The following is a 224902-nucleotide window of genomic DNA, read 5'->3' on the forward strand; positions in this document are numbered from 1 at the left end:
CGAAGACCTGCGCCCGTCGCGGATCCTCACCCGCGAAGCGTTCGAGAACGCGATCCGGGTCAACGCGGCCATCGGCGGCTCGACCAACGCGATCATCCACCTGCTCGCGCTCGCGGGCCGGACCGGGACCGCACTCGCGCTGGACGATTTCGACGCACTGGCCCGGCCCGTGCCGACGCTGGTCGACCTGCTGCCCTCCGGCCGGTTCCTGATGGAGGATTTCTGTTACGCGGGCGGGCTTCCGGTGGTGATGAAGCAGCTCGTGGAGGCGGGTCTGCTGCACGGGGCGAGCGTGACGGTCACGGGCAAGAGCGTCGCCGACAACGTCGCGACGGCGGCCTGCTGGAATCCCGAGGTGATCACCCCGCTCGACGACCCGTTCCAGCCCGCCGGTACCGGAACCGCGGTGCTGCGCGGAAATCTCTGCCCCGGCGGGGCGGTGGTCAAGCAGTCGGCGGCCTCACCGCATCTGCTCACCCACCGGGGCCGCGCACTGGTCTTCGACTCGGCCGAGGACTACCACGCCGTGTGCGACGATCCGGAGCTCGACGTGGACGCGAACACGATCCTGGTCATCCGGGGCTCGGGCCCGAAGGGGTACCCGGGCATGCCCGAGGTGGCGAACGTGCCGCTGCCGTCGAAGCTGCTCAAGGCCGGGGTGACCGACATGGTGCGCATCTGCGACGGCCGGATGAGCGGCACCGGATACGGCACGGTCGTCCTGCACGTCACCCCGGAATCGGCGCTCGGCGGCCCGCTCGCCCTGGTGCGCACCGGGGACGAGATCACGCTCGACGTCCCGGCCCGCACGCTCACCCTGGAAGTCGGGGACGCCGAACTAAACCGGCGCCGCGCCGCCTGGCGGCCGCCGCGGCCCCCTTCCGACAGCGGATACACCTGGCTCTACGGCGAGCACGTGCTCCAGGCCGACCAGGGCGCGGACTTCGACTTCCTGCGCGGGCGCCGCGGGCACGCCGTCCCCCGCGACTCCCACTGAAGGGCTGTGAAGGGTCCCTTCACGGCGAGCCCCAGCCTCTCCGGCGGGAAAGAACGTCAGGATGGGTCGTCGAACAGCATGCGGGCCACCGGGGACAGCCCGGAAAGCTCGATGACGCGGCGGACCGGCGACCGCGACGGCACCACCAGCTCCAGCTCCATCTGCAGCACCCGCATCCGTTCCCCGAGCTGGAACAGCACCCGCAGCCCCGCACTGTCCAGATAGGACAACCGGGTCAGGTCCACCACCACGGCGGCCACCTCGTTGCCCACCGCCGCGTTGATCTCCTCCTGAACGGCGGCGGCGTTGTCCAGGTCGATCTCGCCGGACAGCTCGATGCACACCCTGCCGTCCAGCACCCGCGTCTCGACCCAGGCCTCGGTCACGATCCACGCTCTTGGCCAAGGGCGCGGCGGATGACCACCCGCGTGCCGTCCTCACCATGCTCGACGTGGACGTCGTCGGCACATTTCTGCATCAGCAACAGCCCCCTGCCCCGGTTGATCCCTCGCGGCCGGCGCCACCGGCCCGTGTCCCGGACGGTCACCACCGCGTCGCCCTGCCGCCGTTCCAGCAGCACCGTCACCATGCCCCCGGCGGGACCGTACGCGTGCTCCACCACGTTCGTGCAGGCCTCGCCGACCGCGAGCAGCAGATCCCCCGCGGCCTCGGGGTCCGCGGCCACCGCGGACAGCCACCGGCGCATCGTCGCCCGGATCTCCTTCAACGCCTCGGGAACCGCGGGCACCGCCACCTCCAGCGGACCGACCTCCTCGACGGTCTGGCGCCGGAGGGTGAGCAACGCGACGTCGTCGTCCGGCACCTCGTCCCCGATCAGCCGCCGCATCACCTGCGCGCACACCCGGTCCGCGGTCTGGACGGAAACCGCCTCGCGCAACAGGTCCAGACCGGTATCGAGCGGACGGTACCGGCGTTCCACCAGACCGTCGGTGTACAGGCAGCACACCGCGCCCTGGGGCAGTTCGACCACCGTGCTGTGGCGGCGTGCTTCGTGCACCGCGCCGATCGGCGGGTCGACCGGCAGCGTCACGAATTCCGGGTCCTTCCCCGGCACCGCCAGCAGCGGTTCGAGATGCCCGGCCGAGGACAGGTGCAGCCGTTCGAAGGCGGAGTCGAGCGTGGCGTAGAGCACCGTCGCCATCATCCCCGGCTCGAAATGCAGCGCCTTGCGGTCCAGCCGGGTCAGCACCTCCGCCGGGTCGTCCGTCTCCAGGGCGTAGGCGCGCAGCGCGCTGCGGAACCGGCCCATCACCACCGCCGCGGGCAGGTCGTGGCCGACCACGTCGCCCATCACGATGCCGACCCGGCCGGACGGAAGAGTGAAAACGTCGTACCAGTCCCCGGCGACGCTGGAACGGCCGCCCGGAACGTAGCGCGCGGCGATGTCCAGCGTCGGCAGCGCCGGGAGCTTCGCGGGCAGCAGACTCCGCTGCAACTCGGTGGCGGCGGCCCGCGCCGCCTGCGACCGTTGCGCCTGGATCGACAACGCCACCCGGTCGCCCGCGAGTTGCAGCAGGTGGATGTCGTCTTCGGTGAACGAGTGGTCCCGGACCGTCCCGACGTGCAGCACGCCGATCAGCGACCCGCCCACCAGCAGCGGCACCCCGAGCAGGGTGTGCAGGCCCCGCTCCCACAGCAACTGGTTGACCACGGTGGTCTCGTCGATCCGCTCGAGCAGCACGGGCCGGCGCTCCGCGGCGATCCGGCCGGCGAACCCCTTGCCGAGCGGGACGCGCACCCCCTGGTGGACCTCGGGATCCATGCCGCGCGCCGCCGCGGCGAACAGCTCGCCCCCGCCCGGTTCGAGCAGCAGCACCACCGCCGTGTCGGCGTGCATCACCCGCCGGACCCGTTCCAGCAACTCGGTGAGCACGTCCTCGGTGTCGAGATGGGCAAGCGCGTGGTTGCTGACGAAACCGATCCGGCGCAGCCTGTCCTCCGCACTCGCCGTCGATGACATGATCCGAGATTGCCCAGCCTTACCCGTTCGGAAACCCGGGGTTACGGTGCGTGTGGCACCCACCGGTGATGCGACCCCCGGGCCAGAACCCGTCCCACCACCCGCCTTGGGACCAAGGTAACTCCGCTCCGCTCCCCCGTCGAGTCCTCCGGTCGGGCGCGGCCGGGGAACCGGGGAGGACCCGCCGGCGACGGGGCCCCGGCGGGCCGTGGGTCAGGGGCGCTCGATCAGATAGCCGACCACGTCGGGCCCGGGGTGCGCGGCACCCGAGCCGTCCCGGCGCGCCACCGGTTCCGGCAGCTCCACCGGATCCCCGTTGCGGGAGGCACCCGCGGGCCGTGGACCGATCCACGCCACCGACAGCGCGGTCTCGCCCTTGAGGAACCGGTGCGCCCGCACCCCGCCGGTCGCGCGGCCCTTCGCCGGGTACTCGGTGAACGGGGTGACCTTCACGCTGGTGCCGGTGGCGGTGACCACCATCGGCTCGCCCCGCTCCGGATCGTCCGTGCGGACCGCGCCGAAGAACACAACCTGTGCATCGGGAACCAGCTTGATGCCCACCATCCCGCCGCTCTTGAGCCCCTGAGGCCGCACCAGCGACACCGACAGCCGCAGCAGCGACCCGTCCGAGGCGACGAACGCGAGGGTCTCGCGCCCGTCGGTCAGCCAGCTCGCCCCGACCAGTTCGTCGCCGTCCTTGAGCGTGATGATCTCGAACTCGTCCGCCCGCACCGGCCATTCCGGGGCGCACACCTTGACCACGCCGTGCTTCGTGCCCAGCGCCAGCCCCGGCGAACCGGCGATGTGCTCGCCGAGCGGCGCGAGCCCGACGACCCGCTCCCCCTTCTCCAGCGGCAGGAGTTCCCGCGCGGCCATCCCGCCGCGCAGCGACACCGTGCCGCCCTGCTCCGGCAGCACGGGCAGCGGGAGCACGTCGGTCTTGAACGCGCGGCCGCGGCTGGTGATCAGCAGCACCTGCCCGCGGGCGGTCGAGGACACGACCGCGGCGACGGCATCGTGCTTGACCCGGCCGTGGCGGCGGCGCCCCTCGGGGGCCTCCTCCGACTCGGCCGCGGTGCGCGCCACCAGGCCGGTGGCGGACAGGACCACCTGGCACGGATCGTCGGCGACCTCCAGCGGACCCGCCGGCTGCGAGGCGGCCAGCACTTCCTTGAGGTCGCCGTCGATCAGCGCGGTACGGCGCTCGCTGCGGAAGTCCTTGGCGATCTTGGCCAGTTCGGTGGACACTACGCGCTTGAGCACGGACTCGTCCTCGAGGATCTTCGTCAGCTCCGCGATCTCCTCGCGCAGCCGGTCCTGCTCCTCCTCCAGTTCGAGCTTGTCGTACCTGGTCAGCCGCCGCAGCGGGGTGTCGAGAATGTAGCTCGCCTGGATCTCGGAGAGCTTGAACCGCTTCATCAGGCCGTCCTTGGCCGCGGCCGCGTTCTCGCTGTTGCGGATCAGCCGGATCACCTTGTCGATGTCCAGCAGGGCGAGCAGCAGACCCTCCACCAGGTGGAGCCGCTCCTCGCGCTTGCGGCGGCGGTACCGGGTGCGCCGGGTCACCACCTCGTAGCGGTGCGCGAGGAACACCTCGAGCAGTTCCTTGAGCCCGAGCGTCCGCGGATGCCCGTCGACCAGGACCAGGTTGTTGATCCCGAACGACTGCTCCAGCGGGGTGAGCCGGTACAGATCGGCCAGCAGCGGCTGCGGGTTCACCCCGACCTTGCACTCGATCACCAGCCGTGTGCCGTTCTCGCGGTCGGTGAGGTCCTTGACGTCGGCGATCCCGGTGAGCCGCTTGGACTTGTTCACCTCGTCGGTGATCTTCTCGATCACCTTCTCCGGGCCGACGCCGTAGGGCAGTTCGGTCACCGTGATGGCCTGACGGCCGCGGCTGCCTTCGAGCGGCCCGATCTCGACCTTCGCCCGCATGCGGACCACCCCGCGGCCGGTTTCGTAGGCCTTGCGCACCTCGTCGAGCCCGAGCAGCAGCCCGCCGGTGGGCAGATCCGGCCCCGGCACGAACTCCATCAGCTTGTCCAGCGAGGCGTTCGGGTGGTTGATCAGCCAGCGGGCGGCGCCGATGACCTCGCCCATGTTGTGCGGGATCATGTTGGTCGCCATGCCGACCGCGATCCCGGAAGTACCGTTGACCAGAAGGTTCGGATACGCGGCAGGCAGCACCGACGGCTCCATGAGCGAACCGTCGTAGTTGGGCCGGAAGTCGACGGTCTCCTCGCCGAGCTCGCCCACCAGCTGCATCGCCTCCGGCGACATGCGCGCCTCGGTGTACCGGCTGGCGGCGGGCCCGTCGTCGGGCGAGCCGAAGTTGCCGTGGCCGTCGATGAGCGGCGCGTTCATCGAGAAGTCCTGCGCCAGGCGGACCATCGCGTCGTAGATCGCGGTGTCGCCGTGCGGGTGGTAGCGGCCCATCACGTCGCCGACCACGCGCGAGGACTTCACGTACGCGTGCGTGGGCCGGTATCCGGCCTCGTTCATGGCGAACAGGATGCGGCGGTGCACCGGCTTGAGCCCGTCCCGCGCGTCGGGCAGTGCCCGGGAGTGGATGACCGAATAGGCGTACTCGAGGTAGGAGTCCTCGATCTCGGTCTTGACCGGGTTCTCGAAGACCTGGGCACCGGCCTGGTCGAAGGCGGCCGGATCGACCCGGGTGGTGGGGGTTTTGCGGCGTGCCATTGTGCTTGCTTCTCCTGACGGCTTCAGATGTCGATCGCGGCCTGGTCGACCCGGGCGGCCGAGGCGACCAGCCAGTTGCGCCGGGGTTCGACCTTCTCGCCCATCAGCAGTTCGAGTGCGGCTTCGGCCGCCTCGGCGTCATCGAAGGTGATGCGCCGGACGGACCGGGTCGCGGGGTTCATGGTGGTCTCCCACAGCTCGTCGGCGTCCATCTCGCCGAGGCCCTTGAAGCGGGGAACCGGGGTGACGATCTGCTTGCCCGCGCGCTCCAGCTCGGCCACCTTCGCCTCCATTTCCCGCTGGGTGAAGGTGAAATGGGTCTCCGGGTTGCGGCCCCTGGTGGTGATCTTGTGCAGCGGCGGCATGGCCGCGTAGAGCCTGCCGTCCTCGATCACCGGGCGCATGTAGCGGGCGAACAGGGTGATCAGCAGGGTCCGGATGTGCGAACCGTCGACGTCGGCGTCGGCCATCAGGATCACCCGGCCGTAGCGCATCGCCGACAGGTCGAAGGTCCGCCCGGTGCCCGCCCCGAGCACCTGCACGATCGAGGCGATCTCGGCGTTCTTCAGCGTGTCGCCGAGGCTGGCCTTCTGCACGTTGAGGATCTTGCCGCGCAGCGGCAGCAGGGCCTGGTACTCCGAGACGCGCGCCATCCGCGCCGAACCGAGCGCGCTGTCTCCCTCCACGAGGAACAGTTCGCTGCGGGAGATGCCGGTGGTGCGGCAGTCCACCAGCTTCGGGGGCATCGAGGCGCCCTCGAGTGCGGTCTTGCGGCGGGCGGCGTCCTTCTGCTGCTTCTGGGTCAGCCGCACGCGCGCCGCGTCGACCACCTTCTGCAGCACGACCTTCGCCTCGGCCTTGGTCTTGCGGTCCTCGGTCCAGGCCTTGAGCTGCCGCTCCACGATGCCCTGGATCACCCGCGTGATCCCGGCGGTGGACAGCTCGTCCTTGGTCTGCGAGGTGAACTGCGGCTCCGGAATGCGCACGTGGATGACCGCGGTCATGCCCTCCAGCACGTCTTCGGAGGTCGGCAGTTCCTCCTTCGGCTTCAGCAGGCCCCGCGTCTTGGAAATGGCCTCCTGCAGGGCCTTCGTCGCGCCGCGGTCGAAACCGCGGCGGTGCGTGCCGCCGTGCAGGTTGCGAATGGTGTTGGTGAAGCACTCGACCGTGCGCTCGTAGCCGGTACCCCACCGCAGCGCCACCTCGACCTCGGCGTGACGCTCCACATTGGACCTCATCACGCCGTTCTCGTCGGCGGCGTTCTCCTTGTAGGTGCCCGTGCCCGTGATCAGCAGGGTGCCGGAGACCGGCTTCTCCCCGCCGGGGCTGAGGTACTCCACCATGTCCTTGAGCCCGTTGGGGAAGTGGAAGGTCTCCTCGCCGATCGAGCCCTCGGTGGCGTCCCGCAGCACGTAGGTGACGCCCGGCACCAGGAACGCGGTGTTGCGCAGCTTCGTGCGCACCGCTTCGGTGTCCAGTTTGGCGCCCGCCTCGAAGTACCGCGCGTCGTACCAGTAGCGGATCGAGGTGCCGGTGCGCTCGCCGCGCTTCATCCTGCCGGTCACGCGCAACCCGGCCTGCGGCGAGAACTTCGCCTTCGGGCCCGGACCGTCGAACACGCCGGGCACACCGTGCGCGAAGGACATCTCGTGCACCTTGCCCGTCTGCTTGACGGTGACGTCGAACCGGTGGGACAGCGCGTTCACCGCGGAGGCGCCGACGCCGTGCAGGCCGCCCGAGGTCTTGTAGCCCGAGCCGCCGAACTTGCCGCCCGCGTGCAGCCGGGTCAGCACCAGTTCCACCCCGGACAGGCCGGACTTGGCGTGCCGGCCGGTGGGGATGCCGCGGCCGTCGTCGTCGACCTGGACGCTGCCGTCGGCGTGCAGCGTCACCACGACACGGGTGGCGTGACCGGCGACACCCTCGTCGGTCGAGTTGTCCACGATCTCGCTGAACAGGTGGTTGATCCCGCGGCTGTCGGTGGACCCGATGTACATGCCGGGTCGCTTCCGAACGGCTTCCAGCCCCTCGAGGTGGGTGAGGTCGTCGGCCCCGTACAGGGGCTCAGCTGAAGCGGTCACAGGGTGTTTCTCCCAGGTTCTGGCATGCGGTTCGGCGAGGGGCCTGTCGTGGTGCCGCACCGGCGACCCACGGTGGGACAGGGTATCCGAACCCCCTGACAAGCCCGTGATTATCGCGCCGGGAGGGGATCATGGCGCGGCGGCGGGGGCGTCGCGCCCATCGGTACCGACCACCAGACTACCGCCGCCGGCACCCATCCGGGCTGGTCACCGCTAGAGTCGGGCTGTGAGACGCAGGCCGGATGCCCCGCTGCCGCCCCGCAACGGGCTGGACCCGGCGCGGATGAAGCTGCCCGCCGAAGGGCCGTGGGCGACCGTCCGGGACCACCTGGTGGAACGCATCCCCAAGCTGCCGCCCGCCCGGCTGGACGCGATGCTCGCCGAGGGGCGCATCGTCGGCCTGGACGGTCCGGTGACGGCGGACACGCCGTTCCGGCCGGGCATGTTCGTCTGGTTCCACCGCGATCTGCCCGACGAAACCCCGGTACCGTTCGAGATCGCCATCGTGCACCGGGACGAAAACCTGGTCGTGGTGGACAAACCACACTTCCTGGCGACCATCCCGCGCGGACAGCACGTGCTGGAAACCGCGCTCGTCCGGCTGCGCCGCGACCTCGGCCTGCCCGAGCTGTCCCCGGCGCACCGGCTGGACCGGGTGACCGCGGGGCTGCTGATGTTCGTGGCCCGGCGTGAACTGCGGGGCGCGTACCAGACCCTGTTCCGCGACCGGAAGGTCACCAAGGAGTACGAGGCCGTCGCCCGCCACGACCCCGCGCTGCCCCTGCCGCGCCGCGTGACCAGCCGCATCGTCAAGGAACGGGGCGTGATCACCGCGCAGGAGGTCCCCGGGCCGCCGAACGCGGAGACCCTGGTCGAACTGGCCGAGCATCGCGACGGGCTCGGCCGGTACCGGCTGGTGCCGTTCACCGGCCGCACCCACCAGCTTCGCGTCCACATGAACCGGCTCGGCATCCCGATCCTGGGCGACCGCTGCTACCCGGCGCTGGTGGAGACCCCGTTGCACGACTTCAGCCGCCCCCTGCAACTTCTGGCGAAGACGCTGGAGTTCACCGACCCGGTCACCGGGAAGCACCGGCGGTTCGAAAGCACCCGCACCTTGGCGGCCTGGACCTCCTATGCCGACTGGGACCGGGATCCACGCTCGTCAACGCGGCTGTGAGGGAAGAGTCCGGGGCCGTCGAGATCCAAGCGTGATCGGTTGGGGATTTCCGAATTTTTCTTTTTGTGATATGATGCACAAAATGCCGGATAACGTGTCGGCGTGCATTCCGAAATCAGCCAGACGGCCCTGACCGCGGCCGCCGCCCGCGCCGCCCATCCGCTCGTGGACGCCGAGCCGCGGATCTTCACCGATCCGCTCGCCACCCCGCTCCTCGGCGCCCAGGCGGAGGAGTTCCTGCGCTACCACCGCGAGCACGGCGCCCATCCGATCCTGGCGGCCGCCCGCGCCCAGGTCGTGATCCGCAGCCGCTACACCGAGGACAGGCTCGCCGAGGCGGTGCGCTCCGGCGTGACCCAGTACGTACTGCTCGGCGCCGGCCTCGATTCCTTCGCCTACCGCAATCCCCTGCCGGTGCACGTGTTCGAGGTCGACCATCCCGCGACCCAGGAGGGCAAACGCGCCCGGCTGGCGGCGGCGGGCACCCCGGTGCCGGACACCGTGTCCTACGCCCCCGTCGACTTCGAGGCCGGTTCGCTCACCGCGAGCCTGCGCGCGGCCGGGTTCGATCCGGCACGTCCCGCGTTCGTCGCCTGGCTCGGCGTCACCGTGTACCTCACGCCCGGCTCGATCCGGCGGACCCTGGCCGCACTGGGCACCTTCGCCCCCGGTTCGCAGCTCGTCGCCGACTACCTGGTGCCCGAATCACTGCGGGACGAGACCGGGCGCGCCTATGCGCGGGGCGTGGGCGGGGTCGCGGCCGAGCGGGGTGAGCCCTGGCTTTCCTTCTTCGCCCCCGGGGAAATGGCGGCACTGCTGTCCGAGTACGGGTTCCGGGTGCTCGACGACGCCGGGCAGCGCGAAGCGATCGTGCCCGGACTGTGGCGGCGGACCGACAGCCTGTCCCCCAGTTCCCTTTCGCGCCTGGTCCACGCCGGGCGCTGAGCGGGCTCAACCGCGGCGCGCCTCGATCAGGAAGCGCTGGGAGTGCGCGACGAAGGACCCGTGCTCCCGGATCAGGTCGTGCAGGTCGGCCAGCCGCGCGCGGTAGGTCTCCACGTCGAAGCCCGGCACGATCCAGATCACCTTCCGCAGGAAGTGCACCACGGCGGCGATGTCGTGGAACTCCATGCGCAGCGCCTCCTGTCGCAGGCCGGTCACCGTGAGCCCCGCCGCACTCGCCGCCGCCACCGCCACCGAGGCGCTGCGGGCCTGGCTCACCGGTTGCGGCCCCATCAGGTAGTCGGTGAGCTCGCGCACGCTCCCGGCGCCGACCTGCTGGGACAGGTAGGTCCCGCCGGGGGCGAGCACGCGCGCGATCTCGTCCCAGGCGACGATCACCGGGTGGCGGCTGACCACCAGGTCGAAGGTCCCGGAACGGAACGGCAGCGTGTCGTCGGCCGCGCCGACCACGAAGGCGCCGAGCGGGCGCAGCTTCTCCCGGGCGAGCGCGAGGTTGGGGGGCCAGGACTCCGTCGCCGCCAGCAGCGCGGGCGGCCGGGACACCGTGGCGAGCACCTCGCCGCCACCGGTCTGCACGTCCAGCGCAGCCGTGGCCGAGGCCATCCGCTCGGCCATCAGCCGCGCGTAACCCCAGGATGGCCGGGCCTCGGTGGCCCGTCCCGAGAACCACGAGAAGTCCCAGCCTTCGACCGGCACGGAGGCACCCTCGCTGAGCAGTTCGTCGAACGTCGGCATCGGGAAAGAATGCCGGAGCGGCCGGGGTCCGCGCGAATGATTTACCGTTATCGCCTATCCCGTTCTTCTTTTCCGGCGAACCGCGTAGGCACTCGATCACGGCGTCACGACGAGAGAAGAAGTCGGCACGCGCAGCAGTGTTACCTCCCCGGATGTCGGCATCGACACAGGTTTGAAACCTGGCGAGGCCGGGTCGTTACGGTAACGTTATTGGCGTACGGGCGAGCCGGCCGCATTTGTCCGACTGGGCCGGCCCGCCACCATTCGGGCGCGTTTTCCGCGCCAGCGAAAGGATTACCGTTTTGCGGCGAAATATGCCGCCGATGCTTCGTGCGCTCGCCAATCGCAACTACCGCCTCTGGGCCTCGGCCGACCTCGTCTCGGTCACCGGCAGCTGGATGCAGGTACTCGGACTCAACTGGGTGGTCCTGGCGCGCACCGGCTCGGCGACTTCGGTCGGCTTCTCGGTCCTGCTGAGCACCCTGCCCGCGCTCCTGCTGGGGCCCTGGGCGGGCGCGCTCGCGGACCGCCACCCCCCACGCCGGATCATCCTCGCCGGTGAGAGCCTCCACCTGGTCACGGCGCTGCTGCTGGCCTTCGTGGTGTGGCGTGACCTCCCCATTTCCGCGATCTACGGACTTACCGCGGTCGGTGGTCTCATCGGCGCGCTGGAAGGCCCGGCCCTGGGCCGGTTCGCCGGCCAGGTGGTGTCCAAGAAGGACCTCGGCAACGCACTGGCCTGGAACTCGATCACCAACTCCGCCGGGCGGGTACTGGGCATGAGCCTGGCCGGGGTGCTGGCCGCGGTGGTCGGCAACCCGCTGCTGTTCCTCATCAATGCCGCCAGCTTCGTCGCCGTGATCGTGACCGTCATGGTGATGCGGCCCGCGGAGTTCCACCCGCTGGAGGTCAGCCCGCCCGAGCAGGCGGGTGTGCGGGCCGGACTGCGCTACGTCGGCCGGAGCCGGATGCTGATCGTCCTGTTCGCCCTCGGCTTCGTGCTCTCCGGCCTCGGCCGGAACTACCAGGTCACCATGGCCGCCATGACCGAGGGACCGCTCGCCGCCGGTGCCGCGGGCTACGGCGCGCTGTCCTCGGTGTTCGCCGTCGGCACCGTCCTCGGCGGGATCCTCGCCGCCCGTGCCAAGGAACTGACCATGACCGTGCTGCTCGTCGCGGCCGCGGCCACCAGCGCGCTGCAGGCGGTCAGCGGGTACCTGCCGGGCCTGTTCGGGTTCGGCGCCGCGATCCTGCCCATCGCCGCCGGTGCCGTCGTGATCGACACGGCGAAGAGCACCCGTGTCCAGCTGGACTCGCACGAGGGCATGCGCGGCCGTGTGCTGGCTCTCCAGGGCGCGGTCGCCGCGGCCGCGGGCGCCGTCGGCGCGCCGCTACTCGGCTGGATGTCCGAGCACCTCGGGCCGAGGGAGGCACTGCTCGTCGCCGGGCTGGTCACCCTGGCCGCCACCGCGGTCGCGGCCGCCGCGCTTCGCGTCCGGCAGCCGGCGGCGGAAGAGATCGCGGACGAGATCACCGTCCCCGTGGCCGCCTGACCGGCTCAGGCCGCGCCCGGACGTGTTCCCGGGCGCGGCCTCCGCGTCGTCACGCCGGGCGGGCGCAGAAGTTGTAGCAGCCCGCGACGACGTTGCGGACGTGCACGATCGACACGCCCGGCTCCGCGAGCAGCCGGGCGATCTCCCGTGCCCCCTGCTCACCGTCTTCGACCAGTGCGCCTTCGCCCATGTCGCCCCGCTCGTCGTAGGCACGCACGATCTGGCGCCGGTGCGCCAGGCCCGGCGGGTACTCGGTCACCGTCGCGTAGCCCGGGCAGTCCTCGGCGTGGACGAACAGCGGCCCCCGCTCGGCATAGGGGCCCGCGGTACCCGGAGGGGTGTAGGCCATCAGCACGACGCGTTCCCCTGGAAGCGATTCCCGCAGGCAGCACCGCAACGGCGTGCCCCCCTCCTCGTCGATCCGCGGCTCGAGCGGATTGCCCGCCTCGTCGCGTCCGGCGGCACGGATACGGTCCAGGTAGGAGACTGGGATCGCCTCGATCAGAAAGCTCATGCCCCGAGCTTTCCGCCGCGCGGCCGCCGAAGCTGGCGAGAATCGGCCATCGGCCTCCGGCGGAGCTGTGCGCGAGCTGTGAGTTGCTGGGCGAAACGCCGGTTCCGTCTTACCCTGGAGCACGGGAGATCCCGCGGTCCTGCCCGATGCCCGTCGGCATCCGGCGCACGAGCGGTCCCTGGCGCGGTTCCCCCCTAGCCCGCCAGGGACCGCGTCCCCCCGGCCTCGTGAGGTGCGCGGCGGCCGGGGGTGCGGCACAGTGGAGCCATGGCGGGGCAGCGCGTGACGGTGCAGGTCGACGGCCGCCGCATGGTCCTGTCCAACCTGGACAAGGTGCTCTACCCGGAAACCGGGTTCACCAAGGGCGACGTGATCGACTACTACGCCAGGGTCGCCCCGGTGCTGCTGCCCCACCTTCGCGACCGGCCCACCACCTTCCGCCGCTTCCCCGAGGGCGTCGGCGGCGAACCGTTCTTCGAAAAGGACGTGGCGCGGCACGCTCCGGCCTGGGTGCGCACCGCGCGGCTGCCCAGCAGCCGCGGCCGCGAGGGGGTCAACGCCCACCCGCTGATCAACGACCTCCCCACGCTGGTCTGGGCGGCCAACCTGGCCGCACTCGAACTGCATGTTCCACAGTGGACGGTCGGGCCGGGGCAGACCCGGCACCCGCCCGACCTGCTGGTGTTCGACCTCGATCCGGGCGCGCCCGCCACCATCGTGGAATGCTGCCGGGTCGCGGTCCTGCTGCGGGAAGAACTCGCCGCCGACGGGCTGACCCCGTACGCGAAGACCAGCGGTTCCAAGGGCTTGCAGCTCTACTGCGGGGTGCGGGCCCGGCGGCCCGCGGCCACTTCGGAGTACGCCAGGGCGATCGGCACCCGGCTGGCCGGGCGTCATCCCGGTGAAGTGGTGGCGGCCATGGCCAAGGCGCTGCGCCCGGGCAAGGTGTTCATCGACTGGAGCCAGAACAACCCGGCGAAGACGACCGTGGCACCGTATTCCCTGCGCGGGCGGGAGCGGCCCACCGTGTCCACGCCCGTCACCTGGGAGGAGGTCGAGTCCTGCCGCCGTCCCGAGGACCTCACGTTCACCAGCGGTGACGCCCTGGCCAGGGTGGAAGCCCACGGCGACCTCTTCGCCCCCGTGCACGACGACCACGTCGCCGTCCCTGGAGCGTAAGGAGAGGTCGGGAACCCGCCAGCGGAAACGGCTCCGCGGCCCCGAAGATCGGGGCGTGACTACCACCACGACTCCGGTCGCCTTCCGCGGGCGACTGCTGGCGGTCCTGCTCACCGGCCAGTTCATGGCCAATGTGGACACCGCGATCGTCAATGTGGCCGCCCCGTCGATCGCCGCCGAACTGGCCGCCACCGGCGGACAGCTCGCCCTGGTCGTCTCCGGCTACCTCGTCGCCTACGCGGTGCTGGTGGTCACCGGAGCACGGCTCGGCGCCGCACACGGCCACCGCCGCGTCTTCTGCGGCGGCCTGGCCCTGTTCACCCTTGCGTCGCTGGCCTGCGGGCTGGCGACGGGGCCGGTCACCCTGATCGCCGTCCGTTTCGCGCAGGGCGCCGGTGCCGGGCTGATGGTGCCCCAGGTACTCAGCGGGATCCAACTGCACTTCACCGGCCCGCACCGCATGCGGGCGCTCGGCTGGTACGCGATCGCCCTGTCCGGGGGCGCGGTCACCGGTCAGGTGCTCGGCGGACTGCTGGTTTCGGCGAACCTGTTCGGCCTGTCCTGGCGCCCGATCTTCCTGATCAACGTGGTGCTCGGGGTACCACTGCTCGCCGCCGCCCGGCTGGTCCTTCCCCGCGACGACGGGCGCGGGGACCGGCCGGTCACCGCGGCACCGGTGGTGGCGCTGTCGGTTTCGGTGCTGCTGCTGATCGTGCCGCTGGTCCTCGGCCGCGACCAGCACTGGCCACTGTGGACCTGGCTGTGCCTGGCCGCGAGTGTGCCCGCCTTCGTGGGGTTCCTGCGCGTGGACCGGCGCGCCCCGGCACCGCTGATCGCCCCCGAGGTGTTTCGCGACCCCTTGGTGCGCAACGGTCTTCTCGCGCATGGGCTGACCACGATGACCTACTTCTCGCTGCTGTTCGTGCTCGCGCTGTACCTGCAGCAGGGGCTGCGCACCGGCCCGGTGTACTCGGGACTGGCGATGGTTTCCTGGGTGGTGGCGTTCGGGGTGGGCGGGAAACTGCCGGTTCGCTTCCTGCCCCGGCGGCGGGCCGTCACCGGCTGCCTCGTCCTCGCCACCGGATACGTCGCGGTGTGGGTCTACCTGCTGGCCGGGGGCCGGGCGGGACTGCCGCTGTCCGGCCTGCTGACCATCGGCGGGCTCGGGCTCGGAATCAGCGCCAGTGCGCTGGTCGGCACGATGACCTCGGCCCTTCCCGACCGCTACGCCGCCGACCTGTCCGGCCTGATCACCACGAACGCGCAGCTGACGGGCGCGCTCGGGATCGCCGTGGCGGGCACCGCGTACCTCGCCCTCCCCGTCCCGCCCGCGACCGCGTTCACCCTGGTGCTGATCGGCTTCACGGTGCTGGCCCTCCTCGGCGCGACCGCGGCCACCCGGACCACCCGGGCGTTGCCGTGAGGGGACCCCTCACGGCCGCTGAGCACTGTGAGGGGACCCCTCACGGTGCTCAGCGGGCGGGGAGGATGCGGCCGCGCACCTCGCCGAAGCCGATGCGGCCGCCGCGGGTGCCCGGCGCCGTGGCCGAGATGACCACCTCGTCGCCGTCGGCGAGGAAGGTGCGCTCCTCGCCGTTCACCACGACCGGCTCCCGGCCGCCCCAGCTCAGCTCGATGAACGCGCCGCGCTGCTCCTTCTCCGGCCCGGAGATGGTGCCCGAGGCGTAGAGATCACCGGTGCGGCTCGCGGCCCCGTTGACGGTCATGTGCGCCAGCATCTGCGCCGGGGACCAGTACATCTCCCGGTACGGCGGGCGGGAGACCTCCTGCCCGTTCCACGACACCGTGAGCTCGATGTCCAGCCCCCACGGCTCGCGCTCGGTCAGGTAGGGCAACGGGGCCGGGTCCTGCCCGGGGGTCGGGACGCGGGCCGCCTCCAGCGCCGCCAGCGGCACCACCCACGGCGAGATCGAAGTCGCGAAGCTCTTGCCGAGGAACGGGCCGAGCGGCACGTACTCCCACGCCTGGATGTCCCGCGCCGACCAGTCGTTGACCAGGACCGCGCCGAACACCCGCTCCGCGAACTCCTCCACCGGCACCGCGGAACCCAGTTCGGATCCGGTGCCGACCAGGAAGCCCAGTTCGGCCTCGATGTCGAGCCTGCGGCTCGGCCCGAACGTCGGCGCTGCCTCGTCCGGTGCCTTGCGCTGGCCGCTGGGCCGCACGATGTCGGTGCCCGAAACGACCACTGTCCCGGCGCGCCCGTGGTAGCCCACCGGCAGGTGCTTCCAGTTCGGCATCAACGGCGCCGAGTCCGGGCGGAACAACCGGCCCAGATTGGTCGCGTGGTGCTCGGAGGCGTAGAAGTCGACGTAGTCGGCGACGGCGACCGGCAGGTGCAGGGTCACCGCCCGCACCGGGTGGACGGCCGCGTCCGGCACCTCGCCGGACACCAGCTCGGTGATCCGTTCCCGGACCTCGTCCCACCGCCGCCGCCCCTGCGCCATGAACGCGTTCAGCGTCGGCTGCGCGAACACCTCGTCCCCGAGCGCCGCCGCGAGGTCCACCACCTGGTCCCCGACGCGGACGCCGACTCGCGGTCCGGTGCCGGGGGTGGAAAACACCCCGTAGGGCAGGTTGTCCAGCCCGAACAGCGAGCCTTCCGCAACGTCGATCTTCACGCCTTCGCTCCGTCTCCACCCAGCGCGCCCGCCGCGACCAGGTCCAGCTCCACGAGTTCGGTCAGCGGTTCGAGGATGTCGCACGTACCGAACGACAGGAACCGCCCGCGAACTTCTTCCTCCACAGTGGACACCCGATGCGCCACCGCCGCCCGGTCGCGCTCCGCCAGTGCCGCCACCACCTCCGGCTCCGCCGCACCCCTGGCCGCCAGTGCGGTGGCCAGCAGCAGGTTCAGGTAGCCGTGCTGCTCGAACCCGGTGACCGGATCGGTGTTGCGCACCGCGTGGTGCAGGCCCGCGGTGGCCTTGAACGGGACCTCCGCGCGCACCGCGGCCAGGATCGCGGCCGCCAGCTCCGTCTCGTCCGGGTACAGCTCCGCGCGCACGCCTCCGGTGCGGAACTTCGCGCGGTGACCGGTCTCCGCGCAGGCCGCCAGCGTTCCGGGCCGCCGCTCGTCCCGGGGCACCTCGACGAAGACGGGCGCCGGCGCGGCTTCGATCGCGGTGAAGAACTCCGGCACCCCCATTCCGGCCGGGATCGGGATTTCCAGTCCGGCCAGGCGCGCGGGCGACGAGGCCATCGCCTCGAGGACCGCGGGCAGTCGGGCGGGCCCTTCCGGCAGCGTCACCGACACCTCGACGGCGCCGATCTCCAGCCCGGGCAGCGCGGACGCGGGCAGCACCAGCGGCCCCACGATTTCGCGGTAGGCCGCGGCCAGATGCCGCGAGTGCGCGGGCACCGCGTCGGCCAGTGGCATCGACCCGGGCGGGAAGACTGCGGCGTCGTCGAGCAGGCCGCGGAACAGGGGCGGGATCAGCGGTGCGGTCACCGGGGCCCCCGGCCGGACCAGGTCCACGCGTAGCCCTCGTCCTCGGTGGCCGCACCGCCCTCGCCGAGTTCCAGCGGGCGGAACGTGTCGACCATGACGGCGAGTTCGTCGAAGAACTCGACGCCGATGCTGCGCTCGTAGGCGCCGGGCTGCGGGCCGTGCGCGTGCCCGCCGGGGTGCAGCGACACCGAGCCCTGGCCGATGCCGGAACCCTTGCGGGCCTCGTAGTTCCCCCCGCAGTAGAACATCACCTCGTCGGAGTCCACATTGGAGTGGTAGTACGGCACCGGGATGGCCAGCGGGTGGTAGTCCACCTTGCGGGGCACGAAGTTGCAGACGACGAAGCCTGCGCCCTCGAACACCTGGTGCGCGGGCGGCGGCTGGTGCACGCGGCCGGTGATCGGCTCGAAGTCGGCGATGTTGAACGTGTACGGGTACAGGCAGCCGTCCCACCCGACCACGTCGAACGGATGCCGGGGGTAGACGTAGCGGGTGCCCACGATCCCGGCGCCGCCCCGGTGCTTGACCAGGACCTCGACGTCCTCGCCCTCGGCCAGCAGCGGCTCGGCCGGGCCGTGCAGATCGCGCTCGCAGAACGGCGCGTGCTCCAGGAACTGGCCCCACTTGGACAGGTAGCGGCGAGCGGGGACGATGTGGGAGTTCGCCTCGATGAGGTAGACCCGCAGCGGGGTGTCCCCGGAGGGCACCCAGCGGTGGGTGGTGGCGCGCGGCAGCACCACGTAGTCGCCGGTGCGGAACGGCAGGACGCCGAAGACCGTTTCTACCACGCCTTCGCCGGACTCGACATAGGCGCATTCGTCGCCGATCGCGTTGCGGTACAGGGGAGACGACTCTCCCGCGACCACATAGGACAGCCGGACGTCGGAGTTGCCCAGCACCAGGCGGCGGCCGGTCACCACGTCGTGCCGCTTCCACTCCTCGCCGGGGAACAGGTCGTGGAGCTTGAGGTGCCGGGGCTTGAGCGGATGGTTGGCCTGGGTGGTCAGATCCGGGAGCTGCCACGGCGACGCGTCCACGAGCGCGGACGGGATGTGGCGGTGGTAGAGCAGCGACGAGTCGCTGGAGAAGCCTTCCTCCCCCATCAGCTCCTCGTAGTACAGACCGCCGTCCGGGGTTCGGAACTGCGTGTGCCGCTTGGGCGGGATCTCACCGACCTGCCGGTAGTACGCCACGATCGGGCCTCCTTGCCTTCGAACCGATGTTAGTAAATGTATTAACTAGTTCGCCGGGAGGCAAGGGTCAGTTCCGCCCGCGCACGTCGAACTGGGTGCGATTGGTGATCAGCTTGTCCAGCAGCATGATCAGGATGCGCTGCTCGGTCTCGGTGAGCACACTGGCCCACTCGTGCTCGCGCTCGTTCTGCGCGCGGAACACCTCGAGCATCTCCCGCCGCCCCCGCTCGGTCAGCGACAGCAGCACCGAACGGCCGTCGTGCTCGCCGGGTGCGCGCTCCAGCATGCCCTCCGCGACCAGCGTCTTCGTCAGGTTCGACACCGCGGCGCGGCTCATCCCGGTCAGCTCGGCGGCCTTCTTGGCCTCCAGCGGGCCCGCCAGCCACGTGACGAACAGCAGCCGGAAACCCGACCACGACCGGCCTCGCGGCCGGTGCACACTGGCCTCCAGGTCGTAGGTGACGATGTTCGACGCCCGGTTCAGGGTCAGGAGCACTTCGGTGGCCAACTGGTGCCGGAACCCGAACTCCCCGGCCAACCGGGTGTTCGCGAGCTCCACGAAGGACCAGAAGTCCAACTCGTCCGCGGTCATGGCGCCCACCCTACCCAAACTAGTTAACAGATGAACTACCTCGGGTAGTGGCATGCGGCCGTGAAGGGTCCCTTCACAGTCGATCCGGCCGTGGAGGGACCCTTCACGGCAACGGGGTGGTCAGGGATGGGGGAGGTGCAGGCGGGCGAGGACGGGGCGGTGGTCGGAGGCGAGTGTCGCCACCGTCCGGGTCGCCTCGACGGTCACCTCGGGTGAGACGGTGATCAGGTCGATGCGGCGGTCCGGCGCGGCCGCCGGGTAGGTGGGCTCGCCCTGCGGCGCGGCGTCGCGCACGCTCCCCCACAGCGCGGACAGTTCCGGTGCGCCCGGCTGCGCGTTGAAGTCCCCGACGAGCACCTTCGGCCCGCGATCGGCGGCGAGGATGCCGAGCATGTCGTTCACCTGGGCGCGGCGGACCGACGGGTCGGAGCGGTAGTCCAGGTGCGTGCAGTAGACGTGGACGACCGTGCCACGGACGTTCACCGCGACCTCGGCGAAGCCGGGGGCCGGGGCGGGCACCGGGTCGGGCACCTGAGTGGACAGCCGCGTGATCTCGTGGTTTTCCGCCGACAGCACCGGGTAGCGGCTCAGCACGGCGACCCCGAACCGGCGCCGGGGGGCACCGGCCGTGGCGGGGTCGAGGTCGTAGATCGGCGCGAAGAACACGCGCATCCCCAGGCGGCTCGCCAGTTCCCGGGCCTCGTCGGTGTAGTCGCTGCGCGCACCCCAGCGCACGTCGACCTCCTGCAGGCCGACCACGTCGGCGTGCAGCGAGCGGATCGCCTCGGCGGTCCGGTCGAGGTCGAAGACGTCGTCCTCGCCGGCTCCGGCGTGGATGTTGTAGGTGGCGACGGTCAGCGGAACCTCGTGCGCCTCGGCGGGCACGGGTGCGGCCAGTGCGGCCGCGAGGGCGAGTGCGGGCAGGAGCGCACCGATCGGGAGTCTCATATCCCCGCACCCTACGAACCCGGCGTGACCGCCGCTCCCCCTTTCCGTGACGATCCCCCGTCTTCCCGGTGAAGGCGCACCCCACGGCAGCCAATACTTGAGGACTTGCTAATATCTGCAATTGCTAAAGTCACTCCGGAGGGAGCGAGGGTGAGCAAGCCCCTCTACCAGGCCAAGGCCGAGTTCTTCAAAACACTGGGACATCCCGCCCGCATCCGGGTTCTCGAACTGCTCAGCGAGCGCGAGCACGCGGTGGCCGAGATGCTCGCCGACATTGGCATCGAGGCGACGAACCTGTCGCAGCATCTGGCGGTGCTGCGCCGCGCGGGTCTCGTGGTGACCCGCAAGGAGGGTTCCACCGTCTTCTATTCGCTGACCAGTCCCCACATCGCGGAGTTCCTGCTGGTGGCGCGCCGGATCCTCACCGGTGTGCTCACCGGCCAGGTGGAACTGCTGGCGGAGATGCGGGTCCCGGCGGACACGGCCGAGCGGAGCGAGTAGTGCTGGCCCTGTGGCGCAAGATCCGCCGCCACGGCACGGTGGCGGAACCGGCTCCGCCGCGCCCCGAGGGCGGGCGGCCGCCCGCGGCGAAGGCGCTGGGCGGCTCGATCCAGGTGCGGCACGTCGACGCCGGTTCGTGCAACGGCTGCGAGGTCGAGATCGCCTCGGCGTTCGGACCGGTCTACGACGTGGAACGCTACGGGGTCCGCCTGGTGGCCTCACCGCGGCACGCGGACGTCCTGCTGGTGACCGGGCCCGTGACCCGCAACATGGCCGAACCGCTGCGGCGCACCTACGAGGCGCTGCCCGGCCCCAAGCTCGTGCTCGCCCTCGGCGACTGCGCGCGGAACTGCGGCCTGTTCGCCGGGGCCTACGGGGTCACCGGCCCGGTGTCCGACGTGATCCCGGTGGACCTGGAACTGTCCGGCTGCCCGCCCCGCCCCGAAGCGATCGTCGAGGCCCTGCGGAAGCTGACCGGCCGATGACCGCGGCGGCGGCGGGCTTCGCACTGGCGGTGGCGCTCGGGGCGCTCACCTCACTGTCTACTGTGGCCGCTTCGCGCCGAGTGCGGCCGGTCGTGGGCGGGCTGGGCACCGCGCTGGCCGGGGCCGCCGGGCTGGCCTCGGGCATCGCCGTCCTTTCCGGACAGTCGTTCTCCGTGTCCTGGCAGGGTCTGCTGCCGCTGTCCGGGGTCGCCTTCACCGCCGACCCGCTCGCCGCGCTGTTCCTGGTGGCCACCGGCGGGGTGGCGATCGCGGCCGGGATCTACGGCATCGGCTACGCCCGCGACGATCTGGCCTCCCGGCCCCCGCAGGCGGTGTTCCCCCTGTTCGTGGTGGCGATGCTGCTGGTGCCCGTCGCCTCGACGGTGGGCACCCTGCTGGTCTGCTGGGAACTGATGGCGCTGGCCTCGCTGGCGCTGGTGCTCGCCGAACACCGGCGCCGCGACGAGGTGGCGTCGGCGGGCCGCTGGTACGCGGTGATGACGCACCTCGGTTTCCTGGCCATCCTCGCCGGATTCGCCGTCCTCGCCGCGCACGCCCCGGCCGATTCCTTCGACGGCCTGCGGCAGGCGCACCTCTCCCCGCACATCCGGGATCTGGTGTTCGTGCTGACGCTGGCGGGCTTCTCCTCCAAGGCGGGCATCCTGCCGCTGCACGCGTGGCTGCCCCGGGCCCATCCCGAGGCCCCCAGCCATGTTTCGGCGCTGATGTCGGCGGCAATGGTGAACCTCGGCGTGTACGGGATCGTGCGCACCGGGTTCGACCTGCTCGGCGGCGGTCCGCGCTGGTGGTGGCTGGTCACGCTGACCCTGGGCGCGCTCTCCGCGATCCACGGGATGCTCCAGGCGGCCATGGGCACCGACCTCAAACGCCTTCTGGGCTATTCGACGACCGAGAACATGGGGCTGGTCCTCGTCGGCGTCGGCGCGGCGGGCCTGTTTTCGGCCACCGGCCACCGGGAACTCGCCGGTCTCGCACTGGCCGCGGCGCTGTTCCACGTCCTCGGCCACGCCGCCTTCAAGACGTTGCTGTTCCTCGCCGCCGGTTCGGTCCTGCACGGGACCGGGACGCGCGACCTCGACGCGCTCGGCGGCCTGCGCCGCCCGATGCCGTGGACCACGGCGCTGTTCGGGGCCGGGGCACTCGCCGCGTCGGCGCTCCCGCCCGGCACCGCCTTCGTGTCCGAATGGCTGCTGCTGCAGGCGCTGGTGCACGGCCTGCCCGCGGGCGGGGCCCCCACCGCGATCGCGATGCCGCTCGCGGTGGCCTCGATCGCGCTGACCGCGGGACTGGCGGTGGCCACGTTCGTCAAGGCGTTCGGGGTCGGCTTCCTGGCCAGGCCGCGGAGCGAGGGCGCGGTGCGGGCGCACGAAAGCCCGCCCACGATGCTCATCGGCATGGGCCTGGCCGCGGCGGTCGCGGTCGTGCTGGCCCTGGTGCCGTCGCTGGTGCTGCCCGCCGTGGGCCGGGCCGCCGGGCTCGGCGATCCGGCCGCCGCCGGACTGGTGACGGTGCGGCTCACCGCGGTCGCGGGCTCGCTGTCCCCGTTGCTGCTCACCGCGGGCCTGCTCGGCGCCACCGTGGTGCTGGTGGCGGCGCTGCGGGCCGTCGGCGCGCGACGCGCCCGGCAGGCGGCCCGGCTGTGGGACTGCGGCGCGGGGCCGCTGACCGCGCGGATGGAGTACACCGCGACCTCGTTCGCCGAGCCGCTGCAACGCGTCTTCGACGACGTCGTGCGACCGGAAACGGACGTGGACGTCAGCCACTACGAGGAATCCGCGTACCTGGTGTCCGCGGTGGCCTACCGCCGCAAGGTGCCGGACCGCATCGAACGGCGGTTCTACCGGCCGGTGCTCGACGGCGTCGCCCGGTGGGGGCAGGCCGGGCGGTGGCTGGCCAACGGCAGCGTGCACCGGTATCTCGGGTACGGGTTCTACACGGTGGTCACGGTCCTGATCGTGCTGGCGGTGACCCGATGAGCGCCGGGGTGGTCTCCGCACTGGTCGTCGGCATCGTGCAGCCCCTGCTCGTGGTGGCCGGGGCGCCGCTGCTGACCGGCCTGATGCGCCAGGTGCGGGCCCGGCTGGAGGGCCGCGCGGGCGCCGGGATCGCCCAGCCGTGGCGCGATCTGCGGAAGCTGTTGCTGCGCAAGGAAACCTTCACCCCGAACGGCACCACAGAAGTGTTCCGGCTGGCCCCGCTCGTGCTGGTGGCGACCACGCTGGTGGTGTCGGTGGTCGTGCCGTTCGTGGCCACGGCCTCGCCGGTGCCCCCGGTGGCGGACCTGTTCGCGGTGGTGGCCCTGCTCGCGCTGGGCACCGTCGTGCTGGCGCTGGCGGGACTGGACACCGGGACCGCGTTCGGCGGGATGGGCGCCAGCCGCGAGATGACGATCATCGCGCTGGTCGAGCCCACCCTGCTGGTGTCGATCTTCGCGCTGTCCGTGCGGGTCGGCTCGACGAACCTGTCGGCCATCGTGTCCTCGACCGTGCACGACCCGGCCCGCGTGATCTCGCCGGTGAGCCTGCTGGCGCTGGTGGCGCTGGCGGTGGTGATCGTCGCCGAGACGGGGCGGCTGCCGGTGGACAACCCGTCCACGCACCTGGAACTGACGATGATCCACGAGGCGATGGTGCTCGAGTACGCGGGCCCGGACCTCGCACTGGTCGAACTGGCCTCGGCGATGCGGCTGACCGTGTTCCTCGGTCTGTTCGCGAACCTGTTCGCGCCGTGGGGGATCGCGACCAGCGCGGCTCCGCTCGCCCTGCTGGCCGGGATCGGGGCGGTGGTGGTCAAGGTCGGCGTGCTCGGGACCGCGCTGGCCTTCGGCGAGGTGTTCCTCGCGAAACTGCGGCTGTTCCGGGTGCCCGAGCTGCTCGCCGGGTCGTTCCTGCTGTCCCTGCTGGCCGTCGCGGCCTCGTTCTTCCTGGCGTGAGGGGGCCGCTGTGACCGAAACGCTGTACGTGCAACTGCTGGACCTGACCTGCGGCGCGTTGTTGCTGACCGCGGTGCTGATCCTGTGGCGGCGCGAACTGACGATGATCATCCGGGTGTTCGCGGTGCAGGGGGTGGCGCTGGCGGCCCTTGTCGCGGTGCTCGCCGCGAAGGAGCGTTCGCCGGAACTGTGGGCGGTGGCGGCTGGCCTGCTCGTGCTCCGCGCCGGCATCCTGCCGCGCCTGCTGCGCCGGGCGCTGACCAGGGCCAAGGCCGCGCCCCGGGAAACCCGGCCGCTGGTCAACGTGGCGGCGTCGCTGCTGGCCGCGGCCGTGCTCACCCTGCTCGCCTACGCGGTGTCCCAGCCGCTGGTGAAGCTCGCACCCTCGGCCGCCACGCAGGCGATCCCGGTCGGTCTCACCGTGGTGCTGATCGGCCTGTTCGTGCTCGTCACGCGCCGCCGCGCGCTTTCGCAGCTGGTCGGCTTCCTGTTGCTGGACAACGGGATCACCGCCGTCGGTTTCCTCACCACGGCCAGCCTCGGGCTGCTCGCCGAGGTGGGGATCTCGCTCGACCTGCTGCTGATCGTCCTCGTACTGCAACTGCTCGCCACCCGCATGCGGGAGACCTTCGGCGGCACCGATCTCGACGAGCTGAGGGAGCTGCACGACTGATGCCTGCCCTGTTCCTGCTCGCCCCGGTCGCGATCCCGGTGCTCGCCGCGCTGGCCTACGCCGGGCTGGGCTGGCGGCGCGCGACGGCGTGGACCGCCGCCGCGAGCGCCGCACTGGTCCTGGCCTCCGGGGTCGTGATCGCCGTCGATGTCGCGCGGACGGGGCCGCGCGACGCCCTTTCCGGGTTCCTGCGGGCCGACGCGCTGTCGGCGTTCATGCTGCTGGTGATCGGCGCGGTGGCGCTGGTGGCCGCCGCCGCCACCCCGTCCTACCTGCGCGGTGAACGGGCGGCCGACCGGCTGAGCGCGCGCATCGCCACCCGGCACAGCGTGCTGGTGCAACTGTTCCTCGCCACCATGACCCTCGCCGTGCTCGCGGCCGACCTCGGCGTGGTGTGGGTGGCGATCGAGGGCGCCACGATCGTCACCGCGCTGCTGGTCGGGCAGGACCGCACGCGCACGGCCGTCGAAGCGGCGTGGAAGTACGTGGTGATCTGCTCCACCGGTATCGCGCTCGCCCTGCTCGGAGCGGTCGTGCTGAACTACGCGGGTGCGCGGGCGGGCGCCGGGCTCGACCTCGCCGCGCTCACCGCGCACGCCGCCGCCCTCGACCCGGGTGTCACCCGCATCGCCGTGGTGCTGCTGGTGCTGGGCTTCGGTTCGAAGGCCGGGCTCGCCCCGCTGCACGCCTGGCTGCCCGACGCGTATTCGCAGGCTCCGCCGCCGGTTTCGGCGCTGATGTCGGGCGCGCTGCTGCCGGTGGCCTTCTCCGCGATCCTGCGGGTCAAGGCGATCTCGGATGTCGCGCTCGGCCCGGCGTTCCTGCGCACGCTCCTGGTCGTGATGGCGCTGGCCTCGCTGGCACTGGCCGCCTCGCTCCTGCTCGCCCAGCGCGACTACCGGCGCATGCTGGGCTACTCCAGCATCGAGCACGCCGGGCTGATGGCGCTCGGCGCGGCGATCGGCACCCCGCTCGCGCTCGCCGCGGTGCTGCTGCACATGCTCGGGCACGGGCTGGCCAAGGGCGTGCTGTTCGTCGGCGCCGGGCGGATCCGGCAGCTCACCGGCAGCGGAGCCGTCGGCAAGGTGCGCGGGCTGGCGGTGCGCTCGCCACTGCTGGCCGGTTGCTTCGGCCTCGGCGTGCTGGCCCTGATCGGGCTGCCCCCGTTCAGCCTGTTCGCCAGCGAACTCGGCATCGTCCGGGCGGGTTTCGCCGGCGGGCTCGGCGTGTTCACCGCGGTGGCGCTGGCACTGGTCCTGGTGATCGGCGCCGCACTGGTGAACCACACCAGCCGCATGCTCTTCGGCCCCGCGCCCGAAGGGCCCGGGGCCGCCGCCGCACCGTCCCGCCTCCCGGTCACGGTCGCGGCCGCACTCGTGGGCGGGCTCGCCCTCGCCGCCGCGCTCGGCATAGCGGCCGGGCCCCTGACCACCCTGCTGCATCTGGCTGCCAGCACCCTCACCGGAACGACACCATGACGCCCCAGCCGCACCGCGAAACCCGCCACCTGTCCGCCGCCGAGCTCCCGGCACAGGTGAAGTCCTTGCTCGGCGCCGGTTTCCGGATCGCGCTGGTCGCCGGGCACGACGACGGCGACGGCCTGCGCGCGGTGTACGTGTGCACCGCGGCCGGTCCCGACCGGCGCGTCGAACTGCATGTCCACCTCGACCGCGACCGGCCCCGCGTGCCGACCCTGGCCGGGCTGTCCTTCCCGGCGGGCCGGTTCGAACGCGAGATGCGGGATCTGTTCGGCATCGTGCCGGAGGACCACCCGCTCCCCCGCCGTCTCGTGCGCCACTTCCACTGGCCGCGCGGCTGGTATCCGATGCGTTCGGACGCGGGGAGCCCACCGGAGTTCGGCGCGGTGGACGGGCCCTATCCCTTCCGCACCGTGGAGGGCGACGGTGTGTACGAGATTCCGGTGGGCCCGGTGCACGCGGGGATGATCGAGCCGGGCCACTTCCGCTTCTCGGTGGTCGGCGAGACGATCCTCAACCTCAAGGCCAGGCTCTGGTTCGTCCACAGAGGACTGGAACGGCTGTGCCAGTCTCGGCGTCCGGAGGAGGTCCTGCCGCTGACCGAGCGCGTCAGCGGGGACACCTCCGTGGGGCACTCGCTCGCGTTCTGCCTCGCCGTCGAAGAGGCGTACGGGATCACGGTGCCCGAGGACGCGCAGCGCGTCCGGGCGATCCTGCTGGAGCTGGAACGGCTCTACAACCACGTCACCGATCTCGGCGCGCTCTGCAACGACACCGGCCACAGCATCCTGAACAACCAGGCCGGGCGCGTGCGGGAACTGCTCCTGCGCCTCAACGAACACGTCAGCGGGGACCGGCTGCTGCGCGGTGCCCTCCGCCCCGGCGGCGCGGCCCTCCGCCGCGAACCCGACCCCCATGAGCTGGCCGCCCTCGGCACCGACGTCGCCGAGATCGTCGCGCTCGCGCTGGGCAACAGCGTGGTCGCCGACCGGTTCACCGGCACCGCGGTGCTCACCCGCCAGCAGGCCGAGGACCTCGGCACCCTCGGCTACGTCGCGCGGGCCAGCGGGCTGCGCGCCGACGCCCGCGCCGATCATCCCTTCACGGACACCGGTTTCGTCCGCCCCGTGCACGCCGTGACCAACGGCGACGTGCTGTCCCGCTTCCAGGTCCGCGCCGACGAGGTGGCGCACTCGATCGCGCTGATCGCGAGCCTGTCCGCCGGGCTCACCGGGCTGTCCGCCCACGTCCCGCTCCCCGCCCGCCCCGCGACCCGGTCCGGTCTCGGGATCAGCGAGGGCTGGCGCGGCACCATCGTGCACCGCGCCGAACTGGACGCCGACGGGATCCTCACGCGGCTGAAGATCGTCGACCCGAGTTTCTTCAACTGGCCCGCACTGCCCGTCGCGCTCACCGACACGATCGTTCCGGACTTCCCCCTCACCAACAAGAGCTTCAACCTCTCCTACGCGGGCAACGACCTCTGAAGCCGCCCGGGACTTTGGGCCTCGCGCCCGGCGACCTAGGGCCGTCGCCCGGCGGTGGGCGGCGGAGCAGGGTGGAGTCGTCGGCTGAGAAAAGGGGCTCCACGATGATGTACTGGTACGGCAACGGCATGGGCTGGGGCTACGTCCTGATGACCGTGACCACGGTGCTGTTCTGGGCGCTGGTGATCGCCGGTGTGGTCGCCCTGATCCGCTACCTCTCCCGGAAGCCGGGTGGCACGAGTGGCACGGGCGGCACCGCGGGCACGGGCGGCGGTCCGGCGGCACCCTCGCGTCCCACCCCGGAGCAGTTGCTGGCCGAGCGGTTCGCGCGCGGGGAGATCGACGAGCAGGAGTACCGGCGGGGCCTGGAGGTGCTGCGCGGCGAGCACCACACCCCCAGTCAGCCCTGACCCCGGAGAACCCGCCGAGATATACCCCCCTCCCGTACTTGCGCGGGACGGGGGTGATCTTCTACTGTCTTCCACCAGATACCCATACCCCCTATTGGTAGCTGGTGGTTGTGATGACGGAACAAAACGCGGATCCGCGACGCTGGTGGGCACTCGGCTTCCTCGCACTGGCCCAGTTCGTGGTGATCATGGACACCTCGATCATCGGGGTCGCACTGCCCCGGATGCAGGCCGACCTCGGCTTCACCACGGACAACCTGTCCTGGATCTTCAACGCCTACGTGATCGCCTTCGGCGGCCTGCTGCTGCTCGGCGGCAGGCTCGCCGACCTGCTCGGCGCCCGGAGGCTGTTCGGCGCGGGCTGGGCGCTGACGCTGGCCGGCTCGGTGGTCGCCGCGCTCGCGGGCACGGCGGGCATCGAACTGCTCGGCCGCGTCCTGCAGGGCGCCGGGGCCGCGCTGATCGCGCCCGCCGCGCTGACCCTGCTGATGACCCTGTTCGGCGCCCGGCCCCGGGAACTGACCAAGGCGCTCGCGCTCTACGGTGCGGCGGCCCCGGCCGGAGGCACCGCGGGTGTCTTCCTCGGCGGCGTGCTCACCCAGTGGCTGTCCTGGCCGTGGATCTTCTGGCTGTACGTGCCGATCTCACTGGTCGCACTGGTGGCCACGCCGCTGCTGATGCCCTCCGCACCGGCCCGCCGCGGGGCGATCGACGTGGTCGGCGCGCTCGCCGTGACCGCGGGACTGGGCCTGGTCGTCTTCGCCGTCGTGCGCGCGCCGCAACTCGGCTGGGGCTCGGCCGCCACACTGGGTGCGCTGGCGGGCGGTGTCGCCCTGCTCGCGCTGTTCGTGGCGCTCCAGCGCGCACGCCGCGTCCCGTTGGTGCGGCTGGGCATCTTCCGCACGCCCGGTCTCGGCGGGGCGAACCTCGCGCAGTTCCTGCTCGGCGCCGCGTGGATCCCGATGTGGTACTTCCTCAACCTGTACCTGCAGCAGGTCCTGGGCTACGGTGCCTTCGCCAGCGGCGCCGCGCTGCTGCCGATGACGGTGCTGATCGTGGTGCTCATGGTGGCCGTGGCCCCGCGCCTGATCGCCCGGTTCGGCGCCAGGCCGCTCATCGTCGGCGGCCTGTGGGCCCTCGCGGCCGGCCTGGTGTGGCTGTCCTTCGCGCGGCCGACCGGCACCTTCGTCCTCGACGTGCTCCCGGCGTCCCTGGTCGCCGCGCTCGGGCAGGCACTGGCCTTCATCCCGTCGCTGGGCACCGCCATCTCCAGCGCTCCGCCGGAAGAAGGGGGCCTGGCCTCCGGCATCGTGAACACCGCGTACCAGATCGGCTCGGCGCTGGGCCTGGCCACGATGACCGCGGTGGGCGTGTCCTTCGGCGCCGGGAATCTCGGCGACCCGGTCGCGCTGACCGGCGGGTTCTCCGCCGCCTTCCTCGGCGCGGCCGGGATCGCCGCCGCCGGTGGCTTCCTCACGCTGGCCACCCTGCGCCGCGCGGCCCGGCCCGCGGAAGTGGCCCAGGCGGCGTGAGGCGGCACCGGGAGCAGCCCCGTGAGGGAGAGGCTGCTCCCGGCCGGCTCATCCGCGCTGGGCGCGGAGGACGTCGCGGTACCAGTGGTAACTGGCCCGCGGCGTCCTCTCCTGCGTGGTGTAGTCGACGTGCACGAGGCCGAACCGGTACTTGTACCCGTGCGCCCACTCGAAGTTGTCCAAAAGGGACCAGACGAAGTACCCGCGCAGGTCCACCCCCGCTTCGAGCGCGTCGTGTGCCGCGCGGAGGTGGTCACGCAGGTAGTCGATCCGGGCGAGGTCGGTGAACCTGCCGTCGGCGTCGCGCTCGTCGGCCTGGACACAGCCGTTCTCGGTGACGTAGACCGGCGGCAGTTCTGGGTAGCGGCGCCACAGGTCCACCAGCGCCTCGGTCAGCCCCTGCGGCTCGACCGGCCAGCCCATGCCCGTGCGCGGCACGTCGGGCAGGCGCGTGGTGTCGATGCCGATGTCGATCGCGGTGCGGGCGGCGGGATCTGGCTCGTGGTGCGGCGCGTCGGCGACGTGCTGGCGGTAGTAGAAGTTCAGCCCCAGGTAGTCCAGCGGGGTCGAGATGATCTCCAGATCGCCCGCGCGCCGGAACGAGAAGTCGCTGATCGCCCCGAACAGCTCCGCGTAGTCCTCGGGAGGGCGGCCCGCGAACAGCGGCTCGGTGAACTGGCGGCGCAGCAGGCAGTCGTGCCGCCGCGCGGCGGCCACATCCGCCGGATCGTCGCTCACCGGCACCGAAGGCGACTGGTTGAGCACGATGCCGAACCGGTGGTCCGGCCGGGCCGCCGACCGCATCGCGCGGACCGCCAGCCCGTGCCCGAGCAGCAGGTGGTGCGCCGCAGCCAGTGCCCCGTGCCCCTCCCGCGCGCCCGGCGCGTGCCGCCCCTCGGCGTAACCGACGATCGACGAGCAGTAGGGCTCGTTGAGCGTGGTCCAGTTCCGCACCAGATCGCCCAGCGCCTCCTGCGCCACGACGGCGTAGTCGGCGAACCGCAGCGCGGTGTCGCGGACCCGCCAGCCGCCGCGGTCCTCCAGTTCCTGCGGCAGGTCCCAGTGGTAGAGCGTGGCGAAGGGCTCGATCCCCTCGGCGAGCAGCGCTTCACACAGCCGCCGGTAGAAGTCGAGGCCGCGCCGCTCCACCCGGCCCGAGCCGGACGGCTGGATCCGGGACCAGGACAGGGAAAACCGGTAGGCGCTCACCCCGAGCTCGCTCATCAGTGCCACGTCGGTCTCCCACCGGTGGTAGTGATCCGCGGCCACGTCACCGGTCTCACCCCCCGCGATCGCGCCCGGGACGCGGCCGAAGGTGTCCCAGATGGACGGTCCGCGGCCGTCCTCGGCCACCGCGCCCTCGATCTGGAAGGCCGAGGTGGCCACCCCGAACCGGAAGCCGTCCGGGAACCGCGGAACCTGCTGCGCACTCATGAACTGCCCTTCTGGGGAACGGGAAATGGTCGAGCCGGTCATCCCTTGACGGCTCCCTGCATGATTCCGCCGACGATCTGCCTGCCGAACAGCAGGAACACGGCGAGCACCGGCACCGTGCCGATGGTGGCGGCGGTGAGCACCAGCGTGTAGTCGGTGCTGTAACCACTGGCCAGTGTGGACAGTGCGGTCTGCACCGTCGGGTTCTCGGGGACCAGCACCACCAGCGGCCAGAAGAAGTCGTTCCAGGCCTGCATGAAGGTGAACAGCCCGAGCACCGCGGCCGCGGGCCGGGCGGCGGGCAGCACCACGTGCCAGAACAGTCGCAGCGTGCCGCAGCCGTCCATCCGGCCCGCCTCCAGTAGTTCGTCCGGCACCGCCCGCTGCAGGTACTGGCGCATGAAGAACACGCCGAACGCGGTGACCAGGCCGGGCACGATGACCGAAGGCAGCTCGCCCGCCCAGCCGAAGTCGCTCATCATCATGTACAGCGGGATGACGCCGAGTTCGGTGGGGATCGCCTGGGTCGCGACCACCACCAGCATCAGCACCGAGCGGCCGCGGAACTTCAGCTTGGCGAAGGCGAAACCGGCCAGCGTGGAGAACAGCACCACACTCACCGTGACCGTGCCCGCGACGATCAGCGAGTTGGCCAGCGCGAGCGCGAAGTCGGTCTGGTCGAAGACGCGCTCGATATTGGCCCACAGATGCCCGCCGGGCACGAGCACCGGCGGCACCCGGTCCACCGCGTCCGGTGTCTGCGAGGACACCACGAACGACCAGTAGACCGGGAAGGCCGAACCGGCGAGCACGGCCGCCAGCGCCGCGTAGGTCCACGGGCTGACCAGCAAGCGCAGGCGTCCGCCCCGCCGCCGCGCGGCCCCGGCACCGGCCGGGGTCGCTCCGGCCGGGATCCGGGCTTGCAGCGTTTCCGTCATGTCGGCTCCCTCAGTCCGTGGAGATCCGGCGGGTCACCAGGTAGCTCACCCCGGTGATCAGCAGCGTCGCCAGCAGGAGCAGCCACGCGATCGCCGAGGCGTAGCCGAAGTCGAACTTGGTGAACCCCTGCTCGTACAGGTACAGCGCGGCCGTCTGGAACTGCCGGTCCGAACCCCCGGTGGCCGCGGCGGTGCCGGGGTTGAACAGCAGCGGCTCGGCGAGCAGCCGCATGTTGCCGGTGGTCGCGATCACCGAGGAGAAGATGATCTGCGGCCGCAGCATCGGGATGGTGATGCGGAAGAACTGCTGGCGCCCGGTGGCCCCGTCGAGCGTGGCCGCTTCGTACAGGTTGGACGGGATCGCCTGCATGGAGGCCAGGAAGATCAGCGCGTGGTATCCCGTCCACCGCCACACCACCATCGCCGCGATCGCGGTGTGGGAGGTGGCGGTGCCCGCCTGCCAGTCGACGTGCCCGCCCCCGAACAGCCCGAGCACCCAGTTGACCAGCCCGAAGTCCCGGCCGAACAGCTGCGCGAAGATGATCGTCACCGCGGCCACCGAGGTGATGTTCGGCAGCAGCACCCCCATCCGGAAGAAGGTGCGGGCGCGGATGCGGCGGTTGAGCAGGTGCGCGATCGCCAGTGCGAGCACGATCTGCGGCACGGTGGTCATCAGCCAGAGGCTCACCGTGTTGCCCATCGCGTTCCAGAAGTACGGGTCGTGCCACAGCAGCTGGGCGTAGTTGCCCAGCCCCACCCACCGCGCGGAGTCGCCGTCGAGCAGGTTCCGGTTCTGCAGCGACACCCACCCCGTGTAGAGCAGGGGGAACAACCCGAACGTTCCGAAAAGGACGAAATACGGTGCGATGTAGACGTAGGGTGCGAACCGGCTGTCCCACCGGTGCGCCCGCTCCTGCTTCAGCCGCATCCGCACGCCTCAGCCGGACAGCTTGCCGACGTCGGTGAGCAACTGCGCCCACGACTGGTCGGGGCTCTGCTTGCCCTGTTCGACCCGCAGCATGGCGTTGCCGATCTCGGTCTGCACGTCGCCCGCCTTCGGGCCCTGGTACTGCGGCTGCAGCTGCCGCGCCGCGTCGGTGAACAGCTTGCCCACCGGAGCGTCGTTGAAGAACGGGTTGCGGTAGCCGGTGATCGACGGATCGTCGTACAGCTTCGGCGTGGACGGCAGCAGGCCGTTGGTGGTGAACACCTTCGCCTGCTGCTCCGGCGCGGTCAGCCACGCGGCGAGCTCGACGGCCTGGCTGATGTGCTTGCCCTGTTTGGGCACGGTCAGGTACGAGCCGCCCCAGTTGCCGCCGCCCCCGGGCACCGCGGCCACGTCCCACTTGCCCGCGGTGTCCGGCGCCTGGTCCTTGATCTTGGCCATCATCCAGGCCGGGCAGGTCACCGTGGCAAACTGCCCCTGCTTGAAACCGGTGTTCCACTGCGGCGTGCTGTACAGCAGTCCGGCGGACAGTCCGTCGTGCACGCCCTGGGCGACCAGGTCCCAGCCGCGCTTGATGTCGGCGTTGTTCGCCAGCACGAGCTGGTCGGAGCGGTCGTAGTAGCCCGTCGGCGCCTGACCGACGATCGCGTTGAGCACGGTCGGCCCGCCGTCGAACCACTTCACCCCGGCCGGGGCGTGCGCCTGGAACTGCCTGCCCGCGGCCATGAACGCCTCCCAGGTCGGCCACAGGGCCCGCAACTGCTCGCGGTCGGTGGGCAGCCCCGCGGCCTGGAGCAGATCACGGCGGTAGCAGATGGCCAGGCCGCCGACGTCGGTGCCGTAGCCGATCTGCCTGCCGTCACGAGCCAGTGAGGCCTGCCACTTCCAGTCCAGCCAGCGGCTCTTGAGCTGGTCGCCGCCCTGCGCGTTGAGGTCGGTGAACCGGTCCGGGATGGCCTTGAACTGGGCGATGTAGCCGGTGTCCACCGCCTCGATGTCGGCGGCGCCGTTGCCGGTGGCCAGATGCGAGGCGAGGTTCTTGTGGTGGTCGGAGTAGGACGCGGTGCGGGCCTGGATCTCGATCCCGGGATGCGTGCGCTGGTACTCCTCGAACAGTTGCTGGTAGCCGAAGTTGCCGAACAGGCCGATGGTGATCTTGGTGGTCCCGGCGCCGGAACCACCGCAGGCGGTGATCAGGCCGGTGCCGAGCAGGCCGGCGAGCAGGATGCCCGCCAGGCGGCGTGGGGTTCTGGGGAGGCGCATTCCGCGGTCCTTCTCCTTTTTCGGGCACGGCGATGTGACGAAGGGAGGAATCGATGAAAGAACCGGCCGGGTGCCGGTTCCGGGTGGCCGGCCGGGATGTGGTGCGGAGTACATGACAATGCCGGAGACGGGGTCAGGTCAAGTAACAAAATGATAACTAGACGCTTGTGAGGCCTTTCGTGATCCACGCTACGGGAGCGAGGATTTCCCTGCTAGAGTGCCATATCAGCTGGTCAGATCGGCCATGAACCGATCTTGATGAAGGGACTGTATGCGGTTACAGAGAAGTGGCGACCGATGACGACGAGCCGGGAGATAGCGCAGCTGTGCGGGGTGTCCGTGGCCACCGTGTCCCGCGTTTTCAACCAGCCGTCCACGGTCAGCAGGCAAACCCGGGAACGGGTGGAGCGGGTGGCCAGGGAACTGGACTACCGGCCGAACGAGTCGGCACGGGCGCTGGCGTCGAAACGGTCCACTTTGGTCGGTCTGGTCTGGGACACCGACCACCGCAGGCCGGGCTGGCGCCACCCCTTCCTGCAGGACCTGCTGCTGGGGCTGAAATCGGCGCTGTCCGCGCACGGCTACCACCTGCTGATGCTGGCCACCAGCGGCGCGGAGACTGGTTCGGCGAACCTGCCCGCGGTGGGCGCCTCGCTGGCCGACCCGGTCGCCTACGTCAACATGACGCGGCGCCACCATCTCGGCGGGCTCATCCTGATCGACAGCGGCTCCGACGCGGCCGCCTTCGCCGCTTTCGCCCAGTCCGGCATCCCCTGCGTGGCCCTCGATGTCGCGATCGAGGGGCCGCGCGCGACCTACGTGACCTCCGACAACACCGATGGCGCCGAGCAGGCCGTGCGCCACCTGATCGCCGGGGGGCATCGCCGCATCGCCACCATCACCGGCCCGCCCGACAACCAGCCCGCGATCGACCGGCTCGCCGGCTACCGGCGGGCGATGGCCGAAGCGGGCCTGCCCGTACCCGAGGAGTACGTGGCGGAGGGCGATTTCTACCGGGCGAGCGGCCAGGCCGCGATGCGGCGCCTGCTGGCCCTCGGCGAACCACCCACGGCGGTCTTCGCCGCGGGCGACGAGATGGCCGTGGGCGCCCTGCTCACGGCCAGGGAAGCCGGTCTGCGGGTCCCCGGGGACGTCGCGCTCGCCGGGTTCGACGACATCGAGATCGCCGCGCTGGTCGATCCCGCGCTGACCACGGTCGCGCAGGACAAGGCCGGTTTCGGCGTCGCGGCCGCCGAAGCGATGCTCGCCATGATCAACGGCTCCGGCGGCGACACCCCGGCCCCCCGCCGCCTCCCCACCCGCCTGGTCGTCCGCTCCTCCACGTGAGCCGGGGCGGAGCCGTGAAGGGTCCCTAATGGGCGATACGACTGTGAAGGGACCCTTCACGGCTAACGCGGGCGCGACGTGACCGGAGCTCCGGTGGTGAGGGGACCGGCCGTCAGCCCGCTTCCCCGCTACCGTGCGCGGAGTAGAACTCGGTGAACGCGGCGTAGGCGCGGGCCCCGTAGACGGTGCCGGGCCCGCCGTTCATCAGGAACGTGACGCCGATGGCCTCGGCGGCTTCCTCGGGGGTCGCTCCGTGCAGGACGGCACCGCGGGCGTGAGCGGCGATGCAGCCGTCGCATTCCTTGCTCACCCCGATGGCGAGCGCGATGAGTTCCTTCGTCTTGGTGTCGAGCGCCCCGGCGGCGAGCGTCGCGTCGTGCAGTTCCCGGTATCCCTGGTACACCGCGGGAATGACCTGCCGCAGATCGTGTGTGCGCTTGCGCAGCTCCTCCTGGACCGCCTTGCCGTAGCTCATCGCGCTTCCTTCGCTGTCGCGGGTTTTCCGTCCACACCCGACTGTTCGCGGCGCCGGTCCGCTCTGCCTACGGCCGTTGGTCCATCGGTTCCGGGCCGAACGCCCCTGCCCTCAAGGTGGCCTTGATGGCGGTTGTGACCCGGAAGGCGGCCTTCAGGGCACCCGACGGCCTCCCGGCGGACCGGTATACCCCGGGGGGTACTATTGGGGCAGTTCCCGGAGGATGGAGGACAGCATGTGCCAGCGAACCACCTGTTCCCGCTGCCAGAAGCCGACCTACCGAGGCTGCGGCCGCCACGTCGAGCTGGTGCTCGCCGACGTGCCGAAGTCCAAGCGGTGCTCGTGCGCATCCGAGCCGCAGGCCCGTAGGTCCTGGTGGCCCTTCGGCCGCCGCTGAGCGCCGCCACTCGATGAGTCTCCTGCGACGCCGCATCGCGGCGCCCATCGGCGGACTGCTCGTCTTCGCCGGTTACGGCGCCGCGATCGGCGGCTTCACCCACCCGCTGCCCTGGTGGTGGTACCCCGTCTGGCTGACCGCCGCCGCGGCGTCCGGCTGGCTGCTGGGCAGTTATGTCGACCCCGGCGGCGGACTCGTGCGCGGCTGCTCGCAGTGCGCCCGCCTGGCGGTCGTCGCCGTCCCCGTCGCGGCACTGCTGGCGCGCACCGGCACCCTCGCGGCCGCGGCGTGCTCCCTCGGCATCCTCGCCTTCGGCCTGGTGCAACGGATCCGCTCCGCCGACGCGTGCACCGTTCCCGCACCGCCTCGCCGGAACCGTACTTAGGCAAGGTTTTCCTGACCCCGGAAGGACTTTCGTCCCGAAAGGCAGGTCACAGCAAAAGGGCAAACGGGACCGCTTGCACCCTCGCCGGGCCGTACGTACCGTGGATTTCATACCCCCAGGGGTACAAGCAGAGTTGCTCGCCCAAGGAGACCCCTCGATGGCACAGCCCTTCCCCACCGGCCGCATCCTCATCGTGGGTGGCGGTACCGCAGGACTCACCGTCGCCGCCCGCCTCCGGCGGGCAGGCGCGGCCGACGTCACCCTGCTCGACCCGGCCACGACGCACTACTACCAACCCTTGTGGACACTCGTCGGCGGCGGGCAGGCCGACGTACGGCGCACCGGCCGCCCCGAGGCCGGGCTGATCCCGCGGGGCGTCCGCTGGCTGCGCGAGGCCGCCGCCACGTTCGAACCCGACCGCAACCTTGTCGTCACCGCCGGTGGCCGCGAGCTGTCCTACGACGCGCTGGTGGTCGCCCCCGGCCTGCAGCTGGACTTCGACCGGGTGCCCGGACTCGAAGAAGCCCTCTCCACCGGCCCGGTCAGCTCCAACTACCGCGCCGACCTCGCCCCGCGCACCTGGGAGCTGATCCGCAACCTGCGCTCGGGCACGGCGCTGTTCACCCAGCCCGCCGGCGCGATCAAATGCGGCGGCGCACCCCAGAAGATCGCCTACCTGGCCGCCGACTACTGGCGCAAACAGGGCGTGCTCGACGACATCCGCGTCGTGTTCGTGCTGCCCGACCCGGTGATGTTCAAGGTCCCGGTGTGGGCCGACCAACTGGAGAAGGTCGCCAGGAACTACGGCATCGAGGTCCGCCGCTCCAGCGAACTGGTGTCACTGGACGGCCAGGCCCGCACGGCCGACATCGTCGACCACGCCGCCGGGACGAAGGAAACCCTGTCCTTCGACCTCGCGCACGTCGTACCGCCGCAGAGCGCGCCCGCCTTCGTCAAGGCCAGCCCCCTCGCCGATCCGGCCAACGCATCCGGCTATGTGGACGTGGACCAGTACACCTTGCGGCACAAGCGGTTCGGCAACGTGTTCGCGCTCGGCGACGTGGCGAACCTGCCCACTTCCAAGACCGGGGCGGCGATCCGCAAGCAGGCGCCGACGGTCGTGGCGAACCTGCGCGACGTGCTGTCCGGCCGGGAGCCGGAAAAGCGTTACGACGGCTACACCTCCTGCCCGGTGGTGACCGCCAGGAACCGGATGCTGCTCGCGGAGTTCGGCTACGACCTCGAACCCGCCCCGAGCATCCCGTTCATCGACACCACGAAACCGCGGCAGGACATGTGGCTGCTCAAGCGTTTCGGCCTTCCCGCCATGTACTGGCACGCCATGCTCAAGGGTCTCGTCTGACCACTTTGGAGGATCGCACCATGTTGTTCACGCAGTACTACCTCGACTGCCTTTCGCAGGCTTCCTACCTGATCGCCGACGAGGGCACCGGACGTGCCGTCATCGTCGACCCGCGCCGCGACATCTCCGAATACCTCGCGGACGCCAACGAGCGCGGGCTGCGCATCGAAGGGGTCATCAACACCCACTTCCACGCGGACTTCATCTCCGGCCACCTGGAGCTGGCGGCGCAGACCGGGGCGTGGATCGGTTACGGGCAGCGGGCCTCCGGCGCGGAGTTCCCGGTCCGCAAACTCGCCGACGGCGAGCGCATCAGCCTCGGCGACGTGACGCTGCAGATCATGGAGACCCCCGGGCACACCCCCGAGTCCATCAGCATCCTGGTCTACGAGCACGCCGGCGACGAGGTGGCCTACGGGGTGCTCACCGGGGACGCGCTGTTCATCGGCGACGTCGGCAGGCCCGACCTGCTCGCCTCGCTCGGGGTCACCGCCGACGAACTGGGCCGCATGCTCTACGACAGCGTGCAGCACAAGCTGATGGCCCTGCCCGACGACGTCCGGGTCTTCCCCGCGCACGGCGCGGGTTCCGCCTGCGGCAAGAACCTGTCCACCGAGCGGCAGTCCACCATCGGCATCCAGCGGCTGACCAACTACGCCTGCGCGCCGATGAGCGAAGACGAGTTCCTGGCACTCGTCACCGAAGGCCAGCCGTCCGCGCCCGGGTACTTCGGTTACGACGCGGTGCTCAACCGCAAGGAGCGCGGCCTGTTCGACCTGGCCGGGCACCTGCGGGCGCTGGACGCCGAGGCGTTCCTGGCGCGCAGGGCGGACGGCGCGGTCGTGCTCGACACGCGCGATCCGCAGGAGTTCGCCGCCGGGCATCTGCGCGGCTCGCTCAACGTCCCGGCCGACGGCCGGTTCGCCGAGCGGGCGGGCATGGTCCTCGAGCCGGGCAAGGACATCCTCGTGGTGGCCGCGGAGGAGAACGTCGAGGAGGTCGTCACCCGGCTGGGCCGGATCGGCCTGGACACGGTGGTGGGCTACCTGCGCGAGCCGGAAGCGGCGTTCGCCGGAATTCCCGGGGAACTCGCGCGGGCCGGCAGGCTCACCGTGACGGAACTGCGGGAGGTGCTCGGCCGGACCCCGGCGCCGGCCCTGCTCGACGTGCGCAACACCGGCGAACTGGCCGGTGGCGTGATCGAGGGCGCGCTGCACATCCCGCTCGCCGAACTTCCCCGGCGGCTCGGCGAAGTTCCGCCGGGACCGGTCGTCGTCTACTGCGCGGGCGGAACCCGGTCCTCGATCGCGGCGAGCGTGCTGCGCTCGGCGGGGCACGCCGATGTCTCCGATCTGATCGGCGGGTACGGCGCCTGGGAACAGGCCCTCGCGCACGCCTGACCGGCGCGCGCTTCCAGCCCCCGCCCGGTTCCCCCTCCCGGGCGGGGGCGCTCCCTTCGCGACGCCGTGAATTCGCCGTCCGTTCACCCTCCCGAAAGCCAGGTTTCCGGCCGGAATCCCTTGCCGCATAACGATTTGTTCCAGCCGGTTCGACAGGCGGAATATCACTTCCACCCCGGCCGGGAAGCGGCGACACTGGTCACCATGACCTCAACTGGTGGCGCCGGAGACACGCTCGGCGTGGTCTCCGACCCGCGACCGGCCGACACCCCCTGGCCGGTCATGTCCTGGCCTCCCGCGCCCGAACTGCGACTCCACGACGGGTTGGTGGAACTGACCCAGCTCGACCCCGAACGCGATACCGAAGCCCTGTTCGCGGTGCTCGACCACGATCGGGTCTGGCGCCACCTGGCCGCCCGGCCAGACAGCGCGGCGGACTACGCGAAAAGCTTCGAGCAGGCCAAGCTGGCTGGGCGGGTGCCCTGGCTCGTCCGGCTGCTCGAACCCTGTGCCGGACTGCCCGCGGGCAGCATCGTCGGCACTTCGTCCTATCTGGACGTTTCACCGCACGACGCGCGCATGGAGGTGGGCGGCACCGCCTACACCCCGGCGGTCTGGGGCACCGCGGTCAACCCGTCGGTGAAGCTGCTGCTGCTCACCCACGCATTCGAAGTGTTCGGCGCCGGCCGCGTGCAGCTCAAGACCGACGTCCGGAACGTGCGTTCCCAACGCGCCATCGCCCGGCTCGGCGCCCGGCGCGAAGGCACCCTGCGCCGCTACCAGCGCCGCGCCGACGGCAGCGTGCGCGACACGGTGCTGTTCTCCATCACCGCCGAGGACTGGCCCACCGTGCGGGCCGCGCTGCGGGACCGGATCGGCTGATCCACCGCCGGGCGCCGCTATTCGATGGTGTCGCCCAGGGATTCCAGCAGGGCGCGCAACTTGTCCGAGAGCTCGGCGCGTTCGGACTCGTCCAGCGCGCCCAGCACCCGGTGCTCGTTGGCGACGTGGTCGGGCAGGGCCCGGTCGATCAGCGCCCTGCCCTCTTCGGTGAGTTCGACGAGCACCCCTCGTCCGTCGGCCTCGTTGGGGGTGCGGCGCACCAGCCCGCGCCCCTCGAGCCGGTCGAGGCGCTGGCTGACCCCGCCCGAAGTGATCATGGTCGAGCGCATCAGCTGCTTGGGCGTGAGCCGGTGCGGCGGATCGCTGCGCCGCAGGGTCGCCAGCACGTCGAAGGAAGACCCGTCGAGCCCGTGCACCGCGAAGGTCCGGGCCAGTTCGGCGTCGACCAGCCTGGCAAGCCGTCTGATGCGCCCGATCACGCCCATGGGCGACGGGTCCAGGTCGGGACGCTGCCTTCCCCACTGCTCCAGCACGAAGTCGACGTGATCCGCCATCAGCTCAGCTTAGAGCGCGTCGACCTGCTGTGACCCACAACACGAGGCAAACTGTCTTAGCACTGAGATAGATTGTCTTAGTGTTAAGCAATCGAGGGGCCGTCGTGCTGACGACCGCGCTGGCCCCCGCGGTCTGGGGAACCACCTACCTGGTCACCACCGAACTCCTGCCGCCCGGCAGGCCGCTGCTCGCGGCGCTCGCCAGGGCCCTGCCCGCCGGAATCGTGCTCGTCGCGCTCACCCGGCGACTGCCGAGCGGGCAGTGGTGGTGGCGCTCGCTCGTCCTGGGCACGCTCAACATCGGTGCCTTCTTCGCCCTGCTCTTCATCGGGGCCTACCGGTTGCCGGGCGGGGTCGCCGCGACCATCGGCGCACTGCAGCCCCTGCTGGCCGCGGCCCTGGCCACCGGCCTGCTCGGCGAACGGATGACCCTGCGCACCACCCTCGCCGGACTCGCCGGCGTCCTCGGCGTCGGCCTGCTGGTGCTGCGGGCCACCGCCCGGCTCGACGCGCTCGGACTGGCGGCCGCGGTGGGCAGCGCACTGGTGATGGCCACCGGCGTCGTGCTCAGCAAACGGTGGCGTTCACCCGCCCCGCTGCTGGCCACCACCGGCTGGCAACTGGTCGCGGGCGGGCTCGTGCTGCTCCCGGTCACCCTGCTGGTGGAGGGACCGCCGCCCGCCACCATCACGACGGCGAACCTCACCGGGTACGCCTACCTCACCGTCGTCGGCGCGATGCTCGCCTATCCGCTGTGGTTCCGGGGAATCGGTGCGCTGCCCACCACCGGCGTCACCTTCCTCGCCCTGCTCAGCCCGGTGGTCGCGACCGCACTCGGCTGGCTCGTGCTCGGCCAGTCCCTCACCCCGCTGCAGGCGGTGGGCGCCGTCATCGTCCTCGCCGCACTCGTCGTCGCCCAGCTGAAGCCCGCCCAGCGGCGGCAACCACTCGTGGAGGTCTGAAACGTCATGCGCATCGCCGTGTTCGGAGCCGCGGGAAACGTCGGCAGCCGAGTGGTCACCGAGGCGGCCGCTCGCGGCCACGAGGTCACCGCCGTGGTGCGGAATCCCTCGCGGGCACCGGATCTGCCCGCCACGATCGTCACCGGCGACGTCTCGAACCGCCGCCGGGTCGCCGCTCTCGGCGCCGGGCACGACCTCGTCGTCACCGCCACCCGGCCCGCGCCCGGGCGGGAACCCGAACTCGTCGCCACGACCGAAGCGGTGCTCACGGGCCTGCGCGGCACCGGGATCCGCCTGCTGGTGGTCGGCGGGGCCGCCAGCCTCACCGTGCCCGGGACCGGCGGCGCGACCGTCGTCGAGGACCCGGACTTCCCGCCGGAGATGCGGGGCATCGCGCTCGCGTGCGCCCGGCAATACGAACTGTGCCTCGCCGAGCGGGAGGTGGACTGGACCTATCTCAGCCCGCCCGGCCTGCTCGAACCCGGCCCGCGGACCGGCCGGTACCGGCTGGGGCGCGACGAACTCCTTCTCGACGACGAAGGGGTTTCGGCCATCTCGATGGAGGACTTCGCGGTCGCCCTGCTCGACGAGGCCGAAAACCCGCGCCACCGCGGCATCCGCTTCACCGTCGCCTACTGAGCACCACGGTTCGCCGGAAAGCCGTGAGGGGTCCCCTCACAGTCGTATCGACTGTGAGGGGACCCCTCACGGGAATCGCGGCAAGGTGTCAGCGACGGGCCGGGAGGACTTCCCAGGTCACGTTGTCGCCGTGCTGCTGCGTCCAGAACAGCCGCCAGCCGTTCGCCAGCGGGGTGGGCACCTTGGCACCGAGGAGGCCCTGCGGCGAGGCGTCACCGTTGGACAGGTGGATACCGGTGATCTCGTTGTCCCCGTCGTTCTGGAAACCGCTATAGGCACCCAGAGCCGAGTCGAGGGTCGCGGAGGCGTCGCGGCCCTCGGCGAGGAACCGCACCGGCTGGGCGCCGTGGGCGTAGTCGGCGTTGAGGTCGAACAGGTAGCCCGAGTCCAGCAGTCCGCGCTGCGTGTGCAGGGTGTCGCCGGCGTCTTCCACGAAGGCGATGTGGTCCGCGTCGACGAAGGTCACGTTGTCCAGCCCGGAGTGCTCCTTGTCCCCGTTGTACACCAGGGAAAGCGTGCCGGTGTCGGCCTTCGGGTCGGTCTGGGCCAGCTTGAGCACACCGCCCCAGCCACCGAAACCGTTGTTCGCCGTGGAGTCGGTGTTGGTGTCACCGGTCTCGTCGAAGTAGAACTCGCGGAAACCGGTGCCCGGGCGGAACTGGCCGTTCTCCGGACGCTTGAACGGGGTCGCCTTCGCCGCCTTCGCCAGCGCGTTGGCGTCGAACGCCTGCCCCGAGGGGTCGGTGGCGGTGTCGTGCAGCGTCACCCAGCGCGTGGTGAACGTCTTGCCGTAGGTGTGCAGGTCCTTCATGTCGTCGGTGAAGGCACCGCCGGTCGGGTGCGCCGCGTCGATGCCCTGGAAGGCGATCGGCGTTCCGGTGCGGGCGGAGACCACCTGCAGGGCCTGCAGCTTGCCGTGCTTGAGGTCGCCCTTTTCGGCGGGCACGAAACGGTACACGAAGCTGTTGGGCAGCTTGGCCTTGTCGCCGGGCACGGTGGTGCCGCCGGAGTCCTCGACCAGCCACACGTTGCCCGCCGAGTCGTTCTGGACGCCCTCGTAACCCGCGCGCCCCAGCGCCGCCGAGATGTCCTCGACCTGCGCGTTGGGACCGGTGGTGGACTGCCACACGCCGCCGGCGTTGCCGTTCTCCGCGGTGAACAGCAGGCGCTGCGCCCACGGGTCCCAGGTGGAGCCGTCGAAGGTCGGCAGCGCGGTGCCGTCGGTGGTGGTCGTGGCCAGCAGCGTGACCCGGTGCGCGGCGTCGGCGTCCAGGTTGATCCGGGTGATGTACCCGGACTTGCCCATTTCGTGGCCCTGGAACAGGAAGTGCGTGCCGTAGTCGTAGTGCGGGTCGGCACCGCGCTGGCCGCGCAGCACGAGGTAGGTGTTCTTGTCGGGCTCGGTCTTCGAGGCCTCGACCTGGTGTCCCTTGGCGGGCAGGTCGCCGGGCGCGGCCACGAACGGGCCGTCACCGCGGTAACCGTAGTACGGCACGTCGGCGGTGCCGTTCTCCAGCTTGAGCGAGCCCTGCGCGACGGCCTGCTCCGCCAGTTCCGGCGAAAGGACGTTGGGGGCGCTCATCCCGGTGGCCTTCGCGTTGGCCGCGACCCCGGTCAGCGCGAGACGGAAAGCGTCGTCACCGTCGTGGCCGTGCCTGTCCTGCGCGAACGCTCCGGCGGCCACCACCCCGCCCAGGGCCACCGAGCCCGCCACCCCGATGATCCCCGCGCGGGTGACCATGCGCCTGTTGAATCTCATCGACCGGTGCCTCCAGAGAACGAAACGGAAAAACCAAACAGGCGCATTCAAATCCGGCCAAGACACGCGAACGGGACCCCGTGGTGACAAGTCCGCGTACAGCGGTGGAACAAATCGTGTAGTCAGAAAAGAAACCGACCAACAGCACGGTTGGTGAAGACATGGCGAACATCCGGACGAATCGGATGCCACCGGTTTTCTACCGGATCTCTTCCTCGATCGGGAAGAGGATCGGGCTGAGCAGGTACTGCGCGCGGCCCGGCACCGGCTCGTTGCCCAGCCGGGGAACGATCGCGGCGCGCAACTCGGCGATGAGCGCGGCGAGCTCCTCGCCGTCCAGCCAGAGCGCGTGCTGCCGGTAACCCACCGAGTCGGCGACGGGATCCGAGGATTCCCGGTCGAGATAGGCGCCGAACTCCGCGATCAGGATCGCCATCGCGGCGGCGAACACCCGGCGATGCTCCTCCTTGGACACCGAGGCCACGGCCTCGTCGCCGATCACCGCGCGCTCCCGCCTCAGCCGGTAGTGCCGCTCGACCGCACCGTGCACGCGCTGCTCGGCGGCGACCTCCAGGACACCGGCGTCGGCGAGACGGCCGACGTGCCGGTACACCGTCGCCTTCGACACGTCGTGCATCCGCGAGCTCAGCTCGGCCGTGGTGAGTGCACGCCCGCCGGACAGCGCGTGCACGATGCGCAGCCGCACCGGATGCACCAGCAGCTTCAACGAATCCACGCCAAGATGTTCTCACATCTGCTACCGTTCGCAAAGTTGCGAATACAGCTGGAGGGAAGCCATGATGTCCACCCCGATACCGGTGACCGCGATCGACGAGGAACCACCACTGGGGAAGCGATACCCGGCCCGAGGACGGCGGTTGTGGCTGCACCGCTCGGGGGAAGGCGGGCCGAGCGTCGTGTTCCTGCCCGGCGCGGGCCTGTTCGGCCTGCATTTCCTGAACGTGCAGGAAAAGACGGCGAAACTGACCACGAGCGTGCTCTACGACCGCGGCGGCACCGGATGGAGCGAGCCGGTCGCCCTGCCGCGCAGCGCGGAGGACGTCGCCACCGAACTCCGCGAACTACTGCGGGCCGCCGCCGTACCCGCGCCCTACGTCCTGGCCGGGCACTCACTGGGCGCGTTCTACGCCCGCCGCTTCGCGCAACTCTTCCCGGGGGAGGTGGCCGCACTGCTCCTGCTCGACCCCGGGCATGAGGACATCTTCGACTTCATGCCGCCCGAAGCCGCGGAGCTGAACGAGAAGATGAAGCCGGACCTCGCGACGCTTCCGGAACCGACCACCGAACAGTTCGAGGCCTCCCGCGCGGCGCTGGACGGCGTGTTCGCGGAGTGGCCGGAGGCGGTGCGCGAGCCCCTGATCACCGCGCAACTCGCCGCCTGGCGCACCGCGGTCCTGGAAACGCTGAACTTCGAGAGCGAACTCTACGACGAGTTGCGGGGCGGCGGGGGCCTTCCCGATGTCCCGCTGATCGTCTACACGGCGATGGGCCGAAACCCCTACTGGGCGCAGTTCGCCTCCGGGGAGCTGGAACAGGCCCTCCACCAAGGGATCCACCGGATGCACGCCGCCATCGCCGCCTCCGTTCCCCGCGGCGAGCAGCGCGTCCTCGCCGACGCGCCGCACCAGTTCCTCCACGTGAAGCACGCGGACGAGATCGTCCAAGCCGTCACCGACCTGCTGCACCAGTCGGCCTGACGGGGGCGGCCGGGGGTCAGGCGGTGGTGCCCAGGATCCGGGCGGCGATCATCGCGATGTCGGCGCTGGAGCGCTCCGGGGTGTCGCTGGGCCGCATGACGTGGCTGAGCACGGCCCGGACCAGCAGGTCCGTCGCCGCTTCGAGTTCGTGGTCGGACAGCGGCACGGTGTAGGCCGTGAGCCGGTCGCGCACCACCGCCTTCGCCGTCGCGATCAGCGCCTGGGACTGGGTGGTCAGCAACGGCAGCAGATCGTTGTCGCTGCCGTGCGAAGCACTCACCACGGCCCGCAGCAGCGGATTGTCCCCGGCGAACTCGAGGACGTTGCGGCAGGCCTCGCGGATCGCGGCCACCACGTCGCCCGGATTCCGCTCGAACGCGCTTTCCACCAGGACGAGGAAGTTGCGCAGTTCGGCGAGCACCATCTCCTCGGCGAGCTTCTGTTTCGAGCCGATCTCGTTGTAGACGGTCTGCCTGCTGACACCGATCATGTCGGCCAGCTGCCCCATCCGCACCGACGACCACCCGGTCTCGCAGGTCACCTTCGCGGCGGCCCGCACGATCTGCGCCCGCAACGGAACGGCGGTCTCACCGCCGCCCAGTGCCCGGACGGTCGTGGTGAACTGGCTGGTCACTGCTGGTCTCGTGCTTCTTCCCGGTCGGTGTGCCCGTCCACTCGTCCCGCTCGACGATGCGACGGCGATACTTCATGATGTCACGCGGCCGGTCGACGGTCAGCGCCCCGACGATCCGGTCCCCGCGCCGGTACAGCGCGGCGAACCCCTTCCGCTCGGGCTCGGCTGTGCACACCTCGTCCGCGACCGGGGTGCCGACGAACTGCAGGCGATGCCCGTACCAGTCGGACCAGAAGTAGGGCACCGAGTCCAGCGGCCGCGCCGAAGCCGGGTCGAGCGCGTGCCGCGCCGCCGCGGCCCCCTGCTCCGCCGCGTTCGTCCAGTGTTCCAGGCGCATCAGGTCCCCGTCGAAGAGCGGGTTCACCGCGTGCGCGACGTCCCCCGCCGCGTACACGCCCGGCGCCCCCGTCCACAGGGTCGCGTCGCACACCACTCCCCCGTCGCGCTCGTGCAGCCGCAGCCCGCTGCCGTGCAGCCAGCCGGTCGCGGGGAGCGCGCCGATCCCGGCCACGACGAGGTCGGCGGGCAGCATCGTCCCCTCGTCGAGCCGGACCCCGGTCACCCGCCCGTTCTCGGCTTCGATGCCCGCCACGCCGGTGCCGAGCCGCAGATCCGTGCCGCCCGCCCGGTGCAGTTCGGCGCACACGGTTCCGGCCACCGGCCCGATCGACCGGGTCAGCGGCAGTTCGAGCGCCTCCACCACGGTCACGGCCAGGCCGCGCTTCCTCGCCGCCGACGCCACCTCGGAGCCGATGAACCCGGCCCCGATCACCACCGTCCGGGCACCGGCGTCCAGTGCCGCCCGGATCGCCACCGCATCGGAGACCGTGCGCAACGCGTGCACGCCCGCGATGCCCTCCCCGGGCGGGAAGGGGCGCGGGCCCGCGCCCGTGGCGATCACCAGCGCGTCGTAGGGCACCGGGCGCCCGCCGACGACGACCTCCCGTTCCGCGAGGTCGAGCGCCTCGGCCGGGGTACCGAGCCGCAACTCCACGCCCAGTTCCCCGGTGAGTTCGTCCGCATCCCGGAACGGGGTCGCGACGCCGTCGTGACCCGCGTCCAGGAACGCCTTCGACAGGGGCGGCCGGTCGTACGGAAGGTGCTCCTCCGCGCCGACGAGGGTGATCCGGCCGGTGAACCCGGTGCGCCGGGCCGATTCCACCGCGCGCAGCCCGGCGAGCGAGGCGCCCACCACGACCAGTCGCTCCACGCCGTCAGTCCTTCAGGCTCAGGGCCAGCACCGGGCAGGCGTCCACCGCCGCGGCGAGTTCGGTGCGGTGTTCCTCGCCCGGGTTCTCGTCCAGCACGACCATCGTGCCGTCGTCCTGAACCTCGAAGAACTCGTGCGCCATCGCCTCGCACATGCCCAGGCCCTCGCATTTGGCCCGGTCCACCACGATCTTCACGTCATCGCCTCCGCTCGGTCACGCTTCGGGCTCGAAATCGATCTTTTCCCGCACTCCGCAGTCCGGGCAGCACCAGTCGTCGGGCACCTCGTCCCAGGGTGTGCCCGCGGGGAAGCCTTCGCGCGGCTCCCCGGTGGTCTCGTCGTAGCGGTACTCGCAGCCGGGACAGAGGTACGCGCTCACGCCGCCCTCCCCGTCGCGTAGCGCGCGAGCACCTTCTCCCGCTTGCGCGGGGAAATGTTGGCGCGGCTGATGTCGCCGTCGAAGTGCGCCAGCACGCGAGGGTCCATCACCTTGCGCCACAACGGCGGGAACAGCGCGAGCACGATCATCCCCGCGTAGCCGGTGGGCAGCACCGGGGACTCCTCGAAGTCCCGCAACGTCTGGTACCGGCGCGTCGGATTGGCGTGGTGGTCGCTGTGCCGCTGCAGGTGGTAGAGGAGCACGTTCGTCGCGATGTTGTTGGAGTTCCAGCTGTGGGACGGGTCCACCCGCTCGTAGCGGCCCGTGCCGTCCGGCCCGGTCCGGCGGCGCAGCATCCCGTAGTGCTCCATGTAGTTGACCACTTCGAGCAGGGAGAAACCGATCACGGCCTGAATCGCCAGATAGGGCAGGATGCCCACGCCGAACACCGCGACCATCACGGCCCACAGCACCGCCGACATCAGCCACGCGTTGAGCACGTCGTTGCCGAGCCGGAACGGATGCCGGCCGCGGCGCGCGTAGCGCTTCTTCTCCAGGCCCCACGCGCTCTTGAGCGAACCCCAGACCGTGCGCGGCCAGAACTGGTAGAAGTTCTCGCCCACCCGGCTGCTCGCCGGGTCTTCGGGGGTGGCGACGCGGACGTGGTGCCCGCGGTTGTGCTCGATGTAGAAGTGCCCGTAGAAGCTTTGCGCCAGCGCGATCTTGGACAGCCAGCGCTCGTGGCTTTCCTTCTTGTGGCCGAGTTCGTGGGCGGTGTTGATGCCGATACCGCCGATGCAGCCGATGGAGACGGCCAGGCCCACCTTGTCGGCCACGGACAGCCCACCGTGCGTGATCACCCAGAACGCCGCGACGAACCCGGCGTACTGGATGGGCAGGAACAGGTAGGTGATCCAGCGGTAGTACCTGTCCTGCTCCAGCGCCTCGATCACGTCGTCCGGCGGGTTGGCCCGGTCGAGGCCGACGAGCAGGTCGATGGCCGGAACGACCACCAGGATCACCACCGGTCCGATCCAGTACCAGATCCCCCAGCCGGTGAGCTGGTGCATGCCCAGCGCCACGAAGGCGAGCGAAGGCACGACCAGGCCGATGAGCCAGAGATACCGCTTCCTGTCCCGCCACTGTTCGGTCGACCCCGCTGGGATCGTCCCGGATGAGACCGCCGTCACCACGTCCTCCTCGCTGAGTCGCTTTACAAAAAGATAGACACTGTAAAGAGACTTTGACAAGAAGGAGTTTTTTGTAAAGCTCCGTCGCGGTCAGGAGGACTCGACGTGCGCCGACACCCAGTGGTTCAGATCGCGGCGGAGGATGGCCGCCGCCATCAGGTCCGGGAACAGGTCCGGGGTGCAGGCGAAGGCTGGCACCCCGAGCGCGTGCAGTGCGGCGGCGTTGTCGTGGTCGTAGGCGGGCGCGCCGGAGTCGGACAGCGCGAGCAGCGCCACCACCTGCACCCCGGACTCGACCAGCGCACGGGCCCGGCTCAGCAACTGCTCGCGGACCCCGCCCTCGTACAGATCGCTGATCAGCACCAGCACGGTTTCCGACGGCCTGGTGATCTGGGACTGGCAGTAGGCCAGCGCCCGGTTGATGTCCGTGCCCCCGCCCAGCTGCGTGCCGAACAGCACCTCCACCGGATCGTCGAGCCGGTCGCTGAGGTCCACCACCGCGGTGTCGAAGGCGACCAGCCGCGTCCGCAGCGTGCGCATCGAGGCCAGCACCGCGCCGAACAACCCGGCGTAGACCACCGACTCCGCCATCGAACCGGACTGGTCGATGGCGAGCACGATCTCGCGCTGCACCTGCCGCTGCCGCCGCCCGTACCCGATCACCCGCTCCGGGATGATCGTGCCCAGTTCCGGCGAGTAGTGCCGCAGGTTCGCCCGGATCGTGCGGTCCCAGTCGATGTCGCCGTGGCGCGGCCGCCGCGTCCGGGCGGCCCGGTTCAGCGCCCCGGTGACCGCGGCCCGCATCCGCTCCCCCAGCCGCGCCTCCAGCCGTTCGACCACGGTGCGCACCACCTGGCGCGCCGTCTGCCTGGTCTGCTCCGGCAGCACCGCGTTGAGCGACAGCAGCGTGCCGACCAGGTGGACGTCCGGCTCGACGGCGGCCAGCAGTTCCGGCTCCAGCAGCATCCGTTCCAGGCCGAGCCGGTCCAGCGCGTCCCGCTGCAGCACCCGGACGACGGTGTTCGGGAAGTACCGGCGGATGTCCCCCAGCCAGCGCGCCACCTTCGGTGCCGAACCGCCGAGCCCGGCGCCACGCCGGGCCCCGTCCCCGCCACCGTCGGCGTCGTAGAGCGCGGCCAGCGCGCCGTCGAGCGCGCCGTCCGCGGCCGACAGTGCGACGCCGGTTCCGTCGGCCGCACCGTCGGCGCCGCCGCCCAGTACCAGCCGCCAACGGCGCAGCCGCTCCGCTTCCCCGATCATGCCTGCCCTCCCGGTCCCGGAACTGTCCTCAAGCGACAACATGCGGTCATCCCGGTACCCCCAGCAGCGCGGCGACCACCGGCAGCGCGGCCTCGGCCCGGACGGCGTCGATCGGGTCCTCCCCCGGCCCGCCCGCGGGGCCGCCGGGGGCGGCGGTGGCGGATCCGCCACCGCTGCGCAGGCCAGCGGCCCGCTCCCCGATGGTCCGGCGTTCCGGCCCGGCGAAGGCGCCGAACGTGCGCCGCAGCAGCGGAAGCACCTCGGTGAACCGCTCCGGCGGGATCGCCGACAGCCAGTCGTCGACCAGCCTGAGCAACCGGAGGTCATGGATCAGCAGGACCGCGCCACCCGTGAAGAAGCCTTCCACGTACCCGGCCGCCCGCTCCGGCTCGACGCCCGGCGTCAGCGCCCGGCCGAGCCGCAACGCCACCTCCGGCACCGCCAGCCGCTCCGCGTCCAGCAGGAGCCGGGTCAGCCGTCCGGCGAGCAGCGGTGACAGCCCGTCCTGACCGGCCAGCCGGGACACCGCGTCGAGCCAGCGGTCCCGCGCGTCGCCGGGCAGCAGCCCGGACGCCTCGTGCACCCCTTGCACCAGTTCGATCAGCCTGGCGGTGGCGTCGTCGTCCAGGCCGCGGGCGGCGGTGGTGAGTCCCGCGCAGATCCTGGCGAGCAGATGCCCGGCGACCGAGCGCACGGCGGCGGTGTCGGTCCCCCGGACGTCGCCGTACCGCCCTGCCCTGGCCAGCGCGGGCAGGGCCGCCATCAACTGCGCCACATCGGCGCCACCGGCCGCCAAAGTGTCCACAGCGGACAGTACTTCGGGCAGGGCGCCGGGCAGCCCCGCCACCAGGCAGCTCTCCACCGCACCGGTGGCCTCCGCCAGTGCCTTCGCCTCGGCCGCCTGCCGACGCACCACACCGGTCGCCGCGGCGAGCACCGTCGTGCCGTGCCGGCCCGCCACCACGAGATCCACCTCGAACTCCGGGCGCCAGCACAGCGACCAGCTTTCCCGGAAGGAGCCCGTGCCGCGGCGGGCCGCGGGCGCGGGCACTCCCCACGGCACGCCGAGCACGGCCAGCCGGTGCAGCAACCGCGACCGCTCGGCGTCAGTCTCCTTGCGCAGGTCGAGCTCCAGTTCCCGGTGCAACGCGTCCCGTTTCAGGCGCAGCCGCCGGGCGATCGCGAGCAGATCGGCCACCAGCGGCGACTGTGGCACCCCGGCGGGCACCTCGCCGAGCCGCTCCCCCACCACGAGGCGGCGGGTCACCAGGTCGAGCAGCACGTCATTGCCGCCGCAGAGCACCGACCTGGTCGCCTCGGTGACCTCGGCCAGACCGGGCAGCGGCCGGTCCCGCAGCGCGGCCAGCGCCTCGGCGAGGCGAACCGCCTCGATCACGTGTGCGGAGGAAACCGGCAGGTCCTCCTCCCGCAGCACCCTCGCCACCCGGGTCAGCCAGTGGGCGGTCACCTGCCCGGTGGTGCCGAACAGGTGGTCGTACCAGCCCGGCGAGCTCACCCCCGCGCCGTACCCGCCCGCACGGGCCAGCCTGCCGTGCGTCCACGGCACCCAGGTGCAGGCGACCTTGTGCTTCGGCAGTTCGCGCAGCAGCGCGCGGTCCGCGGTGGCCGGGGGCAGGGGCCCGGTCAGCGCCGGGACGTGCCAGGCCCCGCAGACCACCGCGATCGTGCCGAACCCGGCCTTCATCGCCTTGCGCAGCACGGTGCGCATGTAGGCCTCGCGCCGCGCCTCGAACAGCCGCTCCGGCGCCGGCTCCTCCGCACCGGAACCGTCCGATGTGGACGGATCCCGCAGGGCCCGCATGGCCTCGGCGATCACCTCGAACGGCGAGGCGCCCTCGATCCGGTGCTCGACGATCTCGTCCCACCAGCGTTCCGGATCGTCGTAACCGCCCGCCGCGGCCAGTCCGGCCAGCGGATCGGCGGACAGGCCCGCCCGCTGGGCCGGTTCGCAGGCGAGCTGGTGCGCCGCGGGCAGGTCGCAGAACCACACCGGCACCGCGGCCTCCACGGCGTACCGGATCGCCTGCCACTCGGGACTGAACACCGCGAACGGCCAGAAAGCAGCACGCGAGGGATCTTCGGTGGCGTAGGCGAGCAGTGCGACCGGCGGCCGCAGCGCGGGATCGGCGGCCGCCGGGAGCACCGCCTCCGCCTCCGGCGGCCCCTCGATCAGCACCACGTCGGGCCGCAGCTCACGCAGGCGGGCAGCCACCGCACGGGCCGAACCGGGGCCGTGGTGGCGGATGCCGAGCAGCTCCACCACCGGCCGCGGCGCCGCCGCAGTCCGGCCGCTCATCCCGCGAGTTCCCTGCAGGCCCGGTAGAAGTCGGCCCAGTCGTCGCGCTCACGCACCACCGTCTCGAGGTACTCCGAGAACACCACCCGGTCGGCCACCGGATCCTTCACCACCGCGCCAAGGAGCCCCGCCGCGACGTCGTGCGGACGCAGCACGCCGTCGCCGAAGTGGGCCGCCAGCGCGAGCCCGCCGGTGACGACGCTGATCGCCTCGGCCGTGGACAGCGTGCCGGACGGCGATTTCACCGCGGTGCGCCCGTCCTCGGTGCGGCCGGCTCTCAGCTCGCGGAACACGGTGACCACCCGGCGGATCTCGGCCAGCCCGGCGTCCGGCACCGGCAGCGCCAGCGACCGGCCCAGCTCGCCGACCCGCCGCGCCACGATGGCGACCTCGTCGTCCACCGAGTCGGGCAGTGGCAGCACGACCGTGTTGAACCGGCGGCGCAGCGCGCTGGACAGCTCGTTGACGCCCTTGTCCCGGTCGTTGGCGGTGGCGATCACGCTGAACCCCGGCCGGGCCTGGACGTGCAGGCCGAGCTCCGGCACCGGCAGCGTCTTCTCGGACAGGATGGTGATCAGGCTGTCCTGCACGTCGGCCGGTACGCGGGTCAGCTCCTCGACGCGCGCCACCTTGCCGTCGGCCATCGCCCGGTACACCGGGCCGGGCACCAGCGCCTTCTCACTCGGCCCCTCCGCGATCAGCCGCGCGTAGTTCCAGCCGTAGCGGATGGTCTCCTCGCCGGTGCCCGCCGTGCCCTGCACGACCAGGGTGGAATCGCCGCTGATCGCCGCCGCGAGATGCTCCGAGACCCAGGTCTTCGCCGTGCCCGGCACGCCGAGCAGCAACAGGGCGCGGTCGGTGGCGAGGGTGGCCACCGCCACCTCGATCAGCCGCCGCGGCCCGAGGTACTTCGGGGTGATCACGGTGCCGTCCGGCAGGGTGCCGCCGAGCAGGTAGCGCACCACTGCCCAGGGCGACAGCCGCCACGACGGCGGGCGCTCCCGATCGTCGTCGGCGGCCAGCGCGGCCAGCTCGTGCGCGTACGCCTGCTCGGCGAAGGGGCGCAGCACGGTCTCGGTCATGACAACTCCTCGTACATTTCGCGGCGGAAGCGCAGGGTGGTGATCAGGCGGGGGAACCAGGGGGCGGCCTTCTCGGGCGGGCGCGGGATTCCTGGATGGGTGAGCGAGCCCGCACCCACGGCGCGGGCGGCCTGGCCCGCGAGCACGCCGAGGGTCTCGTCTGCGGCATGGGCGGTGAGCCGGCCGAGCACCAGGTCCCCGACTTCGGCGGGCCACGGCGCGGGCAGGCCGCAGACGGCCGCGTTCAGCGCGTCGCCAGCGCGCCGGTCCCACAGTCCGGCCAGCGCGGCGGCCCATTCGCCCCGCGGCAGGACGGCGATCAGCTCGGGGACGGCCTTCGACGGAACCGGCGGCTTGGCGGCGAGCAGCGCGCGTGCCCATTCCTGGTCCCGCTGCCTGCCCGCCGCCTCGGCCAGTCCCGCACGGAACGGCTCGGCGACCGCCGCCCCGGCCAACGGACGGCGCAGCAGTTCATCCGGTCCGGAGGCGAAGGCGGACCAGAACGACAGCGGCGTGGCGGCCACGATCTGCCGGAACCACCAGGCGCGCCGCCCGGTGGCCCGTGGCGCCTCGGCACGCACCCCGTCCCGGAGCATCGGGCCGTCGCACTCACCCGGCAGCGACAGCCGCAGCGCGTCCCCCTCGACGGTGACGAGCGCGGCGGCCCGCTCCGCCATGCGGGCGGCCAGCCGCGAACCGGGCAGCCGGGCCAGCAGATCGGCGGCGAGCCGCCGCACGTCCACCGCCCGATCGTCCAAAGCGGACTCCAGAAAATCCTCGTCCGCCGGGGAAAGCCCGTCCGCCAGCACGGCGAGGAACTCGGCACGCCGGGCGGCGGGCTCGGCGGCCCAGACCCGCGCCAGCGCCTCCCGTGCCGCGGCGGGATCGGACCGGCGCAGCTCCGCCAGCCAGGTCCGGCGCGCCGCCGGGGCACCGAGGCGCCACACGTCCGGCCCGGTGTCCGCGCCGGCCAGGAACGCCCATTCCGGAACCAGCGCGGCGAGCCACGGGCCGCGGGGCCCGGACGCGGCGGCCGCCGCGTCCCGCAGCGAGGGCCGGGACCGCGCCAGCCCGGCGAGTGCGGGCAGGCGCTCCGGTGGCACCCGCAGCCCCCGCGCGGCCACCGCGCGGAGCCATTCCGGCAGCACCTCGCCCTGTTCACCGGCGAGCAGCCGGTCGAGCCTGCGCACCGCGGCGGGCCCGGCGAGCGGACGTTCGTCCGCCGGTGCCGGCGCCGGGGGCGCCACGGCCGGCAGCGGTACGGCACCGGCTCGCCGGTACACGGTCAGCGCGGCGGCCGCGGACAGCAGTTCCCGCGCCGGATCCTCACCGCGGGCCAGTTTCCCCACCGCGGCGGGCAGCGCGGCCAGCTCGGCGGGACGACGCCGCGTACCCAGCAGAGCGGCGCTGACCAGCCCCTCCCATCCGGTCACAGGACCACCGCCCGATCCCCGTCCCAGCAGCACATCGGCCGGGCCCCGGCCGGGGACCACTCCGCCGCCACCGTCAGCGGCCGTCCCCCCGAAACCGCCACCAGCGGCCAGGGGTCGGCCGAGGCGTGCAGCGGCAGCGCGCCAGCGGAATCCGAGAGCACCCAGCCGTCCTGCGTGGCGACCGGCACGACCCCGGCCAGGAGCACCGGCCAGCGGTCCACCCACGGGTCCTCTGCCAGCACCGCGCCGTACCGCGCGAGCGCGGCCGCAACCGGTTCGCCCTCGGGCCGGGGCGACGCCGTGGCCTCGTCGCGCTCGGCGACGACCACCCGCTGCGCGCCCGCCCCCGGATACCGCGCGAGCGTGGCGGGCACCAGCGTGCCCGGCCACAGCGAGGCGTCCAGCGGGCGGCCGGGCGTCGCGAAGGACAACACCATCGTGGTCCGGCCGCTTTCCGTGCCGCGCAACCACACCGTCCTGCCCGCCACCTTCTCGCCCGGCTCGTCGCGGAAACCCAGCACCAGCCAGGTATCGGTACTGCGCTCGCCGTTCGTGAGCACCTCGGCGGTCTCGGTCGGATAGCCAAGGCGTGCCCGCACCGTGGCGGCCAGCGGCGGGGGCAGTTCGGCCAGCCGCGCCTGCGCACCGGCCAGCAGGCAGGTCAGGGAAAGCTCCTCCAGCAACCGGTCCGGCCAGTCCCGGCCCCGCCCCGCCAGCCGCGCCGCGCGGCGCACGCGTTCGGCCAGTCCCGGCGCCTGCGCGTCCACCATCCGCGCCGCCGCCGACTCCAGTGGCGCGGTGCCCGACCGGGGCAGCCCGGCCAGGCCCTCCCGGATCAGGTCCGCCAGCCATCCGGTGAGCTCGGCGGCCCCGGCGGAGACCCGCTCGTCGCGGCGGTCCCGGCGCCGCTGCGCGGCCAGCGGGTCACCCCGCTTCGCGGGCTCGGCCGCCCGCACCGCCGCCCGCTCGGCGCGGGCGGCCCGCTCAGCCAGCCAGGTGCCCGCCCAGTCCGGTTCCCCGGCCGAAACGAGTTCGCCCGCCGACCACCGCAGCAGCAGCCCCAGCGCGTGTTTGCAGGGAAACTTCCGGCTCGGGCAGGAACAGCGGAACGCGGGCCCGGCGAACTCGACGCACACCTGGTACGGCTTCTTGCCGCTGCCCTGGCACTCGCCCCACACCGCGCGCTCCGAGCAGCCGGACACCGGCCACTTCGCCGCCGAAGCCTGCCCCCGCCCGGCCTTGGCCGAGGCGGCGTCGGGCGCCAGCGCGAGGACCTGCTCGGTGCTCAACGTCATGACGGGTTCGACCCTGCCCTTTCCGGGTTCGAAGTGTTCGAAGGAGACGCCGCGGAGCATGACAGCACCCACCGACAAAACCGGGCGGCCGCCGATCCGGCACCGCCACCCGTCACGGTCTTCGCCCTGCCGGTCCACGGGTGGGGACGTAGGGTTTCACCAACGACGGAAAGGGGGCTGACCAGCGATGTTCCAGGTCCGGTTCCACGGAAGGGGCGGCCAGGGCGCGGTCACCGCGGCGGAGCTCCTCTCGCTCGCCGCCTTCCTCGAAGGCCGGCACGCACAGGCGTTCCCGAGTTTCAGCTCGGAGCGCAGCGGGGCGCCGGTGGTGTCGTTCTGCCGCATCGACGACCGCGCCATCCGGTCGAGGGAACCGATCTCCCAGCCCGACGCCCTGGTCATCCAGGACCCGACCCTGCTGCACCAGGTCGCCGTGTTCGAGGGGCTCGGCGAGCACGGCAGCGTCCTGATCAATTCGGCCCGGAGCCCGGAGGAGCTCGGCCTGTCCGAGCTGACGGCCCGGATCGGGCGGGAACGGGTGCTGAACGTGCCCGCCACCGACCTCGCCCGGGAACACCTCGGACGCCCGCTGCCCAACGCGGTGCTGCTCGGCGCGTTCGCGGCGTTCACCGGCGTGGTGTCGCTGGAATCGGTCACCACCGCGATCCGCCGTCGTTTCGACGGCCCCATCGGGGAGCGCAACGCCGCCGGAGCGGCGGCGGCCCACGAATACGTGCGCGCCAGGACGGAGGCACCGCTTCATGCTTGACCAGAAGGAAGGCTCGCAGGCCGTCGCCGAGGCGGTGGCGCGCTGCCGCCCCGGGGTGATCTGCGCCTATCCGATCTCACCGCAGACCCACATCGTCGAGCACCTGTCCGATCTGGTCCGCACCGGCGCGCTCACCCCGTGCGAATTCGTCTCCGTGGAATCGGAGTTCGCGGCGATGTCGGTCGCGATCGGCGCCTGCGCCGCCGGGACCCGCGCCTACACCGCAACGGCCAGTCAGGGTCTGCTGTACATGGTCGAAGCGCTCTACAACGCCTCCGGGCTGGGCCTGCCCATCGTGATGACCGTGGCCAACCGCGCCATCGGCGCGCCGATCAACATCTGGAACGACCATTCCGACGCGATGTCGCAGCGCGACTCCGGCTGGATCCAGCTCTACGCCGAGTCCAACCAGGAGGCGCTGGACCTGCACATCCAGGCCTACCGGCTGGCGGAGGAGCTTTCGCTGCCGGTGATGGTGTGCATGGACGGCTTCATCCTCACCCACGCCTACGAAGAGGTCGACGTGCCCGGACAGGCCGAAGTGGACGATTTCCTGCCCCCGTTCGCCCCGCGGCAGGTGCTCGATCCGGCCGATCCGGTGACCATCGGCGCACTGGTGGGGCCCGAGGCGTTCACCGAAGTGAAATACCTGATGCACGCCAAGCAGATGCGCGCGCTCGACGCGATTCCCCGCATCGCGGGCGAATTCTCCTCGGCGTTCGGCCGCACCAGCGGCGGGCTCGTGCGCACCTACCGCACGGAGGACGCGGAAACGGTCGTGGTGGCGCTCGGCTCGGTGCTCGGCACCATCGAAGACGTCGTCGACGAGTTCCGCGACCGGGGCGTGAAGATCGGCGCCCTCGCGATCAAGTGCTTCCGCCCGTACCCGCTGGACGCGGTCCGCGAGGCACTCGGCCACGCCGAACGGATCGTGGTGGTGGAGAAGGCCTTCGCCGTCGGTGCGGGCGGGATCGTCGGGCAGAACGTGCGTCTCGCGCTGTCCGGCATGACCTGCCAGGTGTTCGACGTGGTCGCCGGGCTGGGCGGGCGGGCCATCACGAAACAGTCCCTGCGCGCCCTGTTCGAGGAGGCGCTCGCCGGCCGGCTCACCGCGGGCAGGCTGCATTTCCTCGACCTCAACACCGAACTCGTGGCCCGGGAGCTCGCCCGCGAAGGACGCTCGGGTCCGCACGCGGAGAACATGCTGCGCGACCTCGGCATCGTGGGCGCGCTGATACCGCGCTGATCCGTGGCGGGCAGCGGGAAGGAAAGCGCCATGCCGTACCAGGAAGTCAAGCTCTACCAGGCGGGCACCTACGTGGCGGGCAACCGCCTGCTCGATCCCGGCCAGCGCACCGTGCAGGCGCGGGTGGGCCGTTCCAACACGCTGACCTCGGGACACCGGGCCTGCCAGGGCTGCGGCGAGGCACTCGGCGCCCGGTACGCGCTCGACGCCGCGATGCGGGCCACGGACGGGAAGCTGATCGCCACCAACGCGACCGGCTGCCTCGAAGTGTTCTCCACGCCCTTCCCCGAATCGTCGTGGCGGCTGCCGTGGATCCACTCGTTGTTCGGCAACGCCCCAGCGGTGGCCACGGGCGTGGCTGCCGCGTTGAAGGTGCAGGGACGCGAAGACATCCGCGTCATCGGCCAGGGGGGCGACGGCGGCACCGTCGACATCGGTTTCGCCTGCCTGTCGGGCATGTTCGAGCGCAACGACGACGTGCTCTACATCTGCTACGACAACGAGGCCTACATGAACACCGGGGTCCAGCGTTCCGGCGCCACCCCGCCCGCCGCCCGCACCGCCACCACCAAACCGCTCGGCGGCTCCCCCGGTACCGAGTTCGGCCAGGGCAAGAACGTGCCGCTGATCGCCATGGCGCACGAGATCCCGTACGTGGCCACCGCGACCGTCGCCGAGCTGCGTGATCTGGAGTACAAAGTGGAGCGTGCCATGCGGTTCCGCGGGGCGCGCTACCTGCACGTGTTCGTGCCCTGCCCGCTCGGCTGGGGCTCGGCGTCGCGGGACACCATCCGGATCGCGCGCCTGGTCAAGGAAACCGGGCTGTTCCCGGTGTTCGAGGCCGAGCACGGCGAGGTGGTCGGGGTGTCGAAGATCCGCCGCCCGGTGCCGGTCGAGGAGTACCTGAAGCTGCAGCGCCGCTACGCGCACCTGTTCGGCCCGCAGCGCCGTGACGACGTGATCGTCCGGTTGCAGGAGATCGCGGACCGCAACATCCGGCGATTCGGGCTGCTCGCCTCGGCGGAGGAGGGCGGTGAGCTGCCCGGCAGCGCCACCGACGCCGCCGATCTGCCCCAGGGCCAGCCCGAAGCCGCGGGCCGGACCGAGGAGGAAAGCAACCTCATGCGCATGCTGGCCGAAACCCACCACGGAGCACAGTGATGGACAAGCCGTTCGCGATCACCCTCGACGTCGGGTCCAGCCTGGCCAACAAGACGGGCACCTGGCGCACCGAACGCGCGGTCCACGTCGACCGGATGCCGCCGTGCAACGACGCCTGCCCGGCGGGCGAGAACATCCAGTCCTGGCTCTACCAGGCGGAAGAGGGCGGCGCGGGCTACGAGCGCGCGTGGCGGAAACTGGTGGAGGAGAACCCGTTCCCCGCGATCATGGGCCGCGTCTGCTACCACCCGTGCGAGACCGCGTGCAACCGCGCTCAGCTCGACGAGGCGGTGGGCATCAACTCGGTCGAGCGGTTCCTCGGTGATCATGCGATCGAACAGGGCTGGGCCTTCGACCCGCCCGCCGAACGCACCGGCAACCGCGTGCTGATCGTCGGTGCCGGGCCGACCGGCTTGTCGGCGGCCTACCACCTCGCGCGGCTCGGCCACGAGGTCACGATCCGCGACGCCGCTCCTCTCGCCGGCGGGATGATGCGGTTCGGCATCCCGAAATACCGGCTATCGCGAGAGGTTCTCGACGCGGAGGTGAACCGGATCCTGGCCCTCGGCGTCACGCTGGAACTCGGCCACAAGGTCACCGACGTCGTGGCGGAGCAGGAGAGCGGCGGCTTCGACGCGGCCTTCCTCGCGGTGGGCGCCCAGGTCGGGCGCCACGCCGACATCCCGGCCGGGGAAGCCGCCCGCGTCATCGACGCGGTGTCCCTGCTGCACGGCCTGGAGGTGGGTGAGCGGCCACTGCTGGGGCGTCGCGTCGTGGTCTACGGCGGCGGCAACACCGCGATGGACGCGGCCCGCACCGCCAAACGCCTCGGCGCCACCGACGCGACCATCGTCTACCGCCGCACCCGCGACCGGATGCCCGCGCACGACGAGGAGGTCACCGAGGCCGAGGAGGAGGGCGTGCTGATGAAGTGGCTGGCCACCGTCAAGCACGCGGACGAGGGTGAGCTCCTGCTGGAGCGGATGGAACTGGACGAGACCGGATTCCCCCGGCCGACGGGCGAGTACGAGCGGCTCGCGGCGGACTCGCTGATCCTGGCCCTGGGCCAGGAAACCGATCTCTCGCTGGTCGAGGGCGTCCCCGGGGTCGAGGTGGACCGCGGGGTGGTGAAGGTCGGCCCGGACATGATGACCGGTCGTCCCGGTCTCTTCGCGGGAGGCGACGTGGTGCCCTCGCAGCGGACCGTCACGGTGGGCATCGGGCACGGGAAACGGGCCGCCCGCCAGATCGACGGCTGGCTGCGCGGAGGCCGGGCGCAGGCACCGGCCCGGCACGAAATGGCCACCTTCGACATGCTGAACACCTGGTACTACGCCGAAGCGCCACGCTCGCACCGGCGGCACCTGGAACTGGCGCGACGCCGGTCCACCTTCGAGGAGACCGTGCACGGGCTCGACGCCTCGACCGCGCTCTACGAGGCACGCCGGTGCCTGTCCTGCGGAAACTGCTTCGCCTGCGACAACTGTTACGCCGTCTGTCCCGACAACGCGGTACTGAAGCTCAGCGACGCGCCGAACGCCAATGTCAACGGGTACGCCATCGATCTGGACTACTGCAAGGGCTGCGGAATGTGCGTGTCCGAATGCCCGTCGGGCGCGATCAAAATGGTGCCGGAAAGCCCCTGAGCGCCGACGCGGGGTGGTACCTCCCGACACACGGCCGCGGCGGGCTGTGGGGATCGGCACCGTCGTGAAAACCTCCGGCCGAGTCCTACCCTGACGGGAAATTCGGTCACAGGGAGGTGATCGGCGTGCGCCGGTTCCTGGTGTTGTTCCTGGCCTTCACGATCGCGATACTGCTGGGCGGTCCCCCGTCGCAGGCGGCCGCGATCCGGCAGATCACGGGATTCGGCGGCAATCCCGGCGCGCTCCAGATGTTCGAGTACCGGCCGGACGGGCTGCCGCAGGGGCGGCCGGTCGTGGTGGCGCTGCACGGTTGTACGCAGGACGCCACCGGTTACGGGCAGGGCTCGGGCTGGGTGCGGCTCGCGGACCAGGGCGCCTTCACCCTGGTGCTGCCCCAGCAGACCTCGGCGAACAATTTCAGCCAGTGCTTCAACTGGTTCCAGTCCTCGGACGTGACCCGCGGTCAGGGCGAGGTGGAGTCGATCGCGCAGATGGTCCGCTGGGCGATCGCCGATTCGGGCGCCGACGCGGCACGGGTGTACGTGACCGGGCTGTCGGCGGGCGGCGGAATGACGGCGGCACTGCTGGCCACCTACCCCGACCTGTTCGCCGGCGGCGGGATCATCGCCGGGATCCCCTACGGCTGCGCGACCACGGCGTTGCAGGCCTACGGCTGCATGTACCCGGGCCAGGACCTCACCCCCGCACAGTGGGCGGCGAAGGTGTTCGCGGCCTCCTCGTACCAGGGTCCCTGGCCGAGCGTGAGCATCTGGCAGGGCACCGCCGACTACACGGTGGCCCCGGCGAACGAACGGGAGCTTGCCGAGCAGTGGACGGCCGTGCACGGGCTGCCCACCACCCCGTCCGCCACCGACACGGTCGCGGGCTACCCGCACGCCGTCTACCGCGACGCGTCGGGCGGGATCGCCGTGGAGACCTATGCGATCACCGGGATGGGCCACGGCCAGCCGATCGATCCCGGGACCGCCGCCGGCCAGTGCGGCCAGGCGGGCGCCTATCTGCTCGACGTGAACCTGTGCGCGGCCTGGCGCCTCGGCATGCTGTGGGGCTTCCTCCCGGCTTCCTGATCCCGGCGTGGACCGGCGCCCCCCTGTCGGCGCCGGTCCACGCGCAGGCCGGTCAGACGGCGGCTGCCGCCCCCGCTTCGGTTTTGCGCAGCGCCAACGGGGCCAGGCCCGCCAGCAGCAACGCACCGGACAGCGGGAGCAGGTTGAGCGACGCCATCGGCAGGATCGAGCCCACGCCGATCAGCACGGGGTTCCACCAAGCCATGCGGCCCCGCCGGGCCAGCAGCACCGACAACGCGGTCAGACCGATGTAGAGCAAGGGCGGCCCCGCTTGGTAGAACACCGGTTCCGCACCGGGCAGATGGGTGAACCGGCCGGTGATCTCGGACAGGTTCGCGTGGTCCGTGGCCAGCAGGCCCGCGACGATGTCCACACCGATCTGCACGACCGACGTGACCAGCCCGATCGAGGCGAGGGCGGTCCACAGCCTGCGGGGACCGGTGGCGGGCAGTTGCCGCACCATGCCCGCCAAGCCCACCCCCAGCAGGACCAGCCCGGCGAGGAAGGAAAGGTGTGCGGCCTGCCAGTCGAGACCCGGGCCGTAGTGACCGTCGCTGCGCCCGATCAGGCGCACCACCCCGTAGACGGCGAACAGCACCGGTGCGGCCAGCAGGGCGATCGAAGTCGGTTTCATGCCCAGAGCCTGGCGTCCCGGTGGCGCCCCGGCATCCGGAGAAATCCCCCGGCCGACCCCGAACTTCGATCAGGGTTCCCCTGGTGCGACTCAGGCTATTGTCCACTTCGGACACCGGGGTCATTGCAGGGTCAGCGGGACCTCGGCTCCGAAACGGGTCAGTTTCCCCGGGTTGCGGACGTAGTACAGGCCGGTGATGCCGGAGCGGTCGACCCGGGTCGCCATGACCCCGTCGACCTCGCCGTCCACAAGGACGACGAGTGCCGGGTTGCCGTTGACCACGGTCGAGGCGGTGGTGAACCCGACATCGGCCTTGGCGAGACCGCCCAGGATGTAGCGGACCAGCTTCCCGGCACCGACGACCGGTCGCAACGCGGCCTGCTTGACCCCGCCGCCGTCGCTCACCAGGACGACATCGGGGGCGAGCACGTCCAGAAGGCCCTGCAGGTCCCTGGTTTCGAGCGCGCGCCGGAACGACTCCACAACCGCCCGGGTCTGGCTCGCGGAGACCGTCTCGCGAGGGCGGCGGGCATCGACGTGCTTGCGGGCGCGGTGCGCGATCTGGCGGACGGCCGCCGGAGTCTTGCCGACGGCGGCCGCGATCTCGTCGTAGCCGACATCGAAGACCTCGCGCAGCACGAACACGGCGCGCTCGGTCGGCGACAGCGTCTCGAGAACGAGCATCATCGCCATCGACACGCTCTCGGCGAGTTCGGCGTCCTCGGCCACATCGGGGGTGGTGAGCAGCGGCTCGGGCAGCCAGGGACCGACGTACGCCTCCTTGCGGCGCGTCATGGCGCGCAACCGGTTCAGAGACTGCCTGGTCGTGATACGGACCAGGTAGGCGCGCTGGTCGCGTACCTGCCCCAGGTCGACCTCGACCCACCGCAGCCAGGTTTCCTGAAGGACGTCTTCGGCGTCGGCCGCCGATCCGAGCATCTCGTAGGCGACGGTGAAGAGCAGGTTCCGGTGAGCGACAAAAGCCTCGGTCGCCTGGTCGGTGGTGTGCTCGCTCAACTCCCTGCCCTCTCCTTCATCGCGTCGCGTCAGGCGGAGAACGGCGCGAAGGCGAAGCGGCCCCAGGCGACGAACACCGCAAGAACGACATAGACCAGGTTCACCGCCACGAGGTTGAACTGGCCGAGGCGGCCATGGGTGACCATCGCGCCGATCATAAGCAGGATCCAGCAGACGGCGGTCACCGGAACCAGAACCGGTGCGATGCCGACCACGGCGGGGAGGACCAGGCCCGCCGCGGCCAGGAGTTCCAGGACCCCGAGCGTCCTGAGGAAACCGCTGCTGACACCCGCGATCCATTCCGCGCCGCGGGCCGCGCCCAGTTTTTCCTTGGGCAAGAAGCTCTTGGTGATGCCGCTGCTCAGGGCGACCACGGCGAGCAGTCCGGCGGCGATCCACAGTGCGATGTTCACGAGCCTCTCCTCCGATTCGAAGTGTTTGACCTCAAGACACCGCCCACCCCTTCGTTGTGACAGAAGTGAGGCAGGTCACCCGAAGGTCTTGGGGCGGGGCCGGTTCTCCGTGCCGAGGTGCCGGGGCAGGGTCTGACTCAGCCGACAACAAGGGAGGAGCAGTGGCGACGGGATGCCTGCTTGTTGTCGCTGCTGGCCGAGGCTCGGCGTCGGGATGTGGGCGCTGGTCTGGGGTATCGGGACCTGGTGTCGTGGCTGGGGATCGAGCTGCGACTGTCCACACGAGAGGGTCGAGGGCGACACGGCCACGGTGCCGGCATCAGTTCACTGTCGGTGAGATCGGGGCGGTGGCCACGCCCGGTGCGGGGCGGGACAACGTGGTAATCGGTCAGCACGTAAGTGCGGTCACGAGGGTGACCAGTTCTTTCGTCACATTGATCTTGAACACCCTCCTCTCACGTCCGGACACCGGCCCGACTTCACATGATCTTCACCGCATCCATCGTCTAGACCGTGACCGCACCGACCTGGGCACGGATGGCGAAGTCGAGGTCCGTGGCGGTCAGGCCGAAGGTCTGGGCCGTCTCGGTCGCGTCCATATGGAACGGGGCGTACCACTGGTAGTCCATCTCGGCCATCTCGCGGGCCATCGGCACGAACCGCCCGGTCACGCGCATGACGAAGCGCGGTAGCTGGATCAGCTTGATCGGGGGCTTGCCCGCGGCGGCGGCACAGCGCTGCGCGAACTCGCGGATGGTGATGGCCGGCGGGGACGGCACGTGCCACGCTCGGCCCCACGCCCGTTCGTCCCGGGCGAGCGTGACCAGTGCTTTGGCCATGTCGCCGTTGTAGGTGAAGGTGTGCGGCATGTCCAGGTGCCCGGTGATGACGGCGGCGCGGCCCTTTTCCATGGCCGGGGCGATGAGCACGGAGTAGATGCCTGCCGCGTCCTTGCCGATGTAGTCGGAACCGCGGGCCTCGAAGGTGCGGATGCCGGCGTTCTTCGCCTGCTCCCACAGGCGCTTGCGCAGGCGGCCTTTGTGTCCGGTGGCGGCCATCGGGGTGTGCTCGTTCATCCGGCCGCCGGGTTGCTTGCCGTACGCGTAGAGGCTTCCGGTGAGCGCCAGGACCGCGTCGTTTGCCTTCGCTGCTTCGATCACCGCGGTCTGCAGGGGCGGCAGCTGACGCTCCCAGGAGGTGTATGAGGGCGGGTTCGCACAGTGGTAGATCACCTCCGCGCCACGGGACAGCTCGGTCAAGCGGGCCGTGTCGGAGGCGTCCGCGGCGACCCGCTCGATCAGGGGGTGCTCAGGTCCCGAGCCGCTGCGCGTGACGATGCGGACCTTCTCGCCGCGCTCGACGAGCAGCCGCGCGACGTTCGTGCCGATGGAGCCGGCCCCGATGATGACGTGTTGAACCATGATGGGTTTTTCCTTTGAGAAGAGATCGCCCCGTCGAGAGCGACCGTTGCCGGAGCGGCGTTACGAGGGATCAAGAGCGCGGCCGGACGAAGCGGAGTCAAGGTCCAGCGCTGCGAGGTCCGGGGCTTGCGGCGCTGGGCCTTCGGTTCCGGAGAGGGTCAGTCGGACACGCCGGCGCCCTGGTAGGTGGGCACGTCGGCCAGCATCGCGGCCACTTCGGGGTTGAGTTCGTTGCGGCGCCGGTGCAACTCCTGGATCTTCGCGTTCAGTTCGGGATCGTCGTCGTCGCTGACGTCGAAGATGTGGAGGTCCTCGGCCATGTGCAGCCCGAGGTGGTCGGTCCGGTAGGTCGCCGGGTGCGTGAGGAACTCGAAGAGGCCGTCGAGGTCCTCGACGGCGAACACCGCGCTGTACTGGAAGTCGCCGCCGTGGTCACGGCCGACGATGAACGACTTCACCGAGGGGACCGACCGGCCCAGGTCGCGCCAGCTCTCCAGCCCCGCTTCGATCTGCTCCGGGGTCGCGCCGGCCTTCACCTTGACGCGATTGATGTGGTAGATCATGGCCTTCACCTTCGTTTCTAACGGCGTTAGATGTTCTAACGTCGTTAGACTAGGGATGCCGCGAGATCATTGTCAAGAGGGACGGTTACCGTCCTGGGGACCACCTAAGCGGAGTGATGGACATGCCGAGCAGCACACGACGCGCCCGCGAACGGGCGAGCACTCGCGACCGGATCATCCAGGCCGCACTGCACGTCCTCGAGACCGAGGGCGCCGCCGCACTGACGATCCGCCGCATCGCGGCCGACGTGGAGTACGCTCCGCCGATCGTCTACCAGCACTTCGCCAACAAGGACGCGCTCGTCCTGGAACTGGTCGCACACGGCTACCGTCTGATTACGACCGAGGTCGGGCGAGCGGCCGCCGAGGAACCGGACATCGACCAGCGCATGCTGCGCGTCGCGTCCGAGTACGTGCGGTTCGCCGACGAGCACCCGCACCTTTACCAGGCCATGAACGACACCACGGTCGACGCGGACGGGCGCCGACTCGCCGCACAGCCGACCATCAACCTCCTGCAGGACCTGCTCGCCACCTGGTCGGACGCGCACGGCGTCGTACTGGCCGACAGCGCCGACGCGTGCGAGATCGTGTGGGGGACGCTGTACGGCATAGCTTCACTCGGCCGCCACGACACCATCGGGACCGAGCGGGCGCAACGGCTCGCCAGGCAGGCGCTCAGCGCGCTCCTCCGCGGCTGGCAGGCCGGGGGATCGGAGAACGTGTGAGCCGGTCCCGCGTCCGGCCCGAGTTATAGCTCCTTACACCACCGACTCCGGCCGCGTCACTGCCTCCGAATTCGTCCCACGTACACAACCTCCCGAGGCACTACACCTAGGCCCCGCCGCTGAGCAGGGCGTCGCCGAGTGGGGTGAGCACGTACAGCACCTCACGACCGGCTCGCTCGCGCGCTGCCAGCCCACTGTCACGCAGGACGCGAAGATGCTGAGACACCGCGCTCGGCGTGACGCCGAACGAGCGGGCCAGCGCCGTGGTCGTCGCCGGGGAACGAAGCGCTTCCAGCAGTTCGGCCCGGGCGCGGCCGAGCAACCGGACGGCGCTGCCGGAGGGTGGAGTCGTTCCCGCGGTCCACAACGCGGCGGCGCCGCGAGCCGGATAGCGGATCGTGGTCTGGGTGGACGTGCGTTTCTTGATGAGAACGTGGTGCGAGCCGAGCACCACCGGGATGAGGACCAGACCTCCCGGTCCCCGGTCCACCGCCCGCTCGATCCGCCATCGAGCTCCCGTAAGGCTCAGGCGGCCGTCCGCCCAGCGCAGGTCGGGATGCAGGCCGGGGAACAGCTTTTCCGCCCCACCGACGGCCCACTGACGGGCGCGGTAGGCGATATCGGCATCGAGCACCGCCCCGATCCGCGACCAGTGCGGGGCGATCAACCGGTCGTGCGCCATCCGTAGTTCGCGGGCGATCGCCCGCAGTCCGGCCGCCGGGTACTTCTCGAGCGCCGCGACCGGGGCCGGGAGTTCGTCCCCGAAGACTCGCCGCAGGCTCGTCCGCAGCTGTTCCGGCGGTGTGCGGCGCAAGGTGGCCAGATCCTCGTCGAGAGAAGGCCCAGTCCCGCGAGGGGCGGGGACCAGGAACTCGGGCCAGTTCGGCCGGTCGCTCACCAGCAGCGGCCAGGTCCAGGAAAGGTCGAGCGGCTCCCGCGCGAGTTCGGCCGTGCACCAGCGCAGCCACGGGAGGTTGGTCACCCGGCGGTCGCGTCCGGCCAGTTGTTGAAGGCACGCCACGGTTTCGGACAGCGACGAGACGGCGAAGCGCGTCGCCGCCAACTCCGTCACCCCGAGCTCGACCGTCAATGCCATCACGTGGATTATGTAGCGCTGCGCTCAACGGTGTCCCCGGTTTCGGCGTCGCCTGACGATTCCCGTATGAGGCGGCGCGAGGCGGGACACCGGCTGTCCCCGGCCTACTGGAGGCTCTGGTGGGCCACCGGCATCGACACCGTGGGCGACGGGGCCTTCGGCGCGGCAGTGCCGTTGCTCGCCCTCACGGTCACCGGGGACGCGCGGCTCGTCTCCCTCATCTCCACCGCGACCTACCTGCCCTGGATGCTCTTCTCCCTCCCGGCCGGGTCGCTCGTCGACCGGCACGACCGTGCCGCACTGATGGTGCGGTCGCAACTGCTCCAAGCCCTGCTCGTCGCGGGGCTCGCCGTGCTGGCGGCGTTCGGCGCGATCCGCGTGCCGGTGCTCACCGTCACCGCATTCGCCCTCGGTGCCTGTGACGTCGTGTTCACCAACGCGGCCCAGGCGATCCTGCCGGACCTCCTGCCGAAAACCCTGCTGCACCATGCCAATGCCCAGCAGCAGACGGTGAGCACCCTTGGCAGGCAGTTCGCGGGACCACCGGTCGGCGGCATGCTCTTCGCGGCGTCCGTCGCACTGCCGTTCTGGCTGGACGCGGCCTCGTTCGCCCTTTCCGCCGCGCTGCTCACCGGCCTGCCCCGGCAAGGCACCCGGCCCCCGGCCGTGCCGATGAGGTCAGCGATCGGTGAGGGCGCGCGCTGGCTGTTCCGCCACCGCCTCCTGCGCACGCTCGCCGTCCTGCTCGGCGTCAACACCTTCTCCGGTCAGCTCGCCACGGTCGTACTCGTCCTGCTGGCGACCCGGACCCTGCACCTCGACGCCCGGGGCTACGGCCTGCTGCTTTCCGCGTCGGCGGCCGGAAGTCTCCTCGGCGGCCTGTGCACCACCCGCGTGGTGGCATTGATCGGGCCGCTTCCCGCGCTGGTGACCGCGCTCGCCACGAACGTCGTCGCTTTCGCCGCGATCGGGCTCAGCCCGCACCCCGGTGCGCTGGGGGCATCCCTGGCGATCAACGGCTTCGCCACCACGGTGTGGAACGTGGTGACCGTCGGCCTCCGGCAGCGGATCGTGCCGCGGCCGCTGCTCGGCCGGGTCACCAGCGTCTACCGGATGCTCGGCTGGGGCCTGATTCCCCTCGGCACCGTCGCCGGTGGCCTGGTGGCGCACGGACTCGGGACCCGTGCGCCCTCCCTCCTCGCCAGCGGCGTGCGCGGGCTCGCACTCCTCGCCGCCCTCCCCGTGCTCATCGGCGCGATGCGGGACGAAACCGGGCACGGGTGAACACACCATCCCTAGTCGGGAGAGGTCTCGTCCACCGCGGGGCGCCACCGGTCGTCCAGCCGCCCCACCCGCCACACGAGGAGCGCGACCAGCCAGGCGAGCACGAACAGCCCCACCAGCCAGTAGCCCAGCCGGTTCAGGTCGATGTCCACTTCGGACACCAGCCCGGCCAGCTGGACGGTGCCGATCGCGAGCGCGGCGGTCACCGACAGCGCGGTGAGCACCAGGTTGTAGTAGATCTTGCGCACCGGCTGGGACAGCGCCCAGCCATAGGCGAAGTTCATGAACGAACCGTCGATCGTGTCGAACAGCGTCATGCCCGCGGCGAACAGCACCGGCAGGCACACCACGGCGTACCACGGCAGGCCCGCCGCCCCGCTGGTTCCCGCCACCACCAGCAGCGCCACCTCGGTCGCGGTGTCGAACCCCAGCCCGAACAGCAGGCCCACCGGGTACAGCTGCCACGGCCTGGTGATGCCCCCGGTGACCCGGCCGAACACCCGGTTCGCCAGCCCGCGGTTGTCCAGTTGCCGCTCCAGTTCCGCTTCGTCGTAGTCGCCGCGGCGCAGCCGCCGGAACACCTTCACGATGCCGACGAGGATCACCGCGTTCAGCCCGGCGATCAGATACAGGAAACCACCGGAGATCGCCGCCCCGAACGCCCCGGCCACGCGGTGCAGGTGCTCGTCCGTGGCCACGGCCCGCACACCGAGGCCCAGCAGCACGCACAGCGCGAACACCACCGAGGAATGCCCCAGCGCGAACCAGAACCCCACCGACAGCGGCCGCCGCCCCGCCGACATCAGCCGGCGGGTGGCGTTGTCGATCGCCGCGATGTGGTCCGCGTCGAACGCGTGCCGCATGCCCAGGGTGTAGGCGGTCACGCCGATGCCGGCCCCGAAGGTCTGCGACCCCAGGGAAAGATGGCGCGGCACCACCAGGAACAGCAGCATGCCCCATCCGGTCACGGTGAGCCCCGCGATCACCGCGGCCATTCCCGCGATCCGGGTCCGCTCCGGCCTGGTCAGCATGTCACCCTCCGGTGGGCAGGGGCGGTTCGGCGGCGATGCGGTCCGCTTCTTCGTCGGTGAACAGTCTCGACCTTATGAGAAAGCGCACGCCCTCCGGCGCCTCCAGGGAGAACCCGCTCCCCCGCCCCGGCACCACGTCGACGGTCAGGTGGGTGTGCTTCCAGTACTCGTACTGGTCGGCGCTCATCCAGAACGGCGCGCCCTGGACCTCACCGAGCAGCACGTCGCTGCCGCCGACCCGGAAATCGCCGCGCGGGTAGCACATGGGCGCACTGCCGTCGCAGCACCCGCCCGACTGGTGGAACATCACCGGCCCGTGCCGGGCCACCAGCCGGTCCAGCACCTGCCCGGCGGCGGGGGTGAGCCGCACCCGTTCGACGCGGCCCACCCCGTGCCCGTGGTCCATCAGAAGAACCCGAGCTTCTTCGGCGAGTAGCTCACCAGCAGGTTCTTCGTCTGCTGGTAGTGCTCCAGCATCATCTTGTGCGTCTCCCGGCCGATCCCGGACTTCTTGTAGCCGCCGAACGCGGCGTGCGCCGGGTAGGCGTGGTAGCAGTTCGTCCACACGCGACCGGCCTTGATCTCCCGGCCGAAGCGGTAGGCGGTGTTGCCGTCACGGCTCCACACACCGGCACCGAGGCCGTAGAGCGTGTCGTTGGCGATCTTGAGCGCCTCGTCCGGCGAGTCGAACGTGGTCACCGACACGACCGGCCCGAAGATCTCCTCCTGGAAGACGCGCATACCGTTGGTGCCCTTGAAGATGGTCGGCTGGATGTAGTAGCCGCCTTCGCGTCCCGGCACGGTGCGCGGCCCGCCCCCGGTGAGCACCTCCGCACCCTCCCGCCTGCCGATGTCCAGATAGGACAGGATCTTCTCGAACTGGTCGTTGCTGGCCTGCGCACCGACCATGGTGGCCGGGTCCAGCGGATCGCCGGAGACGATCGCCTCGGTGCGCGCGATGCACCGCTCGATGAACTCATCGTAGATCGACGAGGCGATCAGCGCCCGCGACGGACAGGTGCACACCTCGCCCTGGTTCAGCGCGAACATCACGAAACCTTCGACGGCCTTGTCGAGGTAGTCGTCGTCGGCGGCCATGACGTCGGCGAGGAAGATGTTCGGGCTCTTCCCGCCCAGCTCCAGCGTGACCGGGATGATGTTCTCGCTGGCGTACTGCATGATCAGCCTGCCGGTGGTGGTCTCACCGGTGAAGGCCACCTTCGCCACCCGCGGGCTGGACGCGAGCGGCTTGCCAGCCTCCACCCCGAACCCGTTGACCACGTTGAGCACGCCCGGCGGGAGCAGGTCGGCGATCAGCTCCACCACCTTGAGGATCGACACCGGGGTCTGCTCGGCGGGCTTGAGCACCACGCAGTTGCCCGCGGCCAGCGCCGGTGCGAGTTTCCAGGTCGCCATCAGGATCGGGAAGTTCCACGGGATGATCTGGCCGACGACGCCCAGCGGTTCGTGGAAGTGGTAGGCGATGGTGTCCTCGTCGATCTCGGAGATGCCGCCCTCCTGGGCGCGGACCGCACCGGCGAAGTAGCGGAAGTGGTCGACTGCGAGCGGCAGGTCGGCGGCCAGGGTTTCGCGGACCGGCTTGCCGTTCTCCCAGGTCTCGGCCACCGCGAGGGCTTCGAGGTTCTCCTCGATGCGGTCGGCGATCTTGTTGAGGATGCCGGCGCGCTCGGCCGCGGAGGTGCGGCCCCAGCGCTCGGCGGCGGCGTGCGCGGCGTCCAGTGCGAGTTCGATGTCGGCCGCGGACGAGCGGGCGACCTGGGTGAACACCTTGCCGTCCACGGGCGACGGGTTGTCGAAATAGCGGCCCTCGACCGGTGGCACCCACTTCCCGCCGATGAAGTTTTCGTAGCGTGGCGCGAAGTCCACGATGCTGCCTTCGGCGCCGGGTTGCGCATAGGCCATGGGAGCCCTCCTTCACATCGGTGTGACTGGGAGCACCGTGCCCGGCAAGCGTTGGCGAAACGTTGGCACAAGCGGCTGTCGCCGCTCGGAACCCGTAGGACGCTTTAATCGCAGTGGTTCGGGTTGCGGTCCTAATCGCGCAAGGCCAGCCGCAGGCGCGCCGCGGCGAGGGCGCGCCGGGGGTCTCCCGCGGGCAGGGCGGCGTGCGCGTGCTCGTGGATCTGGAGGTCGTACGGGTGCCGTTCGCCGTAACGCAGGGCCAGCGCGGGATCGGGCGAGGCGAGTACCGCCTCCCGCACCGCGACCTCGAGCTGTTCGCGCCAGGCGGTGACGCCCGGGGCCTCCGAGTCGGGCAGCAGCGGGCCGGTGTAGCGCTCCACCGCGGTGGCCGCGTCCCCGGCCTTGAGCGCGGTCAGCACCTCCACGGCGTCACAGGAAATGGGCCTGGTCAGCGCGTAGCGGCGGTTGGCCAGTGCGCCGCCGAGCACGCGCCGCAGGTGGGAGACCTCGGCGCGCAGCGTGTTGGAGCTGACGCGGCTGTCGCCGTAAAGCGCCTCCCGGAGCTGGTCGAGCGAGAACCCGCCGGGCTCCAGGGCGAACAGGGCGAGCAGTTCGAGCTGCCGCGGCGACAACCGCAGCGCGGCACCGTCGAGGGTGGCGTGCCCGCGCCCGAGGCAGGTCAGCGACACCCCGTCCGGAGTGGGCATGGTCGCGTGCAGCCGGGTCTCGATGGTGGTGACCAGGGTGCGCACGGTGGACATCGCGAGCGGGTGCGCGCGGTCCCAGGTGGTGGACAGGTCGAGCACGCCCAGCGTCCGGCCGCTCGCGTCCCGGATCGGGGCCGACCAGCAGCACCAGCCGTGCAGGGCCTCCACCAGGTGCTCGGCGGAGAAGATGCTCGCGGGACGGCCGGTGCGCAGGGCGAGCGACAGCGCGTTGGTGCCCATCGCCTCCTCGCCCCAGCGGCCGCCGGGGGCGAAGTTGACGCGCTCGGCTCGCCGCCGCATCACCCGCCCGCCGCAGGTCCACAGGATGGTGCCGGATTCGTCGGTGACGGCGGCGATGAAGCCCGCGTCGTCGGCGATGCTGCGCAACTCGTCGGACAGTTCGGCCACGGGACGGCGCAGCGGTGAGGACGACCAGCGCGGCCGCACGTCGTCGAGGACGGGTGCGCTGTCGCGGCCGGGGTCGACCGTGGACAGCGATCTCGTCCACGACTCGACGACCTCGCTGCGCAGGTCGGCTCCCGACGGCCGGCCTGCCAGCCAGCGTGACCATTCGAGCTCGAGTTCGGTGCGCCGCTGCCGGAGCGTGCTCAGTGTCGCCATGGTGTCCGTCTCCGGGTCGTCCTTGACACAGGGGGGCGGGAACCACTCATGATGCCCCAGCGGGCGCCCCCGCGCACCTGTCCGTTCGGGTAGGTGCGCCACGCCACTTTTGGGCTAGGTTGGGTACGGGTTGGGTACCGCCTGCGTCTGACAGCGCTGTTGGGAGGAGGTGGCCGTGCTCCGACTCCTGGATGGCGCGCGGGCCGCCGGTCAGCACCCGCCGGTCCCGCAGGGGGGTTCCGGCGAGCTGAGCCGCAGGTGGTCGGCCCAGGAACCGAGCAGCCGCCCGCGGATCTGGCGAAGTTCCACGCGCCGGAGATCGTCTTCGGGCCTGGCGCACTGGCGGAGCTGGGCCACTGCGCGCTGCGGGTCGGGGCCCGGCGGCCGTTCCTGGTGACCGATCCGGGGCTGCTCGAGGCGGGCTGGGCCGACGAGGCCGCCGGCCATCTGCGGCTGGCGGGCATCCGGCCGGTGGTCTGGGACGCTGCAGTTTGCGCAGGATGTTGCGGACGTGGAACTTCACCGTGGTCTCGGAGATGTAGAGCGTGCCCCCGATGTCGCGATTGGACAGGTAGGCGACTTCGACCTCGCGGTCCTTCGGGTTCGGGTCACGCGTGGGCCGCACCTGTCCGATCGGACGGGTACCGGGCCCTACCCGGCGAAAAAGGTGACCGCCCCCGGTCGTCATGTCGACAACCGGGGGCGGCCGGGGATCCGATGGTTATGGGGTCTGCCCCTTGGCGGCGACCAAGCCGGAGGCGAGCAGGGCTTCGGCCTCGCTCATGCCACGGCTGGGGCCGTCGAGCTTCATGCCGAGAACCTGGTAGGTGTTCCTGTCGAAGATCAGCACGACCTTGTCCCCGGCGCTGTTCTCCGTGTGTGCGACACCGACCCCCGAACGCCCGAGCGCATCGGTCGCGTTGTCGACGACCTCGACCCCCGGAATCATGGCCGCCACCCGGTAGAGGTTCGCCCGCACCCCGGGCGGGGTGGGGCCCATCACCAGTCCGGTGATCTTCTGGTAGGCCCACTGGTCTTCGGTGTAGAGCTTGCGGGCATTCGGCCAAAGGCCGTCGAGTTCGGTGCGGACCGCGCGGTAGATCTCGTCCTTCAGCTTCACCGGATCCGTCGGGAGGGTGAGCAGGTTGGCGTAGCTCGGCACCGCCAAGGGCGACCCTCCCCTGTCTCCCACCTGTTTCGCGAGTGCCGCCGGGACGAGCACCCGGCGCTCCTCGTGCTTGCCATCGCGGTCGGTGCGGACCAGGCCCTCCGAGCCGTCCACCTTCATCCAGGTCTCCGTCCGGACCTCGGACTGCCCGCTGAGGTGGGAAAGCGTGTTGGTGTAGGTCCATTCCCCTTGTCCGGGCGTACCGGCGTCGGCCGCGTCGGCCGCGTTGTTCAGCAGGACGGCGGCCGAAGCCAGCGGGGCGGAGCCTCCGGGCACCAGGCCGAGCACCAGTGCCAGCACGGCGGCCCCCGCCACCAGCGCACCGCCGCCGATGGCCAGCCGCGGCAGGCGGCGGCGCCGGGGGGCCGGACCGCCGTTCGCCCTGGTCAGCAGGGTGAACCGGTGGCGGGCGAGCGTGACGGGATCGGGGTCGTCGACCTGCGGGCGCAGGCGGGTCAGCAGTTCGAGGTCATTCATCGAAATCCTCCTGGGGAAGGGCGGCCCGCATCTTGGTGCGGGCGCGATGCAGGCGGGAACGGACGGTGCCGACCGGGATGTCCAGTGCCAGGGCCACCTCGTCGTAGGACAGGTTTTCCCAGGCGACGAGCAGCAGGACATCCCGCTCCGGGCCTCTCAACCGGGCCAGTGCCGTCCCGAGCGGCTGGGCCGCGGCGCTCACCCTGGCGGTGACCAACTCGTCGTGTCCCTGCTCGGCCTCGTCCGCACCGGTCCTGGCCAGCGCACGGAGACCGCGGGCCTCCGTGCGGCGGTGCCGCTTGAGCAGCCGGGTGGCGATCCCGTAGAGCCAGGGCAGCGCGGTGCCCTGGCCCAGGTCGAACCGCCGCCGCTGGTCGAAGGCGACCAGCATGGTCTGACCGGTCAGGTCGTCGGCGAGCTGGGCGCCGACGCGGCGGGCCAGGAACCGGTGCACGGTGCCCGCATGCCGGTCGAAGATGGTCGCGAACGCCTCGGCGTCGGTCCAGGACCGTTCGACGATGCCCGCGTCGTCCAGCTCGGCGGCTGGTTCCGGTTCCGCCCTGGCCTGGATCAACGCCATACCGGACCTTTCATCGGGCCTCCTTGGTGTCGGGTGCTTTCACCCTTCTTTGCCCGCAGCGCCCTCCCGAGTTCCGAATTTCGGCGAAGAATTTTCGGGGCGCCTCCGGACCCCGGCGGCCAGCTCCTTGGCGAGCGCCGCGATCCCGGCGAGCCCGGTGTCCTCCCCGGGCGCGTCGAGCAGGCGCCGCACGAAGGCCGAGCCGACGATGACTCCGTCGGCGAAGGCGGCGATCTCGGCCGCCTGCGCGCCGTCCGACACGCCGAGGCCGACGCAGACCGGAAGCCCGGTGACCTCGCGGATCCGGGCGACCAACCCGGCCGCCCGCTCCCCGACCGACTGGCGCATCCCGGTCACGCCCAGGGACGAGGCGGCGTAGACGAAGCCCGTGCTCGCCGCCGCCACCCGGGCCAGCCGGGGACCGGTCGAAGTCGGCGCCACCAGGAAGACCGAAGCCAATCCGTGCCGCTCGGCCGCATCCGTCCATTGTGGAGCATGCTGGACCGGCAGGTCGAGCAGCAGACAGCCCGATCCGCCCGCCGCCGCCAGCTCGGTCGCGAACCGTTCGGGCCCGTACTGGTAGACCGGGTTCCAGTAGGTCATCACCAGCACCGGCGCCGAGGTGGCTCGGGTGAGCCTGGCGACGGTGCCGAGCACGTCGGCGGTCCGCACGCCGTTCGCGAGCGCGACCGCGTTCGCGTCCTGATTGACCGGCCCGTCCAGTACGGGATCGGTGTAGGGCAGGCCCACTTCGAGGATGTCGCAGCCGCCTTCCGCCAGCGTGGTCAGCGCCCGGACCGCGCCGTCCACGGTGGGGAAGCCGGCGGGCAGGTATCCGATCAGCGCCGCCCTTCCCTCCCGGCGGGCCGCCGCCAGCACGCCTTCGAGCCTCGCCGCGCTCATCGCGCGATCCCGAAGTAGCGGGCGGCGGTGTCCATGTCCTTGTCTCCGCGGCCGGACAGGTTCACCAGCAGGATCGCCGACGGGCCGAGCTCGCGGCCCAGGGCCAGTGCCCCGGCCAGCGCGTGCGCGGATTCGATGGCGGGGATGATCCCCTCGGTCCTGGCCAGCAGCCGCAGCGCTTCCATCGCCTCGTCGTCGGTCACCGGCAGGTACTCGGCGCGGCCGGTGTCCCTCAGGTGCGCGTGTTCCGGACCGACCCCCGGGTAGTCGAGGCCGGCGGAGATCGAATGGGTTTCGGCCGTCTGGCCGTCCGCGTCCTGCACGAAGTAGGAGCGGGCGCCGTGCAGCACCCCGGCCCGTCCCCGGGCCAGCGCCGCCGCGTGCCGTCCGGTGCCGAGGCCCTCCCCCGCGGGTTCACAGCCCACGAGCCGCACGCCGGGGTCACCGAGGAACGGGTGGAAGATGCCGATGGAGTTCGAGCCGCCACCCACGCAGGCCACGACCGCATCGGGCAGCGTTCCCGTGCGCTCCAAGAGCTGTTCTCGCGCTTCGACACCGATCACCCGCTGGAAATCGCGCACCAGCGCAGGGAACGGGTGCGGCCCGGCGGCCGTGCCGAACAGGTAGTGCGTGTCCTCCACGGTGGTGACCCAGTCGCGGAACGCCTCGTTGATGGCGTCCTTCAGCGTCGCGGTGCCGGAACCGACCGCCACCACCTCCGCGCCGAGCAGCCGCATGCGGGCCACGTTCAGCGCCTGCCGCCGGGTGTCCAACTGTCCCATGTAGACAGTGCAGGACAGGCCGAGCAGGGCGGCGGCGGTGGCCGAGGCGACGCCGTGCTGACCGGCACCGGTCTCCGCGACGACCCTGGGCTTGCCCATGCGGCGCGCCAGCAGCGCCTGGCCCAGCGCGTTGTTGAGCTTGTGGGATCCGGTGTGGTTGAGATCCTCCCGTTTCAGGAAGACCCGCGCCCCACCGGCGTGCGCGCCGAAGCGCGTGACCTCGGTGAGCGGGGTCGGGCGCCCGGCGTAGTCGTGCAGCAGGGTGGTGAGTTCGGCGGCGAACCCGGGGTCCACTGTGGCCTTCAGGCGGGCCTCGGTGAGCTCTTCGAGCGCCGCGACCAGCGCTTCGGGTACGTACCGGCCGCCGAACTCCCCGAAGAAACCGTCGGGTGTGGGGAGGGCAGCGGGATCGTGGGCAGGACGGAATCCGGTGTTCATCGGCATGCTCCAGGGCAGGAGGAAACCACCCGTGAAAGGGGTGGTGCGGAAGGCCCGGCAGGCGATGCCCGCCGGGTTCAGGAAGAGGGGAACCGTGCGTGCGCGGCGGTCAGCCGCGCCATCGCCGTCCTCGTACCTGCCCCGGTTCGCAGCCGATGTGATAGCGAACGCGGCGGCCCTTGATCCGGCGCGCGGGGGCCTGGCAACCGCAGCGGGTGCGGCCGCGGGCGAAGCGCGCGTCGGGGGTCACGGCACGCAGGCTAGCATTCCTTCGCGCTCATCGGCCATCGCCTTTATCATCACAGGTGTCTTTATCGTTGGCCGGCCGGGAACCGTTCGAGGCGGCCGAAACATGAGCGGCCTGCCGGATCTGCGCAACCCCGCCGCGCGGCGCGCGGTCCGCCTCGCCTGGTTCACCATCGGCTACAACCTCGCCGAAGCGGCGGTGGCGATCACCGCGGGCCTCGTCGCCGGTGCCGTCTCGCTCACCGGGTTCGGGCTCGACTCGTGCATCGAGGTCGCCTCGGCCACGATGGTGCTGACCCGGCTGCGCTCGGAGATCCGCGGCGGCCGGGTGGACGAGCGCAAGGAACGGCGGGCGCTGCGATTCATCGCGATCACGTTCTTCGTCCTCGCCGCCTACGTGACTGTGCAGGGCATCGTCGACCTGGTCGAGGGCACCCGGCCGGACACCAGCCTCGCCGGCATCGTGCTGACCGGGGCCTCGATCGCGATCATGCCGCTGCTGGCACGGGCGAAACACCGGGCGGGGCTGGCCATGAACTCCCGGCTCGTCGTCGCCGACGCCGCCGAAACCCGGCTCTGCGCCTGGCTTTCGGTGTCCACCTGCGCCGGACTGATCGCCTACGCGCTCGCGGGCTGGACCTGGCTCGACCCCGCCGCGGGGTTCGTCATCGCCCTGTTCGCGCTCAGGGAAGGCCGCGAGGCCTGGCAGGGCGAACTCGTCTGCGAGGACTAGATCCTGTTTTGTGGTTTGCGTGGCGGTGCGGGTGGCGGCACCTCAGGCGGTCCCTGGCTGCGGGATCGCCTCCTCATGAATGCCAATTCACTGTGTTGGACGCTGTCGGCGCTGTCCTCCCCAGGAACCGCCTGAGCCGCGGCGGTGCCGGTTGGCGGCCCACAACAAGCGGCGCCGCCGCTTATAGAAGACCACCAGGGCCGCGTGTTCAGCAGTCGCAGGACACGCCCGAAGCCGGGGCGGTGAGCGGGTCTGCAGGCAGGATGCGTTCGCCCCCGGCACTGGCCACGGCAAAGCCTTCGCGGACCCAGTACTCGTAGCCGCCGATCATTTCCTTCACGGGATAGCCGAGCCGCGCGAAGGCCAGCGCGGCACGGGTCGCACCGTTGCAGCCCGGCCCCCAGCAGTAGGTCACCACCGCCGAACCGGCGGGCACCACCTCGGCGGCCCGCGCCGCGATTTCCCTGGTCGGCAGGTGAACCGCCCCGGGAAGGTGCCCCTGGGCCCAGCCCTGTTCGCTGCGGGAGTCGATCACGACCAGCCCGGGCGTACCGGCCATGAGGTCGGCGTGGACGTCGGCGACGTCGGATTCGAAGGACAGGCGGGCGGCGAAGTGGGCCACCGCGGCGGCGGGAGTGGCCGGGGCTACGGCGAGAACGTTCGACATGGTCATCATCATCGCCACCGGCCACGCGGGGAGACAGTGGCGTGAACGTCACTGTTCGCTAGGATTCCGCCATGGCCGCCGTTCGCCTCGACACCGGGACCGGGAAGACCGTTTCGGTGCTGCTCTACCACGGCATGTCCTCGTTCGAACTGGGCATAGTCACCGAGGTCTTCGGCCTGCCCCGCCCCGAACTGGACGTGGACTGGTACCGGCTCACGATCTGCGCGGAACGGCCGGGCAGCGTGCCGGTCCTCGGCGGCGCCGCGATCCACACCCACCACGGTCTCGACACCTTCTCCGCCGCCGACCTCGTCATCGTGCCCGGGGTGAGCGACGTGCACCGCGACTGTTCGCCCGAGCTGGTCGCCGCGTTGCGGCGCGCGCACGACCGGGGCGCGCGAGTGGTGTCGATCTGTTCCGGCGCCTTCGCCCTCGCCGCGGCGGGCCTGCTCGACGGCAGGCGGGCCACCACGCACTGGCAGTACGCCGCCGAACTCGCACGCCGGTTCCCGCGGGTCGAGGTCGACGCCGATGTGCTCTATGTGGACGGTGACGACGTGCTCACCAGCGCCGGCAGCGCGGCCGGGCTCGACCTGTGCCTGCACCTGGTGCGCCGGGACTACGGGCCCACGATCGCCACCATGGTCGCCCGGCGCCTGGTCGTCCCGCCGCACCGGGAGGGCGGGCAGGCGCAGTTCATCGAAACCCCGGTGCTGACCGACACCGCCGACGAGGCGGTGACCCGCAGCATGACCTGGGCGCTGGTGCACCTCGCCGAACCGATCACGGTGGAAACCCTGGCGCGGCGGGCCAACATGTCCTCGCGCACCTATCTGCGGCGCTTCACCAAGGTGACCGGGACCAGTCCGATCCGCTGGCTGATCGGCCAGCGCGTGCACGCGAGCCTGCCGATGCTGGAGAAGACCTCCCGGTCGATCGACGAGATCGCGGCGAGCGTCGGCTTCGACAGCACCGTGAGCTACCGGCAGCATTTCGCGCGCGCGATGCGCACCCCGCCCTCGGCCTACCGGCGGGCGTTCCGAGCGGTCTGAGCAAGGTCGGGAAAGCGCTTCCAACTCCCGTCCATCCGGTTTCCATGGCCGGGTTCGGGCCGCTTCCCGGAAACTGGTCACCCAGGTAAGTTGACGTCGACAGGGGCGGGAAATGGGTGCCGGTGACCGGTCTGGGGGTGTGGTGAACGACCCGATACGGGCGTGGTTGCAGGAGATCGCGAGCCCGCAACTGTACCGCCGCAACGCCTTCCGCATCACGGGTGTGGTCACCGGCGCCGATCGCCGGGAGGTGCGGCGGCGCCAGCAGAAGGTGAACACCGCGCTGGAACTCGGCGCGGACGTCGATCTCGGCCACCGGCTGCCGGTCACTCCCGGCGAGGTCGCACGCGCCTTCGACCTGATCCTCGGCGATCCCCGGCGCCGGCTGGTCGACGAACTGTTCTGGCTTTGGGGCGACCCGGAGGCGTGCGGCTGCCCGAAGGAACTGCACGAGCTGCACGACCGCACCGTGCGGGCCCACGCCGCCGCGCTCGACGCGGAACTCTCCGGTGACGCGTCCGAAGACGACCTCGACGAGAAGTGGGACGAAGCGGGCGACGGCTGGGAAGAACTGCTGGAGCACCCGGGGCTGTGGGAGCACGTCCGGGCCCGTATCCGCGCGCTGGACGACAGGCAGCTCGACGAGTCGGTCCTCGACCTGTTGCGCGAGCAGGTGCCGGTCGTCCTGCTCACCCCGTTGGTCCAGCTCGCCGCCCTCGCCGACCGGCCCGAGCGGCTCGTGCTGGAGGCGGAGACGTGGCCCGCGCCCGACGAGGTGATCGGCGATCTGCTCGAGGAGGCGGCCCGGCCCCGGCTGGAGGCGGCGCGGACCGCCCTGGCCCGGGCGCGGGAACACCTGATGGCCGGCGACTTCGACCAGGCCGTTTCCGTGCTCCGCGAGGAGGTCCTGCCCGACGTGCGGTGGCTGGACGAGCTGCTGCCCACGGCGAACGGGCCCTTGGACAGGCTGCAGGACGAAGTCGCCGTGATCTTCAACAACTGCGCGATGGCGTTGCTGGACCGCGAAGGGCCGCAGGCCGCCGATCGAGCGCGGGACTGGCTGCACGAGGCCCGCCGCCTGGTCACGGACCCGGCCACGATGGGCACGGTCGGCGAAAACTTCGCCGTGCTCGACGCCATGGAGAGCGGGCTGGCCAACCTCACTGCCCAGGTGGATCTGCTGCAGCTCCAGGGCAGGCACTCCACGGCGCGCAAGATGCTGCGCCGCGTGCGCCGGGACCTGCGGGGCGCACCGGGCACGGCCGAGGTCGACGCGTTGCTGGGCCGCGTGAACCGGCGGGACCGCTGGCGCTGGGCGAGGTCGGCCGTGGTGGTGCTCGTCTTCGTGGCCTTCGGCGCCTTCCTCGGCTGGGTTTCGTCCGACCACGGATCGAGCGGGAGCGACACCGGCAGCGGCTCCGACACCAGCAGTGCCACCACCAGCACGACCGCGGCGGGCCCGTCCTACGCGTACCTGTTCGGCACCACGGTGGCGGACAACGCCTCCGTGGGCAGTTGCGTCGTGGACAAGATCTACCACTCCGCCGCCACGTCGCCGGTGCGGATCGTGCCGTGCGACCAACCGCACTGGGGTGAGGTGCTCGACTACGTCTCGCTCGGTGCCGTCCCGTCGCCCTACCCGGGCGACGACCAGGTGCAGGCCGGCGCCACCACCGACTGTGCCTTCTCCCAGGCGAAGCAGCGGCTGAGCTTCGACACCTACCGGACCGAGGCCCTCTACCCGGACCACACCGAGTGGAACACCGGTCAGAGCCGGTTCCAGAACTACGTGACCTGCATCGTGCATCTCGCCGACGACCGCTTCCTCCCGGACCGGCAGTTGACCGACCCCGCGCGGGTCCAGGACATGGACATCGTGCTGAACGCGGACCTCTACGGTCCCGAGGTCGCGACCAATCCCCCGGCGGGAACCTGTGTGCAGGACAAGGCGAACTTCCAGGCCGACGTGCACAACGTGCGGATCGTGCCCTGCGCGGCGTCGCACTGGGGCCAGTTGCTCGGCTACCCGATGCTCTTCCCGGAGGGCACCGCGTATCCCGGGGACGACGCGGTCCGTGCCGCCGCCGACGAGGTCTGCCGCCTGCAGATGCCCCAGTGGGGCTACAACGGTGACGCGTTCCGCTACTACGCGCTCCCGCCCGGGCCGGAGCGCTGGAACGGCCCCTCCCCCAAGGGCGGCTACTTCACCGGTTGCGTGGCGAGCTGGGCCGACGACCATCCCGTGACCACCGGCTACCTCAACAAATGAAGGAGACTGGTGTGACGCTGCGCGCGGTGGCGCTGCGCATCACCTCGCCCGAGGGTGAGCGCAGCGGGATCGAACTCGACGGCGGGCCGGTCACCATCGGCCGTGCCGCCCCGGACCACGCGCCGGACGTGGCGCTGGGGCCGGATCCGCAGCGCTGGGTGGGACGGCTGCACTGCACCCTGGACTACGCCGAGGGCATGTGGTCGGTCACCGACAACGCCAGCGTCAACGGCACCCTCCTGCGGCACGGCGACCGGACGGAGCGTCTTCAGGGGCGGCGCCGCATCCAGCACGGCGACGTGCTGCTCATCCTCGGCGACATGACCTCCGAGGGCGAGCCGCTGTACTGGGAACTGACCTTCCTCGACCCGCACACCACGCGCCCGGCGCCGTTCGGTGCGCCCGAAGAGGTGCGGCACTCCGGTCCCGGCCTGCGCTACGACTGGGTTTCCGCGCAGGCGTACCGGTGCGAGAACGGCACGGAAACGCTCGTCACGGGGCTTCGCCCGCAGGGCCACCAGTTGCTGCGCTACATGGCGGGCCGCAACGGGGGCGGCGCGGCGGTCGCCTGCGAACATGCCGAGCTGATCTCCGCGCTGTGGGGGCCACCCGAGGAATGGGCCCCGCACCGGTCCTACGACCGCACCGACATCGCCGGGATCGTCCGCGCGGTGCGGCGGTGCGTCGAATCCGATCCGTCGAACCCGAAGATCCTGGAAACCGTCACCGGTATCGGCTATCGCCTCAACCTCTGCCCCGGTGACCGGCGATGAACTCCGCCACGATCTCCTACGCGAGCGAAAGCCGGGCGGGGCGGCTGCACGGGGAGAACCAGGACCGCACCGCCGCCGATCCGGACCACGGCGCCTTCCTGGTGGCCGACGGCATGGGCGGGCTGGCGGACGCGGCGGCCACCGCGCGGCTGATCGCGGAGGTCTTTCCGCGCCGCCTGGCCGAAAGCGTGCGCGCGCTGGCGGATCCCGGCCTCGAGGAGGCCGTGGCCGCGGCGGTCACCGCGTTGAACGAGCAGGTGCGGGCGACCGCGCGCCGGGGGCCGGGCACGACCGGCGCGGCGATGGCCTCGCTGCTGGTGCGGGACCGGCTCGCACTGGCCGTGCACCTCGGCGACAGCCGCATCTACCTTTCCCGCGGCGGCAGGCTGCACCGGCTGACCGAGGATCACCGCGAGCACGGGCAGCTGACCCGGTTCGTCGGCATGCCCGGTCCGGTCGAACCCGGCGTTTCGGTGCACGAACTGCTCGACGGCGACCGCCTCCTGCTGTGCACCGACGGGCTCACCGGCGTCGTCGACGACGCCGGGCTGGCCGCCCTGCTCTCCGGAGCCGGGGAACTTCCCGGACTGTGCCGTCGCCTGCTCGCCGCCGGTGACGCGGCCCTGGACGACGTCTCGGTCCTCGTCGTGGACATCGGCGGGAGGCAACCGCGATGACCCTGCTCAACAGCGGTGACCGGGTGGGCGAAACCCTCGTCGTCGACCGCCTGCTCGGCGAAGGTGCCTTCGCCGAGGTGCACCGCGTTCGCCACGAATACCTCGGCTGGCAGGCGATGAAGGTGTTCAAGAGGGTCGCCTCGCGCGAGGAGACGCGATCCATGCTCGGCGAGGCCCGTCTGCTGTCCACTTTGGGCCATCCCAACATCGTCCGGCTGTTCGAAGCCAGCACGGTGCCCACTCCCGAGGGCCTGCGCGGGTACTTCACCATGGAGTACGTCCCCGGCGGCAGCCTGGAACGCCTCGCCGCCGCGCACCGGCCCTCGGTACCGACCGAGCTGGTGGCCGAGGTGATGACGCAGATCGCGAGCGGGCTCGCCGTCGCGCACGCGCAGGATCCGCCCATCGTGCACCGCGACGTCACCCTGGCCAACATCCTCGTCGGCTACGACGCGGGCGGCATGCGGATCCGGGTCAGCGACTTCGGCCTGGCCAGGCGGGCGGACCCGGTCACGCACCTGGCCAGCGCACAGGGCACGTTCGCGTTCATGGCCCCGGAAGTGCTGCGCAACCAGGGCTACTCGTGCGCGGGCGACGTGTGGTCGCTCGGTACCATCGCGTACTTGTTGCTCACCAACCACTTCCCGTACGGCGGGGGCGCGTTCTCCTCGTACTCGCCCGCGCGCTTCGCCAAGCCACTGCTGCCGCCCAGCCGGTACAACGAAACCGTCGATCCGGAACTGGACCGCATCGTGGTGGCCACGCTGGCGGTCGACCCGGCCGACCGGCCCGCCACGGCGGGCGTGCTCAAGGAGGCGCTGGCGGACCGGCAGCGCCGTCTGGCGAAGGAACCGCCGCCGGAAACCACTTCTCCGGCGTCCGCACCGCCGAGCGTTCGCGCGCAGCGCCTCGCCGACGAGGCGCTCGCGCTCGCCCTGGTCCCCGGTGAACTGGAGCGCGCCGCCGACCTGATGGAGGAAGCCGTCAACCTCTCCCCGCGTCTGCGCGAACTGCATCTGGCCCGGCTGCTGCGGTGGCGGCGGGGGGTGGTCATGTGAACCGGCCGAACCGGCTGGGTGCGGCGGTGCGGGCGGAACTGCGCCAGCGCCGCCACCACCCGGCGTTCCGGATCGACCCCCCGGTGCTCGGGACCGGGCAGCGCCTCGCACTGGAGCAACTGCTCGCGCGCACCCCCGCCGCGCCCGGCCCCGAATCATCCGAAGTGGACAGTGTGGAGGAAGGGCCGGTGGACGAGAAGGCGCTGGCCGAGGCGGCGACCAACCTGTGGCGCGCGCAGCGGCGGCTCGCCGGTGACGGCGAACGGACCTCCAGCCGGGAACGGCAGGCCGGCCGGTACCTCCGCACGGTCCGCGACGCCCTCGCCGAGGCCGGGCTCGTGGTGCAGGACCACGACGGCGACACCTTCCACCCCGGCCGTTCCCTCGAGGCACTTCTCTTCCAGGAAGAACCCGGCCTGACCACCGAAACCGTGCTGGAAACGGTACGCCCTTCGGTGTACTTCCACGACCGCCGCATCCAGATGGGCCAGGTGATCGTGGGCAGCCCCGCGCCCGGCCCCGGGCCCACCGATCAGTGAGGAGCGACATGGACGAGTCCGGCACCATCGACGTCGGTATCGACCTGGGGACGACGAACAGCGCCGTGGTCCTGGTCGAGGACGGCACGCCGACGGTCATCAAGAACAACGACGGCTGGGACACCACGCCTTCGGCGGTGTGGCTGCCGAAACCGGGCGTGATCCACGTGGGCCGCCGCGCCCGCGAGCGGGTGGAGAGCGACCCGGCGAACGCCGCGGCCGAGTTCAAGCTGGAAATGGGCCTCGCGGACGCGAAACGCACGTTCGCCAGGGCCGGGGTGGAACTGACGCCGCGGCAGTTGTCGGCGGAGGTGCTCAAGTCGCTGCGCAACGACGTCCGGCACCACACCGGGACCGCCCCCGAGGTCGCGGTGATCACGGTCCCGGCGGCGTTCACCCTGAACCAGAACAAGGACACCGCCGAGGCGGCCGCGCTGGCCGGGTTCCACCCGGCCTGCCCGCTGGTCCAGGAGCCCACCGCGGCGGCGTTCGCCTACGGCTTCTCCGACGCCACCGAGCGCGCGTACTGGATGGTGTTCGACTTCGGCGGCGGCACCTTCGACGCCGCCGTGGTCAGCAAGCGCGACGGGGACCTGCGCGTGCTCAACCACGCGGGCGATTCCTACCTCGGCGGCAAGCTGATCGACTGGGCCCTGATCGAGCGCGTGCTGGCCCCGGCCGTGGCGCGGGAGCTGGGCATCGCCGAGTTCCGCCGCGACAACCCGGCCCAGCGCGCGAACTTCGCCAAGCTCAAGCACGCCGCGGAGGAGGCGAAGATCCAGCTGTCGCGCCGCGACGAGATCGAGATCATGGTGGACCTGACCGGTCCCGGCGGCGGCACCGAGCCGTTCGAGTACCTGCTGCGCCGCGACGAGCTCGACCGCATCGCCGAACCGTTCTACGTCCGCGCGATCAACCTGTGCCGCAACGCGCTGGCCGACGCGGCGCTGCGGCCGGAGGACATCGACCGGCTGCTGCTCGTCGGCGGTGTGACGCTCTCCCCCGGCCTGCGCGAACGGCTCGCCGACCCGGCCGACGGCCTGGGCATCGAACTGGACACCAGCCTGGATCCCACCACCGTGGTCGCCCGCGGCGCGGCGATCTTCGCCGGCACCGTCCGGCGTCCCGCCCCGCGGAGGGCGGCGTCCGCGCCCGGCGAGTTCACCGCCGAGCTGATCTACGAACCCAGCGTCACCACCACCACGCCGACCGTGGGCGGACGGCTGAGCAGTTCGTCCACAGTGGACTGGACCGGTTACTCGGTGGTGCTGAGCAATCCCGGCGGCAGGCCGCCGTTCCGCTCCGCCCGTATCCCGCTGAGCGCCACCGGCGCCTTCCTCACCGAGGTCGACCTCGATCCCGGCCGCACCTCCCGCTTCACCATCGAACTCACCGACGCCACCGGAACCCGCCGCGAGCTGAGGCCGGACACGCTGTCGATCACCCACCGCGAGGTCGAGTTCGGCGGCGTCCGGCTCGCCCACTCGCTGGGCATCCAGCTCGACGACCGCGCGTTCGCCCCGATGCTGCGCAAGGGCGCCACCCTCCCCGCCAGGGTGCGCGAAGTGTTCCGCACCTCCCGCGCCCTGAACCGGTCCGACGACGAATCCGTCATCCGCATCCCGGTGGTGCAGGGCGAGCGCAGCCGCGGCGACCGCAACCGCGAGGTCGGGATGCTGGAGATCCGGCCGAGGGACGTCCGCATCGACCTCCCCGCGGGCAGCGAGGTGGAGGTGACCTTCGAGGTGGACACCTCCAGCCTGGTCACCGTGGTCGCCGACGTCCCGCTCGTCCAGGCCCAGTTCGAGGCGGAGATCGATCTGGACAACGTGCGCACCGCCGAGGTGGGTGTGCTGCGCGAGCGTCTGTCCGAAGTGGAAACCCGGCTGGAGGGTCTGCGCGCCATGGCGCGCGGCGCGGAGGCGGAGGACGCGCGGCGGCGGCTGGAGCGCCTCGACGGCGAAAGCGCCGTCACCACCGCCCGCGACCAGGTGGGCGCCGCGAGCGTGGACGCGGGCGCGGCGGCCGCCGCCGAGGAGCGTCTGCGGGATCTGCAGGCCGAACTGGACGACATCGAGGAGGCCGTGGAGCTCCCCGTGCTCGCCGACCAGCTGGGCGACGCCGTCAACGACGCGATCGCGCTGGCCCGCCAGTCGGGTCTGCCCGGCCACCTGGAGGAGGCCGAGGACCTGCGCCGCCGGGCCGACGAGGCGGTGAGCTCGAAGGACACCGCCAGGGTGCGCGCGGAACTGGAGCGCATCGGCCAGTTCGTGATCGGGCTGGAACGGCGCAGCCCCGACTGGCCGGTGCGGCTCTTCTACACCCTCCAGGAGTTGCTGCCCGCCTCCGGCCAGGTCACCGCGCTCGTCGCCGAAGGCAGGACGGCCATCGCCGCGAACAACGTGCCCGCGCTGGAGGCGGTGAACCAGCGGCTGATCCGTCTGCTCCCGCAGGAAGAGCAGCAGAAGGTCATCGGGGTGGTCCGGGGATGAGCGAGCCGCTGCGGGTCGCGCTGGCCGATCAGCTGATCCTGAGCCGGGCGCAGGACGCGGCCCGCGACGGCGATCTCGCCGGGGCGGCGCGGCTGCTGGACGAACTGGAGCCGGCGGTGCCCGTGCTCGACCTGCGGGCCCGCGTGCACGCGCAGGCGGGCGAACTGGTCAAGGCCGACGCGTGCTGGGCGAGGGTCCAGCTGCTCGAACCCGGGCACGAGGGCGCGGAGACGGGCCGGGCCGCGATCGCCCGGATCCGCTCCGGCGGGCGCGCCCGGCCCCTGGTCACCCCCGGACGCACGGCCACGGCCGCGGCCCTGATCGCGGTGGCGGCGGTGACCGGCGGCATCCTGTGGGCCTCGGCCGCGGGAGGCGGCCCGGCAGGGGCTTCGAGTGGGGCTTCGAGCGGGGTCTCGGGTGAGGCTTCGGGCGGGGGCGACTCGGCACTGGCCGCCGCCGTGCAGCGCGCCGACGCGCTCCAGCGGCAGCTCGCCGCGCTCGACGCCGGGCAACGGGCCGCGGCGGACGAACGGTCCCGGCGGCTCGACCGGATCGCCGCGCAGGTCGCCCTGCCCGGCGTGCACGTGGAGCGGCGCGCGGACGAAGTGCGGGTGGTCTTCGACGAGGGGCTTTTCAGCTCCGGCACGGAACTGACCGGGCAGGCCCCCGGGCTGCTGGCCGAACTCGGCCGCCGCCTGACCGGCCTGCCGGTCTCGGTGACCGTGGTGGGGCACGCCGTCGCCGTACCCGGGGGTCCGAGCGGCGGCGGCTCCCCCGTCGCACTGGCCCGCGCGGAGGTGGCGGCCGAACACCTGGCGCGGGGCAGCGGCCTGCCGCTCACCGCGTTCCGCCTCGCCACCGCCGACCAGTCGGACACCGTCCACCCCGACCCCGCCCGCAACCGCACCGTCACGCTCTCCCTCACGTCGGGCTGAGGGAGAGCCGGGCCGGCTTCGCCGCCGGTCACTCGTGGTGCCGAAGATAGGCCAGCACGGCGAGGACCCGGCGGTGGACGTCGTCCGCCGGGGGCAGGTCCAGTTTGGCGAAGATGTTGCCGATGTGCTTTCCCACGGCCGCCTCGGACACGACGAGCCGTTCGGCGATCGCGATGTTGGAATGCCCTTCGGCGATCAGTGCGAGCACCTCCCGTTCCCGGGGCGACAGCCGGTGGACCGGGTCGCTGGGGCGGCGCAGCAGCTGGCGCACTACCTGCGGATCGACGACCATGCCGCCCCCGGCCACCTGGCGGAGCGCGGCGACGAAATCCTCGATATCGGCGACCCGGTCCTTCAGCAGGTAGCCGACCCCTCGGCCGTCTCGGGAGCCCAGCAGCTCGGAAGCGTAGTCGTACTGCACGTACTGGCTGAGCGCGACCACCGCGAGCCCGGGGTGCTCGCGGCGGAGCTCGACGGCGGCGCGGAGCCCTTCGTCGCGAAACGTCGGGGGCATCCGGATGTCGGTCAGCAAAAGGTCGGGCACGTGCTCGGTGACCGCGAGGCGAAGCGCGGCCGCGTCTCCGGCTTCGGCCACCACCTCGAACCCGAATCGGTCGAGCAGCCCGGCCAGGCCCGCGCGCAACAGCACGCCGTCCTCGGCCAGCACTACCCGGATCGGCAAGGCAACTCCGCTCGAAGAACCGTCGGCCCGCCTACCGGGCTGGACAACCACAGCCTGCCATCGACCACCGCGATCCGGTCGGCCAGGCCGGTGAGCCCGCTGCCACGGCCGGGGGTGGCTCCGCCACGGCCGTTGTCGGTGATCTCCACGACGAGCAGGTCACCGTCGCGCCGGACGGAGACCTCGGCGGCCGAGGCACCGCTGTGCTTGCCGATGTTGGCCAGAGCCTCCGCGGTGACGAAGTAGGCGGTGGTCTCGACCTGCCGGGGTGGCCGCTCGGGCAGATCCACCCGCACGGCCACCGGAATCCCGGCCCGGTCGGCGAGCGCGGGCAGTGCCGCGGGCAGCCCGAGATCGGTGAGGACCTGCGGGTGGATGCCGTGGATGAGATCCCGCAGCTCGGCCATGAGCCGCTTGGCCTGCTCGTGGGCCCCGGCCAGCGCGCCGGCGGCCGGGGAGCCGGGCGGAAGGTCGAGCCGGGCCAGCCCCAGGTGCAGGGTCAGGCCGACCAGTCGTTGCTGCGCGATGTCGTGCAGGTCGCGTTCGATGCGGCGGCGTTCCGCCTCGAACGCGTCCACCAACCGGGCACGGGAGCGGGACATCTCGACCAGTTCGGCGCGAGCGGTCGTGGTGAGCAGGGCGCGCGCCATCGCGGCGTGCGTGCCGGCCAGCAAGCCGAGCAGGTAGGGAACGGCCGGGAGCAGCGCCAGGCCCGCGAGCGCGAACGGCAGCGCCTGCCCCGGCGTGGCCACCCGCGCCCAGCCCAGCGCTACCGGTGTCCCGCCGGATACGAGCACCGGAGCGGCGAGGAAGCTGCCGACGAGCACCACTGTGGACAATGCGACCCCGTACAGCACCGGGATCAGCGTGAGCGCGAGGCAGCCGTAGCCCAGTGCGCGCCAGGTGGCCGCTTCCGTGTAGCGGGTCCGCAGCCAGGACATCAGGCGCGGGCCGGGCGGTACCCGGTGGCCCGAGACCGCCGCCCTGGTGTCCACCAGCGAAAGCCGCCGCCGCTCCAGTGCGCCCAGCGGGATGGTGACCAGCGGCCCCAGGCCCGCGATCAGTACGCCGCCGAGCAAGGCGAGCCCCACGAACTCGCCCAGTGCGGGCGGGCGGCCCTCGAACACGGCACTCAGGAGCGCGATCCACGGCAGGCCCGGCACGGCCAGCAGCAACGCCGCCAGCATCACCGGCGCGGTGCTCACCACGTAGCCCAGCCCGCGCCAGGGCCAGGCGGTCAGCAGGAACCGCCGCCGGGTCAGTGCTTCCAGCACCGTCCGCGCCATCTGTTTACCCGTTCTCCGTCCGGGTTCCCACGCTAACCGGCCGCTCGGGTCCTCTTCGATCCGGCTGGCCACCGTCGCGAGGTATGCCTGGCCCTACCTCCGGTCCGGGGTCTGGGCGTAGTGCCAGGCCCGGTCGTGCGCTGATGTGCTGGGCACGGGATTTTCACCGAACAGGAACAGGAGCCGACCGTGCTGGGCAGGTCAGGGACAGGGTTGCTCGCGGTGGCGTTGCTCGCCAGTGGCTGCGCCGACTTCCGCGCCGTCAACACCACCCGCGAGGAAAGCCGCGACTTTCCCTTCCACAACACCAAACTCGTCATCGAGAACGAGCAGAGCGACCTGCGGCTCGTGCCCGGCACGGCCGGGACGGTCCAGGTGCGGCGGTCGCTGCATGGCAAGGCCACCCTGGAGGGCAACGCGTCGTGGACCCTGGTGGACGGCAGGCTCCGGTTGGGCGCGACCTGCAGCGGCTTCGTCCCGGGCTGCGGCTCGCTCAATGTGGTGGCGGTACCGCCGGAAACCGCGGTGGAGGTGACCAGTGACGGCGGTCCGGTGCGGTCCGCCGGGTTCGCCGGGGACCTCACGGCGAACGTGACGCGAGGCTGGCTTCGGGTCGAGGATCCGGTCGGCACGCTCCGGTTGCGGTGCTCCAACGCCACCGTGCGAAGGGGCGCCTGAATGCTCGAGTTGACGGAGGTCACCAAGGTCTACCGCGGGGGCAAGCGAGCCGTGGACGGTCTGACGATGCGGCTGGGCACCGGACTGGTGGGCCTGCTCGGCCCCAACGGCGCGGGAAAGTCGTCGCTGATGCGAATCGTCGCGACGATCACCCGGCCCAGCAGCGGCCGTGTGCTGTTCGAAGGAACCGACGTGGTCGCCAAGCCATCAGCCCTCCGGCGCACGCTCGGCTACCTGCCCCAGGACTTCGGCGTCTACCCGCACCTGACCGCGACGGAGTTCCTGTCCTATCTGGCGGCCGTCAAAGGAGTGTCGGCCCGATCCGCGCGGGCGCGAATCGGTGAGGTGCTGGAGTTGGTCAACCTCACCGAAGCGGGCAAGCGCCCGCTGGGCCGTTACTCCGGCGGCATGCTGCGGCGGGTCGGCATCGCGCAACTACTGCTGACCGATCCGCGGGTGCTGGTCGTCGACGAACCGACCGCGGGACTGGACCCGCAGGAGCGGGTGCGGTTCCGCAACCTGCTGAGCGACCTCGCCACCGACCGCCTGGTGCTGCTGTCCACCCACATAGTCTCCGACATCGAGTCGGTGGCCGGGGACATCGCGATTCTCGCCGCCGGGCGCCTGCGCCACCGGGGCGCGCCGGAGGACCTCCTGCGCGCGATGGACGGCCAGGTGTGGGAGGTTGTGGCCGGGCCGGGCGAGATCGCCGCGTTGCAGGCGAAATTCGTGGTGAGCAGGGTGAGCCACACCGCGGCGGGCACCAAGGTGCGCCTGCTTTCGCCGTCGCCGCCCAGGGCGGACGCGGTCGCGGTGGCGCCGGACCTGGAAGACGCCTACCTCCACCTCGTCCGATGAACGCGCGGACAGTGGGCGCGCTCGCCCTCGCGGACTTCCGGGAAAGGGTGCGCCGTCCCGGTTACCTCGCGATTCTGATCGGCGCGGCCGGTCTCGCCTGTCTGGCGGCACCGCCCGCGGACGCCCGATGGGTGATCCTGAACGCGGGAGGCTACCGGGGCCTCTACAACAGCGCCTACCTCGGGACGGTGACCGCGCTCGCCGGGGGGTTGTGGCTCACGCTGGCCGGGTTCTTCCTCGTCCGTGGCACCGTCGACCGCGACGAGCGCAGCGGGGTGGGCGCGCTGCTGGCCGCCACCCCGCTGCGCACATCCGGGTATCTGGGCGGGAAGTTCCTCAGCAACCTCCTGGTGCTCTCGTCGATGACCGGTGTCCTGGCCGCGACGGCACTGGTGCTCCAGCTGGTCAGAGGCGAGTCCACCACGATCGAGCTCCCCGCGCTGCTGCTGCCGTTCGCGCTGATCACGCTGCCGCTCCTGGCCGTGACCGCGGCCGGTGCGCTGCTGTTCGATTCGGCACCGCCGGTCCGTGCGGGCCTGGGGAACATCGTGTGGTTCTTCGGCTGGCTGGTCTTCGTGGTGGCCGGGCAGAGCGGGCCGGTCCTGGGCATGCGCGCGATCGGTGCGTCGATGCGCGCGGAGCAGGCCGCCCCGGACAGCGCCGAGTTCGGCCTCGGGCTGATGTATCTCGACCGTCCATTGCGGACGTTCGTGTGGCCGGGGCTGGCGCCCGACGCCTCCTTCGTCCTCACCCGGCTCGCGCTGCTGCTGGCGGCGGGGGTGACGGCGATCCTGCCCGCCCTGTGGTTCGGCCGGTTCGACCCCGCTCGGGGGCATGCGGCGGCGCCACAACGGTCGCAGGAGGCATCGGCCGCACCGCTGCACCTGGCGCGGCCACGGACCGTGGTCCGCCCGGGCAGCACGATGGGAAGACTGTTCGCCGGTGAGTTCCGCATTCTCACGCAGGGCGTCCGGGCCTGGTGGTGGCTCGGCCTGGCCGCGCTGACGGTGGGGAGCCTGGCCGTGACCGGGGCCGCGCCCGGCTCGGCGCTCGCGGTGACCTGGATCTGGCCGGTCGTGCTCTGGTCCCGGCTCGGCGCCCAGCGACACGAGAACGGGGTCACGGACCTGACCGAAGCGGCTCCGGCCGGGCACCGGCGGGTCGTCGCCGAATGGGCGGCCGGGCTGGTGCTCACCGCGCTGGCGGGATCGGGTCCGCTGCTGCGCCTGGTGCTCGCGGGCGACGGCGCCGGAATGGCCGCCTGGACCGGCGCGGCGCTGGCCATCCCGTCACTCGCGCTGGCGCTGGGCGAAATCGTTCGCACACAACGGCTTTTCCAAGCCGTCTACCTACCGGTGTGGTACCTGGCGCTGAACGGCTTCACCGCCCCACCGCCGGTCTTGGCCGGGGCAGCGGTCGTCCTCGCGGTTCTCGCCTTCGCTACCCACCTGCTCCGGCACCAGTGGCGGTGAGCGCGCTGCCGTGAGGGGTCCCGGCAAGAGTCCGGCGCCCTGAGGGCACCAACCCAGGCCGGAGCGTGGGACTCATGCGCCGGAAGGTGGGACACAAGCGCCGGAAGGTGGGACACAAGCGCCGGAAAGTGGGACTCGCCCTCGCATGGGCCGACTTTGCCGGGGACGTCCCGCTCCCAGTGTGACTACGCCTCGTCCGGTCCCAGTTCGGCGAAGCCGTTGGCGGCCAAGGCCCGCACAGCGGACGATACCTGGTCTCTCAGTTTCAGGCGATGTGGCGGAGGCGCCGCAGGGCGAGGTAGAGCAGCACCGCGGCGAGTACCACGAAGATTCCGGTCTCGATGCCCTGGAACAGCCAGAACCGGTCGCCGGGTTGGTACCGCACCAGGTTGTAGGTGCCCTCCCCGAGGCCCCCGCAGGTCGCGTCCTGAGGTGGACAGCCGACCTGGGCGTTCGCCATGACCACCTTGCCGGTCGCGTCACGGACATCCTGGGAGACGACCCAGTTGCCCAGCGCCGGATCCATCGCCGGGGAAACGCCTCGCACCGGGAAGGTGAGGGTGCGGGCGGGCAGGTAGTTCGGCCTGGCCAGCGCGGTCAGCAGGATCCGGATGGCGACGAACCCGGTCAGCGTGGCGGCCATCGCGGGCAGCACCTTCCGCCAGACCGTCCCTGCGTACACGCCGAGCAGCACGGCGAAGGCGGTGTAGCCCACCGGCGCGACGCCCTGGATGTCGAAGGCGAAGGTGTCGAAACGGCCGTTTCCACTCTGCGCCAGCGGCGTGTACCACCAGGACACCGCGAGTCCATAAAGGATGGAGGCGAGCAGCGCGGCACCGCCGACGAGGCCGAACTTCACCAGCGCCCAGTGGCGCCTGCTCACCCCCTGCGTCCAGATCATCCGGTGCGTGCCCTGCTCGACCTCGCGGGCGACCAGTGGCGCACCCCAGAACAACCCCGCCAGCAGTGGCAGGACGACCAGCAGGATGGTGGCCGCGGACAGGGTGCCGTACTCGTTCTTGAACTGTTTCAGCGCGGTGCCACAGGTATCGCTCGTACCGGCGGGCACGAACTCCCCGCCACCGGAACCCAGCTGCCGGAGGCAGTCCGGCAGGCCGAGGGTGGCGAAGGTGTGCCGCATCGCCAGCCCGGTCGGGACGAGGAACGCGGCGAGCGCCGCGAAGGTGATCAGCGCGGCCAGCGCCTGCCTGCGGTGCTGCCGCCAGGTCAGCCAGATCATGCCGGCACCCCCCAGGCGTCGCGGCTGTCCTGGTTTTCCCCCTGGGCGAGATACGCCAGGATGAGGTCTTCGAGTGTCACTTCGTGCTCCGTCCACAAAGGATTTCCGAGTGGCCCGCCGGTGCGGACCAGCAGGGTGGACTGCCGGTCGGTGTGGCTGGCCTGAATGACCGCTTCGACACCGGGAAGGGCCCCGTCCCGGTGCCGCGGGCCGACGAGCCTCCGGTGGCCGGCCAGCAGGTCGTCGACCGCGCCGTCGAGCCGGACCTCCGAGGCGTTCAGCACGATCAGGTGATCGCAGACCCGTTCCAGGTCGGCGAGCAGGTGCGAGGACAGCAGCACGGTGGTCCCGGAGTCGGCGACGCTGCCCATCAGCGCCTGCATGAACTCACGGCGGGCCAGCGGGTCGATGCTCGCCACCGGCTCGTCGAGCAGCAGCAGCCGCGGCCGTTTCGCCATGGCGAGTGCGAGCGCGACCTGCGCCCGCTGCCCGCCCGACAGCTTGCCGACGGGCTGCTTCGGCGGGATGCCGAGCTGAGCGAGCCGCTCGCGGGCGAGGTTCGCGTCCCAGCGGCGGTTCAGCCTGCCGCCCATGGTGACCAGTTCGGCGGCGGTGAAGTCACGGTAGAGCGGGGTGTCCTGGGCGACGAAACCGATTTCGCCCAGCACCGCGTCGTTGCCGTAGGGATCTTCGCCGAAGACCCTTACCTCTCCGGCGTCCGGGCGCAGCAGCCCCACCGCCATGTGCAGCAGGGTGCTCTTGCCCGCCCCGTTCGGCCCGACGAGCGCGGCGACCCGGCCGGCGGGCAGTCGCAGCGTGCAGTCCCGCACCGCCCATTTGTTCCGGTATCTCTTCCCCAGACCACGCATCTGGAGTACGAAGTCGTTCACGGTTTTGCCTCCTGACGCGGTTCCACCGCCGTGGCCCGCATGGTGGTTTCGACCAATGCCCTGATGTCTTCCGGGGACAGCCCCGCCTCGCGCGCCCGCCGGAGCCAGTCCGCGAACTCCGCGCGCAGCTCACCCTGGTTCTCCAGCGACGCGCCCGCGAGCGTCCGCTTGACGAACGTGCCCACCCCGGGCCTGCCTTCCGCGAGCCCTTCGAGCTCCAGTTCGCGGTAGGCCTTGAGGACCGTGTTCGGGTTGATGGCCAGCGACTGCGCCACGTCGCGCACCTTCGGCAGCTGGTCCCCCGGCTCCAGCAGGCCCACCCGGAGCGCCTGTTTCACCTGCTGCACCAGCTGCACATAGGTGTTGACCTTCGACCGTCCGTCCAGCACGAACTCGATCACCCAGCGGCCCTTTTCTACTTGTCCTACGACAGTAGGACTATAGGACAGCCTGCCCGCGCTCCTCCTCCCTGTCAAGCGCGGGCAGGCGGCGGACCTCACTGGACGACAACGGGAGCACCATCACGAGGACGTAGCAGATCCCGGCGACGGTGGCGACCGTGGAACCACCGAACACCGCGGCGAGCGGGCCGACGCTCAACTGCCCCACCGGGTTCGAGAGATAGGAAAACAGGTCGTCGTAGGCGGACACCCGCGACAACGCCTGCGCGGGAATGTGTTGCTGGAGCGAGGTTTCCCAGCTGATTCCGAGCACCGCGGACCCCATGCCGCCGGTGAACGCCGCCGCGACGAGCCACGGTACGGCCAGGTGCGCGCCGAGAGCCAGCAGCGGAAGCGCCCCGGACGAACCGGCGAGCAGACCGAGCCGCAGCAGGCGCCGCACCCGCACCCGGTACATCACCATGCCCATGGCGAGCAGGCCGGCACCGCGGGCACTGAGCACGGCGCCCCAGACCGGGGCACCACCGGCCTGCCCGCCGAGTACGGGACCGAGGATCTGCCAGGTCCCGGTCTGGACCAGGTTCAACCCGCAGAAGGCCGATGTCACCAGCCAAACCCAGCGCGTACCGCGGAACACCGCCCAGCCCGTGCGCAACTCGCGCAGGAGACCCGCCTTGCCCGGTGCCCTCGACCCGACCGGCAGTCGCGCCAGGCAGGCGGCCGCGAGCAGGTAGGTGGCGGCGTCGAAGGCGATGGCGGGCCCGCTGCCCGCCACGGCAACGAGCGCGCCGGACAGGCTCGGACCGAGGATCTTCGTGGCGTTGCGCACCGAACTCAGCACCGAATTGGCCTCCCGGAGCCGATTCCGGTCCACCAGTTCCGGGAGCACCCCGCGCAGCGCGGGTGTGGTGAACGCGGTGAGCACACCGTTGGCGAACTCCAGCGCGGCCACCGCGGGCAGGGAGTACCGGCCGCTCAGCAGCAGCATCGCGACCGCACCCTGGGTGAGCGCCGAACCGAGGTTGGCGGTCACCAGCACGCCGCGGCGCGGGAAGCGGTCGGCCACCACGCCGCCCACCAGCAGGAAGGCCAGCATCGGCAGCATGCGGACGGCCAGGACGACGCCGAGATCACCCGGGCGGCCGGACGCATCCAGCACGGCGAACGCCAGCGCGACCGGAGCCAGGGAACTGCCCAACAGGGAAATCAGCTGACCGGCGAAGAACCAGCGGAAACCGGTCCGCCAGAACGAGGAGGAAGACACCGGGCGGAGTGTGGGGGAAGCTCCGCGGCGGGCACTATCGTTTCGCGTGGAGGCGAAAGATGGTGCTGCTGCGGCTGAATTCGACGGCGTTGGCGCGATCGCGGTTCGCGCTGTCACCGCTGGCCGAAACGCTCGGGACGATGATCACGCTGGGCAAGCGGACCCCGCTGCCCGGACTGTCCGACTGGCACGCGTCCCATCAGGAGGCCTTCACCCGGGTCCTCGACGGTGACCCGTTCGCCCGCGGCCTGGTGCGCCTGCTCGGCTCGACCAAATGGCTGCCCGGCTACCTGACGCTGCCCCCGGACGACGGGATGCGCACGACACTGGACGGCGAGCTGGCCAAGGTGTCCGCCGCCTCCGACGACACCGTCCGCGCCGGGCTGGAGAAGTCCGTCGAGCGCAGCTGGCGGGAACACGACCTGAGCTGGCTGTGCGGCGGCGAATGGGCGGCCAGGACCGCCTCTCTGCTCGATGTGGTCTGGCACGGCCATGTCGCCGCGGAATGGCCGCGCCGCCGCGCGCTGCTGGAACGGGACGTCACCTACCGCGCGGGCCTGCTGGCGGCCTACGGCTGGCCGCGGGCGTTACGGCGCATGAGCCGGCGGAGCGCCTGGGTCGGGGCGGACGCGATCCGGTTCAGCGACCGGCCCGGCCCGGACCGGATCGTGGGCGAGGACGGGATGCTGTTCGTGCCCGTGAGTGTGTCGAGCGGCTCCTGGCTGTGCGAGGAACCACCGGCCCGCCACGCCCTGGTCTATCCCGTGCGCGGGGTCGCGGCGATGGGGCGGCGGCCGCCCCGGGATGCCCTCGGGCGGCTCGTCGGGGGGAACCGGGCAACGATCCTCCTCGCGCTCGAACGGCCCGGGACCAGCAGCGAACTGGCCGCGGAACTCGGACTGTCCCTGGGCACCGTCGGCGGTCACCTCGCCGTGCTCCGTGAGGCGGGCCTGATCGTCGGCGCGCGCGTCGGCCGCCGCGTGGTCTACCGCCGCACCGCCACCGGGGACACCCTGACCGCCGGGCACGAAAGCGCTTGCGAACCCCCTGCCTAGGCTGGCCGGATGGGCACGGTCGCGCTCCCCGCGCTGATCATCGTCACGACCGCTTACGCGGTGCTGGTACTCCCCCGCATGAACTCTCCCGTGCGACGGGAACGCAGCTGGGCGCGGCATCCAGGATTCTGGCTGCTGGTCGTGACCGCGCTGCTCTTCGTAAACCAGGTGCTGTTCACCGTGTACGTGTGGCGGGAATGGCACGGAGACGTTTCCCGTATCGCGCGCTATCTGCCCGCCGGCTGGTTCGCACTGGCCGATCCCGGCCGGTTCGCCGACGCGTTCCCCGCGCCGGGCCTGCTGTCGCCGACGGTGCTGCGCGTTCAGGCGTTTTTGGAACTGCCGTTCGTCCTGCTGGCCTACCTGACCGTCTGCCGGTGGTGCGGCGCCCCCGTGTTCGGGCGGGCACTGGCAGCGCGATGGGCGGTATCGGCCTCCTACACCGCGACGTTCTGCCTGATCGAGTGGTCGCTGCACAATCCCTACACCACCGCCGATCTGGTGCTTCGCGTGCTGTCCGGGCTGCTCGTGCCGATCGCGGCCGGCCGCCTGGCCTCCGGCCCGGACCGGGAGCCGCACCTGGTGCCGCTGGTCGTCTCGCTCGCCGCGCTCGGTTGCCTCGTGCTCGCGGTGTACGACACCGCCCTGCTCTACAACCTCGCCCATGCCGCCGCCTGGCTGCCGCGCTCCGCCCTCGCGCTCGGCGTGCTGGCGGCGGCGCGCTGGTGGGCGGCACGCGGCCCCGGCAGGGCCGGACCGGCGATCAGGGCGGTATGCGCTTGCCTGGGCTGGTTCCTGGTGCTCTTCTTCGTCCCGGCCCTGCCCCTGCGCTACGGCCTGAACTTCGGGACCACCGCCGTTTCCCTGGCGTGCGGCGCCGTGCTGGTGGCACGGGCGCTGTGGCTGGGCTGGCCGCGCGAACTCGCGCGGACGCTGGCACTGGCCGTACTGGCCGGGTGTGGCGGGGCGGCGGCCGGTGACCTGCTCGCGCACGGACTGCCGGAAGCCCGCCTGCTGGCGGCCGCGGCCGGTTTCGTGCTCGCGGGCGGTGCGGTCTGCGCGATCACCGACCGGAAACGGCGACGAACACGGGAAGTGTAACCGGGATCACACTTCTGCAACCTGCAGTGTCTCTCCGGCCTAAAGCAGTCGAAGCGGCGAGCCGTGCCCGGTACGCCGACGAGACGCAAGAGAGGCAAAAATCGAGTGACCCAGATTTTGGACGGCTCCCGGGAAGTGCAAGCACCTCCCGGGAATGCGGGCTGGGAGCATCGCAGACGGATCCGGTTACGTCCCGAACTGTGGATCGCCCTGCTGGCCCTGGTGTCCGGTTTCGGCTTCGCCGCGGTTTCGGTCCTGTGGAACGACGGGAGGCTGTTCGCCCCGCTCGACGACGTCTACATCCACCTGCAATACGGGAAACAACTGGGCTCGGGGCATTTCTTCCAGTTCAACGCGGGCGACGAAATCAGCGCCGGCGCCAGCAGCATGCTCTACGCGTTCATCCTCGGCGCCGCCTACGCGATCGGTTTCCACGGCACCCTGCTCCTGGTCTTCGCGGTGGTGTTCAACATCTTCTGTTTCGCGGCGGCCGCGGCGACCGCCTGCGTGCTCGGTACCCGGCTGGTGAACCGCACGGTCGGGATCTGGACGGGGGTGCTCGTAGCGCTGAGCGGCGCGCTCTCCTGGGGCGCGGCGAGCGGCATGGAAGTCGGCCTGGTGATGCTGCTGGTGACCGGTCTCCTGGCCACCTTCGTCATCGAACGGACATCAGCCCGGTTCCGCTTCACCCCGCTCGTCGCGGCGCTGCTGGCGCTGTCCCGGCCCGAAGGACTGATCTTCGCCGGTTCGATCACCTGCGCGGTGCTCTGGACACTGTGGACACACCGCCGGACGGCCGGCGCGTCGAGGACGCTGAGGCTCGCCGGGTGGAGCCTGCTTCCCGCCGCCGTGGGCGCGGGGCAGTTGCTGTTCTACAAGCTGGCCACCGGAACCGCCTCGGCCAACGGCGTGCAGTCCAAGTCGATGCTGCACGATCGGCCGGAGTTCTACCTCGGCGAGTTCGCCGACCGCACCATGGCGATGCTGCGCGGCCTGGTGGACATCTTCCTCGGTTTCCACGGCCAGGACTTCGCCTTCCCCGGCGCGCTCCTGCTGTCCGGACTCGGTGCCGCGTACCTGCTCACCGACCGCGGCAGGCGCCCGCTGGTGATCGCGGCTCTCGCCGGGCTGGCCGCGGCCGTGCTTTCGCTGTCCACTTTGGTGAGTGCGCTGGTGCACGAGCTGCGCTACTTCCAGCCCTTCATGCCCCTGTTCCTGCTGTTCGTCGTCAGCGGCGTGTACGCCATCAGCCGGGTGGTGCCCCAGCTGAGGGCGCGGCGCTTCGCACTGCACGCGGGGCTCACGATGATCCTGGTGTTCTCGCTCGTCGCGATGCCGACGTGGGCGGTGCGCTTCGCCAGGGCGGCAGCCGCCATCCGCGACAGCGACGTCTCGTACGCGGCCTGGATCATGGGCAACGTGCCACCGGGCGCGATCGTGGCGATCAAGGACGTCGGTGCCGTGGCCTACCTCGGCGACCACCGGGTGGTGGACCTGATCGGGCTGGGCACCAACGGGTTCGCCCAGGCCAGCAACAACGGCGTCGGCTCGGTGTACGAAAAGCTGCGGCGCCTGCCCGAAGCGAAGCGCCCCGGATACTTCGCCGCCTACGAGACCGGTCCCGGTGTTCCGATGTCGCCGCTGAAGGACGCCGGGATTCTCGTGCAGCCCGCCGAGGCGAGCTTCGACGTGCACACCCCGCCGGACGCCGACGGCGGTCTCATCGTGCCGTTCCGCACCTTCGCGATCTATCGCGCCGACTGGAGACTGGCCGGCTCCGGGGACGCCTGCCCGGTGCGGGGCGAGGTGCGGGACTACGTGAACGTCGCCGACCTCGACGGAGAGTCCGCGCATTCCTACGCGTTCCTCCCGGCACAGAAGGGAATCCAGCCCTGGACCGTGCTGACGCGGCAGGGGAACACGATCGACAGCGGCCGGACGATCATGGGCGGCGAGAGCTTCACCGCGCACAACCTCGTCCCCGGCAAGCCCACCACCCTCGTCGCCCGGACCGCGATGCACGGCACGGTGCCCGAATCGACCGTGCTGGTGAATGGGCGGCCCGCCGGTACCTGGACCCGGGTGGGCGGAACCAGCGGATGGCAGACCTACACCTTCACCATCCCGGGCGATCTGATCACCTCCCCCGAGGTCCGGATCGACCTCCAGCAGCCCCGCCCGATGCTCAACGCGTACCCGGACTACACCTCTTACGGGTACTGGTTCGTCCAGTAGCACCCTGGGCGGCGGTACCGGTCCACGGTGCCGCCGCCCCTTTATGCTCGAAAGAGCTTGCACCTCACGTCGCGTGAGGTTTTACCGTGATCTTCGTGACCGGAAACGATGACGGCCGCGGGCGATGGAGTGTGGGGGCGCTGGCGAAGGCCACCGGCCTCACCGTGCGGACCCTCCACCACTACGACGAACTCGGACTGCTGCGCCCCGGCGAGCGCACTCGTGCGGGCCACCGCCGGTACACCGAACAGGATGTCCAGCGCCTGTACCGGATCCGGTTGCTGCGGCAACTGGGCATGTCACTGGAAAAGATCCGTGAGGTGCTCGACGAGCGCACCGGCACGGATGCCCTGCGGGACGTGCTGAACCGGCGTCTCGACGAGATCGACGACCAGCTGTGGCGTCTGAACGCGCTGCGCAACCAGATCGGCGGTCTGCTGGAACAGCTGGCCGGTTCCCCGCAGCCACGACCCACGGAGTTGCTCGCACTGTTCGGCCGCACCAGCCTGTTCCACGACGACCTTTCGCGGGAGCAACGGGAAGTGCTCGACCGACGCGCGAGCGAAATCGGCGCGGACGGCCGGAAATGGCTCGACGGTGAATGGCGGCTGGTGCTCGCGGACCTGGTGCGGCACTGCCAGGCGGATGACCCGGTCGATGATCCCGCGGTGCGGCGAACCGCCGCTCGCCTGAAGGTCGTCATGGACATGTTCACCGGCGGCGATCCCGCCGTCGGGGAGTCGGTCGTCCTTTTCTTCCGTGAGCACGGGCTGGGTGTGGTGAAGGAAGTGCTGCCCGGCACCTCGGAATCCGCGATCGGCGAAGAACTGTGGGACTACGTCGGCCGAATTCTCACCCAGGCCGACTGATTCACCGGCAGGAAACCGAAAACGAGGGGAGAAATCGTGCGTACCCTGGTCACGTTCATCATGGTGCTGCTCACCGCGGTCGGTTGTGCCGCTCCGCGGGCTGTGGCCGCCGACGCTCCGGTGTTGCGGCTCCCGGCCCCGGACGGGCCGCACCAGGTCGGGACCACTGAGTTGCACCTGGTCGATCACGGCCGGAAGGATCCGTGGAACGGAACCGACCGGGAGGTGATGGTCACCCTGTTCTACCCGGCGGTCCGGGCACACGGCTACCCGCTCGCGCCGCAGATGCCCGCGGGCGCGGCCACGCTGTTCCCAGCCATCGACGCCACGTGGCTACACCCCCAGTTGCCGAAGACGGGAGTGGACTGGGGCGCGACGCCGACCGCCGCGCACGCCGGAGCCCCGGCACAACCCGTCCGGCGACCGGTGCTGCTCTACAGCCCGGGGCTGGCCGACCCGAGGACGCTCGGCACCGGCCTGGCCATCGAACTCGCCTCCCGCGGGTTCGTCGTCGCCACCGTCGATCACCCCGGGAGGCCTCCGAAGTGGCCTTCCCCGACGGCCGTGTGCGGCCGATCGACGTGCCGGCCAACCCCAGCACCGACCCGGCCACCTACCGGACCGCCATCGCCACCCGGCTGGCCGACACCCGTCTCGTGCTCGACGCGATGGACACGCTCGCCGCCGGAGGCAATCCGGACGCGGAGGGCCGCGGGCTGCCGGAAAACCTGGGCCGGGCACTGGATACGCGGCGTTTGGGGATGTACGGGCACGGTACCGGCGGGGCTATCGCAGCCGAAGTCCTGCGAGACGACAAGCGCGTGAGCGTGGCTGTCAACCTCGAAGGTCCCCTCGACTACCTGCCCGAGCAGCCCGGTCAGGAGGCCGAACTGCTGCCGGTGGCCCGCGAAGGTGTGGAGCGGCCGCTCCTGCTGTTCGGTACCGACGGTTTCCGCGGCGAGCGGTACGACCGCTCGTGGTCGGCCCTGCTCGCGCACAGTGGGAACCATGCCCGGCGGATCCAGCTGAGCGATGCCAACCACTGGGTGTTCACCGACTTCGGCGCACAGGTCCCGCAGCTGCAGGCCGCCGGGCTGATGACGGCCCAGGGCCGGGCCGAACTGGTCGGCCGGATCCCGCCGGAGATCTCGGTTCCCGCCGTGTGGAATGCGGTGACGTCTTTCTTCACCGCGCACCTTCCCTGAACCTACCTTCGTCGAAGCCTCCTTTTAGGACAGTAGGACCGTCCGAAAAGGAGGCTTCTTGCCGGGTGTGGAGATCCCGTTCTACTGGATGTCCTCGTCGGCGACCGCCTCGGCCGCCATAGTCACTCCGAACACGCGCAGGATCTTTCCGGCCGCGGACGCCACCCGCGCGCTCCCCACCAGCGGCGAAATGGCGATCAACGTGCCCTGTGCGTCTTCCAGCGTGACCCCCGAGTCGGCCGCCATCCCGAGGTTCGTCAGGTAGGACACGGGCGCGGCGTCCATCGCGACCAGCGCGGCGAGCCGGACGAGGAAATAGGTCTTGTCGTCGAGCCCCGAATTCGCCAGCGAGTCGAGATTCATCGCGACGAGCCGTTCCAGCACCGGCGCCTCGCCTTGGGCGACGCTGCTGAGGGTTTCCTAAACAGGCGCTTCGGAAGTCATCGGAGTCTCCGGAGGATCGAACTGTCCTTGCCTGGCCGATGCCCTCAGCCTGGCACGTCCGAGCCCCGCCGCAATCGCCCCCGGAAGGTGAGCCGGCGAACCCGACGCACCCGCACCGCCTGCCCCGCCCACGGGGCAGGCGGCACGCCGGTCAGGCGGCCTTGCGGGTGGCGAGGTAGCCGGGGACGGCTCCCGCGCAGGACACGATGGCGGCGACCAGTCCCAGGAAGAGCCCGAACCCGGCGCCGGCGCTGAAGCCCGCTCCCCCGAGGCCGCCCAGCGGATCGCTGGGCAGGGTGACCCAACGCAGCAGGATGATCAGCACCGACACGCCGGAGGCGATGAGCCAGATGAGCGGCGCGTTCGGCACCTGCCTGCCGAAGCGGGGCGCCAGGACGAGCGCGCCGCAGGCGATCAGCAGCAGCACGGGGCCCCAGCCCCCGATGCCCACGCTCCAGGCGCTCAGGCTGCCGCTGAGCACTCCGGCGCTGAAGGAGTACCAGGGCAGGAAACTCGCGACGAAGGCCACGAGCCCGCCCCCGATCCCCATCCACTCCAGCTTGGTGACCTGTTTCAGGTCAAATCCGTCCACCAGTGCGACCTTTCCGTCAATTGTCCACCGAGTACGTTTTTGCGAGATTGCAGTGTGACAGAATCCGTCTTCGCGCGGTCTCGATCCGATTAAGGTCGCGGCACTTTTACGCCGGTGTCCACCGGGCCGCGACCCGGTGTGCCAGAAGGCGCTTTCCCGGTCAGGTGGTCGCGCAGACGGGCGTGCCGGAACTGGTACACCGCACCGGCCTGGCGCAGCACCCCCCGCCGGTAGGCGTCGTCGAGGAAGGCGGCCATCGCCCACGGCAGCCGCCCGGTCAGCGGCAGCCAGAAACGGGACAGCAGCACCCACTGGCCCCAGGCGGTGAAGGCGAAGGCGTAGCACAGGCTGCCGCCGAGCCCGCCGATCGCCCCGGTCAGCAGCCCGCCCTCCAGCGTCCAGACCAGCGGGCCCAGTGCGCCCTGGAAGAGGTCGATTACGAGACGGCCGCCGACGGCGATCCCGACGGTGATCATCGGTATCAGCATCAGCACCTGGCGCCCCACGGTCCCGCGGTTCGCCGCCAGTAGTCCCAGCGGGTTGGCCGCGGAACTGAGATTCATCGGCGCCTCCAGCACGGCCATCAGCCCGAACACCGCCCCGGCCGCGAGCCCGTAGACCAGCCCGAAGAGGAACATGTTCACCAGCGTGACCTGGAGTACCAGGCCGGTCTCCGCCGGGAAGCCGTACAGCAGTCCCCGCACCAGCGTGCTCATCGGGCCGAAGCCGAGCCCCACCAGGAAACCGCCCAGCAGCCCCACGCCGAACCGGGCGGTGAACCGGCGCGCGAGCCCCGTCCGCCCGGCCCGGCCGAACCACCGCATCCGGACCCGGGACGGTTCGAACTCCACCCCGCCGTAGACGATCAGGATCCCGTAGACCAGACCGAAGGCCAGGCCGACCACCGCCCCGGTCAGCACCCCCTCGACCAGTCCGGCGCGGAGCCCGGCCGAAACCCCGGAAGCGGCGATGTCCAAGGGCAGCACGAACAGCCAGTCGAAGACCGCGGTGACCAGCGAGGTGCCCAGCACGACGGTGAGGATCCGCCGCGACTTGGGCAGCGAAGTGCCGAGCTGCCACCACGCCAGGTCGTGCGTGCCGAGCCGGTCGAGGTGCCGGGCGAGGTGGCCCAGCCAGTGCCGGGCCCTGGCCGGATCCCAGTCCCGGTCCGTCCCGCTCCCGCTGGTGCCCCGCCCGGCGGGACCGGCCGGGGGCCGGTGCCGGTACACGGTGGGCACGTAACTGTCCAGCAGGTGGTCTTCCAGCGCTTCGGCGGTGGGGAACCGGGCGCTGTCCAGCAGTTCGGCCGGATCCCGCCCGGGCGTGTCGCTGTAGACGGTCCGGGCGAGCACGATCATCAGCGGAGTGCTCAGCACGGCTCTCAGACGGGCAGCGGCCGGGCTGTCCGGCCGCTCGCGCAGCACGGTCAGGACCGGATCCCACATGCCGTCCGCCGCGCGGCGGACGGTGCGGGGCAGGTAGCCGGCGAGATCGTCCGGGGTGAGGTCGGTCAGCTCGATCCCGGCGGCCCCGGTCAGCACGTCCGTCGCCGCCACGGCCCTGGCGAACTCGCCGGGACGGCTGGTCAGCAGCAGCGGCAGTGCAGTGCCGTTGAGCGCTTCCAGTGCGGCGCGGTGCAGGCCGTTCGCGATCTCGTCGAACCCGTCCAGCACGGGCAGGATGTAACCGGCCTCGACGAGCGCGGCGGCGAGCGTCTCCCCGCCTCCGCCGTCGGCGGCCAGGCCGGGATAGTCGCGCAGCAGGCGGTCGATCAGCCAGTCGCGGAGCGCGAGGGCGGTCGGGTCCCACGAGCCGAGGTCGAACACGACCGGCACCGGCTCGGCCTCGGTGCGCGTGCGCAGGTAGCTCAGCACGAACCGCAGCGCCAGGATCGTTTTCCCGGAACCGGCGCGGCCCAGCACCACCAGGCGCCCCGACGGGATCCGGCGGTAGGTGCCGGCGATCCCGTCGAGGGTGCCGGTCAGCTCGAGCGGGCGCGAGGTGACCCCGGCAGGCGCCCGGTTGATGTTGTCCCAGTGATCGGTCAGCTCCGGTGCCATCGGCCGCCAGCGCACCGGCAAGGGGAACGGGTCGTGGACCCCGCGCTGCTCCTCCTCGCGCTGCCATCGCCCGCTGACCGCCTGCGCCAGTGTCGAGGCGGCTTCGGAGAGCGCTTCCCGGAACGCCGGGGGCACCACGGGCCCGTGCACCGGGGGAACCGCGGGAACCTCGCCCGGTGGTTCTTCCGCCGCCTCCGGTGTCCGGTCCGGGGTGCCGCCCGCTTCGGCCAGCAGGCGCCGGCGTTCGTCCGGTGCGAGCCCGAGCGCGTCCGCCAGCAGCTTCACCGTCCCCAGCCGGGGGTCGGTGGGTTCGCCGGTCTCCAGCCTGCGGATGGTGCGCACCCCCACCCCGGACCGCTCCGCCAGCTGTTCCTGAGTCATCCCCGCCGCGCGCCGCAGCTGGCGCAGCAGCGTGCCGAACCGGCTCGTCACTTCGGGCCTCTCCTACCGGTGATCCCTGGCGTGACCGACTCTAGCGTGATCACCGGCCATATCCGGCCGGTTCCCGGCCTGGCCCCCTGACCAGCGCGAACGGCAGGATGGCCCGCACCGAGGGAAGAAGATCGACCGAACGGAGCTGGAGCCGCATGAGAACCCGTTTCAGACCGCTACGGCGGGCCGGGGCCGTACTGGGGGTCGGCCTCGCCCTCGCCATGACCGTCGCGGCCGCGCCCGCGGCGAGCGCGGACACCGCCGACCCGCCGCGCTTCGACAGCGGTTTCGGCCTGACCGTGGTCAGCCAGCCCGCCTGGGCCGACGACGCCCACCGCACCTTCACCTTCGCGGTGACCTCCGGCCAGGTGCCGAACCCGACGCTGGTGCCGGGCCAGACCGCCGGGCAGCACGTGATCATGGTCACCCTGCCCGAGGGGTACGACGGTGCGGCCGCCACCCGCTACCCCGTGCTGTACGGCCTGCACGGCAACCGGGACCTGCCCAACACCGTGGCGAACCTGCGGATGACCGAGGATTCCACGCGGGGGGTGCCGCTGATCACGGTGTGGCCCAACGGGGTCCGCAGCTGGTACTCGAACTGGGTCAACCCCGGCTCGCTCGGCCCGCAGAACTGGGAGACCTTCCACCTCGACCAGCTCATCCCGCTGATCGACGCGAACCTCAAGACCATCCCCGCCCGTGAGGGCCGCGCCATCGTCGGCCACTCGATGGGCGGCTTCGGCGCGTTCCACTACGCCGAGCACCGGCCCGACCTGTTCAGCTACGTGGGCAGTTTCTCCGGCGGACTCGACCTGCTCAACCAGGGGCAGCGGGCGGCGGTCGTGGAAACCGAACTGGACCCGGCCTCGGGCACGCCGACCACCTCCGTGGACGCGATCTTCGGCCCGCCGGTCTGGCCGCTCGACGGGGTGTGGAACGCGGAAAGCCCGGCCCAGCACGTCAGTGCGCTGCGGGACATGGGAGTGGCGATGTACACCGGCAATGGCGGGAACCTCACCGTCGATCCGGTGCAGGCGGTGGTCGAGAACGGGGCCGAACAGACGGCGAAGGTGACCGCGGGGTACCTGACCGCGGCGGGCATCCCGTTCCAGTTCACCGACTACGGCGACGGCAGCGGCTGGGCCACCGGCTGCACCGGCAAGCACGCCCAGTTCGCCTGCCTGCAGGCCGACATGGACCACTTCATCCCGCTGATCATGCAGCGCCTCCGGCACCCCTGAGCCGCGCCGGTACCCGCATCGATGCGCAAGAAACCCGGCTCGGCCCGCGAACCCCGTGAGGGAAGCGGGTGCCTGCTGCTCGTGGGAATGCTGTTCGTGGTGCTGCTGGTGGTCTCCACCTGCCACCAGCAGGCACGGGGCGCCCCGCCGCCGGCCGCCCCGTGCCCCGCCTGCGCCCGACTCCGCTGAGCCGCCCTCTCGCGTGCCGACCGGGGAACGGCACTCGCGGGACCAGGGGGTGTGCCCTCAAGGTGGCCTTGAGGGCGTTGATGACCCTGAAGGCCACCATCAGGGCATCCCGCCCCGGCCCCCAGCGTCACGGCCAGGGGCGGCTCAGCGGAGAGCGGCGACGGTGGAGGTCGCGGCCTGGGCGATGAGCTTGTCGTCGTAGGCGGCGTCCTTCGCCTGCCGGTCGGACAGGACCACGAGCACGATCGGCGCCCGCTGCGGTGGCCAGACCACCGCGATGTCGTCGCGCGTCCCGTACGAGGCGGCTCCCGTCTTGTCGGCGACCTGCCAGTCCGCGGGCACGCCCGCCCGGACGAGTGTGGCGCCGGTGGTGTTGGCGCGCATCATGGCGACGAGGACGGCTCGCCTGTCCTCGGGCAGCGCGGTGCCGAGGGTGAACGCGCGCAGGCTGGCCGCCATGGCGCGCGGTGTGCTGGTGTCGCGGGGGTCGCCCGGCACGGCCTCGTTGAGCGCGGGTTCGATCCGGTCGGGGCTGGTGGTCGCGTCCCCGATGGCGCGCAGCGCGGCGGTCAGCCCGGCGGGCCCGCCGAGTTCACGAAACATCAGGTTGGCGGCGGTGTTGTCGCTGTAGCGGAGGGCCGCGTCGAGCACCGCGCGCAGCGGCATCCCGGTACCGGCGTACTTCTGTGTGATGGGCGAATAGGACACGACGTCGCCCTGGCCGAACATCACGGTCCGGTCCAGCCCCTCCACCGGAGTCCGCCGCAGGATGGCACCGGCGCTGAACACCTTGTGGGTGGAGGCGTAGGCGAACCGCTCGTCGGCCCGGAAGGCGACCTCCCGGCCGGTCCCGGTGTCCACCGCGTACACCCCGAGCCGGGCGCCGAAGGTCCGTTCGAGCCGCTCGAAGTCCTGCTGCCCGGCGGTGGGTTGGACGGTGGCCGGTGCAGCGGTCGAGGTGGCGGCCGGTGCCGGGGCGGGTGCGGGGGCCGCACACGCGGCGAGCGAAGCGATCGCCAGCGCGGCGACGGCCGCCAGGACGTTTCGGTGGAAATGCACGGACACGCGAGTTTTCCTTTGCGAGATCGACGGGTAAGCGCAGTCTCGCCGGGACCGGTCATGCTGTCCAAGACGGATTGGGACGGTTTGATGCTGAAATGGCATAAGGTGTGGTCGTGGACCTGATCGGCGGTTGCCGGGCGTTCGTGAGCGTCAGCGAGACCGGGAGTTTCACCGCGGGCGCCGCCCTCGCCCGCATCCCCCAGCCCGTCGCGAGCCGCCGCATCGCGGCGCTGGAACGTCACCTCGGGGAGCGGCTGTTCGACCGGTCCACCCGCAGGGCGCGGCTCACCCCGTTCGGACGCGACATGCTGCCCACGGCCAAGCGCCTCGTGCGGCTGGCCGACGCGATGGAACACGACGCGAAACGGGCCAAGCTGCGCCCGTTGCGGCTCGCGGTGCCGGACATCTGCACGACCCGCAGGCTCGCCGAACTCGACGCCGAGGCCCGCTCCCTCGACCTCTTCCTCGAATTCCGGCTCGCCCTGCCGGGCGAACGGGCCGAACTCGTGCGCACCCACGAGGTCCGCGCCGCCCTCGTGGCGGTCCCCGCCGACGAGGGCATCTGGACCCTCCCGCTCGGACTGGCGAGCGCGGTCGAGCCGTCGGCCGCCGTGATCCACCTGGAGTCCCTGCGCCCCGGCCGCTCGGGCCGCCCGGCCCGCCGGGTGTGGATCCAGCCCGAGGACGACGTTCCCCCCATCCGCGACCGGATGTTCCGCATCCGCGACTCGGTGGGGCTGCGGCCCGCGCAGGTCGCCGTCGCCGACTCGCTCAGTTCCGCGGCCGGTGGCGTGCTGTGCTCGGCGGATCTGCTGCTGTGCTCGGCGGACCAGGCCCGGGAACTCGGCCTGGCGTGGCGGCCGATCGGAGAGACCCAGCTCGCGCGCGGCTTCGACGTCGTGGCCGGGCTGGGCGACGACGCCCACCGTCTCCGCACACAGCTGTGGCCGGGCATCGCGCGCTGTCTCGGCGCCGCGGAACCCGGAGAGGCTCAGTGAACACCGAGGCACTGCTCCTGCGGCTGAAAGACGAGCTGGACGACGGCGGGCTGCACGGCTCGTTCCTGGTCCGTGACCTCCGGACCGGGCACGAGATCGGCATCGAGCCGGACCTGGAGTTCCCGAGCGCTTCGCTGGTCAAGATCCCGCTCGCCGCGGCCACCCTGGAGCGGATCCGCCGAGGCGAACTCGACGGATCGACCCCGGTCGACGTCCGGCCCGGCCGGGTCACCGCGCCCGGGCCGACCGGCCTGACCCGGTTCCGGCATCCCGCCCGCATCGCGCTCGACGACCTGCTGTACCTGACCATGGCGATCAGCGACGGAACCGCGTCCGACGCGCTGTTCGCCCTGACCCCGCCCGCCGAGGTCTCCCGGATGCTGCGGAGCTGGGGCTTTTCGGGGATCACCGTGCGGCATCCGCTGGGAGACCTCCTCGACACCCCCGCCGCACGCTTCGAGCCCGCCGAGGTGCACCTCGCGCACTCCCTGGCCATCGGGGCCACGACGGCCGGGCGGGGGCACCCGGTCCCCCAGCTCGACGTCACCCGCGCCAACTCCGGATCGGCCCGCGCGTTCACCGCGCTGCTCGAAGCACTGTGGACGCCGTCCGAAATAGACGAACGGGTGTCCGCCCGGGTGCGGGAACTGATGGCGGGCAATCTGCTGCGGCAGCGGCTCGCACCGGAATTCGCCTCCGACGCCACGAAGTGGTCGTCGAAAACCGGGACACTGCTCAATCTCCGGCACGAGGTCGGTGTCGTCGAGCACGCCGACGGCGCGAGGTTCGCCATCGCCGCGCTCACCGAATCGCGGGTACCGGCGGCCGTCCAGCCCGAGGCGGAAATCCTCATGGCGCGCGTCGCCAGGACCCTGCGCGACCACCTGCGCGCGGCCTGAACCGAGGGCGCCTGTCCTCACTGTCCTGCTTGCACCCACCCCTTGGCGCCATCTGACGCCATCCTTGCTTGACGGTGGCGCCAAATGGCGCCATGATGGCGTCATGGACTTGAGCAAGTATGTGGACGGCCTCGGCCGCGACTTCGCGTCCCTGGCGGAAGGCGGGGGCGACGAGGTCCGGGAACTGCTCGAACGGATCGCGGGATCGCTGGAGTCGTCGATCCGGCTCACCCTGCTGGACGCGCTGTCGGCCGCCACCGACGAGATCACCCGGGAACTCGCCCCCGGTTCGGTCGAGCTGCGCCTGCGCGGACGCGAACCGAACTTCGTCGTGACGCCACCGCCCGCCGAGGCGCCGCACCCGGTGACGACCGAGCCGGGTGCCGAACCCGTGGACACCACGCCGGTCACGGAGGAAGCCGCGACCGCGCGGATCAATTTCCGGCTCCCGGAACAGCTGAAGGCCGCGATCGAAGAGGCAGCGGGCCGGGAGGGGCGCTCGGTCAACGCGTGGCTGGTGCGCGTCGCCTCCGCCGCCCTGCACCAGCGCGACCGCGAGCAGCCCCCGCCACCGCGGGGCAAACCCGGACCCCAGCGCTACCGGGGCTGGGCCCGCTAGGAGCTTTTCACCCGTCCGCGAACAGCGGAAACGCTTCACCGACACCTTTCGAGGGGACCACTATGCCCATTTTCGACACACCCTCCCCCATCTCCGTCACGATCGAACTCGGCGCCGGCCGCGTCGAAATCGTGGCGAGCGACCGGACCGACACCGTGGTCGAGGTGCGCCCGGCCGACCCGTCCGACGAATCGGATGTCAAGACCGCCCGGCAAACCCGCGTCGAGTACGCCGGCGGCACGCTCCTGATCGCCGGGCCCAGGTTCCGCCCGTTCGAATTCTCCCGCAAGAACCGCTCGATCACCGTGTCCATCGAACTGCCCGCCGGTTCACGGGTGCAGGGCGAAGCGCAGATCGGCGACCTGCGCGTCACCGGCAGCCTCGGCGAGTGCCGGTTCAAGAGCGGCATCGGCCACCTCCAGGTCGACGACTGCGGCCCGCTGCGCCTGAACACCGGCGCCGGTCACGTCACGGTCGGCGCCGTCGCGGGCGACGCCGAGGTCACCACCGGAATCGGCAAGGTGCGCATCGGCCCGATCGACGGCAGTGCCGCCGTCAAGAACTCCAGCGGCGCCACGGACCTCGCCGCTGTCGCTGGCGAGGCGAAGATCCGCTCGGCCAGCGGCGACATCGTCATCGGCCACGCGGGCGCGGGCGTCGAAGCCAAGACCGCCAGCGGCGGCATCCAGGTGCGCGAAGCCGAGAGTGGTTCGCTCAACCTCAGGACCGCGGCCGGGGACATCGAAATCGGCATCGCCGAGGGCGTCGCCGCGTGGCTCGACCTGAGCACCGGGCACGGCCGCGTGCACAACACGCTGGACGAAGTGGCCTCGGAGCCCCGGCCGTCCGATCGGACCGTCGAAGTACACGCCCACACCTCGTTCGGCGACCTCACCGTCCGCCGGGCCTGACTCTCGAAGGGAAACCCCATGACCGCCGCATCCCGGCCCGCCATCGAGGCCACCGGACTCCGGAAGTCCTTCGGGGACAGAGCGGTGCTCGACGGCATCGACCTGAACGTCCCGCAAGGCTCGATCTTCGCGCTGCTGGGCCCCAACGGCGCGGGCAAGACCACCATCGTCAACATCCTGTCCACTTTGCTCGGTGCCGACGGGGGCAGCGCCCGCGTCGACGGCCACGACCTGGCGACCGAACCCGACGCGGTCCGCGCCGCGATCGGCGTCACCGGACAGTTCTCCGCGGTGGACAACCTGTTCACCGGCGAAGAAAACCTCGCACTCATGGCGGATCTGCACCACCTCGGCCGCACCGAACGCCGCCGGCGCACCAAGGACCTTCTCGACCGGTTCGACCTGGCGGAGGCGGCCGGGAAACCGGCCGCGACCTACTCCGGGGGGATGCGGCGACGACTCGACCTCGCCATGACCCTCATGGGCGATCCCCGGGTGATCTTCCTCGACGAGCCGACGACCGGGCTGGATCCCCGCAGCCGCCGCGGCCTGTGGCGGATCGTGCGCGACCTCGTCGCCGACGGGGTCACGATCTTCCTGACCACGCAGTACCTGGAGGAGGCCGACGAACTCGCCGACCGGATCGCGGTCATCGACCACGGGCGCGTGGTCGCCGAGGGCAGCGCCGCCGAACTCAAACGCCAGGTCCCTGGCGGCCACATCCGCCTGCAGTTCACCCATCCCGGCAGCCTCGAAGCCGCGGCGCGAGTACTCGGCCAAGCCACCCCCGACACCGACGCGCTGACCCTGCGGGTGCCCGGCGACGGCAGCGTCCGCACGCTGAAGGCCCTTCTCGACCGGCTCGACCGCGAATCCATCGAGGTCGGCGAACTGTCCGTGCACACCCCCGATCTCGACGACGTGTTCCTCACCCTCACCGGCCAGTCCGAGAAGCGAAAGGTGACCGCCCGATGACAACCGCCTACGCCGTGCGCGACTCGGCGACCATGTTGCGCCGCAATCTCAGGCACATGCTGCGCTACCCGTCGATGACGGTGATGCTCGTCGGGATGCCGATCGTCTTCCTGCTGCTGTTCGTCTTCGTGTTCGGCGGCACCCTGGGCAACGGCCTCGGCGGACCGGCGGGCGGCCGCGCCGCGTACGTCAACTACGTCACGCCCGCGATCATCCTGATGACCGTGACCGCGACCGTCCAGGGAACGGCGATTTCGGTCGCGATGGACATGACCGAAGGCATCATCGCCCGGTTCCGCACCATGGCCATCGCGCGCGTCTCCGTGCTCACCGGGCACGTCCTCGGCAGCGTCATCCAGGCGATCATCGGCCTGGCGGTGGTGACCGGCGTGGCGCTGCTCGTCGGCTTCCGCCCCACCGCGAGCCCGGGCGCCTGGCTGGCCACCGCCGGTTTCCTCGTGGCGGTGTCCTTCGCGCTCGTCTGGCTTTCCGTCGCCCTCGGCCAGGCCAGCAAGAGCGTCGAAACCGCGAGCAACCTGCCCATGCCCCTGATGCTCCTGCCGTTCCTCGGCAGCGGCTTCGTCCCCACCGGCTCGATGCCCGCCGGGCTCCGCTGGTTCGCCCAGTACCAGCCCTTCACCCCGATCATCGAGACCCTGCGCGGCCTGCTCATGGGCACCCCGATCGGCAGCAACGGCATCATCGCACTCGGCTGGTGCGCCGCCATCGCCCTCGGCGGATACCTGTGGGCGAAGAGACTGTTCAACCGCCAGACCGCACGATGAAACGCACCGCCCGGCCCGCGGAAAACCGCGGCGCCGGGCGACCGCGCGAGGCGGGCACCGCCGGATCGGACCAGCCGGTCAGGCGTACTGCGCGAGGCGTGCGGCGAGTTCCTGGCGCCCGGCGCGGGCGGGCAAGACCGGTGAGGAAGCGCCGGACAGCCGCCCGGTGACGACGTCGGCGACGAACCCGGCCACCGCCGTCGGGTCCGGGACCATCTCCGCACCCGGGAAGTGGGCCAGTTCCACCGGTGCCTGCCCGGGCTCGGTCTCCACCGCGACCATCCACCCGTGCCGCTCGCTCCACACCAGCATCAGATCGTCACCGGGACGTCCGGACCACCGCCTTGCCAACCCCAGGTAGGCGGTCGCGGTATCGCTGACCTCGAACGAGGTCGCCTCGGGCGGTACCCCGACGGCGGCGGCCACCGCCCGCAGGTAACCGGCCAACCCTCGGCTCAATGTCGGTGTCGGTGCGGTGCCTGGGCGATCGTCCATGTTCACCAGGGTATGCCCGCAAGGGCGCTCACCCGTGTATCGTGGGAACCAGCGGAAGCCATTCGAGCATCGACGATCACGTCGGCATGGCTCTCCGGCCACGGTTCGCCGGCTCTTCTTCACAGGTCAGGTCGCACGCCATCCGCGTGTGCGCAGCGCTGCCTCTGCCGTATTCGACGCAGGAAACCCCGCCAGCGATGCGCGCCAGGGCGGCCCACTACGGCTTCAGCCCGGCGCTCGTGGCTCGCCACTTCCGAAAGGACTCTTCACATGGCCCAGGCCAGTGACAACCTCGCGCACGACGCACAGGAACTGTTCAGTCATCTCTCCACCGAGCAGCCGCACCACCACGATGGTCCCCTCGCCCGGCCCTCGTACGAGAACCTGTTCCGCCAACCCCTCCCCTCAGCCGGGCGGTCGCGACACGAATCGACCGCACCGGCCCAGCGGTAGAACCGGCCACCTCACGGCGTGACGGAATGCCGGTTCGCGGAACGCGCGCGGCGTTCCTCGAAGCGGCCGGCCTGGGTGTCGAGGCGGGTGAGGAAGGCCGACAGTTCCTCGCGGGCCTTCTCGCCCACACCGTCCAGGCCCTCGAGATCGAACACGCCCCAGTGCCGCAGGAGCGGCCACACGACGTCGTCGTGGTGGATCCGCAGGTCGTAGATGCCCGCCTTGGCGATCAAGGCGGCCTTGCGGGCGAAACCGGGGATGATGCTGCCCGGCATCTGGAACCCGATCACCTCGTCGGCGATGGCGCGGAGGGTCTGGCTGGGTTCGATCTCCAGTGCCGCGGTCACCAGGTTGCGGTAGAAGAGCATGTGCAGGTTCTCGTCCGCGGCCACCCGGGCGAGCAGTTTGTCGGCAACCGGGTCCTGGGTGTACCGGCCGGTGTTGCGGTGCGAGATCCGCGTCGCCAGTTCCTGGAACGACACGTAGGCGAAGACGTTGAGCGGGTGCTTGTCGCCGGTGTCGAAGCCGGTCTGCATGGTCCGCATGCGGGCGCGTTCGAGTTCGTCGGGATCGACTCCCCTGGTGACCAGCAGGTAGTCACGAATGCAGATGGCGTGCCGCCCTTCCTCGGCGGTCCACCGGTGCACCCAGGTGCCCCAGGCGCCGTCCCGTCCGAACGCGCGCTCGATCTCCCGGTGATAGCTGGGCAGGTTGTCCTCGGTGAGGAGATTGACCTCCAGCGCGGTCCTGGCGATGGGTGACAGGCTCGACTGACCGAGCTCCCACGCCTGGCCGCCCAGGTCGCCGAAGTCACGGCCCCGGCTCCACGGCACGTACTCGTGCGGCATCCATTCCTTGGTCACCTCGAGGTGGCGGTCGAGATTCGCGGCGACCGTGGGTTCGAGATCAAGAAGTAGCCGGGTGCTGAGTGGTGTTGTCACGTTCGTCCTCTCGTCGGCCCCGGGTCTCGAACTTACGGCACCGTAGGTTCCGCGCGAGGCCACGGCCCCGATGACGCCTGAACGGCTGGCGCGCAGCGTGATCGACGACATGGCTTGGTGTGCCACGGCCGACACCGGCAGAGCGCTCGGCATCCTGTGGTAAGCTGCCGCCGTGCAGCGCCGTATGACCTCCAAGCGAGTCGTAACCCGGCGCGTCGGCTGATCCAGGTTGCCGGCGCGCAGTGCCGACGACCGCGGAGATACGCGGCATTCCTTCGGGGCCTGGCCCGGTTCCCACCGGCTTTCCCCTCCCTGGAGATTTACCATGTCCATCACCACATCCCTGGACATTCCCGCATCCCGTTCGTCGCTTCTCGTGCGACGCCGGATCACCACCTACTTCGTCGGTGGCGTCCAGGAGATCCCGAACCTCGTCGCCGCGCTGGCGCAGCGGGGCCACAGCGTGCACGAGTTGTCCGTCGACATCCGTGAAGGGGTCAGGGAAAGCAGCATGGTCTGCACCATTCTGCTTCCCGGGGACGCGATCGAGCCCCTGCTCGCCTACCTTCGGGAACTTCCCGCGGTCGTCTCGTCGGATCTCGCCTGATCCGCGAGGACGGCGGCGGCCCGGAGCTCGAAGCGCCCAGCCTGGTGACCCGGTGAGGACTCGCATGGCATAGTCGGAACCGAGCTGAAGCGGAGGTTCCTCCGCGTCATCCGGGTCAGCAGGATCGGAGGAGCCCCGCCCGTGGTCAACGCCGCACCGAAGGCCGGCCGTGCCGACGCGCAGCGCAACCGGCAACGGCTCATCGCCGCAGCCCGTCAGGAGTTCATGACCTCCGGGGAAAACGTGACCCTGGAAGCGATCGCGCGAGCCGCGGGAGTGGGCATCGGCACGCTGTACCGGCACTTCCCGACCCGGGAGGTGCTGGTCGAGGCCGTGTACCGCACCGAGCGGACCAGGCTGTGCGACGCCGCGGCCGAACTGCTGGCCGACAACCCCCCGCACGTCGCGCTGCGGCTCTGGATGGGTCGCTTCGGCGACTACATCGCGATCAAGCACGAGATGGCCGAAACCCTGCGCGCGATGATCGCGTCCGGCACCGTCACCGCGGCCGCCGCACGTCAGGAGCTGGGCGCCGCCGTCCGCACCATCCTGGAGGCCGGTGCCACGGCGGGCACTCTGCGCGACGACGTACTCGCCGAGGACGTCGTCGCCAGCCTGCTGGGGGTGTTCCTGGTGTGCCGCGAACCCGGCCAGCGCGACCAAGCCCAGCGCATGCTCGACCTTCTGATGCGGGGCTTGCGCACGGAGTGATCTCGCGCTGCTGGACTTCTCTCGCAATGACCGAGACCGGGCGGGCTGTCACTCCGCGGCCGGGTGGCCTGGGACGAGCCGGGCCATGGCGCCGGTGGCTTCCTGCCAGCGCCGGCCGTTCGGGCGGCAGGGGTGGTACCGGCCGCTGACGGTCAGTCCCGTCGTGGTGGTGAATTCCGGCATGACAAGACCGAGGGAAGCGCCCAGGTGCGATTTGTTCTCTGGCTTCCACCGCCACTGGCCGAGTTCACGCACGAGAACCTGGCGTGTGCTGAACAAGCCGGGGATCCGGATCACCTCCACGCCGCCATCACGGCCAGTTTCACCGCCTGGTAAGCATTCGAACAGGCCCGGCGGCAGCCAGCAGCGATATCTTGCTATCGCGGTCGAGGTCGGCGATGCGGTCGTACAGTTCCGGATCGGGCCCGGAAAACCCCCAGTTTTCGATCACCTCACCATCGTATCCGCGACACACCGCCAACAGCTTCACACAATCAGGGAAAGTTTCGAACAGAAAAGTCGATCAGGTCTATATCGATTGCGGACGAATTTTGGTTTCCTGTAGCAAGCGAATAGTTCCCGTCCCTCAAACTCCACACTCGGCGCGCCCGGCCGCGTCCCCGCGTCCACCTCGGCCTGGCGCACCCCGATTCCGGGTGGCGCCGCGGGTGCCGCCCGGGCATTGCCCGCGTTTGCGGCACGCTGTGCTTGACTGCCTGAACAGCAACCCCATGACCGACGACGTGGAGGACCCGCAGACTCATGGCGAACGGCGAACTCGATCTCTCCTCCGGGGTCCCCCTGTACCGGCAGATCAAGGACATTCTGCGGGCGGAGATCGCCGACGGGGTCGCGGATCCGGGGAAGCCGATGACCGAGGAGCAGTTGCTCGGCCGGTTCGAGGTGAGCCGGGCGCCCATCCGCCAGGCACTCAAGGAACTCGCCGTCGAGGGGTACGTCTACCGCAGGCAGGGCAAGGGGACGTTCCCGGTTCCGGGCGCCCGGGTGCAGCGGCCGGCCGACGTCCGGCCGGGGGCCTTGTACCAGTACCTCTCCGACAGCGGCCTGCACCCCGCGTCGAAGGTGTCCGGTATCCAACGCGTGGAGCCGCCCGCCCGGATCCGGCACCGCCTCGGCCTCGAAGAGCACGAGCGGCTCCTGCATTTCAACCGCTTGATCCTGGTGGAGGACGAGCCTCTCATCGAGGCCAGCGTCTACCTCCGCGCCCCCGAGGACTTCAGCCCCACGGCCGGGGAGCTGGAGGACGAGGGCTCCGCCTTCGAGTTGCTGTCGAGAAGGTTCGGCATGACGCTCGACCGGGAGGAGCACGAGGCCTGGGCGACGGCGGCCACCGCCGGCCAGGCCGCGACCTTGGGTGTTCGCGAAGGGAGTCCGCTGCTCGTCATCGAGACGATCTTCTTCGCGACCGGCGGTCTGCCCGCGGGGTGGCGTTCCGCGGTGCACCGGGCCGAGGAGTTCAAGTACCGGTTCGTCACGAGCCGGTAGGCCGCCGGGGCGGACTGCCGCCGCGCAGCCCTGCTTGACTTTAGTATTACAATATATCAATATATGGGCCATCTTCAGGAGGTAGTGGGCCAAGGCGCATGAGCGGACGTCGGGCTCCACGGTGCACTGCCCCCAGCGCGCCACGTTCGTGCTGGCACGACGCTGACGAAAGGACGTCCAATGACGGGCGCACAGACCGCCAAGAGCAAGACCGTCAACACCGTTCTCGGCCCCGTTCCCGCGGATGACCTGGGCGTCGTCGCGGTCCATGAGGCCCTGCTCTCCGTGGTCCCCGGCGCCGAGTACGCGTTCGACGTCACCATGGACCGCGCCGAAATCTTCGAGACGCTGGCGAAGAAGCTGACGGACTTCCGCGGCCACGGCGGGAAGACCATCGTCGACAGCACGGGCATGTTCCACGGCCGCGACGTGAAGCTGTACGAGGCGCTCTCGCGCTCGACCGGGGTGCACATCGTCGCGTCCACCGGCATGGGCCCCGAGGAACTGCTCGGCGGCTATTTCCTGACGCCGCAGACCAATCCGCCGACGCCGTGGCCCGCCGAGAAGTTCGCCGATCTCTTCACCAAGGAGATCACCGAGGGCATGGTGGTCCCGCGCGTGGAGCGGCGGGGCGCCGCGGGCCTGGTGGCCACCGCCGCGACCCGCGAGGGCATGACGGCGACGGACGAGAGCCTCTTCCGCGGCGCGGCCAGGGCCGCACTGAACACGGGCGTGGCGGTCTCCCTCCGGTACGGCGGCGACGCGGTCCACGACCTCGGCGTCGTCCTGGACGAGAAACTCCCGGCCGACCGCGTCGTCGTCGGCGGGCTCGACCGCAAGGACGCCGTCGCCGCGGGCGCTCCCCTCGAGATCGCGCGCCGCGGGGCCTACGTCGCCCTGGACCACGTCGGCCTGGACGACGACGGCGCGTACGTCACCGACCGCGAGCGCGCCGCACTGGTGCTCGAACTGGTCGGGGCGGGCCACGGGGACCGGATCCTGCTGTCGGGCAACGCGATCGGTGTGGCGAAGGGACAGCCCGCCTACGACCTGCCGTACGGCTACGTCTCCTCGACGTTCGTCCCCCTGGCGAAATCCCTGGGGCTCGGCGAAGAGGACGCCCGGCGCATCCTCGTGGACAACCCGCGCGACCTGCTGACCCTGCGCTGAGCAGCCGACGCCGACCGATTCTTTCGGACTTTCTGGAGTGAGACCATGTCGAGGGTAAACACCGTCCTGGGGCCGATTCCCGCGGAAGAACTGGGCGTGGTGGCCGTCCACGAGCACATCGGGTACGGCATGCCCGGCTCCGAACTGGACACCAAGTGGTGGAAGACGCCCGAGGAGCGGTACGAGGAGACCGTCCCGAAGCTGCGGAAGTTCCACGAGTACGGCGGCGGGACCTTCGTCGACGCGACCGGCATCTGCAACGGCCGCGACATCGACTACTACCGGTCCCTGTCCGCGAAGACCGGCGTCCACATCGTCGCCTGCACGGGCTTCGTCGGCGGTGACACCGCGCTGCCGTTCTTCGCCAGGGCGACCGTCGACTACCTGACCCGGCACTTCGTGCACGAGATCACCGTGGGCATCGGGGACACCGGCAGCCGCGCCGGTGTGATCAAGGTCGGCGTGAGCCGGGGCGGGCGCATGACGGACCTGGACAAGCGTATCTACCGCGCGGCCGCCCGCGCCGCGGTGACGACCGGGGTGCCGATCCTGACCCACCTGGCGATCGACGTCGAACCCGCGGTCGCCATCTTCGAGGAGGAAGGACTCCCGCTGCATCGCGTGCTGTTCGGGCACGCCGACGACGGCGTGAACGCGCCGAACACCCCCGACACGTGGATCGCGGGGCGCGGGGGCCGCATCGGCTTCGACACCTTCGGCTACGAGACGGAACTGGAGGACCCGCCCTTCTGGGCCCGGCCCCGGCGTGAGCGCCTCGACCACTTCCTCGGTTTCCTCGGCAAGGGCTTCCTCGACCAGGCCCTCGTCTCGGCCGACGCCAACTGCAGCCCGCTGGGCTGGCCGGGCGTGAAGGGGCACACCGTGAACTACCTCTTCGAAGATCTCCTGCCCGACCTGCGCGCCGCCGGGCTGGACGAGGCGACGATCAAGAAACTGCTCGAGGACAACCCCGCCGATTTCCTGACCATCCACGACTGATCCCCGACCGGTCACCCCATTTCCCCACGGCGCGAAGAAGCGCCCGATGTGAGAAAGCGAAAGAACCATGAAGTCTTCGGAACTGGCCAATCTCGAGGTCGCCATCGTCGGCGGGGGATACGGCGGTGCGGTGGCGGCGGTGGCACTGAGCCGGCTCGGCGCGAACGTCCACGTGTACGAACAGGCCAGCGCCATTCTGCAGGTCGGTGCCGGTATCGGCCTCCGTCCGCCCACGGTGGAGCTGTTCCGCCGGTGGGAGATCTTCGACGCCATCGCGGCGGTGAGCACGCCGAGCGACTACTTCGAAATCCTCACCGCCACCGGGGAGGTCATCCAGCGCGAGGAATGGCCCAAGATCCACGACTACGCCCAGGTGAACAAGACCCGGTTCATCCACCGCGGGGACTTCATCGACACCCTGCTGAAGCTCCTCCCCGGGGACATGGTGCACATCGGCCACAAGATGACGGCCATCGAGGACCGGGGCGAAGCCGCGACGCTCACCTTCGCCGACGGGAAGAAGGTCACCGCCGACCTGGTGATCGGTGCCGACGGCATCCGTTCCGTGGTGCGCAACCAGCTGTTCTCCGACAACCAACCGGTGTTCGCGGGGGCGCACGCGCACCGCGCGGTGGTTTCCTCCGGCGACACCTACGGGCTGGACGTCGACGACAACCTCCGGCTCTACATGGACGACCGGGGCACGATGATCTACTTCCTGCCGCTGCGCCACCGCAACCAGGTGTCCTTCGACATCACGGCCCTGTCCGACGACGACTCCTGGGCGCCCGAGGTCACCAGGGACGATCTCGTGGCGCTGGTGGACGGCTTCGACGAGCGGCTCGTGAACATCACGCGGAACCTGGACATGGACACGGTGACGAGCCGCGCGGTGTTCGACATCGACCCGGTCGACACCTGGCACTCGGACTGCGTCGCGCTGCTGGGCGACGCGGCCCACGCGATGCTGCACCACCAGGGGCAGGGCGCCAACCAGGCGATCCAGGACGCCGGCGGGCTCGCCGACGCCCTGCTGGAGGCCGGTTCCCTCCGCGAGGCACTGGCCCTGTACCAGGCGACGCGCAAGCCCGACACGGACGCGCTCCAGCGCATCTCCCGTGAATCGTGGGACGCGCAGTCGGTGCGGACGGCCTTCCCCGAGAAGTCCTCGATCAAGTGACCGGCACAGGTGAGAGCATGAGCCTGCACCCCGAAATTGCCAGGGTGCTCGCCGCCCTTCCTCCGCTGGACCACGGCGCGACGCCGGACCCGGAGGCGCTGCGCGCCGCCGAAGCGGCGCGGGTCCCGCCGCTCGAAGACCGCCTTCCCCTCCATGCCGTCGAGGACGCCATCGCGGTGACCTCGTCGGGCGAGGTCCCCGTGCGGATCTACACGCCGGCCGAGGCGGACTCCTACGGCCTGCTGGTGTACTTCCACGCCGGTGCGTTCTTCCTGGGCAGCCTGGAGACGCACGACGGCGTCGCGCGGTCTCTGGCGAAGGAGACCGGACACAAGGTCGTCTCGGTCGGCTACCGCCTGGCCCCCGAGGCCGCGTATCCGGCCGGACTCCGGGACTGCTACGGGGTTCTCCGGTGGGCCGCCGAGCACGGCGAGGACCTGAAGTGGGACGGCGGGAACCTCGCGGTCGCGGGCGACAGCTCCGGCGGCAACTTCGCGGCCGTCGTCGCGGCGATGGCGCACGACGACGGATTCGACCGCATCACGCACCAGGTCCTGTTCTATCCCTCCGTGGACCTGGACTTCGACGTCGACCGCTATGCGTCGCTGCGGGACAACGCCGAGGGGTACGGCCTCGAGACGGCCGGTCTGAAGCCGTTCAACAGCTTCTACCTCGACAGCGGTGCGGATCCGGCGGATCCCCTCGTCTCCCCCGTCAGGCGCGAGGACCTCTCCGGCCTGCCTCCCGCCCTGGTCGTCACCGCCGAGTACGACCCCCTGCGTGACGAGGGCGAACTTTACGGTCACCGGCTCAAGGAGGCCGGGGTGGACGTCACGATCAGCCGCTATGCGGGCGCGAACCACGGATTCGTCGCGAATTTCGGCTGGATCCCGGAATACCACCGGGCCTTCGAGGAAGCGGGCGAATTCCTGAACCGGCGCTGAGCCGGGTCGCGCGAACCCTCCGCAACGCCGATCGGCGCCGCGAGTCGGGGAACCTTCAAGGAACGGAGATACAACGATGTATCGGAACAATGCCGGACGGTCGAGATGACCAGGATCGACATCCACGACCACCTCGGCTCGGCCAGATTCACCCGCTTCCACTTCGGAATGCTGTTCTGGGCCTGCTTCGTCATCACCTTCGACATGTACGACCTGGTCACCTACGGCTCGGTCCTGCCGGTCCTCATCAAGAAGTGGGCCATGTCGAAGGTCCAGGCCGGGGCCATCGGCAGTTACGGGTTCTTCGGCATGATGGTGGGGGCCGTCCTCTTCGGGATCCTCGCCGACAGGTTCGGCCGGAAGCGGATCCTCACCGCCAGCGTCATCCTGTTCAGCGTGGCGACCACCCTGTGCGGATTCGCCTCCGGACCGGCCACCTTCTCGATCTTCCGGACGCTGGCCGGGCTGGGAATCGGGGGGATCCTGCCCGCCGTCATCGCCATGCTGACCGACTACGCGCCGAAGAGGCTGGCCAACAGCATGGTGGCGATCGTGATGTGCTTCTTCTCCATCGGCGGCATCCTGGCCGCCGTCGCCGCCCTCTACCTCATCCCCGCGTTCGGCTGGCAGAGCGTCTACTGGGCCGCCTTCCTCCCCCTGCTCTTCCTGCCGTTCATGCTGAAGTACTTCTTCGACTCCCCGGCCGTGCTCCTGAAGCGGGGGCGGCTCGGCGCCCTGCGGTCGGTTCTGTCCAAAGCGGACGGTGGCGCGGACCTTCCCGCGGACGCGGAACTCGAAGGCGCCCTGGCCAAGGAATCCGGATCTCCGGTCGGCGCGCTGTTCACCCGCCGGCGCGCGGTGGGCACGGTGATGATCTGGATCGCCTTCTTCATGTGCCTGCTCATGGTGAACGGACTCACGACCTGGCTTCCCAACCTGATGGTCGAGGCCGGTTACGCCCTGGGCTCCAGCCTGACGTTCATGATCGTGCTCAACGCGGGGGCGATCGCGGGAACCCTGCTCCTCGGCAAGCTCGCCGACGTCTGGGGGGTGAAGAGGGTCCTCATCCCGATGTTCCTGATCGCGGCGGTGTCGCTGGCGCTGCTCGGATTCGGCAACAGGATGGCGGTCCTCCTGCTCCTGGCGGCCATCACCGGGGCCTGCACGATGGGCGCGCAGAACATCTCCTATTCCTTCGTGTCGCAGTACTACCCCTCGTTCATGCGCTCCACGGCCATCGGGCTGGCATCGGGGGTCGGCAGGCTGGGCGCGATCGCCGGGCCGACGTTCGGCGGGATCCTCCTGACGCTCGGACTGCCGGTCGAGACGAACTTCCTGTTCTTCGCCGTCCCCGGCATCATCGCGGCACTGGCCTTCCTGTTCGTCCCGCTGACCGCCACCAGGATCGGCAAGGGGCGCGACGGTGACGCCGCGTTCGAGGAAGCCGTGACGTCCGCTCCGTGAGGTGTTCGTACGGCACCAGGGGACGGCGGCACGCATTCGAGAATGCGTGCCGCCGTCCTGCTCTTTCAGGCGTTCTCGAACCGGCTCCGGTACCCGTGAAGCGTGGTGAAGAACGGCGACGGCTCCAGCGTGGGGTCGCCCTCGTAGCCGAGCTCCTCGGCCACCCGGGCGAACGGCGAATACACCGAGTCCGTTTCCCGCAGGCCCTCTTCCAGGTACCGGTGGGCGACGTCGTCGATCCGGGCTTCGATGTCCAGCGCCTCCTGCAGGGCACGCCGGGCCCCCTCGCCGTCCAGCCGGACGTCGTACGGGACCCCGTCGGCGCCCCGGTACGGGTGGCCCAGGTACAGCTCCCGCGGGCGGATCTCGTCGCGCAGGTACCGCAGGCTCGCGCGGTAGGCGGCAGGGTCCTCGTAGCCGGGGAAGCCGTTGGCGGCACCGTGGATCTGCACGGCATCGCCGACGAAGACCGACTTCTGCCCGTCCACGACGTAGGCGACCGATCCGGCCGTATGCCCCGGCAGGTTGTGCACGGAGACGGTGACGTCCCCGCCGAGGGAGAGGGTCTCGCCGCCGTTGAGCAGTACGGCCGGCTCCATCTCGCCCGAAATGACCTCCGCCGCCATCTTCGTCTGCTTCTCCACTCCGTTCGGGTCGTGCAGGTACCGCTGCCGCACGTCCGCGTAGCTGTCCACGTGTGCGCGGCGCGAGCGCAGAAGGTGCGCGTCGGCCTGGTGGATCACGACCTGGGCGCGCCGGCCGGTGAGCTCCCACAGGGCGTGCGCGCCGCCGAGGTGGTCGATGTGGCCGTGGGTGAGCAGGATCCAGCGCACCTCCTCGATGCCGCGACCGAGCTTCTCGAGCGCGGGAACCATCCCGTCGGCGGGCGACGAGGCGATCCCGGTGTCGACGATGGCGGGTTCGGGCGAGTCGATGAAAAAGCTGTAGAGACCGAAACGTCCCCATGGCGACCACAGGGGGTGGATGTCGACGTCGTGCGTCATCGCTGTCTCTCCTTCGCTCGGGGCCCACGCCGGCTCCTCGGTTGCAACCTGGATTTTATTATAATAATATGCTTAAGTCACGCTCCGAGGAGCGTCCGCCAGCGGCACACCTGGCATTCGAACGTTGAAAAGGGAGCAGCGCGCTGATGGCCGATTTCAAGACGTGGGAGGCGGGCGGGGAGAAGATCGTCATCCGCAAGGACCTCCGGGCCCCGATGCGGGACGGGATCTCCCTCGCCGCCGACGTCTACCACGGGGTGGACGACAAGCCGCGGCCCGTGCTCCTGGCCATGAGCCCGTACGGCAAGGAACTCCAGTCCCAGTCGCTCATGCTTCCGCCGCAGCGCCGCCCCAGCCCGCTGTGGGACGGCTGCCTCGAGGCCGGCGACATCGCGCGCATCGTCAAGGAGGACTACGCCCACGTCATCGCGGATCTCCGCGGCTCCGGCGCCTCGGGCGGCGTCATGGTGGGCAACTACAACGCCGGGGGCGTGCCCCTGGGCCAGGACGCGTACGACCTCATCGAGTGGATCGCGGAACAGCCCTGGTGCGACGGCAACATCGGCATGGTGGGGGTTTCCTACTTCGCGTCGATGCAGGTACTCGCCGCGGCCGAGCGCCCGCCCCACCTGAAGGCGATCTTCGTCAGCGGCGGTCACTACGACTTCTACGAGACCTCCTACCACGGCGGCATCCTCTGGTTCATGCCGCGAGCGGCGCGCGAGGGCCGCGGTGGTGACTCCGGCATCGCCGTCACGAACATCAAGTCCCGGATGCAGGAGGAACTCTCTCCGGAAGAACTGGCCGAGCGCGTCGAAGCGCGACTCGCGGATCCGGACGTCGTCAAATGGCCGAATCTGGCCCACGTCCTCTATTACCCCAAAAACCGCGAGCTGTGGTACGACATCATCCTCAACGAGCTGGATGGCGAGTACTACGAAGAGCGCAACCCCATCACGCTCGCCCCGAAGATCGACATCCCGGTGTACGTGCAGATCAACTGGGGTCGCGGCTGGACCGTGGACGGCAGCATCGAGCTGTTCGAGGCGCTGCGCGGTCCCAAGAAGCTCGACCTGCTGCCCTACCCGCCCATGCAGGAACGCCCGTTCCACGAGGTCCACGACGACATGTTCCGGTGGTACGACCACTGGCTGAAGGGCATCGACAACGGCGTGATGGACGAGCCGGCCGTCAACGCGTTCGTCGAGGGAACCCGTCAGTGGACGACTTCGGAGCAGTGGCCGCCAAACGAAGTCGAGTACCGGCCGCTCTACCTGCGCCCGCGCCGCAAGCTCTCGGTGAAGCCCGAGCCGCTGGGCACGGAGTTCGCCGCTCCGGACGGCTTCTACCAGGCACCGCTGACGGTGACGGACCAGGTCGAGGTGCTGAGCTGGTCCACCGAGCCGTTCCACGAAACGACGGAGATGATCGGCACCGGCGCCGCCCACCTGTTCGTGGAGATCGACACGGACGACACGAACTTCATCCTGCGCCTGTGGGACACCGCTCCCGACGGGAAGCGCCAGCTCGTCACCACCGGCTACCTCAAGGCCTCGCACCGCGAGCTCGACGACCGCACCACCGAGGGCAATCCGTACCACCCGCACACCCGCTCCGTCCCGGTCGACCCCGGGAAGATCGAGGAGTACGTGGTGCGCCTGTACCCCTTCGCGAACGCCTTCAAGCCGGGACACCGGCTGGAGGTGGAGCTCTCGTGCAATGAGCCGTTGGCCGACACGCACAACTCGCTGTTGCCGCCGGAGGCCATGCACCTGCCGTCGGGCCGCGCGACAAGCCACAAGGTGTACCGCGACGCCACCCACCAGTCCCGGCTCGTGCTTCCCTTCACGACACGGAAGGCGTGACACGCCGCGGTGCGTTGGGCCGGTGTTGGGTGCCCTGAAGGTCGCCTTGAGGGCCATCAACGCCCTCAAGGTCGCCTTGAGGGCACGACCCCGCCACGAACAGCGCCGACTTCCCCGTCGGATGCTGCCGCGAGCGGGCCCCCTCACCCTCGCTCGTGTTCCGGACGCCCCCGGTGAATGCGAAGCGCGGGCCGAAGGTCCGGGCGGGTGCTTGCCGGATCGACGAGGCGGTCGCCGGATACGAGCGTACCGGCCTGCTTGATCTGCTGGGCCAGCGGAGAAACCTCCATGCTCTGGAGGCCGGACAAGGACCCGATGCGGTCCGAAGTGAATTCGAACAGTTCGTCGAGATCCCGGCAGTGCGCGACGGCATGGATGTTGTAGGGCCCGGAGACGGCCGCGGCGAAGGCTATTTCGGGTTCCTGTGCCAGGGTGCGTCCGACGCTCTTGACCGCCGACGGGTGCACGCGGAGCCAGAGGTTGGCCCGCGCGTGAAAACCCAGTGCCGCCGCGGCGATCTCGACATCGATGTGGACGACGCGGCGCAGGAGCAGGGCTTGCAGGCGACGTGAGGCGCGGCCAGGGGTGAGGCCCGCCGCGGCGGCGAGTTCGACGAGACTGGCACGACCGTCCGCGGCGAGAAGGTCGAGCATCCGTTCGTCCTCGGGGGTGAGCCGCACCGGATCGCGAACGACCACCGGGGATTCGGTGAAAGGGGCCCCGTCGTTCCCGAGCATCGACTCCTGCTGCGGAGTCAGCGTGCCGCGGAGCGCGGCCCAATAGTGGCCGCGCCCTCCGATGAACTGGCGGAGCATCGCGGACGCGTTGACGTCGATGACCGCCGCGGTGCGCGGAAGCCGCCGACCGAGTAGGTCATCACGCTGTTCTCGCGACCGCGACCGGACCCAGCAGGTGATTTCGGAGCCCGCGGCGCCGAGGGCCACCCAGATGACATCGTCGCGCTGCGCGAGGGCGTCGGCGATCGCCGCAACGCTGCCCGGGCGGCAGCGCAGGCGCACCAGCCATCGGCTCTGCCCCAGCGCGCCGGTATCGACGATGCCCGCGACGCGGAGGACGCCCTCGGCACGCAGCCGACGGTAACGGCGGCTGACGGCACCTTCGGTGAGGCCGAGCGCGACCGCGATCGAGGCGAACGACGCCCGCGGAGCGACCTGGAGTGCGCGAATGAGACGCACATCCTCGGCCTCCACAGTGGCGGATTCACTCAAATACGCGCCTGCCATGGGGGCAATCCTACAAATCGGCCTCCTGAACGTGGCCGGAAGGCGGCGCAGCGGAAAGACTCGGAGGCATCAGCAGGGCGCGTGCCTGGGGCGCCACTCGTGGCGGTTCCCTCGCGCGCTCAGGGTGAAATTCGAAGAAGGGGGATGGCGCGAAGTGTCATCAACTGACGCGGACCGGCACACGCCGACCGCCCTCATCGTCGGGGCGTCGCGCGGTCTCGGTCACGCGATGGCGGCCGAATTCTTCGGCAGAGGATGGAACGTCATCGGCACGGTCCGGGACACCGCCGCCCGGACGCCCTTGCACGAACTGGCGGACCGCTCCGACGGACGCGTCTCGGTCGAGTTTCTCGACATCAACGAACCCGCTCAGTTGGCGCCCCTGCACGAGCGGCTCGCGCAACGGGAACTCGACGTGCTGTTCGTCAACGCGGGAACCGCGAACAACGAGCAGACGCCGATCGGCGCCGTGCCGACCGCCGACTTCGTCGAGGTGATGGTCACCAACGCGCTCAGTCCCATGCGCGTCATCGAAACGCTCGAAGACCTCGTGCCCGCGACCGGACTCATCGGGGCGATGTCCTCCGGGCAGGGCAGCATCACGAACAACACAACCGCATTGCGCGAGGTCTACCGGGGCAGCAAAGCAGCACTGAACATGTTCATGCGCAGCTTCTCGGTCCGGCAGGCCGAGACACGGCGCGCGTTCGTACTCATGGCGCCCGGCTGGATCCGCACGGACTTGGGCGGGCCCGGTGCGCCATTCACCATCGACGAGACCGTCCCGCTGGTGGTGGATGTTCTGCTGTCGAGACTGGGGAAGCCCGGTCTGGAGTACCTGGATCGTTTCGGCCGGACCGTACCGTGGTGACCCCGGTCGGGCGGGTGACCGGCGAACGTCCTCAATAGACAGATAGCGTCAGCGCCCCCTGGTCAGATCAGCAGCCATAGGGTGACCGGAACCAGCAGCGCGAGGCTCCCACCCGTCGAGACGATCGCCGGCACACCGAACCTGCGCCGGACCGCGGCCGCCACCGCGGCGAGATAGCAGGCGAGTCCGGCGAAGATGCCGAAAGGGATGAGGTATTTCTCGTGCCACCCCCAAGGCGACACAACCTGGCTGGTGTTCCCAAACGGCCTGACCGACCACACAATCTCACCAGGTGTCCGGCACTTCGGCGCGTCCAGCACGACGGGGTTCCACAGAGGACAACCCGTCTCGCCCTCGCACGCCATGGGGTCACTGGCCCCGAACTCCCCCGTGCAACGCCAAGTAAGCGGTGACGCCCGATCACAATGCTGCGTGGTGAACGCACCGCCGTCCCCACCGCCCCGCGCGCTGCGCACTGCCCACGGCGCCAGCCAGACACCGACGAGAACCGGAAACACCGCAACGACAAGCAACGTGATCGCAACTCGCGCTCTCCACCGGTCCACTTTCGAGACGCTAGCCCAACGGCGGACGTCTGTTCGGCGCAGAAGCCGGGTTGGCCGGATCCTGCCGCGACGGCCACCGGCAATGGTGCCCTGCTCACCCTGACCGAACGTGGAAATCGCGCGCACGAGGGTGGGACACAAGCGCACGAGCGTGGGACGCAAAGCGCGGGTCGGGTCGCCGCACAGGTCCTGCCCTTTCTCCAGGCCCGGACTTCGCACGCTCAGCCCCCGGCGCGGGCGGCTTCCAGTGCGGAACGCGGGAGCACGGTGCCTTCCGGCCAGGGCAGCGTCGCCAGCCGAAGCAACCCCGGCGCAGCTTCACCGCGGTCCTGAACGCCGGCAGCGTCGGCCGCGATGTCCGTGAGGAGAACCTCGATCAGCCAGGCGAGCCGACGGTGGTAGACCTCCGGGCTGGTCCGCTCGGACCGGGAAAACTGTTGGGGGGCAAGGTAAAGCTTGTCGTCCCCGGTGCGTACCCACAGCACCTGGTCCAGGATCAGCTCCGCCAGCGGGCTGCCGGACGGGAGCCGCCGGGGCAGCACGGTGCGCAGCAGACCGTTCCCGGTTCTGACGACCGGGGCACGCGTCTGGGGATCGATGAGGATCTCGGCGACTCCGGCCGTTGGCTCGACCAGTTCGACGGCGGCGGTTCTGGGATGCCGGTGCAACCGACGGCTCCATTCGGCTGCCGGCCGTCGGGCGGGATCGAGATCCCGGGCACTGTGGAAGGGAAACAGCTCCCGGCCCTGGAACCGGCCCAGCACGTGCCGGACACAGGAGGCCGCGTCCGTGTCTTCGCGGTCGAGAATCTCCAGCCAGCCGCGGCGGTGGTCCTCGACGCCGTCCGTCCCTTGAGGACTTCGGCGGGCCCCGCCTTCGCGCATCAGGCCGTCCAGGTGTTCCAGTGCGGCCCGGGCCGGATGGTTCTCCGGGTACTCACGTGCCATGCGCTTGGGCATCGACGGCAGTCCCGCGACGGCCGGTAGCCGCGACGCGGCGTAGTCCCTGAACTCGTCGTAGCTTCGGTTGCAGGGGCACCAGGTGGTCGAGATGAACGAGTCCGACGCTTCCAGCCCGTAACCCCGCTCCTCGCCGAGGATGACCTGGCAGCCACCGTCCCCGTGCGCACTCGGCTCATGGCCGCAGGCACATCTCATCGGCTCCCTGCCTCGTCGTCGGTGCTGCCCGTCTCACGCAAAGTCAAGCCTGTCCGTGTCTACGAGAGAGTGCCAGAGCCGCGACGGAGGAGGCCAGTGGCGGGCGGCACATGACCGGTTCGCGCCAGCCACGGCCTTCTCGCCCGCGTCGCTGTTACCGTGAGAGCGCATCGGCCGAGCCGCCACCACGACACCACGGCCGAGCGGCTCGCCGGAATCGACTTCACCGAACCGCACCACACCGCGCGCGGTGCTGCCCTGTGACGGGAATTCAGACCAGTGACGAAGAGCGACACGAATCGGGCGTTGATCGACGCCGAAGAACAGGTCGAGCGGTATCGCCGGAGGCTTGCGCGGTCCGACCGGCCCGGCGATCGCGGCGCCCTCGCGGGGGCATTGGTCGAGCTCGCCGTCCTGCTGCAGACCAGCGACCGGGTGGACGAAGCGCTCCCCGCCCTCCGGGAGAGCGTCGACCTCTACCGGCGGCTGTGCCGCGCCGACGCCGCTGGCTACTTGCCCGGCCTCGCCTTGGCCTCGGAGTTGCTTGGCGGAGTACTCGGCGCCATCCCCCATCGCCGGGCCGAGGCGTCGACCGCCGCCCGAAGCGCGGTCGAGTTGTACCGCACCCTCGCCCTCGTCGACGGGAAAACCTACGTACCACGCCTGGCCACCGCATTGGCTCAGCTCGGAAACCACCTGGCGGTGCTGGGCAATCGTGGCGACGCACTGGCCGCGCTACGAGAAGCCGTCGACCTGCGCCGAAAGGACGTCCCAGGGCAGGATCGCGACTTCGCCGTCGCCGACGCCCTGGTTTACCTGGGCATCGCACTGGACGAGTCGGGCAGCGATGACGAGGCGCTGTCGGCCATCGAGGAGGCAATCGGCCTGTATCGCCGTCGGGTCGGGACCGACGCGACGGCCACGCAGCTGACGGACTACTACGCGGCACTGCTCGTGTACGCCCCCCTGCTGGCCAAGTCCGGCCACGACGGCGAGGCCCAGCGGTGCCGCCAGGAGGCCACCGACCTGTATCGCCGGATTGCGGCCCTGGATCAGGGGTTGACCCGTCACCTCGCCGCGGGACTGGGTCGTTTCGGTTTCACCGGAATGGAGGACGGCCAGCCGGTACGCGCGGCGGCACCCGAGGCCGGGCCCGCACCGGATCCGGGCACGCTCGCCTACCTGCAGAAGCTCAGCGACGCCGGGGCCGAACTCTTGGCGGCCGACCGTCCCGAAGAGGCTCTGGCGTTCGTGCGGCAGGCCGCCGACCTCGCGGGCAAGCAGGCCGAGACGGACCCCCGGACCTATCTCCTTCCCGCCGCGCGGTGCCGCCACAACCTCGGTCTCGTGTACTCGAGGCTGGGCCGCACCGCCGACGCGGCCGAGGCTTACGCGGAATCGGTACGCTGCTACCGCCGGCTGCGTTCGGCCGCCCCTGGCCGGTTCCTGTCCGGGCTCGCCGGATCGCTGACCAACCTCGGTGACACGCTGGAAAGTCTGGGCCGGGTCGCCGAAGCCGTCGAGCCGACCCGGGAAGCCGCCGACATCCTTCGCCCACTGGCGGCGGGCGACCCGGTCCTTCTCCCCAGGCTCGCGCTGGCGGTGAACAACCTCGGCTGGTTCCTGACGCAGCTGGGGCGGCACGCCGACGCTCTCGCCCCGGCACAGGAAGCCGTCGACATTCTCCGGCGGCTGGCGGCCGCCGAGATCGGCGGCCACCGGTACGAACTCGCCCGCGCGTTGAACAACCTCGGCGACGTGCTGACCAAACTCCGTCGCCGCCGCGAAGCGCGCGCGGCCTTCCGGGAAGCCAAAGCCGTCTACCGCCCCTTGTAAGCGTTACGCAAGGAGCATCGCTGTCGGCACCGTCGCGGCGTCCACCAGGCGGGCGACGAGTTCCACATAGGACACTCCTGCGGCCGCGAACATGCGTGGTACCTGGGACTCGGCGGTCATTCCCGGCATCGTGTTGACCTCGTTCAGGACGGGGCCGTCCTCGGTGAGGAAGAAGTCCATGCGGGCGACCCCCGAGCAGCCGAGTGCGTCGAACATGGCCAGTGCGGCCTGTGCGATGGCCGCTCGGTCCGTGCTGCCGAGGTCGGCGGGCACCGTGAACCGGGCGGTTCCGTTGTACTTCGTGGCCGTGTCGAACAAGCCGTCGGCGTGGATCTCCAGCGGGGGTGCGGCCCAGCGGCTGCCGTCGGCCTCCCGGAGAACCGCGACATCGATCTCCCGGCCGTGGACGACGTGCTCGACGAGAATCCGGTCGTCGTAGCGCGATGCCGTGCGTAACGCCTCGTCCAGTCCGCTGGCGTCCCGGACGAGGGTGACGCCGTAGCTGGACCCGGCGGAGACTGGTTTGACGACGACCTCGGTCTTGAATTCGATGTCTCCGATCTCGGTCGCACGTACCAGACGTCCCGGGGCGACGCGTATCCCGATGGCTTCGGCGACGAGCTTGGTCACCTCCTTGTCCATACCGACCGCCCCGGCCCGCAGGCCGGAGCCGACCACGGGTTTCCGGATGAGAGCGCACAGCGCCGCGAGCGTCCCGTCCTCCCCGAGGGGACCGTGAACCGCGGGGAAGACCACATCCGCTTGTTCGAGGAGCGGCAGCGCCGCGGCCAAGGAAGCGGAAACGCTTGTCCCGAGCGGTTTCTGCCCGTGGCTCCACAGCCCGTCGCGGCCGATGGAAATGCCGCTGACCTCGAACCCGCGGGAGCGCAGCGCACCCGTGATGGCGGCGGCGGTGTTCAGGGAGACCTCGTGTTCGGCGTTCTGTCCGCCCCCGATGACCAAAACGTGCTGCGTCATGCGATTGTCCTGTTCACTCGTGGTCCGATGCCGGTGACGATGGTGTGGGGAATGGTCCCGGCCCAGCGGGCCCAGTCGCGGATGGTCGGCGCGATCCCGTCCGGTGGGCCGAACACGGTCGCGGTCGTGCCGAGCGGAACGTGGTCGGCGCCGGTGTCGATGACGATCTGGTCCATCGAGACACGTCCGACCACCCGGTGGCGTCGTCCGTGGATCTCCACCGAGGCGTCCGGGGAGATCTCCCGCGGGATTCCATCGGCATACCCGAGGGGCAGCACGCTGAGGTTGGCCGACGTGCCGGTGACGTAGGTACCGCCGTAGCCGACCGGCGTCCCCGCCTCGACGGTCGCGCTGTGCACAACCGGCGCGGTCAGCCGAGACGCGCCGTGCAGTTCGGTGGTCTCGGAGGGATCGATGCCGACCAGCCCGGCCCCGAGGCGGACCATTCCGAAGTGGGTGGCCGGGTCGGTCAGCGTTCCCGAGGTGGCGGCCAGGTGGGTGAGCGGGACCTCGAGCCCCGCCGCTGTGACCGCGTTTCCGGCCTGGCGCAGGCGCGACACCGCCGGGGCGTTCGCCTCGGGATCGGCTCGGTCGGCCAACGGCAGATGCCCCATGAGGCCAACGACGCGGACCTTCCCCTGCCGCTCCCCTTGCCGTGCGCCCGCGATCAGCGCGTCCCACTCGGGTACCGGGCAGCCTTCCCGTGCCATGCCGGTGTCCAGGTGCAAGTGGACCCGCAGGGCAGTGGGCGAGCTCTGCTTGAGCAACGCTTCCAGTTCGTCGACCGATCCGACCGCGATGTCGATCCTGCCGGTCGCCGCGGCCTCGGCGTCGACACCGGACGGATTCAACCACGTCAGGATCGGCGCGGTGAGCCCTGCCGCACGCAACCTCGAAGCCTCGGCGAGGTCCGTCGTGCCGAGCCAATCCGCTCCGGCGGCGATTGCGGCCCGTGCGACCGTGATGGCGCCGTGCCCGTACCCGTCCGCCTTGACCACGGCCATGATCCGGGAACGGGTCCGCGTCCGCGCGATCGCGATGTTCTTGCCGATCGACTCGGGGATCGTCTGCAGCGTGGGCGGTAGCAGGCCGGCACATCCGGGCCGGGATATGCCGAGTGTGCTGGTCACCACTGCATCCTCGGATCGTGCGTTGGGTCGGCATACAGGGGCGGGCAGCCGTCGTCGATGGCTTCGGGGCGCAGTTCGTAGTGCCAGGGTTCGTTGCGGTAGATCTGGCACAGCCCGTACCGGGCGCCGTGCTCGGAAAGCCACGCCCTGGCGCCGGAGGGCCCGATGTCGACCGCGTGCCCCGCCACGTGAGCGGATGTGTCCACGGTGGCCACCCATCGGGCGGCTTCCCTCTCCGAGCCGTACTTCGACACGGCCTCACGGCGCAGATGTTCCTGGTATTCCCGGGAACGCCAGCCACTGTTGACGAAGAACTCGACCCCGTCGTCCCTGGCATCACGGGCAGCCCGGCGCAGGGCAGCGAGCAGATCGGGATCGAGATTGGCCACCGCCGGAACTTCGTCGAAGACCGTCACAGGGTAGGGGACAACGCCATCAGCCTTGCCCAATCCACCATAATGGGCCGACGACGCCAGCGAGTGGTAAGCGCGCGAAAGGGCAGCGAAAATGGCCGATCGGACACGGCGAGCTGCCCTTGGTGCAGGTTCGCGACAGGTCATGCCTCCAGTCAAGGCAGCGCGGTGTTGCCGGCTCGTATGCGGTTTCCGATATGCCAACGATATTCTCCGGCTCGTAGCATCGAGATCATGCGTGTGTTGATCGTCGAGGACGAACCCTATCTGGCGGAAGCCATCCGTGATGGCCTCCGCCTGGAGGCGATCGCCGCCGACGTCGCCGGTGACGGTGACACCGCGCTGGAACTGTTGAGCATCAACGCCTACGACATCGCCGTCCTCGACCGCGATATCCCCGGCCCCTCCGGCGACGAGATCGCCAAACGCATCGTCGCCTCCGGCAGCGGCATGCCGATCCTCATGCTCACCGCCGCCGACCGGCTCGACGACAAGGAATCCGGGTTCGAACTCGGCGCCGACGACTACCTCACGAAACCCTTCGAACTCCGAGAACTCGTGCTCCGGCTCAGAGCACTCGACCGCAGGCGCGCCCACAACAGACCACCCGTGCGCGAGATCGCGGGCCTGCGGTTGGATCCGTTCCGCCGCGAGGTCCACCGTGACGGCCGCTACGTCGCGCTCACCCGGAAACAGTTCGCCGTGCTCGAAGTCCTCGTCGCCGCGGAAGGCGGTGTCGTCAGCGCCGAGAAGCTGCTGGAGCGGGCGTGGGACGAGAACGCCGACCCGTTCACCAACGCCGTGCGCATCACGGTCTCGGGACTGCGCAAACGCCTCGGTGAACCCTGGATCATCGCCACCGTGCCTGGCGTCGGATACCGCATCGAGCACCCGGCACCGGACGGGGGCGGGGATCGTGGTTAGGGAGCCCGGTTTGAGCGTTCGCCTCAAACTCACCCTCAGCTACGTCGGGCTCCTCATGCTTGCCGGTGCCCTGCTGCTCGCTGTCGTTTGGGTGTTCCTGCTGCGCTATGTGCCCTCGGATCCGATCACCATCCCCGGCCCTTTCGTCTCCGGCCGGTTCCCCGGTCTTTTTGCTCCCGGCCGGCTCCCCGGTCCCAATATTCCCAGCCGGTCCGACCTCCTGCGCGCTTTCGCTCCGAAGATAGCCGCAGCGTGGGCGTTCCTGCTGGTGTTCGGTCTCGCCGGGGGGTGGATTCTCGCCGGGCGCATGCTCACCCCGCTGAAGCGCATCACGACCGCCACACGCATGGCCGCGAACGGATCGCTCTCCCACCGTATCCGGCTACCGGGGCGCGGAGACGAGTTCCGTGAACTCGCCGACGCTTTCGACGCCATGCTCGCGCGGCTCGAAGCGCACGCCGCCGAACAGCAGAGATTCGCGGCCAACGCCTCCCACGAACTGCGCACGCCACTGGCGATCACGCAGACGCTTCTCGACGTGGCCCGCAACGATCCGGACCGCGACACCGGAGAACTCGTCGCCCGCCTCCACGCCGTCAACACCCGCGCGATCGAGCTCACCGAAGCACTGCTCGTGCTCAGCCGCGCCGACCAACGGTCCTTCAGCCGAGAACACCTCGACCTGTCCCTCATAGCGGAAGAAGCCACCGAAACGCTGCTCCCCCTCGCGGAAAAGCGCGGCCTCACCATAGAAACCTCCGGCGAGGAGACCCCCGCCACCGGCTCGCACACGCTCCTGCTGCAGATGACGACGAACCTCGTGCACAACGCGATCGTCCACAACCTGCCCGAAAAGGGCACCGTGTGGGTCACGACGAGCATCGTTCACCCCGGTGCCGTGGCCCTCACCGTCGAGAACACCGGCAACAAGCTTGCCCCGCAACTGCTTTCCACGCTCGTCGAGCCGTTTCAGCGCGGCTCCGAACGCATACGCACCGACCACGCGGGGGTCGGCCTCGGTCTGGCCATCGTCACAAGCATCGCCCGAGCACACGACGGAACCCTCACCCTCACCCCCCGCCCCGAAGGCGGGCTCCGCGTCACGGTGCAACTACCCGCCGCGCCTATGGGCGCCGTCGGCGGCTCAGCTGCTTCTCGATCGCCGACTCGTTCCGAGTGAAAAACAGCGGATACAAGGCCGCGGGGAATTTTCGCTGCCGAGATTCAGTTCGCGTGCTGCTGCAGCTCGGTCAGGTAGGCGGCGACCGCGTCCCGGTTGCGGGTCAGGATGTCGATGCGCTCGGTCAGCCTGTCACGCTCGCGTTCGAGCGTCGCCACTGTTGTGGCTGTGACGCCTCGGAAAACGATCGGGTCGCGTGGGGTGGCCAGGCACGGCAGGACCGCGCGGATCACCTCTGTCGAGAGGCCCGCGTTCAGCAGTTCACGGATCTGCTGAACGCGCCCCAGGGCCGTCTCGTCGTAGTCGCGGTAGTTGTTGGGCCCGCGCGTCGAGGTGATCAACCCCTTCGCTTCGTAGAAGCGCACCTGGCGTGCCGAGGCACCCGCTCGCACGGCCAGTTCACCGATACGCACAGCGCAACACTAACACTTGACCTTAACGTATGTGTCAAGGTTCAAGGCTGTGGGCATGACCGAATTGAACGGAACCGTCAGCGCCCCCTTCGAACCCGTCCGCGACGCCGTGGCCGCGCAACTGCGCGCGGGCGCCGAGGTGGGCCTGTCACTGGTCGTCGATCTCGACGGCGACCGGGTGGTGGATCTGTGGGGTGGCCATCGTGATGCGGCCCGCACTCAACCTTGGCTGCGCGACACCATCACCAACGTCTGGTCCATCACGAAGACCGTGACCAGCCTGGCCGCCCTGCTCCTCGTCGATGCCGGCGAACTGGACGTCCACGCGCCCGTTGCCCGCTACTGGCCGGAATTCGCCGCGAACGGCAAGGAGAAGGTCGAGGTGCGGCACCTGTTGTCACACAGCTCGGGCGTGTCCGGCCTGGACCACCCCGCTCGGCTCGAGGACCTGTACGACGTGCGCGCCGCCGCCGCCCGGATGGCCGCTCAGGCGCCCTGGTGGCGCCCTGGCACGGCGTCCGGCTACCACGTGCTCAACTACGGGCACCTGATCGGCGAGCTCGTGCACCGCCTGACCGGTCTGTCGTTGCGCGAGTTCTCGCACCAGTACATCGCCGCGCCACTGGGCGCGGAATTCCAGATCGGCTTGGGTAACGCCGATACCGACCGGCTCGCGGAGGTCCTCACCCCTCCGATCAATTTCGATCCCTCGACGCTGGGCCGGGACACCGTCGCCTACAAGACTTTCACCGGCCCAGCGTTCAGCGCCACCGCGGCCAACACCGCGTCGTGGCGGGCGGCGGAGCTGGGGGCCGCCAACGGGCACGGCAACGCGTTGGCGCTGGCCGAAATCCTGGCTCCCATAGCCCGCTCCGGCGCCTCCGCCAACGGGCAGCTCCTCAAACCCGGCACCATCGGGCTCATCTTCGACGAACAGACCAACGGCACGGACCTCGTCAACGGACTGCATGTGCGGTGGGGCATCGGGTACGCGCTGCCCGATCGGCGGACCCTCCCGTGGATCCCGCAGGGGCGCATCGCGCTCTGGGGCGGCTGGGGCGGTTCGATGGCGATCATGGACCTCGACCGGCGCGTCACGATCAGCTACGTGATGAACAACATGGGGCCTGACATCCTCGGCTCGCCTCGGGCCGCCGCCTACACCACCGCCGTCTACCGCGCCCTGGGCACCCGGTCCTGACCAGGTGCGAAACACCGCGATCTCCGCTACAAGCTCCTACAGCCCGGACGATCACCGGGCACCGCGCCACGGCGACGAAGGCCAGAACGGTCAGAATTGAGGGGCGTCGCACGCCTGATCCCCTTCGGCGGGGCCCGAGATCGTGGTCGACGGTCACATCGTCGGCGGCATCGCCGTCTCCGGCGGACGTAGGACCGATAACAACAAGGTCGCCGAATCGGCCATCAACGCGGTCGTCTGACGAACGGACAACGAACACCGCCAAGCGATGTCCAAAGTGTACTGTAAGCGGCTCCCCCGTCGTTTGACCCGGCACGGCTGCTTTTCGCCGTGTCATGGGGATTTCATCGACGATACCTAACGTGTCGACGACAGTTCGGCTGCGCGGGTGCGCGATGACGATGGGGGAAAGTGAAATGGCAAGGATCGGGATGCGGCGGTTGGGGGTGGCGCTCGGCGCCATCGCTGTCGCCGCCACGGTGGGCGCGCCGGGGTCGGCGGTCGCGGCGCAGGCCGCCGACCACGCGGGTGTCCAGACGGTGCTGGAGGGCTACCAGGCGCACACCGGTCCGGGAGCCGCCGTCCACGCCGGCGACGCGAGCCACAGCTGGGACCTGCACGTCGGGCCCAAGGTGGTCAACACCAACCAGTTCATCGGCCCGAACGACGCCTTCCGGGCCGCCAGCCAGACCAAGACGTTCACCGCGGCGGTGGTGCTGCAGTTGGTCGATGAGGGCAAGGTGGCGCTGGACTCGCCGATCGAGCGCTACCTGCCGGGCGTGGTCGACGGCAACGGGTACGACGGCAACCGCATCACCGTCCGGCAGATTCTCCAGCAGACCAGCGGGGTCAACGGCTACTCCAATGCCAGCGCCGCCTCGGACGGCACCTACGACCTTCGGGAACTGATCCGTGCCGGGCTGGCCGCCAACCCGCCCAAGTCCGACCCCGTCTGGAACTACTCCAACATCAACTACTACATCGCGGGGCTGCTCATCGAGCAGATCACCAGCATGCCCGCCCGTGACGCGATCACGGACCGGATCATCCGGCCCCTCGGCCTGAGCCAGACCAGTCTCCCGGCACCCGGTGACAAGTCACTGCCCGGGGCGTACGTCCACGGCTACCGTGGCGGCACCTCCGGCCCCTTCTACCTGTGGCTGGACACCACTTTCGGCGACTGGGGCAGCGGCATCGCCGAGCCGTCGTACTGGAGCACCGCGGGTGCCCTGGTCTCCACCTTGTCCGACCTCGCCGCGTTCGACCAGGATCTCCTGAACGGCAAAGTCGTCTCCCCCGCCAGCCTCGCCGAGATGCGCAAGACGGTGGCCACCGGTGCGCCCGGTCTTGAGTACTACGGTCTCGGCTTGTGGGCCCACGACCTGAGCTGCGGCGGGCAAGCCTGGGGGCTCCTCGGTGACCTGTCCACCGGCTACTCGTCGGCGACCATGGCCACCGACGACGGCCGGCACGCCGCCGTCGTCACCAACACCTTCGCCGACGGCAACAAGCCGACCCGGGTCGACGTCCTCGACGCCGCGCTGTGCGACAAGGAGTGACCCGCCGAAAGCGGGCATGTGGATGTCACCACGAGCGGCGACGAAACATCCGTAGCGCCATGAACGGCCCGCCCGTCGTCGAGCGACGGGCGGGCCGTTCATGGCGCCGGTTCGGTCCGTGGCCCCAAGGGGCGCAGGAACGTCGGCCGGGCGAGGACGCGAGCAGGGCGTCAGCCTCACGGTCGACTCAACCCTGCCCGAGGCCGTGCACGTCGTCGATAGCGGATCGCAAGCCAAACCCAAAGTCCTATGGCTATATCGACTGCAATTGCGGCCACGCTCACCCGGAGAAAAAGCCGAGCAGAGGCGACCTCATCCTGGTAGACAGCAGTACCGCCATCGGTGCACACGCCGATGACCACACCTGGATGTACAGCATGAAAACAAATCCACTGCCCACCAGAACCGCGTTGCGGGTGTTCCGGGCAATCAAGGTACGCCAGCACCAGCGCGAATGTCAATACAAACTGCGCAAGCACCGCAATCGACGCAAGAACGGCGATCCACCCTCTGGTCGCATTCCGCACGTTGGTCTCTCATTCCTCTCGCCCGCCGACGCTCAATCCGGCCCGCGCTCGCTCACGGACAGCCCGCCTGAACTCGTCGATCTCCTCGATCACGTGCGTGAGTGTCCAGCGGACGCTGCGCGCGGAACTCACATAGTCCGGTTGAGCAAGCTCGTGCGATCGATCCACTCGGTCAACAGGAATCGGCAACGTTCGACGCCGACAGTCGCAAGAACTCCGTAACCGACACTGACCTACACGCCACGATCAGTGGATTCCTGGCGTCAGGTTCACCCCGCCAGTGGTGAACATCACCAATTGCCGAGAAACCTGAAGCCGTTTTTGTCGTCACCTTCCTCGTAGTGCATCGCCTCGATAGTCTTGTCTTCCGGCGGGCGCCGCAGAAAGTCGACCAAGCTGTGCGCACGACCATCCGAGAATTCGTCGATCGCGAAGAATTCAAGATTGGGATTTCTGCCGATCATCTCAGCGGCGCGATACAGCAGCGCAAGCGCGGGCAAACCCTCCCGGAAATCACTGTTGTCGTGCAGCGTGGTGGTCTTGACCGCGGCAGCGGGGATGGCGCCTTCGATAACGCCGTTGACGAGGGGATCGCCGTCGAAGTAGATCTGGGTGGTCAGTGGCAGGAATCCGTCGGCGGAGACGATGGAGTGAATGTGCAAGGGCCGGTCGCCCGGTAGCCGCAGCGCCTCGGTGAGGGCGGTGAGCGGGCTGTCCGGCGTGAAGCCGAAGGATTCGATGCCGGGCATGACGGTGCGGAACTCGTAGTGCCCGTCGCCGTCGGCGAGGACCCTGGCCCGGAGGTTGTAGGTGGGGATGCCGGTGGCGTCGTTGGAGATGTCCGGCTCGATGCCCCCGATACCGAAATCGGCGCCGGTCAGGCCGGAGTAGACGTTGTTGGCATCGATCTGCCAAATGTCGAGGACCGCACCGGGAAGCGGCTCGCCCGTGGTCGACCGGACGGTTCCGGACACGATGAGGGGCTCACCGGGTTCGTCGGGGCGCATCGGCAACACGGCGGGGCTGTCCAGCAGCGGGGCGCCGGGCAGGTGGGCGGGGCCTTCCATCTCCCAGTAACTCGCGCCGTCCTTTTCCGGGTGGGCGTAGGTGGCGCCCTCGGTGCCTTTCAGCGCGGCTTTCGCGAACAGGATGGTGGCGAGCTGCAATTCGCCGGCATCGGCGACCTGCTGGATCCACCCGATCGCGGCCAACAACTCCTCCATGGTGACCTGGTGCTTGAGGATGACGTCCTCGATGGCGCGGCGCAGATCCGCGAACACGACCTGCAGCCTGGTCTCGGGCTCGCTCATGAGCGTTTTTCTCCTTCGCTTGAACTTACTCGACGGGGTGGAGGCCATCGGGTCCAATGAGGACAGTTGGGATTCCGGGCGAGCAAGGGACTGGCGAGTCGTCAGCGTCGGATGCCCGCGACGATCGTTTCCCAGTTGTGGGAGGCGAGGCCCTCGCGTTCGGTGGCGCTGATCGGTGCTGTCTCGAGGAAGCGCCGCGCGGAGCCGTCGCGCTCCCGGTTGAACGGGTAGTCGGAGGCGTACATGACACGCTCTGCCCCCACGGTCTCCGCGCTCCACCGCAGGTACTTGTGACTGGAGATACCACCGGGTGTGATGTAGACGTTCGAACGGAAGTACTCCGCGACCGGGCGCTGAAGGTGAGTGACTCCGTCCAGCACGGCGATGCGGTCGAGGTAGAACAGGACGACCTCGCCCCAGTGGCCGAGGATCACCTGGAGATCGGGGAAACGGTCGAACAACCCCGCCGTGATCATCCGCACGAGGGTCAACCCGGCGTCGTAGTGCCAGCCGATGGCTCCGGTCGCCAGCAAGTCGTTCACGGAGCCGCCGAACCCACCGTAGTACGCCTGGTTGATCACCGGCAGCGGAGCGCGCGGGTGGAGATAAATGGGCGCGCGCAGGTGTGCGGCCGCCTCGTAGATGTCCCAGAACTCGATCGCGTCCACACCACGATCACCAGAGCGCGCGTTGACCATCACCCCGTTGAGCCCCAGTTCGACGACCGCGCGCTGCAGCTCGGCAGCGGCCGCTGCCGGAGCGGGCGTCGCGAGCGTGGCGAAGCCCTGAAACCGCTCGGGGTGGCGCCGCACGGCAGCGGCGATGGCGTCGTTCGTGGGCTTCTGCAACGCCCTCGCCTCGGCCGCGGGCAAGTTCTGCAGACCCGGCGTCGACACGGACAACACCGCCACATCGATCCCAGCGTCATCCATGGCGGCGAGACGACCCTCGTCGAGATCCAGCAGCGCCGGCGTGATGTCGCTGGCGACCGCCCACTGCATCATCGGCTCACTGAACCCTGGATCCTGCCGCTTCCAAGCCTCCACCACCTCGGTGGTCGCCATGTGCTCTTCCAAAGCGTAGATCCTCATCGAAAACCCCCATTCCCGTGAACTGCTGAGACGGCTCGGCTCAGGCGACGCGTCACCGTCCTCGGACACGCCACGAAACTTCACGCATGAACCAAAGGTAGGACGAGAACACTTCATGACGCAAGCAATTCCGCAAAGTTTTGTTCACGCGTGAAGTAGGTCGGGTAAGCTTCAGACATGGCGGGCACCGAACCGAACTGGCTGAACCAGCAGGAGAAGGAGGCGTGGACTGCCCTGACAAGCGTGCTGACACGCCTGCTACCCGCCCTGAACTCGCAGATCCTGCGCGACTCAGGCATCACGCACTTCGAGTACATCGTGATGTCCGGCCTCTCCGACGCCCCGGACCGCACGATGCGGATGAGTGAACTCGCCGCCGCCGCGGGAGCGGCGCTGCCTCGCCTCTCCCAGGTAGTCAGCCGATTGGAAAAACGCGGTTGGGTCAGCCGCCACACCGACCCCGGGGACGGCCGGTGCGTACTGGTGACACTGACCGAGCCAGGCTGGGAAAAAGTGGCAGCAAGCGCACCCGGGCACGTCAACGAGGTGCGGCGCCTGGTGTTCGACCGGCTCACCAAGGCACAGGTCGCGCAGTTGGCCACGATCGGCCACCGGATCGCCGGTACCGACAACGGCGGATGATCCTCCGGCCTTTCCTACGGTTCGGGACAGGACCACGTCGCGCCTTGGCCGGTCAGTTGCCCATTATCGACTACCCGATGACAGCAGGAAGACCGCAGCCCGCACGTCTCGGAATGGTGGCGAGGTGAGTGCGTTTCCACTGCAACCCGGCCAGTTCGCCGAGGATGTCCTGGACGCTTTTGTCGGCCAGGGGCCGGTGAACCGGTGTCGGCTTCGCCTTGGGTGTCGTATCCGTTTTCGGTGTAGATGCTTCCGCCATCGAGGCGGTAGCGGACGCGGTAGCCGTCTCCGCGTTTTTCAACCCATGCCATGAGTGTGGCTCATTGGCCGCGGCGTCGGGCTCGCCGACGACCAGACCCACCGGCGCCGGATCCTGCGTGCTGGGTGGTGGCGGGTATTGCGGCGTTGCGAAACGGACTGCCTGTCCACTACGTCCGCCCAGGCGGGATCGGTGAAGGCCTTGCGGGCGACCTTGACCGCGGCGTCCGCGTCGGCCGCCTCACCGCGCGGCACGCTCGCCAGCGACTGCTCGGTGACCGGATCGGTGTTGAGCCCTGACCGGCGCGGAGCCGTCCCTGGCCCGGGAAGCCCTCGGGAGGGGTGATGCCGTTGAACGGTGTCCTCATTGGGGGACTCACCGGACCTCGTACTGTCCACGGAACGAGCGCCGGGAATTGTTCACCGTGTGCGACCTTAACGCTGACCGATGAAATCCCGATGACGCGCCTGTGGCGTGGCCGAACATCACCTAGACGCCCTGCATCATCGCGTGGTTGCCGGCCGCGACTCGATCAATAACATGTCGGTCACTCCCGCTCGTCGTTGCTGACCGAAATGCGTGTAGGGCCTCACGGAGGCCGTCCACAGCGCGGAACCTCGTCAGAAATTCTTCGAACCAGGGCAATCGCGTCTTGCAATGAGTTCGTGTGCCTCGGGTCAGGGCTGGTCGCCCACGAGAGCGAGTGCGCGCGTCTCGGGAACTCCCAGCACCAGCAGGCTCGTGATCGTCGCTGCTCGGGCGCCGAGGGTCCCGTTCGGCAGGTCATTGTCCGCGATGGCGAACACAGCGCCGTAGGCAAGCTGGCTCAGAATGCCTGCCGGCAGGTGCTGTGCGAACACGTCGCTGTCCTGGCCCCGTTTCACGAGATCGGCGAGGAGCTCATCGACCGGCCCGAGCAGGCTGTGGATCGCCTCGCCGTACTCACCACGGCGCAGCGCCAACAGCACTCGGTACCGGTGTGTCACCGGCCAGACTCGGGCGACGAAGTCGACCCACGACGCGTCCGCTTCCGCGCCGGAGGCGTTGACCTCGGTGAGCACGGCTGTCATCTCGGTGACGGCCCGCTCCGTGAGTGTCCGAACCAGGTCCAGGCGCGAGGGGAAATGGCCATAGACGGTACGACGGACGACACCGGCAGCGGAGGCGATATCACCCATTCCGGCGTCGGGGTTCCCTCCCAGCACGTCGAGGGCGACGTCGAGGATGCGATCGCGCGTCTCGTTCATCGAGCGCACACGGGAGGACTCGGCAGGCACGACACCATTGTTGCACATCGGTGTGCAATGAAGTAGGTTGCACACCAGTGTGCAACGGAGAGTTGCGCCGCGCTTCGAAGCTCTGGAGAAGAAGCCAATGACCGCACCGACGGCGCCGACCTCGGCCCTCGTCCGCCCGTTCACCGTCTCGATCCCGGATTCGGTGATCGACGACGTGAAGCAGCGACTGGCCAGAACTCGATGGCCGGATCCGGAAACGGTGGGCGACTGGTCGCAAGGGGTTCGCGTGGAGAACGCCAGAGCTCTGGTCGACTACTGGGAGCGCGGCTACGACTGGCGGCGCTTCGAGTCCGAGCTCAATCGCTTCCCCCAATTCCTGACCGAGATCGATGGGCTGGACATCCACTTCATCCACGTCAGGTCCAAGAATCCCAACGCTATGCCGCTGATACTCACGCACGGATGGCCGGGCTCGATCGTCGAATTCCTGAGGCTGATCGGCCCGCTGGCCGATCCGGTTTCGTTCGGAGGAGACGCCGCCGATTCTTTCGACGTCGTCGTCCCGTCGCTCCCCGGGTTCGGGTTCTCCCAGAAGCCCACGGAGACCGGGTGGACCGTATCGCGCATCGCCAGCGCGTGGGTGGAGCTGATGAAGCGTCTCGGCTACACGAGATGGGCCGCGCAAGGCGGCGATTGGGGCGCCGTCGTCACCACCGCTCTCGGGGCCATGCAACCTGAGGGGCTTCTCGGAATTCATCTGAACACCCAGTACGCCTTTCCCGCGCAGATACCCGACTCCTTGTCGCCCGAACAGCGCCATGCCGTGGATACGCTCGCCCTCTACACCGGCGAACTCGGTGGGTCGAACCACCTTCAGGGCACGAAGCCGGAGACTGTCGGATTCGCCCTGGCGGACTCTCCCGCTGGTCAGGCAGCCTGGATCTACGAGAAGTTCCAGTCCAAGACCGACAATCACGGGCTCGCCGAGGACACCCTCAGCATCGACGACATGCTCGACGCGATATCCCTCTACTGGTTCACCAACAGCGCAGCATCGTCCGGCCGCATCTACTGGGAGAACAGATCGCTCACTTTCGCCGGCCCGAAGCTGACGCTTCCGGTCGCGGTGACCGTCTTCCCGAGGGACATCCCACGCCTGCCGCGAAGCTGGATCGAAGACACCTACAGCAATCTGATCCACTACGGCGAGGCCGACAAGGGCGGGCACTTCGCGGCCTTGGAACAGCCCGAGATCCTGGTCGGCGAAATCCGCGCCGGCCTGCGCACCCTTCGTTCCTGACGCCAACACACGGATCGACCAAAGGCACTGGGGGTGCACGGGGCGGTCGCTCAGCAACACAGCACGGCTGAGAAGGTGGGACTCATGGCCAAGATCACCCAAATGTCCGAGGAAGAACGCAACCGCCTCATCGACGATTTCTGGTGCGAGGTAGGTGAGGAGCTCGACAGTCCGCGGCACGGACGTGCTCTTGCCGACGCCTACACCAGCCACGTCGTGACGTCGCGTGAAGCGCAGGACACACCGAATTACCGGCGCGAACTCGCTGACAAGCTTGCCAATGCCACGCGCGCGCAGCGCTACGGGATGCTGGTGGCCTTGATCAACGGCGGCGATCCAAGTATCAGGAAGCACACGGAGTGGATGCAGTGGCTCGTGGAAGCGCTCCGCACCTCAGCTGGGCACGCCCAATGATTGGTCATGGCATGGTTTGCCCGGCGCGCGCCGGAAGTGCAGCCGTTCCGGGTGGAGAAGGATCTCCACCCGGAATACGACAACGGACCGATACCCGGCTCTGGTCGACGTCCCTAAGCTCGGGCGCGGTTTCCCTTTTTCCATGACCGGAAAGGACCCCTGATGCCCGCCCCAGAAACCGCCGATCTGCCGCGACTGCCGTTCGCACGGCCCCACCGTGCTCGACCTCGCCCCGTTGTACGCCGAGCCATCGAGGACCTATGGGTCCGGGCGTCATCCCTGCTGGACGAGCCGGTGCCGCCTGCTGGCCGCGGTGTGAACGACCGGCTCAGCTACGTGTTGCGAGTCGTCGGCGCATGAGGATCCTGTTCAGCGCGGTGCCGGCCCCCGGTCACCTGCTGCCGCTGCTCCCGCTGGCCGACGCGGCCGCCGAGGCGGGACACGAGGTGGCCTTCCTGACCGCCGCGGACATGGTCGGCTATCTCGCGGGCCGCACGCTGCTGCCCGCCGGTCCGGGCGTCGACGAGCTGCTGATCGAGGTCGAGCGCCGCACCAGCGGCGGGGACGCGCGCCATCCCGGTGCCGCGGCCGTGGAGAACTTCGCGGGCGCCCGGATCGATCTCGGCTACGCCGAAGCTCTCGACCGGGCCCGTGGATTCGCGCCGAACCTGCTGGTCTGCGAGGAGTTCGACTTCGTCGGGCCGCTGGTTGCCGCCGCGCTGGAGCAGCCCTGGGCGGCCCATGCGATCGCCGCGCCCGTCCCTGGGGAGTTGTCCGCTGCCCTGCAGGCCCGGGCGCGGGCCCAGCACACCATCCGCGACCTGCCGCCACGGCATCGGGTCGCGCTGGTCGATCCGCTGCCCGACGTGCTGCGCTCGCCTACCGACCCGCCGCTGCCGGACGACCGGCTGCCGATGCGGCCCGCGGTGCATAACGGCGGCGCGGTTGCCGACCTCCCGTCCGGTCCGCTGGTGTTGGTCAGCGCTGGTACTTCGGTGCGGGACCCCGATCTGCTGACCGGCTTGGCCGGTTCGGTGGCCGACGCCGGGTTCGAGGTTGTGGTCACCATCGAGCCGGGCACGTTGCCGCGGCATCCGCGGGTGCGTGAGATCGGGTTCGTGCCGCTGGCCGGGTTGCTGCCCCGGGTCGACGCGGTGGTCGGCACCGGTGGGATGGGCACGGTGCAGGCCACGCTGAGTGCGGGGCTGCCGATGGTGCTGCGGCCGGTGCTGGCCGACCAGCCGTGGAACGCCCAGCGGGTGACCGCCGCCGGGCTCGGCCTGGCCATCGACGACCCGGCCGAAGCCGGTCCGGCGGTGCGTACGGTGCTCGCCGAGCCCCGCTATCGAACCGCGGCTCAGGCCGGGGCGGCGGCGATACGGTCGATGCCCACACCGGAAGTGGTCCTCGACGACCTGCTGGTCCGGGCAGGACTGTCCGGCCGGACCTGACCCCGGCCCGCCCAGGAGCGCGCCGCGATGCCGAAAGTCAGCCCGCGGTACCGGCAGGCGCGGCGCGCCCGGGTCATCGAGGCCGGTCGCGATGGTCTTGGGTGGAGAGGTATCTCCACCCAGGATACGGTCGCTGACCGAAGACGGGGACGGCCTGAATTCCTAGCGTTGTACACGTTCAGACGAGGTGTTGACAGCTGGGAGGTGGGACTGGTGAGTGGTCCTGTTGAGGTGATCCTGATCATCGCCGCGATCGGTTATGTGCTGACTCGCCGGCTGATCGGGGAACCGGCGGAGGGTCGGCGCATCTTGCTCGTCCCGGTCGTGCTCACCGGGGTTGGCATCCTGGACCTGACCAAGGTCACACTGTCACCGGTGTCGATCGGCTTCCTGGTTGGCATGACCGCGATCAGCCTCGCGTTCGGTCTGTTGCGCGGTGCCAGTATCCGGGTGTTCGAGCGCAACGGTGTGGTCTTCATGCGCTACACAGTGACCACCGTGGTGCTCTGGGCGGTCAACCTCGCGATCAAGCTCCTCGGGAGCGTGACACTCGGCTTGGTGGACCCAAAGGCGGAGCACGCGACCAGCACCGGGCTGATGTTCACGCTCGGCGCGGGCATGGTGGTGGAGGGGTTGGCGGTGCTGGCCAAAGCGATGCGGTCCGGCGGCCGGATCGTGTGGCAGAAGGGCAAGAGCGGGCAGCCGCACACCACGTCCTCTCTGCTGGATGGATTGCAGCAGAAGGTGCGGACCACGGACTGGTCGCAGCAGCGCCGTCGTGGCCGCGGTGGTGGTCTCGCGTCCCTCATCGATGACGTGCGTGCCCTCGACTTCCGGCAGCCGAACAACGGCACCAGCCCCTACGATGGGCCGCAGCACAGCGCCGACATGCGGACCCGTGAACCGTGACGGCGACCGGCCGTCGAGGACATTTCGAGTCGATGAACACCGAAAGCGACGACACGGCTTGGGCCGCGGCTCCCACGACCGCGGGGTTGACGCCGCGGTTCGCCGATGAGCTGATCCGCCCGTTCGTCGTCGCGACCATCTTGGTGATCACCCTGGTCGAACTGTCGGCGCGTCCGCCGGTCCGGTTCGCCGGCCTGATCTGGGCACTGACCGCGGTGGTGACCGTCGCGGGTGTCGCTTCCTTCTTCCCCTGGCGTCGGCTCCGGGATTGGGCGCAGTTCGCGCTTGCGTCCGTGTTCGCGATCGCCGGCGCGCTGCTGTTCGCACTGGCGCCGACGACCGCGGCCGTAGGGTTCGTGTTCGTCGCCTCCGCGACCGCAGGCGAAAAACTGGCCTCCCGCAAGGCGGTGTTCGCCATCGTCGGCGCCGCAACCGTCATCACGATGGTGGCCACCCGGGTAGCCGGGTCACTGCTGCACGTGCCGGGTGAGCCTGTGTGGTGGCTGTCGCTGGCCGTGGGCTTGCCGCTCTACGTCGGCGTCGCCCGCCGGGAGCGGAGCTACGCGCTCACCGCCGCCGAGTTCGCCGCCCAGCAGAACCGGCGGGCCGCTGCCTCCGAGGCCCGGGAGGCGGCGTTGGAGGAGCGCGGCCGGATCGCCCGGGAGATCCACGACGTGCTCGGCCACTCGCTGTCCGGCATCGCCCTGCAACTGGACATGGCAGACGCCTTGCTCGCCGGAGGCCGGGCTGCGGAAGCCGGCGAGGCCGTGCGCCGGGCGCGCGCCCTGGCCATCTCCGGGATCGGGGAAACCCGGCGCGCGATCCACGCGCTGCGCGAGGACACGATGCCGCTGCCGGAGACCCTGTCCCGGCTGGCCGACAGCAGCAACGCCCGCTGCGCGGTCGAGGGTGAACCGGGCGAAGTACCGGTCGAGGTGGCCCAGGCCGTCATCCGCACCGCACAGGAGGCGATCACCAACGCGCATCGGCACGCCCCTGGCGCCGAGGTGAACCTCGTGCTGCGGTACGAAGAACGGCTGATTCGCCTCACCGTCACCGATACCGGCGCACCCGCCGGGCACCGCAACGAGTCGGGCAGTGGGATGGGTCTGGTCGGGATGCGCGAACGCGCCTCGCTGCTGGATGGCACACTGCATGCCGGCCCGCTCGAACCGCCCGCCCGGGGATGGGCCGTGAGATTGGAGTTGCCGCGATGACCCCGATCCGGCTGTTGATCGCCGACGACCAGGCCGCGGTCCGGGAAGCGCTCGCGGTCATGCTCGACCTCGATCCCGACATCACCGTGGTGGGCACCGCCGGAAACGGCAAGGAGGCCATCGCCGCGGTGGACGAGCACGGCCCGGAGGTCGTGCTGATGGATCTGCACATGCCGGTGATGGGCGGCGTGGAAGCCACGGCACTGCTCCGGGAATCCCGGCCCGGCCTGCCCGTCGTGGTGTTGACCACCTTCGAGGACGACGAGTCCGTGCTCGCCGCCTTGCGCGCCGGCGCTCGCGGCTACCTGACCAAGGACGCCGGTCGGGCCACGATCATCCAGGCGGTCCGCAGCGTCAGCGCCGGCCATGCCGTGCTCGCTCCCGACGTCCAAACGCGCCTGCTCAACCTGGCCACACGTACCAGCGCGCCGGAACCACAGGAACCGGAGACCGTCGCGTCGCTGACCGCACGGGAGCGGGAGATCCTGGCTCTGATCGGCCAGGGACTGCGCAACGGCGAGATCGCCCAACGGTTGTACATCAGCGAAGCCACCGTGAAGACCCACATCAACAACCTTTTCGCCAAAGCGGGTCTGCACTCCCGCGCCGATGCCGTTCGGCTCGCCCTCAACCGCAACAGCGCGACTCGCCCCGAGGAATAGCCGGGGACCCGCCGGTTCGGCGGATCCCCATTCCGTGGGTCGTCAGCTCGCCCAGATGACCGGCAGTTCGGTGATTCCACCGGTCAAGTAGCCGCTGCGAACGGGAAGGTCGTGGAGGCGGGCGGCCAATTGCACGGTGGGAAACCGGCTGAGCAATGCGGTGAACACGGCCCGCAGTTCGGTGCGGGCCAGGCTGGCGCCGAGGCAGAAGTGCGCGCCGTGGCCGAACGCCAAGTGGTGGTTGGGCGCGCGGGAGGAGTCGAAAACATCGGGATCGGGGAACATCGCCGGGTCACGGTTCGCCGCGCTGGGAGCCAGCAGCACCGCGTCGCCCTGCCGGATGCGCACTCCGCCGATCTCGATGTCGGCGTGGGCGTAGCGCAACACCCCGAGGTCCCCGGGCGCGGCCATGCGCAGGATTTCCTCGACGATCCCCGTGATCTGGCCCGCGGGGTCGGCGAGGAACGCGTCCCGGCGAGCCGGGTTCGCCAACAGCAGCAGCACTCCGAGATCGATCCGGTTGACCGTGGTCTCGTGCCCCGCGAACAGCAGTCCAGCGGCCAGCCCAGCCAGTTTGTCGTCGCTGAACGACGGATCGCCGGCCTGCGCGCGAACCAGGTCGGAGAGCACGTCCTGCGCGGGATGAAGCCTTTTGACGGCGGCCAACCGGCCCATATAGGCGTGGAACTCGGCCATCGCCGTTGCCGCGTCTCCGGAGGAGTTCATCCGACTGGCCCGATGAGACAGGTCGCGAAAGTACTCGCGGTCGGCGACCGGAACCCCGAGCAGTTCGCTGATCACCAGGGCGGGCAACGGAAAGGACAGGTGCGCGTGCAGGTCGACCGGCTGGTGTGGGGCACGGGCTCGCGCCACGGCCATCTCGTCCAGGCACTGCGCCACCAACTCGGCGACACGGCCGTCCAGGGCACGCATCCGCTTAGCCGAGAAGGCCGGCCGCAGCAACGCCCGCATGCGCGCATGGTCCGCGTGCTCGGTGTCGTAGTCGCCGTCCGGGCCGCCCATGATCGCGGCGTCGCTGAGGGTGGGCGCGGTGGCGGCATCCGGGTGTGAGCGGCCCAGCCGCGGGTCGCCGAACAGGGTGCGGGCCTGCTCATAGCCGGTGACCAGCCAGGCCAGATCGGCGGCGGGCGTGCGCACTCGCGCCACTGGCGCCCGCTGACGCAACTCCCCGAAAGACGGGGCGGGGTCGAGCATGGTGGACCGGCTGAACGGGAGCTGTGGAAGCTCGGTGGTTTCGGCGGTCATCAGCCTTCCTTTCCGCGCATAGGTCGTCCCCGAAAAACGGGGCCGTCATCTCAAGTGAGCGTAAGGACGCTGACCGGCTTCCGTCCTGGCCTCAGCGCCGTATTTCGGGTGGAGACCCACCTCCACCCGAAATACGGCGAGGACCGCAGGACATCACCGTCCGGTACTTCTAACATAATTGTCGGACGCACGTCGAACCGAAATTCTGGGATCTCTCTGGAACGAATATCCCTTCGAAAGGAATGGCACTCGATGAGTTATCTCCGAGGCTTCGCGCCGTGGATCGCCTTTTCCCTGGTGTCCTCCTTCGGCTGGCAGTGGGCAGCACTGGTCGCCCTGGGTATCAGCGGGGCTTCCCTGGTGATCAACCGCCGCGCCGGAATGGGGCTCGACGGGCAGATCCTGAACATCGGCATGACCACCTACTTCGCCGCGCTCACCGCGTTGGCCTTCGCCGCACCGCACTCGCCGCTGCAGAGCTACGACAGCCCGATCTCCACGGCCTGGCTGGGGCTGATCGCGCTGACCAGCCTGGCGATCGGCCAGCCCTTCACGCTCGGGATCGCGCGCCGCAGGGTCGCGCCGGACATCGCCGGCTCGCCGCAGTTCCGCCACATCAACACGGTCATCACCGCGATCTGGACGATCAGCTTCATATTCATCTCCGCGGCCGGGTTCGCCTGCGTCGCGCTGCACGGCGGCATCGTTGCGCGGATCGCCTACCAGGTCGTCGGATTCGGCCTACCAGCATACTTCACCCGCCGGTACACCGCGCGGATCCGAGACCGCCGTGCCGCCCGACCCGAAGCCGTGGCGACCGCCGCGGCGACAACGTTGCCAAACCTCCCTGGGTCCTTCACGAACTAAAACACCGCGTTCGGTCCGAGGCCGGAACCGCCGCCCTGGCCGCCCAGGTAGCCCCACAATCGACAACATATTGTCTGATATTTACCGGTTATCGCGAATATCTCTGATCTGATTGGCAACATGTTGTCTGGATGCCTAAACTGAACGCATGCCTTCGCATGAGGCCGAGGTGTGGCGGCGGTTCACCCGTGCGGTGTTCAGCGCCCAGGTGGCGCTGCTCAGGCTCGCCGAGGGAGAGAACACGGTCGCGGACATCGCGCGGCTAACCGGCTACTCGCGCGGGCATTCCCAACCCAGGCAAGAGCTACAACCAGTATCCGGAACTCGAAGGCGAGGCATGCCCCCGGAAGGCCGAGCAGGACACCCACATCCGGGCACTGCGGGTTCTGGAAACACTCGCCGGCATGTAGCAGCCCGCGCGGTTACCGATTCCTACACGCTGTCCCTCAGCGAAAACCACATCGGCCTCAACGCCATCGCCGTACCGCTACTCGACCCCACCGACGGCCGTTCGGGGTGCCGTTCCAGACCGCACACCGTCGCTTCAGTCAGTGGACCGAGGCGGGGCTATGGCGCGGACTGCACCACGCCGTGCTCGACGAACTTGGCAGCCAGCGTTCGATCGATTGGTCCCGCGCGATCCTCGACGGAGCAAGCGTGCTGGCCAAAAGGGGGACCGCTGACCGGACCCCGTCGATCGCGGGGAACCCGGATCGAAGATCCACGTGTTGCCCGAACGGGGCGGGCTGCCGATCTCCCTCGCCGTTTCCGCGGCCAACACCCATGACTCCCAGGCGCTCAAGCCCCTGGTCAACGCCATCCCATCGATCCGCTCCCGGCATCGGAGTCCGCATCCCACATGAGACGAGCTCTAAAATGTTTCAACCATGATCCGAAAGCGGGGTGTTCCATCGGGTGGTAGTTGTAAAGATAGAAACCTCCGACCGAACTGGTGAAGTGAGACGATATTCGAACCATGCGGTATTCACCGTCGTTCGATGGCCGCCTTCGCGGCCCGCTCAATCTCCGCGCGCCGGGCTTCCCAAAAAGCCGAGTCGCGCCGTGGGTTCGTGTATCCGGCTGCCGTCCCTGTCGCGCCGTCGAGCTTTTCACGGAGGATGTCGGCGTGTCCGGCGTGCCGGCTGGTTTCGGTGAGCATGTGGACCAGAACGTTGAACAGCATGACATTGGGGCGTGGCCACCAGGGCACATGGCCCGGAGAGTCGATGGCGAGGGTGGTGATCGTCGTGTCGGAGTGCTCCCAGACACGCCGGTAACGGGCGACGATTTCCTCGCGCGTCTCGTGCTCGGTCGCCCACATGTCGGTGCCGCGTTTGCCGATGTCGTCCCATCGGGGTAGGGGTTCGGGGAAGGGGCGGTCGAAGACCTCGCCGAAGTACCTGGACTCCGATAGCGACAGGTGCTTGACCAGGCCGAGAAGGTTGGTTCCCGTCGAGGTCAGGGGTCGGCGGATGTCGTACTCGCCGAGCCCGTCGAGCTTCCAGAGCATCGTCTCGCGGATCTCCCGCAGATCGCTGTGCAGGTACTCTTTCACGAAGTCATCGATCACGATGCACGAGCCTGTCATGCGCCACCGGCGGACTCAACCTGCCGCGAGCACGAGGTTGGCCGCGGCACGCTCCGGAGATCCAACGGCGGCTCGATCGCATCCTCAACCAGGTCGGGGTGCATCAACGGATCACCCTGGCGGAGAACAACTTCACGGGTTTGGCCCAGGTCGTCGCCGCCGGCCAGGCGTTCACCCTCATCGGACTGGGCGGCGGCGGCGAGCAACGCGTTGAAGGGTGAACCCGTCACCGTCCTACCGGTCGCAGGGAGGCGGCTCACCCTCACCAAGGTCGCTGCCTGGTGCGAGGACCGCGCGCTGCCCGGCGAGCCGGTGGCCGATCTCGCGGCCACGGTCGCCACCCCTGGCCGCCGCCAAGCGCCACCGTTGACCGGAGCACAACGTACACACTGATCGCACGTCACCTTGAACCGTCACGGGTAAAGGACCGGCTTCGGTGTCAGACCAGCACCGGTCGGCGTGGCTGGTGTTGAGCGTAGTGGGCGCTCTCGTACTCGACTTTTGAACAGTGCTGCGGAACTGGTCGACGGCCCGATCTACGCACAGGCCGAGCGGGTGCTGTGCCTGGCCGCAGCAACGCGCAGCCGGTGAACGGTCGCGATGAACGAGCCTTCCGGACAACTGGACGCAGCGCTGCTAGCCAATAGCGTTCGACACCAAGGATGGCGACCACGAGGGTGAGCATCTTGTCGGTCACTGCGGGGTCGGCGTGGGCGTCACGGCGCCTGCTCGCCGGGCGGGGCGGTTAGGTTGAGCTCGGACAGCCACGCGGTAACGGTGTTGACGTAGGTCGCGGGGTCGTGACCGTGCAGGGAGTGCGGCACGCCCGGGAAGGACCGGTAGCTGAATTCGTTACCCGCTGAGGTGATGAGCTGCCGCGCGCGGTCGACCTGGAGGTCCGAGATGGCCCCGAGCAGGTTGCCGGTCCGCGGGTCGATGTCGTGGAAGTGATGGGTGAACAGCACCGGGACCTTCACCCCGGCGAGCATGTTCTCATGGTCGCAGGTCGCCATCGCTCGACCGGAGGAGAACGCTTGCCCCCACTCCGGGTCGTACTCCTTGAGGTTCTGCGGCGGCCCGGTTGGCACCTCACTCAGGGCGTTACTGGGAGGTGGCGGTGCCATCCGGACGAGCGCGCCGAGCAGGGACGCCGGCAATTCGCGGCCCATCGCGGCATGTAGGCCGGCCCAGTCACCGATCGACCATTGGCTGCCGAGCCACTTGTGCCACAGCCGGAACATGGGGCCCATACCCTGGCTGATGGACTGGCCGCATGCCGGGTCGGCTTCGGACGCGAACAACGGAGCGTCTTCGTAGATCGCGGCGCGCACCTGGCCTGGCGCGGCGAATGCGGAAAGCCAGGCGGCGATCACCCCGCCCGAGGACAACCCACTCACCACGGTCGGCCGTGCGATTACCCTGTCGATGAACCGGACAAGGTCGCCGCCGAAAATGTCCACGCTGTACCGGCCTGGTGTCCAGGTGGACCGGCCCTGCCCGCGCAGGTCGACTGCGAACACCTGGAATCGGTCCGCGAGCAGGCACATGGCCTGCTCGTATCCCCACCACGACTCGGTCTGGGCCGGGATCAGCAGCAGGGCAGGCTTGTTCGGGTCTCCGGTCACCGCGTAGTTCATCCGGATCTCGCCGAGGTCGGCGATGTGCTCGGTGAAGCGGTGTGGGACGAAGATGTCCGGATGGTCTTCGGCTTCCAGATAGCTCACCGCGCCACCTCCGTGCCTACACCGGTCAGCGCGGCCGTGGCCCGCCACAGGTTGCGGGCGGTGGTCTCGTCGAGCCCGGCCGAGGATGGCTTGCGGACCTTCGGGTAGCCCCGGATGCTGCCGGGTCCGTCGGGACCGACGTAGGCATTGCCGGGAACGTCCTGGGTCGCCGCGTACAGGATCGGCAGTGCCCCGCGCTCCGGGGTGTTGATGAGAAATCCGAGCCGGTTGATGAAGCCGGACGGCGAGTGCGCGGCCAGCGAGGTCGACGCGATGCCAGGATGCGCCAGGACCGAGCGCACGGAACTTCCCGATGCAGTCAGGCGCCGCTGCAGCTCCAGGGAGAACAGGACGATCGCCAGCTTGGAGTCGTAGTAGGCCTTCATCCGATGGTACTTCCGGGACCGCCAGGCCAGGTCGTCAAGATCGATCCTGCCCTGGCGGTGCAGCTGGCTGGTGACGCTGACCACCCGGTCTCCAATCCGCGGCAGTAACAGGTTGGTCAGCACGAACGGGCCGAAGTAGTTCGTCGCGGTCTGCACGTCGAAGCCTTGCGGGGTGCGGGTCAGAGGGACGTCCATGACACCCGCGTTGTTGACCACGATGTCCAGGTCACCAGTCCACGTTTCGGCGAACTGGCGAACCGAGCCGAGGTCGGCCACGTCCAGGTGCCGCACCTCGAACGTGCCCGCCATCCCGATGATGGCCTCGGCCGCCTTGTCCGGGTTGCGCACGCCCAGCACGACACGGGCGCCGGCCCGGGCGAGTTCGCGCGCGGTGATCAGCCCGAGCCCGCCGCCGGCCCCGGTGACGAGCACCGTCCTGCCCGTCATGTCCGGCAGATCGTCAGCAGTCCATTTCGCCATCGCCGTCTCCTGATCGGTGGTCGTCGGAGCCTGTCCTGATGACCAGTTCACCTCGGCGGAGGGTGCGGGTCGAGGACTTGCCGAGCCACGGATCGGCAGTCAGTGGCTGAGTCGGACGGAACCGTCCACCATGGACCTATGGCCACGACGATGGACCGGCAGGCGCTCGGCGCCTTCCTGCGCGCCCGCCGCGAGGTGCTGCAACCCGAGGACGTCGGCTTACGCCGCGGCACACGGCGCCGCACCCCCGGGCTGCGCCGCGAGGACGTCGCCGAGCTGTGTGACATGTCCGCCGACTACTTCGCACGGCTGGAACGCGGCACCGGCCCCCATCCCTCCGAGCAGATGCTCGCTGCCATCGCCCGCGGGTTGCGGCTCACCCTCGACGAACGCGACCACCTGTTCCTGCTGGCCGGACATCGGACCCCGCTGCGTGCCTCGCGCGGCGAGCACGTCAGCCCCGGGCTGATGCGCGTCCTGGACCGCCTGCAGGACACCCCGGCGCAGGTCATGGGCGCTGTCGGGGAAACGCTCGTGCAGACACCCCCGGCGGTCGCCCTGCTCGGCGACCAGACGGGATTCGCCGGTCCGGCCCGCAGCGCCGTGTACCGGTGGTTCACCGACCCGGGCGAACGGGCGCGCTACGTCGCTGAAGACCACCCACTGCACAGCCGCATCTACGTGGCACAGTTGCGCGCCGGCAGTGCCCGGCAAGGACCCGACTCGCCGGCCGGCCGCCTCGCCACCGAGCTGGCCGTTCGGAGCAGCGAGTTCGCCGACCTGTGGGAACGGCAGGAGGTGGGCGTGCGGTGGAGCGACCAGAAGCGGTTCACTCACCCCGAGTTGGGACTGCTGGACCTGCACTGCCAAACCCTCCTCGACCCCGCTCAGGACCAGACTCTGCTGGTCTTCACCGCGACACCGGGCACCGACAGCCACGACAAGCTCGCCATGCTCACCGTCATCGGCGCCCAGGAATTCCGGCCTCAAGCACACCGGAGCAGCGGCGGCCGAGAACCAAGTCGGTGACGAACGGAATCACCTTGTTCACGGTGCGGGTATCGGTCAGAGATCGAGTGCGCTTTGACCTCGGCAAGTGGTGAACCGCCCCGGGTCTGATGGAGGCTCACTCGTTGAGTGAGGATGTGGAGTATGGCCGGGAAGAGGTACTCGCGTGAGTTGCGTGAGCGTGCGGTTGCGTTGGTGTTTGAGCAGGTAGAGCACTACTCCTCGCAGTGGGAGGCGATCTGCTCGGTGGCGGCGAAGGTGGGTGTGTCGGGCGAGACGCTGCGGAAGTGGGTACGCCAGGCCGAGGTCGACGCTGGTGCCCGGCCGGGCACCTCGAGCGAGGAGTCGGCGGAGTTGAGGCGGCTGCGCCGGGAGAATGCCGAGTTGCGTCGGGCGAATGAGATTTTGAAGGCCGCGTCGGCTTTCTTCGCGAGGGAGCTCGACCCTCGACCGCCGCGCTCGTAACGTTTATCGCGGAACATAAGGACCGGTTCGGAGTCGAGCCGATCTGTACCGTGCTGACCGAGTTCGGCATCAAGATCGCTCCGTCCACCTATTATGCCGCCCTGACGCGCCCGACATCGCGGCGCGAGGTCGAGGACGAGAAACTCATGATAGAAATTCAACGCGTGTATGAGGAGAACTATCGGGTGTACGGCGCGAAGAAGATCTGGCGCCAGCTACTTCGGGAAGGTGTTGAAGTCGGGCGTGGCCGGGTCGAGCGGCTGATGCGCCGGCTCGGCTTGGCTGGCGTGGTGCGTGGCAAAACCTCGAGATAGTGGTCCAGTGTGAGCACTTCGACGTAACGGCCTGCGGCGCGCTCATGCCGGGCGATGATCTTGCCGTCGTCGAGAACCTCGACCGTGGTCGCCGACAACCTCACCGGCAGGCGTCGTCCCGGCGTATCGCGCTGGGACGGAGTAGTAGCACTGCCGTACCGAGACCCGTGCCCGGTTGTCGACGCGTGCTTCCAGGAGTCTGGCGGGGTCGGACGGCTCGGCCGGCAGCGGCATCAGCGCGGGCAGTTCCGCGGCGAACGCGGCCGCGACCGTGGTCGGGCGACCGATGATCACGCGAGTGTCATCGAGCAGATCACCTGCTGCGATAAGGGTGTTCAGCTCAGCCAGCGATGCGACCTTCGGGACCGGGACCAGGTGACGGCGTCGGAAGCGGCCGATCTCGCCCTCGACTCCGCCTCGTGAGCGCCTTCGATGCCGGGTCGGCAGAAGAACGAGTCGAACCCGTAATGGCTGCGCAGTGCGATGAACCGCTCGGATTCCTCTCGGTCGCGGCCACGTAGGACGCGGACGACGGCGGGCTTGAGGTTGTCGTACTTGATCCGTCCCGGCGGCGCCGAAGTGGGCGAACGCCAACACGTGGCCTTGCAGGAACGCCTCTTGGGCTTGCGTGGCGAACGAGACATGGAACGCCCGGCCCGAGTTGGACAGGCGCAGCACGAACATCCACAACTTCGTCCAGATCCCGGCGATCGTCGCATGCACCAGAAACACCCCAGCAGGGGCAACGGAATCCCCATGGAAACGATCAAACAAAATCGTCGTGGCACAGCAAAAATCCCCTCCGAACAGCTAAAACAAGCCGATCGAAAGGGATTAATCAAAACGTGGAGCTAAGGGGACTCGAACCCCTGATCCCCTCACTTTCAGTGAAGGGACCACTACTCTAAGTTCGCACGTTAAAGCTAGCACGACGAGAAGCCGCCGGTCAAACACTGCCGTTCGCTGTGGTTGTGTGCCACCTGGCGCGGTTCGGCATGCCCCCGTGCTCCAGGTTTGCTCCAGGCGTTCCAGCGTGAACATCGAGCCGAGATGACGGCACTTGAACGGGTCCTCCAGGCGATGGCTACCCTGACGGCTTGTGGCGAGGCGTGGTCAAAGCTCGATGGTGCCGTTGATCGGCCGCTGGCGGATCGTGGCGATGAGTGGTTGGGACCAGGACGCGATCGACCTGGTCGAACCGGCTTTCATCAAGTTCAACAGGGACCGGACCGGGCAGTTCGGTTTCATCGCCGTCCAGGGTTGGCTGGACTGCCGTCCGGCGGACCGGGACGGCCGGCCCGGTGTGGAGTTCACCTGGGAAGGTGTCGACGAGGGCGACCAGGTCAGCGGACGCGGCTGGGCGTCTCTTGTCCACGATGCCCTGGTCGAAGGTCATCTGTTCTTCCATCTGGGCGACGACTCGAGTTTCCGGGCAGAACCGTTTACCACCGCTGATTGAGTGGATGGATCGTGAGCGAGTACCAGTACTACGAATTCCTGGCAATCGACCGTCCGCTGGACGATGACGAGCAAGCCGAGATCCGGTCGCTATCCACCCGGGCACGGATCACCGCCACCAGTTTCGTCAACGAGTACCACTGGGGCGACTTTAAAGGCGACCCGAACCACTTGATGGAGCACTACTACGACGCGCACCTCTACGTGGCCAACTGGGGCACCCACCGCGTGATGTTCCGCCTGCCCACCGACCTGCTCGATCCCAGCCTCGCCGACGAATACTGCGTCGGTGACCAGGCCAGTGCCCACGACGCAGGCGAGTTCATCGTGCTCGACTTCACCAGCGACGACAACGCAGGCGAATTCGAGTTCGACTACGACCCCGAGACATTGCTGTCGGCAATCGTCGGAGTTCGCGCCGAACTCGCCACCGGTGACCTCCGACCGCTCTACCTCGCCTGGCTCGCCGCCTACGGCGCCTGGGAACGCGACGAAGACATCTTCGACCGCGACTCCGACAACGACCTCGAACCACCCGTCCCACCAGGCCTGCACACCCTCACCGCGCCACAACGGGCGCTGGCCGACTTCCTCCGCCTCGACGACGACCTACTCGCCACCGCGGCACAAACCAGCCCACCGATCCCGAAGGTCACCGACGACCCCAGCGAACTGAGCGCCTGGATAACCCGCCTACCGGAGGCCGAGAAGAACCGACTCCTGGTGCGAGTCATCAAAAATGAGCCCGCGCGGGTACGGATGGAACTGCTACGCCGCTTCCGCAGCCACACCGCGCCGCCGCACCCCGCCCCGGCCCGCCGGACCGTCGCCGACCTGCTCGACAACGCGGCACACCGACGAGCCGACCGACAACGTCGACTGGCAGCCCAACGCGCCGACGAAGAAGCACGACGAGAACAGGCACGCATCCGGGCCCGCGAACAACGACTCAACAAACTGGCCGACGAACAAGACGCCGCATGGTCACGCGTCGAGACAATGATCGCCACCAAGAAACCAGCCGAATACGACGCCGCCGTCACACTACTCACCGATCTCCAGACACTCGCCGAACGCGACGGGCACGACGACACATTCACCGCGCGCATCAACGCACTACGGCAGACGCACGCCCGCAAACCCAGCCTCATCCAACGCCTCGACCGAGCCGGCATCTGAACACCACATCAGCGGCAACGACCGCAAACGGCGATCGCTCCAGCCAGCGGAGATCACGAACTCGCGGGGATACGCGTTGCAACAGAGCAGTCGTGAGCAGAGGACACACGGTTGTGGCGACCGCTGGAGCTGACCGCATGAGACGGCCCCTTGCCCTTGGCAACCCCTACGGTGGTGGGTGTGAGTGATGATCTGCGATCGGCGGGTGCGGCCGTGCTTGCGGAGGAACTGGCCGGTCTGCGCGCATTGGCCGGCCGCTTGCAGGCGGAGAACACGCGACTGTTGCGGCTGCTCAAGCTGACACCAGGGCAGGCGGCCCCGCCAGGCCCTGCCCAAACCGGCATCTTCGAGGCTCGCCCCGGCACCGTGGACCGGGAGTCCGCGCCGGAGACAAAAGTCGCCTTCTTTGAAGCATTGTTCGCCGCCCGCCGGGACGTCTACGCGACCCGCTGGGAGAACCCCCGAACCGGCCAAGCAGGCTGGTTGCCCGCGGTACGCGGCAGCTGGCGCAAGGGCGTGCGCCACGAGGATCGCAACTACCTGCCCTTGACCAAGGAGATCGTGCACGCTCACCTGTCCGGCGAGACACATCTCGGGCTGTACCCGCTGCTGGATGGCGACCAGTGCTGCTGGCTGGCAGCCGACTTCGACGGCCAAGCCGCCATGCTGGACGCCCTCGCCTACGTGAAGGCCGCCCGCGCCTGGTCGGTGCCCGCCGCTCTGGAGGTGTCCCGATCCGGTATCGGCGCGCACGTGTGGGTGTTCTTCGCCGCGCCTGTCACCGCGGAGACGGCGCGGCGGCTCGGCAGCGGCCTACTCCGGGAAGCGATGGCACTTCGCGGTCATATGGATCTGTCCAGTTACGACCGCCTGTTCCCCTCCCAGGATGTCCTGCCCTCAGGCGGAGTCGGGAACCTGATCGCCGCACCACTGCAGGGAAAATCCCGCAGGGACGGAGCGACCCTGTTCCTCGATTTGTCGACGATGGAGCCGCACGAGGACCAGTGGGCGTTTCTGTCCTCCCTCGGCCGGATGAGCCCCGCCGAAGTGGGCAAGGTCGCCCGCCGCGCGGGCCAGGTACTGGTCGGAGGCGGTGTCGAACGAGTCGCCACACCCACCTCAACCCGGATACGCACCACCTCGGCCCCAATCATCCACGCGCGCTTGTCCGCGGGCATCCGGCTGGAGTCCGGTGAGCTGTCCCCGGCGTTGCTCGCGACGGTGAAACACGCGGCATCCATGCCGAACCCGGTCTTCTACGAACGTCAGCGGATGCGCATGTCCACCTGGGACACGCCGCGCTTTCTCCGCAGCTACGACGAAACCCTCGACGGCGGCCTCATCGTGCCCCGCGGCCTGGCCGACACACTCGCCTCACTCATCGGCCAGGCAGGCAGCCGACTCAACACCACAGACGAACGAGCACCAGGAGAACCGCAGGCATTCACCTTCAAAGGCACCCTCACCACCCCGCAACAACAAGCCGCCGACGCCCTTCGCGAGCACGACCTGGGCGTGCTGGTCGCTCCGCCCGGCGCCGGAAAGACCGTGATCGCCTGCGCCTTGATCGCCCGGCACGCCGTCTCCACCCTGGTACTCGTCGACCGGAAAGCGCTCGCCGACCAATGGCGCACCCGCATCACCGACCTCCTCGGCGTCAAACCCGGCCAACTCGGCGGCGGCCGCACCAAAACCCGCGGCACGGTCGACGTCGCGATGCTGCAAACCCTCGCCCGCCGCGACGACATCGCCACCCTCACCGCCGCCTACGGCCTCATCGTCGTCGACGAATGCCACCACATCCCCGCCGCCGCGTTCGAACACGCCGTCAAACAGATCCCCGCCCGCCGCTGGCTCGGCCTCACCGCCACCCCCTACCGCCGCGACAAACTCGACGACCTCATCGCACTCCAACTCGGCCCGACCCGCCACACCATCACCCACCACCCCACCGGCGACAAACCCTCACCGCAGCTCCAACTCCCCCAATCCGGCCCGGAACCACGCCCCACCCCTGTCCTGCACGTCCACGAAACCCAATTCCGCTACACCGGCGACGCCGACCCGTCCGAGCCCGGCGGAATCGCCGCCATCTACCGCACCCTCATCGCCGACGACGGCCGCACAAGCCAAGTCGTCACCGACGTCACCGCCGCACTCAAACGCGGCAGACACTGCCTCGTCCTCACCCAATGGACAGCCCACCTGCAACGATTCGCCGAGGAATTCCGACAACAACAACTCGATCCGATCCTGCTCCGGGGCGGAATGACCGTAACCGCCCGCCGCGACGCCCTCGCCCGCTTGCAACCCGCCCCCGACCGGCCACCATTACTGGTCCTGGCCACCGGCCCCTACGTCGGCGAAGGCTTCGACTGCCCCATCCTCGACACCCTCTTCCTCGCCGCACCCATCGCCTTCAAAGGCAGACTCGTCCAATACGCCGGACGAATCCTGCGCCCCCACCCCGGCAAAACCACCGCCGAAGTCCACGACTACCACGACATCCACACAGGAGTGCTCGCCTCCTCCCTCACCAAACGCGCACCCGGCTACACCAGCCTCGGCTTCCCCAACCCCCGCAAAAAATGACGCTCGTTTGCTTAAGCAAATGTATAGATTTTGCGCACACCTGTTGACTGAGTGCCATCAACCTTGACGAGGTCCACTGGGAAGAGGGTGCGCTCGCGATATCGGGCGAGGGGTTCCATATCGATGTTGACGCGTTGAAAGAGGCGGGACTGGCGCTGTCCTTGAACCCTGCCCTCTCACTGTCAGGCCCAGGTGGTACCCGCGTGATAGTCCGAGCGCATCCCGACCCCGTCGACGAAATCCACTGTTGCACCGGCCGCTGCACCTGCTCCAGTCGTGCCTGGTCTACATCAATACCTTGCTACTGCAGCGGGTTCTGGCCGACCCGAAGTGGGCAAAAAAGCTCACCGAGGCCGACCGCCGCGGGTTGATCGCACTGTTCTGGACCAACGTAAATCCCTATAGTCGGTTCCAACTCGATATGAGCAAGCGCCTGGATCTGGACGCCGTCGCCGCATGAGAGCCGCATCGGCCACCACCGGCATGGCAACTCGCTTTTGCCGCGGTCGAGAGTGGCCGACGCAGTGACCCCTGGCGAACCGTCCCCGCCGCTCGTGGCGTCGCGGCCCGGTGTTCTGTTACACCTGTCGACGTGATCTATCCGGCGGTGGTAGTGCCCATGAGCCGGGGTTCGGTGACAGCGAGGCGTTCTTCGGTGCCGGGGTCGATAGCGACGGCGGCCCAGGAGCCGATGGTGGGGGCGATGGTGTGGCCGGGCTGAGGCTTATCGCGGCGGGCATAGGGCCGCCCGGCGGCGTCGGTGCGGGCCAGCGGCTGGCCGATCTCTTCGACCCGGTCGAGTAGTCCCGGAGTGAACGGTTCGGTTTGAATGGCGTTGGTGGCGCGGCCGGTTTGGTAGTCGTAGTCATAGAACCCCCAGCGGTCCTGGTCGATGGCCTGGTGCAGGTCCAGCCCGTGGGCGAGGACATTGACGGTGTTCTGCATTAGGCACCCGTGCAGACCGGTGCCCATGGCGGTGGCGGCGAAGACCGGCCGGTTGTTATCGAGGACCAGTTGCGTGGCCAGTGTTTCGCGGACGCGGTCACCTGGGATGGTTGCGGACGGTTGCAGGTACCGAGCGCTGTTGACCGCGATGCCGTCGACGAAGATCCCGGCCTCGCCCCAAGGCAGCCCCGCGACACTGTGCGTTGCCACCGCGAGCTGGCCGTCGGCGTCGACGGCGGCCAGGGAATGTGATCCCTGCGGCGGCTCGAATGGTCCGCCGATGAATTCCCGTCGCCGGATGCGTTGTGTGATGTCATCCACCTCGTCGTGTTGCCCTCGAGCGGCAATCGCTCCGGCCATGGCCTGGATCTCGTCGTAGAAGCTGTCCGCGGACCGCCATCGCGGTGGGCGTTCGTGCAGGCCCAGTGCCTCGGCCACGGCCAGCGCGAGCAGCACCACCGCGCCGCCGTAATGCGGCGGCGGGCAGACCCGTAGCTCTTTGCCCAGGTAGGTGCCCACCAGTGGCTCATGCCAGCGCGCTTGGTAACGCGCAAGGTCGGACAGGGTCATCCGTCCATCGAGCCGACCTACCGCCTCCACCAGGCGTTGCGCCCACGGCCCTTGGTAGACATAGCCCGCGCCGTCGGTGCCGATCCGGTCGAGCGTGTCGGCCAATTGCGGCTGCCGGAATATCCAACCGGCCTCCTGCGTCGCGCCGCTACTGTCGACGCTGTTGTCGACAAGGGCTCCGAAGATAGCCCGGCCTTCGGGATGGCGCGTCAGCACCTGCCGCCGGGAGCGGGCGACCAGAGCGTAGTGCTGCGACAGAGGGAAGCCCTCGCGTGCGAAGTAGGCCGCCGGCCGCCACAGCTCCCCCCAGGGCAACCGCCCATAGCGCTGCCAGGCCGCGTCCAGACCAGCGATGAGCCCGGGCACGAGTACCGCCCGCCCGCCGGCGCGTTCGGCGATCCGGTCGTAGGGGTCGCCGTCGCCCGTGACGCTGTCGAACCCGGCGTTGAGGGTGTCGGTCCGGCCACTGGACGTGTCGTGCACCAGCATGGTCAGGTGACCGCCCAGTGTGCTGGTCCCAGGCTGAACCACCGTGTCCACCACGGTCATGGCCACCACTGCGTCGGCTGCACTGCCACCAGCGCGTAAGACCGCCTCGCCGGTGCGCACCGAACATGGATGCTGCGCCGAGACGGCGAAGGCCGGGCCACGTGCCATGTCCTTCGGACCGGGACCGGCCCTCCGGGCTTGCTCGCACCATTCCTCGCGGTCCCACGTGTACGGATCCACCCGCATCTCCCGCTCTCCTGTCCCACAGTGTCGCCACGTCATGACGTAGGCGTGTTCTCGGTGACCAGGCGAATCACCTCGGCTTCCACGGCTTCCGGGGTCAATCCCAACTCGGCGAGCACCAGCGCGGCCAAGCCCGTTTGCTGGGCTTGCAGGCCCAGCAGCAGATGCTCGGTGCCGACCTGCTCGTGCCCGAGCCGCAGGGCGGCACGCAGCGTCAACTCCAACGCCTTCTTCGCGCTGTCGGTGAACGGAATCCGCTCGGGCACCTCGCTGCTGGGATCGCGCAGTCGTACGATGACCGCGCGCTCGACAGCGGCCACGGTCAGGCCGGCCGCCGCGATCGCCTGGACACCCAGGCCGGAGCGTTCCTGGCAGATCCCAAGCAGGATGTGCTCGGTGCCGATGTAGTGGTGATGGTGCCGTCGCGCGTTGTTCTGGGCCAGCACGATGGCGTGTTGCGCCGCCCGCGTGTACCGGCCGAACGCCTTCTGTTTCACCACCGACGGCTCCGGTGGGATGTCATCGGGCGCGAACCGCTTCCGCGCAGCCTGCTTGCTGACTCCCAGCCGCGCCCCGATCTGCGTCCACGACAACCCCTGGCCGCGGGCGTTGTCCACGAAATGACCGACCAGATGATCGGCCACCTCGGCGAGACCACCCGCGACCGCGACCGCCTCCTCCAGAAGATCCAAAGCATCCCCGTCGGGATGCGCCGACTGGACCTCGCTGATCATCTCGCCAAGGCTCACCGACTTGATCACCATGGCGACAACCCTACGTTGTCGAGACCGCAAGAGACAACCGTAGGTTGTCTGCCCGCGAGTGGTTAAGACTTCAAACCAACAGCTACCGGATAATAGGCCATTATCCGGTAGATTGATCCACGACGAGGACCGGCGGCCAGTACGAACGCCTCGCCGGCCGATGCGCGACTCGTGCACGTTATCCGGTAGGTCGAACGGGACAGGTGTGGCGATGGCGGCGACGGTGACCAAGCTGAAGACCGCACGGCGCGGAACCCGCAACACCAGCGGACCGACCGTCCGCGCCGCCATCGACGCCTTCCTCGACACCCCGAAGATCAAGGGCAACCCGAACACGCTGCGCGCCTACGCCAACGTGCTCGACCGCACCGCCGATCAACTCGACGCCGAGCGCGCCCTGGCCGACATCGCGGACGCGGAGATCGGTGACGCGCTCACCGAACTGTGGGGCGACGCGAAACCGGCAACCTGGAACCGCAACCGCGCCGCCGTCGGCTCCTGGCTGGCCTGGTGCGCCGACAAGCAACACTGGACCGCGCCCGCGTTGCCGGGCTCGGCGGAGCGGCAGCGCGAGAACAACGACGACACCAAAGCCGTGTCGCGCTCCCGGATCGATCGGCTCTGCCGGCGCCGCGACCTGCCGCTGCGGGAGAAGACGCTGTGGCGGATGCTCTACGAGTCCGCCAGCCGCGCCAGCGCCGTGCTCGCCCTGAACGTCGAGGACCTGGACCTGCCCAGCAAACAGGCCAAGATCACCACCAAGGGCGGCGACACCATGTGGATCACGTGGGGCACCGACACCGCGCACCTGCTGCCCCGGCTGATCGCCGGTCGGGAGCGCGGCCCGCTGTTTCTGTCCGAGCGTCGGCCTGGCCCGCACCGCAAGGCGACCGCCGACCCGCGTGACATCTGCTCGGAGACCGGCCGTGCCCGGCTGGGCTACGACCGCGCCCGCGTCCTGCTCGCCCACTACGGCAACGGGCTACGGCTGCACCAGCTCCGCCACTCCTCGGCCACCCACCTCGGCGATGCCAACGTCTCCGCGAACGTCATCATGGCCAAGACCGGGCACAAGAGTTTGCGCAGCGTCCAGCGTTACGTCAAACCTGGCCTCGCCGCCGTCCACGAGGCCACCGAGACATTGTCCAGCCCCCGCCGAAGGGGTTGACAACGCACTAGTCGGCACCTGGCCGTAGCTTCGGGAGTCCTGCGCCAAAGCCATCCGCACGGTCGCTCGCTACACCAGACCCGGACTCGTCGCTGTCACCGAACGCCTCGACCCACCACAACGATGCAGATGACCAGGGGGCAAGAGGGGCAACGACCGCACACGTCGATCGCTCCAGCCACAGCTGGCGTTGCTCGCGACGGTGAAACACGCGGCATCCATGCCGAACCCGGTCTTCTACGAGCGGCAGCGGATGCGCATGTCCACCTGGGACACGCCGCGCTTTCTCCGCAGCTACGACGAAACCCTCGACGGCGGCCTCATCCTGCCCCGCGGCCTGGCCGACACACTCGCCTCACTCATCGGCCAGGCAGGCAGCCGACTCAACACCACAGACGAACGAGCACCAGGAGAACCGCAGGCATTCACCTTCAAAGGCACCACATTGGACCTCGCTCGCGAGGTCAGCGCGGCCGTCGGCGAGGCATGCCCGGACCTGACCGACAACGAGGCTTTCGAGCTGACGGCCGCTTCGACCCTGTTCGCGGGCGCCTTCTTTCCGGCGGCAAACCCACCGCCCGCCCTTGCCGAGGTCTACGAGCTGAATCCGGAGCTCACGGCCCTGCGGGTGTCGTTTCCGGACGCGATGAGGCGCGTCCTCACCGTGCTCATCGCCGGTTTTCCCGCGTCAAGGGCTTGAGCCACCCGTTTTCGCGGGACCGGCAGGTCGAATCGCCGTCGGCGTCCGGCCTCGTCTGGCTTCGCCTGGACACAGGAAGCCTGACAGCTCAGTCGCCGTCGAGGAGTTTACCGAGGAGCGCCGCCAGTTGGTCGCGTTCGGCGGGGGCGAGGGGCGCGAAGGTGCGTTCAAGGAACTCGGGTACCGCTTTCTCGGCCTTCGCGAGCGCGTGCTGTCCGGAACCGGTGATGGTGACCGCGTAGGCGCGCCGGTCTTCGGGGTTGCGCTCGCGGCGGACGTAGCCGGCTTTCTCCAGTTCGTCGGCGATGCCGACCATCACGCTGCGGTCGATGCGCAGTTCCTCGCTGAGCGTCTGCTGCGAGCAGGGTCCGACCGCCGCGAGCATCTTCAGCACCAGGTGTGGGCCGACGGCAAGCCCGTGCGCCGCGGCAGCCACCTCGGCGGCCCGAGCCACGACCGTCGACGCGCGACACAGTGCGATGTCCGGGCGTTCCGCCGCCAGTCGTGGAAAGTAGGTCACACGTGCCGCGGATGTCCTGGTCGGCATGCTGCCCCCCTTCTCGTGCTCCTCCGCACGCTACCACAAACCATCTGTCTACCAATCATTTGACCGCAGATCATTAAAACAGTATTGTCGCCAATCATCTGCCCAAAGATTGTTTGCATACAGACGGAGGTGGGTCGTGGCCGGTATCCACGGTCGCGGGCGGGCCGCGCTGGTGCTGTTGTGCGCCGCGGTGTTCCTGGATTCGATGGACCTGTCGCTGATGGGGGTGGCGCTGCCCGCCATCCGGCGCGAACTGTCCCTGCCGGAGGGCACCCTGCAATGGCTGGTCTCCGGCTACGCGGTCACCTACGGCGGGTTCCTGTTGCTGGGCGGCAGGCTTGCCGACCTGTTCGGCCGACGCCGGATGTTCCTGCTGTCGCTGACCGTGTTCGCGGCGGCGAGCCTGGCCGGTGGCCTGTTCTCCAGCGGAACGCTGCTCGTGGCCACCCGGATCGTGAAGGGACTGGCCGCCGCGCTGACCGCGCCCTCCGCGCTGTCGCTGATCACGACGACCTTCACCGGTGAAGCCGAGCGCGGCCGGGCACTCGGGGTCTACTCGCTGGCCGGTGCGGCCGGATACACCGGCGGGCTCGTCCTTTCCGGCCTGCTCACCGGCGTCGACTGGCGCCTGGTGTTCTTCCTGCCCGTGCCGGTCGCCCTGCTCGTCGTGGCGTTCGCGCCGGTGGCCCTGTCCCGCGACGCCCGGCGGGACGGCTCGGCCCGGGGCTTCGACGCCGGTGGCGCCGCCTCCGTGACCGGCGGGGTCCTGCTCGTCGTGTTCGCCCTGTCCGAGCGGAACTGGCCCGCCGGTGTCGTCGCCGTACTGCTGCTGGTGGCGTTCGTGCTCATCGAACGGCGACACCGGAATCCGCTCGTGCCACTCGCCATCTTTCGGCTGCCGACACTGCGCGCCGCCAACATCGCGGCCGTCGCCTGGGCCTGCGCGACCATCGGCTGGCAGTTCGTCGCCGTCCTCTACCTCCAGCAGACCCTCCACTACGACGCCCTCGCCACGGGCCTGGGAATCGCGCCGATGGGCCTGGCCATCTTCCTCGCCGCGAACCTGGCCGGAAGGCTGATCGCACGCTGGGGCCTAGGCCGGGTGGCCACTGCCGGAATGCTCGTGCAGGCCTGCGGCATCCTGCTGTTCCTGCGCGCCGACACCGCCAGCGGCTACCTCGCCGTGCTGTTGCCGGCGCTGGTGATCCACGGCATCGGCAACGGACTGTCCTTTCCCAGTCTCAACATCGCGGCCGTCGGCGGCCTGCCCGCCGACCGGCAGGGGCTGGCATCCGGGCTGATCACCTCCGCGGTCCAGATCGGCGCGGGCATCGGCGTTGCCGTGCTGTCCCTCTTCCTCACCGCACCCGGTCTGTCGGGCTACCGGCTCGCGTTCCTTGTCGCCGGATGCTTCTCCTTGTTCGGCGCGCTCGTCACCGCCCTGGGAATCCGCAATCCCCAGCAGACAACCACCCCAGTCCCCGCCCACGACTGACGAACCGTTCACCCCGAGGAGACCGATCCCATGTCACTGAACCTGTCCGCCGACGAAGTCCTGTCCACCACCCGCGCGGTCCGCAAACGTCTCGACCTGACCCGCCCGGTGCCCCGCAAGCTCATCGAGGAATGCGTCGACCTCGCCACCCAGGCGCCCACCGGACGCAACCGCCAACGCTGGCACTTCCTGATCGTCACCGACAAGGCCCAGCGCGCCGCTGTCGCCGACATCTTCCGCCGGGCCGTGCACAGCGTCGGCGGCCAGCCGCTGGGCGAGGCCGACCTGCGGCGCATGTACGCCCATCCCGAGTCCCCGCACCGGATCGCGGAGGGATTCCAGCACCTCTATGACAACATCCACCGGATTCCGGCCTTCGTCATCCCCGCCGTCGAAGGCCGCACCGACCGCGCCACCGTCCTGGAACAGTCCATGACCTGGGGATCGATCCTGCCCGCCGTGTGGAGCTTCATGCTCGCCGCCCGCGCCCGCGGCCTCGGCACCGTCTGGACCACCGCGCAGGCCCCACGGGAACGCGAACTCGCCGCAACCCTCGGCGTCCCCTACCACGACGTCATGCTCGCCGCCTTCATCCCGCTCGCGTTCACCATCGGCACCGAATTCCGCCCCGCGAAACGCATTCCGCGCGACGAAGTGCTCCACTGGAACCGCTGGTGAACCCTGGTCAGGCGACTACCGTCACGGCCAGCGCGGCCCAACCCGCGGTCGTCACCGTGAACACGGCCACGGCGAGCAACTGGAACGCCGGCGTTCGCACGAGGTGCGGTCGCAGCGCCGAACGCGATCAACACCGCGATCCACGTGGCCAGCGGCCGCACGGCGGCGCCGACCGCGACTACGGTCTGGTCCGGGCAGGCGACTCCGGTCGGGGGTGACCTCCCCACGGTGATCGCGCTCCTGATCGTCGAGCCACGGGCAAGCCAGAACCAGCTCGGTCAGGGAACCGAGGATGGTCACCGCCCGGGCGCGCGCGGCCTTCTCGGCCTGGAACCAGCGGACCGCGACGGTCATGCCGACATCCCGCCGCAACGACGGGTCCGCCCAGGCGGAAGCGACCATATGCTGCCGATGTCGTTGACGAGGTCACGGATATGGCTGCCGGTGATCACACCGGGCTGCGCGCTCGCGGGGGTCACGCCGCGGTCGCGGGTGAGATCTCCGCGATCAGGCCCTCGACCAGGGTCTTGATCTCGTCCCGGATCGGGCGAACGGCGGCCACGCCCTGCCCTGCCGGGTCGTCGAGCTGCCAGTCCAGGTAGCGCTTGCCGGGAAAGACCGGGCAGGCATCGCCGCAGCCCATCGTCACGCACACGTCGGACTCCTGCACCGCCTCGTGGGTCAGGACTTTCGGAGTCTGGGCGGAAATGTCGATACCCACCTCCCGCATCGCCTCGACCACCGCCGGGTTGACCTGGTCCGCGGGCTTGGAGCCGGCGGAACGGACCTCGACGCGGTTCCCGGCCAGATGAGTCAGCCAGGCGGCGGCCATCTGCGAGCGTCCGGCGTTGTGCACGCATACGAACAGCACCGATGGCTTGTGCCTTGTCGCGGTGGTGTCGGTCATGATGTTCCTCCGTCGCGTGGTCGTCCCGGTCATGGCTGCCGGCGCCGCACGTACCGGTACCACCAGCCCAAGACTGCTCAACACTAATTGACTCAATGAAGGGTGAGCGAGCAGAGGGCGTCAACCAGCGCCGACAGAAACGCCGCAAGCGGACAAAGTCCTCAGCGGCAGCAGTTGGGGTCGAGTACCAGACACAGGGCGGCGAGGGCTTCGCGGCGGACACGGTGGCGGACGTTCATGCCGCGCCGTTCGGACTCGACCATGCCCGCTTTGCGAAGCTGGCCAAGGTGATGGCTTACCGTGGATTCGGAGAGCCCGACCGAACCGGCGAGGTCGCCACCGTTCTCCTCACCCGCGGGGCTGGTCAGCAGCAGTGACAGCAACTTCACCCGGACCGGATCCGCGATCGCCTTGAGCCGCAGTGCCACTTCCAGGGCAGCATCATCGTCCATCGGCGCGGCGGCGACAGGGGCGCAGCAGACCGGGGTGGACATGTCGATTACGGGCAGTGCCTTAGGCATGGTCATGACCTTACTCGACTTCTTGACATATGTCGAAAAGGTGGCAGACTCAGCGAGGTCAGCTTTTCGACATATGTCTCACAAGCGGAGGTTGCCGTCATGTCCCGTGTTCAACTCGCGCTCAATGTCGATGATCTTGAGCAGGCGGTGCGGTTCTATTCGGCGCTGTTCAAGGCCGAACCGGCCAAGCGCAAGCCCGGCTATGCCAACTTCGCGATCGCCGAGCCGCCGCTGAAGCTCGTGCTGATCGAGAATCCCGGCCACGGCGGCAGCGTCAACCACCTCGGAGTCGAGGTGGAGACCTCCGAGCAGGTCCACTCCGAGATCGAGCGCCTGTCGCAGGCGGGGATGTTCACCGAAGAGCAGATCGCGACCACGTGTTGCTTCGCCACTCAGGACAAGGTGTGGGTCACCGCGCCGGATTCCGAACGCTGGGAGGTCTACACGGTGCTGGCCGACAGCGACACCTTCGGCACCGCGCCGCAGTTCGAGGACGACGCGAAGGCGCAGGCATGCTGCGGCACGGCTGAAGCCGGTTCCGGCGGTGCCGCGCCGAAGGAGCAGGCGGCGTCCGGCACGGGATGCTGCGGCTGACGAAACCTGGTCCGGGGGCACGCGCATTCCCTGACGGGCGCGCCCCTGCCCTCCCGGTTGCCGGTGGCACCGCCCGGTCGCTCGTGTAGCTGTTCCCAGGCCGCTGCCCGGGTTGACACCACCAGATCAACTCAGTCAGCATTGACTCAATGAATACTGAGTGGGTTTCTTCGGTAGTGTCGCGAGCCCAGGTGCATGCCGCGCTGGGCGAGCCCGCACGGCTGGCGATCGTGGATCGCCTGATACTCGGGGACGCCTCGCCCGGCGAACTCGGCCGCGATCTGGGCCTGCCCAGCAACCTGCTCGCGCATCACGTCAAGCTGCTGGAGCAGGCCGGTGTGATCGAACGGTCCCGGTCCGAGGGCGACCACCGGCGTACCTACCTCCGGCTGAAGCCGGCCGCACTGACCGGCCTGGCGCCGGCCGGGGTGCGCGCCGCGCCCCGGGTGGTGTTCGTGTGCACCCGGAATTCGGCGCGCTCGCAACTTGCGGCCGCGCTGTGGAAGCGGCACAGCCGCGTGCCCGCGACGTCCGCCGGTACCGACCCGGCGCCGCGCGTTCACCCGCGCGCGGTGGCGGTCGCCCGCGCGCATGGCCTGTCCTTGCCGCGAACCCGCACCACACACATCGACGACGTGCTGCGACCCCGCGACCTGGTGGTCGCGGTGTGCGACACCGCGCACGAGCACCTTGGGACCGCCGCGCCCGACCGGCTGCACTGGTCGGTGCCCGATCCCGTCCGCGCCGACACCGACGACGCCTTCGACCACGCCCTGCACGAACTCACCGACCGGGTCACCCGCCTGGCGGCCGCCGTCCCTCCTTCAGGAGACACGCGATGACCACCTTCCACCGCGACGACCTTTCCGGGGACCAACGGCACGCCCTGCGCACCGTCAGGCGAACCTGCGCCGCGAGTTCGACGGGATCCTGAGCGGCGAGACCATCGAACGCCGCGTCCGCGGCCCGCTCGCCGAACTCGGCGTTCCCGCCGAGGCAGGCCGAGACGCAGCCGACGGTGAGTCACCCTCCGCGGGATGCTCCGGGACCGGATGCCCGCGCCCACTGCGACCGATTTCACCGGCTCGGGCAGGCCGGGCATCGGCTTCTTCAATATATCATTAGATACTGATGTCACTGGATACTGATGCGTTGCGGGTGCTGGCCGACCCGTTGCGGGCCCGCATCCTGGAGTTGCTGGCCGACGAGGCGCTGTGCACCTGCCATCTGGTGGAGGCCACCGGCGCCCGGCAGACCAACGTCTCCAATCACCTGCGCCAGTTGCGGGAGGCCGGGTTGGTGGAGACCGAGCCGCACGGCCGCTACACCTACTACCGGCTGCGGCCGGACGCGGTCCAGCACGCCGCCGATTCCCTGTCCGCGCTCGCCGAACGCGCCCGTGTCCACTCCGATCTCAGGAGGCCCTGTTGAGCCAGACGACCGAGACCAAGAGTGCGGCCGCCGACGACGCCGTGCTGCAGCGGCTGTCGTTCCTGGACCGGTTCCTGCCGGTGTGGATCGGCGCGGCGATGGTCGCCGGTGTCCTGCTGGGCCGCTTCGTGCCCGGCCTGCAACGGGTGCTGGACGCGGTGAAGGTCGGCGAAGTGTCGCTACCGATCGCGCTGGGCCTGCTGCTGATGATGTACCCGGTGCTGGCGAAGGTCCGCTACGACAGGCTGGACACCGTCACCCGGGACAAGCGCACCATGATCGCCTCGCTCGTGCTCAACTGGCTCGTCGGCCCCGCGCTGATGTTCACCCTGGCGTGGCTGTTGCTGCCCGACCTGCCGGAATACCGTACGGGCCTGATCATCGTCGGCCTCGCCCGCTGCATCGCCATGGTCATCATCTGGAACGACCTCGCCTGCGGCGACCGGGAAGCCGCGGCCGTGCTCGTGGCGCTGAACTCGGTGTTCCAGGTCATCATGTTCGGGGTACTGGGCTGGTTCTACCTGCAGATCCTGCCCGGCTGGCTCGGGCTGGACACCGCGGCGCTGGATGTCGACGCCTGGACCATCGCCAAGAGCGTGCTGATCTTCCTCGGGATCCCACTGCTCGCGGGCTACCTGTCCCGCCGCGTCGGGGAGAAGACCAAGGGGCGGCAGTGGTACGAGGCGAAGTACCTGACCAAGGTCGGCCCGATCGCACTGTACGGCCTGCTGTTCACCATCGTGGTGCTCTTCGCCCTGCAGGGACACACGATCACCGCACGGCCGCTGGACGTCGCCCGGATCGCCCTGCCACTGCTGGTCTACTTCGCGATCATGTGGGCCGGCTCCTACACACTGGGCAAGGCGATCGGGCTGAACTACTCCCGGACCACCACGCTGGCTTTCACGGCGGCGGGCAACAACTTCGAGCTCGCCATCGCCGTCGCCATCGGCGTGTTCGGCGTGACCTCCGGACAGGCGCTGGCCGGGGTCGTGGGGCCGCTGATCGAAGTGCCGGTGCTGGTCGCCCTCGTCTATGTCAGCCTCTGGCTGCGTCAACGCTGGGCCCGCACCGACCCGATCAGCCGCTGATCCCGTCGCTCAGTCGACCAGCGGGTCCGGGAAGCCGAACAGGATGACCGCGGTCGGGGCCAGCACGACGATGCCGCTCACGGCGATCTGATCCTTGCCTCATCACGGCGGACCTCTTCAGCGGGCCGCCCCTTGACCAGGTAGACCGCGGCCACCGCGGAAAGGAACCGGCAGGGTGAACCGCTCCGGAGGCGCCAGTGCTGCGGTGCTGTCAGCGGTTCGTCGTGGTCTCGCTCGCGCAGGACGCCGCCGACGCCCCGGCACGTGCGGCACTGTCGATGTTGTCCTCGACCCAGCTGCCCAGCATCCGCAGTGGCACGGCCGCGCTGTGCCCGAGCTCGGTGAGCATGACGAGGACGTCGAAGAGATGTTTGCCGTGTTTTGCGGCGGTGGAGAGGTAGCTGCGGATCGCGCAGAATTGTTTGGCCCCGGTGAGGGTGCGTAGGCAGCCGGACACCTTCTGTCGCAGCTTGTCTTGCCGGTCACGCAGTCTGCGGGCCAGCGCGTTGTGTTTGCGCATGGTTTCGCTGCTGCGGTCGGCGATTTGGGTGATCCCGATCGGCACTGCCGAGCGATAGAGCCCGATCTGCCGCGCCAGCGCGTCAGCCTCGATGTGATCGGAACCAGCGGCGATGGCCTCGACCCTCAGCCTCTGCAGGGCGACCAGCCGAACCAACTGCACGCGGTTCGGGCTTCCCTATAGGGGCGTCGACCCAGCGCGACCGAGCCTTGTACAGGCGATGTGACCGCTCTGCGGTCTGGGTTGTCGCGACGAACTTGGCGTCATCGTCTGCATGCATTAGCCAAGCAAGTGCGACGGCGATCAGCGGTGTGGCCTGCTGAGTGTGCCGATGTGTTTGCCTCCCGGCGCCTGATCCGGGACGGCCTCGGGCCGGTACCCGGTCGGCGGAAAGCCTGCATCGTCGAGCATGTCATCGATTTCCCGCCGCCCTCGATCGAGTACCGGCATCAGTGCGCGCGGCGAGACATGGTCGGGCAACGGCATATCGACGATCAGGTCGCGCACTGTGAAGGGGCGGGAGATCCATTGCCATAGATCGCTCACGTGCTGCACCATCGCAGGTGTATCCAGCTCGGTGAGCGTGCGGCTGTAGTCTGTCGGGTCTTGGCCGAGGGCGGCCCGCAGCCCGGATCGACGGACGAGGCAGGGAAAGCAGTAGCCACAGTTGCCGAAGCGACCCCGCACTGCCGGAGGATGGCCGCAGCTCACCGTGCGTGCGAGCGCATCGGGAGACAGTCCGGCCGTCGTCGCCTGCTCGCATACCTCGCCCTTGGTCAGACCGAGATAGGGATTCTCGATCCGGATTTCGCCGCCGACCACGGCGATCAGCCGGTTGATCTCCGCCAGCACCCACGGGTGGGCCGACCGTGTCGAGTTTGCCCCGATCCGGCCCGGCGTCAAGGGCGGGTTCAGGGCCACCTGTCCGTTCTCGGGCATCGCGACCACCTGCAAGCGGTGCGCGGACGCCGCATAAACGGCCGTCGCGGCGAACAGGAATCCTCGCGACCGGGTACTCGGCTCCAGTCCCCCGTCGACCTTTCTCGGTTCATCGCGAACCCGTGCCAGGCGGACGGCGCCAGGCCGGATGGCGTCGATGTGGTGGCACAGCTCGATTTGTGGCACGGATCCGCGGGCGTGATCGTGCCCGATTAGCAGCAGACGCCGAGTGCCGTCGCGGACCCGGCGTGCCGCGTAGGCGCCCGAGTCGAGCCCCCCGGAGAACAGGGCGGCCTCCTCGGCCCGCCACCCCGCGAACGCGCGCTGTTGACCATCGATCGGTCTCGCTCCGGCCCGGACGCTGACAAGCCACCGGTCGCCGGTCATGACCTGGAGCACCCGGTTCAGCAGCGACAGCGGTTCCCCGTACCAAAAGCCCGGCTCGATGATCTGGACTACCAGCTCGATGTCCCGGGTCCAACGGTCAGCCGCCCGAGCACGTAGGGCTCGTTTGTCCGCCAAAAACACGGCTCGAGCCAGCGTCAGCAGATCCTCCGCCCAGATCGGCGTCGAGTCGCTCGCCAACTGCACCGCCGACCGGACCCTCGTGAGCGTGCTGCGGAAGTCCCCCTCGGTCAACGAGATCCACCCACGCCGACTGGATGACGGCGCCTGCGCCGCGAAGTCGAACCGAAACACTGCGCCACTCATGGGTTCCCGCCATCGATGCCGAACGCACGCAGGATGGCGTCTCGGGCGAGTTCACGTCCCAGGTCGACCACAGACAACCCGTCGTCGCGTTTCTCCTTCTCCTGGCAGGGAGTGGGAACCATCTCCACCACCTTCCCGGCAAGCCAGTTTACGATCTTTCCCGCGGGGTCGAGGACGGGCAGTACCGGAACCATCAGAGTGATCTTTCCCGCGATCACGGTCGCGAGGAACCCCGTGACCAGATCGGCGAAGAACAACCTGTAGATCTCGCAGAACAAGCCGTCCTCGATCGGTGTCGCGGCCGCGTCAGTGCCCGTTTCGACCGCGTGCCGCAACACCGGATGCTTGGTCAACAACGTTTCGGCGGCCTGCGCAGCGGCGCGCCGCGCGACCGCATCGGTCAGCACACCACCTTGGCCCGCGGTCCGCGCGACGAAGCGGCTCACGAACAGCTCCGCCCGTTCGTCCGCCGTGGTGCCCGCCAGCGGCCCGAGCGCCACCGGCCCCTCACGACTCAGCGCCTCCACCACATCCACCAGACCGCCCCCCACTTTTCGGCCGGTCTCGACCAAACCGAACGCGGCAGTGTCCGCGCGCAGCTCCGACTCGAGCGCCGCCAAGAACGCGGAAGCATGCCGGGCAGCCTCCACGTCCTGCCACCGCTCGACAGGTCCCGGCACTGCTCCGACCGCTCCGCCCGCGGAGGTCTCACCATCTCGCCTGGAGGACGCCGTCCCGGCCACGACGCGCTCAACCTCGATCAGGGAACGCGTCAGTGCGCCTCGGGCCGCTCGCCACGAACCACCCACCGGGCCAGGCAACTTCGTGGACGTCCCCATGGCACCCCCCTGCTGGTCCCCTCTCACTTAAAACCACTGTTCGTTGCCACTCAACAGCTTTCCGTAACTCCACCCGTCTGGAGCAATCCAGCGGCGGCCAAATCAGATTCGTCCTGGACTGCTACGGCCAGCCGGTTGGCGGCAGTTGGCAAACCCTGACGCAGCGCGGCCCCGATCGCGCTATCGGCGCCAAGGGCGCGGGGGTACGGGTTTCATCCGCTGGGTGCGTGGGCTGACCACGTGTCGAAGGCACCGGCGCACCACTGGTGATCATGTTGTGGCCGGGCAACGCCGGCTCCAACACCGCTGCTGACCACCAGCAGGTGTTGGCGGCTGCGTTGGCGCGATTGCCGTTGCAGTCTGGGCATCGGGTAGACAGGAAAGTGTTGGTGCGCACTGATTCCGATGGCGGAACTCGCGAATTCGTGTGCTACTGCCAGCAGCGTCGGTTGCAGTATTCGGTCGGGTTCACCCTCACCACGCTCACCGCCGCCGCGGTCGAGAAGATCCCTGAGCATGTGTGGACACCCGCCTACGAGGCCGACGGCAAGGTCCGGGATGGGGCGTGGGTGGCCGAGCTGACCGGGTTGATCGATCTCACCGGCTGGCCGCCCGGGATGCGTGTGATCGTGCTCGCCGAACGCCCGCACCCCGGCGCGCAACTGCGGTTCACCGACCGCAACGGGTTGCGGCTGACCGCGTTCGCCACCAACACCTCCCGCGGCCAGCTGCCCGATCTCGCCTGGCTGCAACTGCTCGCCCTGCATGGGCACGACGCAAGCCGCTGGGAACCCAAACGTCTGTGCCTGCGGCTGTTCTCCGCCGCCGCCCGGCTCACCCGTCAAGCACGGCAAACCCAGCTCCGGTTCGCCACACACTTGGCCTGGATCAAACTGATTACCACCGCACTGACCCATCTGTCTGATTGTGTAGGTGGTGTGGGGGCTTGGAAGTAGCCGCGGACGAGGTGGGGTTGGCGCTGACGGCGGCAGACGCACTTGGGCCCGTGCCGGGCGTGGCCGGAAGCGGGGAAGCCTCGAAGCATCGGCGATCGAGCGATCAGGAGGCCTGCGATGATGTTCTGGGGCGGTTACGGCATGGGTGGCTGGGGATACGGGCTTTCGATGCTGGCCATGGTTCTGTTCTGGGGTGCGGTGATCGCGGGAATCGTCGCCCTGGTCCGCCACACCGGGCGCACTTCACGACACCAGGAGCCCGCGACGGGGACGCAGCAGCACACTCCCGGTCAGACACCCGAGCAGACACTGGCGGAACGGTTCGCCCGCGGTGAGATCGACGAGGACGAGTACCGGCGGCGCTTGGAGGTTCTGCGCTCCGGCGCCGCGCACCCGGGTACCGGAGAAGGGCGCTGAACCGCCGGTGCCGACGGCCAAGGCTTCGTCCCGGGTGCCCATGCGCTGGGCACGCCCTCTACCGCAGGGACGCACGCCGCCACCCTGAGGGCGACCATCAGTACCTGTGTGCCATCCCCGGCTAGGCACGGGAAGGCATGACTGGACCTTCACCGTCCCGCTGCCGTCCTCCTGGCACCCGCGCACGCTCGCCCCGGCCGCTCACACCTTGGAGCGACTGGCCGACCGGTGCCTCTCGGGCCGAAGCCCCGGTTCTGCTAGATTCGCCACCGTGCGTGTCCGTTCGGCTACCCGTTGTCGGGCCGTCATCGTCCTGGTGATGCTGGGGCTGCTGATCGGCGCCGTCCTTCACCCGGAGGCCGGGTCGGAAGGCGCCGTTCCCGTCGGCCACGCCATCCTGCTGGGCGCGAGCCCCTCCGGCGGACAATCGCCAGCGGGTGAACACGACGCTCATCTGAACCACCCCCAGGCGGCCTCCGTCACGACCCGGTCCGGCGGTGAGACCGCACAACTCGCCGTCGAACCCATCCCGCCCGCCGCGTCTGGCGTCCCGGTGCGATCGCCGGTGAGCACGGCCGCGCCGGTGCGCCCAGCGGACCAAGCTGGGCGGAGACATCTTCTCGATCTCGGCGTGTTGCGCATCTGATCGCGCTTTCAGCGCCCGCTGCCGAGGCTTGTCCTTCGAAGGCGGCGCAGCCGGTCATGCCCGCAATCAGCGAGAGATCGAAGGTCGATGAACGTCCTACCCCAGCAATGCACTCTGCCTGCCCCCGCTCAGTTGCTCAACTCCGGCCCGTGCTGCCACTCGCTGGCTCGCGCCGTCGGCAATACGCCGGTGCTGTGGATCGACGCCGCCGGCGACCCGGGCCGTGGATTCTGGGCCAAGCTCGAAGGTTTCAACCCCGGCGGGATGAAGGACCGGCCAGCACTGCACATGGTCGCCAAGGCCCGGGACCGGGGTCAGCTCGCCATCGGCGACCCGATCATCGAGTCCACCAGCGGCACCCTCGGCCTGGGACTCGCCCTGGCCGGCAGCGTCTACGGCCACCCCGTCACCCTGGTCACCGACCCGGGCATGGAACCGATCGTGCGGCGCATGCTCACCGCCTACAGCGCCCGCGTGGAACTGGTCAGCGAGCCGCATCCGGTGGGTGGCTGGCAGCAGGCCCGCCGCGACCGCGTCGAGCGCCTGCTTGCCGAGCAGCCTGGGGCGTGGTGCCCCGACCAGTACAACAACCCGGACAACGTCGCCGCCTACGCGACACTGGCCGATGAGCTGGCCGCCCAGCTCGGCCGGATCGACATCCTGGTCTGCTCGGTCGGCACCGGCGGCCACTCCGCCGGAACGTTCCGTGCACTGCAACACCATTTCCCGCACGTGAAACTCATCGGCGTGGACACGATCGGCTCGGCCATCTTCGGGCAGCCCGCCACCACCCGCCTCATGCGGGGCCTCGGTTCCAGTATCCATCCCGGCAACGTCGACTACGGCGCCTTCGACGAAGTGCACTGGGTCGCCCCGCACGAAGCGGTGTGGACCTGCCGCCGCCTCGCGGCAACCCACCACGCCACCGGCGGGTGGAGCGTGGGCGCCGTCGCGCTCGTCGCAGGCTGGGTGGCACGCACGCACGACCCGGACGTCCGTATCGCCGCGGTGTTCCCCGACGGGCCGCACCGCTACTTCGACACCGTTTACAACGACGACTACTGCGCCCGCCACGGCCTGCTCGACACACCGCCCCCAGCGGAACCGGAGACCATTGCCCATCCCGATGAGCAAGCGGTCACCCGGTGGACCAGGTGCCGCGAGGTCCTCGCTCCCGCCTCGTCGGGCGCTTTCCTGGTCAAGGAAGGCAACCGATGACGCACCTGGCCCAGCGGTTCCGCTCATTCGGCAGGCCGACCCGGCTGTTGATGGTCAACCAGTTCACCATCAACCTCGGCTTCTACATGCTCATGCCCTACCTCGCCACCTACCTCTCGGGACCGCTCGGACTGGCGGGCTGGGCGGTCGGGCTGGTACTCGGCGTGCGGAACTTCTCCCAGCAAGGCATGTTCCTGCTCGGCGGCACACTCGCGGACCGTTTCGGATACAAGCCGCTCATCGTCGCGGGCTGCCTGTTGCGCACCGCCGGATTCGCCCTGCTCAGCGTGGTCGGCTCACTGCCCGCGCTCATCGTCGCCTCCGCGGCCACGGGGTTCGCCGGAGCCCTGTTCAACCCCGCGGTCCGCGCCTACCTCGCCGAGGACTCCGGGCCGCGGCGGCTGGAGGCGTTCGCCGTGTTCAACGTGTTCTACCAGGGCGGGATCCTCGCCGGCCCTCTCGTCGGGCTGGCGCTGACCGCTGTCGACTTCCGCCTCACCTGCCTGGTCGCGGCCGCGGTGTTCGCCGTCCTCACCCTCGTTCAACTTCGAGCGCTTCCTCCATGGGCGATGAGGAACTCCGGAAAGCGGAGCTCCATACTCGCCCAATGGCGGACGGTGGCCTCCAACCGCACGTTCATGCTCTTCGCCCTGGTGATGACCGGCTCCTACGTGCTGTCCTTCCAGACCTACCTCGCACTACCGATGGAAGCGCGACGCGTCGCCGGCTCGGCGACCGCGGGGGACGCTCTCGTGGCCGGGCTGTTCGCGGTTTCCGGAGTGCTTGCCCTCGCCGGGCAGTTGAAGGTCACGGGCTGGTTCAAGGCACGGTTCTCCCCCGGCACCTGCCTGGTCATCGGCATGGCCCTGATGGCACTGGCTTTCGTCGCACCCGTGATCGCGGCCCGCGCCGGCTCGATCCCGGCCGCCATCGCTCTCGTCGCAGCCGCCGGGATGCTGGCACTGGGCACGGTCGCGGTGTTCCCGTTCGAAATGGACACCGTCGTCCGCCTCTCGGGCGAACGACTGGTGGCCACACACTACGGCTTCTACAACACCATCGTCGGCGTGGGCATCCTGCTGGGAAACCTCGGCACCGGCACAGTGTTCGACCTGGCACGTGCGGCCGGATGGCCGGAGATCCCCTGGCTGGGGCTGGCCTTGCTCGGCAGCCTCTGCGCACTGGGACTGCGCCGCCTCGACCGCGGCCGCCGACTGGCGGCCGAAGCCGCGGCGGCGTGAACGGGGGGCCTTTACGGGACCCCGCGGCGAGAAGACCCATCGGGCAGCACAACAGCGACGCTGTCGGCCACGGCCACGCCGATGCCCCAGCCGTGAGCCCGCCGACACTGGCAGGGTGAGGCGATCGGGCCAGCACGTAGGTCGTGAACGCCTCCCAGGCGACGCGACCATCGACGAAAACCCAGGCCGGGGTGCGGCCTCGTGCGCCTGGTCGAGCAGTGCGCGAGCCACAGTGCCGGGCTGACCGTGCAGGGCCTGTGCGCTGATCCACCACGACGGCTGGTTGTCGGCGATGCGGGTGGCGTCGACGAAACGGATGGGTACTGCGAGGTCAGTGACGACCTCTGGCGCCATCTCAATGAAGCTGCCGGGGTAGACGCTCCCGACAGGCCACTACCGCTTCGTAACCGTTCGGGCCGAGGAGCTGAGCGAACGGAGTGTTTTCAGCGGTCGAGGAACGGAATCATCTGTCGGCGCTGTTCCTTCTCCATCGCGTGCACATCCCTTACAAGAAGCGGGTGAACGTCCTGGTCGCGCCGAGTCTGTTCCGTAACATTGAGTCCGGGACGCCACTGACGGATGGAGGGGCAACCTCATGGACGAGGCGGAAAGCGGTGTCGCGCAACGAGTTGCCGAATGGCGCAAGCTGGCTGGTCTGACGCAGAACCAGTTGGCCAGCAGGGCCAACGTGTCCGCATCGCCGGTGCGCAAGGTCGAGCAAGGCCGCGCGCCCGCCTCCCCGGCCTTCGTCGCCGCCGTAGCACGTGCGCTCAATACCGGTGTCGCGGATTTACTGGGGCAACCATTCGCGCAACGCACTCGCACTGAACACCGGCTTCATGCCACGATCCCGCCGTTGAGGAGGGAACTCGCCGCGCACAACGTCGCACCCGACGAGGGCGTGCAACCACGCTCGCTGGACGATCTAGCGAAAGCGGTTGCCCTGGCATCACACCATCATCACGCGGTCAACCTCGATGCTCTGGGTAGCGAGCTTCCGGGTTTGCTCGCCGAGCTGCGCGCCCAAGTGTGGAGTACGACCGGGGCCGAGCAGGAACGGGCCTACTGGCTGCTGACCGAGGCTTACTACGCGGCCAGCCAGGCTGCCTACAAGCTCGGATACATCGACCTGGCCTCCTTGGCCGTGGACCGTTACGAGTGGGCCGCCGAACGCAGCGGCGACGAACTGGCAATCCTGGTCGGCGACTATCAACGCGCGGGCGAGATGATCGGCGCGGCCGACTGGAACGGCGCTCTCCGACTGCTCGAACAGAGCCGCGCCCGCATCGCCGACCAGATCTCGAGCAACGACGCGCCCACCCTCGCCGTGTGGGGCAGCCTCCACCTCAAGTCCGGCTTGGCCGCCGCCCGGGCCGGCGACCTGGCCACCGCCGACGCGCACTGGAACGAGGCCAACGAAGCGGCCCAACGGCTCGGCGCTGACCGGGACGACTACCGCCTCTGCTTCGGCCCGACCAACGTCAACATCTGGTCCGTCGGTCTCGCGGTCGAGGCAATGGACGGCACCGAGGCGGTCAAGCGCGCCCAACGGTTCGACATCCCACCCCAGACCCAACGCGAACGTGCCGGCCACCACTGGATCGATGTCGCGCGTGGTTTCCTGCTGCACGGTGACCTCGACAAGGCCACCCGCAGCCTCTACCGGGCCAAGGAAATCTCGCCGCAGCAGACGAAGTACCACCCGATGGTCCACGAGACCATCCGGACACTGGCACGGGCTCGCCGGCGGACGGATCCGGTCGCGCGCCTCGCCGCATGGGCCGGCGTCCAGAACCCTTGACAAGACCTCCGGGCCGAGGTGAAAACGCATGCCGTCACTGGGCGAGGTGATCGCGCAGCTTCATGTGGCGCTCCAGCTGATCGGCAACGCACGAGCCCATCTCACCGACGCCAACAGTCTGCTCGACGAATCCAGCCAGCTGTTCACGCAGGTCTGGCAGACTTCTCCCAACCCGCTGGCCGCCCAAACCCTGGCAGCGGTTTCCGAGGCCCAACAGGCCATCGCCGATCGGCACCAAGGCCTGGAAAGCGCGACGAATGCCGTGCAGGGCTACCTGCAGGGTCTTGGCGCGGACAGCACTGCCGCAAGCCCACCCCAAGGAAACCTGCCCCCTCCAGCCGCACAGGCCGCCCCGGCCCGCGCGGGCAAGGGCCGCCCAGCGGCCGTCGCCGGTCAGTGGCAGGGCAAGAACGCCGCCGAACACGCGCGCGACGCGGGCAAGTTGATCGGCCGCGCACCGGCCAAACCGAAGAAGCGCCCCATCCGGGAGGTTCGTTCACTCGAAGAGCTGGACGAGTTGTTCGCCGCCCTGTCGGCGGGTGGTCAGAAGATCGAAGCACCAACCTACGCGGGCTCCGTGCTGTTGTTCCCCGACGGAACCAGGATCGGTTACCGAGTGAAGTCAAAGACTACAGTGGAACCGACCATCGACATCACAGCGCCAGGCGGGTGGTCGTTGAAGATCCACGTCAACACACAGGGGTGGGACTAGCGATGCTGGAGGAGTTGCGAACTCAGCTTCTTGAAGCCGCCGAAGACGACTGGATCTACTTCGCCGAACTGATGGGCATGGTGCGCGACGTCACCGGATCAAGTGACGACCTCCTGAACAAGGCGGGACAGGCCGCGGCGCAGTTCGTCCGGGAAGGCGCCATCGTCCCCGGCACGCTCACCGAAGCGGACGGGTTCACACCCTGGCCGACCAGCCCCACGGAGTCGGCCGAACGGATCGAAACGGAAGTAGCCGCGATGCTCCGCGACGGGGTTGAACCCTCGCTCGGAGACGTGTGCTGGTTCGATCTACCGAAAGACACTGCATCGACGTGAGCCCGGCGGCGTCAGCTGAGCAATACGCTCGCGAAAGCGCCGATGATCAGGGCCAAGGGGTAGTTCACACTTTGTACTCGGGCCACCGAGCGACACGACGCACGAGCAGTCCACCGCCTTAACCATGCCAGCCACCCCGCGCGGCAACGGATGGCCACCAGGGGGCTTCGGCAGCGCGGGATAGTGGCACCGCAACGGCGCTCTCTCAGCTCCCAGCCGTCTCGTTGATCGCCGCGTAGAGCACGGAGTCCCGCCAGGTCCCACGAAGGAACACGTGACTGCGCAGCCTGCCTTCACACCGCATACCGATCTTCTCCAGCACACGCGCGCAGGCCACGTTCTCCGGGCGGCATGTCGCCGCGATACGTCGAAGCCCCAAGCGCTCGAAGCCGAACAGCAGAAGCAGTCGACCAGCCTCGGTCGCGTATCCCCGCGACCAGACCTCTCGGTGGAAGACGTAACCCAACTCGCCACGAGCATGCTCGCGACTCGTCACCCGCAGCGCGGCGGACCCCACCAGCCGACCCGAATCCCGCTCGACCACAGCGAGATTGAACTCCGACCGCTCCGCACTGCGCGCCTGCGCCAACACGCCACGCAGGAACACTCGAGTGTCCTCAGCACTGTTGGGACCCCAACCGGTGTAGCGAGTCACCTCACGATCGCTGGCAAACGCATGCACAGACAACTCATCCGAGGCGACGAAGTCGCGCAACAACAGCCGCTCGCCCATCAGGCAAAACCCGTCGCGCTCGCACGCCTCGAACATCCGACCCCCAACCGCTCACAGCGCCCTCAATCCCAGCCAGTCTGCACGACCCGGCCAACCAAGGCAGAACGATTAACGACCCCCGGGGCTCCGCCCCGGCCGTGTCCCGGCCCCGTCGACGTTCACCAGCGAGCCACTGATCCCGGCGGCGAAGCCATTTCCACAAGGCGGTGGGGACCCGTGGCGGATACGCGGCTGCAGGGAGAACGGGAGTGGTTCGGAGACAGAACGGCATGACCTGGTCGGCACAGCGAACGACGCACGCAGAGCCGCCGCAGAAAGATTCTGCCAAACAACACCCAGCCGGGTGACCAGGCTGGAGCAGTTTTGGGTGACCCCATTTGAAACGGGGTCATGCACTGCTCCAGTTTTGCTCCACCTACTGAACGGTAACTTGACAGCGGTCCACAATGGACCAATTTTCGGTGGACCAAAAAACAGCGCCCGGCCTGCGGAAACCGCAGTGCCGGGCGATCATGAAAACTGTGGAGCTAAGGGGACTCGAACCCCTGACCCCCTCACTGCCAGTGAGGTGCGCTACCAGCTGCGCCATAGCCCCGAGACCGGAGTGGACTCCGTGTCCGTCTGCGTATACGTTACAACACCCTCGAACCAGTGTTGCAGCGGGGGTCCGCAACCGCGGACCCCCGCTCGCGTCACGCCTGGTTCACCAGGTTGGTCAGCCAGTTCGGGTCGGTCCAGTCGACCCGCGTGCCGTTGTGCAGGACGGTGGGTGTGCCCTGGAACGACGGGTCCTGGGACAACTGCTGGAAGGCCGCGTTGATCTGCTGGTCGTAGGTCCCGTTGTTGACGCAGGTGCCGAACTCGGGCGCGGTGATGCCCAGGTCCTGGCCCAGCTTCGTCAACTGTGCCTTGTCGTAGCCGCGCTTGCCTTCTTCGGGCTGGCTGGCGAACAGGCTGTCGTGGAACGGGGTGAACTTGCCCTGGTCGGCGGCGCACAGGGCGGCGTTGGCCGAGTCGAGCGAGTAGCCGGGCGGGTCGGAGCGGTTGTTCAGCAGCGGGATCATGTGATAGCTGACCTGCAGGTTCCCGGACTTGATCTGCTGCTCGATCTGACTGCCGTAGGCCTTCTGCAGCTGCCCGCAGTACGGGCACAGGAAGTCGGCGTAGATGTCGACCTTGACCTTGGCGTCGGCCTTCCCGGACACGACCACGACACCCTGCCGCTCGGCCGGATTGTCCAGGGAAGCGCCGGTGGTCTGCGGCGGGATCGCCTGGCCCGCGGTGTTGTTCTTCGACGCGTTCGTCCAGAGCACGCCACCGATGACGACCGCGGCCAGCACCACCACGGCGACCACGGCCACGATCACCCTCCGGTTGCCGCCGGCGGAACCGCGCGCCTGGGCCACCGCCCTCGCCCCCGCCGACTGCTGCTGGCGCTTGCGCACGGAACGTTCCGCTCCACCCACTTGATCAGATCCTTTCTGCTTCGCTCACCGGCTCGTCCGGGGCGGGCTCCCGCTCTCCGGCATGGAGCCAGCCGTCCACGGCGAGCCGTGTCCTGGACCGGAGGATCAGCCAGCCGGCCAGCACCAGGAAGCCGACGTCACGAGCGATCTCCTGAGGATATTGCGTCTGCCCTTGCGTCACCTGGCCACCGCCGCCGAAGCAGCCGCAGTCGATGGTCAGCCCGCGCGCCCAGGACTGGGCGACCCCGGCGATGAACAGCACCAGAAGGACCGCCGAGGCCACCGCGGTGATCCGGGTGAGCAACCCCGCCAGCAGAAGCACACCGAGCGCGAGCTCCAGCAGCGGCAGGGCCGTGGCCACCGGGTGTACCAGGGCGGACGGCAGGATCTCGTAGGCCTTCACCGCGAGGTACGTCTGCCCGGGGTCCGAGATCTTGATCGACCCGGACACCAGCCAGACCGCGGCGAGGCCGAGGCGAACCAGAGTCCCGGCGACATCGAGCACGGGTTGGGAAGGGCGGAACACACTCCTAGGCTATCCGCGGGTCCTTCAGAGCGCGGTGAAGTATCGCCGCCCCAGCGGGAGGGAGTCGCCCGTGCCCCTCGTCCGAGTGATGATCGTTGTCGCGCTCCTCTGCGGGCTCACCGCCTGTTCCCGGCACGCCCCTGGCACGCTGCTGGGCAAGGCCGACGACGGCCGTCTGGTGATCGGGATCCGCTTCGACCAGCCAGGTTTGGCCGAACACACCCCCGATGGCCGGTTCGTCGGATTCGACGTGGAGGTCGCCACCTATCTCGCCGGGCAGCTCGGCGTGAAGCCCTCGGAGATCGTCTGGCGGGAAACCATGTCCTCGACCAGAGAGACGGATCTCACCTCGGGGGCGGTCGATCTGGTCGTCGCGACCTACTCCATCACGCCGCAACGCGAGCAGCTCATCGCCTTCGCCGGGCCCTACTTCGAAACGGGCCAGGACCTTCTGGTGCGCCGCTCCGACACCACGATCGGCGGCCCCGAATCGCTCGACGGGCGCCGGTTGTGCTCGGTGGCGGGCTCGACTCCCGCCCAAGAGGTCAAGAACCGGTTCGCGAAGGCCGTGCGGCTGGTCGAGTACCCGCGCTATCCGGACTGCGTGACCGCACTCCTGGCGGGCCAGGTCGATGCGGTGACCACCGACGGCGTCATCCTGGCCGGCTACGTCACCCAGAACCCGGAATTGCTGAAGGTGGTGGGCAAGCCCTTCTCACAGGAGCGGTACGGCGTCGGCCTGCGCCGGAACGATCCGGAGGGCCGCGCGGCCGTGGCGGGCGCGATCCAGCGGATGATCGACAGTGGAGCCTGGCTGACCGCGCTGAAGGCCACGATCGGCCCCTCCGGCTATCCCCTTCCCGCACCACCTACCGTGACCGAACGATGAACCTGCCCGACCTCCCCGTCCGAGCGGTACTCGGCGAACTCGACGCTGCCCTGTCGGCCCACGGCACCGCGGTCCTCGTCGCACCGCCGGGCACCGGCAAGACCACGCTCGTCCCGCTCGCGCTGGCCGAACACGCACAGGGGCGCATCGTGGTGGCCGAACCCCGACGGCTCGCGGCGCGCGCCGCGGCGGCCCGGATGTCCGCCCTGCTCGGCGAACCCGTCGGGGAGACGGTGGGCTACTCGGTCCGGGGCGATCGCAAGGTGTCCGCCCGCACCCGGATCGAGGTGGTGACCTCGGGGCTGCTCGTGCGGCGGGTGCAGGGCGATCCCGAACTCGGCGGCGTGCACACCGTGGTGCTCGACGAGTGCCACGAGCGGCATCTCGACGCCGATCTGCTGCTGGCGCTGCTTCTCGACGTGCGCGCGGGTCTTCGCGAGGACCTGCGGCTGCTCGCGACCTCGGCGACCGTGGCCGCGGACAAGCTCGCCTCGCTGCTCGGTTCCGCGCCGGTGATCACCGCGCACGCCCGGACCTTCCCCGTCGAGCTCCGCTACCAGCCCCCGGCCCGGGACGAGCGGATCGAATCCGCCGTCGCCCGCACGGTGCGCCGGGCACTGGCGGAGGCGGACGGGGATGTGCTGGCGTTCCTGCCCGGCGCCGGTGAGATCGGCCGGGTTTCGGGACTGCTGGGCGAGGTGTCCGAAGTGGATGTGCTGCCGCTGCACGGCAGGCTTCCCGCGGCACGCCAGGACGCCGCGCTGCGGCCCGGCTCCCGGCGACGTGTCGTGCTGGCCACCGCGGTGGCGGAATCCAGCCTCACCGTGCCGGGAGTACGGGTGGTCGTCGACTCCGGCCAGGCCCGGGTTCCGCGCGTGGACCATCGCCGTGGCCTGCCCGGCCTGGCCACGGTGCGGGTGTCCGCGGCGGTGGCCGAGCAGCGGGCAGGCCGGGCGGGCCGCGAGGCGCCCGGCGTCGCCTACCGGTGCTGGGCGCACCACGACCAGGCCACGCTGCCCGCCTATCCGGAACCGGAGATCCGGACCGCGGAACTCTCCCGGCTGGCGCTGGAACTGGCCTGCTGGTCGACTCCGGACGGGAGCGGGCTGTCGTGGTGGGACCCGCCCCCGGAAGGCCCCCTGTCCGCTGCCCGGGAACTGCTGCGCACCCTGGGCGCGGTCGCCTCCGACGGCACGGTGACCGGACGCGGCCGGGACATGGCCGAGCTGGGCCTTCATCCGCGGCTGGCTCGCGCGTTGCTGGACGGGGCCGCCGAGGTCGGTGCTCGCCCGGCGGCCGAGGTGGTGGCCCTGCTCGACACCGGCTCGACGCTCACCGACCTGGAGGCGGAACTGCGCAGGCTGTCCGCCGCCGGAGACCAGCGGTGGCGCACCGAGGTCCGGCGGCTGGCCAAGCTGGTGCGGGGCGGACCGGATCGCCCGGATCCGGCGCTGGTGGTCGCCCTGGCCTACCCCGAACGCCTGGCGCGACGGCGCGAGAAGGGCTCACCGGTCTACTTGATGGCGGGAGGCACGGCGGCCGAACTGCCCGCCGGCAGCGGCCTCGGCGACGTGGAATGGCTGGCCGTTGCCGAGGCCACCCGTGATCCCGGACGGGCGCACGGCGTGATCCGGCTCGCCGCGCGGGCCGACGCCGAGCTGGCCGCCAGGGCCGCCCCGAACCTGCTGTCCGAAGCCGAGGAGGTGGCCTGGTCGGGCGGGGACGTCCTCGCCCGGTCGGTGCGGCGGCTCGGGGCGATCACGCTCGGGCAGCGACCGCTACCCGAGCCGGATCCCGGCCGGGTGTCCGCGGCGCTCGCGGAAGGGTTGCGCAAGGAGGGGCTCGGCCTGCTGCCCTGGCCGCCTGAGGCGGAACGGCTGCGGCAACGGCTGGCCTTCCTGCACGAGGTGCTGGGCCCGCCGTGGCCCGGGGTGGACGACGACGAACTGCTGGCCCGTCTCGACGAGTGGTTGCCGGAACTGGGGACGGCACGGCGGCGCGCGGATCTGGCCCGGATCGACACCGCGGCCGCGCTGCGCCGTCTGCTGCCGTGGCCGGAGGCAGCACGGCTCGAAGAGCTCGCCCCGGACCGGATCGAGGTTCCCTCGGGCTCCCGTATCCGCCTGGACTACGGCTCGGGCAAGCCGGTGCTGCCGGTGAAACTGCAGGAGACCTTCGGCTGGCTGGACACCCCGCGCGTGGCCGGTGTCGCGGTGGTCCTGCACCTGCTGTCCCCGGCGGGGCGTCCCGCCGCCGTCACCAGCGACCTCCGGTCCTTCTGGCGGCAGGGCTATCCGGCGGTACGGGCGGAGCTGCGCGGGCGGTATCCGAAGCACCCGTGGCCGGAGGACCCGCTGACCGCGACCGCCACCCGCCGCACCACGCGGCGCTAGGTTCAGGCGGTGGTGACCCGGATGAACTCCAGCACCTGCGGCCAGGAAAGCGCGAAAGCCTCGGCGTTGACCGGGTTCCGGTGTTTCTTGCGGTCGCTGAAGCCGTGCTCGGCGTGCGGGTAGACGTGCACGATGCTCGCGCCCGTTTCCCTGGACTGCAAAGCGGTCTGCAGCCGCTGGAAGCTTTCGAGCGGCACCGCCGCGTCCGCGCCGGGGTAGAGCATCATCACCGGCGCCTTGATCCGCGCGGTGTGCGCCACCGCGTCGACCTTGTGGTTCGGCGGAGGTGTGCCGGGCACCGTGGGGTGGTAGGCGACCACACCGGCCAGGCGGTCGTCCTGCCCACCGAGGATCAGCGCGAACCGGCCACCGAGGCACCAGCCGATGACCCCGGCCTTCGTGCAGCCGAGTTCACCGAGCAGGTGGTCCAGGAGCTGTTTCTGCTCCGCCAGCGCCACGTCGTCCTGGAGCGCGGCGAGCTTCGCCTGAAGCGCGGGCATTCCGGTGTCGTCGCTGCTCACACCGTGCCAGGTGTCCCAGGTGAGTGCGGTGACGCCGGTGCGGGCGATGGTTTCGGCGTAGTCGCGGACCTGCGCGCCGATACCCGTGATCATCGGCAGCAGCAGCATGCCCTGCGCCGAGCCGTCCACTGGACGAGCCAGGTAGGCGTCCAGATCGCCCACGCGGATGGTTGCCGTCTCGATGTCGGACGGGCCCGAGGGGGTGTTCACGGTCATGGGCGAAACGGTAGACAGGTGAGATGATCGTGCGATGAGCGACCGTACCCTGGCCGGACTTCTCGGGTCCTTGCCCGACGGCGTCGAGGCGCTGCCGGAGGAGCACAAACAGGACCTTGCAGAGGCGCTGCGCGAAGCGCACCGACGGCAGGCCGCGGCGCTGTCGCGAGTTGGCGACGAGGCGATGCGCCACATCCCGGCACTGCTGCGCCCCGCGGTGCGGAAAGCCATGGGCCTGTGACGCCACAGGAAGCGGAGATCGTCAAACTCGCCCGCCTGCTGGGGGCCCCGCCGGACCGGTTCGGCTATCTCGGCCAAGTGCCGGTGGCGGATCTGCGGGCGCTGCGGGAGCGGGTTACCGGGCGGCTGTTCGACGCACACCGGGGGGCGCTGGAGAAAATGGCCGCGGGCAGCAGACTGCTGCCGAGCCCCATCCTCGCCCGGATGGCGGAGCGCTCGTTCGGCCCGCTGCTGTCGGCCCGCATCGCGGGCCTCGTGGAACCACCTCGGGGCATCGACATCGCGAAGCGCCTGTCGCCGGACTTCCTCGCCGACGTCGCGGCCGAACTGGACCCGCGGCGGGCCGCCGGGATCATCTCGGGAATGCCCGAGCCGGTGGTCCTCGCGGTCGCGGCCGAGCTGAGCCGTCGCGAGGACTGGATCACCATCGCACGGTTCCTCGACCACCTACCGGAACCGACGATCGAGGCCAGCCTGGAGATCCTCCCCGAAGACGCGCTTCCCCTGATCGTGCCGATGCTCGACAACCCGTCGCGCGTCGCCTATCTCTCCGGCCTGCTCCCCGGCGGGGACTTTCCCGGCGATCTGACCGGCTGAGGGGCTGGGGAGGTGGAGCAAGGGATGTTTACTCCAACCCCAACCCCGATGGCACCCGTAGTAAACGTCCCTTGCTCCAGCGTCAGCGCGCGACGATCAGGAAAATGCCGTAGCCCACGACGGCGAGGCACGCGGCGAAGCACAGCAGCGCGGTCGTGAGCCCGCCCACGCCGCTCTGCCCGCCCTCGCGCGCCGTCGTGTGGGTGGCGAGGCTGCGGACGCCAACGGCGAACAGCGTGGTGACGACGGCGACCGCGACGAGCGCGACCAGTGAGACGCTGCCGAGGGCAGCCCAGTTGATGTGCACCATTGGCTCCCGTGGTTCAGGCTGCCACCGCGACCGGCGGCTGCTCGGGTTCGCTGGGCCCGTCGGTCTCGTTGACGTTGTCTGCGGTCACCGGACGCCGCCGCGACCGCAGGTAGATGACCAGGGCCACGGCCACCCCCGCGGCACCGACCAGAACGGTCCCGACGGCGCCCTGCCGCGCGACCAGCGCAGCCAGTGCGCCGACCAGGCCGGCGGCCGGAAGGGTGAGCAGCCAGGCCAGCGCCATCCGCCCGGCCACGTTCCACCGCACGCCGCGGGCGTCACGCGCCAGTCCCGAGCCGATGATCCCGCCGGAGGACACGTGCGTGGTGGACAGCGCGAACCCGAGGTGCGAGGACGCCAGGATGGTCACCGCCGCACTGGTCTGCGCCGCGAAACCCTGCTGCGTCTGGATGTCGGTGATCTTCTTTCCCATGGTCTGGACGATGCGCCAGCCTCCGAAGTAGGTCCCGGCGGCGATCGCCACGCCCGCGCTGAGGATCACCCACAGCGGCGGTGCGGAACCGGCGGCCAGCGCACCCGACGAGATGAGCGTGAGCGTGATCACACCCATGGTCTTCTGCGCGTCGTTCGTACCGTGAGCGAGCGAAACCAGGGATCCGGAAAGCGCCTGCGCCGTTTTGAAGGAGCGCGACACCACGTCCTGGCGCACCGCGGCGGTGATCCGGTAAACGAGGAAGGTCCCGGCCATCGCGACCACACCGGCGATCACGGGTGAAGCCACCGCAGGCAGCAGCACCTTCTCCACGATCTTGCCGAAATGCACGGCGCCGGCTCCGGAAGCCACCCAGGTGGCCCCGATCAGCCCGCCGAACAGGGCGTGTGAAGAACTGGACGGCAGGCCGAACAGCCAGGTGAGCAGGTTCCAGATGATCGCGGCGACCAGTCCGGCGAAGACCACCACCGGCGTGATCCTCGCTTCGTCCACGATGCCGCCGGAGATGGTCTTGGCCACCTCGACCGACAGGAAAGCGCCCGCCAGGTTCAGCACCGCGGAAATCGCGACCGCCGCCTTCGGCCGCAGAGCCCCCGTCGCAATCGAAGTGGCCATGGCGTTCGCGGTGTCGTGGAAACCGTTGGTGAAATCGAAGGCCAGCGCGGCCACGACGACCACCATGACGATTATGGAGGGATCCACGGAGCAGCCCTTCCCGAGCCGGTGAAATTCACCTTCCACGTTACCCAGCGCCAGTGCGGCCCCTGTTCCCCGGGGGCGCCCGCGGCGGCTTCGTGGACTGTGTGATTTCCCTTACCCGGCAGGAGAATCGGGCCTCGCCGGCACCGGCGATTCCCACACCCCATGATTTCGGAGAGTGTCCGCACCGGTACGGATCAGCATTCCTCCAGCAACGGGAGAAACGCGCCTTCCACCACCAGTTCCCGCACCGCGGCGATTTCCGGTGCGACATGCCGGTCGGGACCCGGTCCCGGCACCCGCGTCCGGATCAGGTCACGCACCGCGGCGGTCACCGGCGCGGGCCGCAGCGGTGCGCGCAGATCCAGCGCCCGGCAAGCGGTCAGCAGTTCGATCGCCACGACGGTAGCCAATCCGTCCACCGCCCGGCGCAGCTTGCGCGCCGCCGACCAGCCCAGCGAGACGTGATCCTCCTGCATCGCGCTGCTCGGAATCGAGTCCACCGAAGCGGGGACGGCCAGCCGCTTCAGTTCGGCAACCACCGCGGCCTGCGTGTACTGGGCGATCATGTAACCCGAATCGACGCCGGGATCGTCGGCGAGGAACGGCGGCAGCCCGTGCGACCGGGCCGGGTCGAGCAACCGGTCGGTGCGGCGCTCGGCCATGCTCGCCACGTCCGCGGCGGGGATCGCCAGGAAGTCGAGCACGTAAGCGAGCGGCGCGCCGTGGAAGTTGCCGTTGGATTCGACCCGCCCGTCCGGCAGCACCACCGGGTTGTCGATGGCGGCGGCCAGTTCGCGATCCGCGACCTGTTCCGCGTGCGTCACCGTGTCCCGTGCCGCGCCGTGGACTTGCGGAGCGCAGCGAAGCGAATACGCATCCTGTACACGGGTGCATGCCGGTCCACGATGACTGGCGACGATCTCGGAGCCGTCGAGGGCGGCGGTCATGCGCCGGGCGGACCGCGCCTGCCCCGGATGCGGCCGCAGCGCCTGCAGGTCGGCGGCGAAGGTTCGGTCGGTGCCGAGCAGCGCCTCGACACTGCTCGCGGCGGCGAGATCGGCCGTGTCGAGCAGACGGTTCAGGTCGGCTAGAGCGAGTACGAGCATCCCGAGCATCCCGTCGGTCCCGTTGGTCAGTGCCAGACCTTCCTTTTCCGCCAGGGTGACCGGGGCCAGCCCGGCCTCGTGCAGGGCGTCGGCCGCGGGCCTGCGGGCGCCCTCCCGGTCGACGACCTCCCCCTCCCCCATCAACGCGAGCGCGACGGCCGCGAGCGGCGCGAGGTCACCGGAACAGCCGAGCGAGCCGAACTCGTGCACCACGGGCACGATCCCGGCGTTGAGCAGCCCGGCGAGTGCGATGGCCGTTCCGGGCCGGACTCCGGTGTGACCGGAGGTGAGCGTGTGCAACCGGAGCAGCATCATCGCCCGGACGACCTCGGGTTCGACGGCGGGGCCGGCACCGGCGGCGTGCGAACGGATCAGCGATCGTTGCAGGGCGATGCGGCTGCCGGGCGGGATGTGCCGGGTGGCGAGCGCACCAAACCCAGTGGACACGCCGTAGACGGGTACCGAGGCTTCCGCCAGTGCGTCGATGTGCTGGCGCGCGACGGCGAGGTTCTTCCGCACCGCCTCGCCCAGTTCCACCCTGGCCCCGGCCCGTGCGACGGCGACCACCTGTGCCCTGCTGAGTGCTCCCGGCTCCAGCCGGACTGTCTCGACCATGCGCCCATTGGATAGCCGGGCACCGAGATGATCATTCGTCGTGGGTGCGGTTCTGTCTGGTATCCCAGACATATGGGTGCGAGCAGCGATGTGCCCGCGCTCCGGCGGGGACTGGCGATCCTGCTGGCACTGGCCGGGCACGCCGGCCCGGTGCCGGCGGCGGCTCTCGCGCGGGAAACGGGACTGCCGCGCTCCACCACCTACCATCTGCTCGCGGAACTGGAGAGCGCCGGTTTCGTGGTGCACCTGGTGGCGGACCGGCGCTACGCCCTGGGCGTCGCCGCCTTCGACCTAGGCTCGGCCTATCTGCGGCACGATCCGCTCGAACGGCTGGCCGCCCCCCTGTTGCGGTCGCTGGCGGAGCGCGCGGGGCATACCGCGCAGCTCGGTGTGCTGCACGGCAACGAGGTGCTCTACCTCCACAAAGAACGTCCGCCCCGACCCGAAACGCTGGTCACGGACGCGGGGGTGCGCCTGCCCGCACACCTGACCGCGACGGGACGTGCGATCCTGGCCCACCTGCCCACGCCGCATGTGCGCGCGTTGTTCCCGAAAGCGTCGGTGTTCGTCTCGCGCACCGGCCGCGGCCCGCACGGGCTGGCCGAACTGCGACGGATCCTGGCCGAGGTGCGGCGAAGAGGCTGGGCAGTGGAGGACGGCTGTGTGACCGCGGGCTTCGCGTCCGTGGCGTATCCAGTATTCGATCACGGCGGGCGGCCGATGGCCGCTGTCGGCATCACCTGGCGGCACCACTGTCCGGATCGGGAGACGGCTTGCGGCCGGACCTGGCCGGATTTCGCCACGCAGGTGCGGCAGACCGCCACGGAGATCACCGTCAGAATCGGTGGCCGTGCCCCGGTCTGAACCAGCCGGTGGCGCAGGCGCTAGTGCACGCCCGGCTTGCCCATCTCGGCGTGCAGTCCGAGCATTTCCAACAGTTGAGCGCATTCCACCGCATCGAGGGAATGTCCGGCGACGGTCCGGACCGCCTTGCTCTCCTGAACGTCCCGGAGAACCTTTTCTTCCGCTCGTACTCCCGCGAGCCAACCCCGTTCCGAGTTCTCGGAGGTGGTTGCACGGCTTACCCGGGCCATCTGGCACCTTCTTCCGGCTTCGCGTCCGCATGGGCTAATCCGCCACAATGCCCCCTCAGCATTGCAGTCACAGGCCGTGTAGTCCAGCCTCGTCTCGCTCGGTCACCGGTGGAACACGCCCCCGCGGGAAAAGGGTGTCCCGAAGGCCCGCGGACAGGTGCGACCAATCGAAAGTCTACTGTGGACGAATCTTGATGTTCAGGCGAGGCTCACCTGAATTTCCGTTATTCGTTGCGCCGCACAAGAAACCCGTCTTCCGGATCGTCCGGAAAGATCTTTTGCACGCCACTTTCCCCGCGGCGGGAACAACCGGATCCCCCAGTCCACCCGGGGCCCGCGCGCTGGAGCAAGGAATGTTTACTACGAGACCCCACCAGACCCAACCACGCCCACCGGCCGCGACTTCGAAGGACGGTTCGGGAGCAAGGGACGTTTCCTACGGTCCCCAAGCCGACCCCACCGGGCGACGCAGCCACCGCGGGGCCGGGACGAAGCCAACCCGGACAGGTCCGGAGCTCCGCCCTCCCGAACAAAAAGACCGGCGAGTGCTCTTCGCGAGCGCTCGCCGGTCTTCGACGTGGAGGTGCCGGGAATTGAACCCGGGTCCTCTGGCGCCTTACCAAGGCTTCTCCGTGCGCAGTTCGCTCTGCCTCTACTCGGCCCCATCGGTCACGCGAACAAGCCGATGTGACGGGCCCAGCCGCTGTGGGTTTCCCGCCCGGACCCCGCGGCCAGATCCGGACAGTGAGCCTCCTAGCTGATGCCGGCTACCGGGACGGAGGCACTCCCGGGCCGACAGACTCGCACTCGCTCAGGCGGCGAGGGCGAAGTCAGCGCGACTATTCGTCTTGGCGCTTATTTTTTTGCGATGACGCTTACGGTGGTCTCTCGCCTGCACCGGCACGCTTCCCTCGACTCAACGTCCAGAGTCGAAACCGTTCACCCCCTTGCTGGTGGCTCTTAACCTACACAGGATAACGCCTGGGGCAAGCCGGTTTGTTCCCGGCACGGTAGGGCTCTCCCTACCTCCCCGACGCCCGCGCTCCCCATGGCCTCCACCCCCTCCACCTGGCCAGACTGGCCACGTTGCCATGGAGAGAGGAACCGAGATGACGTCGACATCCGCCGGGCGGTACCGAAACCCCCCGCGCCCCTCGGTCGTCGGATCCCTGCTGTACCTGCTGCCCAACCTGCCGCTCGGGGTCGCGGGGTTCGCGGTCGTGTCCGTACTGACCACGTTCGGTATCGGCACGGTCATCGTGTGGATCGGCGTGCCGGTGCTGGCGATGCTGGTCGCCGGTGCACGAGGGGCAGCCAGCCTGGAACGGCTCCGTGTCCACGCCCTGCTCGGCACGTTCGTGGCCACCCCGTACCGCCCGCTTCCGGGTGACGGGCAGGCGGCCCGGTGGCGAACCCGGCTGTGGGACGGCGCGACCTGGCGGGACATCACCTACTTCGTCCTGCTGCTGCCGATCGGCATAGCGGAGTTCGTCATCCTGATCGCCTGCTGGTCGGTCGGCCTGGCCCTGCTCACGCTGCCCGTGTACTTCCGCTACCTGCCGGGCGGGGCTTACTTCTTCCCGGAGGAGACCCACGCGTGGGTGATCGTCGACTCGACCCTCAAGGCGCTGCCCTGGGCGTTGGTCGGCCTGGTGCTGACCGCCCTGTCGGTCCTGATCACCCGGATGATGGGCGCGGGCCATGCGCGGTTCGCCCGGCTGCTCCTCGGCCAGGGGCGACGTGCTGGAAGCCTCCGCGAAGATCGGGCCGACGGCCCGGTGCCGGCGACGAACGCGCTGGCATGATGACCACCATGGTCGGAGACCGGGAGCCCCTGGTGCAGACACGTCCACGGGCCATCCGCACGATCGCGTTCATGGTCAGCGCGTTCGTGCTCCGGCTGTTCGAGTTCGTACTGACCGTGTGCGGCATCACCCTCGGCGTCGCCACCACGGTGATCTGGGTGGGCATCCCGATCCTGATGGGTACGACGAGCATGGTCCGCGGGTTCGCCGACCTCGAACGCCGGTTCGTGCGGCGGATGCTGGACACGCCGATGCCGCCGGCCGAGCGCCTCCCGGTCGAGGGCGGGTTCGTGCGGCGGTGGCGGGTCCAGCTGGTCGATCCGAGTACCTGGCGCGACCTCGCCTACCTCCTGGTGGTGTTCCCGCTGGGCATCGTGGAGTTCGCGATCGGCCTGACCTCGATCGTGCTCCTGCCGATAGCGATCTGGGTGGCCCCCTGGATCGGCTGGATGCACGGTTCGCTGGCCTTGGCGCTCCTCGGACCCAACAGGGCGGAACGGTTGGCGGTGAAGGCACAGCACCTGCAGGCGTCGCGGGCCCGCGGAGTCGACGCGGCCGAGGCCGAACGACGCCGGATCGAGCGGGACCTGCACGACGGGGCACAACAGCGGCTGGTGGCGGTGGCGATGAGCCTCGGCCGGGCGAAGAACAAACTGGTCAAGGATCCGGATGCCGCGCGAGAACTGATCGACGAGGCCCACGCCGACGCCAAACTGGCGGTGTCGGAACTGCGGGATCTCGCCCGCGGCATCTATCCGGCCGTCCTGGCCGATCGCGGCCTGGACGCCGCTCTGTCGGCCCAGGCGGCCAAATCGCCGATCCCGGTTGCGGTCGAGGTGGACGTGGATCCGCGCCCGCCCGCGGCGGTGGAGACCACGGCGTACTTCATCGTGGGCGAAACACTGACGAACATCGCGAAGCACTCGGGTGCGACCGAGGCGAGCGTGAAGGTGTGGCGCGCCGAGGAGAAGGTCGTCGTCGAGATCACCGACAACGGTCACGGCGGGGCGGAGTTGCGGCCGGGCGGCGGTCTCTCCGGGCTTGCGGACCGGGCCGCCACCATCGACGGTGTGATCACCGTGGTCAGCCCGGTCGGCGGCCCGACCGTGATCAGAGCGGACCTCCCGTGCGAATGGTGACGGCCACGTGAGTGAATAGTCCCCTGAGCTGAAGCACTGGGGAGCCGTCATGCGCGTGGTGATCGCCGAGGACGCCGTTCTGCTGAGAGCGGGAGTGGAACGCCTTCTGGCCGACGAGAACATCGAAACCGTGGCCGCCGTGGACAATGGCGACGCCCTCGTCAAGGCCGTTATGGAGTGTCGGCCCGACCTCGCGATCGTGGACGTACGCATGCCGCCGACCTTCACGGACGAGGGGTTGCGTGCCGCGCTGGCGGCGAGGCAGGCGGTACCGGGGCTCCCGGTGCTGGTGCTTTCGCAGTACGTCGAGGAAAGCTATGCCGTCGAACTGCTCTCCGGCGGAGCCGGTGGAGTGGGATACCTGTTGAAGGAACGGGTCGCCGACGTCGCCGAGTTCGTCGATTCGGTGCGGCGGGTGGCGCGCGGCGGTACCGCCATCGATCCCGAAGTGATCGCCCAACTGATGGCACGGGGCCGGAAAAACCCGCTCGACGCCCTCACCGCGCGCGAATCCGAGGTGCTCGGGCTGATGGCGCAGGGCCTGTCCAACACGGCGATCGGCTCGGCCCTGGTGGTCTCGCAGGGTGCCGTGGAGAAGCACATCGGCAACATCTTCGCCAAGCTCGGCCTCGAAGCCAGCGTCGAGGAACACCGCCGGGTCCGCGCCGTCCTCACCTACCTGGGCCGCACCTGAGGGAACTCCGGAGCAAGGGATGTTTACTACAGGCCGCGTTGGCCGTAGCAAACATCCCTTGCTGCATCGAAGGCTCCACCGCGCCCAACTCCGTTCACCCGGAACTCTCACCCGATCCGAGGGCGGCACGACTGCGTTCAGTCACCTACCATGGGCGAACGTCGGCCATCGAGTTACCGGAAGGGGCACCATGACCGAGGTGAGCGTCCGCTTCTTCGGCGGTCCCCTCGACGGGCGTATCCAGTCGCTCGGCGATGTGGAACCGGTGAGCGGTCACGTGATGCGGCACGTGCATCTCCACGACGGCCCGAAGATCGAGTCCCATTACCGGCTCGGCTACGCACCGGACACCGGCTGGGAATACCGGTTGTGCGCACTTTCGGCACCCGAAATCGACGAGGTGTGAGCAGGCCGAGGTAGGGCTGTCCCCACCCTGTTCCGGGCCGGAACCGGAAGGCAAGACGGTGGCTGGCACCGGTGTGCCGAACGCCACCGACCAGCAGGCTCGAGGGTATGCGACCAAGCCTGCCCAAGCCCTCGATCCGCGGCCGCGACACCTTCCTCGACGTCGTCCGTGCCGGAGCGATCCTGGCCGTGATCAGCCAGCACTGGCTGATGCCCGTGTTGAGCTATGACCACGGCCGGCTCGCCACCGGCAACGCCCTGGCCACCCCGGGCTGGGCCGCGATCACCTGGCTCTCGAACGTGATGCCGCTGGTCTTCTTCGCCGGAGGCGCGGCAAACCTGCTCTCGTTCCGCAGCGCCCCCTCGGCTCGTGACTGGCTCGCGGGCCGGATCACCCGTCTGCTGATCCCGGTGCTGCCGCTGGCCGCGGTCTGGCTGGGAGTACCGGCCTTGCTACGAGGCTTCGGCATCCCCGAGCAGCCGTTGCAGATCGCGGGTGTGATCGCGGGGCAACTGCTGTGGTTCCTCGGCGTATACGTCATCACCGTGCTGGCGACCCCGGTCATGATCGCCGCGCACCGCAGGTGGGGCCTGGCCGTGCCCGCGGTGCTGACCGCCCTGGCCGCACTCGTGGACTTCGCGCGCTTCGACGGCTGGGGCCTGCTCGGCTACGCCAACGCCGTCTTCGTGTGGCTGGCGGTCCACCAGCTCGGTTTCCATTATGTGGAGGGCAGGCTCGGCTCCCTGCGCCCGCGCAGGGCGGCCTTGCTGGCCGTGGCCGGGTTCGGCGTGACCGCCGCACTGGTCGCCTTCGGCCCCTACCCGATGAGCATGATCGGCATGCCGGGCGCCGCGGTATCGAACATGAGCCCGCCCACCGTCGTGCTGGTCAGCCTCGCCGTCGGCCAGATCGGCCTCGTGGTGGCCCTGCGGTCCCGGCTGTGTGCTCTGGCGGCCCGGCCCACGGCCGGGGCGGCACTGCGCTGGATCGGCGCGCGCTTCATGACCGTCTACCTCTGGCACATGCCTGCGCTGGTGGTCGTCGCCGGCATCAGCGTGGTCGGCTTCGGGTACGCGACCCCCGCACCCGGAACGTTGCGTTGGCTGGCCGCGGCGCCCGTATGGCTTGCCGCCACCGGCCTGGTGCTCTCGGTTCTGCTCCGGCTGTTCGGCCGGTTCGAAACGCGGGGTCATTCGGCGGAGGCCATCGCGGCGACCCACCGCCTGATCGCCGCCGCACTGCTGTCCGCAACCGGCCTCCTCGGCCTGGCCGCCCGCGGCTTCACCACTCCTGCGGATGGAACCGTACTCGACGGTCCCCTCCCCTGGGTGCTGCTGATCCTCACCGGTGTCCTGCTGACCACCGGCCGGACGGCGCGGCAGGTTGGAGCAAAGGATGTTTACTACCGATGAGCCGTAGTAAACATCCCTTGCTCCAAGTCAGAGGTTGAGCAGCTTGGCCGGGGTGTCGTGCAGGACCGCGCGCAGGAACGCGACGCCGAGGCGATCGTCGGCCGCCCAGCCGGCGATCGCCTGGAGCTGTGTGGAGTACGGGTACGGGATGTTCGGGAAGTCGCTGCCGAGCACGATCCGGTCGCCGATGCCGGCAAGCCGATCCACCCAGTCGGGCGGTGACGGCATGAGTTGCTCGGTAAACGGGACGCCCACCATCGTCGTGTCGAGGTACACGCGTGGAAAGCGATCCACGAGTTCAAGGGCCGTTTCGTACTCGGGCATACCGGCATGCGCGAGGACCGCCACGAGCCGGGGATGCCGCCGCAGCACCTCGGCGAACACGTCGAGCCCCGTGTGCGGTCCACGCTCCGGCCCGTGCCCGGCATGCACCACCACGGGCACTCCCGCCTCCGCGAGCGCCCCCCAGACCGGAGTCAGCAACGGGTCCCGTGGGTCATAGGCGCCGACCTGCACGTGGGACTTGAAGCACCGCACCCCCGCGCTCAGCGCCGACTCCACATAGGATCGCGCCGATGGCTCGGGGTAGAAGGTCGCCGTCGGCACCGCGGCGGGAACCCGCTCCGCGAATTCCCACATCCAGCCGTTGAGCCACTCGGCCATCCCCGGCTTGTGGGGATAGGCCAGCGGGGCGAACCGCAGCACCCCGAACGACTCCAGCACCGCGAGCCGCTCCGCCTCGGGCTGCCGGTACCACACCGGCCACGCCGCGCCGACCCGCTCTTCGACCTGGTCGAAGTAGGCCCAGACCTTCGTCATCATCCGGTCGGGGAGGAAATGCAGGTGCAGGTCGACGAGCCCGCCCAGGCCGAGGCTCCGAGTCCAGGACGCGATGTCTTCGTCACGCTCCGGTCCCGGGGGCACGCTCAGCGACGTCCCTTCAGCGCACGCCCCATGGCACGGCTGATCTCCCGCGCCGCGTCACGTTTGGCCAGGTCCTGCCGCTTGTCGTAGGCCTTCTTGCCCTTGGCCAGTGCGAGTTCCACCTTGACCTTGCCGTCCTTGAAGTACAGCGACAGCGGGACCAGGCTCAGTCCGCTCTCCTTCGTCTTACCGATCAGCTTCTCGATCTCACCGCGGTGCAGCAGCAGCTTGCGGTGCCGGCGCGCCTCGTGGTTGGTCCACGTCCCGTGTTCGTACTCGGGGATGTGGAGATTGCGCAGCCAGACTTCGCCGTCGTCCACTGTGGCGAACGCGTCCGCCAGCGAAGCCCGGCCCGCACGCAGGCTCTTCACCTCGGTGCCCACCAGTACGAGGCCGGCTTCGTAGGTGTCCAGGACCGAGTAGTCGTGCCGCGCTCGGCGGTTCGACACGATCACCTTGTGGCCACGTTCCTTGGGCATGTCTCCAGGTTAGCGTCCGTCAATGCCGGACATACAGGCGCAAGGTCAAGTAGCCGGTGGTCGCGGAAATGACGAGCGAAGCCAGCAGCAACCACGGGGAAACCACGATGATGTCGAGCACTTCGGTTTTCGGAATGATTCCCGAGGTCACGTTGAGGATCTTGTCGAGGAACGCGAACTTCAACGCGATCAGGCCACCGACGGCGAGCACCCAGCCCACCACTCCGGTCATGACGGCTTCCAGGAGGAACGGAAGCTGCGTGTACCAGCGGGTGGCGCCGACCAAGCGCATGATGCCCACCTCGGTACGGCGGGTGAAGGCGGAGATCTGCACGGTGTTGGAGATCAGCAGCAGCGCGGCCAGCGCCTGGATCAACGCGATCACGAAGGTACCGTCGCGCACCGATCCCAGCAGGCCGAAGAAGCGGTCGAGGAACTGTTTCTGGTCCTCGATACGGTCCACGCCCGGCCGCTTCCCGTACTGCTGCTGGATGATTTCGCTGCGGCTCGGGTCGTGCAGTTTGATCTGCAGCGATGCCGGCAGCGCCTCGGGCCGGGCGGCCTGCACCAGAATCGGGTTGTCCTGGAAGATCTTCTTGAAGCGGGCGTAGGCCTGGTCGCGGTTTTCGAAGATGACCGATTCGACGGCGGCATTGCTCTGGACGTCCTGCCGCAGGCTCCGGCACGGGTCCTGTGCGCATTCCTTGTCGTTGGCGCTGACGTCCTGGGTCAGGTAGATCGACACCTCGACGTCGGCCATGTAGTTGACCTGCATCTTGTCGATCGAGCGCACGATCAGCAGGCCGCCGCCGAGCATGCCGAGCGAGACGGCGGTGGTAATGATCATCGCGATGGTCATCGTGACGTTCCGGCGTAAGCCGGTGAAGACCTCGCTGAAGACGAAACTTGCGCGCATCGGGGAAGGGTCCTTGGGTCGGGGTGGGGGCGGGCAGGGACCAGTGACGAGGACCTAGCGGCCCACGCCGTAAACCCCCCTGGCATCGTCGCGGGTCACCCTGCCGAGCTGCAGTTCGACCACGCGACGGCGCATGGAGTCCACGATGGAATGGTCGTGGGTGGCCATCAGCACGGTCGTTCCGGTGCGGTTGATGCGCTCCAGCAGCAGCATGATGTCCTGGCTGGTGTCGGGGTCCAGGTTCCCGGTCGGCTCGTCGGCCAGCAGCACCAGCGGCCGGTTCACGAACGCGCGGGCGATCGCGACACGCTGCTGCTCACCACCCGAAAGCTCGTTCGGCATCCGGTCCGCCTTGCCTTCCAGACCGACCAGTTCGAGCACTTCGGGGACGACCTTGCGGATGGTGTGCTTGGGCTTGCCGATCACCTCGAGGGCGAAGGCGACGTTCTCGGCCACCGTCTTGTTGTTGAGCAGCCGGAAGTCCTGGAAGACGCAGCCGATGGTCTGTCGCAGGCGGGGGACCCTGCGACGGGCCATTTTCGCCACGTCGAAGTTGGACACGAAGACTCGGCCCTTGCTGGGCACCTCCTCCCGCAGCAGCAGCCGCAGGAAGGTCGACTTCCCGGAGCCCGACGGACCGATGAGGAAGACGAACTCGCCCTTGTCTATGTCGACGGACACACCCTCCAAAGCTGGGCGCGTCGACGTCTTGTAGACCTTCGAGACATTGTCGAGCCGGATCACGGTGCGCCATCCTACCCATGGCATTCGTTAAGCCTGGGTTGGCGTCGCCTCACTGACCGAAGCAAGGGATGTTTGCTACGGAGTGTCCGTAGTAAACGTCCCTTGCTCCACAGCCGCTAGACCGCGGCGGTCTGCTTCCGCCAGCGGATCCCGGCCTCGAGGAAGCCGTCGATGTCACCGTCGAGGACCGCGCTCGGGTTGCCGACCTCGTACTCGGTGCGCAGGTCCTTGACCATCTGGTACGGGTGCAGCACGTAGGAGCGCATCTGGTTGCCCCAGCTGGACCCGCTGTCCTTGAGCGCGTCGAGTTCGGCCCGCTCCTCTTCCTTCTTGCGCTGCAGCAGCTTGGCCTGCAGCACCTTCAGCGCCGCGGCCTTGTTCTGCAGCTGCGACTTCTCGTTCTGGCAGGACACGACGATGTTGGTCGGCAGGTGGGTGATGCGCACGGCGGAGTCGGTGGTGTTGACGCTCTGCCCGCCGGGCCCGGAGGAGCGGAACACGTCGACGCGGATGTCCTTCTCCGGGATGTCGACATGGTCGACCTCTTCGACCTCGGGGAGCACTTCGACGTGGGCGAAGGAGGTCTGGCGCCGGCTCTGGTTGTCGAACGGCGAGATGCGCACGAGGCGGTGCGTGCCCTGCTCGACGGACAGGGTGCCGTACACATAGGGCGCGCTGACCTTGAAGGTGGCCGACTTGATCCCGGCCTCTTCCGCGTAGGAGATGTCGTAGACCTCGGCCGGGTAGCCGTGCCGCTCGGCCCAGCGCAGGTACATACGCATGAGCATTTCCGCCCAGTCCGCGGCGTCGACCCCACCGGCCTCGGAACGGATGGTGACGACGGCGTTACGGTCGTCGTACTCACCCGAGAGCAGGGTGCGGACCTCGAGCGCGTCGATGTCCTTGGTGAGCTGCGCGAGCTCGGACTCGGCCTCGGTACGGCTGGCCGCATCGCCTTCCGCCTCGGCGAGTTCGTAGAGCACACCGAGGTCGTCGAGACGCTGCCGCAGGTCGGTGACGCGGCGCAGTTCGCTCTGCCTGTGCGAGAGCTGACTGGTGACCTTCTGGGCCGCGTCCGGATCGTCCCAGAGGTTGGGTTGGGATGCCTGCTTCTCCAGGTCGGCCACCTGGGCGCGCAGACCGTCCAGATCCATGACGGCCTCGACCTGCGCCAGTTTGCCGGCGAGGTCTTTCAGGTCGGTTTCGAACTCAGCACTCACAATTGTCAAGGTTACGGCAAGCGCCGCGACTGGCTACCGCGAACCGGCCACACCGGGCCGAGCCCGATCGGGTCAGCCCTCCGGGATGGCGTCGACCAGCTTCAGCGCCGCGCGCGCGTGGGCCTGGCCGAATTCCGCGACCGCCTTGACGTAGGGGTCCTCGGCGGCCTTGACCGCGGCCTTCGCCTCGTCGAGCTCACGACTGTAGGTGGCCCGGGCCGATTCGATCAGTGCCGCGCGCTGCTTCGCCGTGAGCGAACCGGCGTGGACCAGACGGAGGATGAGCGGGCTGCGGAGGTGGTCGGGGCTGGCTTCGGAGGTGAGCCAGGCCTTGAAGGCCTTCTTCCCGGCGGCAGTGATCGCGTATTGCTGGCTGGAGCGCGGCCCTTGCTTGCCGAGCCGGACCAAGCCCTCCTTGGCGAGCGCGGGGAGTTCCCGGTACACCTGGCTGCGGGTGACGCTGAAGAAGGCACCGAACCGTTCCTCAGCGCTCGCGACCAACTGTCCCCCGGTCGCCGGGCCGTCCTGGAGCAAACCAAGCAATGCCGCTGCTGTCGCATTCAGTTCAGACACCCCCTCACCGTCCCACTTTTCTGTCGATCTGTCCACAGTGGCCGCCAGCTCCGTCCACAATGGCCATTCAAATCCGCCATCCGGCCCAACCAGTGATAGCCCACACGTACGAAAGAGGCCCGATCCGTTCGGATCGGGCCTCTTTCTCTGGTAGCGGGGACAGGATTTGAACCTGCGACCTCTGGGTTATGAGCCCAGCGAGCTACCGAGCTGCTCCACCCCGCGTTGTGATACCCAGCTTACGCCCTGGTTTCGCCGAGGTGTCAGCGGGGTACCGCAAACAATCGATCATCCGCCGGGCTGGGTGGTCGTCGGGGCGGTGGAGGTCGTTCCTCCGCTGCCCTTCGCGGCCTCGTAGGCGCGGGTGGCGGTGTCGAGCGCGGCGAGCGCCTGCCCCTGGGCGGCGAAATCGCCGCTCTGCTGGGCCTGCTTCAGCTGGTTGAGCGCCGTCTGGATGTCGGCGACCGCCTTGTCCAGCGCCGGGTTCGATCCGGCGGCCGGCGGCACCGTGGAGTTCGATCCGGGCGGCGTCGTCGGGCTGGTCGGTGTGGACTGGGAGGGTTGCGTCGGCGGGGTTGCTGACTGGTTCGCCCCGTCGCCGAAGACCTGCTTCAGTGCGTCGCCGAGAGTCGAGGCGAAGCCGATCTTCGACCCGTAGGAGACCAGCACCCTGGCGAGCTGCGGGTAGCTGTTCTGGTTGCGCTGCTGGATGTAGACGGGTTCGACGTAGAGGAACCCTCCGTCCAGCGGAAGCGTGATCAGGTTGCCGAAGATGACGGTGACGCTCTGGTTGCTGAACAGGGTGCGTTCCTGGGCGAACCGTGAGTCGCTCTGGAACTTGTTCTGGACCTGGACCGGCCCGTCGACCTGACTGTTGCCGCCGGCGGCGGTGGGCAGTTTCAGGACCCGGATGGTGCCGTAGTCGGCCGGGTCGGACGATACCGACATCCACGCCGCCAGATACTGCCGTTGGAGGGCCGTCAAGGGACTGGTGAGCTGGAACGTCGTCCTACCCTCCCCCGGCGCCTGGCCCAGCACGTAGTAGCCGGGCTGGTTGGCCAGGCCCGAAGCCTCGAGGTTCGTGCCGCCCTCCTGGGTGGGGTCCTGGGGGACGTTCCAGAAGGTGTTGGTCGTGTAGAACTCCTGCGGGTCGCCCACGTGGTACTTGGCGAGCAGCTCACGCTGCACCTTGAACAGGTCCTCCGGGTAGCGGAAGTGCGCCCGCAGGTCGGGCGAGATCTCGGAGCTCGGCGTCACGGTGCCGGGGAAGACCTGTTCCCAGGCCTTGAGCACGGGGTCCTTGTCGTCGACCGAGTAGAGCGTGACCGTCCCGTTGAACGCGTCCACGGTCGCCTTCACCGAGTTGCGGATGTAGTTGATCGTGCTGTTGGCCTGGCGGGCGACCCCGCTGAGCGAGTCCTCGGTCGCCTGGCCGAGCGCGGTCTGCTGTGCGTACGGGTAGTTGTTCAGCGTGGTGTAGCCATCGACGATCCATTGGACCCGGTTGCCGACCACGGCGGGATAGGGGTCGCCGTCGACGGTCAGCCACGGCGCCACCATCTGGACCCGCTGTCGCGGATCACGGTTGTACATGATCTTGGAGCCGTCGCTGATGGCATCGGAGAACAGGATGTTGCGTTCCCCGTACTTGGCCGCGAAGGCGAGCCGGTTGAACAGGTTGTCGATCGGGACGCCGCCGGAACCGTCGTAGCGGTAGTTGCTGTTGGCGGCACTGTCGTACTCGCCGGGCGCCTTGCCGGGCTGTCCGCCGACGATCGCGTAGTCGTTGGTCAGCTCTCCGTAGTAGATCCGTGGCTCCCTCACCGGGATCCCGGGTGCCGCGGGGTTGGCCGGGTCGAGCCCCGCCCCGGTCGGGTTCTGCGTGTCGCTGGTCGCCGCGATCGGGTAGCCGCCGTCGCTGTTCGCGCTGCTGACCGCCCGGTCGATGGTGTTGGCCTGCGCGGCGACGAAGCCGTTGCCGTGCGTGTACACCATGTGCTTGTTGATCCAGCTGGTCTGGTTGCCGGTCAGGTTCGCGGTGTTGATCTCCCGCGCGGCGACGATGTAGTCCTGCGTCTTGCCGCTGACCTCGTAGCGATCGATGTCGAGTTTGGCCGGGAAACCGTAGAAGTTCTCGCGGCCGACGCGCTGGGTGAAGGTCGGGGAGAGCACGTTCGGGTCGAGCAGGCGGATGTTCGGCACCGTCGTGGTGTCGGAGCTGATCTGCGCGGCGGTGGCCTGCCCGGCTCCCGAATAGTCGATGTACTGCACGTTGTTCAGGCCGAACGCGTCCTTGGTGGCCGCCATGTTGCGGCTGATCGAAAGCGCTTCCTTCTGGTTGGCGTTCGGCTTCACCGAGAACTGCTCGAGGATCGCGGGCCAGGCCGCGCCGACCAGCACGCCGGACAGGATGAGCAGCACCAGGGCGATGGCGGGCAGTTGGATGTTGCGCAGGAACGCGCCCGCGAAGAACGCGACGGCGCAGATCGCCGAGATGCACAGCAGGATCAGCTTGGCCGGCAGCACCGCGTTGAGATCGGTGTAGGTGGCGCCGTTGAACAGTGGCGCTCCGCGGTCGGACAGCAACAGGCTGTACCGGTCGAAGAAGTACTCGACGGCCTTCAGCAGAACGAACAGACCGGCGGTCACGGCCAACTGGACGCGGGCGGGTCCGGAGAGCTGGCCGCCGCGGCCTGCCAGCCTGATCCCCCCGAAGAGGTACTGCGCGATCAGGCCCCCGATGAAGGCGATCGTGGTCGCGACGAAGAGCCAGCCGAGCAGCCACTCGTAGAACGGCAGCGAGAAGGCGTAGAAGCCGATGTCGTTGCCGAACTCGGGGTCGGTCTGGCCGAAGCTGGTGCCGTGGAGGAACAACTGCACCCGCTGCCAGTCGCCCTCCCCGGTTGCGCCCGCGATCAGACCGGCGACCAACGGGATCCCGATGCCGAACAGCCGGATGCGGCCGACCACCGCCGAGCGGTAACGGGACAGCGGGTCGTCCGCGCCGGACAACGGCACGAACACGGGGCGGGTGCGGTAGGCGATCCACAGGCTCAGTGCGAGCGAGCCCCCCACGAGCAGCCCGATCGCGAAGAACAGGACGATGCGGGTCACCACGACGGTGTTGAACACCTGGCGAGCGCCGACCTCACCGAACCACAGCCAGTTGATGTAGGTGTCCAGCAGTCTTGCCCCGAGGAGCAGCGCCAGGACGATCACGGCGGCAATGATGAGCAGGATCCGGCTGCGGCGAGACAGCTTCGGCAAGCTCACAGGGGGCCGGTTGGCCACTGTCACACGCTCCTGTTGTCGCGAGATCTTTCCGGGGGCACTGAAACCGCACGCTACCCCTGGTTACCTAACTCTACGGAGGCCGCTCCGGGTTCCCGGGGCCGCCCGAATCGGACACCGGGCAGCCGGGGTGGCCGTTCGCCTGACACCATTAAGTGATGGCATCCCCTGAGAAACAGGCCTCCCCGGTGGCGGCGGTCGCCCGCGAGGTCGAGGAGTTCGTCGCCTCGGCCGGCTGGGACCAGCCACCACAGCTGTTCGCGCTCGTGTCCACGAAGGACCTGCTCGCCGAGCAACCCGACCTCGCGGACGAACTGGACACGGAGAGCCCGCTGACCCCGGTGGCGCAGGACGCGGCTCTCGAAGGCGACCTGGCCGAGGCGTTGGGCCGGATCGGCTGGCCGGATGCCGTCGCGGGCTGCGCGGTCTCCCAGGAGATCATCGTTCTCCCGCCGAGCGCCGAAGCCGAACTGCCGGACCAGGAGGTCACCGACATCGAGCGGTTGCGCAAGGCCGCCGCGGACCACCCCGACCGGACCGAGGCCCGTCTGGTCGCCGCGGTGCTACGGGACGGCCCCGCCGCCTGTGTGATGCGCCTGCGGGGCTACAGCCGCCCCAGCCAGGATGAGGAAGGCGGCGAACCCGTCGACGAGATCATCGAGAACCCCGACCTCGCCCCGAACCTTCTCGACGCCCTGCGGGCCACCCTCGCCCCCTGAGCATCTCGGATGTCGAGCAAGGGACGTTTACTACGGCTGAAGCGGTAGTAAACGTCCCTTGCTCCAGTTCACGGCCTGGTCAGCAGGAAGGGGTCGCTTTCCCGGCCTTGAGGTCCTCGAGGGCGGTGAGCGCGCTGTCGAGGCTGGTCACCTTGACCAGTTTCAGGCCGGATGGGGCCGCGGCAGCCGCCTCCGCGCAGTTTGGCGCGGGCGTGAGGAACACCGTCGCCCCGGCCTCGCGTGCCCCGATCACCTTGAACGAAATGCCACCGATGGGCCCCACGTTGCCCTTCTCGTCGATCTCGCCGGTTCCCGCGACGTGCTCCCCGGACACCATCGCTCCCGGCGTGAGCCGGTCGACGATCGCCAGTGCGAACATCAGGCCGGCGGACGGACCGCCGACCTTCTGCAGCGACACCTTCACGTCGAAGGGAACATCCGCCCGGTCGATCGGCTGAAGTCCCATGAAGCCTTGTTCCTGCTTCGGGTCCGGGTTCGCGGCAAGGGTCAGCGAGCCGGTCCGCGGAGCGTCGTTCCCGTGCTGGAACGTGAGGGAAACCGTCTGCCCGGCCCTGGTGCCCGCCAGCGCGGCTCGCACGTCTTCTTCCTGTGCGATCGACTTGCCGTTGACCATGAGCAGCCGGTCGCCTGCGGACAGCAAGCGGTCGGCGGGGCTGCCGGACACGACCTCCTGCACCAGCACCTTGACCGGGTAGCCGAGGTGCTTCAGCGCCGCGACCTCGGCGTTGCTCTGGGAGTCCTGGAACTCCTTGACGTTCTCCTGCTGGACCTGTTCGTCGCTCTCCCCCGGCTTGAAGTACTCCTCGCGGGGGGCGAGCGCGTACCGCCCGCTCGCCCACAGGCCGAGTGCACCGAACAGGCTGATCTGGTCGTTGAGGGACACGGTGGTCATGCGCAGTTCCCCGGCCGTCGGGTAGGTCTGCTGCCCGTTGATCTGGATGACCGGAGCGCCGTCGACGTTGCCGAGCGTGTCGTAGGTGGGGCCGGGGCCGATCGCCACATAAGGCACCCGGACGAAGGCCCCGATCAGCCCGAACACGAGCACGAAAACACCACTTGCCACCACGGTCCAGCCCCGCCGGCTCAGCCGCTGTTGCCCATTCAGGGGAGGCGTACGGCGAGCATGCTTGGCACGGGTGACCGCATCGGGGCCAGAATCGGCCGCGCTCACCGGGACGGCTCCTCCACCTGTGGTTTCCTCGCGGGACTCGCTCACCCGAGACAGCGTACGGTGGCCGACGTAAGGTTCCGATCACCAGCCCTGGTCGTGCCCGGAAAACGGTCACGGCTGGCGACGTGTCCTGGGCGACAGCCGCGTACGGTGGTGTTATGAGCAATCTCCCGTTCGGCTTCGGACTCCCCGATCCCGACAAGCGCGGCGAAAACGAGCCGGAGGGCGGTGGCCCCCAGTCCGGCGCCGATGCGTTCAACCAGCTCGGCCAGATGCTGAGCCAGTTGGGCCAGATGCTCAGCCAGGCGGGCAGTTCGAGCGGGCCGGTCAACTACGACCTGGCCCAGCAGATCGCCCTGCAGAAGCTGAGCGGGACCGAGGGGAGCAAGATCGGTTTCGCCTCGGGCGGTGATGCCGACAGCGCTGTCCGGGACTCGGCTCACCTGGCAGAGCTTTGGCTGGACGGGGCGACGATTCTGCCCGCGGGCGCCAACAAGACGGTGGCCTGGTCCGCGCGGGACTGGGTGCAGAAGACGCTGCCGACATGGCAGCGGCTGTGCGACCCGGTGGCCCGGCAGGTTTCGGGCGCCTGGGTGGAGGCCTTGCCTGCGGAAGCGAAGCAGGCGGCTGGGCCGCTGTTGTCCATGGTTGGCCAGATGGGGGGAATGGCCTTCGGTTCCCAGCTGGGCAACGCACTCGCGCAGCTCGCCTCCGAGGTGTTGACCTCCACCGAAGTGGGCCTGCCGCTGGGCCCGGACGCGACGTCCGCTCTGCTTCCCGCGAACATCGAGAAGTTCACCGAGGGGCTCGAGCTTCCGAACAGCGAAGTCCTCGTCTTCATCGCCGCACGTGAGGCCGCACATCAGCGGCTGTTCAGCCACGTGCCGTGGCTGCGGCAACGGCTGCTCGCGACGGTGGAGGAGTTTGCGCACGGGATCAAGGTCGACACCTCCTCGCTGGAGCAGTTGGCCGGGCAGGTCGACCCGAGCAATCCGGCGAGCATTGAAGAAGCGATGTCGTCCGGCCTGCTCGAACCGAAGACGACACCCGAACAGCAGGCCGCGCTGACCCGTCTCGAAACACTGCTGGCACTGGTCGAAGGCTGGGTGGACGTGGTGGTGGCGGAGGCGGTCGGCGATCGCCTGCCGGGTGCCGACGCGCTTCGGGAGACCCTGCGCCGCCGGCGTGCCACGGGCGGTCCCGCCGAGCAGACGTTCGCCACGCTGGTGGGCTTGGAACTGCGGCCCCGCCGCATGCGCGCGGCCTCCGCACTGTGGAAGCTCGTAGGCGATCGCCATGGCATCGAGAAGCGCGACGGGCTCTGGTCGCACCCGGACCTGATGCCCACCGCCGAAGACCTCGACGACCCGCTGGAGTTCAGCGACCGTCTGAGCGAGCAGTCGACGCTCGACACCGTGGATCCGCTCGCCGAACTCGAGCGCACGCAGAAGCCCGAAGGTGAATCCGAAGACAATTCAGATTCAGGACCGGGCGAGGCCAAGGCCTGACCCACCTCGTTTTCCGCAGCAAGGGATGTTTGCTACTGATGCGCAGTAGCAAACATCCCTTGCTCCGTCTCTGCTCTGCTCACTCCTCGTCCAGCTCGCTGATCCCCCAGCCCGCGGCCGCCGACAGCCCCTCCAGGTAGCCGATCGCACGCTCGGTCTTCGGGTAACGCCGCACCAGCTCCCAGAACCGGGCATCGTGGCCGTGCACGCGCAGATGGGCGAGTTCGTGCACCAACACGTAGTCGAGGACCCACGACGGGACGTCGCGAAGCCGTTCACTCACCCGGATCGTCCTGTCCGTCGGTGTGCACGAGGCCCACCGGGTGCGCATCGGCGGCACCCACCTGACGGACTTCGGGAGGGTGTCCCGGTCGAGATACCGCGCGGACAGCTGGGCGCACCGTGCCAGCAAGGCCGCGTCGGACTGCCGCGCCGGCGAGGCACGCCTCGACTCGGTGCGCTGGAGCTTGCGCTCCATCTCCGCCACCCAATGCTTCTCTTCGGCGCGGCTCATCCCGGCCGGAATGAGCACGACGAGCGTGTCGCCGTCCCGGTACGCCGTGACCGTGCTCCGCCTGCGCGCGCTGCGCCGGACTTCGATCTTCTGCTGGGAAGCACCTGCCGGCTCCGTCTTGTCCCCGCCCCTCAAGGAGGGCACCCGTGCATTCGCCACGCGTCAACGTTAAGGGCAGGCACCGACAAGTTGGGAGGCCTCGAAGGCGGAACACCCGAGTTATCCACAAGGAATTCCACCTGTGGATAACTCGGCTTTGCGGTTAGCCGACTGTTAGCGGGATTTGCGAAGCTGTGGTGCATGAGTGACCAAAAGACGACAATCCGTCATGACCCCCGGCTCCCACGGCGCCCTCGGCTGAAGGCAGGCCTCGGCGTCTTCGACCGGCGCCCGGGTGAAGTGCAGATAGGGCTCGACCCCCGCCACGCCATGGTGGCAAGCGACCTGCCGTCCGATCTGGTGCGGGCGCTCCGCCTGGTCGACGGCCGCCACCGGCTGGACGAACTGCTCGATCTGACCGGGAGCGAGCACCGGGAGCAGTTACGGGAACTCCTCCTCACACTCACGAGGCTGGGCCTGGTCGAGGAGGCCTGGGCTCCGGCCGGGCACGGCCGGGTGGCGGGCGAGGTGGATCTTTGGTCGTTGCGTGCCCGCCAACCCGTCCACGATGCCTTCACCCGCCGCGCGCACAGCGCGGTCGTGCTGTATGGCACGGGTCGGTTGACCATGGCCATCGCGACTCTGCTCGCCGCATCCGGCGTCGGCCACGTACAGGTCGAGGCGGAGGGGCTCGTCGCCGTGCAGGACGTCGGCACCGGCTACCTCGAATCGGATATCGGCAGGCAGCGGCGGCTCGCCGCCGCTGCCGCCATCACCAGGGTCAACCGCGCGGTCAAGAACCGCAGGCTGAGCCGCGATCGCCAACCGGAACTGGCCGTTTTGGCGGACGCCATCGTCCCCGCACCCGAACTCGTCCGCCTCCTCATGCACGAAGGCGTCCCGCACCTACCGGTACGGATCCGCGAAGGGCTCGGCATCGTCGGTCCTCTCGTCTATCCGGGCCGCAGCACATGCCTCGGCTGTGCCGATCTGCACCGCAAGGCGAGAGACTTCCGCTGGCCCGTGGTCGCGGGCCAGTTGGCCGGCCGCAGCCAGCCGGCCGATCTGGGGACCGTGCAGGCGACGGCAGGCGTGGCGGTCGGGCAGATACTGCGGGCGCTGAGCCCCGGAGACGGACCGCCCCCGACCTGGAACACCACCATAGAAATCGACACCTTCGACGGGACCATCGAACACAGAGCGTGGCCGCCGTATCCCGACTGCGACTGTGGCGCCCAGGCGAGACATCAATGACGGCCTACTTCTCCCGACGGCTGCGCAACGGATCATCGGGAGGGCACAATCGCTAGGGTGACCGACTTCCAGGATCGTGACGACCGGGACGCCTCCGCGCTGCCGCGCAGAACCGCCGCGAGGACGGCGAAGCTGGCCAGTCTGCCGCTGGGCATCGCCGGCCGCGCCGTCGGCGGCTGGGGGCGCAGGCTGTCGGGCCAAAGCGCGAAGGATGTGAACGCCGCACTATCCGCGAAGGCCGCCGAGCAGTTGTTCGAGGTGCTGGGCACGCTCAAGGGCGGCGCGATGAAGTTCGGTCAGACCCTTAGTGTGTTCGAAGCCGCGGTGCCCGACGAGATGGCGGCGCCCTACCGGGACGCTCTGACCCGGCTGCAGTCTGCCGCCCCGCCCATGTCCGGCAAACAGGCGCAGCGAGTACTCGCCGAGCAGCTCGGCCGGTCCTGGCGGGATCGCTTCCGTGAGTTCGACGACGAACCGACGGCGGCCGCCAGCATCGGTCAGGTTCACCGCGGCGTGTGGCATGACGGGCGGCAGGTCGCGGTCAAGGTGCAGTATCCGGGCGCCGATGAGGCGCTGCGCAGTGATCTTCGGCAGTTGCAGCGATTCAGCCGGCTCTTCCAGGCGCTGCTGCCCGGAACGGAAGTAAAGCCGCTACTCGCCGAACTGGCCGCCCGCATGGACGAGGAGCTCGACTACCGTGGCGAAGCGGAAAGCCAGCGGGCGTTCGCCAAGGCGTTCGCGGGCGACGAGCACGTACTCATCCCGAAGGTGATCGCCAGCGCGCCGAAGACACTGGTCACCGAATGGGTGAGCGGCACCCCTCTTTCGAAGATCATTTCGGGGGGTGACGCGGCCACCCGGAACGAGGTCGGTGCGCTGCTCGCGGAGTTTCACTACTCTTCACCGGCACGGGTGGGCTTGCTGCATTCCGACCCGCACCCAGGCAACTTCCTTCTGGTGGAAGACGGTCGTCTCGCGGTCATCGACTTCGGGGCGGTGGCCCGGTTGCCCCACGGCATCCCCCATCATCTCGGCGAGATGACGAGGCTTGCCCTCGACGGGCGGTCCGAAGAGTTGATGCAGCTCCTAAGAGAAGCCGGTTTCGTCCGGCCGGGCACGGAACTGGAGGCCGAGGACGTGTTGGCCTATCTGGCTCCGTTCACCCAGCCCCTGGCTACCGAGCGGTTCCATTTCACGAGGAAGTGGATGCAGCAGCAGGCCATGCGGGTCGGTGACACCCGCGGGCGGGACTTCCGCATCGGGCGGTCGCTGAACCTGCCGCCGGAATACCTCATGATCCACCGCGTCACGGCCGGATCCACCGGGATCCTGTGCCAGCTCGGTGCGGAGATCCCGGTCCGGGCGATCGTGGAGAAGTGGCAGCCGGGTTTCACCGACGAAGACGACTGAGGCGTTTATCCACAGCCCGGGGATTTTCGCGTGGAACCCGCCATCCACACCGGCAATCCATCCACAGTTCTCGGATCCGGATTCCCGGTGGTGCGCAGCCGGTCCAGTCTGGAGTCATGGGACGTTCAACTTCTGCCACGCGCGCGGCCGCGTCCGTCATCGCTCCCGACGGGGTCGCGACCTGCGCCGGACTGCGCCGAGAAGGGGTAACGCCGGGCGTTCTCGCGTCCCGGTGCCGCCCCGGTGGTCCGTGGCGACGGCTGCTGCCCGGTGTCGTTCAACTCGGCACGGAGCAGCTGAACCGGCGTCAACAGCTTCTGGCTGCGACCTGGTACGCGGGACCCGGCTCGGTGGTGACTGCCCTCGACGCACTGCGCGTACACGGCGCGCGAGTCTCACCGCCCCCCGAGGTACACGTCCTCGTGCCGGTTCAGCGCCGGATCTCTTCGCGGGACTTCGCCCGTCTGGAGCGGACATCTCGCCTGCCACAGCCTATCGTCCACGACGGGATCGCCTTCGCCCCGCCGGCCCGGGCGGCGATCGACGCGGCCAGGCACGAATCCTCCCCCGAGCGGTTACGCCGTTTGCTCTCGTTGCCGGTCTATTACGGGCTGTGCAGCGGAAGCGAACTCCACGCCGAACTCGCTCGAGGCAATCAACGAGGGACCGCAGCCGCGCGCGAGGTCCTGCGTGGTCTGGGTTCGCTGACTGACGTCCATCTCCGGGGCTCAGCCGGCCAGGTTCTCGACAACCTTCCCCTGCCACCCCCGCTGTGGCGGGTCACGGTGTGCAACCCGCAGGGACGTCCGGTCGGCGTGGTGGACGCATGGTGGGACGAGGTCGGACTCGGCTGGCAGTTCGACGCGGACGACAACGAGTTCCCGGTGCAGAAAAGAAACGATCTCGCACTCATCGCGGCCGGCGTGGTCATCGTGCGCACGCCGCCCGAGCGACTACGGGACGACGTCCGGCGCACCGCCCGCGAACTCGTGAGTGCCTTCGCAGCCGCTGCCAAGAGACCCCGCCCACAGGTGCTGGCCATGGGCATGGTGACATCCACGAGTTGAGGCCTCGCCGAGGGCTACCAGTATTCCTCGGGCAGCTTGCCTTCGATGTCACGTGCGTGGTCTCTCGCACACCGGACGCACAACCAGCGAACTCCGCCCTTCACGCGCTCGAACACCCAGGCCAGGGCGGCCGATGGATCGTCCTCATCCCGACGGCGAATACCGCAACGAGCGCAGACGGCCTGCTCCGCGCTCAACTACGCAGTCCGAAATGGACGGTGCGGGTGCCCAGCACGTAAAGGTCGTCGCGGCGGCCCAGATACTGGCTGTCAGAGGGATCGAGCAACCGGTGTGCCACCTTTCGGTCGTCATCAGCGATCCGGTCACCGACGTGGTCGAGCAGCCGCGTAAGCCGGTTGACCGCGAAAGCCCGAACGACCTCCGTGGTCGGCGCCGGGTGATCGATGAGACGGCTGAAGGACCCTACGTCTGCCAGACCCGCACGGCTCAGCGCAGTGGTCCAGCCGTAGGGCATGGACACTACCCCGTCCATCCCACCACGCATCTCACGGAACCAGCCGTCGCGCGCCGCCAGGAGTCGCCGTTCGAAGCCGGGCTCTCCGATCCCCAGGTCCCAGGGCAGCGTTTCGATCTCCAGCCCGCCCTCGGCCAGTGCCAACGTTCCCTTCGGTGCCAGTGCCTGGGCAAGACGCGTAACCGCCGCTTGCTGGTCGGGCAGGTGGTGCACCACGGAGGCTGCCCAGATCAGGTTCGCGGACGGCAGGATTGTGACCAGGTCATCACGGGCCAGGTCTGTCCGGACGGTGCTGACCTCGACCTGCTTCTCCCCTGCCTGCTCGGCGGTCTCGGCTGCGACTTCGAGCAGTTCGGGCACGGCGTCCACGAGCAGAAGAGTGCCACCTCCCCGGCTGGAGAGCGCCGCGGCGAGCGCGGCGCTCATCCCTCCGGTTCCCGAACCAACGTCGATGACCGTCGCCTTTTCGGGCAGCGTCGCCGTCAGTCGCGCCGCGATCTGCGCGAACGCCGCCCCGCTCAACTCGTCCGTCTGCCGCAGGTCAGGAATCCGTTCAGCCCAGTCGATGTGGTCATGCGTGTGTCCAGCCATGCCGCCATTCAACACGACCCACGCATCACCCCCTGTCGAAGCAAGGGATGTTTGCTTCGAACGAGATCCGTAGCAAACATCCCTTGCTTCACTCAACTGCCGGTCAGACGCGGACGCGAAGCAGACGCTCCATCGTCCACCGAGTCATGCGCTGCCACCGCAGCCCGACCACAGCGCCAGGGCGGGAGCGTTGCCCGGCGGTTGGCGCACGCAGGTCCCGTATTCGGGCTCTCGCCAGTTCTTCGTACATCAACATTTCGCTGGTTTCCTTGTTCGTCACAGGTATGGCCTTGAAGAGGGCTGGCTCCGTGGCAGGCTCTTCACGGGTGAAAGGTGCGAAGCTCATGCGGCCGCGCTCCGCTGCTCGCGCACGTTCCGATGCTCGACGACCGGGTGCTTACGGGGACGTCCCCTGGGCCGCTTGCGGGCGACCACGACACCACGCTCGAAGATTTCGCCACCCCAGACGCCCCACGGCTCACGGCGGGCGAGCGCACCGGCCAGGCACGCTTGCCGGATCGGGCAGTCGGCGCAGAAATGCTTGGCCCGTTCCAGATCC

General features: G+C 69.7%; 215 protein-coding genes, 2 tRNA genes, 1 other RNA gene, 9 pseudogenes and 1 other annotated feature (2 of these 228 running past the window's edge). Of the genes and pseudogenes, 121 read left to right on the plus strand and 106 right to left on the minus strand.

The annotated features are described in order from the left end of the window. Window positions 1-997, plus strand: the 3' portion of a protein-coding gene (locus ORV05_RS26840; protein WP_268759912.1) for an IlvD/Edd family dehydratase. 674 nt of this gene lie to the left of the window's left edge; only the last 997 of its 1671 coding nucleotides appear in the window; its start codon lies off the left edge, out of view; its stop codon occupies window positions 995-997. A gap of 56 nt (window positions 998-1053) precedes the next feature. Here the strand turns inward: ORV05_RS26840 and ORV05_RS26845 are convergent, their stop codons facing one another. The 4 genes from ORV05_RS26845 to ORV05_RS26860 all read right to left on the minus strand — a co-directional run bounded on the left by ORV05_RS26845 (window position 1054) and on the right by ORV05_RS26860 (window position 7759). Beyond that, a complete protein-coding gene (locus ORV05_RS26845; RefSeq protein ID WP_268754775.1) occupies window positions 1054-1383 on the minus strand; it encodes an STAS domain-containing protein in 330 nt (109 codons plus the stop codon). Beyond that, entirely contained in the window at window positions 1380-2978 is a 1599-nt protein-coding gene (locus tag ORV05_RS26850; protein ID WP_268754776.1) for an ATP-binding SpoIIE family protein phosphatase, read from the minus strand. Before ORV05_RS26850 ends, ORV05_RS26845 begins: the two co-directional genes overlap by 4 nt. Before the next feature lie 213 nt (window positions 2979-3191). Beyond that, entirely contained in the window at window positions 3192-5678 is a 2487-nt protein-coding gene (locus ORV05_RS26855; RefSeq protein WP_268754777.1) for a DNA gyrase/topoisomerase IV subunit A, read from the minus strand. 23 nt (window positions 5679-5701) lie between these two features. Further along, window positions 5702-7759 (minus strand): DNA gyrase/topoisomerase IV subunit B, encoded by a 2058-nt coding sequence (locus ORV05_RS26860; protein ID WP_268754778.1) that lies wholly within the window; start codon window positions 7757-7759, stop codon window positions 5702-5704. A gap of 226 nt (window positions 7760-7985) precedes the next feature. On the opposite strand from ORV05_RS26860, the gene ORV05_RS26865 reads away from it, so the two are divergent. Next, complete coding sequence (locus tag ORV05_RS26865; RefSeq protein ID WP_268754779.1) at window positions 7986-8939, plus strand: RluA family pseudouridine synthase; 954 nt, start codon at window positions 7986-7988, stop codon at window positions 8937-8939. 102 nt (window positions 8940-9041) lie between these two features. Further along, window positions 9042-9884: a class I SAM-dependent methyltransferase gene (locus tag ORV05_RS26870; protein WP_268754780.1), complete on the plus strand. Its 843-nt coding sequence runs from the start codon at window positions 9042-9044 to the stop codon at window positions 9882-9884. Window positions 9885-9890: 6 nt separating this feature from the next. Here the strand turns inward: ORV05_RS26870 and ORV05_RS26875 are convergent, their stop codons facing one another. After that, window positions 9891-10637 (minus strand): class I SAM-dependent methyltransferase, encoded by a 747-nt coding sequence (locus tag ORV05_RS26875; RefSeq protein WP_268754781.1) that lies wholly within the window; start codon window positions 10635-10637, stop codon window positions 9891-9893. Window positions 10638-10960: 323 nt separating this feature from the next. Here ORV05_RS26875 and ORV05_RS26880 point away from each other — a divergent pair, with 323 nt between their 5' ends. Then, window positions 10961-12190, plus strand: coding sequence for an MFS transporter (locus tag ORV05_RS26880; protein ID WP_268754782.1), 1230 nt, complete (start codon window positions 10961-10963; stop codon window positions 12188-12190). A gap of 49 nt (window positions 12191-12239) precedes the next feature. Here ORV05_RS26880 and ORV05_RS26885 read toward each other — a convergent pair whose 3' ends face one another. Then, window positions 12240-12704: a DUF1203 domain-containing protein gene (locus ORV05_RS26885; RefSeq protein ID WP_268754783.1), complete on the minus strand. Its 465-nt coding sequence runs from the start codon at window positions 12702-12704 to the stop codon at window positions 12240-12242. A 267-nt stretch (window positions 12705-12971) separates the two neighbouring features. Between ORV05_RS26885 and ligD the strand changes: the two genes are divergently transcribed. Together ligD and ORV05_RS26895 are read left to right on the plus strand one after the other, a co-directional pair. Further along, the gene (ligD, locus tag ORV05_RS26890; RefSeq protein ID WP_268754784.1) at window positions 12972-13883 is read left to right on the plus strand and encodes a non-homologous end-joining DNA ligase; all 912 of its coding nucleotides are present in this window, start codon (window positions 12972-12974) and stop codon (window positions 13881-13883) included. Window positions 13884-13938: 55 nt separating this feature from the next. Continuing rightward, window positions 13939-15306: an MFS transporter gene (locus ORV05_RS26895; protein ID WP_268754785.1), complete on the plus strand. Its 1368-nt coding sequence runs from the start codon at window positions 13939-13941 to the stop codon at window positions 15304-15306. A 49-nt stretch (window positions 15307-15355) separates the two neighbouring features. On the opposite strand, the gene fahA is transcribed toward ORV05_RS26895, so the two are convergent. The 5 genes from fahA to ORV05_RS26920 all read right to left on the minus strand — a co-directional run bounded on the left by fahA (window position 15356) and on the right by ORV05_RS26920 (window position 20088). Continuing rightward, the gene (gene fahA / locus ORV05_RS26900; RefSeq protein WP_268754786.1) at window positions 15356-16525 is read right to left on the minus strand and encodes a fumarylacetoacetase; all 1170 of its coding nucleotides are present in this window, start codon (window positions 16523-16525) and stop codon (window positions 15356-15358) included. After that, window positions 16522-17355 carry a hypothetical protein gene (locus ORV05_RS26905; RefSeq protein ID WP_268754788.1) on the minus strand — a complete coding sequence of 278 codons (834 nt, stop codon included), beginning with the start codon at window positions 17353-17355 and terminating at the stop codon, window positions 16522-16524. The genes fahA and ORV05_RS26905 overlap by 4 nt, the downstream gene beginning before the upstream one ends. After that, a complete protein-coding gene (locus ORV05_RS26910) occupies window positions 17352-18548 on the minus strand; it encodes a homogentisate 1,2-dioxygenase (RefSeq protein WP_268754789.1) in 1197 nt (398 codons plus the stop codon). Before ORV05_RS26910 ends, ORV05_RS26905 begins: the two co-directional genes overlap by 4 nt. Window positions 18549-18615: 67 nt before the next feature. After that, window positions 18616-19140: a MarR family winged helix-turn-helix transcriptional regulator gene (locus tag ORV05_RS26915; RefSeq protein ID WP_144592951.1), complete on the minus strand. Its 525-nt coding sequence runs from the start codon at window positions 19138-19140 to the stop codon at window positions 18616-18618. 120 nt (window positions 19141-19260) lie between these two features. Further along, entirely contained in the window at window positions 19261-20088 is an 828-nt protein-coding gene (locus ORV05_RS26920) for an endonuclease/exonuclease/phosphatase family protein (RefSeq protein ID WP_268754790.1), read from the minus strand. Window positions 20089-20238: 150 nt separating this feature from the next. On the opposite strand from ORV05_RS26920, the gene ORV05_RS26925 reads away from it, so the two are divergent. From ORV05_RS26925 to ORV05_RS26965, 9 genes are all read left to right on the plus strand, one after another. Next, the gene (locus ORV05_RS26925; RefSeq protein ID WP_268754791.1) at window positions 20239-20589 is read left to right on the plus strand and encodes an ArsR/SmtB family transcription factor; all 351 of its coding nucleotides are present in this window, start codon (window positions 20239-20241) and stop codon (window positions 20587-20589) included. Next, complete coding sequence (locus tag ORV05_RS26930) at window positions 20589-21074, plus strand: NADH-quinone oxidoreductase subunit B family protein (RefSeq protein ID WP_268754792.1); 486 nt, start codon at window positions 20589-20591, stop codon at window positions 21072-21074. The genes ORV05_RS26925 and ORV05_RS26930 overlap by 1 nt, the downstream gene beginning before the upstream one ends. Next, complete coding sequence (locus tag ORV05_RS26935; protein WP_268754793.1) at window positions 21071-23071, plus strand: proton-conducting transporter transmembrane domain-containing protein; 2001 nt, start codon at window positions 21071-21073, stop codon at window positions 23069-23071. Before ORV05_RS26930 ends, ORV05_RS26935 begins: the two co-directional genes overlap by 4 nt. Then, window positions 23068-24027 (plus strand): respiratory chain complex I subunit 1 family protein, encoded by a 960-nt coding sequence (locus tag ORV05_RS26940; protein ID WP_268754794.1) that lies wholly within the window; start codon window positions 23068-23070, stop codon window positions 24025-24027. Before ORV05_RS26935 ends, ORV05_RS26940 begins: the two co-directional genes overlap by 4 nt. Window positions 24028-24037: 10 nt before the next feature. Continuing rightward, a complete protein-coding gene (locus ORV05_RS26945) occupies window positions 24038-24700 on the plus strand; it encodes a hypothetical protein (protein WP_268754795.1) in 663 nt (220 codons plus the stop codon). Further along, window positions 24700-26178, plus strand: coding sequence for a proton-conducting transporter transmembrane domain-containing protein (locus ORV05_RS26950; protein WP_268754796.1), 1479 nt, complete (start codon window positions 24700-24702; stop codon window positions 26176-26178). The genes ORV05_RS26945 and ORV05_RS26950 overlap by 1 nt, the downstream gene beginning before the upstream one ends. Then, window positions 26175-27665 carry a hydrogenase large subunit gene (locus tag ORV05_RS26955; RefSeq protein ID WP_268754797.1) on the plus strand — a complete coding sequence of 497 codons (1491 nt, stop codon included), beginning with the start codon at window positions 26175-26177 and terminating at the stop codon, window positions 27663-27665. Before ORV05_RS26950 ends, ORV05_RS26955 begins: the two co-directional genes overlap by 4 nt. A gap of 104 nt (window positions 27666-27769) precedes the next feature. Beyond that, window positions 27770-28075 (plus strand): SHOCT domain-containing protein, encoded by a 306-nt coding sequence (locus tag ORV05_RS26960; protein ID WP_268754798.1) that lies wholly within the window; start codon window positions 27770-27772, stop codon window positions 28073-28075. Window positions 28076-28188: 113 nt separating this feature from the next. Further along, complete coding sequence (locus tag ORV05_RS26965; RefSeq protein WP_268754799.1) at window positions 28189-29607, plus strand: MFS transporter; 1419 nt, start codon at window positions 28189-28191, stop codon at window positions 29605-29607. Between the two features lie 48 nt (window positions 29608-29655). Here ORV05_RS26965 and ORV05_RS26970 read toward each other — a convergent pair whose 3' ends face one another. The 4 genes from ORV05_RS26970 to ORV05_RS26985 are packed head-to-tail and all read right to left on the minus strand — an operon-like array spanning window position 29656 to window position 34188. Continuing rightward, a complete protein-coding gene (locus tag ORV05_RS26970) occupies window positions 29656-31041 on the minus strand; it encodes a GH1 family beta-glucosidase (RefSeq protein ID WP_268754800.1) in 1386 nt (461 codons plus the stop codon). Between the two features lie 38 nt (window positions 31042-31079). Continuing rightward, complete coding sequence (locus ORV05_RS26975) at window positions 31080-31979, minus strand: carbohydrate ABC transporter permease (protein ID WP_268754801.1); 900 nt, start codon at window positions 31977-31979, stop codon at window positions 31080-31082. Window positions 31980-31989: 10 nt separating this feature from the next. Beyond that, window positions 31990-32907 carry a carbohydrate ABC transporter permease gene (locus tag ORV05_RS26980; RefSeq protein ID WP_268754802.1) on the minus strand — a complete coding sequence of 306 codons (918 nt, stop codon included), beginning with the start codon at window positions 32905-32907 and terminating at the stop codon, window positions 31990-31992. A gap of 9 nt (window positions 32908-32916) precedes the next feature. Continuing rightward, window positions 32917-34188 carry an ABC transporter substrate-binding protein gene (locus ORV05_RS26985; protein WP_268754803.1) on the minus strand — a complete coding sequence of 424 codons (1272 nt, stop codon included), beginning with the start codon at window positions 34186-34188 and terminating at the stop codon, window positions 32917-32919. Window positions 34189-34485: 297 nt separating this feature from the next. Here ORV05_RS26985 and ORV05_RS26990 point away from each other — a divergent pair, with 297 nt between their 5' ends. After that, window positions 34486-35535, plus strand: a complete 1050-nt coding sequence (locus ORV05_RS26990) for a LacI family DNA-binding transcriptional regulator (protein WP_268754804.1) — start codon at window positions 34486-34488, stop codon at window positions 35533-35535. 112 nt (window positions 35536-35647) lie between these two features. On the opposite strand, the gene ORV05_RS26995 is transcribed toward ORV05_RS26990, so the two are convergent. Beyond that, window positions 35648-36010, minus strand: a complete 363-nt coding sequence (locus tag ORV05_RS26995; RefSeq protein ID WP_268754805.1) for a carboxymuconolactone decarboxylase family protein — start codon at window positions 36008-36010, stop codon at window positions 35648-35650. Window positions 36011-36245: 235 nt separating this feature from the next. On the opposite strand from ORV05_RS26995, the gene ORV05_RS27000 reads away from it, so the two are divergent. From ORV05_RS27000 to ORV05_RS27020, 5 genes are all read left to right on the plus strand, one after another. Further along, window positions 36246-36407 carry a hypothetical protein gene (locus ORV05_RS27000; RefSeq protein WP_186382511.1) on the plus strand — a complete coding sequence of 54 codons (162 nt, stop codon included), beginning with the start codon at window positions 36246-36248 and terminating at the stop codon, window positions 36405-36407. Window positions 36408-36420: 13 nt separating this feature from the next. Further along, window positions 36421-36792 (plus strand): hypothetical protein, encoded by a 372-nt coding sequence (locus tag ORV05_RS27005; RefSeq protein ID WP_268754806.1) that lies wholly within the window; start codon window positions 36421-36423, stop codon window positions 36790-36792. A gap of 157 nt (window positions 36793-36949) precedes the next feature. Next, complete coding sequence (locus ORV05_RS27010; RefSeq protein ID WP_268754807.1) at window positions 36950-38155, plus strand: NAD(P)/FAD-dependent oxidoreductase; 1206 nt, start codon at window positions 36950-36952, stop codon at window positions 38153-38155. Between the two features lie 20 nt (window positions 38156-38175). Continuing rightward, entirely contained in the window at window positions 38176-39555 is a 1380-nt protein-coding gene (locus tag ORV05_RS27015) for an MBL fold metallo-hydrolase (RefSeq protein WP_268754808.1), read from the plus strand. Window positions 39556-39759: 204 nt separating this feature from the next. Next, window positions 39760-40437: a GNAT family N-acetyltransferase gene (locus ORV05_RS27020; RefSeq protein ID WP_268754809.1), complete on the plus strand. Its 678-nt coding sequence runs from the start codon at window positions 39760-39762 to the stop codon at window positions 40435-40437. 17 nt (window positions 40438-40454) lie between these two features. Here ORV05_RS27020 and ORV05_RS27025 read toward each other — a convergent pair whose 3' ends face one another. Continuing rightward, window positions 40455-40952, minus strand: coding sequence for a MarR family winged helix-turn-helix transcriptional regulator (locus ORV05_RS27025; protein ID WP_268754811.1), 498 nt, complete (start codon window positions 40950-40952; stop codon window positions 40455-40457). A gap of 104 nt (window positions 40953-41056) precedes the next feature. Between ORV05_RS27025 and ORV05_RS27030 the strand changes: the two genes are divergently transcribed. Together ORV05_RS27030 and ORV05_RS27035 are read left to right on the plus strand one after the other, a co-directional pair. Further along, window positions 41057-41914, plus strand: coding sequence for an EamA family transporter (locus ORV05_RS27030; protein WP_268754812.1), 858 nt, complete (start codon window positions 41057-41059; stop codon window positions 41912-41914). A gap of 6 nt (window positions 41915-41920) precedes the next feature. Beyond that, complete coding sequence (locus tag ORV05_RS27035) at window positions 41921-42553, plus strand: NAD(P)-dependent oxidoreductase (RefSeq protein WP_268754813.1); 633 nt, start codon at window positions 41921-41923, stop codon at window positions 42551-42553. Between the two features lie 88 nt (window positions 42554-42641). On the opposite strand, the gene ORV05_RS27040 is transcribed toward ORV05_RS27035, so the two are convergent. Together ORV05_RS27040 and ORV05_RS27045 are read right to left on the minus strand one after the other, a co-directional pair. After that, window positions 42642-44312, minus strand: coding sequence for a PhoX family protein (locus ORV05_RS27040; RefSeq protein ID WP_268754814.1), 1671 nt, complete (start codon window positions 44310-44312; stop codon window positions 42642-42644). A gap of 199 nt (window positions 44313-44511) precedes the next feature. After that, a complete protein-coding gene (locus ORV05_RS27045) occupies window positions 44512-45048 on the minus strand; it encodes a helix-turn-helix domain-containing protein (RefSeq protein ID WP_268754815.1) in 537 nt (178 codons plus the stop codon). Between the two features lie 64 nt (window positions 45049-45112). On the opposite strand from ORV05_RS27045, the gene ORV05_RS27050 reads away from it, so the two are divergent. Continuing rightward, window positions 45113-46030, plus strand: a complete 918-nt coding sequence (locus ORV05_RS27050; protein WP_268754816.1) for an alpha/beta fold hydrolase — start codon at window positions 45113-45115, stop codon at window positions 46028-46030. A gap of 16 nt (window positions 46031-46046) precedes the next feature. Here ORV05_RS27050 and ORV05_RS27055 read toward each other — a convergent pair whose 3' ends face one another. The 9 genes and pseudogenes from ORV05_RS27055 to ORV05_RS27100 all read right to left on the minus strand — a co-directional run bounded on the left by ORV05_RS27055 (window position 46047) and on the right by ORV05_RS27100 (window position 56890). Further along, a complete protein-coding gene (locus ORV05_RS27055; protein ID WP_326938090.1) occupies window positions 46047-46664 on the minus strand; it encodes a TetR/AcrR family transcriptional regulator in 618 nt (205 codons plus the stop codon). Continuing rightward, entirely contained in the window at window positions 46618-47874 is a 1257-nt protein-coding gene (locus tag ORV05_RS27060; protein ID WP_268754817.1) for an NAD(P)/FAD-dependent oxidoreductase, read from the minus strand. The genes ORV05_RS27055 and ORV05_RS27060 overlap by 47 nt, the downstream gene beginning before the upstream one ends. A 4-nt stretch (window positions 47875-47878) precedes the next feature. Then, a complete protein-coding gene (locus ORV05_RS27065; protein WP_407652800.1) occupies window positions 47879-48028 on the minus strand; it encodes a ferredoxin in 150 nt (49 codons plus the stop codon). A gap of 60 nt (window positions 48029-48088) precedes the next feature. Next, window positions 48089-49443: pseudogene (locus ORV05_RS27075) on the minus strand (fatty acid desaturase). 90 nt (window positions 49444-49533) lie between these two features. After that, window positions 49534-50703: a VWA domain-containing protein gene (locus ORV05_RS27080; RefSeq protein ID WP_268754821.1), complete on the minus strand. Its 1170-nt coding sequence runs from the start codon at window positions 50701-50703 to the stop codon at window positions 49534-49536. Between the two features lie 46 nt (window positions 50704-50749). Further along, window positions 50750-53020 carry a DUF5682 family protein gene (locus ORV05_RS27085; RefSeq protein WP_268754822.1) on the minus strand — a complete coding sequence of 757 codons (2271 nt, stop codon included), beginning with the start codon at window positions 53018-53020 and terminating at the stop codon, window positions 50750-50752. Continuing rightward, window positions 53017-54102 carry an ATP-binding protein gene (locus ORV05_RS27090; protein WP_268754823.1) on the minus strand — a complete coding sequence of 362 codons (1086 nt, stop codon included), beginning with the start codon at window positions 54100-54102 and terminating at the stop codon, window positions 53017-53019. The genes ORV05_RS27085 and ORV05_RS27090 overlap by 4 nt, the downstream gene beginning before the upstream one ends. Next, window positions 54099-55535: a DUF5691 domain-containing protein gene (locus ORV05_RS27095; RefSeq protein WP_268754824.1), complete on the minus strand. Its 1437-nt coding sequence runs from the start codon at window positions 55533-55535 to the stop codon at window positions 54099-54101. Before ORV05_RS27095 ends, ORV05_RS27090 begins: the two co-directional genes overlap by 4 nt. Further along, entirely contained in the window at window positions 55532-56890 is a 1359-nt protein-coding gene (locus ORV05_RS27100) for an SWIM zinc finger family protein (protein ID WP_268754825.1), read from the minus strand. Before ORV05_RS27100 ends, ORV05_RS27095 begins: the two co-directional genes overlap by 4 nt. Window positions 56891-57017: 127 nt before the next feature. Here ORV05_RS27100 and ORV05_RS27105 point away from each other — a divergent pair, with 127 nt between their 5' ends. The 5 genes from ORV05_RS27105 to ORV05_RS27125 all read left to right on the plus strand — a co-directional run bounded on the left by ORV05_RS27105 (window position 57018) and on the right by ORV05_RS27125 (window position 62740). After that, window positions 57018-57599, plus strand: a complete 582-nt coding sequence (locus ORV05_RS27105; protein WP_268754826.1) for a 2-oxoacid:acceptor oxidoreductase family protein — start codon at window positions 57018-57020, stop codon at window positions 57597-57599. Then, a complete protein-coding gene (locus tag ORV05_RS27110) occupies window positions 57592-58845 on the plus strand; it encodes a hypothetical protein (protein WP_268754827.1) in 1254 nt (417 codons plus the stop codon). Before ORV05_RS27105 ends, ORV05_RS27110 begins: the two co-directional genes overlap by 8 nt. Window positions 58846-58875: 30 nt before the next feature. Beyond that, window positions 58876-60006 carry a thiamine pyrophosphate-dependent enzyme gene (locus ORV05_RS27115; RefSeq protein WP_268754828.1) on the plus strand — a complete coding sequence of 377 codons (1131 nt, stop codon included), beginning with the start codon at window positions 58876-58878 and terminating at the stop codon, window positions 60004-60006. Beyond that, window positions 60006-61652 (plus strand): NAD(P)-binding protein, encoded by a 1647-nt coding sequence (locus tag ORV05_RS27120; protein ID WP_268754829.1) that lies wholly within the window; start codon window positions 60006-60008, stop codon window positions 61650-61652. Before ORV05_RS27115 ends, ORV05_RS27120 begins: the two co-directional genes overlap by 1 nt. 125 nt (window positions 61653-61777) lie before the next feature. After that, window positions 61778-62740: an extracellular catalytic domain type 1 short-chain-length polyhydroxyalkanoate depolymerase gene (locus ORV05_RS27125; RefSeq protein WP_268754830.1), complete on the plus strand. Its 963-nt coding sequence runs from the start codon at window positions 61778-61780 to the stop codon at window positions 62738-62740. Between the two features lie 52 nt (window positions 62741-62792). On the opposite strand, the gene ORV05_RS27130 is transcribed toward ORV05_RS27125, so the two are convergent. The 6 genes and pseudogenes from ORV05_RS27130 to ORV05_RS27150 form a co-directional block, all read right to left on the minus strand. Then, entirely contained in the window at window positions 62793-63374 is a 582-nt protein-coding gene (locus ORV05_RS27130; RefSeq protein WP_268754831.1) for a hypothetical protein, read from the minus strand. 120 nt (window positions 63375-63494) lie between these two features. Continuing rightward, window positions 63495-64391: an RNA polymerase sigma-70 factor gene (locus tag ORV05_RS27135; RefSeq protein ID WP_268754832.1), complete on the minus strand. Its 897-nt coding sequence runs from the start codon at window positions 64389-64391 to the stop codon at window positions 63495-63497. Window positions 64392-64420: 29 nt separating this feature from the next. Beyond that, window positions 64421-64804: a DoxX family protein gene (locus ORV05_RS27140; protein ID WP_268754833.1), complete on the minus strand. Its 384-nt coding sequence runs from the start codon at window positions 64802-64804 to the stop codon at window positions 64421-64423. A 317-nt stretch (window positions 64805-65121) separates the two neighbouring features. After that, a pseudogene (locus ORV05_RS36590) lies at window positions 65122-65237 on the minus strand (IS982 family transposase); the annotation flags it as partial. A gap of 73 nt (window positions 65238-65310) precedes the next feature. Then, window positions 65311-66225: an NAD-dependent epimerase/dehydratase family protein gene (locus ORV05_RS27145; protein WP_268754834.1), complete on the minus strand. Its 915-nt coding sequence runs from the start codon at window positions 66223-66225 to the stop codon at window positions 65311-65313. A gap of 158 nt (window positions 66226-66383) precedes the next feature. Continuing rightward, complete coding sequence (locus ORV05_RS27150; RefSeq protein WP_268754835.1) at window positions 66384-66788, minus strand: Dabb family protein; 405 nt, start codon at window positions 66786-66788, stop codon at window positions 66384-66386. Between the two features lie 122 nt (window positions 66789-66910). Here ORV05_RS27150 and ORV05_RS27155 point away from each other — a divergent pair, with 122 nt between their 5' ends. After that, entirely contained in the window at window positions 66911-67516 is a 606-nt protein-coding gene (locus tag ORV05_RS27155) for a TetR/AcrR family transcriptional regulator (protein WP_268754836.1), read from the plus strand. 106 nt (window positions 67517-67622) lie between these two features. Here the strand turns inward: ORV05_RS27155 and ORV05_RS27160 are convergent, their stop codons facing one another. Beyond that, entirely contained in the window at window positions 67623-68612 is a 990-nt protein-coding gene (locus ORV05_RS27160; protein WP_268754837.1) for an ArsR/SmtB family transcription factor, read from the minus strand. A gap of 66 nt (window positions 68613-68678) precedes the next feature. Here ORV05_RS27160 and ORV05_RS27165 point away from each other — a divergent pair, with 66 nt between their 5' ends. Further along, complete coding sequence (locus tag ORV05_RS27165) at window positions 68679-69896, plus strand: MFS transporter (protein ID WP_268754838.1); 1218 nt, start codon at window positions 68679-68681, stop codon at window positions 69894-69896. Window positions 69897-69907: 11 nt separating this feature from the next. Here the strand turns inward: ORV05_RS27165 and nicT are convergent, their stop codons facing one another. From nicT to ORV05_RS27185, 4 genes are all read right to left on the minus strand, one after another. Next, on the minus strand, window positions 69908-70927 hold the full coding sequence (gene nicT / locus ORV05_RS27170) for a Nickel transporter NicT (protein ID WP_268754839.1): 1020 nt from the start codon (window positions 70925-70927) through the stop codon (window positions 69908-69910). A gap of 1 nt (window position 70928) precedes the next feature. Beyond that, on the minus strand, window positions 70929-71333 hold the full coding sequence (locus ORV05_RS27175; RefSeq protein ID WP_268754840.1) for a DUF779 domain-containing protein: 405 nt from the start codon (window positions 71331-71333) through the stop codon (window positions 70929-70931). Continuing rightward, window positions 71333-72850 (minus strand): aldehyde dehydrogenase, encoded by a 1518-nt coding sequence (adh, locus tag ORV05_RS27180; protein ID WP_268754841.1) that lies wholly within the window; start codon window positions 72848-72850, stop codon window positions 71333-71335. Before adh ends, ORV05_RS27175 begins: the two co-directional genes overlap by 1 nt. Before the next feature lie 131 nt (window positions 72851-72981). Further along, window positions 72982-74178: a winged helix-turn-helix domain-containing protein gene (locus ORV05_RS27185; RefSeq protein WP_268754842.1), complete on the minus strand. Its 1197-nt coding sequence runs from the start codon at window positions 74176-74178 to the stop codon at window positions 72982-72984. A 258-nt stretch (window positions 74179-74436) separates the two neighbouring features. Here ORV05_RS27185 and ORV05_RS27190 point away from each other — a divergent pair. After that, window positions 74437-74604, plus strand: a pseudogene (locus ORV05_RS27190) (iron-containing alcohol dehydrogenase); the annotation flags it as partial. A gap of 97 nt (window positions 74605-74701) precedes the next feature. Here ORV05_RS27190 and ORV05_RS36535 read toward each other — a convergent pair. From ORV05_RS36535 to trpM, 6 genes and pseudogenes are all read right to left on the minus strand, one after another. Beyond that, a pseudogene (locus ORV05_RS36535) lies at window positions 74702-74866 on the minus strand (hypothetical protein); the annotation flags it as partial. A 33-nt stretch (window positions 74867-74899) separates the two neighbouring features. Continuing rightward, window positions 74900-75823: a CU044_5270 family protein gene (locus tag ORV05_RS27200; protein WP_268754843.1), complete on the minus strand. Its 924-nt coding sequence runs from the start codon at window positions 75821-75823 to the stop codon at window positions 74900-74902. Beyond that, window positions 75816-76403: an RNA polymerase sigma factor gene (locus ORV05_RS27205; protein ID WP_268754844.1), complete on the minus strand. Its 588-nt coding sequence runs from the start codon at window positions 76401-76403 to the stop codon at window positions 75816-75818. Before ORV05_RS27205 ends, ORV05_RS27200 begins: the two co-directional genes overlap by 8 nt. 39 nt (window positions 76404-76442) lie before the next feature. Beyond that, entirely contained in the window at window positions 76443-77306 is an 864-nt protein-coding gene (gene trpA, locus ORV05_RS27210) for a tryptophan synthase subunit alpha (protein WP_268754845.1), read from the minus strand. Further along, a complete protein-coding gene (trpB, locus tag ORV05_RS27215) occupies window positions 77303-78532 on the minus strand; it encodes a tryptophan synthase subunit beta (RefSeq protein WP_407652569.1) in 1230 nt (409 codons plus the stop codon). The genes trpA and trpB overlap by 4 nt, the downstream gene beginning before the upstream one ends. Before the next feature lie 103 nt (window positions 78533-78635). Further along, entirely contained in the window at window positions 78636-78776 is a 141-nt protein-coding gene (gene trpM, locus ORV05_RS36540; RefSeq protein ID WP_186382353.1) for a tryptophan biosynthesis modulator TrpM, read from the minus strand. A 102-nt stretch (window positions 78777-78878) separates the two neighbouring features. Here trpM and ORV05_RS27220 point away from each other — a divergent pair, with 102 nt between their 5' ends. Beyond that, window positions 78879-79505, plus strand: a complete 627-nt coding sequence (locus ORV05_RS27220) for a cation transporter (protein ID WP_268754847.1) — start codon at window positions 78879-78881, stop codon at window positions 79503-79505. Window positions 79506-79713: 208 nt separating this feature from the next. Here the strand turns inward: ORV05_RS27220 and ORV05_RS27225 are convergent, their stop codons facing one another. Further along, window positions 79714-80172: a rhodanese-like domain-containing protein gene (locus ORV05_RS27225; RefSeq protein ID WP_268754848.1), complete on the minus strand. Its 459-nt coding sequence runs from the start codon at window positions 80170-80172 to the stop codon at window positions 79714-79716. Window positions 80173-80243: 71 nt separating this feature from the next. Here ORV05_RS27225 and ORV05_RS27230 point away from each other — a divergent pair, with 71 nt between their 5' ends. From ORV05_RS27230 to ORV05_RS27265, 8 genes are all read left to right on the plus strand, one after another. After that, entirely contained in the window at window positions 80244-81224 is a 981-nt protein-coding gene (locus ORV05_RS27230) for a helix-turn-helix domain-containing protein (protein WP_268754849.1), read from the plus strand. A gap of 142 nt (window positions 81225-81366) precedes the next feature. Further along, complete coding sequence (locus ORV05_RS27235) at window positions 81367-83493, plus strand: septum formation family protein (protein ID WP_268754851.1); 2127 nt, start codon at window positions 81367-81369, stop codon at window positions 83491-83493. An 11-nt stretch (window positions 83494-83504) separates the two neighbouring features. Then, window positions 83505-84266, plus strand: coding sequence for an FHA domain-containing protein (locus ORV05_RS27240; protein WP_268754852.1), 762 nt, complete (start codon window positions 83505-83507; stop codon window positions 84264-84266). Continuing rightward, window positions 84263-84943 carry a PP2C family protein-serine/threonine phosphatase gene (locus ORV05_RS27245; RefSeq protein WP_268754853.1) on the plus strand — a complete coding sequence of 227 codons (681 nt, stop codon included), beginning with the start codon at window positions 84263-84265 and terminating at the stop codon, window positions 84941-84943. The genes ORV05_RS27240 and ORV05_RS27245 overlap by 4 nt, the downstream gene beginning before the upstream one ends. Further along, entirely contained in the window at window positions 84940-86001 is a 1062-nt protein-coding gene (locus ORV05_RS27250; RefSeq protein ID WP_268754854.1) for a serine/threonine-protein kinase, read from the plus strand. Before ORV05_RS27245 ends, ORV05_RS27250 begins: the two co-directional genes overlap by 4 nt. After that, window positions 85998-86540, plus strand: a complete 543-nt coding sequence (locus ORV05_RS27255; RefSeq protein WP_268754855.1) for a hypothetical protein — start codon at window positions 85998-86000, stop codon at window positions 86538-86540. The genes ORV05_RS27250 and ORV05_RS27255 overlap by 4 nt, the downstream gene beginning before the upstream one ends. An 8-nt stretch (window positions 86541-86548) precedes the next feature. Then, on the plus strand, window positions 86549-89032 hold the full coding sequence (locus ORV05_RS27260) for an Hsp70 family protein (RefSeq protein WP_268754856.1): 2484 nt from the start codon (window positions 86549-86551) through the stop codon (window positions 89030-89032). Further along, entirely contained in the window at window positions 89029-89967 is a 939-nt protein-coding gene (locus tag ORV05_RS27265) for a hypothetical protein (RefSeq protein ID WP_268754857.1), read from the plus strand. Before ORV05_RS27260 ends, ORV05_RS27265 begins: the two co-directional genes overlap by 4 nt. Window positions 89968-89995: 28 nt before the next feature. Here the strand turns inward: ORV05_RS27265 and ORV05_RS27270 are convergent, their stop codons facing one another. Together ORV05_RS27270 and ORV05_RS27275 are read right to left on the minus strand one after the other, a co-directional pair. Continuing rightward, on the minus strand, window positions 89996-90643 hold the full coding sequence (locus ORV05_RS27270; protein WP_268759914.1) for a LuxR C-terminal-related transcriptional regulator: 648 nt from the start codon (window positions 90641-90643) through the stop codon (window positions 89996-89998). Further along, entirely contained in the window at window positions 90634-91935 is a 1302-nt protein-coding gene (locus ORV05_RS27275) for a sensor histidine kinase (RefSeq protein ID WP_268754858.1), read from the minus strand. Before ORV05_RS27275 ends, ORV05_RS27270 begins: the two co-directional genes overlap by 10 nt. Window positions 91936-92124: 189 nt before the next feature. Between ORV05_RS27275 and ORV05_RS27280 the strand changes: the two genes are divergently transcribed. From ORV05_RS27280 to ORV05_RS27290, 3 genes are read left to right on the plus strand one after another with little or no spacing between them, the layout of a single operon-like run. Further along, window positions 92125-92613, plus strand: a complete 489-nt coding sequence (locus ORV05_RS27280; RefSeq protein ID WP_268754860.1) for a hypothetical protein — start codon at window positions 92125-92127, stop codon at window positions 92611-92613. Then, window positions 92614-93471 (plus strand): ABC transporter ATP-binding protein, encoded by an 858-nt coding sequence (locus tag ORV05_RS27285; protein ID WP_268754861.1) that lies wholly within the window; start codon window positions 92614-92616, stop codon window positions 93469-93471. It abuts the gene before it with no gap. Continuing rightward, complete coding sequence (locus tag ORV05_RS27290; RefSeq protein WP_268754862.1) at window positions 93468-94943, plus strand: hypothetical protein; 1476 nt, start codon at window positions 93468-93470, stop codon at window positions 94941-94943. The genes ORV05_RS27285 and ORV05_RS27290 overlap by 4 nt, the downstream gene beginning before the upstream one ends. Before the next feature lie 265 nt (window positions 94944-95208). On the opposite strand, the gene ORV05_RS27295 is transcribed toward ORV05_RS27290, so the two are convergent. From ORV05_RS27295 to ORV05_RS27310, 4 genes are read right to left on the minus strand one after another with little or no spacing between them, the layout of a single operon-like run. Then, window positions 95209-96183 carry a transporter gene (locus ORV05_RS27295; RefSeq protein ID WP_268754863.1) on the minus strand — a complete coding sequence of 325 codons (975 nt, stop codon included), beginning with the start codon at window positions 96181-96183 and terminating at the stop codon, window positions 95209-95211. Then, window positions 96180-97052, minus strand: a complete 873-nt coding sequence (locus ORV05_RS27300; RefSeq protein WP_268759915.1) for an ABC transporter ATP-binding protein — start codon at window positions 97050-97052, stop codon at window positions 96180-96182. The genes ORV05_RS27295 and ORV05_RS27300 overlap by 4 nt, the downstream gene beginning before the upstream one ends. Window positions 97053-97069: 17 nt before the next feature. Further along, window positions 97070-97474 carry a GntR family transcriptional regulator gene (locus ORV05_RS27305; protein WP_144589123.1) on the minus strand — a complete coding sequence of 135 codons (405 nt, stop codon included), beginning with the start codon at window positions 97472-97474 and terminating at the stop codon, window positions 97070-97072. Between the two features lie 37 nt (window positions 97475-97511). After that, window positions 97512-98738: an MFS transporter gene (locus tag ORV05_RS27310; RefSeq protein WP_268754864.1), complete on the minus strand. Its 1227-nt coding sequence runs from the start codon at window positions 98736-98738 to the stop codon at window positions 97512-97514. Window positions 98739-98797: 59 nt separating this feature from the next. On the opposite strand from ORV05_RS27310, the gene ORV05_RS27315 reads away from it, so the two are divergent. From ORV05_RS27315 to ORV05_RS27340, 6 genes and pseudogenes are all read left to right on the plus strand, one after another. Further along, entirely contained in the window at window positions 98798-99793 is a 996-nt protein-coding gene (locus ORV05_RS27315) for an ArsR/SmtB family transcription factor (RefSeq protein WP_268754865.1), read from the plus strand. Window positions 99794-99802: 9 nt separating this feature from the next. Next, entirely contained in the window at window positions 99803-100894 is a 1092-nt protein-coding gene (locus tag ORV05_RS27320; protein ID WP_268754866.1) for a hypothetical protein, read from the plus strand. A gap of 105 nt (window positions 100895-100999) precedes the next feature. Then, a complete protein-coding gene (locus tag ORV05_RS27325; protein WP_268754867.1) occupies window positions 101000-103129 on the plus strand; it encodes a hypothetical protein in 2130 nt (709 codons plus the stop codon). Between the two features lie 95 nt (window positions 103130-103224). Beyond that, entirely contained in the window at window positions 103225-103998 is a 774-nt protein-coding gene (locus ORV05_RS27330) for a MerR family transcriptional regulator (RefSeq protein WP_268754868.1), read from the plus strand. Window positions 103999-104058: 60 nt separating this feature from the next. Beyond that, window positions 104059-104469: pseudogene (locus ORV05_RS27335) on the plus strand (alpha/beta hydrolase); the annotation flags it as partial. Between the two features lie 74 nt (window positions 104470-104543). Beyond that, window positions 104544-105203 (plus strand): hypothetical protein, encoded by a 660-nt coding sequence (locus ORV05_RS27340; RefSeq protein WP_268760088.1) that lies wholly within the window; start codon window positions 104544-104546, stop codon window positions 105201-105203. Window positions 105204-105284: 81 nt separating this feature from the next. Here the strand turns inward: ORV05_RS27340 and ORV05_RS27345 are convergent, their stop codons facing one another. The 3 genes from ORV05_RS27345 to ORV05_RS27355 form a co-directional block, all read right to left on the minus strand. Continuing rightward, on the minus strand, window positions 105285-105587 hold the full coding sequence (locus tag ORV05_RS27345; RefSeq protein ID WP_268754869.1) for a carboxymuconolactone decarboxylase family protein: 303 nt from the start codon (window positions 105585-105587) through the stop codon (window positions 105285-105287). A 211-nt stretch (window positions 105588-105798) separates the two neighbouring features. Continuing rightward, window positions 105799-106239 carry a hypothetical protein gene (locus tag ORV05_RS27350; RefSeq protein WP_268754870.1) on the minus strand — a complete coding sequence of 147 codons (441 nt, stop codon included), beginning with the start codon at window positions 106237-106239 and terminating at the stop codon, window positions 105799-105801. Between the two features lie 89 nt (window positions 106240-106328). After that, on the minus strand, window positions 106329-108731 hold the full coding sequence (locus tag ORV05_RS27355) for a helix-turn-helix domain-containing protein (RefSeq protein WP_268754871.1): 2403 nt from the start codon (window positions 108729-108731) through the stop codon (window positions 106329-106331). Between the two features lie 155 nt (window positions 108732-108886). On the opposite strand from ORV05_RS27355, the gene ORV05_RS27360 reads away from it, so the two are divergent. Further along, complete coding sequence (locus ORV05_RS27360; protein ID WP_268754872.1) at window positions 108887-109975, plus strand: alpha/beta hydrolase; 1089 nt, start codon at window positions 108887-108889, stop codon at window positions 109973-109975. Window positions 109976-109996: 21 nt separating this feature from the next. Beyond that, on the plus strand, window positions 109997-110164 hold the full coding sequence (locus ORV05_RS27365; RefSeq protein ID WP_268754873.1) for a hypothetical protein: 168 nt from the start codon (window positions 109997-109999) through the stop codon (window positions 110162-110164). Between the two features lie 144 nt (window positions 110165-110308). Here the strand turns inward: ORV05_RS27365 and bla are convergent, their stop codons facing one another. Beyond that, the gene (bla, locus tag ORV05_RS27370; RefSeq protein WP_268759916.1) at window positions 110309-111223 is read right to left on the minus strand and encodes a class A beta-lactamase; all 915 of its coding nucleotides are present in this window, start codon (window positions 111221-111223) and stop codon (window positions 110309-110311) included. Between the two features lie 110 nt (window positions 111224-111333). Here bla and ORV05_RS27375 point away from each other — a divergent pair, with 110 nt between their 5' ends. The 6 genes from ORV05_RS27375 (at window position 111334) to ORV05_RS27400 (ending at window position 116413) form a co-directional block, all read left to right on the plus strand. After that, window positions 111334-112224, plus strand: coding sequence for a LysR family transcriptional regulator (locus ORV05_RS27375; protein ID WP_268754874.1), 891 nt, complete (start codon window positions 111334-111336; stop codon window positions 112222-112224). Next, a complete protein-coding gene (locus ORV05_RS27380) occupies window positions 112221-113123 on the plus strand; it encodes a serine hydrolase (protein WP_268754875.1) in 903 nt (300 codons plus the stop codon). The genes ORV05_RS27375 and ORV05_RS27380 overlap by 4 nt, the downstream gene beginning before the upstream one ends. A gap of 103 nt (window positions 113124-113226) precedes the next feature. Next, window positions 113227-113742, plus strand: a complete 516-nt coding sequence (locus ORV05_RS27385) for a hypothetical protein (RefSeq protein WP_268754876.1) — start codon at window positions 113227-113229, stop codon at window positions 113740-113742. A gap of 62 nt (window positions 113743-113804) precedes the next feature. Then, the gene (locus ORV05_RS27390; RefSeq protein ID WP_268754877.1) at window positions 113805-114653 is read left to right on the plus strand and encodes a DUF4097 family beta strand repeat-containing protein; all 849 of its coding nucleotides are present in this window, start codon (window positions 113805-113807) and stop codon (window positions 114651-114653) included. An 18-nt stretch (window positions 114654-114671) separates the two neighbouring features. Next, the gene (locus tag ORV05_RS27395; RefSeq protein WP_268754878.1) at window positions 114672-115628 is read left to right on the plus strand and encodes an ATP-binding cassette domain-containing protein; all 957 of its coding nucleotides are present in this window, start codon (window positions 114672-114674) and stop codon (window positions 115626-115628) included. Continuing rightward, window positions 115625-116413 (plus strand): ABC transporter permease, encoded by a 789-nt coding sequence (locus tag ORV05_RS27400; RefSeq protein ID WP_268754879.1) that lies wholly within the window; start codon window positions 115625-115627, stop codon window positions 116411-116413. The genes ORV05_RS27395 and ORV05_RS27400 overlap by 4 nt, the downstream gene beginning before the upstream one ends. A 78-nt stretch (window positions 116414-116491) precedes the next feature. Here the strand turns inward: ORV05_RS27400 and ORV05_RS27405 are convergent, their stop codons facing one another. Then, window positions 116492-116908: a DUF6292 family protein gene (locus tag ORV05_RS27405; RefSeq protein WP_268754880.1), complete on the minus strand. Its 417-nt coding sequence runs from the start codon at window positions 116906-116908 to the stop codon at window positions 116492-116494. 270 nt (window positions 116909-117178) lie between these two features. On the opposite strand from ORV05_RS27405, the gene ORV05_RS27410 reads away from it, so the two are divergent. Then, on the plus strand, window positions 117179-117361 hold the full coding sequence (locus ORV05_RS27410) for a hypothetical protein (RefSeq protein WP_268754881.1): 183 nt from the start codon (window positions 117179-117181) through the stop codon (window positions 117359-117361). Window positions 117362-117372: 11 nt separating this feature from the next. Here ORV05_RS27410 and ORV05_RS27415 read toward each other — a convergent pair whose 3' ends face one another. Then, window positions 117373-118302 carry an acyl-ACP desaturase gene (locus ORV05_RS27415; protein ID WP_268754882.1) on the minus strand — a complete coding sequence of 310 codons (930 nt, stop codon included), beginning with the start codon at window positions 118300-118302 and terminating at the stop codon, window positions 117373-117375. A gap of 325 nt (window positions 118303-118627) precedes the next feature. Here ORV05_RS27415 and ORV05_RS27420 point away from each other — a divergent pair, with 325 nt between their 5' ends. Together ORV05_RS27420 and ORV05_RS27425 are read left to right on the plus strand one after the other, a co-directional pair. Then, the gene (locus tag ORV05_RS27420; protein WP_268754883.1) at window positions 118628-118909 is read left to right on the plus strand and encodes a hypothetical protein; all 282 of its coding nucleotides are present in this window, start codon (window positions 118628-118630) and stop codon (window positions 118907-118909) included. 141 nt (window positions 118910-119050) lie between these two features. Beyond that, window positions 119051-119620, plus strand: coding sequence for a TetR/AcrR family transcriptional regulator (locus ORV05_RS27425; RefSeq protein WP_268754884.1), 570 nt, complete (start codon window positions 119051-119053; stop codon window positions 119618-119620). Between the two features lie 48 nt (window positions 119621-119668). On the opposite strand, the gene ORV05_RS27430 is transcribed toward ORV05_RS27425, so the two are convergent. Both ORV05_RS27430 and ORV05_RS27435 read right to left on the minus strand, forming a co-directional pair. Further along, window positions 119669-119803 (minus strand): hypothetical protein, encoded by a 135-nt coding sequence (locus ORV05_RS27430; RefSeq protein WP_268754885.1) that lies wholly within the window; start codon window positions 119801-119803, stop codon window positions 119669-119671. Window positions 119804-119942: 139 nt separating this feature from the next. Further along, window positions 119943-120071, minus strand: coding sequence for a hypothetical protein (locus tag ORV05_RS27435; RefSeq protein ID WP_268754886.1), 129 nt, complete (start codon window positions 120069-120071; stop codon window positions 119943-119945). A gap of 311 nt (window positions 120072-120382) precedes the next feature. On the opposite strand from ORV05_RS27435, the gene ORV05_RS27440 reads away from it, so the two are divergent. The 6 genes from ORV05_RS27440 to ORV05_RS27465 all read left to right on the plus strand — a co-directional run bounded on the left by ORV05_RS27440 (window position 120383) and on the right by ORV05_RS27465 (window position 126883). After that, the gene (locus ORV05_RS27440; protein ID WP_268754887.1) at window positions 120383-121126 is read left to right on the plus strand and encodes a GntR family transcriptional regulator; all 744 of its coding nucleotides are present in this window, start codon (window positions 120383-120385) and stop codon (window positions 121124-121126) included. A 180-nt stretch (window positions 121127-121306) separates the two neighbouring features. After that, window positions 121307-122296 (plus strand): phosphotriesterase family protein, encoded by a 990-nt coding sequence (locus ORV05_RS27445; protein WP_268754888.1) that lies wholly within the window; start codon window positions 121307-121309, stop codon window positions 122294-122296. A 45-nt stretch (window positions 122297-122341) separates the two neighbouring features. After that, window positions 122342-123295, plus strand: coding sequence for a phosphotriesterase family protein (locus ORV05_RS27450; RefSeq protein ID WP_268754889.1), 954 nt, complete (start codon window positions 122342-122344; stop codon window positions 123293-123295). Window positions 123296-123362: 67 nt separating this feature from the next. Beyond that, entirely contained in the window at window positions 123363-124475 is a 1113-nt protein-coding gene (locus ORV05_RS27455) for an FAD-dependent oxidoreductase (RefSeq protein ID WP_268754890.1), read from the plus strand. Between the two features lie 17 nt (window positions 124476-124492). Beyond that, window positions 124493-125419: an alpha/beta hydrolase gene (locus ORV05_RS27460; RefSeq protein ID WP_268754891.1), complete on the plus strand. Its 927-nt coding sequence runs from the start codon at window positions 124493-124495 to the stop codon at window positions 125417-125419. A gap of 105 nt (window positions 125420-125524) precedes the next feature. After that, window positions 125525-126883: an MFS transporter gene (locus ORV05_RS27465; protein WP_268754892.1), complete on the plus strand. Its 1359-nt coding sequence runs from the start codon at window positions 125525-125527 to the stop codon at window positions 126881-126883. Between the two features lie 65 nt (window positions 126884-126948). Here ORV05_RS27465 and ORV05_RS27470 read toward each other — a convergent pair whose 3' ends face one another. Then, window positions 126949-127887 carry an MBL fold metallo-hydrolase gene (locus tag ORV05_RS27470; protein WP_268754893.1) on the minus strand — a complete coding sequence of 313 codons (939 nt, stop codon included), beginning with the start codon at window positions 127885-127887 and terminating at the stop codon, window positions 126949-126951. A 146-nt stretch (window positions 127888-128033) separates the two neighbouring features. Here ORV05_RS27470 and ORV05_RS27475 point away from each other — a divergent pair, with 146 nt between their 5' ends. Beyond that, entirely contained in the window at window positions 128034-129752 is a 1719-nt protein-coding gene (locus ORV05_RS27475; RefSeq protein ID WP_268754894.1) for a CocE/NonD family hydrolase, read from the plus strand. A gap of 143 nt (window positions 129753-129895) precedes the next feature. Here ORV05_RS27475 and ORV05_RS27480 read toward each other — a convergent pair whose 3' ends face one another. Beyond that, window positions 129896-130996: an Lrp/AsnC family transcriptional regulator gene (locus ORV05_RS27480; RefSeq protein ID WP_268754895.1), complete on the minus strand. Its 1101-nt coding sequence runs from the start codon at window positions 130994-130996 to the stop codon at window positions 129896-129898. Between the two features lie 154 nt (window positions 130997-131150). Here ORV05_RS27480 and ORV05_RS27485 point away from each other — a divergent pair, with 154 nt between their 5' ends. Further along, entirely contained in the window at window positions 131151-131867 is a 717-nt protein-coding gene (locus ORV05_RS27485) for an SDR family NAD(P)-dependent oxidoreductase (protein WP_268754896.1), read from the plus strand. A 62-nt stretch (window positions 131868-131929) separates the two neighbouring features. Here ORV05_RS27485 and ORV05_RS27490 read toward each other — a convergent pair whose 3' ends face one another. Both ORV05_RS27490 and ORV05_RS27495 read right to left on the minus strand, forming a co-directional pair. Next, a complete protein-coding gene (locus tag ORV05_RS27490; protein ID WP_268754897.1) occupies window positions 131930-132187 on the minus strand; it encodes a hypothetical protein in 258 nt (85 codons plus the stop codon). A gap of 467 nt (window positions 132188-132654) precedes the next feature. Next, window positions 132655-133590: a hypothetical protein gene (locus ORV05_RS27495; protein ID WP_268754898.1), complete on the minus strand. Its 936-nt coding sequence runs from the start codon at window positions 133588-133590 to the stop codon at window positions 132655-132657. 279 nt (window positions 133591-133869) lie between these two features. On the opposite strand from ORV05_RS27495, the gene ORV05_RS27500 reads away from it, so the two are divergent. Next, window positions 133870-135426, plus strand: a complete 1557-nt coding sequence (locus ORV05_RS27500) for a tetratricopeptide repeat protein (RefSeq protein ID WP_268754899.1) — start codon at window positions 133870-133872, stop codon at window positions 135424-135426. Window positions 135427-135429: 3 nt separating this feature from the next. Here ORV05_RS27500 and ORV05_RS27505 read toward each other — a convergent pair whose 3' ends face one another. Genes ORV05_RS27505 through ORV05_RS27515 form a run of 3 tightly spaced genes read right to left on the minus strand, consistent with a single transcriptional unit; the run spans window position 135430 to window position 137923 of the window. Beyond that, window positions 135430-136404 carry a D-alanine--D-alanine ligase family protein gene (locus tag ORV05_RS27505; RefSeq protein ID WP_268754900.1) on the minus strand — a complete coding sequence of 325 codons (975 nt, stop codon included), beginning with the start codon at window positions 136402-136404 and terminating at the stop codon, window positions 135430-135432. Beyond that, window positions 136401-137534: an alanine racemase gene (gene alr / locus ORV05_RS27510; RefSeq protein WP_268754901.1), complete on the minus strand. Its 1134-nt coding sequence runs from the start codon at window positions 137532-137534 to the stop codon at window positions 136401-136403. The genes ORV05_RS27505 and alr overlap by 4 nt, the downstream gene beginning before the upstream one ends. Next, window positions 137531-137923 carry a D-alanyl-D-alanine carboxypeptidase family protein gene (locus ORV05_RS27515; protein ID WP_268754902.1) on the minus strand — a complete coding sequence of 131 codons (393 nt, stop codon included), beginning with the start codon at window positions 137921-137923 and terminating at the stop codon, window positions 137531-137533. Before ORV05_RS27515 ends, alr begins: the two co-directional genes overlap by 4 nt. Before the next feature lie 258 nt (window positions 137924-138181). Here ORV05_RS27515 and ORV05_RS27520 point away from each other — a divergent pair, with 258 nt between their 5' ends. Both ORV05_RS27520 and ORV05_RS27525 read left to right on the plus strand, forming a co-directional pair. Continuing rightward, on the plus strand, window positions 138182-138871 hold the full coding sequence (locus ORV05_RS27520) for a response regulator transcription factor (RefSeq protein ID WP_268754903.1): 690 nt from the start codon (window positions 138182-138184) through the stop codon (window positions 138869-138871). Next, window positions 138864-140051, plus strand: a complete 1188-nt coding sequence (locus tag ORV05_RS27525) for a sensor histidine kinase (RefSeq protein ID WP_268754904.1) — start codon at window positions 138864-138866, stop codon at window positions 140049-140051. Before ORV05_RS27520 ends, ORV05_RS27525 begins: the two co-directional genes overlap by 8 nt. Before the next feature lie 44 nt (window positions 140052-140095). On the opposite strand, the gene ORV05_RS27530 is transcribed toward ORV05_RS27525, so the two are convergent. After that, window positions 140096-140464 (minus strand): MerR family transcriptional regulator, encoded by a 369-nt coding sequence (locus tag ORV05_RS27530; protein WP_268754905.1) that lies wholly within the window; start codon window positions 140462-140464, stop codon window positions 140096-140098. 55 nt (window positions 140465-140519) lie between these two features. On the opposite strand from ORV05_RS27530, the gene ORV05_RS27535 reads away from it, so the two are divergent. Together ORV05_RS27535 and ORV05_RS27540 are read left to right on the plus strand one after the other, a co-directional pair. After that, window positions 140520-141665, plus strand: coding sequence for a serine hydrolase domain-containing protein (locus tag ORV05_RS27535; protein ID WP_268754906.1), 1146 nt, complete (start codon window positions 140520-140522; stop codon window positions 141663-141665). Between the two features lie 416 nt (window positions 141666-142081). Further along, complete coding sequence (locus ORV05_RS27540) at window positions 142082-143224, plus strand: serine hydrolase domain-containing protein (RefSeq protein WP_268754907.1); 1143 nt, start codon at window positions 142082-142084, stop codon at window positions 143222-143224. Window positions 143225-144041: 817 nt separating this feature from the next. Here ORV05_RS27540 and ORV05_RS27545 read toward each other — a convergent pair. Next, window positions 144042-145061: a dioxygenase family protein gene (locus ORV05_RS27545; protein WP_268754908.1), complete on the minus strand. Its 1020-nt coding sequence runs from the start codon at window positions 145059-145061 to the stop codon at window positions 144042-144044. Window positions 145062-145162: 101 nt separating this feature from the next. Further along, window positions 145163-146125: an amidohydrolase family protein gene (locus ORV05_RS27550; RefSeq protein WP_268754909.1), complete on the minus strand. Its 963-nt coding sequence runs from the start codon at window positions 146123-146125 to the stop codon at window positions 145163-145165. Between the two features lie 204 nt (window positions 146126-146329). On the opposite strand from ORV05_RS27550, the gene ORV05_RS27555 reads away from it, so the two are divergent. Further along, window positions 146330-146794, plus strand: coding sequence for a MarR family winged helix-turn-helix transcriptional regulator (locus ORV05_RS27555; RefSeq protein WP_268754910.1), 465 nt, complete (start codon window positions 146330-146332; stop codon window positions 146792-146794). A 70-nt stretch (window positions 146795-146864) separates the two neighbouring features. Here ORV05_RS27555 and ORV05_RS27560 read toward each other — a convergent pair whose 3' ends face one another. Both ORV05_RS27560 and ORV05_RS27565 read right to left on the minus strand, forming a co-directional pair. Further along, window positions 146865-147155, minus strand: a complete 291-nt coding sequence (locus ORV05_RS27560) for a hypothetical protein (RefSeq protein ID WP_268754911.1) — start codon at window positions 147153-147155, stop codon at window positions 146865-146867. Between the two features lie 575 nt (window positions 147156-147730). Then, the gene (locus ORV05_RS27565; RefSeq protein ID WP_268754912.1) at window positions 147731-148330 is read right to left on the minus strand and encodes a TetR/AcrR family transcriptional regulator; all 600 of its coding nucleotides are present in this window, start codon (window positions 148328-148330) and stop codon (window positions 147731-147733) included. 97 nt (window positions 148331-148427) lie between these two features. On the opposite strand from ORV05_RS27565, the gene ORV05_RS27570 reads away from it, so the two are divergent. The 6 genes from ORV05_RS27570 to ORV05_RS27595 all read left to right on the plus strand — a co-directional run bounded on the left by ORV05_RS27570 (window position 148428) and on the right by ORV05_RS27595 (window position 154244). After that, window positions 148428-149591 (plus strand): epoxide hydrolase family protein, encoded by a 1164-nt coding sequence (locus ORV05_RS27570; protein ID WP_268754913.1) that lies wholly within the window; start codon window positions 148428-148430, stop codon window positions 149589-149591. A gap of 84 nt (window positions 149592-149675) precedes the next feature. After that, a complete protein-coding gene (locus ORV05_RS27575; protein WP_268754914.1) occupies window positions 149676-150005 on the plus strand; it encodes a hypothetical protein in 330 nt (109 codons plus the stop codon). Between the two features lie 356 nt (window positions 150006-150361). Continuing rightward, window positions 150362-151456, plus strand: a complete 1095-nt coding sequence (locus tag ORV05_RS27580) for a glycosyltransferase (RefSeq protein WP_268754915.1) — start codon at window positions 150362-150364, stop codon at window positions 151454-151456. 213 nt (window positions 151457-151669) lie between these two features. After that, complete coding sequence (locus tag ORV05_RS27585) at window positions 151670-152365, plus strand: DUF1453 domain-containing protein (protein WP_268754916.1); 696 nt, start codon at window positions 151670-151672, stop codon at window positions 152363-152365. Window positions 152366-152397: 32 nt separating this feature from the next. Further along, window positions 152398-153582, plus strand: coding sequence for a sensor histidine kinase (locus tag ORV05_RS27590; RefSeq protein ID WP_268754917.1), 1185 nt, complete (start codon window positions 152398-152400; stop codon window positions 153580-153582). Next, window positions 153579-154244: a response regulator gene (locus tag ORV05_RS27595; RefSeq protein ID WP_268754918.1), complete on the plus strand. Its 666-nt coding sequence runs from the start codon at window positions 153579-153581 to the stop codon at window positions 154242-154244. The genes ORV05_RS27590 and ORV05_RS27595 overlap by 4 nt, the downstream gene beginning before the upstream one ends. A gap of 42 nt (window positions 154245-154286) precedes the next feature. On the opposite strand, the gene ORV05_RS27600 is transcribed toward ORV05_RS27595, so the two are convergent. Continuing rightward, complete coding sequence (locus tag ORV05_RS27600) at window positions 154287-155510, minus strand: cytochrome P450 (RefSeq protein ID WP_268754919.1); 1224 nt, start codon at window positions 155508-155510, stop codon at window positions 154287-154289. A 252-nt stretch (window positions 155511-155762) separates the two neighbouring features. Between ORV05_RS27600 and ORV05_RS27605 the strand changes: the two genes are divergently transcribed. Beyond that, window positions 155763-156377, plus strand: a complete 615-nt coding sequence (locus ORV05_RS27605; protein WP_268754920.1) for a hypothetical protein — start codon at window positions 155763-155765, stop codon at window positions 156375-156377. Window positions 156378-156887: 510 nt separating this feature from the next. After that, a pseudogene (locus ORV05_RS27610) lies at window positions 156888-157216 on the plus strand (transposase); the annotation flags it as partial. Between the two features lie 146 nt (window positions 157217-157362). Here the strand turns inward: ORV05_RS27610 and ORV05_RS27615 are convergent. Continuing rightward, window positions 157363-157947 carry a DinB family protein gene (locus tag ORV05_RS27615; RefSeq protein ID WP_268754922.1) on the minus strand — a complete coding sequence of 195 codons (585 nt, stop codon included), beginning with the start codon at window positions 157945-157947 and terminating at the stop codon, window positions 157363-157365. A gap of 116 nt (window positions 157948-158063) precedes the next feature. Between ORV05_RS27615 and ORV05_RS27620 the strand changes: the two genes are divergently transcribed. Continuing rightward, a complete protein-coding gene (locus tag ORV05_RS27620) occupies window positions 158064-158186 on the plus strand; it encodes a hypothetical protein (RefSeq protein ID WP_268754923.1) in 123 nt (40 codons plus the stop codon). 495 nt (window positions 158187-158681) lie between these two features. Here ORV05_RS27620 and ORV05_RS27625 read toward each other — a convergent pair whose 3' ends face one another. Both ORV05_RS27625 and ORV05_RS27630 read right to left on the minus strand, forming a co-directional pair. Next, the gene (locus ORV05_RS27625; RefSeq protein WP_268754924.1) at window positions 158682-159689 is read right to left on the minus strand and encodes an alpha/beta hydrolase; all 1008 of its coding nucleotides are present in this window, start codon (window positions 159687-159689) and stop codon (window positions 158682-158684) included. Continuing rightward, window positions 159686-160555 carry an SDR family NAD(P)-dependent oxidoreductase gene (locus ORV05_RS27630; protein WP_268754925.1) on the minus strand — a complete coding sequence of 290 codons (870 nt, stop codon included), beginning with the start codon at window positions 160553-160555 and terminating at the stop codon, window positions 159686-159688. The genes ORV05_RS27625 and ORV05_RS27630 overlap by 4 nt, the downstream gene beginning before the upstream one ends. A gap of 138 nt (window positions 160556-160693) precedes the next feature. Here ORV05_RS27630 and ORV05_RS27635 point away from each other — a divergent pair, with 138 nt between their 5' ends. Together ORV05_RS27635 and ORV05_RS36595 are read left to right on the plus strand one after the other, a co-directional pair. Further along, a complete protein-coding gene (locus ORV05_RS27635) occupies window positions 160694-161584 on the plus strand; it encodes a helix-turn-helix transcriptional regulator (RefSeq protein ID WP_268754926.1) in 891 nt (296 codons plus the stop codon). A gap of 114 nt (window positions 161585-161698) precedes the next feature. Beyond that, window positions 161699-162339 (plus strand): annotated as a pseudogene (locus tag ORV05_RS36595) (IS3 family transposase); the annotation flags it as partial. After that, window positions 161983-162111, plus strand: a sequence feature (AL1L pseudoknot). Its footprint overlaps the pseudogene before it by 129 nt. A 171-nt stretch (window positions 162340-162510) precedes the next feature. Here the strand turns inward: ORV05_RS36595 and ORV05_RS27650 are convergent. Further along, a pseudogene (locus ORV05_RS27650) lies at window positions 162511-163026 on the minus strand (IS21 family transposase); the annotation flags it as partial. A gap of 439 nt (window positions 163027-163465) precedes the next feature. Between ORV05_RS27650 and ORV05_RS27655 the strand changes: the two are divergent. The 4 genes from ORV05_RS27655 (at window position 163466) to ORV05_RS27670 (ending at window position 168031) form a co-directional block, all read left to right on the plus strand. Beyond that, window positions 163466-163801 (plus strand): hypothetical protein, encoded by a 336-nt coding sequence (locus ORV05_RS27655; RefSeq protein ID WP_268754930.1) that lies wholly within the window; start codon window positions 163466-163468, stop codon window positions 163799-163801. An 11-nt stretch (window positions 163802-163812) separates the two neighbouring features. Continuing rightward, complete coding sequence (locus ORV05_RS27660) at window positions 163813-164979, plus strand: hypothetical protein (protein WP_268754931.1); 1167 nt, start codon at window positions 163813-163815, stop codon at window positions 164977-164979. A 180-nt stretch (window positions 164980-165159) separates the two neighbouring features. Then, on the plus strand, window positions 165160-167571 hold the full coding sequence (locus ORV05_RS27665; protein WP_268754932.1) for a DEAD/DEAH box helicase: 2412 nt from the start codon (window positions 165160-165162) through the stop codon (window positions 167569-167571). Window positions 167572-167818: 247 nt separating this feature from the next. Next, window positions 167819-168031 carry a Tn3 family transposase gene (locus ORV05_RS27670; protein ID WP_268754933.1) on the plus strand — a complete coding sequence of 71 codons (213 nt, stop codon included), beginning with the start codon at window positions 167819-167821 and terminating at the stop codon, window positions 168029-168031. A gap of 137 nt (window positions 168032-168168) precedes the next feature. Here the strand turns inward: ORV05_RS27670 and ORV05_RS27675 are convergent, their stop codons facing one another. Beyond that, window positions 168169-169821 carry a gamma-glutamyltransferase gene (locus ORV05_RS27675; protein WP_268754934.1) on the minus strand — a complete coding sequence of 551 codons (1653 nt, stop codon included), beginning with the start codon at window positions 169819-169821 and terminating at the stop codon, window positions 168169-168171. Window positions 169822-169853: 32 nt separating this feature from the next. Beyond that, a complete protein-coding gene (locus tag ORV05_RS27680; RefSeq protein WP_268754935.1) occupies window positions 169854-170582 on the minus strand; it encodes a Clp protease N-terminal domain-containing protein in 729 nt (242 codons plus the stop codon). A gap of 211 nt (window positions 170583-170793) precedes the next feature. Between ORV05_RS27680 and ORV05_RS27685 the strand changes: the two genes are divergently transcribed. After that, window positions 170794-171750, plus strand: a complete 957-nt coding sequence (locus ORV05_RS27685) for a tyrosine-type recombinase/integrase (protein ID WP_268754936.1) — start codon at window positions 170794-170796, stop codon at window positions 171748-171750. Window positions 171751-171940: 190 nt separating this feature from the next. After that, window positions 171941-172450, plus strand: coding sequence for a hypothetical protein (locus ORV05_RS27690; protein ID WP_268754937.1), 510 nt, complete (start codon window positions 171941-171943; stop codon window positions 172448-172450). A gap of 88 nt (window positions 172451-172538) precedes the next feature. Here the strand turns inward: ORV05_RS27690 and ORV05_RS27695 are convergent, their stop codons facing one another. Next, window positions 172539-172997, minus strand: coding sequence for a MarR family winged helix-turn-helix transcriptional regulator (locus ORV05_RS27695; protein WP_268754938.1), 459 nt, complete (start codon window positions 172995-172997; stop codon window positions 172539-172541). Between the two features lie 136 nt (window positions 172998-173133). Here ORV05_RS27695 and ORV05_RS27700 point away from each other — a divergent pair, with 136 nt between their 5' ends. Then, window positions 173134-174492, plus strand: coding sequence for an MFS transporter (locus ORV05_RS27700; protein WP_268754939.1), 1359 nt, complete (start codon window positions 173134-173136; stop codon window positions 174490-174492). Window positions 174493-174522: 30 nt separating this feature from the next. Further along, window positions 174523-175170, plus strand: coding sequence for a nitroreductase family protein (locus ORV05_RS27705; protein WP_268754940.1), 648 nt, complete (start codon window positions 174523-174525; stop codon window positions 175168-175170). Window positions 175171-175645: 475 nt separating this feature from the next. Here the strand turns inward: ORV05_RS27705 and ORV05_RS27710 are convergent, their stop codons facing one another. Both ORV05_RS27710 and ORV05_RS27715 read right to left on the minus strand, forming a co-directional pair. Next, window positions 175646-176077, minus strand: coding sequence for an arsenate reductase ArsC (locus ORV05_RS27710; protein ID WP_268754941.1), 432 nt, complete (start codon window positions 176075-176077; stop codon window positions 175646-175648). A gap of 161 nt (window positions 176078-176238) precedes the next feature. Next, complete coding sequence (locus ORV05_RS27715) at window positions 176239-176598, minus strand: Rv2640c family ArsR-like transcriptional regulator (protein WP_268754942.1); 360 nt, start codon at window positions 176596-176598, stop codon at window positions 176239-176241. 99 nt (window positions 176599-176697) lie between these two features. On the opposite strand from ORV05_RS27715, the gene ORV05_RS27720 reads away from it, so the two are divergent. The 4 genes from ORV05_RS27720 (at window position 176698) to arsB (ending at window position 179714) form a co-directional block, all read left to right on the plus strand. After that, on the plus strand, window positions 176698-177192 hold the full coding sequence (locus tag ORV05_RS27720) for an ArsI/CadI family heavy metal resistance metalloenzyme (RefSeq protein ID WP_268754943.1): 495 nt from the start codon (window positions 176698-176700) through the stop codon (window positions 177190-177192). A 149-nt stretch (window positions 177193-177341) separates the two neighbouring features. Further along, on the plus strand, window positions 177342-178034 hold the full coding sequence (locus ORV05_RS27725) for an arsenate reductase/protein-tyrosine-phosphatase family protein (RefSeq protein ID WP_268754944.1): 693 nt from the start codon (window positions 177342-177344) through the stop codon (window positions 178032-178034). Between the two features lie 289 nt (window positions 178035-178323). Further along, window positions 178324-178623, plus strand: coding sequence for an ArsR/SmtB family transcription factor (locus ORV05_RS27730; protein ID WP_268754945.1), 300 nt, complete (start codon window positions 178324-178326; stop codon window positions 178621-178623). Further along, a complete protein-coding gene (gene arsB, locus ORV05_RS27735) occupies window positions 178620-179714 on the plus strand; it encodes an ACR3 family arsenite efflux transporter (RefSeq protein ID WP_326938091.1) in 1095 nt (364 codons plus the stop codon). Before ORV05_RS27730 ends, arsB begins: the two co-directional genes overlap by 4 nt. A 211-nt stretch (window positions 179715-179925) precedes the next feature. Here arsB and ORV05_RS36545 read toward each other — a convergent pair whose 3' ends face one another. The 3 genes from ORV05_RS36545 to ORV05_RS27750 form a co-directional block, all read right to left on the minus strand. Continuing rightward, a complete protein-coding gene (locus ORV05_RS36545) occupies window positions 179926-180396 on the minus strand; it encodes a hypothetical protein (protein ID WP_407652573.1) in 471 nt (156 codons plus the stop codon). A 141-nt stretch (window positions 180397-180537) separates the two neighbouring features. Next, on the minus strand, window positions 180538-181812 hold the full coding sequence (locus ORV05_RS27745) for a hypothetical protein (protein WP_268754946.1): 1275 nt from the start codon (window positions 181810-181812) through the stop codon (window positions 180538-180540). 68 nt (window positions 181813-181880) lie between these two features. Then, window positions 181881-182534 (minus strand): hypothetical protein, encoded by a 654-nt coding sequence (locus ORV05_RS27750; protein WP_268754947.1) that lies wholly within the window; start codon window positions 182532-182534, stop codon window positions 181881-181883. A gap of 387 nt (window positions 182535-182921) precedes the next feature. On the opposite strand from ORV05_RS27750, the pseudogene ORV05_RS27755 reads away from it, so the two are divergent. The 8 genes and pseudogenes from ORV05_RS27755 to ORV05_RS27790 all read left to right on the plus strand — a co-directional run. After that, window positions 182922-183679, plus strand: a pseudogene (locus ORV05_RS27755) (transposase); the annotation flags it as partial. 117 nt (window positions 183680-183796) lie between these two features. Next, window positions 183797-184096: an SHOCT domain-containing protein gene (locus tag ORV05_RS27760; protein ID WP_268754948.1), complete on the plus strand. Its 300-nt coding sequence runs from the start codon at window positions 183797-183799 to the stop codon at window positions 184094-184096. A 319-nt stretch (window positions 184097-184415) separates the two neighbouring features. Further along, on the plus strand, window positions 184416-184742 hold the full coding sequence (locus ORV05_RS27765; protein WP_268754949.1) for a hypothetical protein: 327 nt from the start codon (window positions 184416-184418) through the stop codon (window positions 184740-184742). 87 nt (window positions 184743-184829) lie between these two features. After that, a complete protein-coding gene (locus ORV05_RS27770; RefSeq protein WP_268754950.1) occupies window positions 184830-185960 on the plus strand; it encodes a PLP-dependent cysteine synthase family protein in 1131 nt (376 codons plus the stop codon). Continuing rightward, window positions 185957-187201 (plus strand): MFS transporter, encoded by a 1245-nt coding sequence (locus ORV05_RS27775; RefSeq protein WP_268754951.1) that lies wholly within the window; start codon window positions 185957-185959, stop codon window positions 187199-187201. Before ORV05_RS27770 ends, ORV05_RS27775 begins: the two co-directional genes overlap by 4 nt. Before the next feature lie 595 nt (window positions 187202-187796). Then, window positions 187797-189002, plus strand: coding sequence for a helix-turn-helix domain-containing protein (locus tag ORV05_RS27780; protein WP_268754952.1), 1206 nt, complete (start codon window positions 187797-187799; stop codon window positions 189000-189002). 28 nt (window positions 189003-189030) lie between these two features. Then, window positions 189031-189714 carry a hypothetical protein gene (locus tag ORV05_RS27785; protein ID WP_268754953.1) on the plus strand — a complete coding sequence of 228 codons (684 nt, stop codon included), beginning with the start codon at window positions 189031-189033 and terminating at the stop codon, window positions 189712-189714. A gap of 2 nt (window positions 189715-189716) precedes the next feature. Then, window positions 189717-190049 (plus strand): hypothetical protein, encoded by a 333-nt coding sequence (locus tag ORV05_RS27790; RefSeq protein WP_268754954.1) that lies wholly within the window; start codon window positions 189717-189719, stop codon window positions 190047-190049. 205 nt (window positions 190050-190254) lie between these two features. Here ORV05_RS27790 and ORV05_RS27795 read toward each other — a convergent pair whose 3' ends face one another. From ORV05_RS27795 to ORV05_RS27810, 4 genes are all read right to left on the minus strand, one after another. Beyond that, window positions 190255-190818, minus strand: coding sequence for a GNAT family N-acetyltransferase (locus ORV05_RS27795; RefSeq protein WP_268754955.1), 564 nt, complete (start codon window positions 190816-190818; stop codon window positions 190255-190257). 486 nt (window positions 190819-191304) lie between these two features. Continuing rightward, window positions 191305-191377: transfer RNA gene (locus ORV05_RS27800), tRNA-Ala, on the minus strand. A gap of 97 nt (window positions 191378-191474) precedes the next feature. After that, on the minus strand, window positions 191475-192248 hold the full coding sequence (locus ORV05_RS27805) for a DsbA family protein (RefSeq protein ID WP_268754956.1): 774 nt from the start codon (window positions 192246-192248) through the stop codon (window positions 191475-191477). 4 nt (window positions 192249-192252) lie between these two features. Beyond that, the gene (locus tag ORV05_RS27810) at window positions 192253-192774 is read right to left on the minus strand and encodes a MauE/DoxX family redox-associated membrane protein (protein ID WP_268754957.1); all 522 of its coding nucleotides are present in this window, start codon (window positions 192772-192774) and stop codon (window positions 192253-192255) included. 70 nt (window positions 192775-192844) lie between these two features. On the opposite strand from ORV05_RS27810, the gene ORV05_RS27815 reads away from it, so the two are divergent. Then, window positions 192845-193663 carry a glutamate ABC transporter substrate-binding protein gene (locus ORV05_RS27815; protein WP_268754958.1) on the plus strand — a complete coding sequence of 273 codons (819 nt, stop codon included), beginning with the start codon at window positions 192845-192847 and terminating at the stop codon, window positions 193661-193663. Further along, complete coding sequence (hrpB, locus tag ORV05_RS27820; RefSeq protein ID WP_268754959.1) at window positions 193660-196056, plus strand: ATP-dependent helicase HrpB; 2397 nt, start codon at window positions 193660-193662, stop codon at window positions 196054-196056. Before ORV05_RS27815 ends, hrpB begins: the two co-directional genes overlap by 4 nt. Before the next feature lie 2 nt (window positions 196057-196058). Here hrpB and ORV05_RS27825 read toward each other — a convergent pair whose 3' ends face one another. Beyond that, window positions 196059-196793 carry a dienelactone hydrolase family protein gene (locus ORV05_RS27825; RefSeq protein WP_268754960.1) on the minus strand — a complete coding sequence of 245 codons (735 nt, stop codon included), beginning with the start codon at window positions 196791-196793 and terminating at the stop codon, window positions 196059-196061. A gap of 34 nt (window positions 196794-196827) precedes the next feature. Between ORV05_RS27825 and ORV05_RS27830 the strand changes: the two genes are divergently transcribed. Together ORV05_RS27830 and ORV05_RS27835 are read left to right on the plus strand one after the other, a co-directional pair. Next, window positions 196828-197034 (plus strand): hypothetical protein, encoded by a 207-nt coding sequence (locus tag ORV05_RS27830; protein WP_268754962.1) that lies wholly within the window; start codon window positions 196828-196830, stop codon window positions 197032-197034. Next, window positions 197031-197630 (plus strand): hypothetical protein, encoded by a 600-nt coding sequence (locus ORV05_RS27835; protein WP_268754963.1) that lies wholly within the window; start codon window positions 197031-197033, stop codon window positions 197628-197630. Before ORV05_RS27830 ends, ORV05_RS27835 begins: the two co-directional genes overlap by 4 nt. An 82-nt stretch (window positions 197631-197712) precedes the next feature. Here ORV05_RS27835 and ORV05_RS27840 read toward each other — a convergent pair whose 3' ends face one another. From ORV05_RS27840 to hutH, 3 genes are all read right to left on the minus strand, one after another. Next, window positions 197713-197940, minus strand: a complete 228-nt coding sequence (locus ORV05_RS27840) for a hypothetical protein (RefSeq protein ID WP_268754964.1) — start codon at window positions 197938-197940, stop codon at window positions 197713-197715. 13 nt (window positions 197941-197953) lie between these two features. Then, complete coding sequence (locus tag ORV05_RS27845) at window positions 197954-199096, minus strand: inorganic phosphate transporter (RefSeq protein ID WP_326938092.1); 1143 nt, start codon at window positions 199094-199096, stop codon at window positions 197954-197956. 194 nt (window positions 199097-199290) lie between these two features. Next, complete coding sequence (gene hutH, locus ORV05_RS27850) at window positions 199291-200817, minus strand: histidine ammonia-lyase (protein ID WP_268754965.1); 1527 nt, start codon at window positions 200815-200817, stop codon at window positions 199291-199293. Between the two features lie 72 nt (window positions 200818-200889). Here hutH and ORV05_RS27855 point away from each other — a divergent pair, with 72 nt between their 5' ends. Beyond that, window positions 200890-201681, plus strand: a complete 792-nt coding sequence (locus ORV05_RS27855) for an IclR family transcriptional regulator (protein WP_268754966.1) — start codon at window positions 200890-200892, stop codon at window positions 201679-201681. An 805-nt stretch (window positions 201682-202486) separates the two neighbouring features. On the opposite strand, the gene ssrA is transcribed toward ORV05_RS27855, so the two are convergent. Further along, window positions 202487-202858, minus strand: a transfer-messenger RNA (tmRNA) gene (gene ssrA / locus ORV05_RS27860). Between the two features lie 162 nt (window positions 202859-203020). On the opposite strand from ssrA, the gene ORV05_RS27865 reads away from it, so the two are divergent. From ORV05_RS27865 to ORV05_RS27885, 5 genes are all read left to right on the plus strand, one after another. After that, the gene (locus tag ORV05_RS27865) at window positions 203021-203716 is read left to right on the plus strand and encodes a sensor domain-containing protein (RefSeq protein ID WP_268754967.1); all 696 of its coding nucleotides are present in this window, start codon (window positions 203021-203023) and stop codon (window positions 203714-203716) included. 8 nt (window positions 203717-203724) lie between these two features. Further along, a complete protein-coding gene (locus ORV05_RS27870) occupies window positions 203725-204855 on the plus strand; it encodes a sensor histidine kinase (protein ID WP_407652574.1) in 1131 nt (376 codons plus the stop codon). Between the two features lie 49 nt (window positions 204856-204904). Next, entirely contained in the window at window positions 204905-205549 is a 645-nt protein-coding gene (locus ORV05_RS27875) for a response regulator transcription factor (protein ID WP_268754968.1), read from the plus strand. Window positions 205550-205739: 190 nt separating this feature from the next. Continuing rightward, on the plus strand, window positions 205740-205955 hold the full coding sequence (locus ORV05_RS27880) for a hypothetical protein (RefSeq protein ID WP_268754969.1): 216 nt from the start codon (window positions 205740-205742) through the stop codon (window positions 205953-205955). Between the two features lie 107 nt (window positions 205956-206062). Continuing rightward, complete coding sequence (locus ORV05_RS27885) at window positions 206063-207367, plus strand: acyltransferase family protein (protein WP_268754970.1); 1305 nt, start codon at window positions 206063-206065, stop codon at window positions 207365-207367. A gap of 27 nt (window positions 207368-207394) precedes the next feature. Here ORV05_RS27885 and ORV05_RS27890 read toward each other — a convergent pair whose 3' ends face one another. The 8 genes from ORV05_RS27890 to ORV05_RS27925 all read right to left on the minus strand — a co-directional run bounded on the left by ORV05_RS27890 (window position 207395) and on the right by ORV05_RS27925 (window position 215496). Further along, window positions 207395-208291, minus strand: coding sequence for an amidohydrolase family protein (locus ORV05_RS27890; RefSeq protein ID WP_268754971.1), 897 nt, complete (start codon window positions 208289-208291; stop codon window positions 207395-207397). A 2-nt stretch (window positions 208292-208293) separates the two neighbouring features. Beyond that, window positions 208294-208770 carry an SsrA-binding protein SmpB gene (smpB, locus tag ORV05_RS27895; RefSeq protein ID WP_268754972.1) on the minus strand — a complete coding sequence of 159 codons (477 nt, stop codon included), beginning with the start codon at window positions 208768-208770 and terminating at the stop codon, window positions 208294-208296. Between the two features lie 19 nt (window positions 208771-208789). Beyond that, window positions 208790-209686, minus strand: a complete 897-nt coding sequence (gene ftsX / locus ORV05_RS27900; RefSeq protein WP_268754973.1) for a permease-like cell division protein FtsX — start codon at window positions 209684-209686, stop codon at window positions 208790-208792. Window positions 209687-209740: 54 nt separating this feature from the next. Next, the gene (gene ftsE, locus ORV05_RS27905) at window positions 209741-210430 is read right to left on the minus strand and encodes a cell division ATP-binding protein FtsE (protein ID WP_144593324.1); all 690 of its coding nucleotides are present in this window, start codon (window positions 210428-210430) and stop codon (window positions 209741-209743) included. A gap of 116 nt (window positions 210431-210546) precedes the next feature. Then, complete coding sequence (gene prfB / locus ORV05_RS27910) at window positions 210547-211650, minus strand: peptide chain release factor 2 (RefSeq protein WP_268754975.1); 1104 nt, start codon at window positions 211648-211650, stop codon at window positions 210547-210549. Window positions 211651-211722: 72 nt separating this feature from the next. Continuing rightward, complete coding sequence (locus ORV05_RS27915) at window positions 211723-212223, minus strand: PadR family transcriptional regulator (RefSeq protein WP_268754976.1); 501 nt, start codon at window positions 212221-212223, stop codon at window positions 211723-211725. A gap of 148 nt (window positions 212224-212371) precedes the next feature. Then, window positions 212372-212448, minus strand: a tRNA-Met gene (locus ORV05_RS27920). Between the two features lie 63 nt (window positions 212449-212511). Further along, window positions 212512-215496, minus strand: coding sequence for a UPF0182 family protein (locus ORV05_RS27925; protein ID WP_268754977.1), 2985 nt, complete (start codon window positions 215494-215496; stop codon window positions 212512-212514). Between the two features lie 176 nt (window positions 215497-215672). Here ORV05_RS27925 and ORV05_RS27930 point away from each other — a divergent pair, with 176 nt between their 5' ends. After that, window positions 215673-216233 carry a PPA1309 family protein gene (locus tag ORV05_RS27930; RefSeq protein WP_268754978.1) on the plus strand — a complete coding sequence of 187 codons (561 nt, stop codon included), beginning with the start codon at window positions 215673-215675 and terminating at the stop codon, window positions 216231-216233. Window positions 216234-216312: 79 nt separating this feature from the next. Here ORV05_RS27930 and ORV05_RS27935 read toward each other — a convergent pair whose 3' ends face one another. Continuing rightward, on the minus strand, window positions 216313-217317 hold the full coding sequence (locus ORV05_RS27935; RefSeq protein ID WP_268754979.1) for a YlbL family protein: 1005 nt from the start codon (window positions 217315-217317) through the stop codon (window positions 216313-216315). Window positions 217318-217583: 266 nt separating this feature from the next. On the opposite strand from ORV05_RS27935, the gene ORV05_RS27940 reads away from it, so the two are divergent. Beyond that, a complete protein-coding gene (locus ORV05_RS27940; protein ID WP_268759920.1) occupies window positions 217584-218933 on the plus strand; it encodes a zinc-dependent metalloprotease in 1350 nt (449 codons plus the stop codon). A 79-nt stretch (window positions 218934-219012) separates the two neighbouring features. On the opposite strand, the gene ORV05_RS27945 is transcribed toward ORV05_RS27940, so the two are convergent. After that, the gene (locus ORV05_RS27945) at window positions 219013-219582 is read right to left on the minus strand and encodes a M48 metallopeptidase family protein (protein ID WP_268759921.1); all 570 of its coding nucleotides are present in this window, start codon (window positions 219580-219582) and stop codon (window positions 219013-219015) included. 264 nt (window positions 219583-219846) lie between these two features. Here ORV05_RS27945 and ORV05_RS27950 point away from each other — a divergent pair, with 264 nt between their 5' ends. The 3 genes from ORV05_RS27950 to ORV05_RS27960 all read left to right on the plus strand — a co-directional run bounded on the left by ORV05_RS27950 (window position 219847) and on the right by ORV05_RS27960 (window position 223277). Continuing rightward, complete coding sequence (locus ORV05_RS27950) at window positions 219847-220800, plus strand: TOMM precursor leader peptide-binding protein (protein ID WP_268754980.1); 954 nt, start codon at window positions 219847-219849, stop codon at window positions 220798-220800. Window positions 220801-220857: 57 nt separating this feature from the next. Further along, complete coding sequence (locus tag ORV05_RS27955; RefSeq protein ID WP_268754981.1) at window positions 220858-222210, plus strand: ABC1 kinase family protein; 1353 nt, start codon at window positions 220858-220860, stop codon at window positions 222208-222210. 422 nt (window positions 222211-222632) lie between these two features. Then, entirely contained in the window at window positions 222633-223277 is a 645-nt protein-coding gene (locus ORV05_RS27960) for a hypothetical protein (protein WP_268754982.1), read from the plus strand. A gap of 193 nt (window positions 223278-223470) precedes the next feature. On the opposite strand, the gene ORV05_RS27970 is transcribed toward ORV05_RS27960, so the two are convergent. Then, window positions 223471-224343, minus strand: coding sequence for a class I SAM-dependent methyltransferase (locus ORV05_RS27970; RefSeq protein WP_268754984.1), 873 nt, complete (start codon window positions 224341-224343; stop codon window positions 223471-223473). A gap of 342 nt (window positions 224344-224685) precedes the next feature. Next, a protein-coding gene (locus ORV05_RS27975) for a WhiB family transcriptional regulator (RefSeq protein ID WP_326938093.1) crosses the window boundary here: on the minus strand, window positions 224686-224902 show its 3' portion. It continues 164 nt past the right edge of the window; only the last 217 of its 381 coding nucleotides appear in the window; its start codon lies off the right edge, out of view; the stop codon is at window positions 224686-224688.

Origin of the sequence: Amycolatopsis cynarae (assembly GCF_026802195.1) — a bacterium.
In the GTDB taxonomy this organism is placed as follows: domain Bacteria; phylum Actinomycetota; class Actinomycetes; order Mycobacteriales; family Pseudonocardiaceae; genus Amycolatopsis_E; species Amycolatopsis_E rhizosphaerae.

Excerpts from the sequence above, each read along its gene's own strand:
- ORV05_RS27555 (WP_268754910.1), top strand. The coding sequence starts at position 146,330 with ATGGCGGGCACCGAACCGAACTGGCTGAACCAGCAGGAGAAGGAGGCG.
- ORV05_RS27730 (WP_268754945.1), top strand. The coding sequence starts at position 178,324 with ATGTCACTGGATACTGATGCGTTGCGGGTGCTGGCCGACCCGTTGCGG.
- ORV05_RS27855 (WP_268754966.1), top strand. The coding sequence starts at position 200,890 with ATGGGTGCGAGCAGCGATGTGCCCGCGCTCCGGCGGGGACTGGCGATC.
- ORV05_RS27405 (WP_268754880.1), bottom strand. The coding sequence starts at position 116,908 with ATGGACGATCGCCCAGGCACCGCACCGACACCGACATTGAGCCGAGGG.
- ORV05_RS26935 (WP_268754793.1), top strand. The coding sequence starts at position 21,071 with ATGACCGCGGCGGCGGCGGGCTTCGCACTGGCGGTGGCGCTCGGGGCG.
- ORV05_RS27225 (WP_268754848.1), bottom strand. The coding sequence starts at position 80,172 with ATGTCGAACGTTCTCGCCGTAGCCCCGGCCACTCCCGCCGCCGCGGTG.
- ORV05_RS27050 (WP_268754816.1), top strand. The coding sequence starts at position 45,113 with ATGTCCACCCCGATACCGGTGACCGCGATCGACGAGGAACCACCACTG.
- ORV05_RS26995 (WP_268754805.1), bottom strand. The coding sequence starts at position 36,010 with ATGAGCTACGGCAAGGCGGTCCAGGAGGAGCTGCGCAAGCGCACACAC.
- ORV05_RS27705 (WP_268754940.1), top strand. The coding sequence starts at position 174,523 with ATGTCACTGAACCTGTCCGCCGACGAAGTCCTGTCCACCACCCGCGCG.
- ORV05_RS27260 (WP_268754856.1), top strand. The coding sequence starts at position 86,549 with ATGGACGAGTCCGGCACCATCGACGTCGGTATCGACCTGGGGACGACG.
- ORV05_RS27725 (WP_268754944.1), top strand. The coding sequence starts at position 177,342 with ATGAATACTGAGTGGGTTTCTTCGGTAGTGTCGCGAGCCCAGGTGCAT.
- ORV05_RS27775 (WP_268754951.1), top strand. The coding sequence starts at position 185,957 with ATGACGCACCTGGCCCAGCGGTTCCGCTCATTCGGCAGGCCGACCCGG.
- ORV05_RS27630 (WP_268754925.1), bottom strand. The coding sequence starts at position 160,555 with ATGGCGAAATGGACTGCTGACGATCTGCCGGACATGACGGGCAGGACG.
- ORV05_RS27495 (WP_268754898.1), bottom strand. The coding sequence starts at position 133,590 with ATGAGATGTGCCTGCGGCCATGAGCCGAGTGCGCACGGGGACGGTGGC.
- ORV05_RS27480 (WP_268754895.1), bottom strand. The coding sequence starts at position 130,996 with ATGGCAGGCGCGTATTTGAGTGAATCCGCCACTGTGGAGGCCGAGGAT.
- ORV05_RS27285 (WP_268754861.1), top strand. The coding sequence starts at position 92,614 with ATGCTCGAGTTGACGGAGGTCACCAAGGTCTACCGCGGGGGCAAGCGA.
- ORV05_RS27290 (WP_268754862.1), top strand. The coding sequence starts at position 93,468 with ATGAACGCGCGGACAGTGGGCGCGCTCGCCCTCGCGGACTTCCGGGAA.
- ORV05_RS27595 (WP_268754918.1), top strand. The coding sequence starts at position 153,579 with ATGACCCCGATCCGGCTGTTGATCGCCGACGACCAGGCCGCGGTCCGG.
- ORV05_RS26940 (WP_268754794.1), top strand. The coding sequence starts at position 23,068 with ATGAGCGCCGGGGTGGTCTCCGCACTGGTCGTCGGCATCGTGCAGCCC.
- ORV05_RS27605 (WP_268754920.1), top strand. The coding sequence starts at position 155,763 with ATGAGTTATCTCCGAGGCTTCGCGCCGTGGATCGCCTTTTCCCTGGTG.
- ORV05_RS27830 (WP_268754962.1), top strand. The coding sequence starts at position 196,828 with ATGAGCGACCGTACCCTGGCCGGACTTCTCGGGTCCTTGCCCGACGGC.
- ORV05_RS27035 (WP_268754813.1), top strand. The coding sequence starts at position 41,921 with ATGCGCATCGCCGTGTTCGGAGCCGCGGGAAACGTCGGCAGCCGAGTG.
- smpB (WP_268754972.1), bottom strand. The coding sequence starts at position 208,770 with ATGCCCAAGGAACGTGGCCACAAGGTGATCGTGTCGAACCGCCGAGCG.
- ORV05_RS27450 (WP_268754889.1), top strand. The coding sequence starts at position 122,342 with ATGTCGAGGGTAAACACCGTCCTGGGGCCGATTCCCGCGGAAGAACTG.
- ORV05_RS27460 (WP_268754891.1), top strand. The coding sequence starts at position 124,493 with ATGAGCCTGCACCCCGAAATTGCCAGGGTGCTCGCCGCCCTTCCTCCG.
- ORV05_RS27840 (WP_268754964.1), bottom strand. The coding sequence starts at position 197,940 with ATGGTGCACATCAACTGGGCTGCCCTCGGCAGCGTCTCACTGGTCGCG.
- adh (WP_268754841.1), bottom strand. The coding sequence starts at position 72,850 with ATGGCCTATGCGCAACCCGGCGCCGAAGGCAGCATCGTGGACTTCGCG.
- ORV05_RS27390 (WP_268754877.1), top strand. The coding sequence starts at position 113,805 with ATGCCCATTTTCGACACACCCTCCCCCATCTCCGTCACGATCGAACTC.
- ORV05_RS26920 (WP_268754790.1), bottom strand. The coding sequence starts at position 20,088 with ATGAGACTCCCGATCGGTGCGCTCCTGCCCGCACTCGCCCTCGCGGCC.
- ORV05_RS27220 (WP_268754847.1), top strand. The coding sequence starts at position 78,879 with ATGAGCGGCCTGCCGGATCTGCGCAACCCCGCCGCGCGGCGCGCGGTC.
- ORV05_RS27475 (WP_268754894.1), top strand. The coding sequence starts at position 128,034 with ATGGCCGATTTCAAGACGTGGGAGGCGGGCGGGGAGAAGATCGTCATC.
- ORV05_RS27230 (WP_268754849.1), top strand. The coding sequence starts at position 80,244 with ATGGCCGCCGTTCGCCTCGACACCGGGACCGGGAAGACCGTTTCGGTG.
- ORV05_RS27540 (WP_268754907.1), top strand. The coding sequence starts at position 142,082 with ATGGCAAGGATCGGGATGCGGCGGTTGGGGGTGGCGCTCGGCGCCATC.
- ORV05_RS27535 (WP_268754906.1), top strand. The coding sequence starts at position 140,520 with ATGACCGAATTGAACGGAACCGTCAGCGCCCCCTTCGAACCCGTCCGC.
- ORV05_RS27080 (WP_268754821.1), bottom strand. The coding sequence starts at position 50,703 with ATGATCGGGGAAGCGGAGCGGCTGCGCCGTTGGCGGCTGGTACTGGGC.
- ORV05_RS27715 (WP_268754942.1), bottom strand. The coding sequence starts at position 176,598 with ATGCCTAAGGCACTGCCCGTAATCGACATGTCCACCCCGGTCTGCTGC.
- ORV05_RS27870 (WP_407652574.1), top strand. The coding sequence starts at position 203,725 with ATGGTCGGAGACCGGGAGCCCCTGGTGCAGACACGTCCACGGGCCATC.
- ORV05_RS27550 (WP_268754909.1), bottom strand. The coding sequence starts at position 146,125 with ATGGCGACCACCGAGGTGGTGGAGGCTTGGAAGCGGCAGGATCCAGGG.
- ORV05_RS27970 (WP_268754984.1), bottom strand. The coding sequence starts at position 224,343 with ATGGCTGGACACACGCATGACCACATCGACTGGGCTGAACGGATTCCT.
- ftsX (WP_268754973.1), bottom strand. The coding sequence starts at position 209,686 with ATGCGCGCAAGTTTCGTCTTCAGCGAGGTCTTCACCGGCTTACGCCGG.
- ORV05_RS27710 (WP_268754941.1), bottom strand. The coding sequence starts at position 176,077 with ATGACCGACACCACCGCGACAAGGCACAAGCCATCGGTGCTGTTCGTA.
- ORV05_RS27675 (WP_268754934.1), bottom strand. The coding sequence starts at position 169,821 with ATGCGGGTGGATCCGTACACGTGGGACCGCGAGGAATGGTGCGAGCAA.
- ORV05_RS27275 (WP_268754858.1), bottom strand. The coding sequence starts at position 91,935 with ATGGCGCGGACGGTGCTGGAAGCACTGACCCGGCGGCGGTTCCTGCTG.
- ORV05_RS26950 (WP_268754796.1), top strand. The coding sequence starts at position 24,700 with ATGCCTGCCCTGTTCCTGCTCGCCCCGGTCGCGATCCCGGTGCTCGCC.
- ORV05_RS27165 (WP_268754838.1), top strand. The coding sequence starts at position 68,679 with ATGAGGCGGCGCGAGGCGGGACACCGGCTGTCCCCGGCCTACTGGAGG.
- ORV05_RS27770 (WP_268754950.1), top strand. The coding sequence starts at position 184,830 with ATGAACGTCCTACCCCAGCAATGCACTCTGCCTGCCCCCGCTCAGTTG.
- ORV05_RS27600 (WP_268754919.1), bottom strand. The coding sequence starts at position 155,510 with ATGACCGCCGAAACCACCGAGCTTCCACAGCTCCCGTTCAGCCGGTCC.
- ORV05_RS27790 (WP_268754954.1), top strand. The coding sequence starts at position 189,717 with ATGCTGGAGGAGTTGCGAACTCAGCTTCTTGAAGCCGCCGAAGACGAC.
- ORV05_RS26975 (WP_268754801.1), bottom strand. The coding sequence starts at position 31,979 with ATGACGGAAACGCTGCAAGCCCGGATCCCGGCCGGAGCGACCCCGGCC.
- ORV05_RS27020 (WP_268754809.1), top strand. The coding sequence starts at position 39,760 with ATGACCTCAACTGGTGGCGCCGGAGACACGCTCGGCGTGGTCTCCGAC.
- ORV05_RS27110 (WP_268754827.1), top strand. The coding sequence starts at position 57,592 with ATGCTTGACCAGAAGGAAGGCTCGCAGGCCGTCGCCGAGGCGGTGGCG.
- ORV05_RS27090 (WP_268754823.1), bottom strand. The coding sequence starts at position 54,102 with ATGACCGAGACCGTGCTGCGCCCCTTCGCCGAGCAGGCGTACGCGCAC.
- ORV05_RS27010 (WP_268754807.1), top strand. The coding sequence starts at position 36,950 with ATGGCACAGCCCTTCCCCACCGGCCGCATCCTCATCGTGGGTGGCGGT.
- ORV05_RS27930 (WP_268754978.1), top strand. The coding sequence starts at position 215,673 with ATGGCATCCCCTGAGAAACAGGCCTCCCCGGTGGCGGCGGTCGCCCGC.
- ORV05_RS27865 (WP_268754967.1), top strand. The coding sequence starts at position 203,021 with ATGACGTCGACATCCGCCGGGCGGTACCGAAACCCCCCGCGCCCCTCG.
- ORV05_RS27680 (WP_268754935.1), bottom strand. The coding sequence starts at position 170,582 with ATGGTGATCAAGTCGGTGAGCCTTGGCGAGATGATCAGCGAGGTCCAG.
- ORV05_RS27445 (WP_268754888.1), top strand. The coding sequence starts at position 121,307 with ATGACGGGCGCACAGACCGCCAAGAGCAAGACCGTCAACACCGTTCTC.
- ORV05_RS27880 (WP_268754969.1), top strand. The coding sequence starts at position 205,740 with ATGACCGAGGTGAGCGTCCGCTTCTTCGGCGGTCCCCTCGACGGGCGT.
- ORV05_RS27015 (WP_268754808.1), top strand. The coding sequence starts at position 38,176 with ATGTTGTTCACGCAGTACTACCTCGACTGCCTTTCGCAGGCTTCCTAC.
- ORV05_RS26880 (WP_268754782.1), top strand. The coding sequence starts at position 10,961 with ATGCTTCGTGCGCTCGCCAATCGCAACTACCGCCTCTGGGCCTCGGCC.
- ORV05_RS27145 (WP_268754834.1), bottom strand. The coding sequence starts at position 66,225 with ATGGTTCAACACGTCATCATCGGGGCCGGCTCCATCGGCACGAACGTC.
- ORV05_RS26955 (WP_268754797.1), top strand. The coding sequence starts at position 26,175 with ATGACGCCCCAGCCGCACCGCGAAACCCGCCACCTGTCCGCCGCCGAG.
- ORV05_RS27885 (WP_268754970.1), top strand. The coding sequence starts at position 206,063 with ATGCGACCAAGCCTGCCCAAGCCCTCGATCCGCGGCCGCGACACCTTC.
- ORV05_RS27760 (WP_268754948.1), top strand. The coding sequence starts at position 183,797 with ATGATGTTCTGGGGCGGTTACGGCATGGGTGGCTGGGGATACGGGCTT.
- ORV05_RS27100 (WP_268754825.1), bottom strand. The coding sequence starts at position 56,890 with ATGCTCCGCGGCGTCTCCTTCGAACACTTCGAACCCGGAAAGGGCAGG.
- ORV05_RS27795 (WP_268754955.1), bottom strand. The coding sequence starts at position 190,818 with ATGTTCGAGGCGTGCGAGCGCGACGGGTTTTGCCTGATGGGCGAGCGG.
- ORV05_RS27085 (WP_268754822.1), bottom strand. The coding sequence starts at position 53,020 with ATGAGCGGCCGGACTGCGGCGGCGCCGCGGCCGGTGGTGGAGCTGCTC.
- ORV05_RS27570 (WP_268754913.1), top strand. The coding sequence starts at position 148,428 with ATGACCGCACCGACGGCGCCGACCTCGGCCCTCGTCCGCCCGTTCACC.
- ORV05_RS27205 (WP_268754844.1), bottom strand. The coding sequence starts at position 76,403 with ATGGCGTTGATCCAGGCCAGGGCGGAACCGGAACCAGCCGCCGAGCTG.
- ORV05_RS27505 (WP_268754900.1), bottom strand. The coding sequence starts at position 136,404 with ATGACGCAGCACGTTTTGGTCATCGGGGGCGGACAGAACGCCGAACAC.
- ORV05_RS27635 (WP_268754926.1), top strand. The coding sequence starts at position 160,694 with ATGGCCACGACGATGGACCGGCAGGCGCTCGGCGCCTTCCTGCGCGCC.
- ORV05_RS27520 (WP_268754903.1), top strand. The coding sequence starts at position 138,182 with ATGCGTGTGTTGATCGTCGAGGACGAACCCTATCTGGCGGAAGCCATC.
- ORV05_RS27430 (WP_268754885.1), bottom strand. The coding sequence starts at position 119,803 with ATGCCGGAATTCACCACCACGACGGGACTGACCGTCAGCGGCCGGTAC.
- ORV05_RS27040 (WP_268754814.1), bottom strand. The coding sequence starts at position 44,312 with ATGAGATTCAACAGGCGCATGGTCACCCGCGCGGGGATCATCGGGGTG.
- ORV05_RS27065 (WP_407652800.1), bottom strand. The coding sequence starts at position 48,028 with ATGTGCGAGGCGATGGCGCACGAGTTCTTCGAGGTTCAGGACGACGGC.
- ORV05_RS27720 (WP_268754943.1), top strand. The coding sequence starts at position 176,698 with ATGTCCCGTGTTCAACTCGCGCTCAATGTCGATGATCTTGAGCAGGCG.
- ORV05_RS26990 (WP_268754804.1), top strand. The coding sequence starts at position 34,486 with ATGACGACGAGCCGGGAGATAGCGCAGCTGTGCGGGGTGTCCGTGGCC.
- ORV05_RS27440 (WP_268754887.1), top strand. The coding sequence starts at position 120,383 with ATGGCGAACGGCGAACTCGATCTCTCCTCCGGGGTCCCCCTGTACCGG.
- ORV05_RS27400 (WP_268754879.1), top strand. The coding sequence starts at position 115,625 with ATGACAACCGCCTACGCCGTGCGCGACTCGGCGACCATGTTGCGCCGC.
- ORV05_RS27000 (WP_186382511.1), top strand. The coding sequence starts at position 36,246 with ATGTGCCAGCGAACCACCTGTTCCCGCTGCCAGAAGCCGACCTACCGA.
- ORV05_RS27120 (WP_268754829.1), top strand. The coding sequence starts at position 60,006 with ATGGACAAGCCGTTCGCGATCACCCTCGACGTCGGGTCCAGCCTGGCC.
- ligD (WP_268754784.1), top strand. The coding sequence starts at position 12,972 with ATGGCGGGGCAGCGCGTGACGGTGCAGGTCGACGGCCGCCGCATGGTC.
- trpA (WP_268754845.1), bottom strand. The coding sequence starts at position 77,306 with ATGAGCGCGGCGAGGCTCGAAGGCGTGCTGGCGGCGGCCCGCCGGGAG.
- ORV05_RS26960 (WP_268754798.1), top strand. The coding sequence starts at position 27,770 with ATGATGTACTGGTACGGCAACGGCATGGGCTGGGGCTACGTCCTGATG.
- ORV05_RS27410 (WP_268754881.1), top strand. The coding sequence starts at position 117,179 with ATGGCCCAGGCCAGTGACAACCTCGCGCACGACGCACAGGAACTGTTC.
- ORV05_RS27175 (WP_268754840.1), bottom strand. The coding sequence starts at position 71,333 with ATGGACCACGGGCACGGGGTGGGCCGCGTCGAACGGGTGCGGCTCACC.
- ORV05_RS27300 (WP_268759915.1), bottom strand. The coding sequence starts at position 97,052 with ATGCGTGGTCTGGGGAAGAGATACCGGAACAAATGGGCGGTGCGGGAC.
- ORV05_RS27590 (WP_268754917.1), top strand. The coding sequence starts at position 152,398 with ATGAACACCGAAAGCGACGACACGGCTTGGGCCGCGGCTCCCACGACC.
- ORV05_RS27575 (WP_268754914.1), top strand. The coding sequence starts at position 149,676 with ATGGCCAAGATCACCCAAATGTCCGAGGAAGAACGCAACCGCCTCATC.
- ORV05_RS27385 (WP_268754876.1), top strand. The coding sequence starts at position 113,227 with ATGGACTTGAGCAAGTATGTGGACGGCCTCGGCCGCGACTTCGCGTCC.
- ORV05_RS27155 (WP_268754836.1), top strand. The coding sequence starts at position 66,911 with ATGCCGAGCAGCACACGACGCGCCCGCGAACGGGCGAGCACTCGCGAC.
- ORV05_RS26850 (WP_268754776.1), bottom strand. The coding sequence starts at position 2,978 with ATGTCATCGACGGCGAGTGCGGAGGACAGGCTGCGCCGGATCGGTTTC.
- ORV05_RS27320 (WP_268754866.1), top strand. The coding sequence starts at position 99,803 with ATGGGCACGGTCGCGCTCCCCGCGCTGATCATCGTCACGACCGCTTAC.
- ORV05_RS27825 (WP_268754960.1), bottom strand. The coding sequence starts at position 196,793 with ATGACCGTGAACACCCCCTCGGGCCCGTCCGACATCGAGACGGCAACC.
- ORV05_RS27245 (WP_268754853.1), top strand. The coding sequence starts at position 84,263 with ATGAACTCCGCCACGATCTCCTACGCGAGCGAAAGCCGGGCGGGGCGG.
- ORV05_RS27455 (WP_268754890.1), top strand. The coding sequence starts at position 123,363 with ATGAAGTCTTCGGAACTGGCCAATCTCGAGGTCGCCATCGTCGGCGGG.
- ORV05_RS26985 (WP_268754803.1), bottom strand. The coding sequence starts at position 34,188 with ATGCGCCTCCCCAGAACCCCACGCCGCCTGGCGGGCATCCTGCTCGCC.
- ORV05_RS27160 (WP_268754837.1), bottom strand. The coding sequence starts at position 68,612 with ATGGCATTGACGGTCGAGCTCGGGGTGACGGAGTTGGCGGCGACGCGC.
- hrpB (WP_268754959.1), top strand. The coding sequence starts at position 193,660 with ATGAACCTGCCCGACCTCCCCGTCCGAGCGGTACTCGGCGAACTCGAC.
- ORV05_RS27395 (WP_268754878.1), top strand. The coding sequence starts at position 114,672 with ATGACCGCCGCATCCCGGCCCGCCATCGAGGCCACCGGACTCCGGAAG.
- ORV05_RS26855 (WP_268754777.1), bottom strand. The coding sequence starts at position 5,678 with ATGGCACGCCGCAAAACCCCCACCACCCGGGTCGATCCGGCCGCCTTC.
- ORV05_RS27200 (WP_268754843.1), bottom strand. The coding sequence starts at position 75,823 with ATGAATGACCTCGAACTGCTGACCCGCCTGCGCCCGCAGGTCGACGAC.
- ORV05_RS27185 (WP_268754842.1), bottom strand. The coding sequence starts at position 74,178 with ATGGCGACACTGAGCACGCTCCGGCAGCGGCGCACCGAACTCGAGCTC.
- ORV05_RS27545 (WP_268754908.1), bottom strand. The coding sequence starts at position 145,061 with ATGAGCGAGCCCGAGACCAGGCTGCAGGTCGTGTTCGCGGATCTGCGC.
- ORV05_RS27315 (WP_268754865.1), top strand. The coding sequence starts at position 98,798 with ATGGTGCTGCTGCGGCTGAATTCGACGGCGTTGGCGCGATCGCGGTTC.
- ORV05_RS27465 (WP_268754892.1), top strand. The coding sequence starts at position 125,525 with ATGACCAGGATCGACATCCACGACCACCTCGGCTCGGCCAGATTCACC.
- ORV05_RS27115 (WP_268754828.1), top strand. The coding sequence starts at position 58,876 with ATGCCGTACCAGGAAGTCAAGCTCTACCAGGCGGGCACCTACGTGGCG.
- ORV05_RS27420 (WP_268754883.1), top strand. The coding sequence starts at position 118,628 with ATGTCCATCACCACATCCCTGGACATTCCCGCATCCCGTTCGTCGCTT.
- ORV05_RS27470 (WP_268754893.1), bottom strand. The coding sequence starts at position 127,887 with ATGACGCACGACGTCGACATCCACCCCCTGTGGTCGCCATGGGGACGT.
- ORV05_RS27695 (WP_268754938.1), bottom strand. The coding sequence starts at position 172,997 with ATGCCGACCAGGACATCCGCGGCACGTGTGACCTACTTTCCACGACTG.
- ORV05_RS27005 (WP_268754806.1), top strand. The coding sequence starts at position 36,421 with ATGAGTCTCCTGCGACGCCGCATCGCGGCGCCCATCGGCGGACTGCTC.
- ORV05_RS27940 (WP_268759920.1), top strand. The coding sequence starts at position 217,584 with ATGAGCAATCTCCCGTTCGGCTTCGGACTCCCCGATCCCGACAAGCGC.
- ORV05_RS26970 (WP_268754800.1), bottom strand. The coding sequence starts at position 31,041 with ATGAGTGCGCAGCAGGTTCCGCGGTTCCCGGACGGCTTCCGGTTCGGG.
- hutH (WP_268754965.1), bottom strand. The coding sequence starts at position 200,817 with ATGGTCGAGACAGTCCGGCTGGAGCCGGGAGCACTCAGCAGGGCACAG.
- ORV05_RS27875 (WP_268754968.1), top strand. The coding sequence starts at position 204,905 with ATGCGCGTGGTGATCGCCGAGGACGCCGTTCTGCTGAGAGCGGGAGTG.
- ORV05_RS27150 (WP_268754835.1), bottom strand. The coding sequence starts at position 66,788 with ATGATCTACCACATCAATCGCGTCAAGGTGAAGGCCGGCGCGACCCCG.
- ORV05_RS26915 (WP_144592951.1), bottom strand. The coding sequence starts at position 19,140 with ATGACCGCGGACGAGTTGGACTTCTGGTCCTTCGTGGAGCTCGCGAAC.
- ORV05_RS27685 (WP_268754936.1), top strand. The coding sequence starts at position 170,794 with ATGGCGGCGACGGTGACCAAGCTGAAGACCGCACGGCGCGGAACCCGC.
- ORV05_RS27250 (WP_268754854.1), top strand. The coding sequence starts at position 84,940 with ATGACCCTGCTCAACAGCGGTGACCGGGTGGGCGAAACCCTCGTCGTC.
- ORV05_RS27785 (WP_268754953.1), top strand. The coding sequence starts at position 189,031 with ATGCCGTCACTGGGCGAGGTGATCGCGCAGCTTCATGTGGCGCTCCAG.
- ORV05_RS27365 (WP_268754873.1), top strand. The coding sequence starts at position 109,997 with ATGCGCAAGAAACCCGGCTCGGCCCGCGAACCCCGTGAGGGAAGCGGG.
- ORV05_RS27295 (WP_268754863.1), bottom strand. The coding sequence starts at position 96,183 with ATGATCTGGCTGACCTGGCGGCAGCACCGCAGGCAGGCGCTGGCCGCG.
- ORV05_RS27105 (WP_268754826.1), top strand. The coding sequence starts at position 57,018 with ATGTTCCAGGTCCGGTTCCACGGAAGGGGCGGCCAGGGCGCGGTCACC.
- ORV05_RS27025 (WP_268754811.1), bottom strand. The coding sequence starts at position 40,952 with ATGGCGGATCACGTCGACTTCGTGCTGGAGCAGTGGGGAAGGCAGCGT.
- ORV05_RS27765 (WP_268754949.1), top strand. The coding sequence starts at position 184,416 with ATGCTGGGGCTGCTGATCGGCGCCGTCCTTCACCCGGAGGCCGGGTCG.
- ORV05_RS26965 (WP_268754799.1), top strand. The coding sequence starts at position 28,189 with ATGACGGAACAAAACGCGGATCCGCGACGCTGGTGGGCACTCGGCTTC.
- nicT (WP_268754839.1), bottom strand. The coding sequence starts at position 70,927 with ATGCTGACCAGGCCGGAGCGGACCCGGATCGCGGGAATGGCCGCGGTG.
- ORV05_RS27265 (WP_268754857.1), top strand. The coding sequence starts at position 89,029 with ATGAGCGAGCCGCTGCGGGTCGCGCTGGCCGATCAGCTGATCCTGAGC.
- ORV05_RS27780 (WP_268754952.1), top strand. The coding sequence starts at position 187,797 with ATGGACGAGGCGGAAAGCGGTGTCGCGCAACGAGTTGCCGAATGGCGC.
- ORV05_RS27130 (WP_268754831.1), bottom strand. The coding sequence starts at position 63,374 with ATGAAACCGACTTCGATCGCCCTGCTGGCCGCACCGGTGCTGTTCGCC.
- ORV05_RS26885 (WP_268754783.1), bottom strand. The coding sequence starts at position 12,704 with ATGAGCTTTCTGATCGAGGCGATCCCAGTCTCCTACCTGGACCGTATC.
- ORV05_RS27655 (WP_268754930.1), top strand. The coding sequence starts at position 163,466 with ATGGTGCCGTTGATCGGCCGCTGGCGGATCGTGGCGATGAGTGGTTGG.
- ORV05_RS26980 (WP_268754802.1), bottom strand. The coding sequence starts at position 32,907 with ATGCGGCTGAAGCAGGAGCGGGCGCACCGGTGGGACAGCCGGTTCGCA.
- ORV05_RS27580 (WP_268754915.1), top strand. The coding sequence starts at position 150,362 with ATGAGGATCCTGTTCAGCGCGGTGCCGGCCCCCGGTCACCTGCTGCCG.
- ORV05_RS27360 (WP_268754872.1), top strand. The coding sequence starts at position 108,887 with ATGAGAACCCGTTTCAGACCGCTACGGCGGGCCGGGGCCGTACTGGGG.
- ORV05_RS26875 (WP_268754781.1), bottom strand. The coding sequence starts at position 10,637 with ATGCCGACGTTCGACGAACTGCTCAGCGAGGGTGCCTCCGTGCCGGTC.
- trpB (WP_407652569.1), bottom strand. The coding sequence starts at position 78,532 with ATGCCGATGAACACCGGATTCCGTCCTGCCCACGATCCCGCTGCCCTC.